A 230,686-nucleotide genomic window follows, 5' to 3' on the forward strand; every position below is an offset into this window, starting at 1 on the left:
TTTACTATTGCTACTGGACGTATGTTTTCTTCTATACTACCTTATGCTCTTGAGCTTAATATTAATGCTCCAGTGATTTCTTATAATGGTGCTTTAATAAAAGATATTTATACTAAAAAGGTGTACTATTACAATCCTATACAGACAGAAGATGCGATATTTGCGATAAGATTGTTAAAAGAAATTGGATATCATATAAACCTCTATATCGATGATGAGCTATACGTGGAAGAAATAACTGATAGAGTAGAGTGGTACCTTTCTTTTAACAATGTTACTGTAAATGCGGTGGGGAATTTAGAGGAATTTCTTAAAAGGACGGGAGGCGTGACGGCTAAAATCTATGCGATAAATGATATGAAAAATCCTATTTCTATTGATGCAGAAATTTACGACGAAATTTCAAAAAGATTAACCATTTCTACTTCTGGAGGAGGACATTTAGAGATTAATGCAAAAGGAGTAAGCAAGGGCAATGCTTTAAAAACTCTTGCCAATATGTACAGTATAAAAAGAGAGCAGGTAGTGGCGATTGGAGACAATCTAAATGACCTGTCAATGATAGAATATGCAGGATTGGGAGTAGCTATGGGGAACGCTCCTGACATTGTAAAGATAAAAGCGGATTATACAACTTTATCAAATGATGAAGATGGAGTTGCTCATGCAATAGATAAATTTTTCTTAAATAAAAAGACAGTAGCAGTATAGTAACTAGTTTAAACAAAAGGGAATAAAATATATTACCGCCAGGCGGTAATATATTTTTTTATTTTAGGTGATGACCATGGAAGGTATGATTATAAAATTTATCAGTTTGGTTATTATATTTGTTGGGATTTTATATATGTTATTCTCTTTTTTGCCTCTATTTTACGAAAAAGAACAAAAAATAGAGTTAAAAGATGAGTCAGTCAAAAAAATTCATGAAAATGAATGAAAAAAATTGAAAAAATCTATTGACAAAATTCTTTTTAAAAAGTAAAATAACATAAAGCGAAAACGATTAATCCTGGGAGTGATGTACAATGAGTGCAACGATAAAAGATGTGGCGAGAGAAGCAAAGGTTTCAATTGCTACGGTTTCTAGAGTATTAAATAACAGTGCTGTTGTTACAGACGAGACGAGGCAGAGAGTGTTAGAGGCTATAAAAAAGACAGGATATAAGCCTAATGCGTTAGCACGTAGTTTAAAGATCCAAAAGACTCATACTATAGGGCTTATAGTCCCTGATATTTCTAGTACTTTCTATCCTGAGGTAGTTAGAGGAATAGAGGATATTGCTGCGATGTATAATTATAACATATTTTTGTGCAATACTGACCAAAAAGAGGAAAAGGAAGTCAAATATATAGAAATATTAGGAGAAAAGCAAGTAGACGGAATTATCTTTATGGGGGATATAGTAAGGGATAGTGTTATACAAACGTTTAACGAATTTGGTGTACCAGTGGTGCTGGCAGGTACTCAGGACAAAGATAAGAGATTTCCTAGTGTTATGATTGATAATGAAAAAGCTGCATACGACGCAGTAAAATACTTGATTTCTTTAGGACGCAAAAAAATAGGTATGATTTCAGGACCTATGCATGACCCTATAGGAGGGCTTCAAAGGATTGAAGGTTACAAGAGAGCTCTCGAAGAACACGGCATAAAATATGATCCTGAATTAGTAGTAGAAGGAGAGTTTAAAACTCGCAAAGCGTATTTAGCTATGCTAAAGCTTTTAGAATACAAGGTAGATGCAGTATTTGCAGCATCAGATGATATGGCAGCTGCTGCCATAAACGCCATATTTGACTCAAATCTTAAAGTGCCAGAAAACATCCATGTAGTAGGTTTTGACAATACTTACATTTCTACTATTTTTAGACCGACGATTACTACAATACAACAGCCTGCTTATGACATAGGGGCTGTAAGCATGAGACTTTTAACAAAACTTTTAGCAAAAGAACCTATTGAAGAAATGCATGTTATTTTGCCTCATCAGTTGATTGTAAGAGAATCTACTGGCTTTGGAGAAGAAAAAAATAGCCGATAAGGCTATTTTTTTTATAAATTGTTGTGGTATACTGGTGTCAGGAGGGAGGTATATATGGAAAAATTGTTAATTATAGATGATGAAGAGATGTTTGTAAAAGGGTTAAAACTTTCTTTAGAAGAAGAAGGATTTGAAGTTGACGCCGCTTACGATGGGGAAGAAGGGCTTGACAAAGTTCGTTTAGGGAATTATGACCTTGTAATTTTAGATATTATGCTTCCTAAGTTAGACGGTTTTTCGGTATGTAGAGAGATAAGGACTTTTTCAAATATTCCCATAATTATGCTTACTGCAAGAGGAGACGATATTGACAAGATTGTAGGGATAGAAATAGGAGCTGATGATTATTTAGCGAAGCCCTTTAATACTAGAGAGCTTACTGCGCGAATAAGAGCACTTTTAAGAAGAGCTACAAATCCTTATACTAAGCGGAAAGATGAAATAAGAAGGGGAGAACTTTATATAAATATTCCCGAAAGAGCAGTTTACAAGAGAGGGAAGAGAATTGAGCTTACAAATAAAGAATTTGAAATTTTAGTGTTGTTAGCTTCTAATCCAGGAAAAGTCTATACGAAAGATAAATTGTTAGACTTGATATGGGGATTTGATTTTTACGGTGATACAAATACTGTTACAGTGCATGTGAGAAAACTTAGGGAGAAAATTGAAGATGACCCTGCAAATCCTCAATATATTTTCACCAAATGGGGTGCAGGATACTATATGAAGTAAAGGTGATAAAATGAGTTTAAGGTGGAAAATCTTTTCTTTATATTTAATAATTTTAATAATTTCATTGGCATTAACTGGGCTTTATCTTTACCGTTATATTGAAAGAAGCTATTTAGACAATGTCAGAGTCAATAATTTAATGCAAGCCAATATGGTATCTAATTTTGTATCAAGATTTGTAGGTACTACTTCTTCTTATTTGATTGAGCCCACTATAATGGAGTATGCAAAACAAATAAATTCAAGAATACTTTTCACTAATATAAATGGAAGAGTATTGGTAGATTCTGCTTCCTCAAAGGAATTTGAAGGAAAAGTAATAAAGGATTACAGCGATATAAAAGAGGCTTTAAATGGCAAGGGTTCTACAAGTATTCATGATATAAATGGTGTAGGTTGGGCGATGTATACTGCAGTTCCCGTTATAGCAAAAAACAATGTAGTAGGAGCAATACTTATATCTTCTTCTATAGATAATATAATAGATCTTTTAAACTCTATAAAATATCGCATGATATATACTTTTACAGGTATTGGATTTTTGGTAAGCCTTTTAAGCCTTTTAGTGGCTTCTTACATTACTAATCCTTTAAAACGATTAACAGAAGCAACAAATATTTTATCTCAAGGGAAATTGGACTACAAAGTTGAGGTAAAAAGCAATGATGAAATTGGAAAATTGGCTAATGCTTTTAATAAGATGAGTTTCAGTTTAATGAAAATAGATGAAGAGCGGAAAAGATTTGTTTCAGATGCTTCTCATGAACTAAAAACTCCTCTGGCATCAGTAAAAGCGTTGATAGAATCTCTCATAAATAGCAAAAATCAAGATATAAAATTTTATAAAGAAATATTAAAGGATGTGGACGGAGAGCTGAATAGGATGACAAGGTTGGTAAATGACTTGTTAGAATTAGCGAGAATGGATAAGATTAAAGCAGTAAAAGTTAGGAAAAGTGAGATTAGCGAGATTATATTAGATGTAATAGAAAGTCTTCTCCCTCTTGCAAAAACGAAAGAGATAAACCTTGAATTTAAAGGGGAAAATAATGTTTTTGCAGAAGTTGATCCCGACAGGTTTTATAGGATGGTCTATAACATAGTAGAAAATGGAATAAAATACACTCATGATGGAGGGAATGTGATAGTAGGTTTAGAAGAAGATGAAAACAATATTTACCTTACGATAGCGGATAATGGTATGGGTATAAGTGAAGAAACTCTTCCCAAGATATTTGACCGATTTACAAGGGGAGATACTGCAAGGTCTAAAAAAAGTGGTGGTTTTGGCTTAGGACTCGCTATTGCTAAGGAGATAATAGATATTCATGAAGGTAAAGTCACAGTGGAAAGTAAAGTGGGAGAAGGAACTGTATTTAGAATTACTTTGCCTAAAAAGAAAAAGGATTAATTTTTTTTAATAATTTTTTTATGCTTATTTAATTATTTGGATATTGAAAAAGTAGTATTATTAAATTAAAGAAAAAATAATGAAAGGAGGGGGAAGGGTGAAAAAGATTCTATTATTAATTGTGAGTTTGCTATTTGTTTTGATGGTGTCGGGGTGCGCTCAAGATTTTAGCAACAAGGATGATAATCCGCCTATAAATCCTAGGCCTTTAAGTCAAGGTATGTCTCAAGATATGTCTAAAGAAATTTCACTTTATTTTTTAAATGATAAAATGAATGGCTTAATTTTAGAAAGAAGATTTATTCCCAAAGATGCAGATGTTTTGAAGCAAGTAATACTTGAAATGATTAAAGGACCTACGGATGAATATGCAAAACCGGTGTTTCCAATTGGAACAAAACTGCTTTCTATAGATATGCAAGAAGGGACAGTTTTTGTAAACTTGTCTAAAGAATTTCTTCAAGAGAGTGACAATGAGCAGATAGACAAACTAAAGGTTGCTGCTCTTGTAAATGTATTAACAGATATTCCTAGTGTAAACAATGTTCAAATTTTAATAGAAGGGAACAAGGTAGATGCAATAGGAAAATACAAAATAGGTTTAGATCCTTTAAAAAGAATGATATTAGTAGGCGATGTATACAATAACCCAGAGAGGATAAAGAAATTACAAGAAAGAGCAGATTTAGGGAAAGAAACATGGCGTTTTGACCCTATTCAACTTCTTAGAAAAGAGGGAGGTGTAATAGGTTTAGGAAGTCAAAATGAGCTGACATTAAAAAAGAAAAGTGATGGGACAGCTGATATAGAAGCAGTACATGACAATAAAGTATATAGCATAAAATTAATTCAACCTCTTGAAGAAGGAGATAATTATATATGGGTTATTAGCAATGTATCGGCTGAGTTCACTCCAATACCTGAGACAGATCCTTTAAAAGGTGAATCCTTTATTTATGGAAAAGTAAAGGCTATTGATTATGCAAATAGAATTATTACTATTGAGAGGGAATACCAGGATGCTCAGGATTTAAGAAATGAAGCGGGACCAGATATAAAAGTACTACCGAATGCTATTATCCACTTCATGGCAAAGGTTAGTTATGACCCTGAAGGGGGAATTAAATATGCTGAAAGGGATATCAGCTTTTCGGAAATAAAAGTAGGAGACGAATTAGGTATAATACTTACGAAAGACAAGGAAGCAAGAGCGATAATTGTTTCAGATAACAGTAGCATTTCTTATGAGCTTAATATAAAAGTAATGGCTCCAGCCAAAAATGATGTGGTTTCAAGCCCCTTCAAAGTAATAGGAAAGGCAAGAGTATTTGAAGGAGGGGTAAATATAAGGCTAATTGGTAGCAATGGCAATATTTTAAATGAGAGTTTTGTCCAAGCAACTGACGCTGCTCCTTCTTGGGGGGATTTCGAAGCTATAATTTCCTATAAGCCTTTAAAAGAGCCGCAAAATGGGATTCTTCAAGTTTTCTCTTTAAGCCCTAAAGATGGTTCTATACAAAATTTAGTTTCTATACCTTTAAAATTAAAATAAAAAATTATGAATGTTTCAAAGCTAAATAAATTCCTTCTGCTATTGTTTCTGCAATATCAAAAACAAAGCCTAATCTAATTGAATTTAATGGCAATGAGTCATATACATCGACAATGCCTACTATTGAAATATCTCCAACAGGAGGAAGCATTTTCCCCACCCCTTTTCCAGGGTACAGTGGGGCTTTTTTTATTGAGATTTTTCCTATACTTTCTTTGTCTCCCAAAGAAGCATCTATAGCTATAATTTTACTATTAGGATGCTTCTTTTTTATGTATTTTATATTTTCTTCTAAGTTTATAGCGTGAATTGGCCTCTTTAAGGTACCGTAAACAAAGTAAGTTGGTGGAAGTGATTTTGTTAACAGATTTCCTACGATAGGACCTAAGGAGTCGCTTATAAATTTATCTGTACCAATACATAAAAAAACTGAATTAGGGCTTAAATAGGAATTTAAAAAATTAGCTATGAAATAAACGGCGTTATCATCATCATATTTAAGCCTTAATTCTTCCATAATTGAAGCCTCCCTTTTTAATAATAAACTGAATTAAAAAATTAAGGGAAGGAATAATAAATGTGTACAGTTAAAATAATGGGAGGTTTTCAAAAATGAAAAAATATACAGTTTACATAATTCTAATCGCGGTATTTTTGTCAGCTACTACTATGTTTATGTTAAAAACATATTTTAAAGAACATAAGAATAAGGAGGAAATTAAAACTTTTGATGAAGTATATCCCGCAGGGAAACAGATGTGGGATAGGGAAATAGAAAATGTAGAAAAATATAATGAGTCTAAGACTACAAAAATTTCAAGAGAAGAAGAAAAATATTCAAGCCAAGCTCTTGAGCAAAATGTAGATAAAACTACAACACAAGAAAATGAAAAAGATAAAAAAGAAAAAGTGATTACTGTAGAAGAAATATTGGAAATACAAGATAAAATGGAAGCTTCTCAGAAGGCAAAGGTAATGGAAATTTTACAGAAGTTAGGGAAAGAGGATATGGATAAGATTATGAAGATGGCAGAGAAAGGATTAACAAAGGAAGATAATGAAAGATTATTAAACATATTAAAAAATAAACTTTCTTCCGAAGAGATAAATTATCTTGTAGAAATAGCAAATAAATATTTTGCCGCGAAATGACCTTATGTGGTATTTTGTGCAGACACTTTAAAATATGACGTATTCTTAAAAAATTTAAAGATTGCAGGCGATAAATCAATAAAACGGCCATTTTTAAGCTTTTATGCCTATTGTGAAATTTCATTTTTTCTATTATAATTTATTTCGTCACTGATGTCGGGATGTGGCGCAGTTGGTAGCGCACGTGCTTTGGGAGCATGGGGTCGGGGGTTCAAGTCCCTCCATCCCGACCATTGTGGTCGTATAGCTCAGCTGGGAGAGCACCTGCCTTACAAGCAGGGGGTCATAGGTTCGAGTCCTATTGCGACCACCATTTTCAAAAATTAAATATTGTGGAGGGATACCCAAGTGGCCAAAGGGGGCAGACTGTAAATCTGTTGGCTGTCGCCTTCGATGGTTCGAATCCATCTCCCTCCACCATTGAAAAAAAGACCGTAAGGTCTTTTTTATTTTTCTCCTTCAAATGTCTTGACATGGTAAAAAAGTGTAGTATAATATTATTTGAAAGAGAAAATTATTATTTATTAATAAAAATTTAATTAGGGAGGAATCTTTTATGAGAGAAATGACGAGACATAATCTTAGTGAAGCCTATGCTGGAGAGAGTCAAGCTCACATGAGATATCAAATTTTTGCTGATGTAGCTGAAAAAGAAGGCAAACCTAATATTGCAAGACTTTTCAGGGCTATTTCCTATGCTGAATTGGTACATGCCACAAATCATTACAAAACTCTTGGAGAAGTTGGAAATACAGTAGAAAATCTTGAAAAAGCTATAGAAGGGGAAACCTTTGAAGTAGAAGAGATGTATCCTGCTTATAATGCTGTTGCAGAACTTCAAGAGGAATCTGGAGCTAAAAAAAGCATACATTATGCTATTGAGGCTGAAAAAATACATGCAAAATTGTACACTGAAGCAAAAGAAGCAGCATTAAAAGGAGAAGACATAAAGATATCAAAAGTTTACATATGTCCCGTTTGTGGATATACCTCTGTTGATGTATTGCCAGAAAAATGTCCTGTATGTGGAGTTCCTGGAGAAAAATTTGTAGTATTTTAAATATAATTTTTCAAAAAAGAGCATGTTTTGGCATGCTCTTTTTTTGATGCAAAAATATTTGACATAGTAGATAAAGTGTGCTATAGTAGACATCAGAAAATTTAATAACATGCTCTTATCAAGAGAGGTGGAGGGAAAGAGCCCGATGAAACCCAGCAACCTGTCCTATAGGACAAGGTGCTAATTCTCTCAGAAGCATGCTTCTGAAAGATGAGGGTATGTGCCTCTTCTTTTGGAAGGGGTTTTATTTTGCTTTTAAGGAGGAATAGAAAAAATGCGTAGATTGTTTACATCTGAATCAGTCACTGAGGGGCATCCTGATAAAATTTGTGATCAGATTTCTGATGCGATATTAGATGAAATTTTGAAAAAAGATCCTTATGCCAGAGTTGCTTGTGAGACTGCTGTAACTACCGGTTTGGTTTTAGTAATGGGCGAAATTACTACAGATTGTTATGTAGACATACCGAAAGTTGTAAGGAAAGTAGTAGAAGAAATTGGCTATACTAGAGCAAAATTCGGTTTTGACGCTGATACTTGTGCGGTTATCACTTCTATTGATGAGCAATCACCGGATATTGCCCTCGGTGTGGACAAGGCATTAGAAGCTAAAAGAGGAGAACTTTCAGATTCGGAAATTGAGGCTATTGGCGCTGGAGACCAGGGTTTAATGTTTGGTTTTGCTTGCGATGAAACAGAAGAATTAATGCCTATGCCTATAATGCTAGCTCACAAGCTTGCAAGAAGACTGGCGGAAGTTAGAAAGAACGGGACATTAAGCTATTTAAGACCAGATGGTAAAACACAAGTAACAGTAGAGTATGAAGATGACAGGCCTGTGAGGGTAGATTCTGTTGTAGTATCAGCTCAACATGCACCTGAGATTGATCACGATACTATTGAAAGAGATATTATTGAACATGTAATAAAACCTATAATTCCTGAAAATATGATAGATGATAAGACTAAAATTTTTGTAAATCCCACAGGAAGGTTTGTAATTGGTGGACCTCAAGGTGATAGCGGACTTACAGGAAGAAAAATTATTGTAGACACCTATGGCGGATATGCAAGGCACGGGGGCGGAGCTTTTTCTGGTAAAGACCCTACAAAAGTTGATAGATCTGCAAGTTATGCTGCAAGATATGTGGCAAAAAATATTGTGGCAGCAGGACTTGCTAAGAAGTGTGAAGTGCAATTAGCTTATGCGATAGGTGTTGCTACACCTCTTGAAATAGGTATTGATACTTTTGGCACAGGTAAAATATCAGATGAAAAGATTTCGGAAATTGTAAAACAAGTTTTTGATTTAAGACCTGCAGCTATAATTAGGGATTTAGATTTAAGAAGACCTATTTATAGACAAGTTGCAGCTTATGGCCACTTTGGAAGACACGACTTAGACCTCCCATGGGAGAAAACAGACAAAGTAGATATATTAAGAAAATTGGCAGGAATGTAAATTTGAAAGCCCGGGTAAACCCGGGCTTCTGGCATTTTTTATATATCTTTTTTAAATGCCATAGAATTTATGTTTTGTAAACGCTTCGCTACCTTAATTATACCACAAAAATTGAAAAAAAGAAATGAATTGGCTTTAATTTGCTTTAAATATAAGGTAAAATTAAATAAAGAAAAGAATTAAAACAGGAGAATCGGCTATGATTGACATAGAGGGTGTAGTTGAAGAAATAATTTTTAGAAATGAACAAAATGGTTATACGGTTTTAGAATTAAGTACCCAAGGTTTAGTAGTCACTGCTGTAGGTTATATGCCTTATGTAAACATTGGGGAAAGAATTAAAATTGAAGGAGAATGGGTAGAACATCCTGATTATGGTGAGCAAATTAGGGTTTTAAATTATGAAACCTTGGCTCCCACCACTTTAGAAGGAATAGAAAAGTTTTTATCTTCTGGCTTAATTCCTGGAATAGGTCCTGTTACAGCAAGAAAAATTGTAAAAAAGTTTGGCGTTGATTCTTTAAATATAATTGAAACTGCACCAGAAAGATTAAAAGAAATAAAAGGTCTAAGCGATGAGAAGATAAAAAGAATTTGTGAAGCTTATGAAATGCAAAAGGGCATAAAAGAAGTGATGGTGTTTTTGCAGGGGTACGGTATTTCCACTGCAATGGCTATAAAGATTTATAAAGAATACGGAAACAACGCGATTGAAATTATTAAGCAAAACCCTTACAGATTGGCTGACGATATATTTGGAATAGGATTTAAAACTGCAGACAAAATAGCAGAGAGCCTAGGAGTTGACCCTCATTCTCTATATCGCATATCTTCTGGTACTCGATATGTTTTGATGCAGTATGCGGCAAATGGTCACACCTATGTGCCGAAAGAATTGTTAAAAAAAGAAGCAGCAAGTTTGTTAGAAGTGAGCGAAGAAGAAGTAGAGGATTCTTTTGTGCTTTTAGTACAAAATGAAAAAATACATATTGAAACTTTTGAAGATGATACTGTAGGAATTTACTATATACCTTACTATATAGCTGAATTACACACAGCAGAGAGATTGTTTAACATGACACTAATGGAAAATGAAGATTTAGGCATAGATGTCCAAAAAGAAATTAGAAATTTTGAAAAAGAAACAGGTATTTTGTTAGCAGAAAATCAAAAATTGGCTGTTGAAGAAGCTGTTAAAAATTCTGTTGTTGTCATAACGGGAGGACCAGGCACAGGAAAGACTACAATAATAAATTGTATAATACGTATTTTTGAAAAAGCTGGTAAAAAAGTGGCTCTTGCAGCCCCAACAGGAAGAGCCGCAAAAAGGATAACGGAAGCTACTGGAAAAGAGGCGAAGACTATTCATAGGCTTTTAGAATATACTTATTCGGAGGAAGAAGGGAAGGGCTTTAACAAAAATGAAAAAGACCCATTAAAATACGACGTTATAATAGTTGACGAAGCTTCAATGGTAGATATATTGCTTATGAATGCTTTATTAAAAGCCCTACCTATAGGGGCAAAACTGATTTTAGTAGGGGATGCTGATCAGCTTCCATCTGTTGGAGCCGGAAATGTCCTAAGAGATATAATAGACAGTGGAATAGTAAAAGTGATACGTTTAAAAGAAATTTTTAGACAGCAAAAGCAAAGTTTGATAGTAGTAAATGCTCACAAGATAAATAATGGAGAATATCCAACCTATAACGATAAAAATAGTGATTTCTTTTTTATAAATGCTAACACCCAAGAGGATATATTAAAAACCATATTGGAGCTTGTGACAAACAGACTTCCTAAAGCTTATGGATTTCATCCTATTAATGATATTCAAGTACTCACCCCTATGAGAAAAGGGATAATTGGTGTTCACAATTTAAATTTAGAGCTGCAAAAAGCATTAAATCCCCACGACAAAACTAAAGCCGAAAAAATAATGAAGGAGTTTGTCTTCAGGGTGGGGGATAAAGTGATGCAAATAAAAAATAACTACAAGATAAAATGGAAAAAAGGCGATGAAGAAGGAGAAGGAGTGTTTAACGGAGATATAGGAATAATTCAATCAATAGACGAAGAATTACAGGAATTGACTGTATATTTTGACGACGAAAAATTTGTCACTTATGACTTTTCTGACTTGAATGAACTAAATTTGTCTTATGCTATAACAGTACACAAAAGCCAAGGCAGTGAATTTCCTGTTGTCATAATGCCAATTACTTATGGACCCCCTATGCTATTAACAAGAAACCTTTTGTACACTGCCGTTACAAGGGCGAAGAAATTGGTTATTTTGGTAGGTCAAGAGAAATATTTGAAATTTATGATTGACAACAATAGAATCTCAAAAAGATATTCAGGGCTTCTTTCAAGGCTTAAAAAAGCACTTTTGTATGTAAACTAAATATTACGATTTTACACAAAATAGAGGAAAATTTACTGTAAAATGATAATTTTTTAATTAATTTTAATTTAATAATGCCGATATAAAATATAAAAGAAAAGTGAATTGCAATAAGGGGCAATAAAGATGATTTTTTTAGACCTTTTATTTCCACCAAAAACAACCTGCATTATTTGTAAAACTGTTATAAAAACAGGGTATTTATGCGACAAATGCAAAAGCACATTAAAATTTATTGAGGGTAATAGGTGTAGTATTTGTGGTAAACCAATAGACTATGAAGGAACATGTCCTGATTGTTTAGAACATGGTCATGAATTTAAACAAAATATAAGTCCTTTTGAATACGATGGTGTTGTAAAAGACTTAATAGGGCGGTTCAAATATTTCAAAGAGAGAGAATTGGCACCTTTTTTTGCAGACTATATGGCTGATGCAGTTAAAAAAATGAACTGGCCTATAGATGTCATAGTACCTGTTCCTCTTCACAAAATTAGACTTGACGAAAGAGGTTACAATCAGTCAGAACTTTTAGCAAGAGAACTTTCTTATCGATTGAATATTTTTATGTCTAAAGCTTTAAGAAGAGTGAGAAATACAACAACCCAGACTGCTTTGCACAAAGAAGAGAGGATAGAAAACGTAAAGGGTGCTTTTAAAGTGACTTACAAAGATACTATTGTTGGGAAAAATGTGTTACTGGTAGACGACGTGTTGACAACAGGTGCTACTTTGGACGAGTGTGCCAAAGTCTTAAAAGAAAATGGGGCAAAAGATGTATATGTGGCTACCATAGCAACGGGTAAAAATATGTAATGGGGTGTTTGAAGTATCAAAAAGGGGGATGAAAGGAAATGGAAATAAGAAATTGTAAAAGGTGCGGAAGGCTTTACACGTACACAGGAATTGACCTATGTCCAGTGTGCTATAGACAGGATGAAGAAGATTTTATGAAAGTGAGGGATTATTTAGATACACATCCCTCGGCTACCATGCTGGAAATATCTCAAAATACACAGGTTTCTACAAAGAAAATAATGGATTTTTTAAAGGAAGGCAGGCTTATTTTAACCTCTAATAACGTCAATATAGGTCTTAGGTGCGAAAGATGTGGTAAACCAATACTTACAGGTAGGTTTTGTGACGAGTGCAAAACCAAATTAGCTAAGGAATTAATGAAAGGCTATTCGATTCAATCCGATGACAAAGAAGAAGAAAAACAAACAGGAGAAAGACTGTACGTTTATGAGAATCAAAAAAAGAAAAAATGATTTTTATATTAAACTTTTAAATTATTAAGTCGATATTAGTAGTAGTACGGGGGTGTTAAAAATGAAAATTTATAACAACAACATTGAAAAAATAATGTCAGTTTATCGAGTAGATGCAGTAGAAAAAGTTGCTAGCAAGAAAGCGGAGATAAAGGATAAAGTTGAGATATCAGAAGAAGCAATTAAACTTGCACAAAGTTCAAATGAATTTGAAAAGATAAAGAATCAAAAGATTGAAAACATAAAGGCAATGCTGAGTGCTGGGACTTACAATGTAAAAGCTGAAGATGTGGCGGATGCTATTCTTAAGGGAATATTGTTGAATAAAAAAATTTAAAAAGGGTGTGCTGGCAATGGCTAATAGCCAAAAGCTTGTAGATGTATTAAGGGGAGAAACAGAAATTTACAAAGTTTTATTAGACTTAGCGATAAAAAAAACTGATATTATAATTGCGGGAAAAATAAAAGAATTAGATGAAATAGTGCAAATAGAGAAGCAACTTATAAAAAAACTAATGGAATTAGAAGAACAAAGAGAGGATATATTGGAGAAGATTGATATAGAAGGCAAAATGACAATAACCGACTTGATAGAATCAATTTCTTCAGAAGAAGCAGAAAACCTAAAAGATATCAAATATAATCTGACTAATATTTTAAAAGAACTTGAAGAAAGAAACAAATTAAATGCTGCTTTAATTGAACAAGCGTTAGAATATGTAAATTATTCTATTCAAACAATATCAAGTGCCTTAGAAAGTGATGATGGTGTTTATGGGAATAATGGCAATATAAAAAAATACACCAGCCTAATTGACAAAAAGGCATAGGGGGATGAAGATGTCTACTTTTCAAGGATTAGAAATAGCAAAGACAGGATTGTTTGTAAGCCAAAAGGCTTTGGATGTTACTGGACACAATATTGCTAATGCTAATACCCCTGGGTATACTCGTCAAGTAGTAGATATGGCCTCAATTGCACCACCCACTACTTTTGGTATGTATGACCAATGGGGAAAAGCCATAGGAGAAGGCGTAAAAATACAGGATATAAGGCAAATCCGCGACCAATTTTTAGACAACCAATTCAGAAGGGAAAATAAATTTTTGGGTGAATGGGAAACAAAAGCGCAAGTTTTAGCTGCTGTTGAGGATATATTTAACGAACCTTCGGATAGCGGAATAAACACAGTGCTTAATGACTTTTTTAATTCCCTTCAAGAGTTATCCAAGAATCCAGAAAGTTTGACGGTAAGAGCAGAAGTTAGAGAAAGAGCTATTGCTCTTGCTGATACTTTTAATACTGTATATCAGCACCTTTATGATAAATTGAATGAATTAAATTCTACCATACAAAGTAGAATTGCAGAGATAAATTCTTATGCTGAGAGAATAAGTAAATTAAATAATGAAATATATAGATTCGAACTTACCGGACAAACAGCAAATGACTTAAGAGACCAGAGAAATCTTCTTGTTGATCAACTTTCTAAACTTGTCAATATCACTACATATGAAGACTCCAATAGAAATTTCAGAATCGATATAGCGGGACAAGCTTTGGTAGATGGGTCAACTGCATTTACGATGAGTCTAAATAATACAGGTGCTGTGGTATGGGATTTAACAGGGGCACCTGTAAACCCTTCAAGTGGTATATTAAAAGGCTTACTCGATATGAGAGATGGAGATGGCACCAACGGGATAAAAGGAGTACCCTATTATATAAATGAATGGAATAAATTAGCATATAGTATAGCACAAGCGATAAATGAAGTACATAAAGCAGGTTATGGCCTTGACGGTTCTACAGGAATTCCGCTTTTCACTGATTTTACTACTCCATATGATTCCACAGTTCAATATGCGAAGTTAATTAAAGTAAGTTCAGATATTCTTGCAGCAGATGGACTTGAGAAAATAGCTGCTGCATCAAGTACGGCTACTCTTCCGGGCGATAACACAAATGCATTAAAGCTTATTGCTTTAAGGGATCAAGGCAATGCAGTGCTGAATGGAGCCACATTTGATGACTTTGCAAGGTCTTTAATATCAAATCTTGGAGTGGATGCACAGCAAGCAAATTTAATGCAAAAAAATCAGGAATTCATGGTAAAACAAATTGATTTAAACAGACAATCGGTATCTGGTGTATCTTTAGACGAAGAGATGACAAACATGTTAAAGTATCAAAAATCCTATGCTGCTTCTGCAAGAGTGATAACAGCCATTGATGAACTTTTAGATACTCTTATAAATAGAATGGGTATTGTAGGAAGATAAAAGGCGGGTGTAAAAAGTGAGAGTTACTGATGGTATGCTTGTGACAAATTTTTTGAACAATTACCACAATAACCTTGAAAAATTACAAAAAAATCAAAACATGTTATCTACAGGCAAAAAAATATCAAGGCCTTCTGATGATCCAGTTGCCGTAGCTACCAGCTTGCGGATTAGGACAGATATGGCAAGAAACGACGCTTATACCAAAAATGCTGATTATGCAAAATCGTGGTTAGACATTACTGATTCTGCTTTAAATCAATTGGGTGACCTATTGCAGCGAACAAGAGAATTAGCCGTCCAGGGTGCGAATGGAACTTTGACGCAGGCTGATATGCAAAAAATGGCTAACGAGATAGAGCAGTTAAAAGCGCAAATGATACAAGTAGGGAATACCCAATACAATGGAAGGTATATATTTGCAGGCTTTAAAACAACCACACAGCCTTTCAGTGAGGATAACAATTCTTATAATGGTGATAATGGCCTAATAGAGTTTGAAGTAGGAGCAGGGGGAAATAAAATAGCTGTAAATGTACCGGGAGATAAAGTTTTTGATGTAGATTTGACAGGAACTTCTCAACTTCTTGTTATGATGGATAATCTAAAAAGCGCTTTAGACTCAGGAGACCATCAGGCTGTAAGCAATTTAATAGTTGATGTGGATAAACAGATGGAAAATGTATTGGCAGTAAGAGCAGAAGTAGGTGCAAAATCAAACAGAATTGACCTTATACAAAATAGGCTCCAAGATGATAACTACAATTTCACAGCGCTTCTTTCAAAAAGTGAGGATGCAGATTTGGCACAAGTTATTACAAATCTCAAAATGGATGAAAATGTGTATAGAGCATCACTAGCTGCGGGAGCTCGTATTATGCAACCTAGTCTTATAGACTTTTTAAGGTGATAATATGAATATAGTAATAAATCAAACTTTTGGCAGGATAGGTATAGACACTACTCCTGCCCAAATTTCTATACAAAGCCCAAAAGCAGACCTTGAAATAAAACAAATACCTGCAAAAATGGAAATAGACCAAAAACTTCCTCAGGTACATATAGATCAGTATCAGTGTTTTTATGAAGCAGGCCTTAAAAATATTTTTGATCTTGTCCATGATGAAGCCCAGTGGAGCAAGCAAATAGCTTTAGAAGCGATAGGTAAAATTGCTGAAGATGGAGATACACTTGCATCAATAGAAAACCATCAAGATGCAATTGTAAAGTTAAGCGAAGAAGCCCTGATTCAGGATATAGACTTCAATGTTGACCTCATGCCAAAGTCACGACCCAAAATATGGTTTGAAGGATATTTAAGAATAAATTGGCAGTTAGGCGGTGCAGAAATAAAAGCAATACCACATAAGCCTCAAATATCCGCAATACCAGGCCATATAAACATTTACATGAGACAATATCCTTCAATAAAAATAGAATATGTGGGAAACAATTTTGATAAAACGGTTTAGCTTTTATTGTTTTCCTTATGGTAATACCTATAAAACCCGAATATGAAAGTGAGGAACTGATTATGCAAATAAATACAAAAAACTTTGGCATCATAGAATACAATCCTGAAGACGTAATTTACTTTGAAGAAGGAATACCAGGTTTTGAAGACTTACACATTTTTTTAATAATTACTGACAACAATGAAGATATGCCTTTTAAGTGGCTTCAATCTATTGATAATACAGACATAGCTTTTGCAATTATTGACCCGAGAGTATTTAAACCTGATTATACCTTTGAAATTGATGAAGAATTAATACAAGCTCTTCAAATAGAGGATATAAACCACCTTCTTATATATGTAATTGTAGTAATCCCCGATGAAATAGAAAAAATGACAGCAAACCTAAAAGCCCCTATAATTATAAATGCTAAAAATAACAAAGGCAAACAAGCTATTCTTGACAATGATGAATACTTAATAAAGCATCCAATATTGGAGGAACTTAAAAATGCTTATTCTAACGCGTAAAGTAGGTCAGGCCATAATTATAGGGGAAGGCATAGAAATTAAAATATTAGAAATTGTTGATGGCCAAATAAAATTGGGAATTACTGCGCCAAAAAACATATCTGTTTTAAGAAAAGAGCTTGTAGAAATCAAAGACGAGAATTTAAAAGCTGCATCTGTAAACAAAGAAGCTTTGAGTAAAATAGAAAATTTTATTAAAAAACGCTAAAGTAAATCAAAAATATCTCGATATATATAGTGAAAACAAAAGATGAAACAGTTGGCCAACTGTGAGTCTTAAAACCTTTTAAAACCATGGCAAGGATGCCAAATAAAAAATTCAAGGAGGAAGGATAACATGATTATCAATCACAACTTAAGTGCGTTAAACGCATGGAGAGCACTTTCAATTAACACTGCAAACACACAAAAATCTTTAGAAAAACTCTCATCAGGCTATAGAATCAACAGAGCAGGAGATGACGCGGCAGGCCTTGCAATTTCAGAAAAAATGAGAGCACAAATAGCTGGACTTAACCAAGCTCAAAGAAATGCTCAAGATGGCATATCTCTCATTCAGACAGCAGAAGGTGCATTGAATGAAACTCAGGCAATACTTCAGAGAATGAGGGAATTAGCTGTTCAAGCCGCAAATGACACTAACACAGCATCAGATAGGGCACAAATTCAAAAAGAAATAGATCAATTAGCACAGGAACTGGGCCGTATAGGGCGAACTACTGAATTTAACACACAAAAACTTTTAGATGGTAGTTTCAAAGGTATTTTCCAAATTGGTGCTAATGAAAATCAAAATTTGTCACTTACAATAAATGATATGCGAGGTTATGCTTTACAGGTAGTCGGAGGTGTTACTTACAGCATCACAGGTACTTTTACCCCAGCAGCAAGTGGTTCATTAATTAGTAATGGTACCTATACTGTATCCTATGATGGAACCAAGTATCTTTTAAAAGACCAAGCAGGCAATATTGTTGCGACCAGTACGGATGGTAAGAGTTATACAAACGCAGCAAATGACGCGATTAGCTTTAATGATCCGGTTATCTCTGGGCAAATTACAATTAATGGTACGAATGCAACGGGTGTAGCTACAGTTACCAATGAAGGTTTAGATGCAGGTACTTACACGTATGATTTCACAAATAAAGTGCTTAAAAACGCTTCTGGTGAAATAATTGGTAAGAGTGCAGATGACAAAACGTTTGTAGACCTGCAAGGTAAAACTTTATTTACGCTGGGAGCTGCAGTAACTGCTAATACAACTTTTACCATCGGTGGAATTGATGTTACAACACAGAGCGCAGCGAATGCAGCTATTACTAAACTTCAATCAGCTATTGATACGGTATCTACAGAACGCTCTAAACTTGGTGCATATCAGAATAGACTTGAACACACAATCAACAACCTTGGCACAGCAGCAGAAAACCTCACAGCAGCTGAATCTCGCATTAGAGATGTAGACATGGCAAAAGAAATGATGGAATTCACAAAGAACAATATCCTCAACCAAGCAGCGACCGCAATGCTTGAGAGAATGGCTGCATGAACCATTTCTCACAGGCGTCCTGAGAAGCAATTCTCAGGAGTATCACCGGGTGAATTGCTGGAAAAGCCTTAGAGCCCTTTATACCACAGCATAGCCGGAAACGGCAAGTGCGATGGTTTGAAAAATAAAGGGATTGGCCAACCAGCAGCCAAGCTCCTGGACCGAAAGGTTGGAGAAGGTTCAACGATCAGGACATACCACCTAAGGGCATAAAGCCTATGGTGCTGAAGTCCGTAGGGAGAAATCCCGAAGCGCCCGGCTCCTATCAGAGAATTGATAGGATGAAGATATGATCTATTCGGTATCCGAAAGGAACCGGCCTGGAAGAGCTCAGGCAAATCAGTTACCACAAACAGTATTGCAATTACTCAGATAACACTAAAGGGAGGCTTTGCCTCCCTCAAATCATATTTTTGGCTTTTAAGTCTCTTATTTTCCATACTATACCCCAATACGTTCTATTTAACTTATTAGCAATTTCTTTATCTGAGAAGCCTCTTCTTTTAAAGTCAATAATTTTGTCTATCTCATCATTTGTATACGAAAGAAATTTCCGGCTATAAAAATTACTTAAATTTATTCTTTTGACATTTTTGCTTTCTTTACGGATTCTTTTATCAATATTCCATTTATAATCCATTTTGCTTATTTGAGAGACGTAGGGTTTCACAACATCTATAAAATTAAAAATTTCTTCTCTTTTCCCAAGTGTTAAAATATATTTTTTTCCATCTGGATGTCGTTTTAAATTAAATCTAATATTAAAACTTTTATAAATGTGTTCTTGCAATATAATATTTTCTTCTTCACTAAAATTCAGTGTATATAATGTTATAATAGGGTTAACAGTTATATTAGGTTTATTATTTTTTGAAATAACCAAAGTACCATCATCCATATATAAACATGCAAGCCCTACTGGTTCATTGAGCAATTTGATGTTGTCATAAGTGATTGTTTTCTTTTTATTAATATAAAATTTTTCATACAAAGCAGAGAATATTGGATGTGATATTGATTTTAAAGTGTTATTTTTATTAATTTTGAATCCTAAATCTTTTAGTTGTGTACATTTCCATAATCTATATTCATATTGTTCTTGACAAAAGTGTTCTCTATAATAAGCATTTCTGCCTCTTGGTGCATATGACAAATTTCCATCACCTAAAATACTACCGACAATTATATTTAATTGATAATTGGTTGGATGTAAATCTGGAATACTCGAGAGATATTTAGTTTCTTTTGCTTTTAAAAGTAATTCATGCTGTTTTTTCATATACTCTTTACTTTTTCTGATATTATATTTTGATGCCAATCTCCTGACTGATTGCTCAGATATACCGAGATGCTCTGCTAGAATTTTATTGTCCGTATTAGGATAAAATTTTTGCAAATATTCTAATTTGTTCATAAAATCATCAGCCCTTCAGATTATTTTTAACTTTATTATAACATAAATGTAGCTATAGCGGTAAAAACCAAATTTATCATTAACATTAGGAGAAATTGCGAACAAAACTTTTTCACTTTAAAAATTGATGATATAATTATTTTAAGAGACAAGCTTAAAGGGAAGTGATGGTGAAGTGCAAACATTGAATTTGATAGAGATTTCAGACAAATCATCAAGCATTTTAAATAATGCTAAGCCTTTTTTAAAATGGGCAGGCGGAAAAACACAGTTATTAGATGAGTTATATAAGAGGTTGCCATCTTCTTTAATTCAAAGTGGTGAAATAGAGAGATATGTTGAGCCTTTTGTTGGTGGTGGTGCATTTTTCTTCTTTTTAAAAAGAAATTTCAAATTTAAGGAATCGTTTTTAATCGATATAAATAAAGAACTAATAATAGGCTATAAAGTAATTCAAAATAATGTGAATGAATTAATTGATGAGTTAAGTAGCATGGAAGAGAAATATCTAAAATTATCAGAGGAACAAAGGAAAGATTTTTACTATAACATTAGAGATGAGTATAATAGACAAAAGGATAATTTTGATTATGTAAATTACAATTTGGACTGGGTAAAAAGAGCAGCGGACTTAATTTTTTTAAACAAGACATGTTTTAATGGATTATATCGTTTAAATAAAAAAGGTGAATTCAATGTACCATTTGGGAAATATAAAAACCCTACTATTTGTGATGCTGACAATTTAATCGAAGTAAGTAAAGCGTTAGAGAATACAGAGGTCATTTGTGCAGATTTTGAAGAAAGCAAAAAGTATATACATAAAAACACTTTGGTTTATCTCGATCCTCCTTATCGCCCTTTAAACAATACTTCGAATTTTACAAGTTATAATGAGAACGGGTTTGATGATGATGACCAGAGGCGGTTAGCTCAGTTTTTTAAAGAAATGGATAAAAAAGGCGCATATCTTATACTTAGCAATTCGGACCCCAAGAATGAAGATGTAGATGACAATTTTTTTGATGAATTGTATGCAGGGTTTATTATTGAAAGGGTAAAAGCAAAAAGATATATTAACAGTAATGGGGATAAACGAGGAGATATAAGTGAATTGATAATAAGGAATTATGAATAGGGGGCTTAAAATGAAGGAATTATATATTGAATTCTTAAATGTAGAAAATGAGGAAAGTGTAATAGAAAAATTTCATGATACACTTGTGGACACAAATAGGAGTTATGACTTTTTTGTTGATTGGGACAAAGTAAGAAAACACGTTGAAGAACATAAAATAGAATTTAATATATTAAATAGTTTAATAGGAAGTAATCGGTTTGATAATGACTTAAGAAAAATTTTATTAAATTATCCTCGAGTGCTTCCTGTTATACCGATTTTATTAGCAATACGAGACCTTAATTTTAAAGTAATTCGCGATTTTACAGATAAAAACTTGGATATTGTGAATTATGACTTTAACACTAGAACTCTTACATCAGAAGATATTGATAATATTATAGAATTTTTTGATAAGACAGGCTTAAAGAGATTTTTTCTGGAAATGGGTACGAAGAGCGTACAAGATTATGTAATAGGTGTGGAAGTAGGCATGGATACCCATGCGAGGAAAAATAGAAGTGGAGATGCGATGGAATTATTATTAAAGCCAATTATTGAAGATATAGCAACAAAGGAAAAAGGATTTGAAAGAGTTTTATTTCAGAAAAATTTCGGATATTTGGAAACTAATTATGGTATAGAGGTTAACTCTTCAATTAAAAACAGAAAAGCTGATTTTATTTTAATCAAAGACAACAAAAAAGTTATCAATATCGAAGTGAATTTTTATTCAGGAACTGGTTCAAAACCTCAAGAAATAGTGGATTCCTACATAGAAAGACAGAATGAACTTAAAAATAATGGATTTGAATTTATTTGGATTACAGACGGAGAGGGATGGAGAGGACAGAAAAATCAAATTCATAAAGGATTTGAGAAAATAGATTATTTGTTAAATCTTCATTTTGTGCGTATTGGTTTATTGGAGGAAATATTATGCAGGATATAGATTTTAAAAAAGAAATAACTACTGTATGGTCGTTTCCTGAAAGGGGAAAATGGAAAACGCATAAGGGAAATTACAGAGGCAATTTTGCACCTCAAATTCCAAGGAATGTTATATTAAGATATTCCCAGGAAGGAGATTTTGTACTCGACCCTATGGTTGGGAGTGGTACAACGCTAATAGAAACTAAAATATTAAATAGGCGAGGTATAGGTTTTGATATCAATCCAGATAGTGTAGAGCTGACTAAAAGAAATTTAGACTTTGATGGAGATTATAAGTATGAGCAGGTTGTAAGGGTAGGGGATGTGAGAAATTTAAAAGAGATTAGTGACATCAGCATTGATTTAATAATAACGCATCCGCCGTATTTAAATATTATAAAGTATTCAAATGGGAGAATAGAAGGGGATTTATCAAATATATCTGATGTTAAAAAATTTTGCGATGAGTTGGAAAAAGGAGTTATCGAACTTTATAGAGTTTTGAAAGAAGACAGATATTGTGCTATTTTAATAGGAGATACAAGAAAAAGCGGGCATTACATACCTCTTTCATATTATGTAATGAGACTTTTCCTTAAGAATGGTTTTGTATTAAAGGAGGACATTATAAAAGTTCAACATAATTGTAAGTCTACACCTTATTGGGAAAGACAGGTAGAGAAATATAACTTTTATATGATTATGCATGAACATTTATTTATATTTAGAAAGCCTAAAAAAGATGAAAATTTAAATAAAATAAAATATAGCACGGGCTTATACTAAATGGCGGGGATTTCCCGCCATTTAGCGTATTTTTATTTATTACACTATGGAAATTTTATAATCTTTTAGCCACATATTTATTTGCACGAGGTAGGCGAAAAGCTGTGGAGAGCCCATAAGCTGTGAAAACCAGGCAGGGTCATAGGCTTTTGCATCTGTTTCTATAAGTTCTACGATTGCTTTTTTATCTACAAGCTGTAATAAAGGCGATGTACTGTCATCAATTATTTGCTTTAGCCATTCTTTAACGATGTTTTTAAATACTGGATTGTGTGTTTTAGGGTAAGGACTCTTTTTTCTTTCAATTACTTCCTCTGGGATGTAATCTTTTAGAGCGTATCGCAATATTCCCTTTTCTCTGTTATTTAAATTTTTCATTTCCCACGGTATATTCCATACATATTCTACAAGCCTGTAGTCTAAAAAAGGTACTCTTGCTTCAAAACCTACTGCCATACTCATTCTATCCATTCTATCAAGAAGCATAGGCATAAATCTTGTTATGTTAAGGTAAAACATTTCCCTCATTCGAGCATTATATGGGTCTTCTCCGCTAAGTTTTGGCACTTCATTTAAAGCCTCGTTATATCTATCATTTAAATACTCTATAGGTCTTATATATTTTACAACTTCTGGCAAAAGCAATTTCATGCGTTCATTGACCATTCTTATCCATGGGAAGGTATGACTTTCAATTGCTTCTTTGTTTCTAAACCAGGGATAACCTCCAAAAACTTCATCAGCACCTTCGCCTGATAAAGCGACTGTTGCTCCTTTTTTTACTTCTTTCAAAAATAGATATAAAGATGAATCTATATCTGCCATACCAGGAAGGTCTCGAGCGTACAAGGCTGGCTTTAGAGCATGTGCAAGTTCTTCATTATCTATAAATACATAGTTATGGTTTGTGTCAAGTTTATTTGCAACAAATTTTACCCAGTCTGCGTCAGAGTTTGGTTGAAATTCGTTTGGCGTAAAATATTTATCATTACCCACATAATCTACAGAATATGTTATAAGTTTATGACCTTTTTGTTTTAATTCTTCATTTGCGAAGAAAGATACAGCAGTTGAATCAAGTCCACCTGATAGCAATGAACACAAAGGTACGTCTGAAACAAGTTGTCTTACTGATGAATCTTTAAGGAGATACCTTATTTTTTCCGCCGTTTTCTCAAGGTCATCTTCATGGGGAAGACTTTGTAATGACCAGTATTTGCTTATGTTTGCTCCATTTTTAGTGAATATGAGGTAATGCCCGGCTTTTAATTCTTTAATGTCTTTAAAGACACCACATCCGGGAGTCCTTGAAGGTCCCATTACAAATATTTCTGCAAGACCTTGTGAGTCTATCTCTGGTTTTACATGAGGATGTGCTAATATTGCTTTAATCTCTGAACCAAATATCAAAGACCCATTTTTAATGGTATAAAATAGTGGCTTTATTCCGAGATGGTCCCTGGCAATAAAAAGCCTATTTTGCACTTCATCCCATATTGCAAAAGCAAATATTCCATTAAATTTTTTAACACAGGTCGGCCCCCATTCTATATAAGATGTCAAGATAATTTCAGTATCTGAACGGGTTTTAAAAGTATATCCCAAGGATATGAGTTCGTTTTTTAATTCATCCATATTGTAGAGTTCTCCATTATGGATGATGACAAAATTTTTTTCACCGTATTTTTTTATCATTGGTTGACTACCGCCTTGTGGATCTATTACAATTAATCGACGATGGCCTAAAACACAATGTTTTGACAACCATATTCCAGAGCCGTCAGGACCTCTTTTTTTAAGAGTGTCTGTCATTTTTTCGATTACTTCATTTTGAAGTGACAAGTCCATATTAAAGTTAACCCATCCCGTTATTCCACACATAAAAATCCTCCTAAAATTTAAATCTATAAGTAAATATATTCTCTTTTTTTGCCATTGATACATGTTATAATTTTCTAATGAACTTTTAATTTCTACATGATATAATAAAAACATAAATGTTTTAGGAGGATGCGGCTTATATGGAGAAAGTGATAAAAGAGCATTATTATGAAGAAAATGATATTGCTGAAAGGATAAAGTTTCTAAAAAAGAAATTAAATGAATGTAATATAGAACTTCCTAAAGCCCTAGAGCTGAGTCGTGAATTGGACGAATTGATTGTCATGTACATGAAAAAAGAAAAACAAGTAAACCAGGCAAAATAAAGTACTGTTTTACTTGTTTTTCTTTTTGCGTGAAAATTACATAAAAAAATTTAAACTTTTTAAAATATATGTCGATATTTATAATAGCAAACAAGGAAAGTTGTTACAAATAATAAATTTTTATTCTAGGAGGTAGTAATGGCAATGTTGCAGGGGATTAATACTGCGAGAACAGGACATGTGAATTCGCAGTTTAGAAAGGATAGTGGGCTATTAGAGGAAATAAAAGTAGTAAAAGATATACTTAGTAAACCTGTGGATGATGACAAACTTAACAGTGCACTTAATAAAGAAAATAGAAAAATAAGCATTAACGATCATACATATTTTGAATTTTCTGTACACAAGCCTACAAATACAATAATGGTCAAAATTGTTGATAGCGATACGAATGAAGTTATTGACGAGATTCCTCCTGAAAAAATACTTGACCTTGTGGCAGGATTATGGAAAATAGCTGGACTTTTTGTGGATAGAAAAATATAGTTGGGGGTATTAAGATGGATCCAATAAGTATGAATAGCTACAATATGAGCAATTTATTAAGAATAAGTGGTCTTGCGACAGGACTCGATACTGATTCTATTGTACAACAGTTAATAAGAGCTGCCAGTATTCCTCTTGATAGATTAGAACAACAAAAGCAATGGTATCAATGGCAACAAGAGGATTTAAGGGATATAAACAGTCAGCTTATGTCACTCCGAAATGACAATGTTTTTAAGCTCAAATTGCAGGGAACTTTTATGGCAAAAACTGTTACATCGTCAAATCCTTCAGTTGCTACCGCTACAGCAGGGGCAAATGCGGTGAATGGATCGTATACCATATCAGTATCGCAATTGGCTCAAGCCGCTACAACTGCAAGTACAGATAAAATTGGTGCTGCAACTAAAAATTCTGATGGAACATATACGTATAATGCACTTAATAATACGGGAAGCGATATAACTCTTTATTTAAAAGGATTAGATGGAAATGACAAAGAAATAATAATAAAAAATGGTGCGACAATAAAAGACATAGTTGCTGCAATAAATGCCAAAACTAATGAGACAGGTGTAAGTGCTACATATGACCCAGGCTTAGATAGGCTATTTTTGGTATCAAATTTTACTGGAACAAATTCAAAGATTGATTTCAGTGGTACTACAGATCCAACTGCTCAAAATTTTTTAACAACTACGTTAAAGTTAGATTCAAAAGTTTTGGACACTGGAGGTATAACAGGCCAAGATGCACTATTTACTTTTAACGGTGTTCAAATGACAAGTTCAACTAACAATGTCACAGTAGCAGGAATAAATATTACCCTTACAGGAACAAGTAATAGCACAACAACCCTTACTGTTTTAACAGATGTTGACAAAATATATAACACAATAAAAAGCTTTGTTGACAGTTACAATGATATAATTACAAAGATTAATGCAAAGCTTACAGAAAAAAGGTATTACGATTATCCACCTTTGACTTCTGAACAAAAACAAGCTATGAAAGACAGTGATATAAAACTATGGGAAGAAAAGGCAAGGTCAGGGAATTTAAACAATGACGAAACTTTAATGCGAGTATATTACTCCATGAGAAATGTTGTTTCATCGACAGTATCCGGTGTAGGTTCTTTAAGTTCAATTGGCATTACTACAGGACAATGGTATGAAGGTGGAAAACTTTATATCGACGAAACGAAGTTAAAAGATGCTATTGCAAATGATCTGGACAAAGTAATGAAGATATTTGCTGGTGTTTATGAGACAGATTCTAATGGAAATACTACTTTGAAAACTTCAGGCATTGCACAAAATTTATATGATACTTTAAAACAAGGCATAGATGCCATAACAAGAAAAGCAGGGAGTACCGCTCAGCTTTACGATACAAGCTTTATAGGAAACAGGATAAGAGAAATAGATGATAGGATTGCTCAAATGCAAAGATATTTAAACGACCTTGAAAAGAGGTATTACGCGCAATTTACGCAGCTAGAAATGTATGTAGGACAAATGAATTCTCAAAGTGCGTGGTTGAGCCAACAAATTGGGGTTATGATGAAATAAAAGGGGGTGCGGTGATGGTAAATCCGTATCAGCAGTACAAAGAAAACGCGATTTTGACAGCCAGTCCTGAAGAGCTGGTACTGATGCTTTACAATGGCATAATAAGGTTTATAGAAGAAGCAAAAGGGACGATAGAAAAAAAAGATTATATGGCAGCAAATAATAGTATACAAAGGGCACAAGACATTATTACAGAGCTTATGCTTACTTTGGATATGAATTATGATATTTCTAAAAACTTGTACAGTTTATATGACTATATGCTAAGAAGATTAATTGATGCTAACGTAAAAAAAGACGTGACAATTTTAGAAGAAGTAAAAGGATTTGCAATAGAATTAAGGGATACTTGGAGTGTAGCTCTTAATAAAGTTAGAGAAAAAGTCTATGCGAAAGGTTGATGGGATGAATAATGCTGTAGAAAAGCTTACTCAACTTGTGCAGGATAAAATTCAGAAATTGAAAGAGCTTTGTGAGGTTACTGAAAAAATAGGTATTGCCATAGCTTCAAACAATTTAGAAGAATTAAAAAATCTTCTTATTACGAAGCAACAGATTATTGAAGAGATTAACGAACTAGATACCGATTTTATTCCTCTGTACAATAATTTCAAAAAAGAAAATAAAGTGGAAAGTATATTTGCTTTAGAAAATAAAATAACAGGGGAAATAAGTAAATTGAAAGCTTTATTCATAGAGGCAAAAGCCTTATTGGAAAAAATAAAAGAAAAAGATGACAAAAACCTCAAAGAGATAACTGATGTTTTTGAAAGAACGGGGAACAAATTAGAGGAATTGTCAAAGAATAAAGAAGGGTACATAGAATATCTTAAATACTATACACCTGACAGTTATTTTTTAGATAAAAAACGTTAAAAGAAGCGGCAAATCGCCGCTTCTCAGACTGTAGACAAACTTTCGTAAAGGAGATATTTTGCATAAGGAGCGACTTGTTACAAAGCGGTAACAAAACTTAGCAAGACCGAGGGTGGAGGCAGGGCCGAAGCCATGGATGGCGAAGGCGGGCACCTTAAGGCATGGATGCCGATTGTGCCCGGTACCCTGCCGGAGCCTGAAGGTCGAGCTTTAGTTTTGTCGCTTTGGAACATCGGAGCGACGATGCAAAATATCTCCTTTAAAATTTTTTAACTTTGTCAATAAACTGAGAAGCGGCAAATCGCCGCTTCTTTAAATTTTAAATTTATTTATTGTACTCATCAATGTATTTGCAATATTGCTCGAATCTTGTGCGGATTTTGATATTTCTTCTATTGCAGTTTTTTGTTCCTCTGTTGCAGAAGATATTTCTTGGGTAGAAGCAGTAACTTGGTATAAATTTTACAATAATATGTCGGAATTTGTATTTTGATATCGCAAAAATTTTATTGCTATTTAAGGTCGAAGGTGATATAATACACCTATAATATAATCGAAAGATTATATTGAACCAAAATTTCAAAGTGAGGGGATTATTAGTTATGTATCAAGACAAAGTGTTAGTGTGCAAAGATTGTGGAAAGGAGTTTGTGTGGACAGCGGGAGAACAACAGTTTTATGCAGAAAAGGGCTTCCAAAATGAGCCTGTAAGATGCAAAGAGTGCAGAGAAGCAAAGAAAAGAAGAAACCATCAATATGGTGCCAGAAGAGACAAGAAAGCTTTTGGCATGAGTAGATAATCCCCTTACTTTTTCGCAAGAAAAGTAAAGAGGATTATAAAAAAGACACCATTTTGGTGTCTTTTTTACATTTCAAAACTTTTTCCACATTGTTAAAACCGAATTTAAAAGTTATTAACAGACTTATCCCCATTATCCACAGATTTTTATTTCACAACATATTTTTTTTCTTTCTAAAAAAATTTCCTGTCCTCTTTAAAGAAAAAAAATATTGAAATTTTATTCATATGATATTATAATTATGAAAGCAAAATGTCGAGAAACTATATATCCCAGTCATTTATAATTGACACTTTTTATAAATTTACAAAAATTTTACAAACAGGAGAGGAGAAGGAAAATGAATAAAAAACCATTATTGCTTCTTTTAACAATGACCATTGTTTTGAGCTTATTTTTATCAGCTTGTGGTAACGAGCCTGCTAATACTTTGGACAAAATCAAACAAAAAGGCGTTATCGTAATGGGTACAAGTGCAGATTTTCCACCTTTTGAGTTTCATAAGGTAGAAGGAAATAAAGATACAATAGTAGGTTTTGACATTGATATAGCAAATGCCATTGCGAAAAAATTAGGTGTAAAGCTAGAGATAAAAGACATGGACTTTAAAGGGTTGATTCCAGCTCTTCAAGCAGGGCGTATAGATATGATAGTTGCTGGTATGACTCCAACCCCGGATAGAGCCGAAAATGTTGACTTTTCAGACCTTTATTACAACAGCCAACAAGTTGTGGTTGTAAAAAATGATAGTCCGATTTTGAAGTTTGATGACTTAAAAGGTAAAACTGTGGCGGTACAAATAGGTACCACTTCTGAAGAAGCTGCTAAAAAAATACCAGATGTAAATTTGAAGCAGCTAAATCGTGTTGGAGACGCCTTCATGGATTTAAAAAATGGCAGATGTGATGCAATAGTATTGGAGGATACTGTGGCAAATGCATATTTAAAAGAATACAAAGACATGAAGATACTTTCCATGAAAGAAATCAACACCGAGGAAGGTGGTATGGCTGTTGCAGTGGCTAAAGGAAATAAAGAATTAGTGAATATAATAAACGAAGTGATAAAAGAGTTAAAAACAAGTGGCGAATATGACAAACTTGTAGATAAATGGTTTAAGTAATGATGAAATTTAGTGGAGAATTTTCAAAATAGTTCTCCACTAAAATTTTGCAGAAAGGAAGATTTTTATGAGTGTAGATTTTTTGAGCATGGTAAAATACAGTCATTTATTTGTAAGTGGCCTTCTTATGACTTTAAAACTCACCTTTTTAGCAGTGACTATAGGAGTTATATTAGGTCTGATTGTTGCTCTTATTAAAATGTCTTCTATAAAACCTATAAGCTTTATAGGCGCAAGCTATGTTGAAATTATAAGAGGTACTCCTCTTTTGGTACAACTTTTATTGATATACAATGGCCTTATGCAATTTGGAATAGATATACCCGCTTTTACAGCAGGCGTTTTTGCTCTTGCCATAAATAGCGCTGCCTATGTTGCAGAGATTATAAGGGCAGGTATACAAGCGGTAGACCCTGGTCAAAACGAAGCAGCTCGCTCTCTTGGCATGACTCATGCTATGGCGATGAGGTACGTTATAATTCCTCAGGCAATAAAAAATATCCTTCCTGCTTTGGGAAATGAATTTATCGTGATGCTCAAAGAATCAGCTATTATATCAGTAATAGGTTTTGCAGACCTTACAAGGCAAGCAGATATTATACAAAGCATTACTTATAAGTATTTCGAGCCTTACATCATCATTGCAGCTATATATTTTATAATGACCTTCATCTTTTCAAGACTCCTTGGAATCTTTGAAAGGAGGCTTAGGGCTGGTGATACGCGTTAATGAGGTGTATAAAACCTTTGGGGATTTAGAAGTATTAAAAGGTGTAAGTTTAAATGTAAATAAAGGAGAAGTTGTTGTAATAATAGGACCAAGCGGTTCAGGGAAAAGTACCCTTTTAAGGTGTATAAACCTTTTAGAGGTGCCTACTAAAGGAGAAATCTATATTGAAGGGATCAAAATAAACGACAAAAAAGTAAACATCAATAAGATAAGGCAAAAAGTAGGGATGGTTTTTCAGCACTTTAATTTATTTCCTCACTTGACGGCTCTTGAAAATGTAACGTTAGCTCCTATTAAAGTGAAGAAGATGGACAAAAAAACTGCTGAAGATATAGCTTTGGGCTTACTTGAAAAAGTAGGTCTTTTAGACAAAAAGGACGAGTACCCTATTAAGCTATCAGGCGGTCAAAAGCAGAGACTTGCAATCGCAAGGGCATTAGCTATGCAGCCAGATATTATGCTTTTTGATGAGCCCACATCAGCCCTTGACCCTGAAATGGTAAAAGAAGTTTTAAACGTCATGAAAGGCCTGGCAAATGAAGGGATGACTATGGTAGTTGTCACTCATGAGATGGGGTTTGCGAGGGAAGTAGGGGATAGAGTCATTTTTATGGACGATGGAATGATAATTGAAGAAGGGACGCCAGAAGATATTTTCTACAATACAAAAAATGAAAGGACAAAAGAATTTATAAGTAAGATTTTGTAAAGGCACTCCAAAAGGAGTGTTTTTTGTTTCCACATATTGCAGGAATATTGTTTTTTATGTAGAATTATATTAAATAGAAGGATAATGAGAGGGGTTTGATACTATGAATATCACAGTAAGCGGTAAAAATGGCATGACAGTTACGGATGGACTAAGGGATGCGGTTATAAAAAATGTGAGCAAGTTAAGCAAATACTTTCCAGAAGATACTGAAGTGAGGACTGTTTTAAGTGTACAGAAAAACAATCACATTGCGGAAATTACAATACCTTTTAAGGGTATTATATTTAGAGCTGAAGAAGTCAGCGATGACATGTATGTGTCAATTGATAGGGTTGTAGACAAAATAGAAAAACAAATACTCAAACACAAGGCAAAGCTTAAAAATAGATTTGGTTCTAATGAGTCAATAAGGTTTGAAATTCCACCTGTTTATGAAGAAGCTAAGGGAGAAGAGGAAGAGGGTTCCTTTGAAATAGTTAAGACAAAGAGGTTCCCCATAAAGCCTATGTCACCTGAGGAAGCAATTCTTCAGATGAACCTTTTGGGACATAACTTCTTTGTATTTACAAATGCCGACACTGACACTATAAATGTCGTATACAAAAGAAAAGATGGGAAATATGGCTTAATAGAGCCAATAGAATAAAACTACATAAGAAGCTAAAAAATTGGGGATAGGCTCTATCCCCAATTTTTTTGTCTAAAAAGAAGGAATTTTAAATTTTGTATAGAATATATTTTTAGTGTGGACAAATTTTAATAGGGTGTGAAGATAATGGGTGAAATAACAAAAGATACAGTAAATTCGATGGAAGAGTATATAAATAAAATTCAAGGAGTACTATCCAGTAGGGTAGTTGTAGAGAATGGTGAAATAACAGAAATTCACGTGTTGGCTGACAGTACAAGGAATGCAAAGCAGATTGCAAGAGATGTGCAATCTGTCATAATGGCGCAGTTTGGAATTGATATAAATCACAAGATTGTCAGTGTAGCGCAAATTGATACTGGAGAAAATCTCCAAGGAGAACAGAGGCTTGTTTTTTCAAGCTATTCATTTATAAATAATGGACTTACCAGTGAAGCAAGAGTTATCCTCACAAGAGGTGATGAGGTTTTTGAAGGATATGCTGAAGGACCTAATACTGCAAGCAATAAATATAAAATAATTGCCAATGCTACACTGGACTCTATTTCTAAGTTGATTCCCAAAAACCATTTATTTTTATTGGAAGATGTCGATATATTTAATATAGCAAAAAACAGGATAATAGTTGTAGGGGTTACTCATGTGACAAATAACCAGGAGGAACTCCTTACCGGGTCTTGTCTTATAAAAAAAGATGAAGGGGAAGCTGTGGTAAAAGCCACATTAGACGCCGTCAACAGGCGTGTAATGTCAATTACGTCCCGTTAGTTTTTTAACACCCAAACCGCTTAAAAGTTGCTTAGCGTAGCGTTACCTGAAGCCTAAGGGCAGAAGAGTTATCACAGCAAAGGAGGGTTTCAGGATGAACAAAACGACACTTATAAAAATATTGCTGGCTTTAATGGCACTTGCATTAGCAGGAGGTGCAAATTATAAATGGACATAAGCGGTTTGAGGTGTTTTTTAGATTGAAAATAGGAGGTTTATTATGCTTAACAAAAGAGTAAAAGTATATATTTCTATAATAATAACAGTGGGATTATTTTTTATTATATATTCTATGTTAAACGTTCCTACAAATAGAATTGTAGATATAATTTTATTTGGGCTTTTTGCTATCTTAGCTGAATCAATGCCAATATATATATCAAAAGAAATTAGTGTATCTGTTGCTTTCGCTGTTGATTTGATGGCTGTACTTGTTTTTGGTCCATATGAGGGCGCTTTAATTGCTGCAATTGGTATTGCTTTTCAAATTGTAAAGGATCCGGATGGAAGAGTAAAACATTTATTCAATTTTCCATACTATAAAACATTATTCAATATGGCAGAATTAGCTTTAAGTGTAGGTATTACTGGTTTAATATACGAATATACTGGAGGTATTCCAGGAACTTATATATATCCTCAACACCTTTTATCTGCAATATTAGCAGCTATTGTGTATTATTTCTTAAATACTTCTATTGTAGCAATATTATTATCTTTTTTAACAAATAAATCACTTACATATGTTTTAACAAAAGAAATTAAATGGATGATTCCAAACTTTCTCTTTCTTGCCTTTTTAGGTATAGTCATGTCAGAAGCTTTTATAAGAATAGGTTATGTAAGTCTTATTTTACTCTTCATACCTCTTTTTATGATACGATACATGTTTAAGCTTTACATAGACTCAAAGCAGTCTTATTACGACACAATAAATGTGCTTGTAAAGGCTCTTGATGCAAAGGATAAATATACAGCGGGTCATTCAAAAAATGTAGAAAAAATTGCGGCTTTACTTTGTAGAGAATTTGGTTTTAGTGAGTCTCACACTGAAATGGTGAGGATTGCATCACTTTTACATGACATAGGAAAGATTGGAGTAAAAGAAGAGGTTTTAAATAAGCCAGGGAAGTTAACTGATGAAGAATTAAGCATAATAAAAGAACACCCTCAAAAGGGGTATGAGATATTAAAAGAGGTTCCTGCGCTAAAAGATGCTTCTCTGTGGGTGAAATACCATCACGAGTGGTACGATGGAAGTGGATATCCCGACGGAATAAAAGGTGACGAAATACCATTGGAAGCGCAAATACTTTCTTTGGCAGACGTTTTTGATGCGTTGGTTTCAGACAGGCCTTATCGAAAGGCCTTTTCTCCAGAGGGAGCTTATGAGATAATCGTGGCAAATGAAGGGACACAGTTTAGCCCTAAAATAATAAATGCTTTCAAAAAAGCTTTTGAAAAACACAGGGAGGAGTTTAAGCATGATATTTGATTCACTTGGTGCTTCTCTAATTTATGGAACTTTAAGAAGAGGAAAAATCAGCGGAATCGCTGATATTGACATAAAAAAACCAAGTCTTTTTATAGCTGCTTTTGTTTTAGAGTTTGGTATGTTAAACCTTCCTAATAAGTTTCACGTCATTATGGAATACCAGTCTTCTATACATTTTTTTGTATATCTTTTGCTTTTCATAGGATTGTGGTACAATAGAAATAACAAGTATTTTAGAATAATAAGTGTGGGAGTGCTTTTAAACTTTATTGTAATATTTGCCAACGGAGGAAGGATGCCTGTCTCTATTGATGCTTTAAAGGCAGCGGGACTTAATAATCTTATACCAGAACTTCAGGCAAATAAAATTGCTACCCATCAAGTTTTGACAAATTATACACGGTTAAAATTTTTAGCAGATGTTCTAGTATTGCCGAAACCTTATCCACTGCCAAAAGCCTTTAGCATAGGAGATTTTATAATGGCGACAGGCACGTTTTTACTTGTTACAAATGCGATGCTTAAAAAGGTGAAGAGTCATGACAGCGCAAGAAAGAAGGAATAAAATAGTTAAAATTCTAAAAAACGCTAAAGAGCCTATATCCGGCTCTGACCTTGCTAAAAGATTTGGTGTTACAAGGCAGATTATTGTGCAGGACATAGCTATTTTAAGGGCTAAAGGGATTAAAATATTGTCTACCCCTCAAGGTTATATAATAGACATTGTAAAGGAAAACACTGTAAAAAGGGTTTTTGCTGTCAAACACGGATATGAGAGGACAGAGGAGGAGTTAAATTTAATAGTTGACAATGGCGGAAAAGTGCTAGATGTAATTGTAGAGCATCCCTTCTATGGAGAGATAAAAGGGCTTTTAATGCTTTCTTCAAGATATGATGTAAGTAAATTTATGGGATTTGTAAAAGAAGGGAAAGCGACCCTTTTATCTTCTTTGACAGATGGAGTTCATCTTCACACTGTTGAGGCGGAGAATGAAGAGGTATTGGACAGAATACAAAAGGCTTTAGAGGAAAAAGGCTTTTTAATAGAATAAGGATTTAACCACTTTAAAAATTTTTAGAAAGTGGTTATTTTATTATTGACAGGTGTATATACATCTGTGTATACTATAATTATGAAAGTTAAAGAATGGGGGTTTTAATGTGAAGACAAGAGAAATTACTATTGGAGGGCTTTTAGCAGCATTGGCACTTGTTATACCATTGGCTTTTGGAGGAGTATTAGGGATAGTTATTCCGCCTTTCTCAGCCACACTGGCATCTCATGTACCTGTAATGCTGGCAATGCTTATAAGTCCTGCAACAGCAGTATTTGTAGGTGTTGTATCTGCGATAGGATTTTTAATAAAATTGGGACCTGTAATAGCAGCAAGAGCAGCGGTTCACGCAGTGTTTGGCTATGTTGGAGCTAAAATGATACAAAGAGGATATTCTTTTCCCGTGGCGTTAGCTGTTACACTTCCAATACATGCTGTTTTAGAAGCAATTGTGGTGATGCCTTTTGGATTTGATTTTTACAAGTCTTTTGTGGTTGTAGGAGTAGGGACAATGATCCACCACACAATAGATTCTGCAATTGCATTGGCACTATTTTACGCATTAAATCCTATTTTGAAGTTTAAAGCTGTGGACATAAAAAATTAACCTTTTAAAAAGGAAACGTCTCATTTTGAGATGTTCTCAGTCTGTAGACAAACTCTTTATGATGTATTGGCATTTTGCATAAGTGAAGCGACTTGACAGCCCGGCACTCAAATAAACTTGCTATTACTTTGCTTTGTGATTATATAACATGTTTATTTGAGTGCCGGGAAACTTAAGGAGACCGACAGACGAAGGCGGGGCCGAAGCCAAGGAGGGCGGAGGCGGGCACCTGAGACAGGGATGTCGAATGTGCCCGGAACCCCGCCTGAGTCAGAGGTCGAGCTTTAGTTTAGTCTGTGATGTCACCTGGAGCGAACGATGCAAAATGCCAATAAAAAGGAACTTTGTCTAAGACAGAGAATGCATCATTTTGAGGCGTTCTTTTTTGTGAAAATTGTATGAAGAGAGTGTAAAATATTCTTTAAAAAAACTGTTTTTTATTGTCATTGAGATTTCATAGTGATATAATATATAGTTGATTAACAATACCTTAGAAGGTGATAAAAATGTTAGGCTTAGTTGAAAAAATATTTGGCAGCTACAGTGAAAGAGAAGTTAAGAGATTGGAACCAATTGCCGATAAGGTTTTGTCATATGAAGATCAAATGGCAAGACTTACGGATGCAGAGCTTAGGGCGAAAACAGATGAATTTAAAAATAGATTGAAAAATGGTGAAACTCTTGATGATATACTTCCCGAGGCTTTTGCGGTGGTAAGAGAGGCCGCTTGGAGAACTCTTAAAATGAAACATTTTAGAGTGCAGGTGATAGGCGGCATTGTTCTTCACCAAGGGCGCATCGCTGAGATGAAAACTGGTGAAGGTAAAACCCTTGTCGCGACATTACCTGCATATCTTAATGCTTTAGAAGGCAAGGGAGTTCACATTGTAACTGTCAATGATTACTTGGCAAAAAGAGACCGCGATTGGATGGGCAAGATATACGAATTTTTAGGTCTAAGCGTGGGCGTAATATTGCATGATATGGACCCTGAAGAAAGAAAAAAGGCCTATGCCGCAGATATAACTTATGGAACCAACAATGAATTCGGATTTGACTATCTAAGAGATAACATGGTTATATACAAAGAAGATATGGTGCAAAGAGGGCTCAATTATGCTATAGTGGACGAAGTAGACAGTATATTGATAGACGAAGCGAGGACTCCTCTTATCATATCAGGCATAGCCGAAAAATCCACAGATATGTATAAATTAGCTGACAGATTTGTGAGGACTTTAAGAAAAGATGAAGACTATGTAGTTGATGAAAAAGCAAAGGCTGTAAGTTTGACTGAAAAAGGTGTAGTTAAGGCAGAAAAATTTTTTGGAATTAAAAATCTTGCTGATATTGAAAATATGGAAATTTCTCATCACATTAACCAGGCATTGAAAGCTCACGCCATAATGAAAAGAGATATAGACTATGTGGTAAAAGATGGGCAAGTCATCATAGTGGACGAATTTACGGGAAGGCTTATGTTTGGGAGAAGGTACAGTGAAGGCCTCCATCAGGCTATCGAGGCAAAGGAAGGAGTAAAGGTAGAAAGAGAAAGCAAAACTTTAGCTACTATAACTTTCCAGAATTACTTTAGAATGTATAAAAAATTAGCTGGTATGACAGGTACAGCTCAAACAGAAGAGCAAGAATTTAGGGCAATTTATGGGTTGGATGTCGTAGTGATACCTACTAACAAACCGATGATAAGAATAGACCATCCTGATGTGATATACAAAACAGAAGAAGCCAAGTTTAAAGCTGTTGTTGAGGACATTGTAGAGCATCACAAGAAAGGTCAGCCTGTTCTAGTTGGTACAATTTCTATTGAAAAATCTGAAAAATTAAGCGCCATGTTAAAGAAGAGAGGGATACCTCATCAAGTATTAAATGCAAAGTACCATGAAAAAGAAGCAGAGATAATAGCACAGGCAGGAAGAAAAGGAGCAGTTACAATTGCTACAAACATGGCAGGCCGTGGTACTGATATCCTTTTAGGAGGTAATCCTGAATTTATAGCTAAGAAAAAGATGCTTGAGGAGGGCTACTCAAAAGAAATTATTAACGAAGCTGCAGGATATGGCCCTGTTTCAAGCGAGGAAGTTAGAAAAGCCCGGGAAAGATATTTTGAGCTTCTGGAAGAGGCGAAAAAAGAGACTGAAAAAGAACACGATGAGGTTGTAAAGCTGGGGGGACTTTACATTATAGGTACTGAAAGGCATGAATCAAGGAGAATAGACAACCAGTTAAGAGGACGTGCAGGCCGTCAAGGTGACCCAGGAGAATCAAGATTTTATATATCTTTAGAAGACGACCTTATGAGACTTTTTGGCTCAGAAAGAGTAAAGAACATGATGGACAGTCTGGGAATTGATGATGACCAGCCCATAGAGCATAAGATTTTGACAAAACAAATAGAGCAGGCCCAGAAAAAGGTAGAGGGTATAAACTTTGACACTAGAAAACACGTTTTGCAGTATGACGATGTAATGAACAAACAAAGAGAGATAATATATGTCCAAAGGAGAAAGGTACTTGAAGGTGAAAACTTAAAAGAGTCTATTCTTGAGATGGTAAAAAGCATAATAGAAAGAAACGTTGAGATATACACTGCAGGAAGTAAGTATCCTGAGGAATGGGATATAAAAGGGCTTTTAAACCATCTTTATGACATGTTTCTTGAAAAAGACAGCGTAGTTATTGATGTTGATATAGACAGACTTGACAAAGATGTCTTGGCTGACATAATATATGAAGAGGCTGTAAGGCAATATGAGAAAAAAGAAGCGGAAATTGGTCCAGAGCAAATGAGGGAAATCGAAAGAATAGTTCTTTTAAGAGTGGTGGATACTAAGTGGATGGACCACATAGACGAAATGGACCAATTGCGGCAAGGAATAGGCTTAAGAGCTTATGGACAGGTGGACCCTCTTATTGAATACAAGAAAATAGCTTTTGACATGTTTGAAGATTTGATACAAAGCATACAAGAAGATACTGTTAAATTTTTATATCACATTCAAATCAATAAAGACAATATGATTCAAAGAGAACAAGTAGCAAAGCCTGTTTCTACAAATGTAGATGCAGAAGAAAAGAAACAGCCTGTTGTTAAGGGCAAAAAGGTGGGCAGAAATGACCCCTGTCCTTGTGGCAGTGGTAAAAAGTATAAAAAATGTTGTGGTGCCAATATAAAATACTAAAAAGGAGAGATGCAGTTTGTTGCAGGATTACAAAGCAGAAGTTTCAAACATGATTGAAGAAATAAAAGAAATGGGGGTTTCTCTTTGACATAGAAAGTGTCAAAAGAGAAATAGAAGAAATAGACAAAAAGATGTCTGATCCTGCTTTTTGGAGCGATATAAAAAAGTCACAGGAATTAGCTAAAAAACAAAAAGCCTTAAAAGAACTTTTAGAAGAGTACAATTCTCTTGTGTCAAAATGGGAAGACTTGAGTACTCTTATTGAATTGGGATTAGAAGAAGGGGATGAATCAATAACTGACGAAGTAGACAAAGAGTACAAAGAGTTAAAGAAAAAGTTAGAAGACTTAAAGATAAAAACACTATTAAATGGCCTATATGATAAAAACAATGCCATACTTTCTATTCATGCAGGCTCAGGTGGTACAGAGGCTCAAGATTGGGCTGAAATGCTACTTCGCATGTATACAAGATGGGCTAATGACAAAGGTTTTGAAGTAGAAACCCTTGACTATTTGCAAGGAGAAGAAGCAGGAATAAAAAGTGTCACTCTAATGATAAAAGGGCCTTTTGCCTATGGGTATCTTAAATCAGAGGCAGGTGTTCACCGCCTTGTGAGGATATCTCCTTTTGATGCCGCCGGTAGAAGGCATACTTCATTTGCCCTTGTGGAAGTACTTCCTGAATTAGAAAATGATATTGAAGTGGAAATAAGGCCTGAGGATTTAAAAATTGACACTTATAGGGCTTCGGGTGCGGGAGGACAGTATGTAAATAAGACGGAGTCTGCTGTAAGGATTACTCACCTTCCAACAGGCATAGTGGTTTCCTGTCAAAGTGAAAGGTCTCAGATTCAAAACAGAGAAACTGCCATGAAAATGCTTAAAGCTAAACTTTTGGACCTCATGATGAAAGAGAAGAAAGAAAAAATCGAAGACTTAAAAGGAGAGCATAGAGAGGCAGCATGGGGCAACCAAATAAGGTCTTATGTCTTCCAGCCTTATACCCTTGTTAAAGACCACAGGACAAATTATGAAGTGGGGAATGTTCAGGCAGTGATGGATGGGGAAATAGATGGATTTATAAACGCTTATCTAAAGCAAAAATCACAAGGGATATCTTAAAAAGGTATCCCTTTAAATTTAATCTATGTATTTCCTAAGAGAAAGGAGTAAGTCATGAATAGGATAAAAGATATATTAAAGAAAGAATTTGGATTAAAAGACTTTCAAGTGGAAAATACAATAAAGCTTATTGATGAAGGGAATACAATTCCTTTTATTGCAAGGTACAGGAAAGAAGCAACAGGAAGCTTGTCAGATGAGGTTTTAAGAAATTTTTATGACCGACTTACATATTTGAGAAACCTTGAAGAGAAGAAACAGGATACTATAAGGTTAATTGATGAACAGGGAAAACTGACAGAGGAGATAAAAGCAAAAATAGAAAATGCTACAACTTTACAAGAAGTAGAGGACATATACAGGCCTTTTAGGCCAAAAAGAAGGACAAGGGCGACCATTGCGAAAGAAAAAGGCTTGGAACCTCTTGCAAAGGTTATTTCTTCAAATGATGTAACAGATGGGGATGTAGAAGAATACGCAAAGCCTTATCTTAATGAAAATGTTCCAACAGTTGAAGAAGCATACCAAGGAGCAATGGATATAATTGCAGAGGATATATCTGATGACGCTGATATAAGGAAATACATAAGGAGTTTTACATGGAATAACGGAATTATAGTGACACAGGCATTAAAAGAGGATAGGTCTCCTTATGAGATGTATTATGACTATAAAGAAGCTGTAAAGACAATACCGCCTCATAGAATACTGGCGATAAACAGGGCAGAAAGGGAAAAATACATATCTGTAAAAATTGAGATAGATAGTGAAAGGATAATAAATAGGCTTATAGAATCAAAAGTAAATAAAGCTTCAATATTTGCAGAGTATTACAAGAAAGCAATTGAAGATTCCTACAAAAGGCTTATTGCGCCTTCAATAGAGAGAGAGATAAGGAATGCTCTTACGGAAAAAGCAGAAGAAAAGGCAATAATAGTTTTTAAAGAAAATCTAAAAAGCCTTTTACTTCAACCCCCAATAAAAGGACATGTTGTCATGGGATTTGACCCAGCCTATAGGACAGGATGTAAAATTGCTGTTGTAGATGAAACGGGAAAACTTTTGGACACTGCTACAGTATATCCTACTCCTCCTCAAAATGATTTTGAAAATTCTAAAAAGGTTTTAAAAGAGCTAATAGAAAAATACAATGTCACTTTAATTGCTTTGGGAAATGGAACTGCTTCAAGAGAGAGTGAAATGTTTATAGCAGAGCTTATAAAAGAACTTTCAAGAGAGGTAAAGTATGTGATAGTGAATGAAGCAGGGGCATCAGTCTATTCTGCTTCTCAAATAGGTACAGAGGAATTTCCTGATATAAACGTAAGTTTAAGAGGAGCTATCTCACTGGCGCGAAGGCTTCAAGACCCATTGGCAGAGCTTGTAAAAATTGATCCAAAGTCCATCGGGGTAGGACAGTATCAACACGATGTAGACCAGAAAAAACTGGGAGATGCTTTAAACGGTGTTGTAGAAGATTGTGTAAACAGCGTAGGTGTTGATTTAAACACTGCATCAGTATCTCTTTTAAAATACGTTTCAGGGATAAATGCTGCTATTGCCAAGAATATTGTTGAATATCGAAACCAAATAGGCAAGTTTACAAATAGGGAGCAGCTTAAAAATGTAAAAAGATTAGGAGATACTACTTTTACACAATGTGCGGGTTTTTTGAGAATTTTGGACGGTGACAATATCTTTGACTCAACAGCAGTTCACCCAGAGCGTTACGAAACCTTAGAAAAGCTTTTGAGAAAATTTAGATATGAGAAAGAAAAACTAGATAGAAAAAAGTTAAAAGACTTTGCTAATTCTTTAGAAGAATACGGATTAGAGAAGATTTCAGAGGAATACGATATAGGACTTCCTACACTTTATGACATAGTTTCAGAGCTTAAAAAACCTGGAAGAGACCCAAGAGAAGACTTACCCAAGCCCATTTTAAGGTCTGATGTAATGACTATAAATGAGCTAAAACCAGGCATGGAACTTATGGGAACAGTTAGGAATGTCACTGATTTTGGCTGCTTTGTAGATATAGGTGTTCACACTGATGGGCTTGTTCACATTTCTGAGATGTCTCAAAATTACATAAAACATCCTCTTGATGTGGTTTCAGTGGGAGACATTGTAAAAGTTAGAGTTTTAAGTGTTGATATTGAGAGAAATAGAATTTCTCTTTCAATGAAATAAAAAAATTTTTTACTGCTACTCTCTAAAAATTTATATTTCCTTCCGAAATATATAGTGAAAGTTGAACAAAGGAGGGAGAGTGCATATGAAAAAAATATTAATTTTTGCTGTGATTGGTGCTTTTGCTTTTTCCTCTATTTTAACGGGGTATGCTAAATCTGGTGTCAAGTGGATGCGTGAAGTAGCAGTAAAGGCAGAAACTCAACTTGCAGCACAAGGAACTACAGAAAATAAAGTAGAAGCCCAGATTCAGACGACACTTGAGGCTCAAGAACAGGTACAAGCTCAGGAACCGGTAAAGGAACAATCACAGGAAGGTAAAGAAGAAGCTGTAGAAGAAGATAAAAATGTTGATGAAAACTCAGAAGAAACTCCAAATGTTGAAGATGGCAAGAAAGTTGACTTGCAACCAGTGATAAAAGAAAATAATACCCTAATTCCCGTAAAGGCTATTGCAAGGGGATTGGATGCAAAAGTAGCTTGGGACCCTGATACAAAAACTCTCACAGTTATAAAAGGTGATAAGACAATACAGTATACTTTAGGAGACTCTAAAGCTTTAGTAAATGGGGTAGAAGTTACAATAGATAAGAAAATGAATGAGAATGCAACTTTTGTGCCTATTAAGTTTTTCTCAGAAGTGTTAGGAGAAAAACATGATAAGAAAGTAGAAAAAGTGAAAAATGAGGATAGAGAAAGAGAAAAAAATCAGAATAAAATAGAGAAAAAAGAACAAAAGAAAAATTCTCAAGAAAACCAGGATATTAATACAAATAATGATAATCAAGGCCAAAGCGATAACGAAAATAATGATTAACTATACATAAGCCGGTATTTACCGGCTTTTAAAAATTTCTGGGTAATTGACATAACAAAATATTAACTCTATAATGGATTATAAACATAGGACCGTAATTTTTGAATAAAACGGGGGGAGAAAAATGCCAAAAGTCAAGTGGTTTGGAGGTAATAAAGGTAAAGCTGGATTTATCTTTGGTGCTTTTGGCCCGAGGTGTGGGTGGATGAAAATTAACAAAACTAACATACTAAATTTAATTTTAATAGTCATTTTTGTCATTGCATTAATAGTGGCTATGGTGACTTTTGGGAAGAATTTAACTATACTAATTAACAGTCCCGATAAATTTAGGGAGTGGATACACAGTTTTGGGAAACTTGGTATTATTGTATTTATAGGAGTTCAAATACTTCAAGTGATCGTATTTGTCATACCAGGAGAAGTAGTGCAAATTGCAGGAGGATACCTCTACGGGGCTTTTTTAGGCACTTTGTACTCTGTAATAGGCATTACAATAGGTTCTCTAATTTGTTTTCTGATTGCCAGGGTTTTAGGCTATAATTTTGTGAGAAGCATTGTTTCAGAAGAAAAGCTTAAAAAGTTTGATTATATTATAAACAATCCTAAAGGAGAAACTATTCTTTTTTTGTTGTTTTTTATACCTGGAATGCCTAAAGATGCCCTTTCCTACATTGCAGGAATTACACCGGTTAAGTTTTACAATTTTTTCATCATTACTCTTTTTGCGAGACTTCCAGGCATATTTTTTTCTGCCTATATAGGGGCAAATTTGGGGAATAAAAATTACTTTATGGCAGGAATTGTCGCAATTATCGCAGTATTATTATTTTTAATAGGAGTTAATAAAAAAGACATTATTATGGAAAAGTTAAAAAAACTTTAAAAAAGTAAAATTTGGAGTAGCTGGACAGAAAATTTTAGCGGATTTGTTTTGTAAAGCTAATGATTTCATAAAATTGTTTCTTTGTGCTATAATGTTAATATATAATGAATTCAGGGGGGAATTATATGTACTTATTAAAAGGTGGGAAAATCCTGACAATGGCCGGCAAAATTTATGAAAAAGGAGATGTACTCATTGACAATGGAAAAATTGTTGATGTTGGAGAAGATTTAATTGCTCCTTTAGATGCAGAAGTGATTGATGTACAAGGCTTAACTGTTATGCCTGGTTTGATTGATGCTCATTGCCATCTTGGAATGTGGGAAAATGCTATGGGATTTGAAGGAGCAGATGGAAATGAAGCGACAGACCCTATAACTCCGCAACTTAGGGCAATTGATGGAATAAATCCAATGGATAAATATTTTGAAGAGGCTTATCAAGCAGGGGTTACGACAGTTGCGACAGGTCCTGGCAGTGCTAATGTTATAGGAGGACAGTTTGCAATTATAAAAACTTATGGTAAAAGAATAGATGATATGATAGTAAAAGAACCAGCAGCGATAAAAGTTGCTTTTGGTGAAAATCCTAAATCCGTTTACCATGAGCAGCATAAAATGCCTTCAACTAGAATGGCAGTTGCGGCTCTTTTAAGGCAAGAGCTTATAAAAGCTCAGGAGTACATGGAAAAGATGGAGCATGCAGAGGAAGACAAAAAGCCTGAAAGGGACTTAGGCCTTGAAGCATTGGTAAAAGTATTAAAGAGAGAAATTCCGCTGAAAGCTCATGCTCATAGAGCAGATGATATTTTTACCGCTTTAAGGATTGCAAAAGAATTTAATGTAGATATAACCATTGACCATTGTACTGATGGCCATTTGATTGTTGATGAATTGGTGAAAGAAAATGCTAAAGTTATTGTGGGGCCTTCATTGTCTGAAAGGTCAAAGATTGAGCTTGTAAATCTAAGCTTTAAGACAGCAGGTATTCTTTCAAAAGCAGGACTTACAGTTGCGATAATGACAGACCACCCTGTAATACCTCTCAATTACTTGCCTCTATGTGCTGCTTTAGCTGTAAAGGATGGTATGGATGAAATGGAGGCTTTAAAAGCTATCACGATAAACCCTGCGAAAATTTTAGGAGTTGACGACAGGGTGGGAAGCATTGAAAAAGGAAAAGATGCTGATATTGTAGTCTTTGATGGAGATCCGCTGGAAGTAAAGACAAGAACGAAATATGTATTTATTAATGGGAAATTAGTGCATAAAGTTTAAATTATCATGAGGCTATTTATTTAGAGGAGTCTGAATAAATAGCCTCATAATTTTTTATAACTTTAAAAAATTTTTTATGCAGTCTGAAATTCTATGATTTATTTTTATTCATGCCATGTTTTATTTGGGGAATTTTTAAGGCTTTATCTTGGGATATTTGAATAATTATTTAAAACTTTACAAACAAAAGATTTTTTTAAATTATTTTTATACAAAACGTTTACATTAATTTACTGAGTTAAATTGCAAAAGTTATTTTATTGGTTTATACTATAGGTGTATAAAGTTGATGGATAGGTAGTATAGTAAAAGGGACAGAGGGGGTTACAGAGTTGGAGAAAAACACAAATTGCTTGCGAGTCTATTCTGAGATTGGAAAATTAATGTCTGTCCTCCTTCATAGGCCTGGTAAAGAATTAGAAAGGTTGATGCCTGAGTTTTTAAGTGAGCTTCTTTTTGATGATATTCCCTGGCTTAAAAGGATTCAGGAAGAACACGACAAATTTGCGCAAGCTTTAAAAGAAAACGGAGTGACAGTTTATTATTTAGAAGATTTATTGGAAGAGGTTTTACAGGATACTGGAATAAAAGAGTTTTTTATATATGATTTGGTTTCATATATGAATACTTCTTTAGAAGTTAAGAAAACAATTACAAATTTTTTAAAGGAAAGAACCCCCAAGGAAATAGTGGACTACGCTATTGCAGGACTTTTGAAAAAAGAAGTGCATGAGGTGGAGCCTCAATCTTTGGTGGATTATGTCTATAAGGATTCCCCATTTTTTATAAATCCTTTGCCAAACTGCTATTTTATGAGAGACCCTGCTGCGGTCATTGGCAATGGTGTGATGATAAGCAGTATGAAGACAACTGCTCGAAAGAGAGAAGCCATGTTGCTTAAGTATGTTTTTAAGCATTCTAAGACTTTAAAAGTACAGGAGAATCTATTGTGGTATGATTATCGTTCAGAGTATCCTATTGAGGGGGGAGACGTGTTAGTTCTCAGCAAAAAAGTAATAGCTATTGGAATAAGTGAAAGAACCTCCCCACAGGCAATTGAAGAAATTTCTCTTACTCTTTTAGAGAGAGGAGAAGAGTTACAAGAGATAATCGCTTTAGAAATTCCAAAAAAACGAACTTTTATGCATCTTGATACAGTTATTACTATGGTGGATGTGGACAAATTTTTAATATATCCTGGTATAAAAGAAAAATTGAAGGTTTATAGGATTACAAGAGGAGAAAAGGGAACAATTAGAGTGAAGGTAGAAGAAGACTTTACAAAAGTTTTAGAGACTTCATTGGGCCTTGATAAAGTCAATTTAATTGAAAGTGGAGGAGGTGACGAGATAACAGGAGCAAGGGAACAGTGGAATGACAGCACGAATACCTTGGCCATTGCTCCAGGAGTTGTAATGGCATATAACAGAAATGAGATAACCAACACCACCTTAGTAAATCATGGAATAAAAGTTATTGAAATTGAAGGCTCTGAATTAGTGAGGGGACGCGGTGGCCCAAGGTGTATGTCGATGCCTTTAAAGAGAGAAGATATATAAACCTTTTGACTAATAGGGTAAGATAATATAAAATTAATAAAGTAAAATTGCTAAAAGGAGGATGACTATGGCATTTAATTTAAAGGGCAGGAGCTTATTAACTTTAAAAGATTACACCCCTCAAGAAATAAGATATATTTTAGACATTGCTAAACAAGTAAAAGCAGAGAGAAAAGCAGGGGTTGTACATCAAAGATTTTTAGGTAAGACTATTGCTCTCATTTTTGAAAAGAGGTCCACAAGAACGAGATGCGCTTTTGAAACTGCCTTTGGTGAAGAAGGAGGACATCCAGTATTTTTATCAACAGATGACATTCAGTTGGGAGCCAAAGAATCTATAGAGGATACTGCCAGAGTTTTAGGAAGGATGTTTGATGCAATAGAGTTCAGAGGCTTCAAACAAGAAACCGTGGAAATTTTGGCAAAATATGCAGGTGTTCCTGTGTACAATGGCTTAACTGACGAATATCATCCAACTCAAGTTTTGGCTGACCTTATGACAATAGAAGAAGAATTTGGGAATTTAAAAGGAAGAAAGCTTGTATTTGTAGGGGATGGAAGGAATAACATGGCTAATACTTTAGCGGTAGGCTGCGCTAAGATGGGGATGCATTATGTGATTAATTCTCCAAAAGAATTGTGGCCTTCACAGGAGTTCATAGATGAAATCAGGCAAATGGCAGCTGAAAATGGAGGAACTTTTGAACTTACTAGTGTGCCAGGAGAGGGCCTTGAAGGTGCAGATGCTATTTACACCGATGTGTGGGCGTCAATGGGAGAAGAAGCAAAGGCTACAGAGAGGGAAGCTCTTTTGAGACCTTTTCAAGTGAATGAGGAAATGATGAAAAAGACAGGAAGAGAAGATACTATATTTTTGCATTGCCTGCCCGCAGTAAAAGGACAAGAAGTTACTTTTGATGTTATAGAAGGTAAACAATCTAGAGTGTGGGACCAAGCAGAAAATAGAAAACATACAATTAAAGCTGTGATGATTGCTACTCTGCTTTAAAATTGGTTACAGGGGAGGACATTATGAGGGAAAAAGTTGTTATTGCCTTAGGAGGGAACGCTCTGCAGGACGTGAATACGCCTCCTACTGCAGAGGCTCAAATGGAAGTAGTGAAGAGGACAGCGGGGTATTTAGTGGATATAATTGAAAAAGGGTATTCTGTTGTAATTACTCATGGCAATGGTCCTCAGGTGGGGAATATAGTCATACAAAATGAAGTCGCATCAAAAGTTGTCCCTGCAATGCCTTTTGATGTGTGTGGGGCAGAGAGCCAGGGTATGATAGGATATATGATTCAACAGGCATTGGGGGAAGTTTTGAAGGAGAGAAATATCAGAAAAGAAGTAGCAACTATTATAACACAGGTTGTAGTGGATAAAAATGACCCTGCTTTTGAAAAACCTACAAAGCCGATAGGACCTTTTTATACAAAAGAGGAAGCTGAAGTTTTAATAAAAGAAAAAGGTTATGAAATGGTGGAAGACAGTGGAAGAGGATACAGAAGAGTTGTTCCCTCCCCTGACCCCAAAGAAATTGTAGAACTTAATACAATAAAGTTACTTGAAAAAAATGGGGTAATAGTAATAACAGTTGGGGGAGGAGGAATCCCTGTTATTAAGGAAAATGGCAATTTAAAAGGAGTAGCTGCCGTAATAGACAAAGATTTGGCTTCTGAAAAATTGGCAGAAGACATTGATGCAGATGTTTTATTGATTCTTACAGCCGTTGAAAAGGTAGCGATAAATTACAACAAGCCAAATCAAAAATTTCTTGACAAAATGACAGTGGAAGAGGCAATAAAATACATGGAAGAAGGTCATTTTGCGCCAGGCAGTATGTTTCCTAAAGTTAAAGCAGCAGTGAGATTTGCAAATTCAAAAGTAGGAAGACGAGCAATAATTACTTCTTTAGACAAAGCATTAGAAGCTTTAGAAGGAAAAGCAGGCACAGTTATAAGCTTATGAAAATAAATTAAAAATTTTTCACAAAAACTATTGACAAAGAGAGATAAAAGTGAGAGAATAAAGTTAAAATTGAAAAGATGAAGGTAAATCTTCGGGGCAGGGTGAAATTCCCGACCGGCGGTATAGCCCGCGAGCCGCGCATGCGGTCGATTTGGTGAAATTCCAAAGCCGACAGTGAAAGTCTGGAGGGGAGAAGATTTTCTTTTTGTGCCTATTTTTGTGAAATAAATCACAAAAATCCTGAAGATTTATCTTCAGGATTTTTTTAGTAAATAAAATTGGAGGGATGAATTGTGGAAAAAACCAAAACACAAGCCATAGTAAAAGTGGGATTTCTTTCTGCTACAGCTTTTATACTGATGTACTTGGAATTTCAGGTACCTCTATTCCCTGGCTTTTTAAAGCTGGATTTTAGTGACGTACCTGCATTAGTTGCTTCTTTTGCTATGGGACCTTTATATGGTGTAATGGTCGAGCTTATTAAAAACATAATCCATGCTACTATAACTCAATCGGGTGGCATTGGAGAAATTGCAAATTTTTCTGTGGGTTCTATATTTGTATACACAGCAGGCATAATATATCAATTCAATAAGACGCGAAAAAATGCCCTTATATCTATGGCAATTGCTACAGTAGTGATGGCTTTTACTGCTTCACTTTTGAATTATTATGTTTTTCTGCCTTTGTACCAAAAAGTTATGGGATGGCCTATGGATGCTATCATTGGTATGAGTAAGGCTGCAAATAAAAACATAGTGGATGTGAGAACCCTTATAGCATATGGTATTTTTCCTTTCAATGTGCTAAAAGGAATTATGCTTTCGTTAATCACTTTATTGATATATAAAAAGCTTTCACCAGTTTTGAAACATTGATTTTTTTGAGAATCCTCAGCGCATGCTGGGGATTATTTTTCTGTGCGCCCGGCATGGGCGATAACTAGGCGGTGAAAGTCCGCTGTGGGCTTGGTAGTGGGAACCACTAGCCAAGAGCAAGGGTGTCCATCGTGAGGTGGAATCTGAAGGAAGCTTAAGGCAAAATCTCGGTCTGATGAACAAGAACCAGATAAGAGGCTGAATTGGGATGGATGAGTTTGCGTAACAAAACGAAGTCCAACACTACCCGAATCCCATACAGTAAATCTGGCAGATATATGAGATGAAAGTTATCGTTCTTACCCGGGGAGGTCTCAAGGATAAGTCATGGAAGTAAAATCTGAAGTGACAACCCATGCAGTGATGTATGGCTGAACCTTGAGAAGTCAGCAGAGGTCATAGTACTTATCTAGTCATGAATAGATAAGGAAGGACCGAACGTTAGGAGGTTTTGGAAATCTTATGGACTCGAAAGATATGCAGAGACTGCAGACAACTCAACAAAGAGGCTATCCGTTGAATAGAGAAATGGAATTTCAAAAGACAACGGAAGTGCATAGTATATCATCGGCGTCGGAAGATGGAAGAAACGAGGTACAAAGATATACCGGCAAGATGCTTGAAATGATAGTAGAACGAGGGAACATGGAAGCAGCATACAAGCGCGTTGTTGCAAATAAAGGAAGCCATGGAGTCGATGGGATGGAAGTAGATGAACTTCTACCGTATCTCAAAGAAAACTGGCCAACCATAAAACAACAACTGCTGGAGGGGAAATACAAACCACAACCAGTGCGAAGAGTAGAAATTCCCAAACCAGATGGAGGAGTAAGACTACTAGGAATACCTACAGCACTAGATAGGTTAATACAACAAGCAATAGCCCAAATACTAAATAGAGTCTACAACCATACATTTTCTGATAGCAGTTATGGATTCAGACCAGGACGCAGTGCAAAAGACGCAATAAAAGCCGCAGAAGCATATATAAATGAAGGATATACATGGGTTGTAGATATGGACTTAGAAAAGTTCTTTGACAGAGTAAACCACGACATAATAATGTCCAAACTAGAAAAGCGGATAGGAGACAAAAGAGTACTAAAGTTAATAAGAAGATACTTAGAATCAGGAGTAATGATAAACGGAGTCAAAGTATCAACAGAAGAAGGGACACCCCAAGGAGGGCCATTAAGTCCCCTATTAGCAAACATAATGTTGGACGAACTAGACAAAGAACTTGAGAAACGAGGGCATAAATTCTGCCGATATGCAGATGACTGCAACATATATGTAAAAAGCAGGTCTGCAGGAAACAGAGTAATGAAGAGCATAAAGAAATTCATAGAAAGCAAATTAAAACTAAAAGTCAACGAAGCAAAAAGTGCTGTAGATAGACCATGGAGAAGAAAATTTCTTGGATTTTCATTCTACACAAAAGAAAACGAAGTAAGAATAAGAATCCATGAAAAATCCATCAAAAGGTTTAAGGAAAAAGTAAGAGAAATAACCAATCGGAACAAGGGAATAAGCATGGAAAACAGAATAAAAAGACTAAATCAAATAACAACAGGATGGGTCAACTATTTTGGATTAGCAGACGCGAAAAGCATAATGAAAACCCTTGACGAATGGATAAGGCGAAGACTAAGGGCATGTATATGGAAACAATGGAAGAAGATAAAAACGAAGCATGATAACTTAGTAAAACTAGGAGTAGAAGATCAAAAAGCCTGGGAATACGCCAATACAAGGAAAGGCTACTGGAGAATATCCAATAGCCCAATCCTAAATAAGACTCTTACAAATAAATACTTTGAAAGCATAGGTTATAAGAGTTTATCCCAAAGATATCTAATTGTACATAAATCCTAATGAACCGCCGTATACCGAACGGTACGTACGGTGGTGTGAGAGGACGCTGAATAAAATAATTATTCAGCTCCTACTCGATTTTTAATTTGTTAAAAGATAGTATATAATAAAGTTATAACGAGTGGGGTGAGAATTGGTGAAGAAGACTTATATTTGCAAAAATAGAGATGAGACCATTGCTTTAGGAGAAAAATTAGGAAGGCTGTTAAGGAGTGGAGATATAATTCTTTTATATGGTGAGCTGGGGAGTGGCAAAACTGTTTTTACCAAGGGAATTGCAAAGGGGTTAGAAATAAATGAGCCAATTACCAGCCCGACTTTTACTTTAGTCAATGAACATAGAGGCAGGATTCCTCTCTATCATTTTGATTTATATAGGTTAGATGATTACACAGCCCTTTATGACATAGGTTATGAGGAATATTTTTATGACGAAGGAGTTTGTGCAATTGAATGGCCTGAAAGGTTAGGACCTTTACTTCCGAAAGAAAGGTTAGAAGTGATAATTCAAAAAGGAGAAAAAGAAGATGAAAGAGTTATTTTATTTAAAGATTTTGGGAGACGATATGAGGAGCTTTTAAAGGAGATGGGGCAATGAAAATTTTGGCAATAGATTCTTCTTCTAAAACTGCTACTGTTGCATTAGTAGATGAAAAGGGGATAATAGGAGAATACTCTATAAATTATCTAAGGCATTCAGTAATTTTAATGCCTATGATAGATGAACTACTTAAAAAGTGTGAAGTACCGATAAATCAAATAACTCATGTGGCTGTTTCAGAAGGACCGGGCTCTTTTACAGGGCTTAGAATTGGTGCTGCCACTGCAAAAGGTTTGGCTCATGCTCTTAACATACCTATTGTAGGAGTATCTTCTCTTTTAGCTCTTGCATATAATGTCAGTGAATTTGAAGGATTAATATGCCCTGTCATAGATGCTTTAAATGAAAATGTTTATGGAATGCTGATAAGAGGTGGTAATTTTGAAGTTTTAATAGATGCTGGGGTGTATTCTTTAGAGGAAATTACGAAGTTGATAAGCAATTATTCTGACAAAGTGTTGTTCGTAGGAGAGGGGGTTTATTCCTATAAAGATAAATTACAAGAGATGATAAGAGACAAAGCTTTATTTGCAAAGGATAAGGATAACATGGCAAGAGCAGCTTCCATAGGAGAGATTGCTATTCAAAAGATAAAAAAAGGTGAAGTAGTTAGTTACTTTGATTTCAAGCCGATGTATATAAGGAAATCGGCTGCTGAAATTCGTTTAAGTGGCGAGGGGAGTTAATTAATGGATGTTATTATAAGGCCTATGAGGAAAGAAGATGTGGAGGAGGTCTTGGAAATTGAAAAGCTAAGTTTTAGCACTCCTTGGTCTAAAGAAGCTTTTATAAGTGAAGTTACAAAGAACAGCTGTGCTAAGTATATAGTGGCGGAAGTTGACAACAAAATTGTGGGTTATGGAGGATTTTGGGTGGTTGTAGATGAAGGTCATATAACCAATATAGCAGTTCATCCGGAATACAGATCTAAAGGAATTGGAAGTAAAATTATGGAAGGTTTAATTGACCTTGCTAAGAAAAATGGAATAACTGCCATGACATTAGAGGTGAGAGAATCAAATATAACAGCGCAACATTTGTATGCAAAATATGGCTTTAGACAATTAGGTAGAAGAAAAGGCTATTATCAAGATAATAATGAGGATGCAATTATAATGTGGAAATACGACTTGTGATGGTGGTGGAATAATGGAGAAAGATATAATTATTTTAGGAATAGAATCTTCCTGCGATGAAACAGCTGCAGGAGTTGTAAAAAACGGCAAAGAAGTATTGTCGAACGTAATATATTCTCAAATAGAGATTCACAAAAAATATGGTGGGGTAGTGCCAGAAATAGCTTCAAGAAAGCATATTGAAGTAATATCTTTCGTAGTGGCAGAAGCATTAGAAAAAGCCCAGCTAAGTCTTGATGAAATAGATGTAATTGCGGCTACATATGGACCAGGATTAGTTGGTGCTCTTTTAGTCGGTTTGTCATATGGTAAAGCTTTAGCGTATGCAAAAAATAAGCCTTTTGTAGGAGTAAATCATATAGAAGCCCACATAGCTGCAAATTACTTAGGGGGTGATTTTGCTCCTCCTTTTATTTGTCTTGTGGCTTCCGGTGGACATAGCCACATTGTTTTTGTAAAAAATTATGGAGAGTACGAAGTAATGGGACAGACAATGGACGATGCAGCAGGAGAAGCCTTTGACAAAGTAGCAAGAGCTTTGGGCTTGGGATATCCTGGAGGGCCTGCTATTGAAAGGGCTGCAAAGCTGGGGAATATGGAAGCTATTGAGTTTCCCAAATCTTTTATGGAGGAAGGAAATTTTGATTTTAGTTTTAGTGGGCTTAAAACAGCAGTTTTAAACTATTTAAACAGGCAAAAGCAAAAAGGAGAAGAGGTGAATATTTATGATGTGGCGGCTAGTTTTCAAAGAAATGTGGTGGAGGTCTTGGTAAAAAAATTAATTGATGCAGCAAAGAGGAAAAATATTGGCAAAATTTCTATAGCAGGAGGGGTAGCTTCTAATAGTTTTTTGAGGGAAAAATTAGGAGAAGAAGCGAAGAAAATTGGAATAAGAGTCCATTATCCTGATAAAATTTATTGTACAGACAATGGGGCAATGATAGCTGCTGCCGCCTATTATGACTTTATAAAAGGGAAAACATCTGGCTTGGATTTAAATGCCATTCCTTACTTAAAGATTGGGGAAAGAATTTGACTGTTGAAAATGTGGAAATCTGTCGAAGTTTATGATGTACTGCCTTTTAAGGTCTGTGGATAACTTTGTGGATATTGTGCTTAAATATATTTCATTGTATTTACTGTAATAAAATAGAATGAAAATATATTAAAAATAAATCAAAATTTTAAAGCTTAGGGGGGTTATTATGAGAAATATTTTGCTTTTCACAAAATTAAATGACAATTACATAAAAGAAATTAAAGAGCAAATGGAGGGATATGACGTTCTTTACGTTCAAAATGAGGAAGAGGCTGAAAAGTATGTAAAAGATACAGAGATTATCATAAGCTTTGACTTTGAATTTTATTCCAATATTGTGGACAAGGCTTCAAACCTTAAATGGATTCATCTTTTGAGTGCGGGAGCAGATACTCTTCCCTTTGAAAAACTCAAAGAAATGAAGGTATTAGTTACTAATTCTAGAGATGTCCACAAATATCAAATTTCACAACAGGTTATAGGTTATATGCTTATGTTTGAAAGAAGTTTAAATACCTTTTTAAGAAATCAGATAAAAAAGGTGTGGGATAGGTCTGTTAGGGTTTCAGAACTTACAGGTAAGACTGCTTTGATAATAGGAGTAGGAAGCATAGGTGAAGAAATTGCAAGGCTTTTGAGAGAGTTTGGCATGAAGGTCTACGGTATAAGAAGTTCGGGCAAGCCTTCTTTATATGTTGAAAAAATGTATACCTCTATTGAAGATTGTGATATATTGCCACTTGCCGATTATGTAATATCTATACTTCCTTTGACTAAAGATACTTATCATTTGATAGGAGAAAATGTGTTTAATAAAATGAAAAATAATAGCTATTTTATAAATGTGGGAAGAGGCAAAGTAGTAGATGAATCAGCTCTTATAAATGCCCTCAAGAATAAAGCTATAAAGGGAGCTGCGTTGGATGTGTTTGAAGAAGAGCCTTTAAGTGAGGACAGCCCTTTGTGGGATATGGAAAATGTGATAATCACTCCTCACATTGCAGGGGTCACGCCTTTATACATGAAAAGAGCGATGGAAATTTTAAGAGAAAATTTGATAGCTTATAAAGAAGGAAGACCTTTGAGAAATATTGTAAATTTAGATAAAGGATACTAAAGCGGGTTTTTACCCGCTTAAATTTTCCCATTCTTCATACATTTGTTCTAATTTGCTTTTAAGGGCGTTGTATTCTTTTTGTATTTCTACAATTTCTCCTGTTTTATAAATTTTAGCATCACACATTTTTTCTTCCAAATATTTTATTCTTTCTTCAGCTTGATAAATTGAATTTTCAAGGTTTTTCAGATACTCTTTTTGCTGCTTTAACTTAAGTTTAGCTAATCTTTCTTTATACCTTTCGTTTTTTATCTGTGTTTTTGTTTTTTTGATTGTTTCTTCTTTTTTTTCGTTAAGCTGGTTTTTCTTTTCTATATAATAGCTGTAATTACCTAAGTATACTTCTACACCTTGAGGTGTCAAAATCATCACTTTTGTAGCAATTTTGTCTATAAAATATCTGTCATGGGAGACAAATAATAAAGTTCCAGTATAATCTAACAAAGCTTCTTCTAATACTTCTTTTGCTTTTAAATCTAAATGGTTAGTTGGTTCATCCATAAGTAGAAAATTCGCTTTTGAAAGGATGAGCTTTAGCAATGAAAGCCTTGCCTTTTCACCACCACTTAGTGTAGAGATAGTTTTAAAGACATCTTCTTCTCTAAAAAGAAAAGAAGCTAATAATGTCCTCACTTCTGTTTGAGTAAGATATGGATTTTCATCCCATATTTCATCAATGGCTGTTTTTTCAGCATTTAAACTTTTAAATTCTTGTTCGTAATAACCTGTTATTACGTTTGTGCCAAATTTAATTTCCCCTTCAAAATTGTCAATTTCCCCCACTAATATTTTTAAAAGAGAGCTTTTTCCTATTCCGTTTGGCCCTAAAAGGGCAATTTTTTCCCCTTTTTTTATTTCAAAAGATACATTGGAGAAAATTTGTCTGTCAAAGCGTAAAGACAAATTTTTGACTGTCAATACATCATTTCCGCTTTCTAAATCGAAATCAAAACGCAAGTTGATAGATTTATTATTTATCACTGGCTTTTCTATTATTTCCATTTTTTCTAATAGTTTTTGCTTGCTTTCTGCCATTTTTACTGACTTTTCTGTTCTACGGTTTTTTTGAATCTGTATAATTGATTTAATTCTTTTTATTTCTTTTTGCTGTTCTTCATAAGCTTTTAACTTTGCTTCCATTTCCAATTTTTTTCTTTTTAAATATTCTGTGTAATTGCCTTCGTAAACACTTAAATGAGTATTTTCAATTTCAAATATTCGAGTGACAATTTTATCCAAGAAATACCTATCATGGGATATAATTAAAATTGTACCATTATAAAATTTTAAATATTGCTCTAGCCATTCTATTGAGTTTATGTCTAAGTGATTGGTAGGTTCGTCTAATAATAGGACATCTGGACTTAAAAGTAAAGTTTTTGCCAGCATAAGACGGGTTTTTTGACCGCCGCTTAAAGTTGATACAGTTGTAGCAAATTGCGACACATCAAACCCTAATCCATTTAGTACACCTCTTATTTTACTTTCTACAGAATAACCATCTAATTCCTTATACTTATCTGTTAAAAAGGAATATTCTAAAAAAAGTTTATCAAGTAGATGTGAATCTTTTGTTTGTGAGATTTTTTCCTCTAGAGATTTAATTTGTTTTTCTAATTGGAATATTTCATCAAAAACTGTTTTTACTTCCTCATATATACTTTTTTCAGAATCAATTACAGTGTTTTGTTGTAGATATCCAATTTTATTTGTAGAAATTGAAATTGTTCCACTGTCAGCTTCAGTAAAACCGGCTAAAAGGTTAAAAAGAGTGGATTTTCCAGCACCATTTTCGCCAATTACTCCTATTTTGTCTCCTTCATTGACTATAAAAGAAATATTTTGTAGAATTATATCGATACCGTAACTTTTTGTCACATTGCTTACTGTTATGATTGCCATAAATATAACCTCCTGTTCATATTAAATATATCAAAAAAATTTATTTTGTAAAAGTGTAGTAAACTATAACTTTTTTTAAATATGTGTCGATAAAAATTAATGAGTGTATTTATAAATGGAAGGTGATGGACTTGGATATAGCTACAGTAGTAGGTATAGTTGTTGCAGTAGGGGCTATAATTTATGGATTTACATTAGGGGGGGGTACTGTTACTTCTTTAATAGATGTACCTTCTGCTATAATAGTTTTGGGGGGTACTATAGGGGCTACTATAATTACTTATTCTATGGATAACATTAAAAAAGTGCCGAGACTTTTGGCAAGGGCTTTTAAAAATGAAAAGGATAATTATCTTGAGATAATAAAGTATTTTACTTATTTGGCTCAAAAAGCCAGAAGCGAAGGGCTTTTAAGCCTTGAATCCGAAATAGAATCTGAGGAGATAAAGAAATTTGATCCTATTTTGAAAGAGTGCTTAGAACTAGTCGTTGACGGATCTGATATGGAACTTATTAAAACGACTATGGAGAATAAGATATACGTAGAGGATATGGAAGCTAAAAAAGAAGCGGGTATTTTTGAGTCGGCGGGTGGTTATGCTCCTACAATGGGTCTTATAGGAACAGTTATGGGACTTGTTCAAGCGTTGGGTAATTTAACTGAACCGGACAAATTAGGCCCTGCCGTAGCGGTAGCATTTATAACTACACTGTATGGTGCCATTTTAGCAAACGTGTTTTTCCTTCCTATTGCTCAAAAATTAAAAAATAGGGCTAAAGTAAAAACAACTGAAAGAGAATTAATATTAGAAGGAAGTCTTTCACTGCAAGCTGGGGAAAATCCAAGGATATTAGAGAGAAAGTTAATGACATTTGTCGCGCAGGCACAGCTTAAAAATACACCTCAGAAAGGTGGTGTAGAATTAAATGAAGAGGTTGGAGGAAGATGAATCAAAACCAAATCACGATAGATGGGTGCTTACTTACTCTGATATGATGAGTTTGCTTTTAGTATTTTTTATTGTACTGTACTCAATAAGTACTGTTAATGCTACCAAATTTGCTCAAATTGCCAGTTCTTTAAGCAAAACTTTTACAGGGACCGATTACGTGTTATTTCAATATAATGGGAGTAGTTTTATGGATGGTAACAGTGGAGACAAAAGTAGTTTAGGAGAAATTGAAAAGCAATTGAAGGGTTTTATAAAAGAAAACAATCTTCAAGGTGCAGTAACCAGTTATATAGATGAAAGAGGACTTGTAATAAGTTTACAGGATTCTCTTTTGTTTGATTTAGGTTCTGCTGATGTACGTCCTGAAGAGAAAGAGGTTTTAATAAAAATAGGTGATATGTTAAAAAGTCTTCCAAATCATATTAGAGTGGAAGGTTTTACTGATGACCTCCCAATACACAATAATAAATTTGATTCAAACTGGGAACTGTCTGTTATAAGAGCAACTAATGTAGTGAAAATATTAGTAAATGAAGTAGGTATAGAACCTGCCAGAATTTCTGCAGTAGGATATGGGGAATACAGGCCTGTTGTTCCAAATAACTCAGAAGAAAATAGAAGACTTAATAGAAGAGTAGACATTGTCATTATGAATACAGAATATAATAAATGGGAGCCTAAAAGCCAGTAAAATTAAAAAATTTTAGAATTCCTCATATTCTACTATGTTTTTATTACGTTGACAAAAAATTTACAATATTATATAATTCAATTACATAGTAGAATGAGGTGAGGACAGTGAGCAAAAAGACTATAGTATCAATGGCTGTAATAAGAAGGCTCCCAAGATATCATAGATATCTTGAAGAACTTCTTAAAAACGATGTAAAGCGTATTTCTTCAAGGGAATTAAGCGAAAAAATGGGAGTTACTGCTTCTCAAATTAGACAGGATTTAAATAATTTTGGCGGTTTTGGACAGCAGGGATATGGCTATAATGTAGAAGAGCTTTATAATAATTTGACTAAGATTTTAGGCCTTGATAAAACTTATAATACTATCATCATAGGAGCAGGAAATCTTGGTCAAGCGATTGCCAATTATACTAGCTTTGAAAAATCTGGCTTTAATTTAAAGGGGATTTTTGATATTAATCCTCGTTTATTTGGGCTTAAAATTAGAGATGTTGAAGTGATGGACATAGAAACAGTAGAAGATTTTATAGCCCGTAATAAAATCGACATAGGTATTTTATGTATTCCCAAGGATAATGCTCAATATACTGCTGACAGACTGGTGAGAGCGGGAATTAAGGCGATTTGGAATTTCTCGCCAATAGATTTAAAGGTGCCTGATGATGTAATTTTAGAAAATGTTCATTTAAGTGATAGTTTATTTACTGTATCATATAGATTAAATGAAGAAGAGCTCTTTAAAAAGTTAAAAGGAGAAACTGCTAAAATAGATGGGTAGTGTAAATTTTCTATCCATCTATTTTAATTTTGGCATGAATTTTGATTGATTTTATTTTAATTGACATTCTAACTAATAAAAATTACAATTATATTTGAGATTATGTAAAGTAGAAAGGCGATAAGAATGGATAGGTTGACGATTTGGGAAGTATTTTTGTTTTCGGTGCCAGAGGCAGCAGTTATAATAAGTATTGCTTTTGGTTTAGCGGGAGTGAAGTTTCAGCCAAAAAAGATTTTGTATATGAGCGTACTCACTGGAATCATATTGTATTTTATAAGGCCGTTGGTCAGTAGTTATATTGTAAATGTTATACTTTATATCGGGGTATTAATGATTTTGTTTTTGGTATTTAAAGTTATGGACTTTTTTAAAGGGATGATGAGCGTCATTTTAGCCGTCTCCATTTACTTAATAATAGAATATCTAAATGTTACGGCAATTCAATTTTTATTTGATATAGATCCTGTAATTTTATTGAAGGACTATGTCTTACGATTTGTGTGTTTTTTACCCCAATTATTAACAGCAATTTTGATTTCTTTTGCTATACGCAAATATAAACTTTATTTATTTACAGAGTAATGCATTGGGAGATGAATTTATATGTTAAGAATAGTTATTGCAGAAGACGATATAAATTTTAAAAAAGAACTCATAAAAATTCTTTTAACAATGGAAGGCGTAAGTGTTGAATATTCTACAGGAGACGGAAATGACGCATTAGAAGCATTAATTAAAATTAAACCGGACGTTGCTATTTTAGATATAGGATTACCAGGAATATCGGGCATTGAGGTGGCGAAAAAGATTAGAGAATACATGCCTTTTTTGGAAATAATTTTTATTACGTCCTTTGAGGAATACATAAAAGATGCTGTGAGACTTTATGCTTCTGATTATATTGAGAAGCCTCTTGATGAGAAGAGGCTGAGAGAAACTTTGGATAGGATAAAGAAAAAACTTTTGGAAGTAGAAAATGTCATCCCTTTTAAGACGGAAGATGGAGTAAAGCTTATCAATCCAAAGGAAATTTATTGTGTTCAAGCCAGTAAAAAAAGGAGCATAGTTTATACCCAAAAAGAAAAATTTATATGTGATTATTCTTTAAAAGAAATAGAGGAATTGTTAGATAGTAGCATGTTTTTTAGAACAAATCGATCTTTTCTAGTGAACCTCTTTAAAGTTGAGCTGTTGAAAGATAACAATAGGACTTCCTTTGAGATACGTCTTAAAGGTTCAAATTATAAGGCTTATCTCTCTAAAGAATTGTATGAAGAATTTAGGAGGAGAGTAAAAGCTATTTACAAATCATAGTTAGATTGGAAGAGGTTTTATGTTTAAGGATAGTTACAAAAATGCGATGATGATTTATGTAGTGCAAATGGTATTGATAGTAATACTAGTAAACAACAATTTTATGAAAAGTCTTGATGTATTTCAGCCAAAAAATCAAGAGTTGTTTAGGATTTTCATAGGAATTTTAATTTTTATATTGAATGGGTTTTCTATTTTTGTGTTAAGAGAGCTGTATGCTAAAAATAAAGAAGAACGTCAATTTTTGATAAATAGTATTAGATTTAAATACATAGAAGAGCAAAATCGCATCTATAGGCAAAATCACCATGATATTAAAAATCACTTGATAATTATTTCTGAATTAGTCAAGGAAAAAAGATATAGTGAACTGGAGAATTATTTGTCTTCATATATGGAAGAAATTGATAAAAATTTAGTGACGATAAACACAGGTGTAAATGAAATTGATATATTGCTTTATTCGAAAATAAGTAATGCTAAGAGTAAAGATATTGAAGTGGATTTTAAATGTGATACACAAATCCAGTGCAGCAAAAAACACGTGCTTAATTTAGTTTCGGTTTTAGGAAATTTAATAGACAATGCAATAGAGGCTTGTGATGAAATGGAAAAAGATAAATACATAATTATAGAGATGAAAGAAGACCCAATAGATTACATATTTCACATAAAGAATAGATATAATTTTCAAACAAATGTAAAACCATCCATCTTTTTTGAAGAAGGGTTTTCTACAAAAGAGGGTAGAGGCAGAGGAGAAGGATTGTATATTGTCAGAAATATAGTAGAAAAGTATAGCGGTGAAATAGAAGTACAAACCGATGGAGGTTATTTTGACGTTATTGTAGAAATTCCCAAATTTTCTTTGGAGGGTGATTAAAATTAATATCGAAAAGTTAGCTGAGAGGTTAACACAAAGACTGTTTAAAACGCAAAATTTAACGGATATTGAAATGGCAAAAATACAATATGGTATAAGCTTAATTTTAGGGGTAATAATTGAATTTACTTTAGTTTATGCTATTTCTTTAATATTGGGGTTTGGCTTTTACACTGTAGTAATAATGCTTTCTGCTTTTTTTTTGAGAATAAATACAGGAGGAGCTCATTGTTCAACCTATAATAGATGTGTAACTTTTACGGCAGTTTATTTCATACCTTTTGCTGCTTTAGCAAAATTTGTAGATATACATTTTCCTTTAGAATTTAAAGTTTTTACAAGCCTATTGTTATATTTTATAGTTTTAGCGATAGTGAAGGATAATAAATTTTACAGGGTTATAATTCTGAGTTTAGTTGGTATAAATATTTTTTTATTTTTCGTCAATTCAATACTCTATATTAAAATATTGTTTCTAGTATCTATAGGTTTTACACTACAAGCTGTTATGAGGACTACATTAGGAGAAACTATAGTAAACATTGCAGATACGTTGTTTAAAAAAGCAGGGATGTAAAAATTTTTTTATTTTTTTCAGCCTTTTTATGTAAATCTAAGCAAAGAATATATTTTTATACAAAAAATTAATGGTTTTTAAAGGAATATATTGTATTTATTACATAAAAAAATGGGATTTTGCGTAAATATTTGGATATATTTAGGTGAAAAATGCATTTTCGTTCCCAAAAATGACACTTTCGTTCCGAAATCCACACAAAGCGTTTTAAATGTTGTATAATTAGATAAAGATGAGTGGGAGGTGAAGTGAATGAAAAAAATTAACCCACTATCACTATTAGGAACGCTGCTTACATTTATAGGCACATTGGGACTTGTAACTTCTGCTTGCATCGGCTGGTTTTATAAGCCGCAAGTTCCTGATGTTTTGTTGAAAAAGTAATACATCTCAAAGATCTTTTCTACCCTTCCCTCGTGGGTTTCAACATTTTCCTGAGTTTTTACATAGATTTAAATTGATTTTGTGCCGAGTTTTCGGCACTTTTTATTTTAGTATTTTAAGAAATTATTGGTATAATTTTTGCTTAAATAATAGAATTGATGAAAGAGATTTAAGGGGATAGTCTTGACTTTAAAATAGTAAGAAAGTTATAATAAGCTTTGTAGGGGTATAGGATAGGGGGGTATATATTGCTAATTTTTTCGATAACATGTTGAAGCAATACTATTTTTTGTGATTGAAAAATTTATATAAAACCGTATAATTAATATTGTAAAACAATTCAAAAGATTATTGGTTGGTTTTTATATTGCATTTTTAGGGGGTTACTCTGTTGAAGGTTTATTCTTTAGTTGGAGAAAGTGGGACGGGTAAAAGCCATCATGCTTCTTTTATTGCTGGCAAGTATGGCATTAGGTATATCATTGATGATGGAATTTTAATAAAAGGTAATAACATTATTGCGGGGGTTTCTGCCAAAAAAGAGGCTACAAAAATTGGAGCTATAAAAAGAGCATTATTTACTGATCCTACGCATGTAGAGGAAGTAAAAAAAGCTATTGAAGAGGCGAAACCGGATAAAATCCTCATAATAGGTACTTCTGATAAAATGGTGGATGCTATAGCCGAAAAATTGGGGCTTCCGCCAGTGAGTGTAAGGGTATATATTGAAGATGTAGTTTCCCCTAAACAGATTGAAATAGCGCGTGAAAAACGATTGTTGGAAGGAAAACATGTAATACCTGTTCCAACTTTTGAAGTTAAAAAGCAGTTCTCAGGCTATTTTTTAGACCCTCTCAGGATTTTTAGAAGAAATAAAGGTGGTTATTTTGAAAAGACAATAGTAAGGCCTAATTACAGCTACTTAGGAAAATACACTATTTCTGAAAGTGTTATAAATTCAATAGTGGCTTATGAACTTATTTTGTTTAGGGAGGTCTACAAAGTCAATAGAGTTTTGACGGAAAAAAGACCTGAAGGAATAATTTTAAAAATAGATGTTTCAATGAGGTATGGATGCCAAATTATACCTGTATTAAAAGAAGCTATGAAAAATATAAAAAAACAATTGGAGTATATGACGGCCTTAAATGTCCTACAAATGGACATTTATGTAAAAAATCTGCATATAGAAAAAACAAATATTGGAGAAAAGGGTGTGTGATATGTACAAAATCGTGAGAAAAGAGGTACTAAATCCTGTCGTCAAACTCATGGATATTGAAGCGCCAAGAGTTGCGAAGAGTGCAAAACCTGGTCAGTTTGTCATTATTAGAATTTATGATAAAGGGGAAAGGATTCCTCTTACTATTGCAGATTATGACCCGGAAAAGGGAACAGTTACAATTGTATTTCAAGAAGTTGGGAAATCGACGAAGTTATTGGGAACTCTCAATGCAGGAGATTATATTTTGGATTTTGTAGGGCCTTTAGGGAATTCTATGGAAGTTCCCAAAGATGCTAAAAAAATATTAGGTGTTGGCGGTGGTGTAGGTATACCTGCCCTTTATCCTAAATTAAAAGTGCTACATCAAGAAGGTTATAAAGTTGAAGCGATTCTTGGCGGTAGAAGTGAAGAATATGTAATTTTCAAGAAAGAAATGGAGGCTGTCTGTGACAAAGTATATTATGCTACAGACGATGGTACTCTAGGAAAAAAGGGCTTTGTGACAGATGTATTGAAAGAAGTATTGGAAAATGACAAAGAAATAGATTATATTATTACAGTTGGTCCTGTCATAATGATGAAAAATGTTTGCAAGATGACCAAAGAATACAATATACCAACTATAGTCAGTATGAACCCATTGATGGTAGATGGAACAGGGATGTGCGGCGCTTGTAGAATTGAGGTTGGCGGTGAGACAAAATTTGTATGTATGGATGGTCCAATTTTTGATGGTCATCTTGTGAATTTTGACTTAGCCATGACAAGGCTTAATATGTTTAAACAACAAGAAAAACTATCATTAGAACTTTATGAACATGGAGGTGGTCACCATGGCCGTTAAAGATAGAGTTCCTATGAAAGAGCAAGATCCAAAAGAAAGGATAAAGAATTTTAATGAAGTAGCACTGGGTTATACAGAGGAGGAAGCAATTCTAGAGGCTTCCAGGTGTATTCAATGCCCGAAACCTACTTGTGTGGCCGGGTGCCCTGTCCATGTTAGAATACCAGAGTTTATAAAGGCTATTACAAAAAAAAGAATTTGAGGAAGCTTATAAAATAATAAAGAGCACAAATAGTTTACCTGCTGTTTGCGGAAGAGTGTGTCCTCAAGAGGAGCAGTGCGAGAAGAATTGTGTGTTAAATAAGATTGGCAAGCCTATCGCTATTGGAAGGTTAGAGAGATTTGCAGCTGATTACGCCCTTGAAAATAATGTTGAAGAAGAAGTAAAACCGGAGAAAAAGAACAAAAAAGTAGCTATAATAGGTGGCGGTCCTGCAGGGCTTACCTGTGCAGGGGACCTTTTGAAAATGGGTTATGATGTCACGATTTTTGAAGCTTTGCATGCTCTGGGAGGAGTTTTAACTTATGGTATTCCTGAGTTTAGGTTGCCAAAGAGAATTGTGGAAGCAGAAATAGAAAGAGTAAAGAAATTAGGAGCAAAGTTTGAGACAAACGTGGTTGTAGGAAGGACAGTTACGATTGACCAATTAATGGAGGAAGAAGGCTTTGAAGCAGTATTTGTTGGCACAGGTGCTGGACTTCCTAAGTTAATGGATATTCCGGGCAAGAATTTGAACGGCGTTTATTCTGCTAATGAATTTTTGACAAGAATAAATCTCATGAAGGCGTATAAATTCCCTGAATATGATACACCTATTGCAGTAGGTAAAAGAGTAGCTGTAATAGGTGGAGGAAACGTTGCAATGGATGCTGCTCGTTCTGCATTAAGGCTTGAAGGAGTAGAAGAGGTAATAGTAGTGTACAGGCGTTCAAAGGAAGAGATGCCAGCAAGGCTGGAAGAAATAGAGCATGCCATTGAAGAAGGGATAAAATTTGAGTTTTTAGCTAATCCAATAAGGATAAATGGAACAGAAGATGGATGGGTAAAAAGCATGGATGTAATAAGAATGGAATTAGGTGAGCCTGATAGCTCAGGAAGAAGGAGACCTATTGAAATACCGGGGTCTGAATTTACCATAGAAGTAGATACAGTGATTATGGCATTAGGCACAAGTCCTAATAATTTGATTCCTTCCACCACAAAGGATATTGATGTACAGAGGTGGGGTGGAATTATAGCCGATGAGACAGGTAAAACTTCAAAGCCTGGCGTTTTTGCTGGAGGAGATGCGGTAACTGGAGCTGCTACTGTAATACTTGCGATGGGAGCAGGTAAACAGGCGGCAAAAGCTATAGATGAATATTTGAGAAATAAAAAGTAATTAGTATAATGTATCAAAAATATGAATTATTATGCAGAAAATATCTTGTAACATTTACAAATGATATAAGAAATGGTATAACAATTAGAATATTATGTAAAATATACCCATAAACGGGTATATTTTTTAAAATGATTAAAAAAAATAGAAAACTTACAATAAAAAAACTTTCACAAAAGAAAAAAATGTGATAAAATGCATTTAAATGCATTATTATACGAACCTTTATTTAGAAATAACATTAAAACAACTTAATTTAGCGAAAAAATTAGATTTTAAAACTAATCACAAAATATTGAACAGGAGGTAATTGCAATGACCATATGGTCAAAATCAAATGATGTACTAGGAACAGTAAACAGAGGAAATCCAGCGGAATCCGGCTTGTGCACACTTTGCATGGCGGATTGCCAGGGAAAGTGCGAAACCTGGCTTTCTAGTCTTCTGGGCAGAAAAATGTTGTACCCTAGAGATTTTGGTATGGTAACAGCTGGAAGCAGCAACACAACGTCCATTGGCGTATCTTACAATTCATTGAGGATAATGGGATATAATTACGGTGCTTATGGGTTAGGTCAAAATATTTCCAATTCTTCTGATGACTGCATATTCCCAAATGTAAATATTGAAACTGAATTTGGTAGTGAAGAAAAAACAAAATCAAGAATTCCTATTATGACTGGTGCTCTCGGGTCGACTTTTATTGCAGCAAAGTACTGGGACCCATTAGCTATAGGTGCGGCTCTTGTAGGCTTTCCGATAGTAATAGGCGAAAATGTGGCAGGTATTGATAAGGAGGCAGTAATAGAAAATGGCAGAATTAAAAAGGCACCGGAACTAGACAGAAGAATAAATACTTATCTTCGTTATTTTGATGGATATGGTGCTATTATTGTCCAGGTGAATGTAGAAGACTTAAGGAACGGTGTGGCAGAATATGTTATTGAAAAGTACGCTGATAAGGTAATAATAGAGCTTAAATGGGGACAGGGTGCAAAAAGTATTGGTGGCGAAATTCAAGTTAAGGATATTGAATATGCTACTTTCTTAAAAAAGAGGGGTTACATTGTCGATCCTGATCCAGAAAAGCCTGAAATTGTTGAAGGATTTAAAAACGGTGCTGTAAAATCTTTTGCAAGGCACAGTAGACTCGGATATACTCATCTATCTTCCCCTGAAGAAGTGAGGGAAGAATTTATGAAAACCGTAGAGTATTTACGAAAAATCGGGTATAAAAAAATCACATTAAAAACCGGCTCTTATAGTATGGATAGTTTAGCTATGGCTATAAAATTTGCTACCGAAGCAAAACTTGATTTGCTCACAATCGATGGTTCAGGCGGCGGAACTGGCATGAGTCCGTGGAATATGATGCAGACATGGGGTGTACCGTCTATACTTCTGCATTCGAAAGCATATGAGTACGCATCAATCCTCGCAAATAAAGGGCAGAAAGTGGTTGATATGGCCTTTGCCGGTGGTTTTGCAAGAGAAGACCATGTTTTTAAAGCCCTTGCGCTGGGAGCACCATTTACAAAGTTAGTTTGCATGGGAAGAGCATTAATGATACCAGCCTTTGTAGGTTCGAATATAGAAGGGGTACTGCATCCGGAAAGGAAAGGCAAGGTAAATGGAAATTGGGACAGCTTGCCGCCGACGGTTTCTCAGCTTGGCCTCAAAGCAGAGGAAATTTTCGCAGGTTACTATGAGGTGAAAAAGAAAGTGGGAGAAAATGAAATGAAAAATATACCTTATGGAGCTATAGCCGTATGGACTTTAGCGGATAAATTGGCTGCAGGTTTGCAACAGCTGATGGCGGGAGCAAGAAAGTTTTCTCTCAAAGCAATTTCAAGAGAAGATATTGCTTCGGCCAACAGGGAAACTGAAAGGGAAACTGGGATACCATTTATCACAGATATAAGGAATGATGTTGCGAGAGATATTTTAAATTCTTAAAATAATAGGTCTCTCTATAGGGGCAGACTCTATTCTTTTTATGGTGTTTTTTCTTCAATACTCTTACAATTATTTTCTAAGTGGTAAATATCTCTACACTTATTTGAGAAAAAAAGCCGATTTTCGGCTTTTTTTTGTACAGAAAAAATTATATAATAATAATTAACAGGATAGAGAAATATGATAGTTAGTAAGTAAATAAACTCAATGTGGGTGAGGAAGATGAAATATAGTGTGGAAGAAAAGGGGACAAAGGTAATTGTAAGGGGGATTGAAGACTTTAATCTTAAGGAGACTTTTGAATGCGGACAGTGTTTTAGATGGAATGAAGAAGAGGATGGGAGCTATACAGGAGTTGCTTACGATAGAGTCATAAACGTGAAATTGGAAGAAGACATGTTGATAATTGACAATACAGATTTAAATGACTTTTATGACATTTGGTTTGACTATTTTGATTTGGGAAGGGATTATAAGCAAATAAAAGAAAATCTTTCAAGAGATCCCATATTAAAAGAAGCAATTCAATATGGGCAAGGTATAAGGATTTTGCGCCAAGATACATGGGAAACTCTAGTCTCTTTTATAATCTCACAAAATAATAGAATACCCCAAATAAAAAAAGTTATAGAAAATCTTGCTAGTTCCTTTGGAGAGCCAATTGAGTACAAAGGAAAAATCTATTACACTTTTCCTAAAGCAGAAGAATTAGTTATGTTTGATGTTGAGACGATTGCCAAGACAAAATGCGGTTTTAGAGCGAAATATATACTGGACGCGGCTTCTAAAGTTTTTTCTGGAGAAATAGATCTTTTAAAATTGTTTGAATACAGCACTAATGACATAAGAGATATTCTTATGAATATAAACGGAGTGGGTCCTAAAGTTGCAGATTGTGTCATTTTGTATTCAATAGGGAGATATGACACTTTTCCTACAGATGTATGGATAAAAAGAATTGTTGAATATTTGTATTTAAAAAGAGAGGGAACCCCTTTGGAGATTCAACTATTTGCAATAGATAAATTTGGAGATTTGTCTGGTTTTGCGCAACAGTATTTATTCTATTATGGTAGGGAGATGGGGAAAAAAATCTTTAACGAAAGGAAGAAATAGATGCTAGGAACTATTGTAAATTCAATTGCAATAATTGTGGGTGGTACTATTGGTACCCTTCTTAAAGTAGGAATTCCAGAAAGGTTTAAAAATATAGTCATGCAGGGTGTCGCCTTAAGCGTTATGATAATAGGGATTTCTAGTGGCCTTCAATTTAATAATTTAATGGTAGTGATCGTGAGCCTTGTAATAGGTGGTATTATAGGAGAAGCCTTAAATATTGAAGAATATTTAAATAAGTTAGGAGATACATTTCAAAAAAAATTAAGTAAAGATAACAGTTCTACAATTAGCAAAGGTTTTGTGACAGCAAGTTTGGTATACTGCATTGGTGCTATGGCAATTGTAGGTGCTTTAAAAGATGGACTTTCTGGAGATCACAGTATACTATTTGCTAAATCTGTTCTAGATGGAATTTCCTCAATAATTTTTGCTTCCACTTTTGGAATAGGTGTTGTTTTTTCAGCTGTTTCTGTGTTTATATATCAAGGGTCTATTTCGCTGGGAGCGTCTTTTCTGCAAGGGCTTTTGACAAAAGCAGTTGTGGATGACATGACGGCTGTGGGCGGAGTATTGATATTTGCCATTTCTTTGAATATGTTAGAGATTAAAAATATAAAAGTAGGGAATTTATTACCGACTATTTTTATACCCATTTTTTATCAGATTTTACTAAACATTATAAAAGGATTTTAGGCGGTGCGGATATGAAACTACTAAAAAGCATCGATGTAGCCAGAATTGCTGTAAAAATGGCCATGTCTACAAGAGAAGAGGAAGAAATACTAAAAAACAAATATTGGAAACAAGGAGTAAAAGTTGCAGCTGTTGACTATGGTGGAGAATACGTAAATTCTATATCTAAAATTATTGAAAGAGCGGTAGTAGCGGCTAAAAGAGAAGGAATTATAGAAGACACACACGCTGCAGAAGGAGCTGTAGCAGGAGCTGCGCATGAGGCTGCTATACAAGTCATGAACAAAGCTATGGGACTTAATGTAGGTGGAAAAATAGGCATTGCCTATGCTGATGAGCATCTTTGTGTTTGTGTGTTTTTTGCTGTAGGGATGCTAAACTTAAATGAAGTGGCAATTGGACTAGGACATAGGTCATTAAAATAAGGGGTTAACCTCTCATACTCAGACTGTTGACAAACTTTCGCAAAGGAGATATTTTGCATAAGGAGTGACTTGTTACAAAGCGGCAACAAAACTTAGCAAGACCGAGGGTGGAGGCAGGGCCGTAGCCACGGATGGCGGAGGCGGGCACTAAGACAAGGATGTCGAATGTGCCCGGTACCCTGCCGGAACCCGAAGGTCGAGTTTAGTTTTGTCGCTTTGGAACATCGGAGTGACGATGCAAAATATCTCCTTTGAATATTTTTAGCTTTGTGAACAAACTGAAACGAGGGGTTAACCCCCTCATACTTTTTTTAATGCCTCTTCTATATTTATCATTCCACTGCCTTGTGTCCATAGACCTGCATCGTCAATTTTTATTGCTGTCGATTTTAAAATATTTTTTATTTGTACATTAGTCAAATTAGGATTTTTTTCAAGGAGTAGAGCTGCTGCTCCTGCTGCCATTGGAGTCGCCATAGAAGTCCCTGTTGCTGTTCTATATGCTTTATTTATCGTAATTTCATCTGCACCAAAAGGTATATTTTCTGAAGCAGTAGAGACTATTTTTACACCTGGTGCTACTATGTCTGGTTTGTATAGATAAGGCGAACCTCTTCCAGAAAATTGAGCTATTTCGTCATCACTTATGTCGGAGGTTCTTTTGTCATCTACTGCTCCTACAGTTATGGCATTTTTACTGGTGCCAGGGGAAGTTATTGTGTTGTAATTAGGACCTGAGTTTCCGGCTGCAACAGTTACTACTAATCCATTTCTCCAAAGAGTATCTACTCCTCTCACCAAAGGGTCTAAAAAAGCAGGAAGAGAAGGAGTTTCACCTATTGACAGAGAAACTACCCGTATATTGTATTTGTCTTTGTTGTCTAAAATCCATTGCATTCCTGTTAATATGTCAGAGGATAAACCTCTGCCATAGGCATCTAATACTTTTACTGCTACTATATTAGCTTCTGGGGCTACGCCTTTGTATTTGCCATTAGAAGCATATCCATTTCCAGCAGCGTCACCAGCTACATGAGTGCCGTGGCCATTGTCATCGTAAGGTTGTTTTTTTCCATTTACTACATCGTGAAATGCCACTATGCGGTTTTTAGGCTTGGTAAAATCAGGGTGAGGATATATTCCAGTGTCTAAAAAGGCAATTGTTACTCCCTTACCGGTGTAGCCTAAATCGTTCGCATTTCGAGAGGCGATTTCTTGAGTGGCAATATAAAGCTGCAGCTTAACAGCGGAGTCTTCTGCTATAAAATGAATTCCTTTTAATGTAGCGAAATTTTTCAATTTATCACAAGGTAAATTTACTGACCAGGCTTTTATGATTGGTAGTTCAAATTTTATACTTCCTCCCATTTTTTCGATTTTTTCTTTTAAAATGTCATAAGATAAATGGGAATACAAAATTACAGGAACACATTCACTTCTTAAATATAATGCTTTTTTTAAAAGCCTTTTATCGATTTTATTTGATACATAAATTTCCTTTGCTATTTTAGAAAAAGCAAACATTGGAATAAGATTCATTAGCGTACCTCCTTTCATGCTATTAACACAATATGTGAAATATAAAAATTTGTTAGTGGAAATTTAAAAAGTGTCACCGTATGAAGTTATATCATATTATGTAGTAGGTCTTTAAAGACCCACATAGAAAAGGATGAGACTTGAAAGGAGGAAAATTATTTATGCCAGTAGATAAAAGTGGAGCAGGATATGGATGTGGATGGTTTTGGATTATAATCATCATACTATTGATCTTGTTGTTTGTCCCAGGGATTATTGTTGAAGAACCAAAAGCTTGATTAGGTATTGAAAATTGTTTAAAGGGGGATCAATATGGCAGGAACAAGTTCAGTTTTTGGGCAAAGCAATTTGCTGTTTTTCTTCTTGATACTTGTATTAGCGCTTGGTGGAAGCCAGCTTAATGTATGGTCTTTAGAGACATTGTTGTTCTTCTTTATACTCCTTGTAATAATAATGGACGGCGGTTTTGATTGGTTCTTCAATGAACTCAAGTAATTTTGAATGGCTCTATCCTGCGATAGAGCCATTTTTATTTGATAAATTTGATATGTGTGGAGTGATAATATATGTCTTTTTCTGGAGATACTCTGTTGTTCTTTTTTGTAATTTTAACTTTGCTGCTGGATGTAAGATTTGAGCTTGAAAGTCTACTGTTTTTCTTTTTAATACTTGTAATTTTACAGGAAGAAAAACCGCGAAAAAAAGCAAAGCGATTTTTGTGGTCATTAACAGGTATTAATCTTGGTAACACAAATTCTTAAAATTACGTATTATATATTAGCTAAAGATGAAAAATTTATTTCCCTATTATTTACCTATCTGAAGGGAGGTAGTATTTATGCCCGAAGAAAAAGGAATAGGATTTGTTGGAGGTTGGTTTTGGATTTTTATAATAATAATTTTAATACTTCTATTTGTTCCAGGAATAATTATTTGGGAAAAAAATTAGACAAAAATAAGGGGCAGTCTATAATAATAGACTAGCCCCTTACATATATTAGTAAGAGATTATTAAAAATAGGGGGAATTTGTTTTGCAAAAGGAGATTTTATTAAAAATACTCGCTGTAGAACTTTTGATAGTAGCTTTTGTGAGATTTCAAGTGATGGGTATAGAAAAAGAAAAAAATGAGACTACACTTTCTACAGGTACTGATGATAAAAACAAGTTATCGCCACCACAAGAAGACAAAAAGTCGACAATTGATTTGTATGAAGTGGTAACAAAAGGCAAAGATTTTGTAGGAAGCCTAAAACCCTATTTAAGCAAAAGAGACCAGTATTATGTAGATATTTTTTCTAAAATGGCAGAAATAATTGAGATACAAAAAAATTTAGTGAATCTTTCGGAAGAAGAAATTGAAGCATTAGACAAAGTTGAGGTAGACAAAATAGGGATTTTAAAAGCAATAAAACCTTACATAGCAGAAGACAAGAAAATTGTCATAGATAAATTTTTGAAATTCTTTGAGGCGTTAAAAAATTTACAACAAAAACTAGAAAAATACACAAAAGAAGGGGATAAAAATAACATTTTTGATAAAATAGTAGATATTTATGAGGCTATACGGCCTATAATACCGGAAGAAAAAATAGAAGAAACTGATAAAATTGCAAAGAATATAAAATTATTGGAAGTATTAAATAAAGCAGAAGGAATTATGAATAGTATGAAAGAGGAGAAAAAACAATCTCAACAAGCGACCAGAGATTTTCATGAAGAAAGAATAGCAGAAGAGAAAGAAGAAAAAAACGAAGAAATAAAAGAAATAGAAGTTGAAGAAAAAGAGGAAAGTGATGAAAAAGAAACACAACAGCAATTGCCAAAGGGAGAAAAGAATTTATTGCCTCAAGGCTTGTCTGATCAGCAGTTAAAAGTTTTGGACAATTTAAAATCTATGCTGACAAAGGAGCAACAGCAATACATGTATAACATGATAAATTACCTGAAACAACAGGGTTTGGTCAATTTGTCTAATAAAGAGAAAGAAGAAGAAAGTGATTTTGAAAAAGGGGAATAAATATTTCCCTGTATTTTTTTATTTATAAATACAAATTACAGAAACGTAGTCTAAATCAATAAATAATGGCATAAAATCAAAATATTTGGGTAAAATCATAGATAATCAGACTATACGGCCTAAAATAGGCTATAATAAAGTTTGATATGTTTTACCACTTAAATTAATATAGAGATTAGGATTAGCACTCACATAAGTTGAGTGCTAATAAATGAAGAAGGAGGGATAAAGTATATGAGATTAAAACCACTCGGAGACAGAGTTGTGGTCAAAGTAATCCAGGCAGAAGAAGTTACAAAAGGTGGGGTTATTTTACCAGGTACAGCAAAAGAAAAGCCACAACAAGGTGAAGTTGTCGCAGTAGGAACAGGACAATACATAGACGGCAAAAAGGTAGAATTAGAAGTAAAAGTCGGTGACAGAGTAATCTTCTCCAAATATGCTGGGACAGAAGTTAAGTTAGATGGTGAAGAATATCTACTTTTAAGAGAAAGCGATATTCTAGCAATTATAGAATAAGGAGGTAGTTGAAAATGGCAAAACAAATCAAATATGGAGAGGAAGCAAGAAGAGCATTAGAAAGAGGAGTTAATGCAGTTGCGGATACTGTAAAAGTTACATTAGGGCCAAGGGGTCGTAATGTAGTATTGGACAAAAAATATGGTTCACCTACGGTTACAAATGACGGTGTTACTATTGCAAGAGAGATTGAATTAGAGGATCCATTTGAAAATCAAGGCGCACAACTTTTGAAGGAAGTAGCTACAAAAACTAATGATGTCGCAGGTGATGGTACAACGACTGCAACGCTTTTAGCTCAAGCAATGGTTCGTGAGGGACTCAAAAACCTCGCAGCAGGAGCTAACCCAATGCTTTTAAGAAGAGGTATTGCGAAGGCTGTAGATGCTGCAGTTGAGGGGTTAAAGAGGATATCTAAACCTATTGATAATAAAGAATCAATTGCCCATGTTGCTTCTATCTCTGCTGCTGATGAAGAAATAGGTAATCTCATTGCAGAAGCAATGGACAAAGTAGGTAAAGATGGAGTTATAACGGTTGAAGAATCAAAGACTTTAGGTACAACCCTTGAGGTTGTTGAAGGAATGCAATTTGACAGAGGATATATTTCTCCATACATGGTAACTGATGCTGAAAAAATGGAAGCAGTATTAGAGGAGCCTGTTATACTCATAACAGATAAGAAACTTTCAAATATCCAAGACTTGTTGCCACTCTTGGAGCAAGTAGTGCAACACGGTAAGAAACTTCTTATCATAGCTGATGATGTAGAAGGAGAAGCATTGGCAACATTAGTTGTTAACAAATTAAGAGGTACATTTACGTGTGTAGCAGTAAAAGCTCCTGGCTTTGGTGACAGAAGAAAAGAAATGTTACAAGATATAGCAATACTGACAGGTGGTCAAGTAATTTCAGAAGAGTTAGGTTATGACTTAAAAGATGTGAGATTAGATATGCTTGGCCGCGCAAGACAAGTAAAAGTTACAAAAGAGAATACCACAATTGTAGGCGGAGCAGGCGATGCTGCAGAAATTAAGAAGAGAGTAAATCAAATTAAGGCTCAAATTGAGGAAACTACCTCTGATTATGATAGAGAAAAATTACAAGAAAGACTGGCAAAATTGGCCGGTGGCGTAGCTGTCATTCAAGCTGGTGCTGCAACTGAGACAGAGCTTAAAGAAAAGAAACACAGAATTGAAGACGCATTGGCGGCTACAAAAGCAGCAGTGGAGGAAGGTATAGTACCTGGTGGCGGTATTGCACTTCTCAATGTAATAGAAGATGTGCAAAAAGTAGTTGATTCCTTAGATGGCGACTTCAAGACAGGTGCGAAGATAGTTTTAAGAGCATTAGAAGAACCCGTAAGACAAATTGCAGCAAATGCTGGTGTTGACGGTTCTGTAATAGTAGAAAAAATAAAAGCTGCTAAAGATCCAAACTTCGGATATGATGCTTACAAGGAAGAATTTACAGACATGTTCAAAGCAGGTATCGTAGACCCAACAAAGGTTACAAGGACAGCTTTGCAAAATGCTGCATCAATTGCTTCAATGATACTTACGACAGAAGCAGTAGTGGTAGATGTACCAGAGAAGAATACAGCAATGCCTAATCCAGGAGCAGGAATGGATATGATGTGATAAAAAGGGCTGAGCGAAAGCTTAGCCCTTTTTAAGTTTTGGCCTTGACAGCTTTTAAATTGTCTGATAAAATACTCATGTAACATTTTTAGGCGCCCGTAGCTCAGCAGGATAGAGCAGCAGTTTCCTAAACTGCGTGCCGGAGGTTCGAGTCCTCTCGGGCGCACCATTGCCATAGAAATTAGTAATAGGCAGGATTCTGACTATTTTATAGTTGGAATCCTTTTTTACTTTATATGAAAGATTAGGTTTTGCAGTTTTTGTACTGTTGACATAGACATGTAAATTTGATATATTGAATAATAACTTATTCATTAACAAGTTAATAGTTTTATTAGAGGAACTCATATAATCCCGTGAATATGGCACGGGAGTTTCTACAAAGCAGCCGTAAACTGCTTTACTATGGGTGGAATTTGTTGTTGCCTTTTTGGCCTGAGGAAATTCTGCCCTCAGGCTTTTAATTTATAAAGGACTATAAGTTAATTGTGTAAATTGTATGACGTTCAAAAAGATTTTGCTAATAATATGTTATAATAAAACTAAAAAGGGAGATGTAAGTATGGAGGAAAAGTTTGTTAAAGAAGGTTTAACTTTTGACGATGTTCTTTTAATTCCTGCTAAATCCGATGTGCTTCCTAAGGATGTAGATTTAAAGACAAAGCTTACTAAAAAAATTACTTTAAACATTCCTTTAATGAGTGCTGGAATGGACACTGTTACAGAATCCAAACTTGCGATTGCTATAGCAAGGGAAGGCGGCATAGGTGTAATTCACAAAAACATGTCTATTGAAAGACAAGCTTTAGAAGTTGACAAAGTCAAAAGGTCAGAGCATGGTGTCATAACGGACCCTTTCTCTCTTACTCCTGACCATACTATTAAAGATGCAGCTGAACTTATGGCAAGGTATAAAATATCTGGAGTACCTATCACTGTTGATTCGAAACTTGTAGGAATAATCACTAATCGCGATATAAGATTTGAAGATGATTTGGATAAACCTATAAGAGAAGTTATGACAAAAGACAATTTGGTAACTGCTCCTCCTGGAACCACTTTAGAGGAAGCAAGACAGATACTAAAAAAACATAAAATAGAAAAATTGCCGTTAGTAGATGAAAACAACGTTTTAAAAGGGCTCATAACCATAAAAGATATAGAAAAAGCAGTTGAGTTTCCTAATGCGGCAAAGGACAGCAAGGGAAGACTTTTAGTGGCTGCTGCTGTCGGTGTTGGGAAAGACATGATGGATAGAGTCAAAGCATTAGTAGAAGCAGGTGTAGACGCTATCGTGATAGATACAGCTCACGGTCATTCTAAAGGAGTTTTGGAGGCTGTCTCTAAGATAAAAGAAAAATATCCAGACCTGCAGCTGATAGCAGGAAATGTAGCTACGGCTGAAGCCACAAGAGACTTAATAGAGAGAGGGGCAGATTGTGTAAAAGTTGGTATTGGCCCAGGGTCAATCTGTACTACGAGAGTGATCGCTGGAGTAGGAGTTCCTCAAATTACTGCTATTTACGATTGTGCTCAAGAAGCGGACAAGTATGGGATACCTATAATTGCAGATGGAGGGATTAAGTATTCGGGGGACATCGTAAAAGCCATTGCGGCGGGAGCTTCTGTAGTTATGCTGGGAAGCCTTTTTGCAGGAACAGAAGAAAGTCCCGGAGAAATAGAGATATATCAAGGAAGAAGCTATAAGGTCTATAGAGGCATGGGTTCTTTAGGAGCAATGAAAGAAGGAAGCTCAGATAGGTATTTCCAAGAAGATGTCACAAAGTTTGTACCAGAAGGGGTAGAAGGAAGGGTACCTTATAAAGGACCTTTAAAAGAGACAGTGTATCAATTAGTTGGTGGTTTAAGAGCAGGAATGGGATATTGTGGTGTTCGCAATATTGAAGAACTTAGGACAAAAACAAAATTTATAAAAATAACGCAGGCAGGATTAACTGAAAGTCATCCTCATGATATAATTATTACAAAGGAAGCTCCTAATTATAATTTGAGATAAGAGGAGGATTTTAATGGGGATTAAACGGGAAGTAGTGTTAGTTTTAGACTTTGGAGGCCAATACACACAATTAATTGCGAGAAGAATAAGAGAAGCAAATGTCTTTTGCGAGATTGTTCCTTACAATATTTCTCCAGAGGAGATACGAAAAAAAGAGCCAAAGGGAATTGTGCTTTCTGGAGGACCTGCCAGTGTATATGCAAAAAATGCTCCTAAATGCGATAAGGAAATTTTTGAGTTAGGCTATCCTGTATTAGGTATATGTTATGGTGCACAACTTATGACAGAGCTTTTAGGCGGAAAAGTTGCGCCAGCACCTGTGAAGGAATATGGCAAGACAGAAATTGTCTTAAATAATACTATTCCTTTGTTTAAAGGGATAGAAAGAGACACTGTTGTTTGGATGAGCCATACTGACCACATAGAACTTCCTCCTCCAGATTTTAAGGTAGTAGCCTCTACTGACAATTGTCCTATCGCAGCGATTGCGAATGTAGAAAAGAAATTGTATGCGGTTCAATTCCATCCTGAAGTTTCACACACTCATAGAGGAACAGAGATTATAAGAAATTTCCTTTTTGAAGTATGTGATTGCGCGGCAGATTGGACAATGGATTCTTTGATTGAGCAGACAGTAAAGGAAATAAAAGCGAAAGTAGGAAAACACAAAGCTGTATGTGCTCTGTCTGGTGGTGTAGATTCTTCAGTGGCTGCTGTTTTAGTAGACAGAGCCATTCACGACCAATTGGTGTGCATTTTTGTTGATACAGGGCTTTTAAGGAAAAACGAAGGAGATATGGTTATTGAAACTTTTAGAAAAAATTATGACATGAACATAATCCGGGTAGATGCAAAGGATAGATTTTTGTCACGACTTAAGGGAGTTACGGATCCAGAAGAAAAGAGAAAAATTATTGGTAATGTTTTTATAGAAGTTTTTAAAGAAGAAGCTTTAAAGATAGGAGATGTGAAATTTTTGGTGCAGGGTACTTTGTATCCTGATGTAATAGAAAGTGGCAATGGCGTGTCTTCTACTATTAAAAGTCACCACAATGTTGGAGGTTTGCCTGAAGATATAGGTTTTGAACTTATTGAACCTTTGAGGATGCTTTTTAAAGACGAAGTAAGGCAAGTAGGTAAAGAATTAGGAATCCCTGAGGAAATATTGTATAGGCAGCCTTTCCCTGGACCAGGCCTTGCAGTCAGAATTCTTGGAGAAGTTACAGAAGAAAAGTTAGAAATTTTGAGACAAGCTGACAGCATAGTTCTAAGAGAGATGAAAAAATTTGGATGGTATAATAAAGTGTGGCAGTCATTTGCTGTATTGCCTGGAATAAAGAGCGTTGGTGTTATGGGTGATGAAAGGACATACGCTTATGCGATAATTTTGAGGGTAGTAGATAGCTACGACGGGATGACGGCGGATTGGACAAAGCTTCCTTATGAAATTTTAGAAAGTATATCTACTAGCATTACTAATGAAGTTCCAGGAGTAAATCGAGTGCTTTACGACATTACTTCTAAACCTCCTGCTACCATAGAATGGGAATAAAAATCCGAACATTATTTTAGTTTTTTATAAAAAAATTCGCAAATAAGGTTGACTAATATTAAAAAAGTTGATAAGATATAAGTGTGACAATTGAATAAAAAGCACTCATATAATCTCGAGAATATGGCTCGAGAGTCTCTACCGAACAACCGTAAATTGTTCGACTATGAGTGAAAGTGTACCTAGGGTTCCAGCCTATTTATAGGTGTTCGGACCGAGCGGTACAGGTATATTTTATATACCACACCTTAGGGACAAAAGCCCGGGAGGATAGGTTTCACTCGTGTTTAATTTGTGAAATCTATTCTTTGCGGGCTTATTTGTTTTAAATTCTTGTAGAAGTTGCAAAATAATATAGAACAGGAGGATTATGATGGAAAAGGTGAGTAAAGTGAGGAACAAAAATTCTTTAGAAAATCTAGCAAATAGGATATGGAGATTAGAAAACTATAATACCAATGTAAAAACAGAGATATTAGCTGGGATTACCACATTTATAACAATGGCTTATATTATGTTTGTGAATCCCATTATACTAAAAGAAGCAGGGATGGACGCAGGAGCGGTATTTGTAGCTACTTGTCTTTCAGCAGCTATTGGAACTTTCATGATGGCTTTTTATGCTAATTACCCATTTGCACAGGCTCCAGGTATGGGACTTAACGCTTTTTTTACCTATACTGTTGTTTTGACAATGGGTTATACCTGGCAACAGGCTTTGGCTGCAGTTTTCTTTTCAGGAATTATATTTATTTTGATTACTTTGTTTGGAATACGGGAAATGATTGTTGATGCTATACCTATGTCTTTAAAATATGCAGTAAGTGGAGGAATAGGTTTATTTATAGCTTTTATTGGACTTAAAAATGCTGGTATAATCGTGGCAAATCAAGCAACTTACATTGGATTTGGTGATTTGACTAATCCTGGGACACTTCTTGCCATTGCGGGTCTTTTTATAACAGCCATATTAATGTCGAGAAATATCAAAGGATCTATACTTCTTGGAATATTAATTACTACAGTATTGGGACTTTTTACTGGAATAGTGAAATTACCTTCTGATTTTAGTGTAATTAAAATGCCACCAAGTCTTGCACCAACATTTCTTAAACTTGATATAAAAGGGCTTTTGGGAATTGGTGAGAATATTGGCTTTATTTCTTTAGTTACAAGTGTGCTATATGTAGTGTTGTCGTTTGCTTTTGTAGATTTATTTGATACCATAGGGACCTTTATAGGAACAGGATCAAAAGCAGGAATGTTAGATGAAAATGGCAAAATGCCTAATATGAAAAAAGGACTAATGTCGGATGCTATTGCCACCACGATAGGGTCACTTTTAGGAACTTCTACTGTGACTACTTACGTTGAGAGTGCTGCAGGTATTGCAGAAGGTGGTAGAACGGGACTTACTGCTTTTGTGACAGGTATTTTGTTCTTGGTAGCATTGTTTTTCTCACCAATAGCTTTACTTGTTCCTACAGAGGCAACTGCTCCTGCTCTTATTATTGTTGGAGTTTTGATGATGGGTTCTATTAAGAAGATAAATTTTGAAGATTTTACAGAGGCTATGCCAGCTTTTCTTACTATAATTGCTATGCCTTTCACTTTTAGCATTGCCAATGGTATTGCTGCAGGTCTTATTGCATATCCTATTGTAAAAATTGCTTCAGGAAAAGCAAAAGAAATTCATCCAATGGTTTATTTTCTTGCAATTTTATTCATATTGAGATTTATAACTTTATCAGAGTGAAAATAAGACCCCAATTAGTACTTATCTAATTGGGGTCTTAAAAGAAAAGGGGGTATAAAAATGCCTAAGGTGGCTATAGTTGTTGGAAGTAAATCTGATTTGCCTGTAGTTGAAAGATGTACAAAAATTCTTGAAGAACTTGAAATTCCCTATGATGTTAAAGTGCTGTCTGCCCATAGAACTCCCTTTGAGACACAAGAGTTTGCTGTGAATGCAGATAAATATTATGATATAATCATTGCAGGTGCTGGAAAAGCTGCTCATCTGCCTGGTGTTATTGCTTCTTATACACTCTTGCCTGTTATTGGCCTTCCTATAAAATCTTCTACTTTAGATGGACTTGATTCCCTTTTGTCAATAGTCCAAATGCCTAAAGGTATTCCTGTTGCAACAGTGGCTATAGATGGAGCAGAAAATGCAGCACTTTTAGCTTGTCATATTCTCTCTTTGAAATATACTTATTTAAAGAAGACCTTAGCTGATTATAGGGAGAAAATGGCTGAAGAAGTGTTAAACAATTAAGAGATTGGAGGAGATAAATATGGAAAAAAGAGAATTGCTTTATGAAGGAAAAGCCAAAAAAGTTTATAAGACAGATGAAGAGAATTTGTATATCATCGAATACAAAGATGATGCAACTGCTTTTAATGGCTTAAAGAAAGGCACAATTGCCGAAAAAGGTATAGTAAATAACAAAGTTTCTGCAATTTTATTTGCATTATTAGATAAAAATAATGTACCCACTCATTATGTGAAAAGACTTAGTGATAGAGAAATGTTGGTTAAAAAAGTTGAGATTTTTCCTTTAGAAGTTATCGTGAGAAATTACGCAGCAGGAAGTATTTGTAAAAGATTAGGCCTTGAAGAAGGACTAAAGTTTAAAACGCCTGTGTTAGAATTCTCCTATAAAAATGACGAATTGAAAGACCCAATGATTAATGAATATCACATACAAGCTCTCGAATTAGCCACCAAAGAAGAGATTGAAATTATGACAGGAATGACGTTTAAAGTCAACGAAATTTTGTCAGAATATTTTTTATCTAAAGACATTATTTTGGTAGATTTTAAATTAGAATTTGGGAAAAGTAGTGAAGGAATATTATTAGCTGATGAAATTTCTCCTGATACTTGCAGATTTTGGGACAAAAACACTATGGAAAAACTTGATAAAGATAGATTTAGAAAAGATTTGGGCAAAGTAGAAGAAGCATATTTAGAAATTTTAAAAAGACTTGGAGGTATGTAAAGTGCTAATTGCAAAAGTCTATATAACTTTAAAAAAAGGAATACTTGACCCACAAGGAAAAGCAGTAAAGGGAGCTTTGTACTCATTAGGATACGAAGAAGTAAAAGAGGTACGGGTTGGGAAATATATAGAATTAACTTTTGAGGATGGCGATTTATCCCTCCTAAAGGACAAAGTAGATGAGATGTGCAAAAGGATACTGACAAACCCAATTATTGAAGATTACACCTTTGAAATTGTGGAGGGATAAAGATGAAATTTGCTGTTATAGTTTTTCCAGGGTCCAATTGCGATGTGGACTGCTATTATGCTGTTAAAGATGGGCTTGGGGAAGAAGTAGAATATGTATGGCATCAAGAAAAAAATTTGAGTAAGTACGATGTTATAATGTTACCAGGAGGATTTTCTTATGGTGATTATTTGAGGGCAGGAGCTATTGCTAGGTTTTCGCCTGTCATGGAGGCTGTCAGGGAAGAAGCAGAAAAAGGAAAATTTATTATAGGCATATGCAACGGATTTCAGATACTTACAGAAGCAGGGCTTTTGCCGGGAGCTTTGAGAAAAAATGAAGGTCTGAAATTTATTTGCAATACTGTCAGCATAATAGTTGAAAATGACAAAACTCCTTTTACTACAAGGCTTAAAAAAGGGCAGGAGATTTTACTTCCAATTGCTCATGGAGAAGGCAATTATTATGTAGATGACAAAACTTTAAAAGAACTAAAAGAAAACAATCAAATTGTTTTTAGGTACAAAGAAAATATCAACGGCTCTGTTGAGAGAATAGCCGGAGTTATAAATAAAAAAGGAAATGTTTTAGGAATGATGCCTCATCCAGAGAGAGCTTATGCCCCCTTGCTGGGTAATACTGACGGGCTTTATATCTTAGGGTCAATAATGGATAATTTTGTAAAAGGCGGGGTTTAAGGATGGATAAAATATGGAGAGAATTAGGACTTACTGATGAGGAGTATGAGAAGATTATTTCGATATTAGGAAGAGAGCCTAATATAACTGAAATAGGTATGTATAGTGTTATGTGGTCTGAACATTGTGCCTATAAAAATTCTAAACCTCTTTTAAAATATCTACCTACAAAAGGTGAAAGAGTAATACAAGGACCGGGAGAAAATGCAGGAGTATTGGATATTGGAGATAATTTGGCAGTTGTGATGAAGATAGAAAGCCATAACCACCCTTCTGCGATTGAACCCTATCAAGGAGCAGCCACAGGTGTCGGGGGAATAATAAGAGATATATTCACAATGGGGGCAAGGCCAATTGCTCTTTTAGATTCTTTGAGATTTGGAATTCCTGATGATAAAAGGACTAAATATCTCATCGAAAACGTAGTAGCCGGTATAGCGGATTATGGAAATTGCATAGGAATTCCTACAGTAGGTGGGGATACCTATTTTGAAGAAAGTTACAAAGGAAATCCTTTAGTAAATGCGATGTGTGTAGGAATAGTAGAAAAAGACAAGATAAAAAAAGGGATAGCAAAAGGTATAGGTAACCCTGTTATGATAGTAGGTGCTACTACGGGGAGAGACGGTATTGGAGGTGCAAGTTTTGCTTCTCAGGAATTAAGCGAGGAATCAGAAGAAAAAAGACCTTCTGTTCAGGTTGGCGACCCTTTTATGGAAAAACTGCTTTTGGAAGCATGTTTAGAACTTTTTGAAACAGATGCCGTAGTTGCTATACAAGATATGGGAGCGGCAGGTCTTACCTCTTCTTCTTGCGAGATGGCTTCCCGCGGTGGAGTTGGGATGGAAATTGACCTTGATAAAGTGCCTTTGAGAGAAAAGGGAATGACACCTTATGAAATAATGCTTTCTGAATCTCAAGAGAGGATGTTGGTTGTTGTAGAGAAAGGTAAGGAAGAAGATGTACAAAAGGTATTTAAAAAATGGGGACTGAATGCCGCCACAATAGGGAAAATCACTGATGATGGAATGATAAGAGTGATTAAAGAGGGAAAAATAGTTGCGGAAGTTCCAGCTAAGTCTTTAGCAGAGGATGCTCCACAATATATTAGAGAAGAAGAAGTGCCTAAATGGCAAGAAGATGTCAATAAGTTGAATATAAATGAAGTAAAACCTCCGGAGGATATGAATAAAGCTCTAAAAGATGTAATTTCTTCTTTAAACGTTGCAAGTAAAGAATGGATATACAGTCAATATGATTATATGGTGAGGACAGACACAGCAATAACTCCAGGAATGGATGCAGCTGTTGTGAGGATAAAAGGTACAAAAAAAGCTATTGCATTGACAACGGATTGCAATGGTAGATATTGTTATTTAGATCCCTATATAGGTTCTCAAATTGCTGTAGCAGAGGCAGCTCGAAATCTTTGCATGGTTGGTGCTAAGCCTATAGGGGTTACGGATTGTTTGAATTTTGGCAATCCGGAAAAGAAAGAAATATATTGGCAGTTAAAAAATTCTATATTTGGAATAGCTAAAGCCTGTGAAACACTTCAAATCCCTGTGGTAAGCGGAAATGTCAGTCTTTACAATGAAAATGAGGAAGGAGCCATTTATCCTACTCCTGTAATAGGAATGGCAGGCCTTATAGAGGATGTATCAAAAATTTGTACAATGGACTTTAAAAAAGAAAGAGATGTAATTATAATTTTAGGTGAGAATAAAGGAGAGATTGGAGGAAGTGAGTATCTTAAAGTTTGCTTTGGAATGGTAAAAGGGCAACCACCTCAAATAGACTTGGAAGAGGAAAAAAGATTGCAAGAATTGGTGTTAAAACTTATAGAGGAAGGTTTAATTAATTCTTCTCATGACATATCAGAGGGCGGTTTTGCGGCTGCTTTGGTTGAAAGTGCAATTTCAGGCAAAAAAGGTGCAAAAATTTCGCTACAAACTTCTCTTAGAGAGGATGTAGAGTTGTTCTCTGAATCTCCACCAAGAGCATTAATTACTGTAAGTCCTGAAAAAGTAGAGGAAGTATTAAAAATAGCTTATGAATACCAAGTTCCAGCTCAAAAGGTAGGAGTTGTAGAAGGCAAAAAGATTGCAATTGAGGTAAATGGTAAAAAAATAATAGACCTTCCTTTAGAAGTCTTAGAGGAAAGCTGGAGAGGGAGAATAAAATGGGAAATGGAGAGAAATTAAAAGAGGAATGTGGTGTTTTTGGTGCCTTTAGTTTGTCCACTTCAGTTACTTCTTATATCTATTATGGCTTACAAGCCTTGCAGCACAGAGGGCAGGAAAGTTCAGGTATAGCTATTTATGATGGCGAAAAAATAAATTGTATTAAGGGGTTGGGACTTGTCAGCGAGGTCTTTAATAAGGAAAATTTAAAGACATTAGAGGGAAAAATGGGGATAGGCCATGTAAGGTATTCTACTACAGGCAGCAATGACATTATAAATGCTCAACCCCTCGTTGCTAATTTTAAAAATGAATATATGGCTCTTGCCCATAATGGCAATTTGATAAACGCAAAAGAGTTAAGGGGGCAATTGGAGGAGGACGGTAGAATATTTCAAACTACAACAGATAGCGAAATAATTCTTCATTTAATTGCAAAAAATTTCCAAAAGGGCTTAATAGAAGCCCTCAAGGAAACAATAAAACAAATAAAAGGTTCATATGCTTTGGTGATTTTAGCAGCCAATAAATTAATAGGGATAAGAGATGTAAACAGTATAAGGCCTCTTTGTATAGGTAAAAAAGATGACACTTATTTCTTATCTTCTGAGTCTTGTGCCTTTGACGTAATAGGAGCAGAGTTGATACGAGATGTAGAAGCAGGAGAAATAGTTATAATTGATGGAAAAGGAATAGATTCTGTTAAGTTAGAAGTAGAAGAAAAAAAGATGCCTTGTGTTTTTGAATATATCTATTTTGCTAGACCTGACAGTGTCATAGATGAAAAAAGTGTTTATTTTACACGATTAGAGATGGGGAAAAGATTAGCTGAAGAAGCACCTGTAGATGCAGACTTGGTAGTACCAGTTCCAGATTCAGGTGTTGCTGCTGCAAGAGGTTATTCTCTCAAAACAGGTATACCAATGGGGGAAGGACTTATAAAAAATAAATACATTGGAAGAACTTTTATTGCTCCTGACCAAAGGGATAGAGAGACAGGGGTGAGAATAAAGTTAAATGTTTTAAAAGAATTGATACAAGGCAAAAGGATAGTTTTAATAGATGATTCAATTGTTAGAGGTACTACTATGAAGAGATTGGTGAATCTATTAAAAAATGGGGGAGCAAAAGAGGTTCATGTGAGGATAAGTTCACCTCCTGTTAAATATTCCTGCTACTTTGGAATTGATACCCCGACAAAAAAAGAATTGATAGCGGCGAGGATGTCTGTTGAAGAGATATGCAAAGTAATAGGGGCTGACAGCTTACAGTTTTTAAGCATTGAAGGGCTTATAAAAAGTGTAGGGTTTAAATCTATTTGCACAGGTTGCTTTGATGACGACTATCCTATGTATGTTCCAAAAGAAGGGAGTAAGTATCTTTTTGAGAAAAAATAAAAAGTAGGTGTATAATTATGAATTATAAAGATGCTGGGGTAAATATAGATGAAGGCAATAAACTGGTGAAAATGATAAAACCTATTGCAAAAACGACTTTGACAGCCAATGTTTTAGAAGGCATTGGGGGATTTGCGGGGCTTTTCGAGATAAAAAATTATAAAAATCCTGTGCTTATATCCAGCACTGATGGAGTTGGGACAAAACTTAAAATAGCCTTTATGATGGACAAACACGATACTGTAGGGATAGACCTTGTAGCTATGTGTGTAAATGACGTTATTGTAACTGGGGCTAAGCCTTTGTTTTTTCTTGACTATTTTGCTACAGGAAAGTTAAAAAGTGAGACTGCAGTAGAAGTAATCAAAGGAATAGCAGAGGGTTGTAAAATAGCCGGGTGTGCTTTGATAGGAGGAGAAACAGCAGAACTTCCAGGTTTTTATAAAGAAGGAGAGTATGATTTAGCAGGCTTTTGTGTAGGAATTGTAGAAAAAGAAGAGCTGATTGATACAAAATCAATAAAAAAAGGAGATGCCATAATTGGGCTTGCCTCTTCTGGAATTCACAGCAATGGCTATTCTTTAGTGAGGAAAGTCTTTTTTGAGAAAAACAATTTTTCAGTAAAAGACTTTATACCAGAGCTTGGCATGAATTTAGGAGATGCACTCCTTACCCCTACAAAAATATATGTCAAGTCAATAGAGGCTTTAAAAGAGTTAAAAATTAAAGGAATGGCTCATATTACCGGAGGAGGTTTTATTGACAATATTCCAAGAATACTAAGAAAAAGTATAGCTGCAAAAATAAATAAAGGAAGTTGGAAAATTCCAACCATTTTTAACTTGATTCAAAGATTGGGAGATATTGAAGAAAGAGAAATGTATCGCACTTTTAATATGGGGATTGGCATGGTAGTTATAGTAGACCCTTCTGATGTAGATAAGGCTTTAGAAAAATTAAATGGCATAGGTGAAAAAGCTTATGTAATAGGGGAGATAGTAGAAAGCGAAGGCGGTGTAATTTTATGAACCTTGTGGTGATGGCATCAGGTAACGGGACTGATTTGCAGTCAATAATTGATGCCATTGAAGAAGGATATATAAATGCCAGGATAATTGCCGTCATTAGCGATAAAAAAGGAGCTTATGCTCTTGAAAGGGCAAAAAAACACGGAATTGCTACTTACTGCCTTCCCAAAAAAGAATTGAAAGAAAATTTCCAAAGAGAGTTATTAAAACTTCTTGAAAAATTGAATCCGGATGGAATAATTCTTGCAGGTTTTTTGACAATTCTCAGTGGAGAAATTGTAGAAAGATTTGAAAACAAGATAATAAATATACATCCCTCACTTATCCCTGCCTTTTGTGGCAAAGGATTTTATGGAATGAAGGTACATCAGGCGGTCTATGAATACGGAGTAAAATACACCGGCTGTACTGTTCACTTTGTGGACAGTGGTGCTGATACCGGACCTATTATTCTTCAAGAAGTTGTGAAAATTGATGAAGAGGATACGCCAGAGGCCATTGCAAAAAAAGTACTGGAAGTAGAACACAAAGTTTTACCTTATGCAGTTAAGCTTTTTACAGAGGGGAAGTTAAAAGTCGAAGGTAGAAAAGTGAAAATATTAAAGTTTTAAAAGGGATTATAAAACTGTAAAAAGGAGGCAATTCTATGGCCAAAAAAGCGTTAATAAGTGTTTCAAAAAAAGAAGGCATAGTTGAATTTGCCAAAAAGCTTAATGAATTAGGATATGAAATAATATCAACAGGTGGGACTTATAATCTTCTTAAAGAAAATAGAGTAAATGTAGTAAAGGTATCAGACATAACAGGTTTCCCTGAAATTATGGACGGGAGAGTAAAGACGCTTCACCCTAAAATTCATGGAGGGCTTCTTGCAATAAGAGACAATGAAGAGCACATTAAAGCTCTTAAAGAACATGGCATTGAACCAATAGATATAGTTGTCATAAATTTATATCCTTTTAAAGAAACAATCCTCAAAGAAAATGTGACTTTAGAAGAAGCGATAGAAAATATAGACATTGGCGGTCCTTCAATGATAAGGGCTGCAGCTAAAAACTACAAATATGTAACTATTCTTGTAGATCCAAAGGATTATGATACAGTCATTGAAGAAATAAAACAATATGGCAATACAAAAGAAGAGACGAGATTTTATCTGGCAGCAAAAGCTTTTGGCCATACAGCCCTTTACGATTCTTTGATATACAATTATTTGATACAAAAAAATAACATAGAGTTTCCCGAAGTTATGGCCTTTGCCTATGAAAAAGCTCAAGACATGAGATATGGTGAAAATCCTCATCAAAAGGCGGCTTTTTACAAAAATCCCATAAAAGCCTATGGCATTGCAGAATGTGAGCAGCTGCACGGTAAAGAGCTCTCTTTTAACAATATAAACGATGCAAATGCCGCAATAGAACTTTTAAGAGAGTTTAAAGAGCCTGCAGCAGTTGCCGTAAAGCACACAAATCCTTGTGGAGTAGCTATTGCAGATAATATATACAATGCTTACTTAAAAGCTTATGAGAGTGACCCTGTTTCTATTTTTGGGGGAATTGTAGCATTAAATAGAACTGTAGATGTTAAAACAGCTGAAGAACTTATAAAAATATTCTTAGAAATAGTAATTGCTCCAGACTTTGAAGAAGAGGCCTTTGAGATTTTAAAGAAAAAGAAAAACTTAAGGATATTGAGGTTAAAAGAAGGATATGAAAAAGAATATGATTTAAAGAAAGTAGAAGGCGGACTTTTAGTACAAGAAAAAGATGAAATAGATTTAGATGAGAATAATTTGAAAGTAGTTACTAAAAAAGCACCTACGCAAAAAGAGATGGAAGATTTAAGGTTTGCCTGGAAGGTAGTAAAGCACGTAAAATCTAATGCGATTGTTTTAGCAAAAGATGGAGCTACAGTAGGTATTGGCGTTGGACAAGTCAACAGAATATGGCCAACAGAGCAAGCAATCAAACAAGCAGGTAGCAAAGCAAAAGGAAGTGTCCTTGCATCAGATGCCTTTTTCCCATTTCCAGATGTTGTGGAAGCAGCTGTAAAAGGCGGTATAACTGCCATAATCCAACCAGGCGGCTCACAAAACGATGCTTTATCAATTGAAGCTGCAGATAAAGGCGGCGTATCAATGATATTCACAGGCATAAGGCATTTTAAACATTGAGGAGGAATTTGTATGAAGGTTTTAGTCATAGGGGGAGGGGGAAGAGAACATGCAATTGTTCACAAACTTTCACAAAGTCCTAAAGTGGATAAAATCTACTGTGCTCCTGGTAATGCTGGCATAGGGCTTTTAGCAGAATGTGTTGACATAAAAATTGGAGATATTGAAAAGCTTAAAGAATTTGCCATAAAAAATAACATTGATTTAACAGTTGTAGGACCTGAGATGCCATTGGTACAAGGTATTGTGGATGAATTTGAAAAAGCAGGGCTTAAAATCTTTGGGCCTAATAAAAATGCTGCGGCTATTGAGGGAAGCAAATATTTTACTAAACATCTTCTTTCTAAATACAATATTCCTACTGGAAGGTTTAAAGCCTTTGACAAGTATCAGGAGGCTATGAAGTTTTTAAAAGAGACATGGTATCCTGTTGTGATGAAAGCAGATGGACTGGCACAAGGTAAAGGAGTGTTTATTGTAAAAGACTTTATAGAGGCAAAAGAAGCTCTTGATTTAATGATGAAAAAAAGGATTTTTGGTGCATCAGGAGATATCGTAATAATAGAAGAGATGCTTTTTGGAAAAGAAGCGTCAGTATTCGCATTTACAGATGGAGAAAATATTTTACCTATGGTTTCTGCTATGGATTACAAAAAGGTCTATGAAGGAGACAAAGGTCCTAACACTGGAGGTATGGGAAGCATTGCACCAAATCCTTATCTTGAAAAAGAAACTTTAAAAGAAGTGATGGAAAGTATTTTAAAACCAGTGGTAAAGGCACTTCAAAAAGAAGGCATTGTATATAAAGGAGTGTTATACGCAGGTTTAATGCTTACAAAAGAAGGGCCTAAGGTTTTAGAATTTAATGCAAGATTTGGAGACCCTGAAACACAAGTTGTACTGCCCCTTTTAAAAACAGACCTTATTAATATAATAGAAGCTACCATAGAAGGAAAACTTGATAAAATACAAATTGAATGGGAAGACAAAAAGGCTGTATGTGCCGTTGCGGTATCAAACGGTTACCCAGGGGAATATCAGACTGGTTTTGAGATAACAGGGTTAGAGAAAGTAAAAGAAGCCTTTGTATACCACGCAGGAACGGCATTAAAAGATGGTAAAATTGTCACATCAGGAGGAAGAGTGCTTGCTGTTACCACAATAGGGGATTCATATGAAGAAGCGAGAGAGAAAGTTTATAGAGAAATTGAAAAAATAAGCTTTGAAGGGATGTACTATAGAAAAGATATTGCTTTGGTAAGCCAGGTGTAAACCTGGCATTTTTAATTGGCTAAAATTATGGTATAATATCTTCTAACGTGTGTCTTATAATTTTTAAAATGAGGGGAGTATGTGTACAATCAAGACAAAACTTTGTCACTTCTTTGTGAAATGACTGGAAAAAAAGATTATTTTTCAATTTTGTACAGAAAATAAGTAATGAATTATGATATAAATAACTACCATGGTGTATATAATTAATTGACTTAAATTTTTATTAGGATGTGATGAAATGGACTTACGACCAATAGGCATTTTTGACTCCGGAGTGGGAGGACTTACAGTACTAAAAAGACTTGTTGAGGTTTTACCTGGAGAAGATTATATTTACTTTGGTGATACAAAAAGAGTTCCCTATGGCGATAGAAGTGAAGAAGAGATAAAAAAATTTGCAAAACAGATTTTAAATTTTATGAGAGAGCAAAAAGTAAAAGCTGTAGTAATAGCTTGTAATACTACTTGTGCAGTTATAAATAAAAGCGAATATGATGTAGTTCTTTTTGATGTTTTAAAAGCAGGGGCAGAGAGCGCTGCCCTATACACTATAAATAAAAAAATAGGTGTTATTGCAACTACAAGAACTGTTGAAAGCAAAAGCTATGAAAAGAATATAAAAATTATTGATAAAAATATTGAAGTTTACCAAAAGGCATGTCCTGAGTTTGTCCCACTTATTGAAAAAGGGCTATATAATTCGCCAATAGCCTATGAAACTGCTAGCAAGTGTTTAAAAGAATTGAAAGAAAAAGATATAGATACTCTTGTTTTAGGTTGTACCCATTATCCTTTAATGGCTTCAGTTATAGAAGAGATAATGGGGGAAAATGTAAAAATAGTAGACCCTGCAATTAAATTAGCCTATGATGTGAAAGATTATTTATTAAAGAAAGATTTATTAAATCCTCAAATCAGGGGTAAGGCGGAATTTTTTGTAAGTGGAGATAAAGATAATTTTATCAAAACGGCAGAAATGCTATTAGGCGAGAAAATTGAGAATGTTTTGCATGTAGACATAGAAAAATATTAAAAAACAGGTGGGATTTAGGATGGATATTCTCAAAGAAGCTGAAAAAGTAGAAAAAGAAGTAATAGAATTAAGGCGAAAAATACACATGTACCCTGAATTAGGTTTTGAAGAAACAAAAACTTCTGAAATTGTTTATGATTATTTAAAAAATTTAGGGATTGAAGTAAAGAGAATTGCTAAAACTGGCGTTGTGGGTACCCTTAAAGGCAATGGAAGCAAAACGATAGCTATAAGAGCAGATATGGACGCTCTTCCAATTCAAGAAGAAAATGATGTAGAATATGCATCGCAGATTCCAGGAAGAATGCATGCTTGTGGGCATGATGTTCATACAGCTATACTTCTTGGTACTGCTAAACTTTTGGCAAATATGAGAGATAAGTTAAAGGGAAATGTTAAGTTTATATTTCAACCAGCGGAAGAAACAACGGGGGGAGCTCTTCCGTTGATTGAAGAAGGGGTTTTAGAAAATCCTAAAGTTGATGCTATAATAGGACTACATGTAGACCCAGAACTTCAAGTTGGGCAAATAGGGATAACCTATGGAAAAGCCTATGCTTCATCAGATATGTTTGACATAATTGTAAAAGGCAAAAGCAGTCATGGGGCTGAGCCTCATAAATCGGTGGATTCCATAGTGATTGCTGCTAATATTGTAAATATGCTCCAAACTGTTGTTAGCAGAAAAGCTAATCCATTAAGCCCTCTAGTGCTAACTATTGGGACTATTGAAGGAGGATATGCACGAAATATAATAGCGAACAAAGTGAGGATGTCTGGAATTATAAGAATGATGGAAGAAGAAAAAAGAGACGAGATAGTTGAGATGGTGGAGAAGATTTGCGATAACACAGCAAAAGCTATGGGAGGAGAAGTAGAATTTAAAAGAACGATAGGGTATCCTTGCCTTGTAAATCACAAAGGTATGACAGACCTCATAAAAGAAACTGCTTTTCCTTTGCTAGGGGAAAGTAATGTAATAGAAGTGGCACCAACAATGGGAGTAGAAGATTTCGCTTATTTCTTGCAAAAAGTCCCTGGCAGTTTTTATAAATTAGGGTGTGGCAATAAAGAAAAAGGAATAGATAAACCTATACATAACAACCAATTTAATATCGATGAGGAGTGTATTAAAATTGGCCTTGCTGTACACGTCTCTACAGTTTTAAAATATTTAAACTCAAATGGTTAAAAAATTTTTTGAAGGATTAAAAAATATTTGGAAAAAATGGCGGGGATTTATTTATAAATATTCTTTTAAAACTTACGAAAAAGGTTTACTGCAGTTTTATTTATTTGCAGTGATTAATAATTTTACAAAACTGCAGGAAAAATTTCATGTAAAAAAATATTTAAATCAAATCTTGACATTTTTCATCAAATGATGCATAATATTTGTCGGAAGAGAGGTAATGTGAGTTTATCACCTCTGCCAATAGGTGAGAGGAAGCCTTAGGAATGTGTAAATCTTAACCCCCTCAATTTTATGTACTTAAAAATTTCTCCCCCTAATCCCCCTTTACTGCCGGCATACTGCCGGTTTTTTTCATATATAAAAAGCACTGCGAATAAACTATTGTGAGGTGTTGTTTATGCACAATAGGTCTTTTATTCGCGGTGCTTTTATATTAACTATTGCCAATATTATAGACAGAGGCATTGGATTTATCTTTAGAATAATTTTATCAAATATGTTAGGCCCGGAAGGTACGGGTATTTATCAATTAGTTCTTCCTATATATTTTGTTTCAATAACTTTTTTAACCTCTGGTACGATGGCTGTCACTTCTCGCTTTATTTCAGAAGAAAGAGCAAAAGGAAACAAAAAAAATATGTTTAAAATTTTAAAAATTACTTTTTTGATAGTATTGATAATTGCTTTTACTATTTCTTCGTTGCTATTTTTTAATACTAAGTACGTAGCTGAAAAGTTACTTCACGAACCAAGAGCACTTTTATCAATTCTCATTTTTGCACCGGTGCTTATCATTGTTGCTTCTTCATCAGTGTTTAAGGGATTTTTTCAAGGAGTTATAAATATGATACCTGCTTCAGTTTCAGAAATTGTTGAACAAATAGTACGGGTATCAACAACTTTATATTTAATACAGCTTTTTACAGGAGCTAAACTTGAATATTTAGTAGCGATAGCTATATTTGGCATATCTGTAGGTGAAATTGTCAGTTTTCTTATGTACATACTTTTTTACAAAAGGGAAGTAAAAATTATAAACAAAGAAATGCCTTATGATGGAAAGGAATGGGATACTTTTTCTATAGTAAAAACGATAGTGGTTACTTCCATACCTATAACTTTTTCAAAATTAATTGTAAATGTGTTGGATTTAGCGGAATCTTTAATAATTCCTTCAAGACTTGTTGTCTCAGGTCTCACTCACAGTGAAGCGATGTCTGAATTTGGCAAAATGTTAGGTATGGCAGTGCCTCTTGCATACATGCCAGCAGTTATAACTTCAAGTCTTTCCACTACTGTACTTCCTGCAGTTTCTGAAGCAGCTGCTCTAAAAAAGTGGGATACAGTAAGACTTAGGATTAACCAAGCAATTGGCTATACTACTTTAGTAGCTTTTCCTGCTATAATTTTATTTTTAGCTCTTCCTGAGCAAATTTCTCAGCTTTTGTATCCTTCTTCCCCAGGAGTAGGGGCTTTTGTGAGAGTGATTTCCATGGGAAGTATTTTCGCCTTTCTAGAAGCAGTAGTAGCGAGTATTCTCCATGGATTAGGAAAACAAACTGTAGTTTTAAAGAATTCCATAATATGGCTAGGAGTCTGTATTATAGGTATGTATTACTTAACCGCTATGCCACAACTTAGACTTTTTGGATATATATACAGCTTTATATTTGCCGATGCTCTTATTTTAATGCTAAATATGTTTGAGCTCATAAAAATGACAGGATTAAGAATAGACTATTTAAATTGGTTTATAAAACCGATAACAGCATCAACAATTATGGGAATAATTGTTATAATTATCCACAGTAAATTGTTGACAATTAATGTTAATATGTGGATAAATATTTTTTTATCAATTTTTACGGGAATTCTTGCCTATTTACTGCTTTGCTCTGCGCTGAAACTACCTTATATTGAGGATTTAAGAAAAATAATTTTGTTGAAAAATTAACAATAATAGTATATAATAAAAATAAAACTAAGCCCAAGGGGATTTTCCTGAGGGTAAGGGAGGAGATAAAATATGATAAAAGAAAAAGCAGATTTTATTGATGATGAAAAGATAAGACAGGATTTAGAAAAGGCTAAAAAAGCGACAATTAAATATGCATTAGAAATTATAGAGAAAGCTAAAAAGCTAAAAGGCATTACTCCTGAAGAAGCGGCGGTACTTTTAAATGTAGAAGATGAGGATTTGCTTAATGAGATGTTTAAAGTAGCAAGGTATATAAAAGAAGAAATATATGGAAATAGAATTGTGATATTTGCCCCCCTTTATGTAAGTAACTACTGTGTAAACAACTGTAGATATTGTGGTTACAGACATTCTAATGAGCAGGAAAGAAAAAAGCTTACAATGGAAGAAGTGAGAAGAGAAGTTGAGATTTTGGAAGAGATGGGACATAAGAGATTAGCAGTTGAAGCTGGAGAAGACCCTGTAAATTGCCCTATAGATTATATTATCGATGTAATAAAGACGATATACGATACAAAACTTAAAAACGGAAGCATAAGAAGGGTAAATGTCAATATAGCAGCGACTACTGTGGAAAATTACAAAAAACTTAAAGAAGTAGGAATAGGGACTTATATTTTATTCCAAGAAACTTACCATAGACCTACGTATGAATACATGCATCCACAAGGTCCAAAACACGATTACGACTACCATTTGACTGCTATGGATAGGGCTATGGAGGCAGGCATTGACGACGTAGGATTAGGGGTTTTGTATGGGCTTTATGATTACAAATACGAAACTGTTGCGATGCTTTATCATGCGAACCATTTAGAGGAGAAATTTGGAGTTGGGCCACATACTATTTCAGTACCGCGACTTAGACCAGCTCTTAACACTCCCATAGATAAATTCCCATATATTGTATCAGATAAAGACTTTAAAAAATTAGTAGCCGTCATAAGAATGGCAGTGCCCTATACAGGGATGATTTTGTCTACAAGAGAGAAGCCTAAATTTAGAGAAGAAGTAATAAGCATTGGCATTTCTCAGATTAGTGCAGGTTCTTGTACAGGAGTAGGTGGATATCATGAAGAGATATCCAAAAAAGGTGGTTCAAAGCCACAATTTGAGGTAGAAGACAAAAGAAGTCCTAATGAAATTTTGAGGACTTTGTGTGAACAAGGGTATCTCCCAAGTTATTGTACTGCCTGCTACAGAATGGGACGTACAGGAGACAGGTTTATGACCTTTGCGAAATCAGGGCAAATACACAACTTCTGTCTACCTAATGCGATACTAACCTTCAAAGAGTTTTTGATTGATTACGGGGATGAAAAAACTAAGGAAATTGGAGAAAAAGCTATAGCGGTAAATTTAGAGAAAATTCCATCAATAACTGTAAGGGAAGAGACAAAGAGAAGGCTTACAAGAATAGAAAATGGAGAAAGAGATCTTTTCTTTTAATATGCAAAATGCCAATAAAATAAAACTTATCAACAAACTTTCGTAAAGGAGATATTTTGCATAAGGAGCGACTTGTTACAAAGCGGTAACAAAACTTAGCAAGACCGAGGGTGGAGGCAGGGCCGAAGCCAAGGATGGCGGAGGCGGGCACCTTAAGGCATGGATGCCGATTGTGCCCGGTACCCTGCCGGAACCTGAAGGTCGAGCTTTAGTTTTGTCGCTTTGAAACATCGGAGCGACGATGTAAAATATCTCCTTTGTATATTTTTACAATTAAAAATATGACACAATGCTAATGCCAGATGATTTACATCTTTTCCTTGTTAATTTAGCGATTAGGTGTATAATATAGACGTAAAAAGAGATACTATTATTAAATTAATGTCACAGAAAAGTGATGATGTAAAATGAATAAATTGAGAGGGCGCCAACTGCAAATTTTAAGAAAAATACTGTCCTCTTCAAATACAAGAATGGAAGACATTATGAAAGAATTTGATGTAAGCAAAAGGACAGTATACAGAGAAATTGCTTCTATAAATGAATTTGTTAAAAATTACAATTCAAAAATTGTAAATAAGACTGATGGGTTGGTTATAGAAGGCAATGTTGCTGATATTGAGAAGCTAAAGCTGGATATAGTAGGATATCCTTCAGAGTTTGAAACAGAAGAGAGAAGAAAAATGATATTGTCAGAGCTTTTGCAGCTAAATGAGCCTGTTAAATTAGAGTATTTCAGCAAAAAATTTGGCGTCACCACTTCTACAATAAGTTATGACCTTAAAGAATTAGAAAAGTGGATTGAAAAACAAGGATTAACTTTAATAACAAAGCCAGGTTATGGCGTTTATATATCGGGAAGCGAAAACTCTTTTAGAAAAGCTATAGCTAACTTTTTGTATGAGAATTTTGATACTGCAGATTTGATTGATTTCTTAAAAACAGGATATCTCGCAAAAAACAATATTGAAAAAAACATAGATTTGAGGCTTTTAAACTTAATTGACTACGATACTGTCTTGAAAATAGAAAAGGCAATTTTAAAATTAAAATCGCAAATTGACTATGAAATTGTAGAGAGTTCTTATTTAGGCCTTGTCGTTCACCTTGCCTTAGCTATAAAAAGGCTTCAAAATGGTGAAACTATTGAAATGGGTGAAGACAATTTACAGGAACTTAAAAAAACTAATGAATACAAATTTGCTAAAAAGTTAGCTAAATATTTACAAGAAGAATTGGATATACCTATACCTGAAGATGAGATTGGCTATGTGACAATACACCTTATAGGTGCAAAGTACAGGTCAACTACTCAAAATTACAATGACAAAGACATAGAGATTATTGCCCGGGACATGATAAAAGAAGCAGAAAAAATTTTTGATGTCAGTTTTTCAGAAGATGAGTTTTTGGAAGATGGCTTAAAGAGTCATTTAGTTCCGGCGGTGTACAGATTGGAGATGGGACTTGATATAAGAAACCCTTTGTTGGAGGATATAAAAACAAAATATCCTTTGCTTTTTGAAAAAAGTAATAGAGTTTGCGATGTTTTGCGAAAAAAATTAAACATGGATATTCCAGAAGATGAAGTTGGATATATTGCTATGCATTTTGGTGCAGCTTTAGAGAGGAAAAAAGAGGCCGCCAAAAAGTACAACATAATGGTGGTATGTGCTAGTGGTATTGGAACCTCCAGAATGCTGATGTCAAAACTTCAGATGTTTCCACAAATAAACATAGTGGATGTTACCTCCAGCATAAAACTAAAAGATTTAAAAGGAAGAGATGATATAGACTTAATTGTTTCTACAATACCTCTTGACATAAAAGATAAAAAAGTCGTTGTAGTAAATCCTTTGCTTTTGAAGGAAGATGTAGAAAAGCTAAAGAAGGCCTTAAATACAGACTTTATTATGGAGTACGGAATAAAAAAAGAGGAGGAAGAAAATTACGAAAAAGAGGCCTTTCATATAGCTAATTATGGAAAGAGAATTTTAGAATTATGCGATTCTATAACCTATATGACTGTAACAGGTGAAAAGTCTACTCAAATAATAGAATATATTCTTAAGAATTTGATAGATAAAAATTTAATAAGTGAAAATCAAAAGGAGCAAATAAAAGAAAGACTTTTAAAAAGAGAAAGCTTAGGTAAAATAGTATTACCAAACAAAGGATTTGTCATATATCATTGCACAATTGAAAATATAGATTTTCCATTAGTAGTTGTAGGAAAAGTTATAGAGGAAGTAAAAATGAAAAATCTTGTAGGAGATTATGAAAAGATAAGGACAGCTTTTTTAATGGTAGCACCAGAAGGTGATAGAGAAGGAATTGAAGTTTTAGGAGATTTAAGCATGTCTTTAATTGAAAGAGAAGATTTGGTGAATACTCTTAACGAAGCACAGTCCCAAAAGGAGGTCAAAGAAAAAATAAAAGAAGTGTTATTGAAAAAATTTTATGAAGAAATAAAAAGGATAATTTAGGAGAGGATCAAAAATGTTTAGCATATCGAGAGTTCAAAGAAAAATATTTTATTTGCTTTTGGGGGTAGTATGGTTTTCTACAGGATTTTATGCCATGTTTCATGATAGCTTCCTTAATGGCTTAAAAATAATGGCTTTTGGAAGTGCCTTTATGTTAGTAGTGTTTGCAATACAGACTTATGTCATAAAAATGATACAACTTTATGATAGCAACCTACAAAAACAACATAAAAAGCTTAAAAAGAAAAAAATGAAATAATCTTTGAAAGGAGGTGTTAAAAATGGCAATAAGAGGAGTAATACTCTGCAGCTGGGGAGCAACTTCCAGTGCTCTTGCTAAAAAGGTAACAGATGAAGCTAAAAAGCAAGGATTGGATGTTGTGGTAGATGCTGGCGGTACAGGAGAGTTTAAAAAGAAGGCAGAGGAATACGATGTAGCATTATTAGAACCACAAGTAAGACATCTCAAAAAAGAAATTGAATCAATCGCTTCTAAATACAATATCCCTGTTGATATAGTCGACATGCAGGCCTTTGCTATGATGGATGGCAAAAAAATATTAAATCAAATAATTGAGCTTGCTAAAAAAAGTGGAAAAGAAGTTTAAGGAGGGAATAAAATGAACGATAGGCTTTCAAACAATTGGTTTATGAAGTGGATGGAAGAATCTTTAATGCCAGTTCTTGCTCGTATAGCGCAAAATGTGTATTTGCAGTCAATTAGAGACGCATTTTCAAGCTTTGCTTTGCCTGTGATTTTGACTGGTGCCCTTTTCTTAATTATAGCAAATCCACCAGAGGGAATTAATTGGGCACCTATACATGCATGGGCAAGAGCAGTAAAACCTATTGCAGCTCAAATCATGATACCTTTCCAACTTACTTTTGGGATAATGGCTATGATGGTAGCCTTTGGTACAGCTTATAGCCTTGCTACACGATGGGACCTCGACGAGACGATGACAGGAATTATTTCAATGTTGGCATTTTTTATAACAAGCTTTCCTGCAACAGATGTGACAAAAGTTACTTTTGGAGATGTACTAAATTACCTCGGCGGTCAAGGTTTGTTTGTAGCAATAATAATAGGCATAATTACGGCAATAGTTGTGAGATTCTTTAACAAAAGTGGTTTGGTAATAAAAATGCCTGAAGGTGTGCCACCTTATGTGGTAAGAAGCTTCTTAGCATTAGTTCCTATGTTTGTAATGATAGTGTCAGCGTGGATTGTAGAATGGATTGTATGGGCAAATTTCCATATGACATTGCCGCAATTGGTGCTTGACTTATTTAAGCCCCTTGTTGCTGCATCAAATAGTTATCCTGCAGCTTTAGCTGAAATAATACTAATGATGCTTTTGTGGTCATTAGGAATTCACGGTATGAATGTTGTTTCTTCAATTGCTTATCCTTTCTGGATGACTCAATTAGCTGCAAATGCAGAAGCTGCAGCAAAAGGGCTGCCTTTACCAGGCATTGTAACTGAACCTTTCTTCCATGTGTTTACTCATTTAGGTGGTTCAGGTACTACATGGGCTTTGACAATAATGTTTTTACTTTCAGCTTCTGCACAACTTAGGACAATTGGGAGAGCTGAGCTTATACCTGCAATATTTAATATAAACGAGCCACTAATTTTTGGTACACCTATTGTGTTAAATCCGATACTCATTATTCCGTTTATATTAGCTCCAGCAGCTGTTGTAACAATAAATTACTTTGCTTTTGCTGTAAACTTAGTACCAAGACCTTTAATACAATTGCCTTTTACAGTTCCAGTTTTTATAAGCGGATTTTTATCTTCCGGTGGCCACTGGCAAGGTGCTTTGTTGCAGCTGGTAAATTTAATTGTAACAGCGATTATATACTATCCCTTCTTTAAAATGTATGAAGCTCAACTTTTAAAGAACGAAAAAGGAGTAAAAGACCAAGAATAATTTGTGATGGGAGTGAAACTAATGGACTTAGAACAAATAATATACAATTTAGTATTACATGGAGGAAATGCAAGAGCAGAAGCTTATGAAGCATTGGATGCAGCTGAAAGAGGAGATTTTGAGGAAGCAGAAAGGCATCTTGAAAAAGCAGATGAAGAGTTTTATGAAGGGCATAAATACCAAAATATGCTTACACAAGGAGAGCAAAGTGAAGCTCCTAATTTTCTAGTAATTCACGCTCAAGACCAGCTTATGACAGCCCTTGCTGAAAAAAATTTAATAAAAAGAATGATTGAGCTCTATAAAAGAGTCAATCAATTAGAAAAAAGACAATAATAAAATCCCCTCGCTACCCGGAAATTCCGGGTAGTATTTTTATAATAATTATATCACCTTGTTTCTTTTTTGTCATTATGACCCGAAGCTTTGAAAGTCATTTGTCCACAAGACAACTACAAATCTATTTTGTATACGTTATAAAAAATCGCTTTAAAGTATTGAATTATTTTTTAATATTTATTACAATATATTTGTAAACAATTAAATTATTTCATTAGGTGAGGGATAATTATGTATGAATCTAAAATTAAAGATGAACTTGTTGACCAGTTATTTGAGGCCATTTTAAAACTTAGAAATATAGAGGAATGTTACAGATTTTTTGAAGATATTGCTACAATAAATGAAATAAAGGCATTAGCCCAAAGATTGGAGGTTGCAAAAATGCTTCGCCAAAAAAAGACTTACATAGAAATTGCAGAAAAGACAGGAGCAAGTACTGCTACCATAAGCAGAGTAAATAGGGCATTGAATTATGGAGCAAATGGATATAAAATTATATTAGACAGGTTAGAATCAGAATCCCGGGAATAAAACCGGGCTTTTTTAAAACTAAATTGGAGTGAGAAAAATGAACAGCATATTAAATAACCTTAATGACAAACAAAAAGAAGCAGTTATGACTACAGAAGGACCTCTTTTGATATTAGCGGGAGCTGGAAGCGGAAAAACTCGTGTTTTGACTCATAGAATTGCTTATCTTATAAAAGAGAAAAAAATCTCTCCTTCTAACATACTGGCTATCACTTTTACAAATAAAGCGGCAGAAGAAATGAAAACAAGAGTAGAAGATTTATTAGGTTATATAGGTGACCTGTGGGTATCTACTTTTCATTCTGCCTGTGTGAGAATTTTAAGGCGAGATATTGACAAAATAGGCTATGACAGAAATTTCGTCATATTTGATACTACTGACCAAAAGGCTTTAATACAGGAATGCCTTAAAGAGCTAAATTTAAGTGAAAAACAGTATCCTGTGAAAACTGTCTTAAATGCTATTTCTTCTGCAAAGGATAAAATGGTAACTCCAGAAGAGTATATTTATGTTTTTGGAAATGAGTATAGAAGCAAGAAAATAAGTGAAATATACAAGCTATATCAAAAAAAGTTAAAGAAAAACAATGCCCTCGATTTTGATGACATAATTATAAAAACTATTGAACTTTTTAAGGAAAGCCCCGAAGTTTTAGACTTTTACCAGAGGAAATTTAAATACATAATGGTGGACGAATATCAAGACACAAATACGCCTCAATACCATTTTGTGAACATGTTAGCCCAGAAATACAGAAACTTATGTGTAGTTGGTGATGATGACCAAAGCATATATGGTTGGAGAGGTGCAGATGTAAAAAACATATTAAACTTTGAGAAGGATTATCCTGACGCTAAAGTTATAAAATTAGAGCAAAACTATCGTTCTACCAAAACAATATTGGAAGCAGCCAATTATGTCATAGATAATAATATAAGAAGGAAGAAAAAGACTTTATGGACAAATAATGAACAAGGAGAAAAGATAATTCTCTGCGAATTAGACAATGAGAGGGAAGAAGCGGAATTTGTAATACAGGAAATAATCAGCTTAAAAGAAAGAGAAAATAGAAGCTTTAGGGATTTTGCTATTTTATACAGGACAAATGCCCAGTCCCGTGCTTTTGAGGAAGCCTTAATGAGGGTGCGAATTCCTTACAAAGTGGTCGGAGCTTTAAGGTTTTACGACAGAAAAGAAATAAAAGACATTATTGCCTATTTGAGAATACTTGTAAATCCTTATGATGACATATCTTTTAAAAGGATAATAAACGTTCCTAAAAGAGGTATTGGAGCTGCAACCATTGAGGCATTAGAGGCTACAGCTTTGGAGAAAGACACCAGTCTTTTTTTTGCAATAGATGATGCAAAAGTAAGCCAAAGGGCTAAAAATAGCCTTTTAGAATTTAAGGAATTTATTTTAGAATTAATTGATAAAAAAGATACAATGACTGTCAGTGAAGTAATAAATTACATTTTAGAAGAGACTGGATATGTAGAGGAGTTAGAAAAAGAAGAATCAGAACAAGCAGAAGGAAGGATAGAAAACCTAAAAGAGTTTTTAAATGCGGCTTATGAATTTGAAGAGTCTTCAGAGGACAAATCTTTAGAAGCATTTTTGGCCGGGATAACATTGGTATCTGATATTGACTTGGCTGGAGAGATTGGAGAAAGCGTTGTTCTCATGACGTTGCATTCGGCGAAGGGATTAGAGTTTCCTGTTGTCTTTATGGTAGGCATGGAAGAAGGAATATTTCCTTCTTTTAAGTCATTTACAGATGAATATGAATTAGAAGAGGAAAGACGGCTCTGTTATGTTGGCATTACGAGGTCTAAAGAAAAACTCTATATGACCTATGCGAGGAGGAGAAATTTATACGGCAAATCTCAGTACAGCTCCTATTCCCGTTTTATAAGCGAAATACCTGAGAGGTTTTTAGTAAGATACCATGAGTTATCAAAGCCAAGGGAAGAGTATAGGTCTGTATCTAGCTATGTAGAAAGGAAAACTTATGAAAAGGCTCAATATAATTTAGGAGATAAAGTAGAGCATAAAATATGGGGGATAGGTACTGTAGTAAAAGTAGAAGGAGAAGAGATTACAGTTGCCTTTCCAAATGTGGGCATAAAAAAGTTAGACTTAAAGTTTGCTCCTATTAAAGCTATTTCTTAATTTATGGAGGTTGGATTATGGATCCAAAAGAAAGGATAAAGGAATTGAGAGAAAAAATAAATTATCACAATTACAGATATTACGTTTTGGACCAACCAGAGATTTCAGACTATGAGTACGACATGCTGATGAGAGAACTTATAGAATTAGAAGAAAAATATCCAGAGCTTAAAACTCCAGACTCTCCATCCCAAAGAGTAGGTGGGGAGCCTTTAAAAGAATTTGAGCCTTTTACCCATGTAGTTCCAATGTTAAGTTTGGCTAATGCTTTTTCTGAGGGAGAACTTAGAGACTTTGACAGAAGAGTAAGAGAGGCAGTGGGAGATGTAGAGTACGTAGTAGAATTAAAAATTGACGGCTTATCTGTGGAACTAATTTATGAAAAAGGCATATTTACTGTGGGTTCTACAAGAGGAGACGGGATCGTAGGAGAAAATGTCACACAAAATTTAAAGACTATAAAGTCAATTCCTTTAAGGCTTAAGGATGATGTAAGCCTTGTTGTAAGAGGAGAGGTCTTCATGCCCCGCGCTTCTTTTGAAAAATTAAATGAGGAGAGAGAAAAATTAGGGGAAAGCCTTTTTGCAAATCCCAGAAATGCTGCAGCAGGTTCTTTAAGGCAATTAGATCCTAAAGTGACGGCGAAAAGAGATTTAGACATTTTTATTTTTAACCTTCAGAAGATTGAGGGTAGAAAATTTAAAACCCACATAGAGACATTAGAATTTTTGAATGAACAGGGATTTAAAATAATACCAATTCATAAAAAATGTAGCAATATAGATGAAGTAATAAAAGAAATAGAAGAGATAAGAAACTTACGAGATAAGCTGCCTTACGACATTGATGGAGCAGTTGTAAAAGTAAATGACCTTGAAAAGAGAGAAATTTTAGGCCAGACTGCCAAAGACCCCAGGTGGGCTATTGCTTTTAAATATCCTGCAGAGAGGAAAAAGACAAAAGTCTTGGATATAATAGTTCAAGTAGGAAGGACTGGAGCCCTTACTCCTACAGCTATATTAGAGCCTGTAGCTATTTCAGGTTCAGTTGTAAGCCGAGCTACACTTCACAATGAGGACTACATAAAAGAGAAAGACATAAGGATAGGAGACACGGTAATAGTTCAAAAAGCGGGAGAAATCATTCCTGAAGTAGTAGAAGTGGTAAAAGAAGAGAGGACTGGACAAGAAAGAGAATTTGTAATGCCAGATAGATGCCCTGAATGCGGTGCTTTAGCTGTCAGGCTTCTGGGTGAGGCTATAAGGCGTTGCACAGGTCTAAATTGTCCTGCACAGCTTCTAAGAGGCATTATCCACTTTGCTTCAAAAGATGCAATGGATATAGAAGGATTGGGGCCAGCTATAATAAATCAGCTTTTGTCAAAAGGTCTAATTCACAACATAGCAGATTTGTATTATCTTAAATACGAAGATTTAATACAATTAGAAAGAATGGGGGACAAATCTGTTAAAAATTTATTAAATGCTATTGAAGAAAGCAAAACAAGAGATTTAGATAGATTGCTCTTTGGCTTGGGTATAAACTTAATAGGCAGTAAAGCTGCCCAAGTGATTGCTGAGCATTTTAAGACAATGGACAATATCATGAAGGCAAAATTTGAAGACTTTACACAGTTGCCTGACATAGGACCTAAGATGGCAAGAAGCATAGTTTCCTTTTTTGCAGAAAAACAAAATGTAGAGATAATTGAAAAACTTAAAAATGCTGGAGTAAACATGAAAAAACTTTCAAAAGGAAAAGTAAGCAACATATTTGAAGGGAAAACTTTTGTTTTGACAGGAGCGTTGGAAAGTTACACGAGAGAAGAAGCTACCAGAATGATTGAAGAAAGAGGTGGAAAAGTTACAAATTCAGTAAGTAAAAAAACAGACTATGTATTAGTAGGTAAAGATCCTGGTTCTAAACTTAAAAAAGCCCAAGAATTAGGAATAAAGATAATTGATGAAAAACAATTTGAAGAAATGCTAAAAGGTGAAAATATTTAAAAACTCTATCCTTCAAAAAATATGTTTTTGTGGTAAACTATAATAGGTGAATAATAAAGGAAAGGTGTGGTAACATGGCTATTAGCAGGAGCGAAGTTGAGCATGTGGCTAAACTGGCCCGTCTCAAATTTTCGCAAGAGGAAATAGAAGAGTTTACAGTGCAACTGAGCAAAATTATCGACTATGTAAACAAATTAAACGAATTGGACACTGAAAATGTAGAGCCTACAGCTCATATAGTGCCAATCCATAATGTATTTAGAGAAGACGAAGTAAAGCCTTCAATGGACAGAGACAAAATATTGATGAATGCACCTTATAAAGAGAACGGCTGTTTTAAAGTGCCAAAGATTATAGAATGAGGAGGTACATAAATGGAATTATATAGTTTGACAATTCACGAACTTAGAGAACTTCTCAAAAAGAGAGAAGTCAGCGCTTTGGAAGTGACAAAATCCTATCTTGAAAGAATAAAAGAAGTAGAACCTAAAATAGATGCTCTTGTCACAATTACAGAGGATTTTGCCTTGCAAAAAGCAAAAGAGGCAGATGAGAAAATCAAAAAGGGAGAGGACACGGCCCTTACAGGCATTCCTGTCATAATAAAGGACAACATTTCTACTGAGGGAATAAAAACCACTTGTTCTTCTAAGATGCTAGAAAACTATATTCCTCCCTATAATGCTACAGTAGTGGAAAAATTACTAGAAGAAGGAGTGATAATTTTAGGAAAATCCAATTTAGACGAATTTGCAATGGGGTCTTCTACAGAAAATTCCGCTTTTAAAACTACAAAAAATCCTTGGGACTTATCCCGTGTTCCAGGAGGGTCTTCTGGTGGTTCTGCAGCAGCTATAGCGGCAGACGAGGCGGCTTTTGCTTTGGGTTCAGATACAGGTGGTTCTATAAGACAACCAGCTTCTTTATGCGGTGTAGTAGGGATGAAACCTACTTATGGATTGGTGTCAAGATATGGCCTTGTAGCTTTTGCCTCTTCACTTGACCAGATTGGACCCTTTACAAAAGATGTTACAGACTGTGCTATTGTATTAAATACAATTATAGGGCATGACCCAAAAGACTCTACTTCTTTAAAAATAGACAAGCCTGATTACACTTCTTATCTCAAAGAAGATATTAAAGGTTTGAGGATAGGAGTGGCTAAAGAATTTTTTGGCGAGGGAATAGAAGAAGGGGTAAAAGAAACTGTACAAGAATCCATAAAAGTTTTACAGGATTTAGGAGCAGAAATCATAGATATATCTATTCCTTATGTAGAATATGCTCTTCCAGCTTATTATATAATCGCTTCGGCAGAGGCTAGTTCCAACCTTGCAAGGTATGATGGCATAAGATACGGCCATATTGCAGAAAAATATGAAGATTTGATTGACATGTACATGGTTACGAGAAGCGAAGGATTTGGCAAAGAAGTAAAAAGAAGGATAATGCTAGGGACTTATGCTTTAAGCTCTGGCTATTATGATGCTTATTACAAAAAAGCATTAAAGGTCAGAACTCTCATTAAAAATGACTTTGAAAAAGCTTTTGAAAAATGCGATGTAATAATAGGTCCAACAAGTCCTACTGTAGCTTTTAAAATTGGAGAAAGGGCAAACGACCCGTTAGCCATGTACTTAGCAGATATATACACTGTATCGGTTAACATAGCGGGGCTCCCTGGCATATCCATACCTTGTGGTCTTTCAGATGGCTTACCTGTTGGACTTCAGATAATTGGCAGACATTTTGACGAAGGGAAAATATTAAATGTCGCTTATGCCTTTGAACAAGCCAATAAATTTAGTGCAAAACCACAGGCCATAGGAGGTGCAAGATAATGAAGTACGAAGCAGTGATTGGCTTAGAGGTCCATGCCGAACTTTTGACAGAGAGCAAAATCTTCTGTGGTTGTACTACCAAATTTGGCGGTGAACCTAATACCCACGTATGTCCGGTATGTCTTGGACTTCCCGGAACTTTACCAGTTTTAAATAAAAAAGTTGTAGAATATGCTGTAAGAGCGGGACTTGCTTTAAACTGCACAATTGCAAACTTCAGCAAGATGGACAGAAAAAACTACTTTTATCCTGACTTGCCCAAAGCTTATCAGATTTCTCAATATGACCTTCCCTTGTGCAGCAACGGATATGTAGAAATTGAAGTAGATGGTAAGGTGAAGAAAATAGGAATAAAGAGGATACACATTGAAGAAGATGCTGGAAAGTTGCTACATGAAAATACAGATGGTTCTTTAGTAGATTACAACCGTGCAGGGGTGCCTCTCATTGAAATAGTTTCTGAACCAGATATGTCTACACCTGAAGAAGCTTATCAATACTTAACAAAATTAAAGAGCATTTTAGAGTACACCGAAGTTTCTGACTGCAAAATGCAGGAAGGTTCTTTAAGAGTTGATACAAATGTGTCTGTGAGGCCTGTGGGAAGTACTGAATTAGGGACAAAAATAGAGCTTAAAAATTTAAACTCCTTTAGAGCCGTTCAAAAGGCGTTGGAATATGAAATAAAAAGGCAGATAAAAGTCTTAGAAGAAGGCGGAACAATAGTACAAGAGACAAGAAGATGGAATGAGGCAAAAGGAATAACCGAGCCTATGAGGACAAAAGAGGAAGCTCATGATTACAGGTATTTCCCTGAACCAGATTTAGTTCCAATAATTGTAACAGATGAGTGGAAAGAAGAGATTAGAAAGTCTTTGCCTGAAATGCCACACCGCAAGAGAGAGAGATTTATTTCCGAGTACGGTTTACCTGAATATGATGCTAAAATTATAACTTCTTCAAAGAAAATAGCGGACTTCTTTGAAAAGTGCGCTCTCGAATATGATTCTCCAAAGGCTGTAAGCAATTGGCTTATGGGAGAATTTTCTCGCCTCATGAATGAGACAGGGAAAGAAATAGACGAAGTACCCGTAACACCGCAAATGTTAGTAAAATTGCTTAAATTAATTGATAACGGTGTGATAAGCGGATCCATTGCTAAAACTGTTTTTGAAGAGATGTTTGGTACAGGGAAAGAGCCAGAGGTAATAGTAGAAGAAAAAGGATTGAAACAGATAGCTAATGAGGACGAATTAAGAGAAATTATCAAAAAAGTCATAGCTGAAAATCCTAAATCAGTAGAGGATTACAAAAATGGCAAAGAAAAGGCAATGGGCTTTTTGGTAGGGCAAGTTATGAAGGCGACCAAAGGAAAAGCAAATCCGCAGCTTACTAATCAAATTTTGAAAGAAGAATTGTCGAAATAAATAGCCTACGCAAATTGTAGGCTACAGATTGATAACAAGCTCCACTTTTTATACATGTAAAAGTGGAGCTTGATTTATATTTGTATATAATTGTATATAATCTGATAAATACACTCTTTCTATTGCTTACAGAGATTATTTTAGAAATCAAGAAAAAGACAGATGAATTAAGAACGAAAGTAGAGGTGCTATTTATAGAGAATTGGACAAGATAATAAAAGAGGGCAAAAAGAGAAAAGAGAGATGGATAGTAGTGAGGAAAGATAAGAAAATGATAATAATGCTGCTTGAAACGATAGAATATGAAAGGACATATTACAAATAAAAAGAAGATGTGGGATATAAATACTTAGTAGATGAGGCGTAGATTATGTTTTTAGATGTATTGTCAACAACCATTAAATATGCTATAATGATAGACATCTACAAAATAAAATAAATATATAAATAAAATTGTAAGGGGGATTAAAAAAGAGGCATCAGAATAAGTGCATACCGATTATATCACAAAATTTCTGAAAGCTAATACGACAATTATATATTTCCAAGTTTCTGAAGGGTGGACATTTAGGAAAATACACGCCCTAATTCTTGACAAAGAATCTTGTAAGATATATGATATACCATATTGTCATTTCTCAAATTAATTTAGCCCAAAACCGATAAAATTTTTCAGATTAAATAATCTTGTGATAAAATTAATGCTAAAGGAATTTAAAAAAATTTTTTCAGATTCCTTTAGCATTAATTTTAATTGGAGAGGTTACTTATGCAAATAATTTTCCATGTTGATAACATTGAAGAATATTTACATAAAGGTAAAGATTACAATTTTCCTGACCCACCAGATAGATGTCCTTATCCCGATTGCAAGTGTAGAGTAAAACTAAAAAAGCACGGGTTTTATTACCGTTACTATTTAGATGGACCTAACTGTATAAAAATAGCCATAAGAAGATATATATGTCCTGTGTGTAAAAGAACTCTTTCCTACCTTCCTGATTTCTGTCTTCCCCATTTTCAGTATTCTTTCAATATGATTGTAAAGTCTTTAAAAGAGACACTTACAAGAGAAAAAACTCTCAGTTCTTTCATAAGTGACTTAAAAAGAAACTTTCCCACCATACTATTTTCAAGACAGCATATATATTTTTACACCAAAAGGATAATGAATAATTTAAGTTTTATCATATACGGATTAAGGCAAATAGACCCTTACATAAAGTTATCTGAGACTGACTCACAAAGAGAGAGGGCCAGAGAGATTTTGGACATAATAAGCATTGTACCACTCTTCTCCCAACGGTTTTATGCTCATTGCCAAAAATCATTTCTGGCCTCTCTCACATAATTTTAGCATTAAATCCGAAAGATTTAAATAAAAATTTTGATTTTTTCTTAGCAACATAACTTTTTCCTTTAATGTCCCCCAGGTATGAGCTAAAATTACGATTAAGAAATCAAAAAAGTGAAGGGGGAACATATAAATGCTTGATGAAAAAGCGAGAGAAGCTATAGCATTAAAGAGATTTTCACTGATAAGTCCGGTGCTAAACGGACAGGTAAAAAATCAGAAAGAATATTTTGATGCTCTTTCCGATAAACCTATTGAGATACCTTATCTTGGAATGAGAAGATATACTCCCAAGACACTTAGAGGGTGGCTATATCAGTATTTAAGAGGCGGTATAGAAGCGTTAAAGCCGGGTTATCGAAGCGACAGAGGCAAATACAGAAAGATAAACTTTGAACTTTCAGAGAAAATAAAGCAAAAAAAGCTTGAACATCCTGAAATGCCAAACAAACTTCTTTATGAGACATTGATAGGAGAAGGAATAATCTCACCGGATAAAGTATCCCTTTCGACATTCTATAGGTTTTTGAAAAACATTCCTGTAAAATCTTTAGATAAAGAAAAAGAGGGTAAAACAAAGAGATTTTCCCATGAATTCATCAATGAACTGTGGCAGACTGATGTCATGTATGGGCCATATATTAAAGAAGGTAAAACAAAGAGACAAACGTACCTTATTGCATATATAGATGATGCTTCCAGGCTGTGTACCTATGCTCGCTTTTACTATACCCAGAATTTTTTAGCTTTAAGAGACTCATTTAAAGAAGCAGTGCTAAGAAGGGGAATACCCAAAATGCTCTACACTGACAATGGAAAGATATATAGAAGCACTCAATTTGAATATATATGTGCATCATTAGGTACATCTCTTATTCATGCTGAGCCCTTTTCACCTCATTCAAAAGGGAAAATAGAAAGATTCTTTCATACGGTGAGAATGAGATTTTTAAGCACAATAGATCCTACATCCATAAAGAGTATAGATGAGCTCAATATGATGTTTTTTAAATGGCTGGAGGATGATTACAACCGAAAAGAACATAGCAGTATTGGCATGAGTCCTTTAGATTTTTTCATGTCTCAAATATCAAGGGTAAATATGTGTGGTGACATAGATATGTTGAATGAATGTTTTCTCATAAGAGTAAATCGTAAAGTAAACAAAGATGCCACACTTAAAGTGGAAAATATACTTTACGAAACAGAAGAAAAGTTTAAAGGTATGCGCTTAGAAGTCAGATATGACCCGCAGTGGCTTAAGGATAATACACCCCTTTTACTTTTTCATGAAGGCAAAAAAGTAGGGGAAGCGTATAAGGTAAATTTTCATGATAATGCTAAAATTCCTGTAGAATATATCGAAGACAGAAAGGTTGTAAGCGAAAATGAAGATACTGTGGATTTTGCGGCAAAACCTAATTCCCCAGTAATATCCTTTAATGATATCATTGATTAAAAAAAGAGGTGTTTACAATGTTTACCCAATATTTTGGAATGAAATTTAATCCATTTTCTAAAGAGATAAGTGTAAACGACCTTTACATAAGTGAAGACATTGCTGAATTAAATGCCAGGCTAAAATATTTACAAGAAACAAGGGGTATAGGACTTGTCGTTGGGGAGGCCGGTTCAGGCAAATCTACCGCATTAAGAAAATATGCTGAAAGCCTCAATCGTTCTACATTTAAACCATGTTACTTTGCCCTTTCTACACTCACAGTGAGAGAATTCTATCAAGCATTGGCTATGATTTTAGGCGAAACCCCCTCATACAAAAAAGTAACGCTCTTTCACCAGATACAAAGAGCGATAACAGAACTTTACTATAGCCAGAAGATAACTCCTGTCATAATATTAGATGAAATACAACTGGTTTCTAATGATGTTCTTGAAGATTTGAGAATAATATTTAACTTTAATATGGATTCTCAAAACCCGTATATACTGATACTTTCAGGACAACCACACATAAGAAACAAACTAGCCTTGAATGTAAACAGTGCACTAAGGCAAAGAATTTCTATAAAGTATGTAATGCAAGGGCTAAAAAAAGAAGAAATTCAAGATTATATAAAAACAAGAATGAAAATAGCTGGAGTGATGGATGATATATTTACACCATCGGCATATGAAGCAATATATTCTCTAACAAAAGGGCTGCCAAGGATAATAAATAACCTGGTAACGGCTTCTCTTCTCTATGCGTATTCTAAAAGGCTAAGAGAAATAGATGAAGAAGTAATATACCAGGCACAAAATGAAATCAGTTTATGAGAGTAGTAGCTTTCGCTACTCTCATTTTTTATTATACTTCAATTAACCCAAATTGCCAATAACAGATATTAACATATTTTGGCGGTTATGCTCTTAAAAAGTGAAAAAAATTTTTAATCAGGCTGTGATAATTTGAGAAAAAATACTTTTATGCACTTAAAAAATGCCATTATAATTTGAAAATCTTTGGAGATTTAATTTGAGAATTGACACCATATATAACGTATGTGTTACAAACAAATTTTCTGTGTCTTCTATTAGATAGCAAATTTTCAAGTATTGTAAAAATGTACAGTATTAATTAATTTGTTTTTTCATGGACTGAAAGGGGGGATTGTCGGGGGGGATATTATACGGAAAAAAGTTAATATAAACTTTAAAACTATTTGGGAGGGGATAAAATGTTAAGGAAAAGTTTAGCCCTTGTCCTCATACTGCTGCTGGTAGCAGGAGTCTTCGCCGGATGTAGCAAGCAACCTACTAATCAGGCTGAGGGCGTACAGCAGCAGGAGCAGCTCAAAGAAAAAGAATTAGTTTTTGCGATTGGGGCAGAAGTTCCGAACCTTGACCCACAGAAAGCGACCGACACTTATGCTATTATGGTTGGAAATGCTGTTTTTGAAGGGCTTGTAAGAGTATACGACGGTAAAGTTTATCCCGGAATGGCTGAAAAATGGGAAGTATCTGAAGATAAGATGACTTATACTTTCCATTTGAGAGATGCAAAGTGGAGCGACGGTTCACCTGTAACAGCTTATGATTTTGAATATGCGATAAAAAGGCTCCTCGCCCCAGAAACTGCATCGGAATATGCTTTTCAGGGCTACTATATTGTAAACGGTGAAGAATACAATACGGGCAAGATAACTGATCCTAACCAGGTTGGCGTAAAAGCCCTCGACGAGAAGACGCTGGAAATCAAACTTAACGTGCCGGTTAAGTATTTTGAAAGTCTTTTGAACTTCATCTCCTTTATGCCTGTCAAGCAAGAGTTTGTAGAGAAAATGGGAGAGAAGTTCGCGGCAGACGCTGACAAACTCCTTTACAATGGTCCGTTTATCTTGAAAGAGTGGAAGCACGAACAGGAACTCATTTTAGAAAAGAACCCCGACTACTGGAACAAAGATGCCATAAAGCTTGATAGGGTAAGAATACCCATTGTAAGTGAAGCCAATACAGCATGGCAAATGTACGAAAACGGAGAACTTGATTTTGTAGCAATTCCGCCAGACTTTGTAGAACAGGTAAAGAACGAAGGCAAAGCCCTCTTCTACTATGATGGTGCAGAATTCTACCTACAGTTCAACGTAAAAAGGTCCGACAAACCCTGGCTTGCCAACGAAAACTTCAGGAAAGCTGTCGGATTTGCGATCGATAGAGAAGACTATATAAAAAGTGTGCTGGGAGGCGTATCCGATCCTGCGACAAGATATGTACTGCCGCTTCTTTCCGGTGTAGAAAAGAAATTCGTGGAAGAATACCCGTATGAATTCTATTCTAGGAAGGCCGACCCTGCAAAAGCAAAGGAATACCTTGACAAAGCTTTAAAAGAGCTCAACATCAGTGATCCATCAAAGATCAAATTTGAATTATTAACCGATGATAGCTCCAGGGCTAAGATGAGTGCAGAAATTATTCAGGATATGCTCAGAAAGAACCTGGGTATTGAGATGACCATAAAACAGGTTCCTTTCAAACAGCGGCTCGAACTTATGAACAAGATGGACTACGATGTCGTATTTGCTGGCTGGGGTCCAGACTATGACGACCCGATGACTTATATAGACCTGTGGGTCACTGGCGGCGGGCACAACAATACCGGCTGGAGCAACAAACAGTATGACGAACTCGTAAAATTTGCAAAGACAACTACAGACTTCAAGAAGCGCGCTGATGCCATGTTTGAAGCAGAAAAACTGCTCCTTGAGGAAGGGCCAATCGTACCTGTCTACTTCAGGCAGAGAGCCTGGGCAAAGAAAGATTATGTAACAGGCCTTGTCAGGAACTTTATCGGTGCAGATCCAGACTTTATCTATGCTAATGTTGAAGGGAAAAACTAATTTGGCTTATTAGCTGGTTCATGAGGGAGGTATATGTAAAAGCATATACCTCCATTTATGCTAATTTGAAAACAATAAAGTATTATTGGAAAACCGTAAAAAGGAGGTAAGTAAATGGCCCGCTATATACTAAATAGATTAGTGGTTTCTTTAATTACTGCATGGTTCCTTGTAACTATAGTATTTTTCCTCGTAAGGCTCCTTCCAGGAGATCCATTTTTGAGTGAAAAAGTTACTCCGGAGATTAAGCAAAACATGATGGAATACTATGGTTTTGATAAACCGCTTCACGTCCAGTATATAACCTACATTTCAAACCTTTTAAAAGGCGATCTGGGATATTCCTTAAGGTATAGAAATAGAACGGTAAATGAAGTCATAGCACAGGCATTTCCTTATTCTGCCGATCTCGGGATAAGAGCTGTAATTTTCGCTACAATTGTAGGTATTTCTTTGGGAATAATTGCAGCTTTAAATCGCAATAAACCCCTGGATTATCTCAGTATGTTTATTGCTATCGTGGGTGTCTCTGTTCCCGGCTTTGTGATAGGGCCTCTTCTACAATATATTTTTTCTATCAAATTGAAACTCTTACCTGTAGCTCAATGGAAGGGTTTTGCATACACAATAATGCCGACTTTTGCTTTAAGCCTGGGTTCCATTGCACTAATGGCAAGGCTTATGAGGGCAAGTATGCTCGATGTAGTCAATCAGGACTATATTAAGACTGCGAAATCAAAAGGCCTTTCACCATCACAAATAGTATGGAGACATCAAATAAGAAATGCTATTTTGCCGGTAATTACAGTCCTTGGACCTGTAACAGCTACACTTCTCACCGGTACATTTGTTATAGAGCAAATTTTTGCAATCCCTGGACTTGGAAAATTCTACATTTTAGGCATTCAAAACTTAGACTATTCGATGGTACTTGGAATGACAGTATTTTATGGTCTATTCTTAATTGCAGCAAACTTTATAGTTGACATTATATACGGTTTTATAGACCCGAGAATCAGGATTGCAGGGAAATAGGAGGTAAAAAGATGATGCAGAACAGTGCGGGAGAACTTTCTCAGGAACTTTTTACTCATGTAGGCAAAAATATAAGTGAAATGGAGGCTATAGCAAGGCCAAGCATTACCTACTGGCAGGATGCATGGAGAAGGTTAAAGCAAAATAAAGCAGCAATGCTGGGATTAATAATAATTATACTTTATACTTTTCTGGCAATAGTTGGACCTTATATGACTCCATACGACTATAGAACTACAAACCCCTCTGAGATTAACCAGCCGCCTTCAGCCAGGCACTGGTTTGGAACAGATTCCTTAGGAAGAGATTTGTGGGCACGCACATGGATGGGCGCAAGGGTATCCTTAATGATTGGTTTTGTGGCAGCCCTTTTGAACGCGGTAATAGGTGTTCTAGTGGGGGGAATCTCGGGTTATTTTGGTGGTAAAGTTGATATGATCATAATGAGGTTTGTTGATATTATGTATGCTATTCCATATATGATAATTGTTATATTGATGATGGTTGTCCTCGGGCAGGGTATTATGCCGTTGATTCTGGCACTGGTTATTGGCGGATGGGTTGGTATGGCAAGGCTTGTCCGCGGGCAGATTCTTCAGTTAAAAGAACAAGAATTTGTACTGGCAGCAAAAGTACTCGGAGCAAGTCATTCAAGAATAATTTGGAAGCACTTGATACCAAATGCGATGGGCGTAATTTTGGTAAACCTTACTATGTCTGTTCCGAGTGCTATATTCACTGAAGCCTTTTTAAGCTTTATAGGTCTTGGTGTAGTTCCTCCGCATTCAAGCTGGGGTCAGCTGGCATCTTACGGTGCCCAATCTTTTAGAGTATATCCCTACCAGCTTTTCATACCGGCATTCTTTATAAGTACAACAATGCTTTCCCTTAACCTCCTCGGCGATGGATTAAGGGATGCACTGGATCCAAGACTTCGCAGTTAAGGAGGTAAAAAGATGGAAAAACTTTTGGAAGTTAAAGATCTCGAAGTTTCGTTCAAAACCTATGCGGGGGAAATCAAAGCGGTAAGAGGTGTTAGTTTTGATGTAAACAAAGGTGAAACTGTGGCTATAGTGGGCGAATCCGGTTGTGGTAAAAGTGTAACTGCGCAGTCCATAATGCGGCTGATTCCCATGCCTCCAGGAATTATTAAAAAAGGCTCGATTATATTTGAGGGCAGGGATATAACCAAACTGTCAGAAAGAGAGATGGAGTACGTCCGCGGTTCCGAGATAAGTATGGTGTTTCAGGACCCCATGACATCCTTGAACCCCACTATGAAGGTCGGCGCTCAGATCGCCGAGAGCCTTATAAAACACCAGAAAATGAAACCTAAACAAGCCAGGGAAAAGGCCATAGAAATACTGAAGTTAGTAGGCATACCCAATGCGGAAAAACGTGTCAACCAGTACCCTCACGAGTTTAGCGGCGGCATGAGGCAAAGAGCGATGATAGCCATCGCACTGGCCTGCAACCCCAAACTTCTTATAGCCGATGAGCCGACGACGGCTCTGGACGTAACTATACAGGCACAGATCCTGGACCTGATGAGGGATTTGCAGAAAAAGTTAAACACAGCCATTATAATAATCACCCATAACCTGGGCGTCGTGGCCAATTTGGCCGAGCGGGTCCTGGTCATGTATGCGGGCAAAATAATCGAGCGTGGCAGCCTTGACGATATATTTTACAACTCGCGTCATCCCTATACCTGGGGATTGCTGATGTCGGTACCCACTCCCGACTTGGACAAAAGTAAGAGACTAGCTTCTATAGACGGCACACCACCAGACCTCTTTGCTCCTCCGGTGGGCTGTCCTTTCGCTGCCAGGTGCGAATACGCTATGAAGATATGCTACGAGAGGTATCCGGAAGAATTCACGGTGGGCGACGGCCACAGTGTGGCCTGCTGGCTGATGCATCCCATGGCTCCAAAAGTGAAACCGCCTGTAGGAAAAGGGGTGACTTTACATGACGGTTGAAAGAATTCCTCTTGTCGAAATAAAGAATCTGAAAAAATACTTTAATGTGGGTAGGGGTGCGGTTTTAAAGGCCGTCGACAACGTGAATCTACAGATAATAGAAGGCGAAACCCTGGGCCTCGTTGGTGAATCTGGGTGCGGCAAGACCACTCTGGGAAGGACGATAGTAAGACTTTACGAACCCACTGCAGGACAGGTGCTTTTTGAAGGCAAAAATGTGCACAAGCTAACCGGCCAGCAGTTGAAGGAATTCAATCGGAAGGTTCAGATGATATTCCAGGACCCCTATGCTTCGCTGAATCCCAGGATGACTGTGGGGGATATAATAGGAGAAGGTATTGATATCCACGGCTTATATAAGAACAAAGAACGTACCGATAGAATATACGAACTTTTAAGCCTTGTCGGCCTGAACAAGGAGCACGCTAACCGATTCCCCCACGAGTTTTCCGGTGGACAGAGGCAGAGGATAGGTATCGCACGTGCCTTGGCAGTAGAACCGAAATTCATAGTCGCCGACGAGCCCATTTCCGCCTTGGACGTCTCCATACAGGCACAGGTTATAAACCTGCTTATGGAACTCCAGCAAAAGCTAAAACTAACCTATATCTTCATCGCTCACGACCTGAGCATGGTAAAGTACGTTTCCGACAGGATTGCAGTTATGTATCTGGGGCATGTTGTGGAGCTGACTACGTCTGAAGACCTTCACAACAGGCCCTTGCATCCGTACACGCAGGCGCTTCTTTCGGCCATACCGGTTCCCGATCCGGAGACCGAGAGGAAAAAGGAGAGGATCCTGCTGGAAGGAGACGTACCGAGTCCCATCAATCCGCCGAAAGGTTGCAGGTTTGCCAAAAGATGCAGGTACGCCAAACCCATCTGCACCGAACAGCAACCGGAACTCAAAGAAGTGGAAAAGAACCACTTTGTAGCATGTCACCTATATTAGATAAAATACCGGCCAAACAGCATTTTAAGGCTGACGGCCGGCTTTTTTATTTGGCTTCCACAATATATGTAAACTCTTTTCAACATACGTTCTGTAGCTCATTTATCATTAATAAACTACAAAAATGAACTACAAAGATGGAGAACATTTTTTATAGCTTGCCATTTGGTATAGCTACATGTCTTCCACATCCTTTTGAATTTCTTCTTCAAAAGAAAATTTGCCATACCTCTACGCATAAAAGCGAAACTGACTTTGTCAACAAGCTTTCAACAGCATTCTGCTGTTATTTTTTTGCTTTTACATAATATGCACAATTGATACTTGAATTTTCACCGTTGACGTTGTTTTTATTGATATTATCATCAATTAATTCATTGATTTTGGTCATCTGTGAGAGATTAGATAAAGTGCATTTTCCTTCTTTTTGATAAATACAATCGGCTGTGCAATTTATATTAGTCACAAGTGCCACCTCCCTTTTTTATTTTTCCTAAAACTCAAAAAACTAATCCATTTAACCGATACAATATATGTAATTACTAATAAAGTTAAGAAATTGTAATGAGTTTGTAATCATTTTGTAATGTTAATGTATTATGATATATTTGAAGTCGAATTTTTTCACCAAAAGGGGGCTTTTAGTGAAAAAATAGCATTATTTGTTGCAATGGTTGTAGCAATTTTAGCCTCATATAGTATAGCTTTTGCGTATAAGTATTTCTACGACTGTTTCTAATTCTGTATATAGCACAAATGATGCAAATAACAATCCTTGATTTATCTGGTTTTTTAAACCAGATTTTTTTGTCTTTATGTTCTTGTAAAATATTAATAAAGGTTTTAAAATAATATTGAGCGATAAAAACAATAAAGCAGAATAAATTAACTTTAAACTATTTTTATGAAATGAAAGGGTTGAAGAAATGAACAGGATTGATGGAAGAGAATTTAATGAACTGAGACCTATAAAAATTACAAGAAATTTTAATAAGTTTGCTGAAGGTTCAGTGCTAATTGAGATGGGAAACACAAAAGTCATTTGCACTGCCTCCATTGAGGATAAGGTACCTCCATTTCAAAAAGGTACAGGTAAGGGTTGGATAACCAGTGAGTATGGTATGTTGCCAAGAGCAACTGAAACAAGGAATCCAAGAGAAGTAACTAAAGGAAGACCTAGTGGAAGGACTATGGAAATACAGCGGCTTATAGGCCGTTCTTTAAGGTCTGTAGTGGATTTGGATGTGTTAGGAGAAAAGACTATATGGATAGATTGCGATGTTATACAAGCAGATGGGGGTACAAGAACAGCTTCTATTACAGGCTCATTTATAGCATTGGCAGATGCACTTAACAAATTGGTAGAAAAAGGTGACATCCCTAAGATTCCTTTGAAAGGTTTTGTTGCGGCTGTAAGTGTAGGAATTGTGGAGGGAAATGAGCTTTTAGATTTATCCTTTCAAGAAGATTCGAATGCATTAGTAGATATGAATGTAGTTATGACAGACAAAGGAGAAATTGTAGAAATACAGGGAACAGGTGAAGGTGGACCATTTACAAAGCAGAATTTGACAGACCTTTTAAGCCTTGCAGAATATGGGATTGAACAGATTATCAAAATTCAAAAAGAAGTTCTTTCAGATATTGTAGATAAAATAGGAGTTGATTCAGTTGAAAATAATAATAGCAACCCACAATCCTCACAAAACTGAAGAAATAAAAAATTTTTTTAAAGGCTATCCTGTTGAAATTTATTCTATGGCAGACTTGGGTATAAAAGAAGACATAGAAGAGACAGGAGATACGATTGAAGAAAATGCTCTTATCAAGGCTCGTTTTTTAAAAGAAAAAGTTGATGGAATTGTTATAGCTGACGATACAGGATTGTTTGTGGAGCATTTAAATGGACAACCTGGAGTATATTCAGCAAGATTTGCTGGTGAAAATGCTACCTATGAAGATAACAACAAAAAATTATTAAAACTATTAGAGGGTGTTCCTTACGAAAAAAGAAAAGCTTATTTTAAGACAGTAATAGCAGTGGTAGAAAGGGAAAAAGAAACTTTATTAGAAGGTAAATTAGAAGGGCACATTTTAGATCATCCTCGAGGGAAAAATGGTTTTGGATATGACCCAGTTTTTTATGTCGATAATTTAGGAAAGAGTTTGGCAGAACTTACTATGGAAGAAAAAAATAAGATAAGTCATAGAGCTGATGCTCTTATGAAGTTAAAAAATTATATTTTAAAACGTCTGGAGGAAAAATAAATGGTTTTAGCAGTTATTAGCGACACACATGGTATATTTGCGCTGGTTAGAAAAAAATTGCGGGAGCTTAAAGGAATAGATTATCTTATTCATTTAGGAGATAATGCTTCAGATGCTATTCAATTATCTCAAGAGTTTGGGATTCCATTAGAGTATGTTAAAGGGAATTGTGATTTCCCTACAAAAGATGAATTGGAGAAAGTAATTGAAACAGAAGGCCAAAAAATCTTGTTAACTCATGGACACAGATATTATGTTAAATACGAGTATCAAACGATTTTAGATAGAGGAAGAGAATTGGGAGTAAATGCTGTATTTTTTGGGCATACTCATATTCCTATGATTTCAAAACATGAAGATATTTTACTTTTAAATCCAGGCAGTCCTTCTTTGCCAAGAGAAGGTGCAAAAAAAACTATAGCATTAGTGACAATTGATAAGACTGGTATATTCCCAAGATTAGTGAATTTAGAAGAAGTCTCAGTGCTAAAAGAAGCATAGAAAACGTAAGAGTGGGGAATTACCCCTCTTATGTTTTCTATACAATTTAATCCAGAAAAAATTTTTAAAACGAGGTGTTGACAAAGATAAAGGCATCTGATATAATCTAAAAATGTCAGACGGATTAAGAAACAAGCAAGGAAAATTCTTCTGAAATCTCAAGTAAGTTAACACATGCGGGTGTAGCTCAATGGTAGAGCCCCAGCCTTCCAAGCTGGTTACGTGGGTTCGATTCCCATCACCCGCTCCAATATGCGCCTGTAGCTCAGTTGGATAGAGCAACGGCCTTCTAAGCCGTGTGTCGGGAGTTCGAATCTCTCCAGGCGCACCATTTATTGTGTGGTGGATATAGTTCAGTTGGTTAGAGCGCCAGATTGTGGCTCTGGAGGTCGTGGGTTCAAGTCCCACTATCCACCCCATGCTGGGATGTAGCCAAGTGGTAAGGCACCAGACTTTGACTCTGGCATTCGTAGGTTCGAATCCTGCCATCCCAGCCAATTATGTGACCCATTAGCTCAGGAGGTAGAGCACCTGCCTTTTAAGCAGGGTGTCCCGCGTTCGAGTCGCGGATGGGTCACCAGTTTTAAAGAGAAAAGTGAGGGCCTGAATTTGTGCGGGAGTGGCGGAATTGGCAGACGCGCTAGATTCAGGTTCTAGTGCCTAAAGTGGCATATGGGTTCAAGTCCCTTCTCCCGCACCATATAGATGCGGACATAGCTCAGTTGGTAGAGCATCACCTTGCCAAGGTGAGGGTCGCGAGTTCGAGTCTCGTTGTCCGCTCCATTTTAATTATGTATGCGCCCTTAGCTCAGTTGGATAGAGTGACAGGCTTCGAACCTGGAGGTCGTGGGTTCAAATCCTACAGGGCGCACCAGAGGAGAAAAAGTTAAATAAATAATAACATTTTACCTGCGCCATTAGCTCAGTTGGTAGAGCAGCTGACTCTTAATCAGCGGGTCCGGGGTTCGAGTCCCTGATGGCGCACCAGACAAATAAAAAAGTACTTGAAATCAAAATAAAAATATGCTATTATAAAATCAACATGAGAATTATTAATTATATATGAATGAAAATTTAATAGTTTGTGAATGAAACAAAGGCGTTTCATCTTGTATTGTAGAGATGACGCCTTTGTTTTATTTTTAATATTTTTACTTTTATACTTTACCTAATCATTGTTTTATTACATTAATATAAAACAGGAAGGAGATTTATATGGCACAGAGTACTTTAAGCGACATTTTTGGTTCAAATGTTTTTAACGATTCAGTCATGAGAGAACGCCTTCCCAAGGCGACTTACAAAGCTTTAAGAAAAACAATCGATGAGGGAATTCCATTAGAACCAGCAGTTGCTGAAGTTGTAGCAAATGCAATGAAAGATTGGGCAATTGAGAAAGGAGCAACTCATTTTACGCATTGGTTCCAGCCATTGACTGGAATTACTGCTGAAAAGCGGGATTCTTTCATTTTTCCTACTCAAGATGGTAGGGTAATAACTGAATTTTCAGGAAAAGAATTAATTAAAGGCGAACCTGATGCTTCTTCATTTCCATCAGGTGGTTTAAGGGCTACCTTTGAAGCAAGAGGATATACAGCATGGGATTGTACATCGCCCGCTTTTATAAAAGATGATACGCTATATATCCCCACTGCTTTCTGCTCATATACAGGCGAAGCGCTAGATTTAAAAATACCCTTACTGCGTTCTATGGAAGCTTTATCAAAACAAGCTCTTCGAGTATTAAGATTATTTGGTAATACTACAGCAAAAAAAGTTATTACAACCGTAGGACCTGAACAGGAATATTTCTTAATTGATAAAAAGATGTATGACAAGCGTAAAGATCTTATACTTACGGGAAGAACTCTATTTGGTGCTAAATCACCAAAGGGTCAAGAAATGGAAGATCATTATTTTGCATCTATCAAAGAAAGAATATCAGCATTTATGAAAGATTTAGATGAAGAATTGTGGAAATTAGGAATTCCTGCTAAAACTAAGCATAATGAAGTTGCTCCTGCTCAGCATGAACTCGCTACAGTATACAATACAGCTAATATTGCATCAGATCATAATCAATTGACAATGGATCTAATGAAAAAAATTGCTTTAAGACATGGACTTGTATGCCTTTTGCATGAAAAACCTTTTGCAGGAGTCAATGGTTCCGGTAAACACATTAATTGGTCAATGAGCACCGATGATGGTCAAAATCTTTTAGATCCGGGACATACACCCCACGAAAATGCACAATTTTTAGTATTCCTGTGTGCTGTAATCAAAGCTATCGATGAATACGCTGATTTGGTCAGAGTAGCTGCTGCAACACCAGGAAATGACCATCGTCTTGGTGCTAATGAAGCACCGCCCGCAATTATATCAGTCTTCCTTGGTGAACAGCTTACGGATATTCTTGAACAGATCGAAAATGGTGGTGCAACAACTTCAAAACAAGGAGGAGTATTAAAAGTAGGTGTATCAACTCTTCCTGCACTACCAAAGGATTCTACAGATAGAAACAGAACATCTCCATTCGCATTTACAGGAAATAAATTTGAATTTAGAATGGTTGGTTCTTCTTCATCAATTGCAACTGCTAATTTTATATTAAACACCATTGTTGCTGAAAGTCTATCTCAGATTGCGGATAGGTTGGAAAAGGCCACAAATTTTGATGAAGAAGTGCAACTGTTGCTTAAGGAAATTGTAAAGAAGCACAAAAGAATTATATTTAATGGGAATGGTTATTCAGAAGAATGGGTAAAAGAAGCAGAAAAAAGAGGACTTCCAAATATTCGATCAACAGTTGAAGCTATTCCTGCTTTAATTAAAGAGAAGAATGTCAAACTCATGGAAAAACACGGTGTTTTAAGCAAAGTTGAACTTGAATCACGATATGAGATTTCTCTTGAAAATTATATAAAAACAATTAATATTGAAGCTTTAACAATGTTAGACATAGCAAAACGACAAATACTCCCAGCTGTAATAACTTTTGCTACAAAAATTGCAGAATCAATAAATTCTGTAAAAGCAACAGGTCTAAATGCTGATATAAGTGCACAAACTGAATTATTAGAAGAAGTTTCTACACTAATGAGTGAATTTAAGAAAAACATCTCTGAACTTGAAAATGCAGTTAATGAAGCTTCAAATATGAATGGTGATTCTTATAGCAAGGCTTGCTATTACAGAGATGTAGTATTTGCAAAAATGGGCATTTTAAGAGAAATCGGCGATAAACTCGAAACCATCGTAGATGCAGAATTGTGGCCATTACCAACATATGCCGACATGTTATTTAATATTTAACTTGTTATAGTGATTATTAATATTTTAAAGTACAAATGACAAAACGAAAAAAGCAATTGTAATTAAAATAAACAAGTAAATAGAAAAAAAGGCAAAGGCGCCTTTAGAAAAAGGTTGTCTTTGCCTTTTTTAATCATTAACCCTTAAATTTCTATCAAACTATAACAAAAATATTATTCCCTAAAAAACCTTTTTAAAACATGTAGATCGTTTTATCACATCAAATCAATTCAAATTTGAAAAGAGGGGTGCAAGTAGGTGTACTTAATGGTTTATAAGTCTTCTTAAAACTTAATTCAATTATGAGGAGGTTTATAAAAATGGATAAGGTAAAGAAAATATTTTTAAGCTTTATGATTTTAATTTTTGTAGTAACGAGTGGAATTTGCACTGCAAAAGCAGCAGACCAAATAACACCAGAAAAAGTTGCAACAGCTATTGACAATGTTTGGGTACTTGTATCAGCTTTCTTGGTGTTCTTCATGCAAGCAGGGTTTGCAATGGTTGAAGCGGGGTTCACAAGAGCAAAGAATGCAAGCAACATTGTTATGAAAAACCTAATGGACTTTGCAATTGGTTCAGTTATGTTCTGGTTGGTAGGATTTGCAATAATGTTCGGAAAAGATGCAGGTGGATTTATAGGAACCTCAGGGTTTTTCTTCAGTGATTCATTTGAACATTTAGAGCTTTCAATTCCTTTGATGTCCTTTTTAATTTTCCAGACAGTATTTGCAGCAACAGCCGCAACAATTGTATCTGGTGCTATGGCTGAAAGAACAAAATTTGTTGCTTACTGCATTTATAGTGCTGTAATTTCACTCATTATCTATCCAGTTGTAGGACACTGGGCATGGGGAGGAGGATGGTTGAGCAAATTAGGATTTATCGACTTTGCAGGGTCTACTGTTGTTCACTCTGTTGGCGGTTGGGCAGCGTTGATTGGTGCAAAAATGCTTGGACCAAGAATAGGGAAATACACAAAAGACGGAAAGGTCAATGCGATTCCAGGGCATAGCATAACATTGGCAGCGCTTGGTACCTTCATTTTATGGTTTGGATGGTTTGGATTCAACCCAGGTTCAACACTTTCAGGTATGAGTGACAAAATTGGCGATATTGCTGTCAATACCAATTTAGCAGCTGCAATGGGTGCAACCCTCGCGATGATTTATACATGGCTAAAGTACAAAAAACCCGATGTTAGCATGACACTAAACGGAGCTTTGGCTGGGCTTGTTGCAATTACAGCAGGGTGTGCGTCGGTGAGCACATGGGGTGCTGCAATAATAGGTGGGCTTGCTGGAATCTTGGTTGTTATATCTGTTGAGTTTATTGATAAAAAGCTCAAGATAGACGATCCTGTTGGTGCAATATCGGTACATGGAGTTTGCGGTGCGTTTGGGACATTGATGGTTGGGCTTTTTGCAACAGAAGGAGGACTGTTCTATGGTGGTGGGATAAAGCAATTTTTAGTCCAACTTGCCGGGGTTGCTTCAACATTTGTATGGACTACTGTGACAGCGTTTATTCTCTTTGCGATAATCAAACTCACAGTCGGTTTGCGAGTTTCCGAAGAGGAAGAGGTAGAAGGTCTGGATGTTACAGAACATGGTGCGACAGCTTATGGTGACTTTGTAACGAAGTCTGAGGTAGTAAACTAAGTTTGGTGGTTTTGTGATAAATTTTATTTGAAAAGGGTGAAGGTCAATGAAAAAGATTGAGTGTATTATCAGACCTGAAAAGCTTGAAGAGGTAAAGGATACTTTAAATCAACTTGGGATAAAGGGCATGACAGTCTCACAAGTAATGGGCTGCGGTCTTCAAAAGGGGAAGACAGAATATTACAGGGGTGTTGCGATTAATATCAACCTTTTACCTAAGATAAAGCTTGAGCTGATTGTGAAGGATTCTGAGGTTGATAGGATTGTGGATACAATCATCAAAGTTGCCCGCTCAGGTAAAATAGGCGATGGTAAGATATTTATATACAATGTTGAAGATGCCGTCAGAATCAGAACTGGCGAAAAAGGTGAAAGCGCAATTTAAAGTTTGGGGGAGCCATACTTACAATTTGGCAATAGCAGGCATCCAAAACACCCCCAAATGAAAGATAGTCTGTCTTGCCTCTTGCACCCTTCTAAAAATGTCTAAAAGAAACAGGCTCTTTTATTGGCATTAATGAAGATGGTGGTTAACGAAGTATCTACACGAAAAGCTGAAGAAATCACTTATAAACTCTGTGATACTGAATTTTCAAAATCTACAATTTCTGAGCTTTGTAAAAATCTTGATCCTATTGTTTAGCAAAGGAGATGAGATAATGCAAGTTTTAATTATCCAACATGTAAGTCAGGAAGGACCAGGTCTTATAGCTGAAATTTTTTCGAAGAAAGGATGGAAGTTAGATATTCGCGTAATGAATCAACCTGGAGCTATTTTACCTAAAACGGTGGCTGACTATAATGCTGTGATAATATTGGGAGGTCCAATGGGAGCATACGAAGAAGAAAAGTACCCATATCTTTATCAAGTACAAGAACTTATACGCGATGCGATAGAAAGACGAATACCAGTATTAGGAATATGTTTGGGAGGGCAGCTTATTGCCAGGGCGTTGGGAGCAACAGTTAAACCTAACCCGGTAAAAGAAGTTGGGTGGTATAAAATACATTTGACAGAAGCAGGGGAAAAGGCCTTTCTTTTCCGGGATTTGCCAGAAGAGTTTTGGGCTTTTCAATGGCATGGAGATACTTTTGAACTGCCTGAAGGGGCTGTTCTCCTTGCAGAAGGTGATACTTGTACTAACCAGGCTTTTGCTTATCAGGATTGTGCCTGGGCTTTACAATTTCACCCAGAAGTTACACCTATAATCGTTAGTTATTGGACTGAGATTTATCAAGAAGAACTTATAGAGTTTGCTGGACCAGGAGCAGTGGCTCAACTTAAAGAGGAGACAAAAAGGCTGTGGGAAAAGAATCAGGAAGTTTTTTCCCGTTTTTGGGCGAATTTTTGCCGACTTTTGGATGTTTAGGGAGAAGAACGAGAACAATAGAAAGAGCATTGCAGATATAAAAAAGCACCCCCACTTTTTATGCGTAGAAAGTGGGGGTGTTGTCATTCTACATATAAGTTACCTATGATGTTAAAGTATCTAACTGTTTTTTTTGCCCACTACATTTAATTGAAGAATTAACCTAAAAATAATTTATGAATTTTTCATATTAACGTATTGCAAAATTAATAAAATATATTATAATTAAACATAACACTTGTAATTTAGGATTGATAAGCATTTTACCACAATTTGAGGACAATTTTAAACAGTAAACATTTTCGCTTGATGCAACTTTCAAAAAAAATATTGCATATAAAAATTTTTTAAGGGGGTTATAAAATGTTGAAGGAAGGTTATGTAAGAATACCTTCGGGATGTGCTATAAGTGGCATAATTGATCGCACTGGTCGTCTATTTTCGGGGCAATCTATAACAGATTCCATCGCGACAATGCATGATAGATCAAATGGTCTTGGAGGTGGTTTTGCTGCATATGGCATTTATCCTGATTTTAAAGATTATTTTGCATTTCATGTGTTTTATGATGATTTGATAGCTAAACAGGAAACAGAGAATATTTTAAAAGCAAATTATATAGTGGCTTTAGAAGAAAAAATACCAACACGAAAAACAGCGCATATTAAAAATGCACCATTAATTTACAGATATTTTGCCATACCAAAGCCAGAGAAATTGAAATTGTCAGAACTGGATGAAAATGAATTTACAATTAAATTTGTATTTAATATAAACAGTAACATACCAGGCGCATATGTTTTTTCTAGCGGGAAAAATATGGGAGTATTTAAAGCGGTAGGTTACCCAGAAGATGTTGCAAATTTTTATAAATTGGAATCTTATAAAGGATATATGTGGTTGGCCCATGGGAGATTTCCAACGAATACGCCAGGATGGTGGGGTGGTGCACATCCTTTTAATCTATTAAATATCTCTGTTGTTCACAATGGCGAGCTTTCTTCGTACGATACTAATCGTAAATATTTAGAAGAATTTGGATATATTTGCACCTTGCAAACTGATACAGAAGTCGCGGCATACATTTTCGATCTTTTATTAAGAAGACATGGTTTACCAATAGAACTTGCATGCAAAGTAGTTGCATCGCCTTTGTGGAAGCAGGTTGAAAGGATGTCACCAAAAGAAAAAATTTTATACACTAACCTGAAAATAATTTATGGAAGAGCACTACTAAATGGTCCATTTTCAATGATAATAGCATATGAAGATGGCTTTGTGGCAATAAACGATAGGATTAAACTAAGGCCACTTACTGCTGCAAAAAAGGGCGATATGATATATGTAGCCAGCGAAGAGTCAGCAATAAGGCAAGTATGCAAAAATCCTGAAAGCGTATGGATTCCTAGAGGTGGAGAACCTGTTATAGCTGAGCTCATACGTGACAACGAAAAAGAAATGTATTCTACAAAGGAGGTTACTGCATGAGTTTAAGCTACCTTACTCCAGAATTTAAAGTACTCAGAGATTACGATAAATGCATTAACTGTAAGGTTTGTATGAGACAGTGTTCGTTTGAAGTTCACAGTTATGATGAACATTTAGATAAGATGGTTTCGAATGATATGAATTGTGTAAATTGTCAAAGATGTGTCGTGTTGTGTCCAACACAAGCTCTTACAATTATTAAACATCCTCAAACATTTAAAGAACATGCCAATTGGACTTACGATGCTATAAGAGATATATACAGACAGGCAGAAACAGGTGGAGTTCTTCTGTCATCCATGGGAAATGATAGGCCTTATCCTGTATATTGGGATAAAATGGTTATAAATGCAAGCCAAGTTACAAACCCCTCTATAGACCCGCTAAGAGAACCTATGGAATTAAGGGTATATATAGGTAGGAAGCCTGACAAGATAGAAATAGACGAAAACCTTAATGTTAAAACAAAAATGCCTCCACAACTCAAACTTGAGACACCAATAATGTTTTCAGCAATGTCTTATGGTTCAATAAGTTACAATGCTCACGCAGCTTTGGCAAGAGCTGCTGAAGAGCTTGGGATACTTTATAATACTGGTGAAGGGGGGCTTCATAAGGACTTCCGGAAATATGGCAAAAACACAATTGTACAGGTAGCATCAGGACGTTTTGGTGTTGATAGAGAATACCTTAATACTGCGGCGGCTATTGAAATAAAAATTGGTCAGGGTGCAAAGCCTGGGATAGGTGGTCATCTACCCGGTGAAAAGGTGAGTGAGGACATCTCGGCAACAAGGATGATACCACCTGGAAGTGATGCTATATCTCCTGCACCGCATCACGATATCTATTCAATTGAAGACCTTGCGCAATTAATATATTCATTGAAGGAAGCTACCGATTATCAAAAACCTGTTGGTGTTAAAATTGCAGCAGTCAATAATGTGGCGGCAATAGCTTCGGGAATAGCAAGAGCTGGAGCAGATTATATAGCAATAGACGGATTTAGAGGCGGTACAGGGGCTGCTCCAAAGAGAATAAGGGATAACGTAGGAATTCCAATTGAATTTGCAATAGCTGCTGTAGATGCAAGACTCCGTTCTGAAGGTATAAGACATACAATATCTTTAGTTGCAGCTGGTAGTATTAGAAACAGTGCAGACATAGTCAAAGCAATAGCTCTTGGCGCAGATGCCGTTTACATTGCAACAGCTGCTTTGATTGCTTTGGGATGTCATATGTGCCAAAAATGCCATACTGGAAAGTGCAATTGGGGAATTGCTACACAAGATCCTAACCTTGTTAAAAGATTAAACCCAGAAATCGGATATAAACGTCTTGTTAACCTTGTTCAAGCATGGAGTCATGAAATAAAAGAAATGCTTGGTGGAATGGGTATAAATGATATTGAAAGTCTTAAAGGCAATAGGTTAATGCTTCGTGGCATAGGAATGACGCAAAAGGAACTTGATATACTTGGCATTCTTGCTGCCGGCGAATAGGAGGTATTTTTGTGAAAAAGGTTTATGTAAAAGAAGAAGTGTGCGTGGGATGTAGATTATGTGAAGTATACTGTATTACATCTCATTCAAAGTATAAAGATGTTTTAAAAGCATATAAGTTGGAACCCCAAAGGCCGACACCACGAATTGTTATAGAGGAAAATAAACCTGTATCTTTTTCGCTTCAGTGTAGACATTGCGATGATGCGCCATGCGTTAAATCATGCATAACAGGAGCGATGCGAAAAGATCCATTAACAGGTGTTGTAACTTGTGACACAGATAAATGTGTTGGATGCTGGACTTGCGTGCTTGTGTGTGAGTTTGGTGCAATCATAAGAGATGTAAATAATAAGGTTGCATCAAAATGTGACTTATGTGCTGAAGCAGGAGAACCGGCTTGTGTCAAGAATTGTCCTAATGAGGCACTTGTCTATAGTGAAGGAGGCATTTCTGTATGAGGATAGTAATAATTGGTAATTCTGTTGCGATGGTAGGTGCAGTAGAGGCAATAAGAAAATATGATACAAGTTCTGAAATAGTTGTTATTTCAGATGAAACATATCACGTGTATTCAAGACCCCTTATATCTTATTATCTTGGAAATTTAGTGTCTGAAGAGAAAATGATATATAGAGAGAAAGATTTTTACCGCAAAAATAAAGTAGAAACTGTATTTGGTATTAAGGCTATTTCTATTGATGAAAGAAAAAAAGAAGTGCATCTTGAAAACGGGGATAGCATAAGTTTTGACAAACTTCTCATTGCAACGGGCGGGAAACCTATAATACCTCCAGTAGAAGGTTTGAACAAAAAAAATGTTCATACTTTTATTAAAATGGACGACGCTAAAAAATTAAAGGAAGCTGCCAAGCCGGGTTCAAAAGCTGTAATTGTAGGTGGTGGTCTCATCGGTTTCAAAGCAGCAGAAGGCCTTCACCATTTAGGGGTAGATGTAACAATAGTTGAACTTGCAGATAGGATTTTAAGTACAATTCTTGATGCAGAAGGAGCATCTTTGGTATCTCAAAGTCTTCAAAATGACGGTATAAAAATAATTACGGGAACAACAGTGGATAAAATTATAGGAGACGAATATGTTAAGGGAGTTTTGCTTAAAAATGGGAAGGAATTAGAAGCTGACAATCTTATTATCGCGATAGGTGTTGTGCCAAACGTTGATGTTGTAAGAAACACATCAATTTCTATAAACCGTGGTATTTTAGTAGATAATACTATGAAAACAAGCGTTGAAGATGTGTATGCAGCAGGAGATGTAGCCGAAGGGTATGATATGCTTGTTGAGTCAAATAGGGTTGTGCCAATATGGCCAAATGCATACATGCAAGGGGAAATTGCAGGGTACAACATGATTGGTATAAATAAAAGTTTTAAAGGGATTTTTCCTATGAACTCAATAGGTTATAAAAATACAAATATGATAACAGCTGGTATAACAAATCCACAGCAGGAGGAATTTGAGATTATCTCTAAAATTGATCATAACAGAAGGTCTTATAAAAAATTTGTGGTAAAAGAAAATAGATTAGTAGGATTTATATTAATTAATGATATTGATAGGGCTGGATTATTTACTGGATTTATAAAAAATGAAACGGATATAACTCCATTTAAGAAATATCTTTTAAATGATGATTTTGGATTTATATATTTGCCAAAAGAATTAAGAAAGGCAAAAATGCTTGACCTGGAGGTGGTACGATGAAAACCATAAATGCGTCAGGAATTTATTATAGAGACCTTAATGAAATAATTAAAGAGTTAGTTCGTTCAGGTGAAGACATAATTAATTTAAAAAATGTCAATGGTCAGCGATATATAGGAGATAATTTATCTGGGACTACAAAAATAAATATCGAAGGTACACCTGGCAATGACATGGCGGCTTTTATGGACGGCCTTACAATAGAAGTTTTTGGTAATGGACAGGATGCAATAGGAAATACAATGAACGATGGGAATATTATTATACATGGACATGCAGGTGATGTCGTTGGTTACGGAATGAGGGGTGGATCTATCTATATAAAAGATAGTGTTGGTTATAGAGTTGGCATACACATGAAAGAATACAAAGATAAAGTTCCCGTAATAGTTATTGGAGGAAGTGCAGGAGATTTCTTTGGTGAATATATGGCAGGTGGATGTATGATTGTGCTAAACTTGAAAAATGATGAAAATATAGTTGGAGAATATTGTGGTACAGGTATGCATGGAGGAGTTATATATTTGAGAGGAGATGTAGAAGACTATAAACTTGGAAAAGAAGTTATTAAAGAAAAGATAGATGACAAAGATTACGCGTTTATCCAAAAGTATGTTGAAAATTTTTGTCAATATTTTGATTATGATTTTCAAAAGATTATGAATCATTCTTTTGTCAAATTGCATCCGATAGGCAAAAGACCCTATGGAAATATGTATGCATAAAAGACGGGGAAGACCCCGTCCCTTACTTTTTTGACATGACATTTTTCCTATAGCCATAATCTTTTGCAATTGGTCTGCCTATGCTATTTATTTTACCAGTAATACAGCTAAAGCAATGGGCGGGAGTGTCATTTATACAGATTTTGCCTGGATATAATGCGTACAATTTTCTGTATTCCCCTTCTGTAACATTTGGCATTACAACATTTGCTCCACTACGAAGTGCTATCAACCTTCCATTAACATTTAGGGTTTCCATTGCTGTAGTTGCCGGAATATTAATATCAGGCATCAAAAGCCTTGTTATGGCCATAACTTTTAAACTGAGTTCAAATGTGCCTCCCTTTTCATTTTTTAATGGTGTATCGGGATTCGGGATAAATGGACCAACCCCTATCATATCAGCATCAATTTCTTTAAAAAATAGAATGTCATCTGCAATGGATTCTATAGTTTGTCCAGGAAGTCCTATGAGACATCCAGTTCCAACTTCGTAACCTAATTCTTTTAAATCTTTAAGACACCTTTTTCTATTTTCATGACTCATATTAGGATCGAGTTTTTCATAAAGTTCTTTATCCGTTGTTTCTATTCTTAACAAATATCTATCTGCTCCAGCTTCTTTATATGCCTTATATTCTTCTCTTGTTTTTTCGCCTATACTTAGAGTTATTGCAATATCGAGTTGTTTTATGGATTTTATGATTTTAGTCATCCTTTCAACATTGAAAAAATCATCTTCGCCAGACTGCAATACTACAGTTCTATATCCTAAATTGCGGGCATTTTTGGCAAAATTAATTATCTGTTCTGGCTTTAATCTATAACGTTTTATATTTTTGTTATCTCTTCTTAGACCACAATATAAGCAATTTTGCTTACATATATTAGAAAATTCAATAAGCCCTCTTAAATGAACTTCATCTCCCACATATTTTTTTCTTACTCTATCCGCGGCTTTAAATAATTCATCGTTATATTGATCATCCTTTAAAAGCTCAACTATTTCTTTCTTTGTGAGAGAGTGTGTTTTTTCAGCTTTTTTTATTAGTTCTAACAAAAAGTTCACCTACCTCAATAAATTTAAACTTCAAATTGGCAAATAAAATTATTAAAAAGATAGCAAAGTTTTTTGTGGCTAAATAAAAATGAGTAATTTTTTAAAATATGCGTGAAAGTACCGTATTTCTCTAATATTAGTTGTTAAAGCTAAAAACATTGATAGAAGGAGAAACCTTTACGATATGAGTTTAACATTTAATGCTCTAAAAGAAAAGATGTTTTTAAAATATATTTGTTATCGTCAATATATCCATTCACATTACTTTAATGTTGTGATATGGTGTTATTATATTATTGTAGACACTTTAACTCGAACAGGTTAAAATAAAAATATAAAGAGAGAAAGTGTCACAAAATGCCAAGAGGTCAAAGAAAATATAGTGAAGAGTTCAAAAACACTATAGTAGAGTTGAAGCTTGGTATAATAGAAAAAGACTACATAGCAGTATAGGGTATATGACTCCGCAACAATTTGAGGATTTGATTAAAAAATCTGCATAAAAATTTCGAGTTTTTGTGTCTACCATATTGACATAAATCCACTGGTACAGCTACTGTAATTGTAGACTAGCAAACGTGAGACAAAATATGTTAAAAGTCAGGGAAGCTTGATAATTTCAAGCCCCTGACTTTTAATATTATTAGTATACGCCGATTAATTAACATTCATTTAGCAGTAAAGGATGTCCTTATGATAATGCATGTATAGAATCCTTTCATACTTCTTTAAAGAAAGAATAAGTAAATATAGTTACTTACTATACTATAAGGATTTATAAATGGGGCAATAAAGGTAATAGATAAGAATAGATATTATAACTTGGGGTTGACCATTTTCTAAGATAGTGCTATAATTGTATACAGAGATTGTTATAAATTTAACAATAGGAGGTAATTAAAGTGTGGGAAACAAAAATAAATCCAAATAAGGTTTTTGAACTTCGCTGCAAAAACACGACTTATTTTGGAATAGGTAGTATAAAAAAGATAAAAGATATTCTAGAAGTTCTTAAAAACAAAGGTATCAACAATGTCATTCTTGTAACCGGTAAAGGTTCCTATAAAGCCAGTGGGGCCTGGGATGTGGTAAAACCGGCTCTTGAGACACTCGGATTCAAATATTCACTTTATGACAAGGTTGGGCCCAATCCTACTGTTGACATGATCGATGAGGCGGCCAAAATCGGCCGGGAAACTGGGGCAAAAGCTGTTATCGGCATTGGCGGTGGCAGCCCTATAGATACCGCGAAAAGTGTGGCTGTACTGCTGGAATACACTGATAAAAATGCAAGAGAACTTTATGAACAGAAATTCATACCTGAAAAAGCTGCTCCTATTATAGCTATAAACCTTACTCATGGTACTGGTACCGAAGTAGACAGATTTGCGGTGGCTACCATCCCAGAAAAAAATTATAAGCCTGCAATTGCTTATGATTGCCTGTATCCTATGTATGCCATAGATGACCCTTCCCTTATGACAAAGCTTGACAAAAAACAGACAATAGCGGTTACTATAGATGCTTTAAACCACGTTACCGAAGCTGCTACCACTCTTGTAGCGTCACCTTACAGCGTCCTAATGGCAAAAGAAACAGTGAGGCTGATAGTTCGTTACCTACCCGCTGCTGTAAATGACCCTGAAAACCTTGTGGCCAGATACTATTTGCTTTACGCTTCTGCTTTAGCTGGTATTTCTTTTGACAATGGCCTTTTGCACCTTACCCATGCGCTAGAGCATCCTCTGAGTGCAGTAAAACCCGAGATAGCTCATGGTCTTGGACTTGGTGCTATACTGCCTGCGGTGGTAAAGGCTATTTATCCATCTGTTGCAGAAGTTCTGGCTGAAGTATATAGTCCTATAGTGCCTGGGCTAAAAGGTCTGCCTGCTGAAGCAGAATATGTAGCTAAAAAGGTTGAAGAATGGCTCTTTAAGGTAGGATGCACCCAAAAACTTTCGGACTTTGGATTCACAAAAGAGGATATTCCGACTCTGGTAAGGCTTGCTAAAACTACGCCTTCTCTGGACGGATTGCTTTCTAATGCACCAGTGGAAGCAACTGAAGCTGTTATTGCCAAGATTTATGAAGAATCTTTCTAAAATTTAATTTAAAAATTTCACAGCAAGCAGATAGACAATAGGCAATGAACAAGAACAGTATAGTTATTATTTTAACCATGTTGAAGGCAAAGAAATTTTAATCTTTGCAGACAGCGAAGGACAAACAATAGCACAACAAGTTCAAATAGGATATCTTTTTGATAAATAAGAAATGAAGACTGAGAAATTGAGGAGAGCCCTTAGCTTGCAAAAATGAGCTAAGGGCAGTAATTTTAGGGTTTTTTGTTAACACTTAAATTTTATCAGAAAAAGGGGAATTTATAACTTAACTCATTGAATATTGACACCATTTTCAAAATAATTATTGAATTCTTTTGCGTTTATGGTATAATTAACTTAAACAATTTAGGCAAAACTAAATATGACAAGTGCTAGGGGAGCCAAAAAGTGGCTGAGAGGGGATTCGTTCCCGACCCTTTGAACCTGTCAGGGTAATGCCTGCGTAGGGAAGCATGCTTTTTAAAACATTTGTAAAAATGCTCACCTCACAGGTGGGCTTATTTTATTATTTGGAGGTGTTTTTATGAAATTAGCCCTTACTATTGCCGGTTCTGATTCTGGGGGAGGAGCAGGTATACAGGCAGATTTAAAGACTTTTTCAGCCCATGGAGTATACGGCATGAGTGTCATTACTTCAATAACAGCGCAAAATACCATGGGGGTTTTGGGAATTGAGGATATAAGCCCCGATATGGTGTATTTGCAGATGAAGGCAATTTTTGAGGATTTATATCCAGATGCAGTGAAGATAGGTATGGTATCTAATGAAAGCATAATTAAAATGATTGCAAAAGGGTTAAAAGATTACAATGTAAAAAATGTTGTGCTGGACCCTGTCATGATTTCAAAGAGTGGAAGCTATTTATTAAAGCCGGAAGCAGTGGAGGCTTTGAAAAAGGAATTGATTCCTTTAAGCCTTGTAGTTACTCCAAATCTTATGGAAGCGGGAGAATTAATTGGAAAAGAAATTAAAAATGTATCGGATATGAAGGAAGCGGCTAAAAAAATTTTAGATTATGGAGCAAAGACAGTAATTGTAAAAGGTGGACATCTTACAGGAGATGCTTTAGATGTATTTTACGATGGAAAAGAGTTTTATGAAATTACATCAGAGAGGATTGATACTAAAAACACGCATGGTACAGGCTGCACATTTTCCTCAGCTATAGCTGCCAATATTGCTTTAGGCCATGATTTAGTTGAGTCGATAAAAAGAGCGAAAGCATACATTACAGGGGCTATAAAACATTCGTTGGCCATAGGGCATGGAGTAGGTCCTACTAACCATTTTTGGAATATAGAAATAAGGAAGGTGTGAGATATGGACTTAACCCTTTATGCTATAACGGATAGGTCTTACATAAAGAATATGGATATTGCTGAAGCAGTAGAACTAGCGATAAAAGGCGGTGCAACAGTAATTCAACTGAGAGAAAAAGATATATCAAGTAGGGAATTTTATGAAATTGCTCTCAAAGTTAAAGAAGTGACAAAAAGAAATAGAATCCCTCTCATTATTAACGACAGAGTGGATATAGCTTTGGCAGTAGATGCAGATGGAGTTCACGTTGGACAGGAGGATTTGCCGGCAGATATTGTAAGAAAAATAATAGGTCGTGATAAAATAGTAGGGGTATCAGCGAGAACAGTGGAAGAAGCTTTAAAGGCACAAAGGGATGGAGCGGATTATTTAGGGGTAGGTGCGGTGTTTAAGACTCCAACAAAGCCGGAGGCAGAAGCCATTGGAATAGAAGGGTTAAAAAAAATAAAAGAGGCTGTTACTATTCCAGTCGTTGCAATAGGAGGTATAACGAAGGATAATGCTTATGAAGTCATGTTAAAGTCGGGAGTAGACGGGATATCCTCAGTTTCAGCTGTATTTTATGGGGATATAGAAAACAATACAAGAAAACTCTTGGAGGTTATAAAAAAAGCGATAAATGATAGGAGGATTTGAAATGAAAAAAGAATTGTTGAAAATTTTAAGGGAGAAAAAACCTTTAGTTCACCATATTACCAATGTAGTTACTGTCAACGATTGTGCTAATATAACACTGGCTATAGGAGCACTGCCAGTCATGGCCCATGCCTTGGAAGAAGTAGAAGAAATGGTAAGTGCAGCAGATGCTTTAGTTTTAAATATAGGCACTCTTACAAATGAACAAGTAGAAGCGATGATAAAGGCAGGAAAGGCTGCAAATAGATTTAAAGTACCAGTTATATTAGACCCTGTAGGAGCGGGAGCTACAAAGCTTAGGACACAAAGCTCAAAAAAGATACTGGAAGAAGTAAAAATTTCTGTGATAAAAGGGAATAGTGCAGAGATTTCAATACTTGCGGGCAAAGGTGGAAAAATACGCGGCGTAGAGTCTCAAGGAGGAGTAGATGATATTGCTGAAGCTGCAAAAGATTTAGCAAACGCGTACAACGTTGTAGTAGCAATGTCAGGTGCTACTGACATAATTACTGATGGAAAAAGAATTGCCTATGTGAAAAATGGACATCCTATGATGGGTACTATCACCGGCACAGGTTGTATGCTTACCTCTGTAGTAGCGAGCTTCTGCGGAGTATGTGAAGATTATTTTGAAACCACAATAGAAGCTTTTGTAGCTTTTGGAATAGCAGGTGAAAGAGCCGCTCAAAGCAGCAATGTCAAAGGGCCCGGCAGTTTTAAAGTGACATTTTTTGATGAGATATATAATCTCACGCCGGAGATAATAGAAAAAGATAAGAAGGTGGAAGTATGAATAAAATACATCGTATGGTTTTTATGGCACTTATTATTGCTATAGGCACCTTTACCTCTCAATATGTATGGTTTAGTGTAGGTGTTGCCAAAGTTACACCTGTTCAACATGCTATTAATGTTATTTCAGCAGTTTTTTTGGGCCCTTGGGGAGCGTTAGAAGTAGCTTTTATTATAGGACTATTGAGGAACATCCTTGGCGTTGGATCGCTTTTGGCATTTCCAGGAGGAATGGTTGGTGCGTTCATTGCTGGATATCTTTATAGATTTACACGTAAGTTTTATTTTGCCTCTATAGGAGAAGTTATAGGTACAGGCATTATAGGGGCTTTGCTTTCTTATCCTATAGCTAAGTATATACTTGGAAGTTCCGGTGCGGCTTTTATGTTTGTCATTCCATTTTCGCTTTCCAGTACAATAGGCTCGGTTATAGGATATGTAGTGGTATTGGTTTTAGTAAAATATAAGAAATTTATCTCATAAACTTACTTTAGAAAGGCGGGTGTGAATCATGAAAATTAAAAATTTTACCCTTTTTCTAATATGGGCAGGTGCAGCAATCTCAATTGCTGAAATCTATACAGGTTCGCTATTTGCACCTCTAGGTTTAACTAAAGGCTTGTTGGCTATTTTAATAGGCCATATCATTGGTACATTATTTTTCTCGCTTGGGGGGCTTATGTCATACATCCTTAAGTTGCCAGCAATAAAATCAACAAAAGTTGTTTTGGGCAATAAAGGTACAATTTTTTTAGGAGCACTAAACATTCTACAATTGATTGGATGGACAGCAGTCATGATTATACAATCAGCAAAAGCTTTTAATGGTGCCATTGGTATGTCTGTTGGTGTAGGAATACTTTTTGTAGGCACATCTGTTTTATTATGGTCACTATTTTTTGAAAGTGAAGTATACTGGGTAAATAACATTGCAGTAATATTGTTGTTTATATTGACTATTGGTGTTGTAGTATTTTTAAAGGGCGGGAAAATTTTAACACCAACAGGTAATATAAGTTTTGTAGATGCAATCGAACTTGCCGTTGCTATGCCTGTATCATGGCTGCCTTTAGTAGGAGATTATACGATCAACAGTGAAAATAGAAAATCTAGCTTTATATATACATTTTTAGGTTATTTTATTGCAAGCTGTTTTATGTATTTTATAGGTCTTTTTGTTTCATTGAAAACGGAAGGAAAAGATATAATTTCATATTTTGCATCAATAAAAACTGGGTTTGTACCATTGCTAATAATACTTTTATCAACAGTGACGACTACTTTTATGGATGTATACTCTGCTGCGATATCTACAATGGCAGTTATTAAAACAAGGCTCAGTAAAAAAGAGCTATTAATAATTTATTCGCTGATAGGTATCATAGCAGCATATTTATTCCCAATTGATAAATATCAAAACTTTTTATATGCTATCGGTAGTGTATTTATTCCAGTATACACAGTAGTTTTTGTAGGCTTCTTTATATTAAAATATGAAGAAAGTGGGTACCTTAATATTCCTGCAGTTGTATCATCTATCATTGGAATTATTACGTATAATTACATGGTATATAACGGTACTTCATTATTAAAATGGTATCTAACTCCCACCATAACAACAATATTTTTGACTGCTGTAATTTATACTGTAACACAAACTTTTTTTAAAAGAAAAGAGAAAATTTTATGATTGATGAAATTGTAAAACTTTTGAACTCGTAAAAGGGAAAGTGCCACTTATACATGTCATCACAAATTATGTTGTGATGAATGATAATGCAAACGCACTTTTGAGTTTTGGAGCATCACCTGCAATGGCAATGTTGCAAGAAGAGGCATATGATTTTACCGCGATTTCAAATGCCATGTACATAAATATAAAATACCTGCTATCCTTAACCAGGGAAGATGTGCAGCTATAAAAAGGAAAATTGATTTTGCAAATCATTGTTAAAATTTAGAATTATAAGCATTAACATGCTAATTTTGAAGCTTTGAAGGTGTATCATTATATTTAATGGCAGGTAGATAACTTTTGAATGGAAGCAAAGTAAAGTAGCTACCATAGGTAGTATTTTAAATAACAGCTGATGAAAATATGGAACTTTATTGCTTTAATACACTCCATATCAACAATTTACAGGAGGAATTCCTATTGAAGCTATTAAAAAATGTATAAAAATGAAAACCAAAATACACCAAATTAATATTTTTAATTTAAATCTATATGCTCTCCTGTATCTAAGAAAATTACCCATTCACATATATTAGTAGCATGATCAGCAATTCTCTCAAGATAACGAGCTACAAACAAAAACTGACTCGCTTGGTCGATGTTTCTTGGGTCTTCTATCATATCAGTTAATGGTTCCCTAAATACTTGTTTGTAAAGAGCATCTACTATATCATCTTTTTCGCCAATCGTTCTTGCAAGGTCTAAATCCTGGTGAACATAAGAATCCAATGACATTTTTACCATTTCTCTTACGATTTCAGCCATTCTAGGAATATCTATCAATGGTTTTGTATATTTTTGATGAGCAATCCTCAAAGTAGTTTTTGCTATATCTACTGCATAGTCTGCCATTCTTTCTAAGTCTGTAACAATTTTAAGCCCTGTCAAAACTATTCTCAAATCCCTTGCAATTGGCTGCTGGGTTACAATAATCTTTGCACATTTATTGTCAATTTTTACTTCCATTTTGTCTATTCTGTCATCACCATCGATGACCTTTTGAGCTAATTCTGTATCATGGTTTACTAAAGAAGCAATGGCATTCGCTATCATTTCTTCTACAAGGCTACCCATTTTTAATACGTCATAATGAAGTCCCTCTAATTCTTTTTCAAAATGAGTGCGATTCACCCTTTCACCTCCTTTAACCGAATTTTCCAGTGCTGTAGTCTTCCATCCTCTAGTCTTGCTACAACCAGATGGCCTTATAAGAACTAAAATGCCATTTTCTTACGTAGATAAAATAATGATTAATTAAAGCATAAAATATTAAGAAAATAAAACAAAGGCATACTCATACAAATGAAACGCCTTTGTTTCATTGTAAGATTATATTTTTTATTTTTAAGGCTGTATAATAAATGTTGAATTGGTTAAGAACCAACCTATAAAAAAATAGAGTACTTATACTAAATGCCTACTGTAAATTCCTAGAGCAAACTTTCAAAATTTTATTATAATGTAAATTTCTTGATAAAAATAATATCATGACGAACCAAACTTTTTATGTATAAAAGCAGAGGGCTCGCCTTTAATCTGACGAGTAAAATGCCTTATCTAACTTCCTTTACCCCCCGAGATAAGCTTCTTTTACCTGCGGGTTTTCCGCCAGCTCCCAGGCGAGGCCAGATAACACAATTTTTCCTGTTTCTAATACATAGCCTTTATGAGCAATAGAAAGAGCCATATGTGCATTTTGTTCTACTAAAAGAATAGTAGTTCCTTGCTCGTTTAGTTCTTTAATGATCGCAAAAATTTCTTTAACCAACAGGGGGGCTAAGCCCATTGAAGGTTCATCTAAAAGCATAAGTCTAGGTGCTGACATTAATGCTCGCCCCATCGCTAACATTTGTTGTTCTCCGCCAGATAAAGAGCCGGCCAGTTGTCCCTTTCTTTCCGCAAGCCGCGGAAACCGATCAAAAACCCTGGTAAGCCTGCGTTTAAATTCTGCTTTATCTTTTAAAAGATAAGCACCTAACTCCAAGTTTTCCAATACTGACATGTTAGCAAAAACCCGTCGGCCCTCAGGCACCTGGCTTATACCCATTTTTACAATGTCATGAGCAGTTTTACCAGTAATATCATTACCTTCAAAAATTATTTTTCCTGATTTAGGCTTGACCAATCCACAAATTGTATTTAAAGTAGTGCTTTTCCCCGCACCATTTGCCCCGATTAAGGTTACTATTTCTCCTTCGTTTACGGTAAGCGATATTCCTTTTAAAGCATGAATGGCCCCGTAAAATACATTTAACTCTTCAATTCTTAATACTTCCTTCCCGCTCACAGAATAAAGTTTGATGGAAATTTAAATTTGATGGCTAATAATTAAAAAAGGCAAAGGCACCTTTTTTTAAAGGCGCCTTTGCCTTTTTTTCTATTTACTTGCTACTTTAATTATACTTGTTTTTCTTTGCATTGTCAATAAGCAAAAAGAAAAATGCTATTATTCTGTGATATTGTCGTATTAAAAGTATTCTGCGATAATGTCAGTATGAGAGCGGTCTAATATTCCCCCAATGCTATTATCATGATTAACGACAAATGAAACGTAACTTTTTGGAATCCTACGGCGGAACGTATACTTGGATATTTTTGCATGCATTTGTAATACAAGATGAACGACTGTACGAAGCATATGGAGAAATTGACGAGCTAAAAATTTCAAAATTAGCAGATAGTGTAGTCAGAAATATTATTCATAGAGGTGAAGATGAGGCTAGAATGATTAAAAAAGAAAATGCCCCTGAAGTACTTCTAAAATTATTAAAAGGGAAGTGCGATCCTGCTTAGAGGCATTCTTGACATATTAAAAAAACTTTGATAAAATGGTCTTGCGTGAACTCTTAATCAGCGGGGCTGGGGTTCGAGTTCCTAATGGTGCACCATATTAATATGCGGGCATGGCGGAATTGGCAGACGCGCCAGACTTAGGATCTGGTGTCTTTCGACGTGGGGGTTCAAGTCCCTTTGCCCGCACCAATAAAAATTTTAAGGAAGAAAAATATATATTTGACAGAAAAATAATGCAGTAAGCATTATTTTTTTTGCGGTTAGTTGTATAATTAAATGCAACAGATAAAAAAATAGAAACCATAGTGAAAATCGTGTATGATATAGGTGTCAACTAAACATCATACAAGGAGGATTTTCACTATGGTTCATAATAATTGTACCACAAAAAAGCGTTCTTTTAAACATTTAAGTAGCTATGAACGAGGAGAAATCTATGCATTACTCAAGGAAGGAAGGAGCATTCGGTATATTGCTAAAAAACTTAATCGATCTCCAAGTACTATAAGCCGTGAAATTAAACGTGGAACTACTACACAACTTAGAAGTGATTTGTCTTCTTATACAAGCTATTTTCCTGAAACTGGTCAGGCTGTCTACGAAAAAAATCGTTCAAATTGTGGAGCTAAATTTAAAGCAGCTAAAGCAGAAGATTTTTTGAAATATGCTGAAAATAAAATATTAAATGAAAAATGGTCACCAGACGCAGTTGTAGGTTATTGTAAGAAGGACCCAAGTTGGAATAATAAAACCATTGTTTGTACTAAAACACTCTACAACTATATAGATAGAGGATTATTAAAAGTTAAAAACATTGATTTACCTTTAAAACTACGTTTAAAACCAAGGAAGAAACAAAACCGTAAAAATAAACGTATTATGGGTAAAAGTATTGATTTTAGGCCTAAAGAAGTTGAAAGCCGTGAAGTTTTTGGGCATTGGGAAATAGATACGTTAATTGGCAAGAAGTCTAATGACAAGGTCCTTTTAACATTAATAGAGCGTAAGACTCGCCATGAAATAATATTACTATTGGATACAAAAGACAGTAAATCTGTTAAAGATGCACTATCAAAATTAAAAGATATGTTTGGTGACAATTTAAGCAAGGTCTTTAAAACAATAACATCTGATAATGGTACAGAGTTTAGTGATTTAGAAAGTGCTCTTTTAGAATATGGCGTAGAAGTATATTATACACATCCATATTCATCTTGGGAAAGAGGTACAAATGAACGACATAATGGTCTTATACGACGTTTTATCCCTAAAGGAAAAAGTATTAGAGATTTATCTATAGATACGATAAAGAAAGTAGAAAATTGGCTTAATAACCTTCCACGAAAATTGTTAAATTATAAAACACCTAAAGAATGCTTTTATGAGGAACTGGCAAAAATTTGTTAAGCCCATCTCTTATAAAGTATAGAGCTCGTTCGTGATTTGTCAAGGGGCAGGCTTCGCCTGACTTAAACCCTTGACAAATCACGACCTTCGCTCAATTTGTTAACTAAGATGGGCTTAAGGTTATATATGATTTGTTCCAAATCCTATATCTACATGATTTTCATTAGGTGTTGCATTTAATATTGCAATTTATAATAAAAAAAGGGGTAGAAAACTACTCCTTTTTTTATTGACAAAATGAAAGTGATAATATATAATCATAAATAAGCAAAAACAATCATAAATGAGCGGAATAACATTGAATGGATGTGAATGAATATGAGTATATCTGATAGAATGTTTGGTGAGGAAAGACGGTTGAAGATTGCGGAGATTATAAGCAAGGATAAAAGTATCAGTGTTTCTGAGCTTAGCAAACTTTTTAATGTTTCTGAGTCTACAATAAGAAGAGATTTGCACGTACTGGAAGAAAAGGGTTTCATACAAAGGACTCACGGTGGCGCGATATTGAATGTTGGCACTCATTATGAGCCTGCATTTTTTGAAAAAGAAGATGTGGAACTAGAGGCAAAAAGGAAGATAGGTAAAATTGCTGCATCAATGATAGAAGAAGGAGATTCTATAATTTTAGATGCCGGTACGACTACTCTTGAGATTGCGCGAAATCTTAAAAATACGAAACTTACTGTTGTCACTAATTCACCTCTTATTGCAATAGAGCTTTCAAAACACGAGGATATTGAGCTTATTGTGACAGGAGGTATACAGAGGTGGAGGACTAAGGCTTTAGTTGGTCCTATTGCTGAAATGGTGATAAAGCAGTTTAAAGTGGACAAAGCCTTTATAGGTACAAATGCTATATCTTTTGAGGATGGGCTTATGACTCCAGACCTAATTGAGGCCAATACAAAAAAAGCGATGTGTGATGTGGCAAGTGAAGTTTATATAGTGGCTGACCATACTAAATTTGGGAAGAAATCTTTTGTCAAATTTGCAGATATAAAGGACATTACGGCAATAATTACAGATGATGAGATTGACTATGAGATAGTGAGAAAATATGAACAGGCAAATATAGATATATTAAGCTTTGGAAGGGATGAAGATGATGATAACGACAGTAACGGCGAATCCAGCAATTGACAGGACAATAATTGTTGAGGATTTGAAAATTGGTTATGTAAATAGGGTAATTCGATCAAGAGTAGATGCTGGGGGAAAAGGTATAAATGTCGCTAAAAACCTTAAAAATTTTGGAGATGATGTTATTGCTCTTGGCTTTATAGGACCTAATGCTAAATATATAATCGATTGTTTAGAAGATGAAGGCATAAAAACTGACTTTGTGAAAATAAAAAATGAGACGAGGACAAATATAAAGATTTCTGATATTTCAAGGATGGAAGTTACTGATTTGAATGAATATGGACCTCATGTAAGCGAAGAAGAAATAGAGCTACTTAAAAAAAGTATATTTAAATATACTAAAGAGTCAAAAGTGCTTGTGCTTTCAGGAAGTTTACCACAAGGAGTGCCAAAGACTTTTTACAAAGACATAATTAGAGAAGTAAAAAGCGGTGATTTAAAAATAATTCTTGATGCTGACAAAGAAGCGCTTTTATACGGCATAGAAGAAAAGCCTTACATGATAAAGCCTAATGTGCAGGAGTTAGAAGATGTAGTAGGCAAAAAGCTTGAGAGTTTAGAAGAGGTTATTGAAGAAGGAAAAAAGCTGAAGGATTCAGGTATAGAAATAGTTGCGATTTCTATGGGAGGTCGCGGTAGTGTTGTGATAACAAAGGAAGGGATATATAGGGTAATGCCTGTAAAAGTTGAAGTAAAAGGGACAGTTGGAGCAGGAGATGCCTTTGTTGCAGGCTTTGCCCATGGAATATACAAAGGACTTCCGATTGAGGAGACAATAAAAATAGCAGCAGCTTTATCTACCTCCGTTGTCATGAAAGAAGGCACAAGAGCAGGCACTCTTGAGGAGGTAAATATATTAAAGGATAAGATTGGAATAGAGAGGATAGAAAGGTGAGGGAAATGGAAATAAAAGATGTATTGAACGAAAAAATGATGGTTTTTGACCTAAAGGCAAAGGACAAAAATGGAGTGTTGGAAGAGTTAGTAAGTGTTTTAAAAGAAAATGGAGTTGTAGATGATGAAGAAGGCTTTTTAGAAGTGGTGAAAAAAAGAGAAGAGGAGTTTTCTACAGGTATAGGTTATGGGGTTGCAATACCTCATGGCAAAAGCAGTCTTGTGAAAAAGCCAGCAATAGTATTTGGAAAGTCTCGACAAGGAATAGACTATAACTCAATGGATGGCAAACCTGCCTATTTATTTTTCTTAATTGCTGTGCCAGACAACTCTGATGAGCTGCACCTTAAAGTTTTGGCTGAGCTTTCAAGGTCTTTAATGCATAAGGAGGTGAGAGAGGAGTTAGAAAAAGCGTCGACACCTGAGGAAGTCATAAAGGCTTTTGAGAAGTAAAATCTTTATGAAAGGGGATTGTTATGAAAAAGATAGTTGCTGTTACAGCCTGCCCTACAGGTATTGCCCATACCTATATGGCGGCGGAAAATCTTCAGATGGCAGCCAAAGAAATGGGAGTAGACATAAAGGTAGAGACTCAAGGGTCAATAGGTGCAGAGAATCAACTTACTGAAGAAGATATAAAAGCTGCTGATGCTGTCATAATAGCAGCTGCGACAAAAGTTGATAGATCAAGATTCGCCGGTAAACCTGTACTTGAGGTGCCAGTTGAAGATGCTATAAAAGATGCAAAAGGGCTTATTGAAAAAGCTCTTAAGATGGAAAAGCCAAAAGATTATGTAGAAAAAGTAGAGGAGATTCATAAAGAAAGGTCAGCGCAAAGGACAGGTGCCTACAAACACCTTATGACAGGTGTTTCCTACATGATACCTTTTGTAGTTGCAGGTGGTATTTTAATTGCGCTTTCCTTCTTCTGGGGATATAAAGCCTTTGAGGTAGAAAGAACTCTTCCTTGGGCTTTGATGAAAATTGGTGGCGGTTCAGCTTTTGCATTGATGGTGCCGATTTTGTCTGGCTATATAGCATTTTCTATTGCAGATAGGCCTGGTCTTGTTCCCGGTATGGTAGGCGGTATGCTGGCAGTATCCACTGGGGCAGGATTTTTAGGCGGTATCATTTCAGGATTTTTGGCAGGATATACGATAGTTTATCTGAAAAGGCTAATAAAGCTTCCTAAAACATTAGAGGGTTTAATGCCAATACTTATACTACCGGTATTATCAACTTTGATAGTTGGACTTTTAATGATATATGTAATAGGTTCTCCAATGAAAGCCATAATGACATCTTTAACTGCCTGGCTTACTGGGATGAGTTCTACAAATGCAGTGATTTTTGGAGCAATATTGGGACTCATGATGGCTTTTGATATGGGTGGTCCTGTAAACAAGACAGCTTATACTTTTGCAACTGGTCTTTTAGCATCAAATGTTTTTGCTCCAATGGCAGCGGTCATGGCAGCTGGTATGACACCGCCTCTTGGACTTGCACTTGCAACTGTTCTTTTTAAGAATAGATTTACAAAGGAAGAGATAGAAGCAGGTAAAGCAGCATGGGTTTTAGGTGCCTCCTTTATAACAGAAGGAGCTATACCATTTGCGGCAGCAGACCCCTTCAGGGTAATACCTTCTATAATGGTTGGTTCTGCTGTGACGGGTGCTCTTTCAATGCTTTTCCACATTGAATTAAGAGCTCCTCATGGAGGAATATTTGTAATACCGATAGCTGTGTCAAATCCTCTTCTTTACATTGGAGTAATAGCAGTTGGTACAGTAGTTACTGCATTAATGGTAGCGCTTCTTAAGAAAAAAGTAGAATAAAAAAGGAAGGCTGTTGCCTTCCACTTTTTTTATTTGCTAAAAGGATTTTGCACCTTTACTTTGCCAGAGTACTGACCTGAATTTAGGTCTCTATACAAATCCTCTCTGCTCCAGGTAAGTTCGCCTTCCGTACCCAAGTTAAAACCTTTTTCTAATATACTTATATAGCGTGACTTGGCTTTCTCATATGAATTTTCTTTTCTTACGATTTCCTCAAGAGTTTCTGTTAAAAGGCCAGATACTGATGTTTGTCTAGCTATAGCTATATGTTTTATCTTTTGTAATAAATCCTTAGGCAAAGATAATGTGATATTTTGCATCTCAATTTTTTGCTTACCTTTGTTCATATTATTCTATATCTATTTTTCTTCCCTTTGGCTTACTTGGATGCAATTTTGGCATTGTGATTTTGAGTATACCATTTTCAAATTTAGCAGTAGTTTTTTCAGGATCTACTTCTGCGGGTAGTTCTATTCTTCTGGCAAAACTTCCGTAATATCTTTCTCTCATGTAATAATTTTTATCTTCTCTTTCTTCATCTACTGTGGTTTGCCCTTTTATTTCCAGTATATTGTCATAGACATTTATTTCAATGTCTTTTTTGTCAACGCCCGGTAGTTCAGCTGTTGCCACTATTTCTGTTTCAGATTCGGTGATGTCCACTCTTGGCCGAGAAAATAGACCTGAAATAGATGGGAAATTCACATCAAAAATGCTTGGCAAATTTCTAATATTGAAATCGAAGGGCCAATCCCACCAATCACGTCCTCGTCTCATTAGACTCATTTACATCACCTCCATATTTTTCTATTATTTATTATATCACATTGATTGAATTTTGCAATTATTAGGTTTCACAAAATCCTCACATTTAATTCTTACTTTTTTATTCTTTTTATGTTAAAATCTATAAGGATGAGACTGACAATGTAAAAAGGAAGTGATTAGATGCGACCAGATGAAAAAGATGTAAGTAAGTTGTACTTTTTTGTCATGTTACTTCTTATAACAGTGGGATATTTGGTGCAAAAGGCTTCTTTATATATAGGTATACTCATCACAGAATTTTTTCTTGTTTTACTGCCTGTTATTCTTTATCTTTTTTTAAAAAAATATGATGTAAAATATGTTTTAAGGTTAAATCCTATAAAAGGGGATCAAGTTTTTTTAGTGATAATAATAGCTATTTTAGGCTGGATAGTATCGGGTTTTTTTGCACTTTTGACAAATTATTTTCTATCTAAATTGGGTAAAATTCCTGTCATGCAAATGCCTGCAGCTTCCAATATACAAGAACTTTTTATGCAAATTTTAATATTTGGAGCTGTAGCTGCCTGTTGTGAAGAAATATTTATGCGGGGACTTGTTATGAGAAGTTTTGAAATGAGGGGTTCTATAAAGAGTATTTTTATAACCGCTATATTCTTTGCAATGCTTCATTTAAATGTACAAAATTTTTTAAGTATACTTTTTCTCGGTAGTTTATTAGGATATGTAGTGTATAGAACTAATTCCATATATGCGGGAATGATAGGCCATTTTACAAATAACACTATTTCTGTGTTGTTATCATATTTTGTAGCACAACAAAACTTAGGAAAAGCTACTCCATTACAACAAGTAAATATTCCATTTATTGTAGTCGTTGGTTATGGGATTTTTGCATTGTTTGCTTCTGTTTTTTTGTATGTGCTATTGAGATATTTGAAGAAAATAACTGACCCATATATTATACGCGGTACTACAACAGTAAAAGAAGATTTACACATTTTCTTATATTGGCCTGTGCTTTTGTCAGTTTTAGTGTTTGTATATAGGATCAGTTGGGAAATATTAAAGATAGCAGGAGTTATATAAAAGTGTACACTGCATGTTTAAAAAAATGAAAAGTGTTGACGTAAATAAAAGAATAGGATAGAATAATAAATAGAAGAGATGCAATCGGTTTCATTTTGAAGGTGGTGGTATAATGAATGTAACGATTAAAGATGTGGCAAAAAGGGCAAATGTTGCTCCTTCTACTGTATCGAGGGTTATTGCTGATAATCCTCGTATAAGCAAAGAGACAAAAGAGAGAGTTTGGAAGGCGATGGAGGAATTGGGGTATTATCCAAATGCCATTGCCAGAAGCCTTGCAAGTAAAGTGACAAATACATTAGGGCTTATAATGCCTCGCTCTACAGAGGAAGCTTTTTCAAATCCCTTTTTCCCAGAAGTGATGAGAGGAATAAGTGTTGTTGCCCACAGAGAAAAATATGATTTGCTTTTATCAACATCTGGGAATCAAGAAGAGGAAAAAGAAGCGGTTATAAATATGGTAAAAGGCAAACGAGTAGATGGAATAATTCTTTTATCTTCTCGTACAACCGATGAGCTTATACCTTGGTTAAGAGATGAGAAATTTCCTTTCGTTGTTATAGGTAAGCCTTTAGATGCCAAAGGTGTGTATTGGGTTGATAATGACAATATAGGGGCTTCTAAGCTTGCTACTAATTACCTTATTAAACATGGGCATAGAGAAATTGCTTTTATAAGTGGTTCATTGGAATATGTAGTGAGTTTAGATAGATTAGATGGCTATAAACTTGCCCTTGAGGAAAATGGAATACCTTTTAAAAGAGAGTTGGCGGAACAAGACGAGTTTTCAGAAGACGGCGGATATAGGGCGATGATGAGAATATTAGAAAGAGAAAAACCTACTGCAGTTGTGGTTACTGATGATGTTATGGCATTTGGTGTGATAAGGGCTGCAATAGATAAAGGATATAGAGTTCCTGAGGATATATCGATAGTAGGGTTTAACAACATCCCCTTGTCAGCCTTTGCAAATCCACCCCTTACGACAATAGATATTTCCACGTTTGATTTGGGGATTAAGTCTGCAGAGCTTTTGATTGCGAGGTTAAAGCAAAAGGAGATAGACATAGACCATATAATTGTGCCTGTGAAGCTTGTGGAGAGGAAATCTTGTGTTGCAAGATGAAAAGCTGTAGGGTTTACATTCCTACAGCTTTTTTATGGCCTTTTAAAAACATTTCTCCTACTTCGTAGATATTTCCTGCTCCAACTGTTAATACTAAATCGCCTGCTTTTGCATTTTTATTTAAATACTCCACTATAGAGTCAAAGTCTTTTAAGTACAAAACATCCTTTCCTCTTTGAGAGATTAGTTCCACTAAATCTTTAGAAGAAACAATTCCTGTATCTTTCTCTCTTGCGGCGTATATGTCAGCTATTATTATTTTATCCGCATTGTCAAAGGACTCTGCAAAATCATTAAGCAAAGATTTAGTTCTTGAGTAAGTATGTGGCTGGAATATACAAATAATTCTTTTATGAGGATAATTTTTTGCTGCTTCTAAAGTTGCTTTAATTTCAGCAGGGTGATGAGCATAGTCATCCACAATTGTTATGCCGTCAACTATTCCTTTTACTTCGAATCTTCTATGAGTGCCTTTGAACTCAGTTAAATAATGAGAAGCTTTTTTTATGTCGATTCCTACAAGGTGACTTACTGCCAAAGCAGCTAAGGCGTTGTAAACATTGTGTTTTCCGGGTATTGATAATTTAAAATTGCCCATATATTCCTCTTTATAATAAACATCAAAAATTGCACAACCTTTATCATCAAAACTTATGCTTTTTGCTTTCCAATCACTATCTTGGTAAATACCATAGGTTACAATGTTTTTATTTAGCCCATTTACAACATACATGGTGTTTGCATCATCTTTGCATGCTACCACAAATCCATCTGGTGGAACTAAATTAGCAAATTGCCTAAAAGACTGCTTTATGTTGTCAATATTTTTGAAGTAATCTAAGTGATCTGAATCGACATTTAGTATAACAGCTATGTAAGGATAAAACTTTAGAAAACTATCTGTATATTCACAAGCTTCTGTGACAAAATATTCACTGTTTCCAACTTTCACATTTCCTCCTATTACATCTACTTCTCCTCCTACTAAAACTGTTGGGTCAAATCCCATACCATCGAGTATTACAGATATTAAAGAAGTAGTAGTTGTCTTTCCATGACTTCCTGCAACAGCAATGCCGTATTTGTATTTTTTCATAATGAGACCTAAAAGGGTAGCTCTATCTATAGTAGGTATATTTAATTCTTTAGCCTTTTGATATTCAGGATTATCTTCATGGATAGCAGCTGTATACACTACTAAATCAGCACCTATGACACTATTTTCATTGTGAGGTATTGTTATAACTGCTCCTTCTTGTCTTAACCTTTCGATTATATGAGAATTTTTTATATCTGAGCCTGTTACTATATGGCCGTTATTCAAAAGTATATGAGCTAAACCGCTCATACTTATACCGCCAATTCCTATAAAATGCACTCTTTTAAAGTTTTCAAGATTTATATCCATAGTTTACGCTCCTCTCAGTTCCTATTGTTATTATTGCCTTTTCATGGTTAAAATATGATTAAAGCTTGTCAAAAGCAACTATATTTATAAAAAAATTATATCACATGTTGCAGAAAAGTGAACTTTTAAATATAATTTTGGTATAAAAGTTTGTATGTGCGGAGGTTATTTTTTATGGATAAGTACAAACGGTATGAACGATTGGCAGCAATCGTTAAGATATTTAGTGAAAATCCTAATACCCTCATAAATTTAGAATATTTTGTGAATTTTTTTGGTATAGCTAAATCTACTGCCTCGGAAGATATCGATATTTTAAAGAATGTGATAGAAAAATTTAGTTTTGGCAAATTAATTACATTACCTGGAGCTGGTGGTGGAGTAAAATACATTCCTATAGCTAATATTAAAAGTTATTTGCCCTTTGTACGAGAAATAAAGGAAAAATTAAAAGACCCCTCTAGAATAATTCCCGGAGGTTTTCTGTATACTGCTGATTTGATTTATTCTCCCAATATTGTAACAAAAATTGGTGAAATTTTAGTGCTTCCTTTTTTGGATAAAAACGTTGACGCGATTGTTACTGTGGAGACCAAGGGTATACCTATTGCCTTGATGTGCGCAAGGACGCTTAATGTTCCACTTGTAATAATTAGAAAAGATAGCAGAGTTACAGAAGGCTCTTTTGTTTCTATTAATTATATTTCTGGGTCTCAAAGACACATACGATCTATGTCTTTGGCTAGAAGGTCTTTACAGAAAGGTTCTAAAGTATTATTGATAGATGACTTTATGAAAGCAGGTGGGACGATTAAAGGTATGATGGAACTTATGGAGGAATTTGACGCTGAAGTGGTTGGTGCAGGAGTTATGATTTCGACGGAAAAACCGGAGAATAAGCTGGTAGATAATTACATTTCGGTTTTCGTGTTAAAAAATATGGAGGAAGAGAAAAATATAATTGACATTGAAATAAGTGATTGGATATTGAAGGATTAAAATGAATAAAATTTTTTAAAAATTTTTCGGAATTTTAGTTTTTCCTGAAGGAAATTTTGATTTTATGGCGAATATTTATTAGTGTAAGAGTAGTTCCGCAAATGCTAACTTAGGGTTTAACTTCAGGAAGGTGGTGAGCTTATGGAAATTACAGACGTAAGGGTGAGAAAACTTAATGAGGAAGGCAAAATGAAGGCTGTAGTTTCTGTAACCTTTGACAATGAATTTGTAGTTCACGACATAAAGGTTATAGAGGGCCAAAATGGGTTGTTTATTGCTATGCCAAGTCGAAAAACTCCCGAAGGGGAGTTTAAAGATATTGCTCACCCTATAAATTCAGACACAAGAAATAAATTACAAAGCGCTATTCTCAAAGAATATGAAAAAGCAAAAGAACAAGAAGCTGCACATAAGGAATAAAAAGGAGCTTGTCTCCTTTTTATTTTTTTGTTGAACTTTGCTGCAATTATAGTTAAAATAGTATAGGGTATGAGAATTAAATTTAGTATAGAGGGTGTGGAAAAATTGGAAGGGCTAGTGACGCTTATTTTAGCGGCGGGTCTTGGGAAAAGAATGAAATCTAAGCATCCCAAGGTGATTCATAAAGTTTGTGGTAAACCGATGATAGAATGGGTAGTAGATGCGGTGGAAAAAATAGGAAGTAACGAAGTAATTGTAGTAGTCGGCCACAAAGCAGAAGAAGTTAAGGAAGTTTTAAAAGAAAGAGTCAAGTATGCTTATCAAGAAGTGCAGTTAGGCACAGGTCATGCTGTGATGATGGCGGAAGACTTACTCCCTGAGGAAGGTAATGTTCTGATTTTGACTGGAGATACGCCCCTTATTACCTCCAATACCTTAAAAGAATTAATAAATTTTCATATTAAAGAGCATAACAGTGTCACTATTTTGTCTTCAGTATTAGAAGACCCTACAGGTTATGGGAGGATAATAAGGGATGAAAGTGGAAACGTTATAAAGATTGTGGAAGATAAAGATGCGACGGAAGAAGAAAAAAGCATCCATGAGATAAATTCTGCCATGTACGTTATGGATATAGCCAAACTAAAAAAGGCGTTAAGAAGGATAACCAATAATAACGCACAGGGTGAATATTATCTGACGGATGCTGTGGAAATTATAAGAGATATGGATGGAAAAATTGGCGCTTTTACTGTACCTTCAGAGGAGATAACGGGAGTAAATTCAAGGGTCCAGCTTTTTGAAGCAGAGAAAATAATGAGAAAGCGGATTAATTATCGTCACATGGAAAACGGAGTAACAATAGTGGACCCTGATACCACTTATATAGGAGCTGAAGTGGAGATTGGAGCAGATACTGTAATATTGCCTGGTTGTGTTATAGAAGGGAAAACGAAAATAGGAAGTGATTGTGAGATAGGGCCTAATTGTAGGATTGTTGATTCAGAAATCGGTGATGGATGTAGTGTCACGTATTCGGTAATACTCTCTTCAAAAATAGGAAATAATGTTAAAATAGGACCTTTTGCCCACATAAGGCCAGAAACTGTGATACAGAGTAATGTCAAAATAGGGGATTTTGTAGAGATAAAGAAGTCAATAATTGATGAAGGGAGTAAAGTTCCTCATCTTACGTATGTGGGAGACGCGGAAGTTGGTAAAAATGTCAATATGGGATGTGGCTCTATTACAGTTAATTATGATGGTAAACAAAAGTACAAGACAGTGATAGGAGATAATGTTTTCGTGGGATGTAATGTAAATCTTGTAGCGCCAGTAAAGATTGGAAATAATGCTTATATTGCTGCTGGTTCAACTATAACAGAGAATGTTCCTGAAGGAGCCCTTGCCATAGCCAGAAATAGGCAAACTAATAAAGAGGGCTGGGTACAGGAAAGAATAAAAAAAGGGAGGCTTTAAATTAAATGGTAAGATATAATAGTTCTCTAAAAATTTTTTCAGGAAATTCAAATCCTAAGTTAGCCAGTGAAATAGCAGAACATCTTGGACTTAAACTTTGTGATTCAGAAGTAGGGACTTTTAGTGATGGAGAGATAAGTGTAAGGATTGGAGAAAGTGTAAGAGGTGCAAGCGTTTTTGTAATACAGTCAACTTGTGCGCCTGTTAACAACAACTTAATGGAATTATTGATAATGATTGATGCTTTTAAAAGGGCATCTGCGGCTGAAATTAATGCAGTTATACCCTACTATGGTTATGCAAGACAAGACAGAAAAGCAAAGGCGAGGGACCCAATTACTGCAAAGCTTGTAGCTGACCTTATAACTGCAGCAGGAGCCCATAGAGTTGTTACAATGGACCTTCATGCTCCACAAATACAAGGGTATTTTAATATTCCTGTAGACCATCTTTTAGGAGGACCAATACTTGCGAAATATTTTCTTGACAAGGAATTGGGAAATGATGTAGTAGTTGTTTCCCCTGACCATGGCAGTGTGACAAGAGCGAGGTATTTTGCAGAAAAATTGAATGCTCCTCTTGCTATTATTGACAAAAGAAGGCCAAAAGCTAATGTAGCAGAGATAATGAATATAATAGGTGATGTAAGAGGGAAAAAGGCTATTTTGGTAGATGACCTTATTGATACCGCTGGTACTTTGGTACAAGGGGCGGAGGCTCTTCTTGACAGTGGTGCTACTGAAGTTTATGCTTGCGCGACTCATGGGGTGTTGTCAGGCCCTGCGATTGAAAGGCTTAAGGAATCACCAATAAAAGAATTGGTTATAACCGATACAATCCCTCTTCCCGAAGAGAAAAAAATTGACAAAATTAAAGTGAGGTCTGTAGCTCCTTTATTTGCAGAAGCGATTTTGAGAATCCATGAAGGAATGTCTGTAAGTAAATTGTTTGTATAGGCACTTTATGTGCCTTTTTTATATTATTTAAAATTTTATTATGATATAATTTAAGCAAGGAAACTTGAAGTAGAGGGTGATTTTGTGGGAGATAACCGAAAGATTTATGTAGTGGATGATGACAAGAATATATGTGAAATAGTTTCTTTGTACCTTGAAAAAGAGGGTTTTGATGTAGAGCAGATATACGATGGGCAAACCGCACTAAAGAAAATACAAGAAAAACCTCCAAAGCTCGTCATACTTGACATAATGTTGCCAGGAATTGATGGTATAGCTCTTTGCAGAGAAGTCAGAAAATTTTCAAAGGTGCCTATAATAATGCTTACCGCAAAAGGGGATACACTTGATAAGGTATTGGCTTTAGAGATTGGCGCTGATGACTACATCGTAAAGCCATTTGACGGGAAAGAATTAGTAGCAAGAGTTAAAGCGGTTTTAAGAAGATATGAACCGGAAAGTGAGGAAAAACAGGCTGTTTCTTATCCAGAACTTTATGTAAGTTTAAGCGAATATAAAGTTGTTTATAAAGGGCAAAATGTAGATTTAACTCCCAAAGAGTTAGAACTTTTATATTTCTTATGTACACATCCTAACAGGGTTTTCACGAGAGACCAGCTATTAGAAAATGTATGGGGTTATGATTATATGGGAGATAGTCGTACAGTAGATGTTCATATAAAGCGGCTTAGAGAGAAAATGGGAGATGGCCCTAATTGGAAACTTACCACCGTATGGGGTGTAGGTTATAAATTTGAGGTGAACTAAATTTGAGCAAAAATAGACTTTTTAAAAAACTTTTTATAAGCAATATGATTATCATCCTTATTACTTTGTCTATTCTTTCAGGGATGTTTTATCTGATGTTTCAAAACTATTACTTTGCTGACAAAGAAAAAATAATGTTAGAAGAGGCTCAAGAAATAAATGCAATTTTAAATGAATTTGCGGTAGGAGACATAAACATAGATAAATGGAATCAAGAACTAAACGTTGTTACTAGATTGATTAATGCTACTGTATGGATCGTAGATAAAGAAGGGCTAATTTACAGTCAATCACAACAGCAGGGCAAAGCATGGACAGGAGTAAGCCTCAGTAAAGAAGAAATAAAAAGCATTTTAGATGGACAATCTGTTGTAAAAAAAGGATATTTTGGTGGCAAATTCAATCAGCCTGTTTTGACAGTAGGAGTGCCTCTTGTTATAAATGGCCGAATTGAAGGTGCTATATTTATGCATGCTCCTTTGACAGAAATGAATAAAACTATTATTAACATCTTTATTTTAATGCTTTTATCTGGAGGAGTAGCTCTTATAATAGGTTTTGTGCTCATTTCTTATACTTCCAGTAAAATATCTCAGCCTCTTAAAGAGATGAGCTTAGCTGTTCAGCAGGTAGCGAAGGGGAATTTTTCTGCAAGGGTACAACATAAGGAAGAAGATGAAATAGGGGATTTGGCTAAATCCTTTAATATTATGGCAAAAGAATTAGAACAATTAGAAAACATGAGAAAAGATTTTGTGGCAAATGTTTCTCACGAATTGAGGTCTCCATTGACCTCTATACAAGGATATATAGATGGGATATTAGACGGTACTATTCCAAAGGAAAAAGCTTGCGATTATCTTAAAATAGTACAAAAAGAAACACGGAGGATGTCTCGGCTCATAGACGATTTTCTTGAAATGACTAAACTTGAGTCAGGTCAATTTCCACTGCATAAGACGGAATTTGATATAAATGAACTTATAAGACTGGCCGTTATAAAGTTTGAAAAAAGAATAGTGGAAAAAGATCTAACCGTTAAAGTTGATTTTGAAGAAGACAGACGAATAGTTATAGGTGATAAGGACAAGATAGAACAAGTTTTGACAAATCTTATAGACAATGCAATAAAATTTTCTAAAGAAAAGGGTATAATTCATATTTTTACTGAAATAAAAGATGACAAAGTATTCATTACTATAAAAGATAATGGAATAGGTATTTCTCCAGAAGACCAAGAGCATATATGGGATAGATTTTATAAAGCGGACAAATCGAGAGGAAAAGATGGAGCAGGCCTTGGGCTTTATATAGTAAAGCGTATTATAAATGCTCATAACGAGGAAATATGGGTAGAAAGTGAAGTTGGTAAAGGTACAGCATTTACTTTTACTTTGTCGGTGAAAAAATTTTAAAAAATCACAATAAAATATTTACACTTTGTTAACACTTTATTCATAAATAAGGGATACAATAATATTTGAGAGCGACAAATGCCTCTCCTTGACCTCCCTTATCATAGCGGTCCAAGTGAATACTTGGGCCGCACATTTATTTATAAAAAACAACGCGGAAATTTTTTAATAAAAACTACTTAAAATCTTTACATCATGTTCATAATTTGTTAATAAAAAGGGGTTATAATTAAAAGCAAGAAAGAACAAAAGGAGTGAGTGATTATGGATTACGAAAAAGACTTTGAAGATAAAATTGAAAAAAATGATCCGGAGAATGTAGTTCCTCCAGAAGAAAATGAAAAAGAAGAGCTATATCAAACAGAAGAATTAAATAGCGAAATATTAAAAGCAGAGGAACAAAAGCAAGAGGAGTTGGAAACTACTGCGCCAATTCCTAAAGTGGTATTTAGAAACAACAAAAAGAGTTTGGGGAAGATGGTAAAAAGATTCAGAAAGAGAATGTTAGCTTCTTTTATCGCAGTAGCGTTGGTGGCAGCTTTAATCGGCGGAGGAATTACAGGAACTGTAATGAAATACTATGGAACCCAAAATGATGCGTCAGCACAAGTTGTTACAAGATATTTACCTCTAGATGCTACTTCGTCAGACGAAAGCGGTATTTTAAATTTGATACCCAACATTTACAAAATAGTGAGCCCAGCAGTTGTAGAAATTAGTACAAGTGTTGCTTACAACTACGGTTATAGAACTAGAGGTAGCGGTTCTGGATTTATCATAAGCTCTGATGGATACATTGTCACAAATAACCATGTAATTGACGGAGCATCAAAAATCACAGTAAAACTTTCAGATGGAAGAAGTGCTGATGCAAAACTTGTAGGAAAAGATGATAGAACAGACCTCGCAGTACTTAAAATAAACCTTCCTAATTTACCCATTGTAAAACTAGGAGATTCTTCCAAACTCCAACCTGGGGAATTGGCAATTGCTATAGGCAATCCTCTTGGAGAATCCTTTGCAGGTACAGTCACAGCAGGTATAATAAGCGGACTCAACAGGAATCTCCAAAGTGATTATGGGCCTGTCAAACTCATACAAACAGATGCAGCTATAAATCCTGGCAACAGCGGCGGACCTCTTGTGAACAGTAAAGCAGAAGTTATAGGTATAACAAGTGTTAAGCTCACTTCAATAGGACCAAGTATTCAAGACCCTTTTGGAATGTTCCAGAGCCAAGAAACTCCTGTTGAGGGTATGGGTTTTGCAATTCCAATAAACGAGGCAAAACCTATAATTGACCAGATAATAAAACACGGCTATGTAGAAAGGCCTATGATGGGAATAGGTGCTCAAACTATTACACAACAAGATGCAGCCCGATATAATTTGCCCGTAGGAGTGTATGTAGTTCAAGTTCAGCCAAATAGTGGAGCGGAAAAAGCTGGTATTCAACCAGGAGATGTGATAATAAAGGTTGATGGTAAAGACATTACTTCCTTTGAGGATTTACAAGGCATATTAAATAACCACAAAGTTGGAGATGTAATAAATGTAACAATTTGGAGAAATAGCAAAACATTTACAGTTACTGTAAAATTGCAAAGCAGCGCAAACTTTGAATAAAACCGGCCAGTGATTTTACTGGTCGGTATTTTGTGTACTCTATAGCTTTTTTTTGTTTAATTATGTATAATTAATTTGATAAGGAAGGGTGGTCGTATGTACGTAATTGCAGGTTTAGGAAATCCTGGTAGAGAATATGAAGGAACGAGACATAATGTAGGATTTATGGTAATAGATGAATTGGCAAAAAAATTAGGTATGAATGTCACAAAATTAAAATTTAAATCCCTTGTGGGTGAAGGGAATTTTAAAGGAGAGAAAATAATTCTTTTAAAGCCTCAGACATTTATGAATTCAAGTGGTGAAGCTTTATACGATGCTGTAAATTTTTATAAAATTCCACTTGAAAATGTAATTGTGATTTATGACGATAAAGACTTGGATTTGGGCAAAATAAGGATAAGAAAAAAAGGAAGTTCAGGCGGTCACAATGGAATGAATTCTATCATATATCTTTTAAATAGCGAAGAATTTCCACGAGTTAGAATAGGAATTGGAAAACCGCAAAAGGATTTAGTAAGTCATGTATTAGGAAAGTTTGAAGAGTCAGAGAAAAAACTAATTGATGAAGCTGTTATAAAAGCAGCAGATGCGGTGATAGATATTATAGAAAATGGGATAGAACATGCTATGAGCAAATTTAACGGTTGATAAAAAGGCAATAAAGGAGAAAAATGAATACATGTGGCTATTATCTGGAATTGGTGGTGTAATTTTAGCATATTTTCTAAATAGGATGGCAGTAACTAAATACAAGAGAAGAGCTATAATTTATCTTGTACCAGCCATTGAAGAAACTTGTAAGACAGTGGCAGGGTATTTGACTTCCTCTATTCTTTTGTCTCATTTGATATTTGGAATTGCAGAGGCAGTAAATGATTACATAAAAGCTTCATATAAAATCAATTTAAGGGCTTCTATTTTAAGTATCTTAAGCCACAGCTTTTTTGGTATAACCTCTTACATATTAGTGATGCAAACAAATATTTTTTTGGCTATTATTGTAACTTCTTTAATACATGGCTTATGGAATAGTCTTATGTTGAGGTGATGAACATGTTTACTCGCCAAATAGAAGAATTAAAAGAGATTAAAACAATAGAAGAATTTCTTCAACAGAGGAAGGGACCTGTTTTGGCTTATGGGCTTACAGATTCTCAAAAAGCCCATATTGCCCATTATATAATGACTAAGTTTAACAAAAAGGTGTTAGTTATTGCTCCTGATGAGGTGGAAGCAAGAAAAATATACGAAGATTTGTATTCTTTTAATTTTGGCAATGCTTCTTTATTTCCTAAAAGAGAAGCCTTGTTTTATAAAATAGATGCTGCGAGTCAAGAAGTGGTGTCTCAGAGATTGCAGGTAATTAAAAAATTGTCAGAAGAAAGTCCCCATGCTGTAGTTACTTCTATAGATGCAGCAGTAGGCAAGCTCATACCTATGGATTTGTTTAAAAAGTATCAGTTTGTTTTTAAATTAGGTGATACTGTAAATTTAGAAGAAGTTATAAAAAGTTTGGTGACCATGGGGTATGAAAGGGTTCAAATAGTGGAAGGAAAAGGGCAATTTAGTGTGAGGGGAGGAATAATCGATGTTTTTTCTCCTACGGAAGAATATCCTTATAGGATTGAACTTTTTGACGATGAAATAGATTCCATAAGGACTTTTGATGTGATTACCCAAAGGTCTTTAGAAAATATTGATAAAATAAATATTTTTCCAGCTACAGAGTTTATCGCAGAGGCAGAGCACATCAAAAAGGGGATTTCGGCAGTTTCGAACTATTTAAATTCCTATTTGTCAAAAATAAAAAAACCGAAAAGTGGTATTGCAGAAAAATTACAGCAAAAATTTGAAGAAATTATGGAGGAGATTACGGAATCTAAAAGGGTAGAAAATATTTATGAGCTTATAGATTATTTTTATGATGACGTTTATTCTATTGTTGACTATATGGGAGAAGATGCAGTTATTATTTTAGATGAAAGCAGTCGCATTAAACAAAGGGTAAATAACCTTCAAATGGAATTTAATGAAAATTTCAAGGCTTTGTTAGAAAAAGGAGAGGTTTTGCCAGAGCAAAGTAAGCTTTTTTTTGATTATGAGGAAATATTAAAAAGAGTGAAAAATAATTTTTTACTCATAATGAATACTTTAGCAAAGCCAGGCAATGAGTTACAACCTCAAACGATTGTTAATTTTGTATCAAGGTCTATGCATCATTTTCACGGCAATATGGATATTTTAGTAGATGATTTGAAGTATTACAAAAACGCAGGATATAAAGTGTTGCTTTTAAGTGGGAATCAAGAAAGAGCAAGAATTTTAAAAGATACTCTTGACAGTTTTAATATTGATACTGTAGTGATTAAAGACAGTGAATACGATATACAAAAAGGGCAAGTGGTCATATATGCTGCCTCTGTTAGCAAGGGATTTGAGTATGTGGATGCAAAATTTGCTGTTATAAGCGATGGAGAAATTTTTGGTCAGACTAAAAGGAGAAAAAGAACTGTAAAAATTAAAAATGCTGACAAGATAAAGAGCTTTACTGAATTAGAAATAGGGTCATATGTTGTGCATGTAAATTATGGCATAGGAAAGTATGAAGGCATAGAAAAGATAAAAGTAGATGGAATTGTAAGGGATTATTTAAAAATAATTTATGCAGGGGGAGATACCCTTTTTGTACCAGTAGAACAATTAGACCTTGTGCAAAAATATGTGGGTCCTACAGACAATCCTCCTAAATTAAATAAATTAGGGGGTAGTGAATGGCTTAAAGCAAAAAGAAAAGCAAAAAAAGCAGTGGAAGACCTTGCTAAGGATTTGATACAACTTTACGCCAAAAGGCAGATGGTGAAAGGACATGCTTTTTCTCCTGATACTCCATGGCAAAAGGAGTTTGAAGAGCAATTTCCCTATGAAGAGACAGAAGACCAGTTAAGGTGTATAAAAGAAATTAAAGAGGATATGGAAAAAGACAGGCCAATGGATAGACTTCTTTGTGGAGATGTGGGATATGGTAAAACAGAAGTGGCTTTAAGGGCTGCCTTTAAAGCGGTGGCTGATGGGAAACAGGTGGCTTTTTTGTGTCCTACTACTATACTTGCTTATCAACATTATGCTAATTTTATTGAAAGGTTTAAAGAATTTCCTGTAAAGATAGAGATGCTCAGCCGTTTTAGAACTCCTAAAGAACAGAGTAAGATAATTAAAGAGTTAGCGGAAGGAAATATAGATATTATAGTAGGTACTCATAGGCTTTTACAAAATGATATAAAGTTCAAAGATTTAGGACTTTTAATTATAGACGAAGAACAGAGGTTTGGAGTTGTTCATAAAGAAAAAATAAAAAAACTTAAGGAAAATATAGACGTTTTGACATTATCAGCAACTCCTATTCCCAGGACTTTACACATGTCCTTGATTGGTATAAGGGATATGAGTGTATTGGAGAATCCTCCTGAAGACAGATTTCCAGTAGAAACCTATGTAGTGGAATTTAATGAAGAATTAATAAAAGATGCTATTTTAAGGGAAATTGCAAGAGGGGGACAAGTCTATTTTGTTTACAATAGGGTAAATGGCATAGAAAAGATGGCTTCTTTTGTAAAAGATTTAGTTCCTGGTTGTAGAGTAGCTGTGGCTCATGGGCAAATGGAAGAAAGTCAATTAGAAAAAGTGATGATTGACTTTCTAAATGGGGAATACGATGTTTTAGTAAGTACTACAATAATTGAGACAGGGCTTGATATACCAAATGTAAATACTATTATAGTTTATGATGCCGATAAGTTAGGGCTTTCCCAATTGTATCAATTAAGAGGAAGAGTAGGTAGGTCAAATAGACTTGCTTATGCCTATTTTACCTATAGAAAGGATAAAGTTTTAAGTGAAGTGGCGGAAAAAAGGTTGGAGGCGATAAAAGAATTTACTGAATTTGGTTCTGGATTTAAAATTGCCATGAGGGATTTGGAGATAAGAGGTGCAGGCAATCTCCTAGGAGCAGAACAACATGGCCATATTGATGCTATTGGTTATGACTTGTATTTAAAACTTTTAGAGGAGGCTATACGGAATTTAAAGGGAGAAGCTCCCAAAGAGGAGATTACTACCACAATAGACATAAAGGTCAATGCTTATATTGATTCTTCCTATATTGAAGACGAAAATTTAAGATTGGAGATGTACAAGAAAATAGCCTCTATAAAATCTAGAGAAGATATGATAGAGATTTCAGAAGAGCTTGTAGATAGGTTTGGCGATTATCCAAAGCCTGTAGAGGCACTATTGGAAATTGCCTATTTAAAGGCTATTGCCTCTCAAGTCAATATTACCGAAATAACTGAAAAAGGGAATTCTGTTATTTTAAAGTTTAATGATATGAATTTGGTAAATATGGAGGTTATAGAGAAAGTAATAAAGGAGTATGGAGGGAATTTAGTATTTTCAAGTCAAGTACAGCCATACCTCACTTATAAATTCAATAAAAAAGAGACTCTGCAAAAAGAACTTATTGAATTGGTAGAAAAAATAAAAAGTTTGCAGTGAGGATAAAAATGATATATAATTAAATTATGCCCATGTAAACTTTTTAAAGTCAGGAGGATGTCATTTTGAAGAGGAAAATTGCATTACTTTTATCTTTCGTTTTTATAGTATTTTTAACAGTATCGTGTTCTGCCGAAAAAGACGTGGTAGCAGTTGTCAACGGTGAAAATATAACTAATGCGGAATATAAAAAAGTTTTTGACCAAGTAAAGGCACAAATTGAAAGTAGTCCCCAATATACAAAAGATATATGGGATGAGGATTATCAAGGGAAAAAGTTTTTAGATGTAGTAAAAGAAAATGTGCTTGATAGTTTAATTGCTGAAAAATTGCTTGTGCAAGAAGCTCTAAAAAATAATATTACAGTTACAGATAAAGAAATAGAGGATGAATATCAAAAACAAAAAGAAGTTAATAAAGATATTACAAAGGAAGATGTGAAAAATTATCTTTTAATAAATAAGCTCTTTGACGAATATACAAAAGATGTAAAAGTTACAGAAGAAGAGTTAAAAAAGTATTATGAGGATAATGAAGAGCAATTCGAAACAGTGAAGGCTAGTCATATATTAGTGGTTGATGAAAAAACAGCAGAAGATATATACAATCGACTTATGAAAGGCGAAGATTTTGCTACATTAGCAAAAGAGTATTCTGTTGATACGGCTACAAAAGACCAAGGAGGAGATCTGGGAGAATTTCCTCATGGCGTTATGGTTCCAGAGTTTGACCAAGTAGTTTTTTCACTTAAGAAAGGTGAAATATCAAAACCTGTTAAGACTGATTATGGATACCATATAATAAAGTCAGATGGTGTTATAATAAAACCTTTTGATGAAGTAAAAGATACTATAGAAAGTTATTTGTTAGATGATAAGAAAAATCAAGTTATTATAGAAAAATATGATGCCCTTGAGAAAGCAGCAAAAATACAAAAGTTTCCTCAAAACATAAAAGTAACAGTAGGATAAAAAAGCCGGCAATTTAGTTGCCGGTCTTTTTTTTGCGAATAAATTTATGGAAAAATATAAATACTAATCTTGAGCTAAAAATTTTAGGAAATGGAGGTATTTACTTTGAAGGCTACAGGAATTGTACGCAGAATAGATGATTTAGGGAGAGTTGTTATTCCTAAAGAAATCCGAAGAACATTAAGAATCAAGGAAGGAGACCCTTTGGAAATTTTTACAGATAGAGAAGGAGAGATAATTTTAAAGAAATATTCTCCAATAAGTGAATTAAGCGATTTTGCGCAAGAATACGCTGATAGCATATATCAATCTACCAAACACCCTGTATGTATTACAGATACAGATAATGTAATAGCTGTTTCCGGAGTTGCAAAAAAAGAATTAATTGATAAACCAATAAGTCAAGAATTAGAAAAATATTTGGAAGCAAAAAAGACGATAATGCTTGGAACAGGGAAAGATAAAGGACCGATTAAAATAGCAGATGGACAGGAATTTAACATTACATCTCAAGTTATAGTTCCTATTATTTCAAGAGGAGATACAATAGGAAGTGTGGTGATTTTTACTAAAGAAGCCGGTGAAGCAGTTACAGAAGTTGAAGCAAAAATCGCTGAAACGGCTGCTGCTTTTTTGGGTAAACAGATGGAAGAATAAATTTATATACACCTATATATACCCCTCTGCATATTATAAACTATAAATTAAGCTGCGCAGGGGGGTTAATTTATGGCTTTTCGCATTAATGACATTGTAATGAGAAAGTCTTATGGCTCTGACATTTTGTTTAGAGTCATTAATGTTATAGATAATAAAGGAGTAAGACATTATCTTTTACACGGTTTAAACATGAGAATAATTGCAGATGCACCAGAAGATGACCTTATAGAGGTTTCTCGCGCCAAAATTGCGGAATATGATAGGCCTTATAGAGAAAAGGCAGAATACCTTTTAAAAAAAATTGCTTCTTCAAAAAGCCTTCAGCGAAAAAAAGGGATGGTACGTGCAAGTCGGCAAGAGCCTTACGGAAGGCCAGGAAAAGTCCTTCACATAGACGGAGATGAAGAATATTTAAATATATGTCTTGATGCCTATAAAAAGGTGGGTATGGAAGTCGTAGGAGTAGTAGTAAAGGAAGAAGAACAACCAGATAAGGTGTATGACCTTTTAGAAAAATATAGGCCGGATATATTGGTTCTTACAGGTCATGATAGTATAAGAAGCAATAGTAGGGATTATGGCGATATAAATAACTACAGAAATTCTAAATATTTTGTGGAAGCGGTTAAAAATGCAAGGAAATACGAACCTGCACTTGACAATTTAGTGATTTTTGCAGGAGCTTGTCAATCAAATTACGAAGCTCTTATAAAGGCGGGAGCTAATTATGCCAGCTCTCCAGAAAGGGTTTTAATACACTGCCTTGATCCAGTCTTGGTAAGTGAAAAAGTAGCTTTTTCCCATATAAATGAGCTTGTAAAAATTGAAGAATTAATAGAAAACACTATAACGGGAGCACCAGGAATTGGAGGATTGCAGACAATAGGAAAATTTAGATATGGCATTCCAAAAGGCAAATATTAAATTAATTTACTCCTTAAGCTAAAAATTATTGATTAAATGCAAATATCTCTGAGATTTGCATATTTTTTTTTGTTTTTTGTATAAAAATCATTATTGACAAGTAGGCAGGTGCACTGATATAATATTATACCCTTGACATTGTCTGAAAATTGTGGTACAATATTCACAGCATGTGCTAAGGAGTTGATAGTGGTGGCAGATAGATCAACCCTTGATGAAATAAAAAAACAATTGGATAAACATATAGGTGCTCGAGTTCGCCTTAAAACAAATGGTGGCAGAAAAAAGACCATAATAAAAGAAGGATTACTAGAAAAGACATATCCGAGCATTTTTATTGTGGTATTAGATGGACAAGGAGCGACCCGGAGGGTTTCTTACAGTTATTCAGATATTTTGACGGATACAGTAGAATTAACTGTGATGGAAGGGAACAAAAAAATCCAATGTCTTCAATGACCGAAGATATTCGGTCTTATTTTTTTTTGGCATAATTTTACCTCAAAAACTATATATTATATTAGCATATCTTATTGTGAAGGACTATTATTTTAAGGAGGTAAAAGCATGCCACAGGTGTATAAAGATATTTTAGAGTTTGATTCTGTATCGGGTACATATGATACTCAACTTCTGGTAGAGAGTGATATAATTGTTCCTGAGAATGAACCGGACGTGCTGGTACTTTTGGCATTAAATCCTCGGACATATATTAATGAAGTTTTTGTGACAGAAGGAAAAGTTCAGTTTGAAGGTAAATTAGCATTAGATATTTTGTATTTGGGCGAAAAAAATGGAGAGCTTGAAAGGATTGAAAAAGAAATTGACTATTCACATGTAATTGAGGATGAAGGTGTTGATAAGAGGAGCAGATGTATGTTAGTTGCAAATGTTGAAAATGTTGACTACAAGTTGGTAAACAGTAGAAAAATAAGTATGAGAGCTGTAATAAAGATACAATGTAGGTTAGTAGTATCTGATAAAAAAGAAGTAGTAATAGGAGCTGAAGATTCGATAAAAGTGGAATCCCTAAAGAAAAAAGTGAAGTTAATGCATACAGTGGGGCAAAATAGTGTAGAAGTCTTTGTAAAAGATAAAATAAAAGTTCCTGAGGGGGAAGCCCCTATTCAAAAAGTCGTAAAAACAGATGTGGCAGTAAAACCGGAGGAAATTAAAGTCACTGATAACAAAGTAATAGTTCAAGGAAGTGTACAATGTAATATTTTATATATTTCACAGGAAGGAGAATTTGGAAATTTAGAAGCAGATTTAAATTATGCAAATTTTGTAGATATTCCTGGGGCTTTAAGTTATATGTCGGCTAAAACTCAAGAGGAACTCATGGAGGTAATTACAACCGCAGTGGAGGATGAAAAGGGAGAAAATACTATTTTAGATATAGAAGTCACAATAAGGGTAAAAGTTCAAGTGTTTGAGACGGAGGATAGAGAGCTTCCTGTTGATGCCTATGGTACAAAAGCTTATATTCAACCCATGAAAGAAAATTTAACTTTGATAGAGGAATTACAATCTTATAAATCTCAATTTGTAGTCAAAACTAATGTAGAATTACCTTCTCTCTTAAAAAGATTGATAGATGTTGTGGTTATTCCTATTATATCTGACTACAGTGTAGATGTAGATAAATTGGTTTTAGAAGGAATATTAGATTATACTATTTTATATTTGTCTGAAGAAGGTAGTGTAAAGCCTTATAGAGATGAATATCCTTTTAAGACTTTTATTGAAATAGGTCAAGTTAAAGGGCCTACTCTGGTTGATATAAAAATTTCTCATGTTTCCTATGAAATAATAGCCATGAAAGAAATTGAGTTAAAGTTTGCAATTGATAATACAGTTGATTTACTTGCAGAGAAAGAAATAGAGGCTATTGTAGACCTTAAAGAAATCGAAGCCCCAAGAGAAAGCGATAATAAACACAGCATTGTTGTTTACATGATTCAAAAAGGCGAAACCTTGTGGGATATAGCTAAAAGGTATAGAGTAGGCCTTGAAGAGCTAATTTCTGCTAATGGTTTAGAAGAAGAGAAAGTTTCGGAGGGGATGAAATTAATAATACCTATGGAAGAATGATACGCAGGAGACTGCGTATTTTTTTTACAGAAATTTTATTGTATAATGTATAATAAATGTATAATATATGAAACTATAATTATTATTGAAAAAGCGAGGATAAAGGAATGAAAAAAATCAAAGTAAAGGCCTATGCAAAAATCAATTTGTCTTTAGACGTGCTAGGTAAGAGAAAAGATGGATATCATGAAATTTCTACAGTGATGCAATCAATTGATTTGGCTGATATTTTAGAGTTTGAAAAAAGCGAAATAGTCAAGGTTTTTTGTAGTGGCCATCGAGTTCCTGAAGGAGAAGATAATTTAATAGTAAAGGTCATCAACTTTTTAAAAGAAAAATATCAAATAGAAGAAGGAGTGTTAGTCAGGCTTGACAAGAAAATCCCTTTAGCTGCCGGCCTTGCTGGGGGAAGTGCTGATGCTGCTGCTACAATTGTTGCATTAGACAAATTATGGAATTTAAACATGTCAGCAGATGAGAAAAAAGAAATTGCTTTGAAAGTGGGAGCAGATGTTCCTTTCTGTCTGGAAGGTGGGACAAAGCTTGCAAAAGGCATAGGGGAAATTTTTGAAGATTTGAATGTTCCTCATATGAATTTACTTCTTGTAAAACCTGATATTGAAATTTTCACAAAAAAAATTTATGATAAATGGGATAGGCTTAATTTTAAAAGCCATCATGCTACTTGTTCAGTAGTTCAAGCTATACAGGAAGGAAACATATACAAAATTGCAGAAAATATAAAAAATGATTTAGAATTAGTAACTTCTCGGGAATGTGAAGTTATTAATCAAATAAAAGAGGAGTTGCTTAAAAAAGGTGCTTTAGGATGTGCTATGTCGGGCAGTGGTCCCACTGTTTATGGAATTTTTGACGATTTACAAAAGCTTATAAAAGCCTATAAAAATTTAGAAGGAATTTACAGTTTTGTATTTTTTTCAAAAACTATAGATAAGGGGTTAGAATTGTATGAATGAGTTTTTTCCATTGGAAAATTACAAACCGTTAAGAGATGTAGTTTTTGATTACATGAAAGATGCCATAATTACAGGTAAATTAAGACCTGGAGAGAGACTTATGGAAGTTCAATTGGCAGAAAAACTGGGAGTAAGTCGGACGCCAGTTAGAGAAGCGATTAGAAAATTGGAACTTGAAGGGCTAGTTGTTATGATTCCTCGAAAAGGAGCTTATGTGGCAGATTTGGATGCAAAGGACCTTTTGAATGTTTTAGAAGTAAGAAGTTCGTTAGAAGGATTAGCTGCTTCCCTAGCTGCTGAAAGAATAACGGAGGAGGAAATTGATAAATTAAAAAAAATTATAGAAGAATTTCAAAAAAAAATAGAAGAAGGTGATAATGAAGGGCTAGTAAAATTGGACAAGGAGTTTCATGATTTAATTTTTACTGCTTCACGAAATGACAAATTAATTCAAATAATGAATAATTTACAAGAACATGTACACAGATTTAGAGTCAGATATATAAATGAAGAGAAAAAAGCGAAAAAAATACATCAAGAACATAAAAAAATTACAGAGGCTATCGAAGCAAGAGATACGGATGCTGCACGAAAATGGGCAGAGAAACACATACGCAATTTCCAGACAGAGGTTGTAAAAGACATAAAGTATTTTAGTTACAAGGAGTGAGTTAGGTGAATGCCATAATTTTGGCCGGCAGTACTAAAGAGGATAAGTTGCCTGATAAAGCCTTTATAGAAATAAAAGGGAAATATATGATCTCTTATGTAATTGAGGCTTTAAGAGGTTGTGATAAAATAGATAAAATTGCAGTAGTTGGAGATCCTGAAAAACTTAAAAAAGTAGTAGGTATAGATGTTATCATTGAGCAAGCTGATAATATAATGGATAATGTTTTAAAAGGAGTAGAACTTTTTAAAAATGACAAAAGAGTTTTGATTCTTACTTGTGATATTCCTATGTTGACTAAAGAAGCTGTTTGTGATTTTATTGAAAAGTCAGAAGCTACAGGAGCGGACTTGTGTTATCCTATTGTTAGAAAAGAAGATAACTTAAAAAAGTTTCCTGAGGCTAAAAGGACTTATGCACGGGTAAAGGAAGGAGTTTTTACAGGTGGTAATATTTTTTATGTTAATCCTGGAATCATAGATAGATTAATTAAAGATGCGAAACAATTTATAACTTATAGAAAAAGACCATGGAAATTAGGGAAATTATTAGGAGGAAAGATATTATTTTTATTTTTAATAGGAAGACTTTCAATTTCTCATATTGAGAAAAAAGCAGAAGAGTTATTTAACATAAATGGAAAGGCTATCATATCCGAATATCCAGAGATAGGTAACGATGTTGATAAAGAAGAAGATGTAGTAATGGCAACTAAATATCTCAGTCGAAAATAGGCATAGGCCTATTTTTTTTTGTATATTTTTTTTCTGAGTGCAAAATATATATTCAGAAGGTGATGGTATGTATAGTTTACTGCATTTTGTAAGACAATACTTTACAGTTTATATGTTTGCTAATGTATTCATTGTAGGGATTTATGAAGCTTTTATTGAGCCTAAATTTTTAGAGAGAAAAGGACTGGATAGGGATGCTAAGCTGTGTAGGTGGATTGGATTGTTTTATGTTTTTATTGGGATAGTTGCTATTATTTTACGAACCTTTTTTCCTATGTAAGGAGGAGAATATGAGATTTTTTGATAAGATATTTGGCAAAAAAAACGATAAAAAGGAAGCGAAAAATGGTACACTAGCTTCAAATAGTCTTAAGGTAAATTTAGATTATATAAAAAATAAATTAAAAGATTGTGATGATGTAATATATAGAGATATTTGGGTGGGGGAAAACCAGCAATATAATCTTGCAATTGTATTTATAGATGGGCTTGTAGACAAAGACCTCATAAATGACCATGTACTCCACTCTTTGCTTTTGGATTCAAGACAAGCAGCCCCTTCTATTGAGAAGATAAAAGGTAATTTATATGAGGTTATAAAAAAAGGGACTATAACTGGAGGGGACATAAAACAGATTACAGACTTGGATAAATGTATTTTATCAATATTGAGTGGAGACACTGCATTATTGTTTGAAGGCTCACCTGAAATAGTCATTATTTCTAGTAAAGGTTGGCAAATGAGGTCAATTTCTTCTCCTGAAGCAGAGACAGTTATAAGAGGTCCCCGGGAAGGTTTTACTGAGACAATAAGGGTAAATACTGCCCTTGTAAGAAGACGGATAAGGGACCCTAATTTGAAAATAAAACAAATACAGATTGGGGAAAGAACTCATACAGACGTAGCAGTGCTTTATATCGAGGATATTGTTGATAGAAATGTGTTGGATAAAGTGATGAAAAGACTTAAAAATATAAAAATAGATGGAGTGTTTGAAAGTGGATACATAGAACAATTGATTGAAGAGGATTGGCATTCACCATTTCCTCAAGTTTTGAGCACAGAAAGGCCTGACAAGGTTGCGGCTTCCCTTTTGGAGGGAAGAGTGGCAATTTTGACAGATAATACTCCTTTTGCTCTCATAATACCTACTACTCTCGCCACTCTTTTTCAATCGCCTGAAGATTATTATGAAAGGTGGATGATATCTTCCCTTTTAAGAATTTTAAGGTTTCTTGCAGCAATTGTAGCATTGGTTTCACCAGCAGTTTACATAGCTTTTACGGCTTATCATCCTGGCCTTATACCGACTAAATTAACTTTATATGTTGCAGCAACACGACAAGGTATTCCCTTTCCTGCTTTTTTTGAAGCTTTAATTATGGAAGCGACTTTTGAGCTTTTAAGAGAGGCGGGAGTTAGGCTTCCTGTACCTATAGGGCAAACTATTGGCATTGTGGGTGGTCTCATTATAGGGCAAGCTGCTGTCGAAGCGGGTATTGTAAGTCCTCTCATGGTAATAGTAGTAGCTGTTACAGCTGTAGCTTCTTTTGCAATACCCAGTTACAGCGCTGCCATTGCTTTTAGAATGCTTAGGTTTATATTTATGCTTCTTGCTGCTGTCTTTGGCTTATATGGCATAATGCTTGGGTTTATGGTGGTTCTCACTCACTTGGTTGTTTTAAAAAGTTTTGGAGTTCCTTATCTTTCTCCATTTGTGGAAATAGACATAAGCGACCTTGCGGATACTTTGATAAAGGCTCCTTTGATGTATTTTAAAAACAGGCCGGAGATTTTAGATACCCCTGATAGAAAAAAGATGAAGGATTTAAGAGAAGAAAAAATAGAAAGCATAGAAGATGATAGGAGAGACAACAATGATAAAAAACAATGACAAAATCTCTGCGAATCAAGTTGCTATAATACTTTTTACTACCATGGTAGGAGCTGGAATATTAAGTCTTCCTGCAGATGTTTCAAAAGAGGTAGGGCCTAATGGGCTTATAGCTATCTTAGGAGGAGGAATTGCTTCTCTTTTTTTTGCAAGGCTGATACTTTATTTATCTTCTAAATTTCCTACAGAAACTTTTGTTGAATATGCCGGTAAACTTATAACAAGACCTATTTCTATTGTTATAAGTGCTGTGCTGGTGTTTTACTTTGTAATGTTTGTAAGCCTTGATGCAAGAATTTTTGGGGAAGTTTTAAAAATATATCTGTTACCTAGTACTCCTATTGAAATTATAATTCTTACTATGCTTTTTAGTTCTGCTTATTTGGTAAGATATGGACTTGAACCAATTGCACGAATGTCAGAAATTTTGTTTCCTATAATGGTGATACCTCTTGTATTACTTTTTTTGCCGGCTTTAACTGATGTAGACTTAAGCAATTTTCTTCCGTTTATGAGAGTTTCATTAATTAAGTTTTTTAAAGGAATGCTTATGACTACATATAGTTTTGTTGGTTTTGAGATATTGTACTTGCTTTTTCCATATGTAATTGATAGGGACAAATTAAAAAGAAGTGTCAATTCAGCAATGTTTTCTACGATGTTGTTTTACATGTATATAACTTTTTTTGTAATCGGCATATTTGGATACAAGGAAACAAGGGAACAGTTGTGGCCTTTTTTGACCCTCATTAAATCGATTAATTTTCCTGTGTTTTTCATTGAAAATGTAGAGGGAATTATAATGGGAATATGGACATTCACCATTTTTACTACCATTTATTCTTTTCACTATTTTGCCACTTTGATTCTTTCAAAACTTTTAAAGGCAAGAGAACATTCTTATTTTGTATTGCCGGCAGTTCCAATAATATATTTGATATCCTTAATCCCTGATTCTATTGTGACAGTTTATAAATATGCGGGTTATGTTTCCCAGTACATGTCAGTGTTTTTTATTGCTATATTGCCAATACTGCTGTATATCATTTTAAAAGTTAAAAGATTAGGTGGTAAAGATGAAGAGAAAACTTAAAATAGTGATATTATGGGTTTTAATTGCTCTCATGTTGACAGGCTGTTGGGATAAAATTGAAATAGAAGATAGAGCTTTTGTGATGGCAATTGGCATAGATTTATCTTCTTCGAATAAAAGATATGTTGTGACTTTTCAATTTCCTAATGCTGCCCAAATAACAAAAGGTACCAGCGGTGGTGGAGGAGGAAGTGAAAAGCCAAGTTTTGCTGTTTCTGAAGTAGCTGATACAATTTTTTCTGCATCAAGGCATATAAGTACAAGAATTGATAAAGCGTTGTATTTAGGTCATACACAAGCTATTATTTTTGGCAAAGACGTAGTGGAAAACAAGGATAAATTTCAACAAGTTTTAGATTCTCTTGACAGGAGTTATGAATTGAGCCGTAAAGTTTATCTTCTTGTAACTCCGCAAAAAGCTCAGGATATTCTTCTAAAAAAATATGAGATGGAACCAAATACAGGAGCTTATATTCGAGATATATTCAAACATTACAACAGGACATCAAGATTTCCAACAATTGACTATAATAAAATCACTAAGTCTCTTCATGAGACAAATGGTAATGCGATAATTCCAAAAATAATTGCAGGAAAAGATGAAATTAAAATAGCAGGTTCTGCTATTATCAAAAATTATAAATTAGCAGGTTGGATGGAAGATGATGAAAACATGGGATATATGTTGCTAACTGGACTTGTAAAAGGTGGAGATGTTGCTGTTAGCACGCCTGGCGATGAAGAAAGAATAGAAATTCCTTTTAATATTTCAAATGTTATTAGAAGGCGAGCTGTTAAAGAAGAAAATGGAAAAATTATTTATAGAGTTATACTGGAGGTGGAAGGAGATATAACAGAATATACTTTTGAAAAGCATGGAGAAATGATGAAAGGTGATTTGTTAAACGTCATAGAGAGAAAAACTAGTGACGAAATAAAGAAGATGACACAAAAAGCTATAAATAGATTTCAAAAAGAATTGAAAGTAGACATGCTAGGTATAGGAGATTATATTGAAAAATATCATCCGAGTTTATGGGAAAAGGTGGGGAAAGACTGGGATAAAATTTTCCCGGAAGTAGAGATAAAAGTAGATGTTACTTCTCATGTCCGAAGGATAGGGCTTTTCAGGTAGAAGGGTATATTTTTTAATATATTTGGCAATACTTTAGTTAGACTAAAGATTTGTAATGGAGGATAAGACATGAAACGGTTAATTGCGTTGTTGGTATTAGCAATTATTATAGCAGTAAATTTTTATGGGGCTAAATCTTCCAATTTGCAAAAAGAAGACTTATCCCGTAAATTAATAAGGTTTCATGTGATTGCTAACAGCGATTCCGAAGAAGACCAGGAATTAAAACTTAAGGTGAGAGATGCTATACTTGTCGATTTAACGCCTAAATTTGAAAAAGTAAAAGATTTAAAAGATTCGGAAAGGATTATAAAACAAAGTATTGAGGAGATTAAAAAGGTTGCTGAGGAAGTAATTCGTAAAGAGGGTAAAAATTATGATGTGAAAGTTGCCTATGGCACCTTTGATTTTCCTACACGGTATTATGGAACTATTACTCTTCCTGCGGGGAATTATAATGCGCTTAAAGTAGTTATCGGAAACGGCGAAGGTAAAAATTGGTGGTGTGTGATATTTCCTCCCCTTTGCTTTATTGACGTTACTCACGGATTTACAGATACACAAACTGCAGAAGAAGTGGCTAAATATCTTTCTCAAGATGAAATGGAACTTATTGAGGAAGAAAAACCAAAAGTTAAATTTAAAATACTTGAAATTATAGAAGAGTATTATAATAAATTTAAAATGGCATGGATGGCGCCTTAAAGGGCGCTTTAATTTTTTAAATTAAAAACAGCGTATAATACTTTTACTACTACAAAAAATATTTACAAACACCAAAGAAAAGGAGGTTCAAAATGAAAATAGATTTTATTCTCCGCATAAAGATTATAATAACAGTTTTGGTCATTTTTATAACAGCAGTTTTTGAGTATGCAGCTTATGATTTGACTAAAACAGCTATGTCTAACCTTTATTGGGGGAATACAGGTAGTGATGTTGCCAAAGTGCAAGCACGGCTTAAAGACTGGGGATATTATACGGGAGCTGTAGATGGATTTTTTGGGGTTAGAACGTGGCTGGCAGTTCGAAAATTTCAAGCATATAATGGCCTTAGAGTTACTGGCATTGTAGATGATGATACAAAAGTAGCTCTAGGTTTTACGACTACTGCACAGGATTTAGCGGCTTATTACGCTTCTTCTTCTGTTACTACAAATGACGATGTCTATCTTTTGGCAATGCTTATAAATGGAGAAGCCAGAGGGGAACCTTACATTGGAAAAGTTGCAGTTGGAGCTGTGGTGATGAATAGAGTAAGAGACCCGAGGTTTCCAAAAACTATAGCAGGTGTTATATTTCAACCTGGGGCTTTTTCAGCAGTAGATGATGGTCAAATGTGGCTACCTCCTACAAATGACAGCATAAGGGCGGCAAGAGATGCGATTGCTGGATGGGACCCTACTGGTGGTGCATTGTATTATTACAACGCTGCGAGAGTGACAAGTTATTGGATATTTAACAGGCCAATTATAACCCAAATAGGCAGCCATATCTTTGCAAGGTGAGGTGAAAAAATGTTAAAACGGGGCTTGACGGCTTTTGCTTTAATTTTAATATTAATCCTCGGAGCATGGGGATATAGACAATATATTGAAAAAATTTCTTATCACAGGTATTTACAAGCACAATATGATAGGTCTTTTTATCAATTGGTGTCTAACGTAGAGAACATCGAAACTTCTATGGGAAAACTAATGGTAGCTTCTTCAGATAAAACTACTATTCCAATTTTAGATGAAATATGGAGAGAAGCTTTTTCAGGGCAAGAGCACTTAAATCAACTTCCTATAGGGCAGCCTGAAATAGATAATACTTCAAAGTTTTTGACACAAATTGGCGATTACGCTTACAGTCTTACAAAAAAAGTTGCTTCAGGGCAAAAATTATCACAACAAGATTTAGAAACCCTTACGAAATTACAGAATTATGCGGTATTTTTAGGTAAAAACTTACAAGACTTAAGAAAAAAAATTCAAGGTGGATATGAACTTGGAAACTTACGTCAAAAAGGTACACAAAAAATGGGAGAGATTGATAGAAAGATTTTAAATGTAAAAATGAGTAATGTCAATCAGACTATGACAAATTACCCTACTTTGATATATGACGGCCCTTTTTCTGAAAGTTTAGCAAAGACTACACCTAAAGGTTTAGTTGGGAAAGAAGTTTCTTACGATAGAGCTTTACAAATAGCAAAAGATTTTTATGGAAAGCCTGTAGAATCACAAAACAAGTATAGTCCTAACAATGGAAAAATAAAAGCCTATGGCGTAGAATTAAAATCTCCAGGTAAATTACCTGTTTATATAAATGTCAGTCAAAAAGGTGGATATGTTGTATGGATGATGGATCAGAGAAGTGTGAATAAAATAAATATTTCTCAATCACAAGCTTTGCAGTATGCTAAAAAATTTTTAGAAAAACACGGTTTCAAAAACGTGGAAAGTACTTATTCTATGAAGGCAGATGGTAGTGTACAGTTTAATTTTGTTCCTGTACAAGATGAGGTATATTTGTATCCAGACATTGTCAAAGTGAAAGTGGCACTTGACAATGGTGACATAATCGGATTTGACGCTACAGCTTACTACATGAATCATACGGAAAGAAAATTAGAAAAACCAAAACTTACGGAAAAAGAAGCGGAACAAAAAGTAAATAAAAATTTAAAAATAGAAGGAAGGAAATTAACACTTATTCCTTTAGAAAGCGGGAAAGAAGTATTAGCTTATGAATTTAAGGGGACCTACAAAGGAGATACTTTTTACGTCTATATAAATGCATTAAATGGAAATGAAGAAAAAATTTTAAAGGTTATAAAAACAGAACATGGAGATTTGACCATGTAGTCCATAACATAAAAGTGCTTTTAAAGTGCAAAATAATTGTAGGGCAAAAGAAGGAGGGGATAAAAATGGGTAGACGCAGAGGCTTAATGTCTGACCAACTTAAATATGAGTTGGCTAAAGAACTCGGCGTTTACGACACAGTAATGAAGGAAGGTTGGGGAAGTGTTTCTTCTAGAAATTGCGGTAATCTTGTAAAACTTGCAATCGAAAAAGCAGAAAAAATGCTTGTGGGAAATTATAACAACGGAAATACCACCTTCTAAATGCCCACCAAGCTGGGGAAGAAACATCTTCTTTCCCGGCTTTAAATTTATAAAATAAAATTTTTCTTGAATACATATTCTTAAAAGAGTAGAATAAAGATAATGTAAGAAAAATTAGTGGAGTGTGAGAGAATGGAAAAGAAGAAAATAGCTGTTTTATTTGGCGGACAATCAGGAGAACATGAAGTTTCTTTAATGTCTGCAAAGTCTATAATAAACAACCTTGATAAAGATAAATACGAGATTTACATGGTAGGTATTACAAAAAAAGGAGAATGGTATCTGTATAGAGGAGATGTGGGGAAAATAGAAACTGGAGAATGGGAAAAAGAAGGAATTCCTGCAATTATGGGAGCTTCTACAAAGTATAGAGGAATAATAACTTTCGAAGATGGAGAAAACGGTTTTTATCCTATAGACGTGGTATTTCCTGTTTTACATGGTCCTAATGGAGAAGATGGGACTATACAAGGGCTTTTAGAACTATTAGACATGCCTTATGTAGGTGCTAATGTGCTTTCTTCTGCTTTATGCATGGATAAAGTTTTTACAAAAAGAATTTTTAAGGAAGCGGGGTTACCTACACCTGATTTTGTAGTAGTGTATGGAAAAGAGATTGAAGACTTAGAAGCTATAAAGAAAAAAATTGAACACTTAGGATATCCTTGTTTTGTAAAACCTGCTAATTTGGGGTCGAGTGTTGGCATTACTAAAGTCCACAACGAGGAAGAACTTCCTGGGGCCTTGAAATTAGCTGCGAAATATGATAGAAAATTATTAATAGAAAGAGGAATAGATGCCAGAGAGATTGAATGCTCTGTTTTGGGTAATGAAAATCCCGAGGCCTCTATTGCAGGAGAAATTGTTCCTTCTAATGAATTCTATGATTATAATGCTAAATATTTTGATGGGGGTAAATCTCTTCTCTTAATACCTGCACCACTTCCAGATGAAAAAATGGAAGAGGTAAGAAAGCTTGCTATAAAGGCCTACAAAGCTTTGGATTTGAGAGGTATGGCGAGAGTAGACTTTTTAATGGATAGAAATACAGGTACTCTTTATTTAAATGAAGTTAATACCATTCCGGGGTTTACAAAAATAAGCATGTATCCCAAATTATGGGAATCAAGTGGAAAGTCTTATTCAACATTATTGGATGAGCTTATAAACTTAGCAGTAGAGAGCCATAATGAAAAATGTAGGGAATGGTGAGAAATAAGGGAAGAAGGGGAGAGGTAATTGAAAAAAGCGATTATATCCGTAAAAGGTACTCAAAAAAACGATCAAAATGAATCTGATACAATAGAACTTATTACAGAAGGCAATTTTTACATTAAAGGTAATACTTTTTATGTAGTATATGAAGAAAGTGAACTATCGGGAATGGATGGAACTACTACTACTTTAAAAATTACAGAAGACAAAGTTACATTATTGCGATTTGGCACTAACAAATCTAAAATGGTTTTTGAAAAAAATAAAAGATACGAGTCTGACTATGATACCCCTTATGGAAAAATTCTTTTGGGAATACTGCCAACAGATGTAAAAGTGGCTATGTCCGAAGCTGGTGGTGAGATTACTATAAAATATGCCCTTGACCTTAATAACAAGACTGTGAGCGATAATGAACTATACTTAAAAGTGCGGGAGGTAAACTGATTTGGAAAACATTATACAAAAAGTAAAAGATGAAATAAAAGACATGGTGACTACCGCTATAGAGAATTCTGTAAAAGAAGGTTTGATGAATATAGAGGTTATTCCAGAGATAGAAATAGAGGAGCCAAAAGAAAAACAACATGGTGACCTTGCAATAAACACAGCGATGGTAATAGCAAAGCAGGCTAAAATGCCCCCTAAGAAAATTGCAGAAATCATTGTTTCAAAAGTGGACCCTTCAAATACTTTTATAGAAAAGATTGAAATTGCAGGACCTGGCTTTATCAATTTCTTTTTGAAGGATAAATTTTTGGAAGAAACTTTAAAGCTCGTTTATGAACGAGGAAAAGATTATGGACGTGTAAATATAGGAAATGGCAAGAAAGTGCAAGTGGAATTTGTATCGGCAAATCCGACGGGTCCTATGCATATGGGAAACGCAAGAGGTGGTGCTTTGGGAGATGCCTTGGCGGCAGTACTTGACTATGCAGGATACGATGTTACAAGAGAATTTTATATAAACGACGCAGGAAATCAAATAGAAAAATTTGGATATTCCCTTGAGGCAAGATACCTGCAATTATTGGGTATACCAGCTGAAGTGCCCGAAGGTGGCTACCAAGGAGAGGACATAATAGATAGAGCGAGAGAATTTTTAGAAATATACGGAGATAAATATAAAGATGTGCCATCAGAAGTGAGAAGAAAGGCACTCATAGATTATGGACTTAAGAAAAATTTAGAAAAAATAAAAGAGGATTTAGCTCTTTACGGGATAGAATATGACGTGTGGTTTTCTGAGCAATCTCTTTATGACAGCGGAGAAGTGTATAAAGTAATTGAAGAGCTTAAGCAAAAAGGATACACTTATGAAAAAGACGGGGCTTTGTGGTTTAAAATGACATTATTTGGCGCAGAAAAAGACGATGTATTAGTTAGGACCAATGGATTTCCTACATATCTCGCTTCTGACATAGCCTATCACAAAAATAAATTTATAACTCGCGGATTTGACTGGGTTATAAATGTGTGGGGTGCGGATCACCATGGCCATGTTGCTCCTATGAAAGGAGCGATGCAGGCACTTGGCATAGACCCTGACAGGCTTGACGTTGTTTTAATGCAGCTTGTGAAACTCATAGAAGGCGGTCAAGTTGTTAAAATGTCCAAAAGGACAGGCAGAATGGTGACACTACGAGATCTGATAGATGAAGTAGGGAAAGATGCAGCGCGGTTTTTCTTCAACATGAGGTCTGCAGACAGTTCCATTGATTTTGACCTTGACCTAGCTAAAGAACAGTCAAATGAAAACCCTGTCTTTTATGTCCAGTATGCCCATGCGAGGATTTGCTCCATAATAAGGCAGTTAGAAGAAGAGGGTGTAAAGATAGATAATATAGATGAAGTAGATTTAAGCCTTTTAAAAGAAGAAGAGGAAAAAGAATTAATTAAAAAATTAGCATATTTCCCAGAGGAAATTACCATTGCAGCAAAGACATTGGCACCTCATAGGATTACGAGATATGTACTTGATGTAGCATCGCTTTTCCATTCTTTTTATAACAGTCACAGAGTAAAAGGCGTAGAAGAAGATTTGATGAAAGCAAGGTATGTGCTTATATTAGCAGTAAAGACTGTCATAAAGAACGTTTTAGATATATTAAAAATAACTGCACCAGAGAAAATGTAATAGGCGGTTTTCCGCCTATTTTTTGTGGTATAATATGGATAGGAGGTGTTAATTTATGAATATAAAGTGGTTGGGTCATTCCTGTTTTAAATTGACATCTGAGAAGGGCACGGTTATTGTTACAGACCCTTTTGATGAATCAGTTGGGTACCCTATGCCGGATGTAAAAGCAGATATTGTGACATCTTCCCATTCCCATTTTGACCACAATTATTTTAAAGCAGTAAAAGGCAATTTTGACATTGTTGATACAGTAGGAGAGCATAATATAAAAGACATAAAAATAAAAGGTGTAAGCACTTTTCATGATGAGGAGCAGGGGGCAAAAAGAGGTAAAAATATAGTTTTTGTCGTTGATGTTGATGGCATTAAAGTGTGTCACATGGGAGATTTGGGACATGTTTTAACAGAAAAACAAGTTGAAGAAATAGGTTCTGTTGATGTACTACTTATCCCTGTAGGTGGTTATTACACAATTGATTCAAAGCAAGCGGTAGAAGTAATGAATCAGTTAAAGCCAAAAATAACTATTCCAATGCATTACAAAACAGAGTTTATCAATTTCCCTATTGATACTGTGGACAACTTTTTAAATATGACAAAAGGTAAAAAGATTTTATCCACAGAAGTGGATATTACTAAAAAAGATTTAGAAGGTGAGCCAAAAGTAATTGCTTTAAATTATCAGTATTCTATGTAAAAATTTTTTTAAAAATAAATGAATATAAAAAATAAAAAGGGGCAATATAATAGTGTAAGGTTCGTAATGGTCGAGCCAAGATCATCACAGGACGCAAGTTCTGTGATGGTCGGCCAAAGATTGGTATTCGATCAAAAGGTCGGATGCCAGTCGGCGGGCAGATTATAATATGTCCATGTAAAGCCTAAATTTTTAGGCTAAAAAGGATGTATTATAGTCGAGCTAAGACTATTATAGGTTCCGCAGGTCGAAGTACGTTATGTACTTAGACTGGAGGTCTTATGCAAAGTGCATAAGGTTTCTAAGGTATCTATAATAGTCGAGCATAGGTCAGTATGGGTTTTGCAATACCTTGCCTTTTAAGTGAGGTATGAAGAGATTTGTACTGGCTGAAGCGAAGACCATTACGAGCCTTACTTTTTTCCTGACAAGGGGACGGTTCTTCTGTCCCAGACAGAAGAACCGTCCGAGATTGCTGGAAAAAGCCCTATTTTTATGCAGAGATGTTTAACAAATTTATTCTTGTAGTTGAAAAACTACTTTTTGTTCCCATAATATAGAAAAAAGTTTTAAAATAAGAGGATACCAGGTTGGCTATCCTCTTTAAATTTACCGCCTTTTTTTCTCTTAACATGTTCTTTTTTTACTGTATGATTGCCTTCCATGCAAAACCATTGGTCTGAATCTTTGTTATATGTATATTTGCTTTCGTCCATTTTGTAAGCAGATGGACTTACTGGTATATGTCAAGCATATTATACCCTGTTTTGGTTTTGAGGTCTGTGTAAAAAACCTTTGATACTCCCATCTTTCCTCTTTAGCTCACTTCAAAAAATCTTGTAAGTAAAATTATAATCGTTTTTTGTAGATTAGTGAATAGCTTATTTTTACTCAAAAGTCCACAAAATTTTTAAACTTTCTTGACAGCTGCTTTATCAAAACGATAATATATTGAAAAAGGCAGTGTGAAAGTCAACAAAGGTGGTTTTGAAGATGGTACTAATTGTTGATAATTTCGACTCTTTTACATACAATCTGTATAACTATTTCTTAAGACTTGGTGCAAAGACCATTGTGAAAAACAGAGACGAGATTGATATTGATTATATCAAAAAATTTAATCCGTCGCACATTGTTCTATCACCTGGTCCTGGAAGACCTACTGATGATAAGATACTTTTTGAAATAATAGATAATTTTAAAGATACAAAAAAGATCCTTGGCGTATGTCTTGGGCATCAAGCAATTGGGATGTACTTTGGAGCAAGGCTTATAAAGGCAAGAAAGCCTATACATGGGATTGTAGATACAATAGAGCATGATGGACAGGGTATATTTAAGGGATTAAAAAGTCCTTTAGAAGTTACAAGATACCATTCTCTTATCTTGGAGAAAGATAGTATGAATGTAAGAGAACTGATTATTAGCGCTATTACAAAAAATGATGAGGTAATGGGAATAAGGCATAGATTTTATCAAATTGAAGGTGTTCAGTTTCATCCAGAATCGATTGCAACAGAAGATGGGCTTTTGATGATAGAAAACTTTTTAAGAGGGTGAAGTTTTTTGAAGATGGTTGTGTATGATAGTCTTTTAAATCCTTTTGATGTGTTTTGCTATCTGAATGATAAATTTTCAATACTACTTGAGAGCAATCTATTTAACAAAAACTTTGGAAGATATTCTTTCTTGTTTGTAAACCCCAAAGATGTGTTTATTTGCAATGATGAAGATGATGTGTCTGAGTTTCTGCAAAGGCTTTCGGAAGAGGTTTTAAAAAGAAGAGAAGATTCAGAATTTATTTTCAATGGTGGTTTTGCAGGATACTTTTCTTACAATTTTGGAGTGGACCTTTACAATGTTAAAAGAAAGAAAGATGTGTCATCAGTTTATAAAGCTTTCTTTGGGTACTACGAGGATTTCATTGTTCTTGACCATCTTGAAAAAAAGATGTATGTAAGTCTATCTTCAAAAGAGCATTTAGAAAAGATTGATAAGCTTTTAAAAAGTCCAAGCTCTTTTGTGATGGAATTTAAAAGACCAGTTGTTGAAGAATTTGTTACCAACTTTGAAAAGAAAGAATACAAAGCGTGTATAAAAAAGATCAAAAATTACATATATGAAGGGGATGTTTATCAAGTAAACTTGTCCCAGCGCTTTGTGTTCAAAGGCAGCTTTGACCCAGATTATGTATATTCAACTTTAAGGTCAAAAAACTATGGTGCATACCATGCATATATAAAGCTACCAAAAGCAAGTATTATCTCAACATCACCTGAGCTTTTCTTGAGAAAAAGAGGTAAAACCATAATAACAAAGCCTATCAAAGGGACAATCAGAAGGGGTAAGGATGAGGAAGAAGACAAGAGATTGAAAGAGATTCTTTTAAATGATGAGAAATGCCGTGCAGAGCTTTTGATGATAGTTGACCTTGAGAGAAATGATTTTGCAAAGATATGTACACCACATACAATCACTTTGGAAAAACTTTTTGAGGTTGAGGAGTACTCAAGTGTGTTTCATCTTGTTTCAACAATCAAAGGCGACTTGAAAGAGGGAGTGGAGCTTGATAGCATAATAAAAGCAACATTTCCGGGCGGTTCTATCACAGGTGCCCCAAAGTTAAATGCAATTAAGATAATCGAAGAGTTAGAAAAGGACCCAAGAGGTATATACACAGGTTCAATAGGGTATATTTCAAACAACTTCAACATGGATTTCAATATTGCAATCAGGACCTTAGTGATAGAAGGCAATACTGCTTATTTTAATGTTGGCGGCGGGATTGTATGGGATTCTACTGAAGAAGATGAGTATGAAGAGACACTCCACAAAGGAAAACCTATTTTTGATATTTTGATAGGCAAAAACATGTGAAATTTTTGAAATAGGGGGACGATTATAAATTGTTTTTTGAAGATGATTTTGATAGCTTTAATCTTGGGCTTGTTCCTTTTGACACAATATATTATAAAAATGGAGATGCTCATTTTTTGGCTGAACATTATAAGAGACTAAAAAGAGGTTCTTGGGTTCTATGTTTGAATTTTGAAATTTCATATGATGAGTTTAAGTATAGGATAAGAGAATATGTTTGTAGAAAAAATGAACGTTTTGGCGCAATTAGGGTGGTATATTTTAAAAATCAGCTTTTAATATTTGAAAAAAGAATCAGATATACAAATGATTTATTCAAAAAAGGGCTTGATTTGACAGTGTCAAAAGTAAAAAAAGACCCAATCAACATTTTAAACTATATAAAGACTTTCAACATGGGAATAAACCAGATAGAAGAGGCAAGGGCAAAAGAAAAAGGATATGATAGCTGCCTCTTTTTGAACAAAAAAGGGCATATATGCGAGGCGGCATTTTCAAATATATTCTTTAGAAGAGGCAATGAAATTTTCACACCACATCTTTCTTGCGGGCTTTTGCCGGGTGTGATGAGAAAAAAGGTGTGTGAGGTTGCAAAAGATTTAGGATATGTTGTAAAAAAAGAATTTTTAACTTTAAATGATCTTACCTCAATGGATGAATGTTTCATAACAAGCAGTGTTGCAGGGGTTTTTCCTGTTCAGAAGATTGGCAAGCTTGAGTTTAAAAGCAGAACCTTTGTCCAAATTGTTGGGCAGATGGAGTATTTCAAAAGACCATGGGTGGAGTAAAAGAAAGAGAGTGCACCTGTGAATTTTATGGGACACTCCCTAATTTTCTTAAGTTTACAATTATACTAATTTTGTGAAGTTTGTGAACATTCGATCCTTGCCTTGTTTAGAGCATCTTCAACAGCCATGATTATTCCATAAGACGTCCTTGTTGTACCAGAGATTATATCAACATTGGTTGATTGAGTTTGGATAATCTCCTGTGGAATTATCTCAAAAGGAAGCTGGGCAAAATTTGGTGTTTCATTGTGTGAGACTATCTCAATCTTTGTTGTTACACTTTTAGTCATGTTTGGAATTCCTGGTGTTAAACCAATTCCGATCGTTGGTTTATCTGCTTTGTTTTCCTTTGGAATCAATGACTTTGTGAAATACCTTCTTTTAAGAAGACATGGATAACTTTTGAGTACTTCTAAAGCCGCTTTTTATAGCGGCTTTTTTGGAAGATATATACGAGAGGAAAGGAGAAAATATATGTCGTTCATCGCACAGATTAGATTTTTGCCCAAAGAAGTAAAACGTTTTATAGCAACTGAAGCTTTATTGGGAATAGGGATGGGGATTTTTGGCTTAGTATTAAATTTGCACTTGCTTGCTTTAAACATATCTCCTGAACAAATAGGGGTTCTCAATTCTGTCGGGACTTTAGTGATGGGAGCAGCTGCTATTCCGGCAGGTTTTTTTGCTAATTATATTGGAAGAAAACGCGTTTTTATATCAGGAATAACACTTATAGGGATAGGATATGGGCTTTTTGGATTAGGGGAATCCATGGGAATTTTTTACTTGGCACAGATTATACAATTTATAGGAATTTCCTTTTTGATTACAACAGAAATACAGCTTTTGTTTTCGTATGCTAAAATAAATGAATTAGAAACTGTAAGTTATAGCCTTTTATTTGCTGTTTTCACTTTATTTAGTGGTATGGGAACTTTGTTAGGAGGTTTTATACCTAATTGGCTGCCTTTTGGCAATACAAAGTATCAATGGGCAGTCTATATATCTGCTATTTTTATTTTACTGGCGGCTTTATTAAGGGGAATTTTATTGCCATGTTTAAATAATAGTTTTGATAAAGGTAAGAGCAAGTTATTATTGTCAAATATTAGGATTTCCCAAGTTTTTGATAAAAAAATTATTTTAATTACTTTTTATCTTTTTTTGGCGGGGATGGCTTTTTCTATGATAGTTCCTTTCCAAAATGTGATTGTGAAATTTCGGATGGGCTGGAGCGATGAATATATCTCATATTTTCTGACAGTAAATGGGTTAATTTTGTTTTTTGCTTCTATGGTGATGCCTTGGGTAATTAACAAATTTGGAACCATTAAAGCTTTTTACTATGTGTATTGGATGAATTTATTTTTTGCACTTATATTAAGTTTTAATGATATTTCTGTAATGATGTTTTCAACAATATTTTTATTGAGAAGTGGGTGTTTTACTCTTTTAAATAATATGATAGAAAGTCAAACAATGTCTGTGATAGAGGAAGAAAAGAGGGACTTTTTTGCTGGAGAAAAGTCACTTTTAAGGAGTATAGGATCAGCAATAGCCAGCTATTTAGCTGGCTATATATTGGAAAATAAGAATTATACATATCCTTTCTTGATTACTTTTATAATACTTTTAGCAAGTCTTTTGTATTTTGTTGTATTCATTAAACCTATTTTTGTTGAGAAGCTAAACAATGACAAATTTTCTTTTGAAGAAGAAATTCAAAAGGATGCGGAAGGTATGTAGTTATACCAAATGGCAAGCGACAAAAATGTTCTCCATCTTTGTAGTTCATTTTTGTAGTTTATTAATGATAAATGAGCTACAGAACGTATGTTGAAAAGAGTTTACATATATTGTGGAAGCCAAATAAAAAAGCCGGCCGTCAGCCTTAAAATGCTGTTTGGCCGGTATTTTATCTAATATAGGTGACATGCTACAAAGTGGTTCTTTTCCACTTCTTTGAGTTCCGGTTGCTGTTCGGTGCAGATGGGTTTGGCGTACCTGCATCTTTTGGCAAACCTGCAACCTTTCGGCGGATTGATGGGACTGGGTACGTCTCCTTCCAGCAGGATCCTCTCCTTTTTCCTCTCGGTCTCCGGATCGGGAACCGGTATGGCCGAAAGAAGCGCCTGCGTGTACGGATGCAAGGGCCTGTTGTGAAGGTCTTCAGACGTAGTCAGCTCCACAACATGCCCCAGATACATAACTGCAATCCTGTCGGAAACGTACTTTACCATGCTCAGGTCGTGAGCGATGAAGATATAGGTTAGTTTTAGCTTTTGCTGGAGTTCCATAAGCAGGTTTATAACCTGTGCCTGTATGGATACGTCCAAGGCGGAAATGGGCTCGTCGGCGACTATGAATTTCGGTTCTACTGCCAAGGCACGTGCGATACCTATCCTCTGCCTCTGTCCACCGGAAAACTCGTGGGGGAATCGGTTAGCGTGCTCCTTGTTCAGGCCGACAAGGCCTAAAAGTTCGTATATTCTATCGGTACGTTCTTTGTTCTTATATAAGCCGTGGATATCAATACCTTCTCCTATTATATCCCCCACAGTCATCCTGGGATTCAGCGAAGCATAGGGGTCCTGGAATATCATCTGAACCTTCCGATTGAATTCCTTCAACTGCTGGCCGGTTAGCTTGTGCACATTTTTGCCTTCAAAAAGCACCTGTCCTGCAGTGGGTTCGTAAAGTCTTACTATCGTCCTTCCCAGAGTGGTCTTGCCGCACCCAGATTCACCAACGAGGCCCAGGGTTTCGCCTTCTATTATCTGTAGATTCACGTTGTCGACGGCCTTTAAAACCGCACCCCTACCCACATTAAAGTATTTTTTCAGATTCTTTATTTCGACAAGAGGAATTCTTTCAACCGTCATGTAAAGTCACCCCTTTTCCTACAGGCGGTTTCACTTTTGGAGCCATGGGATGCATCAGCCAGCAGGCCACACTGTGGCCGTCGCCCACCGTGAATTCTTCCGGATACCTCTCGTAGCATATCTTCATAGCGTATTCGCACCTGGCAGCGAAAGGACAGCCCACCGGAGGAGCAAAGAGGTCTGGCGGCGTGCCGTCTATGGAAGCCAGCCTCTTGCTTTTATCCAAGTCGGGAGTGGGTACCGACATCAGCAATCCCCAGGTATAGGGATGACGCGAGTTGTAAAATATATCGTCAAGGCTGCCACGCTCGATTATTTTGCCCGCATACATGACCAGGACCCGCTCGGCCAAATTGGCCACGACGCCCAGGTTATGGGTGATTATTATAATGGCTGTGTTTAACTTTTTCTGCAAATCCCTCATCAGGTCCAGGATCTGTGCCTGTATAGTTACGTCCAGAGCCGTCGTCGGCTCATCGGCTATAAGAAGTTTGGGGTTGCAGGCCAGTGCGATGGCTATCATCGCTCTTTGCCTCATGCCGCCGCTAAACTCGTGAGGGTACTGGTTGACACGTTTTTCCGCATTGGGTATGCCTACTAACTTCAGTATTTCTATGGCCTTTTCCCTGGCTTGTTTAGGTTTCATTTTCTGGTGTTTTATAAGGCTCTCGGCGATCTGAGCGCCGACCTTCATAGTGGGGTTCAAGGATGTCATGGGGTCCTGAAACACCATACTTATCTCGGAACCGCGGACGTACTCCATCTCTCTTTCTGACAGTTTGGTTATATCCCTGCCCTCAAATATAATCGAGCCTTTTTTAATAATTCCTGGAGGCATGGGAATCAGCCGCATTATGGACTGCGCAGTTACACTTTTACCACAACCGGATTCGCCCACTATAGCCACAGTTTCACCTTTGTTTACATCAAAACTAACACCTCTTACCGCTTTGATTTCCCCCGCATAGGTTTTGAACGAAACTTCGAGATCTTTAACTTCCAAAAGTTTTTCCATCTTTTTACCTCCTTAACTGCGAAGTCTTGGATCCAGTGCATCCCTTAATCCATCGCCGAGGAGGTTAAGGGAAAGCATTGTTGTACTTATAAAGAATGCCGGTATGAAAAGCTGGTAGGGATATACTCTAAAAGATTGGGCACCGTAAGATGCCAGCTGACCCCAGCTTGAATGCGGAGGAACTACACCAAGACCTATAAAGCTTAAAAAGGCTTCAGTGAATATAGCACTCGGAACAGACATAGTAAGGTTTACCAAAATTACGCCCATCGCATTTGGTATCAAGTGCTTCCAAATTATTCTTGAATGACTTGCTCCGAGTACTTTTGCTGCCAGTACAAATTCTTGTTCTTTTAACTGAAGAATCTGCCCGCGGACAAGCCTTGCCATACCAACCCATCCGCCAATAACCAGTGCCAGAATCAACGGCATAATACCCTGCCCGAGGACAACCATCATCAATATAACAATTATCATATATGGAATAGCATACATAATATCAACAAACCTCATTATGATCATATCAACTTTACCACCAAAATAACCCGAGATTCCCCCCACTAGAACACCTATTACCGCGTTCAAAAGCGCTGCCACAAAACCAATCATTAAGGATACCCTTGCGCCCATCCATGTGCGTGTCCACAAATCTCTTCCTAAGGAATCTGTTCCAAACCAGTGCCTGGCTGAAGGCGGCTGGTTAATCTCAGAGGGGTTTGTAGTTCTATAGTCGTATGGAGTCATATAAGGTCCAACTATTGCCAGAAAAGTATAAAGTATAATTATTATTAATCCCAGCATTGCTGCTTTATTTTGCTTTAACCTTCTCCATGCATCCTGCCAGTAGGTAATGCTTGGCCTTGCTATAGCCTCCATTTCACTTATATTTTTGCCTACATGAGTAAAAAGTTCCTGAGAAAGTTCTCCCGCACTGTTCTGCATCATCTTTTTACCTCCTATTTCCCTGCAATCCTGATTCTCGGGTCTATAAAACCGTATATAATGTCAACTATAAAGTTTGCTGCAATTAAGAATAGACCATAAAATACTGTCATTCCAAGTACCATCGAATAGTCTAAGTTTTGAATGCCTAAAATGTAGAATTTCCCAAGTCCAGGGATTGCAAAAATTTGCTCTATAACAAATGTACCGGTGAGAAGTGTAGCTGTTACAGGTCCAAGGACTGTAATTACCGGCAAAATAGCATTTCTTATTTGATGTCTCCATACTATTTGTGATGGTGAAAGGCCTTTTGATTTCGCAGTCTTAATATAGTCCTGATTGACTACATCGAGCATACTTGCCCTCATAAGCCTTGCCATTAGTGCAATGGAACCCAGGCTTAAAGCAAAAGTCGGCATTATTGTGTATGCAAAACCCTTCCATTGAGCTACAGGTAAGAGTTTCAATTTGATAGAAAAAATATATTGTAGAAGAGGCCCTATCACAAAGCCGGGAACAGAGACACCCACGATAGCAATAAACATACTGAGATAATCCAGGGGTTTATTGCGATTTAAAGCTGCAATTATTCCCAAAGAAATACCTACAATTGTAGCGAAAATTACAGCTCTTATCCCGAGATCGGCAGAATAAGGAAATGCCTGTGCTATGACTTCATTTACCGTTCTATTTCTATACCTTAAGGAATATCCCAGATCGCCTTTTAAAAGGTTTGAAATGTAGGTTATATACTGGACGTGAAGCGGTTTATCAAAGCCATAGTATTCCATCATGTTTTGCTTAATCTCCGGAGTAACTTTTTCACTCAAAAATGGATCTCCTGGAAGGAGCCTTACGAGGAAAAATACTATAGTTACAAGGAACCATGCAGTAATTAAAGAAACCACTAATCTATTTAGTATATAGCGGGCCATTTACTTACCTCCTTTTTACGGTTTTCCAATAATACTTTATTGTTTTCAAATTAGCATAAATGGAGGTATATGCTTTTACATATACCTCCCTCATGAACCAGCTAATAAGCCAAATTAGTTTTTCCCTTCAACATTAGCATAGATAAAGTCTGGATCTGCACCGATAAAGTTCCTGACAAGGCCTGTTACATAATCTTTCTTTGCCCAGGCTCTCTGCCTGAAGTAGACAGGTACGATTGGCCCTTCCTCAAGGAGCAGTTTTTCTGCTTCAAACATGGCATCAGCGCGCTTCTTGAAGTCTGTAGTTGTCTTTGCAAATTTTACGAGTTCGTCATACTGTTTGTTGCTCCAGCCGGTATTGTTGTGCCCGCCGCCAGTGACCCACAGGTCTATATAAGTCATCGGGTCGTCATAGTCTGGACCCCAGCCAGCAAATACGACATCGTAGTCCATCTTGTTCATAAGTTCGAGCCGCTGTTTGAAAGGAACCTGTTTTATGGTCATCTCAATACCCAGGTTCTTTCTGAGCATATCCTGAATAATTTCTGCACTCATCTTAGCCCTGGAGCTATCATCGGTTAATAATTCAAATTTGATCTTTGATGGATCACTGATGTTGAGCTCTTTTAAAGCTTTGTCAAGGTATTCCTTTGCTTTTGCAGGGTCGGCCTTCCTAGAATAGAATTCATACGGGTATTCTTCCACGAATTTCTTTTCTACACCGGAAAGAAGCGGCAGTACATATCTTGTCGCAGGATCGGATACGCCTCCCAGCACACTTTTTATATAGTCTTCTCTATCGATCGCAAATCCGACAGCTTTCCTGAAGTTTTCGTTGGCAAGCCAGGGTTTGTCGGACCTTTTTACGTTGAACTGTAGGTAGAATTCTGCACCATCATAGTAGAAGAGGGCTTTGCCTTCGTTCTTTACCTGTTCTACAAAGTCTGGCGGAATTGCTACAAAATCAAGTTCTCCGTTTTCGTACATTTGCCATGCTGTATTGGCTTCACTTACAATGGGTATTCTTACCCTATCAAGCTTTATGGCATCTTTGTTCCAGTAGTCGGGGTTCTTTTCTAAAATGAGTTCCTGTTCGTGCTTCCACTCTTTCAAGATAAACGGACCATTGTAAAGGAGTTTGTCAGCGTCTGCCGCGAACTTCTCTCCCATTTTCTCTACAAACTCTTGCTTGACAGGCATAAAGGAGATGAAGTTCAAAAGACTTTCAAAATACTTAACCGGCACGTTAAGTTTGATTTCCAGCGTCTTCTCGTCGAGGGCTTTTACGCCAACCTGGTTAGGATCAGTTATCTTGCCCGTATTGTATTCTTCACCGTTTACAATATAGTAGCCCTGAAAAGCATATTCCGATGCAGTTTCTGGGGCGAGGAGCCTTTTTATCGCATATTCAAAATCATAAGCTGTTACAGGTGAACCGTCGCTCCACTTTGCATCTCTCAAATGGAAAGTATAAGTCATCTTATCTTCAGATACTTCCCATTTTTCAGCCATTCCGGGATAAACTTTACCGTCGTATACTCTTACAAGCCCTTCAAAAACAGCATTTCCAACCATAATAGCATAAGTGTCGGTCGCTTTCTGTGGGTCAAGGTTCGGAACTTCTGCCCCAATCGCAAAAACTAATTCTTTTTCTTTGAGCTGCTCCTGCTGCTGTACGCCCTCAGCCTGATTAGTAGGTTGCTTGCTACATCCGGCGAAGACTCCTGCTACCAGCAGCAGTATGAGGACAAGGGCTAAACTTTTCCTTAACATTTTATCCCCTCCCAAATAGTTTTAAAGTTTATATTAACTTTTTTCCGTATAATATCCCCCCCGACAATCCCCCCTTTCAGTCCATGAAAAAACAAATTAATTAATACTGTACATTTTTACAATACTTGAAAATTTGCTATCTAATAGAAGATACAGAAAATTTGTTTGTAACACATACGTTATATATGGTATATCATATATCTTACAAGATTCTTTGTCAAGAATTAGGGCGTGTATTTTCCTAAATGTCCACCCTTCAGAAACTTGGAAATATATAATTGTCGTATTAGCTTTCAGAAATTTTGATATAATCGGTATGCACTTATTCTGATGCCTCTTTTTTAATCCCCCTTACAATTTTATTTATAATTGTTTTTGTAGATTATCATTGTTATTATAGCATATTTAATATATGTTAGCAATACATCCACTAAAAATGTAAATCCTTTGTGGATTTTTTTAATTTTGCACATGAATTTTTAAAATCTATTAAAAGATGAGCACAAAAATTATTAATTTTTAAATCTCTGTTTTAATTTTATGCGGTACAAGGTGCTTTTAGTACATATTTTGTGAAATTTTTCATAAAAATTTAATAAACCTTCAAAAAAAGTGGCAAAAACACAATATAATTTAAAATTTAATATTATTTTTAAACTAAAAATAGTTTTTGAGCACTAAAAAGTAAAGAAATAATAAAATGATTTTAACAGCGCTTTCTTGCTTTGTATTTGTATGCCTTCATACGGTAAGAAGTGGATCTTTGAAAAATATGGGATTAATTCTTAAAGGTATTGATTTATAAACAATTATTGGTATAATATTTTTATAAAATAAAAGGAAAAGATGGTGATAAAATGGCTGATAATTTTGTTCCCGAGATAACTTCACCTTTAAGGCAAAAGATGGTTTTAGTTCCTGAAGTTATTCATCAAAAAGCTTCGGGAATAAAGGTCTATGGTAAATTAATAAAATCCCTTGTTTTTACAACAGATATTGCTTTGATTAGAAATACTAATGCTCATGCTGTTTTAGCAGTATATCCGTTTACTCCTCAGCCAGTTATCACTCACGCTCTTATGATGGCAGCGGATATACCGGTATTTTGCGGTGTGGGTGGAGGACTTACACAAGGAAAGAGAGTTGTTAACTTGGCTCTTGACGCGGAATTTTCTGGAGCAATGGGCGTTGTTGTAAATGCTCCTACTGCCAATGATATAATCAAAAAAATGAGAGCGACAATAGATATACCTATTGTTGTAACTATAGTGTCGGAGAAAGAGGACATAAAAGGGAGAGTAGAAGCTGGCGCTACAATACTTAACATATCTGGTGCACAAAAGACCCCTGATTTAGTAAAACGTGTAAAAGATATTTGTCCTGACATACCTATTATTGCAACAGGAGGTCCCACTGAGGAAACTATTTTAAAGACGATAGAAGCGGGCGCTAATGCTATATCCTATACTCCTCCTACAAATGCAGAGATTTTCTCAGAGATAATGGACAAATACAGAAAAGAAAGGGAATAAATATATGATATAATATAAATTAAAATATTTTACAAAGGGGAGAGGATGATATGCAATACAGACAATTTGGCAAACTAAATATAGCAATATCTGCATTAGGATTTGGTTTAATGAGACTTCCTGCAATTGATAATGATAACAGCAAAATAGATGAAGCGGAAGCGATAAGGATGATAAGATACGCCATTGACAATGGCGTGAATTATATTGATACAGCATGGCCGTATCATGGAGGCAACAGCGAAATAGTTGCAGGTAAAGCTTTAAAAGACGGCTACAGGGAAAAAACTTTTCTTGCGACGAAACTTCCTACATGGCTAATTAATGAAAAAGAAGACATGGACAAATATTTAAATGAGCAGCTTAAAAAACTTCAGACGGACTACATAGATTTTTATCTTTTACATGCTTTAGATAAAAGCAAATGGGAGAACATGAAAAGGGTGGATGCTTTAAGCTGGGCTGAAAAGAAAAAACAAGAAGGAAAAATAAGACACATAGGATTTTCTTTTCACGATGAGTATCCCGTATTCCAAGAGATTGTAGATTATTATGACAAATGGGATTTCTGTCAAATACAGTACAACTATATGGACATAGACGTACAAGCAGGAGAAAAGGGACTAAAATACGCTGCTTCAAAAGGTTTAGGAGTTGTGATAATGGAGCCTATAAGGGGAGGCAGACTTGCCAACCCTCCAAAAGCAGTGCAAGATATTTGGGATACTGCAAAGGTTAAGCGTACCCCTGCAGAGTGGGCACTTCAATGGTTATGGAATCAGCCAGAGGTTTCGGTTGTGTTAAGTGGCATGAGCACGTTTGAGCAGCTAAAAGAAAATATTGAAAGCGCAAAAAGGTCAGGAATAAATACCTTAACAAAAGAAGAACTTGAGATTGTTAATAAAGTTAGAAACAAATACAAAGAGCTTTCCCCAATTGCATGTACAGGTTGCAATTATTGTATGCCTTGTCCAAATGGCGTAAATATACCGAGAAACTTTGGACTTTACAATGAAGCACATATGTATAATACTTATGAAGCTAACCGCAGGGATTATGAAAACTTGGGGGATGCAAAAGCGAGTTCCTGTATTGAATGTGGTACCTGTGAGAGCGTATGTCCACAACATCTTACAATAATTGATTATCTTAAAGAGGTTGCAGATTATTTTGAAAGAGCATAACGAAAAAGGAGAAGGAGTTTTACATTTCGTTCCTTCTCCTTTTTATGTAATACCATGATGAAAAGCAGTTAAAAATATTGTTATCCCAAGAAGAAGACATATCAGACTTAGTATTAAAATGATGACTAAATAAAATTTTTTTCCATTTAGTATACCGCCCCTTTTAAAAACATATCTCTATAGTATAGACGAAAAACTTCGCTTTTAGTTTCATTTTTTTAAAATTTTTTCTATAAATTTTTGCCTGCTTTTATTGTTTATGAGGGGAGAGTTTGCATGTTTGAGGTTTTTGAAGATATGTTAAGTCCAGAATATTGGATTAGGAAAATAGACAATACCGACAAAGTTATTATGACACAACAAGAGATTGAAAACTTTAACAGAAAGATAATAAATGAGGTAGTTACAGTATATGACCTTGAGACATACAAAAAAAGTTTAAAAAAAGATGAGCTTATTAAGTTAATTAAAAGTTATGAGATGCCTAAAAAGCCTATGTACGATAAGTATGGCAACCTCATAGAAGAAGACTTTTATGACGATGTAATAAAAAATACGAATTTGGAGGGAATTAAGGATGTAAATCCAGTAAGGTATGGTATAGCGATTAGAAATACTTCTATAAGAAGTTTTCCTACGAAAGAAGCTGTTTTTGACAAACAAGGAGATATAGAATTTGATAGGTTTCAAGAGACGGGATGTCAAGCTTTAGAGCCTGTAGTTATTTTACACGAGAGTAAAGACAGAAAATGGTTATTTATACAGATGTATAATTACAGAGGATGGATTAAAGCAGAAGATATTGCAATTGCGAAAGACAAAAAAGAGTTATTTGACTATATAAATTCACTAAGTTTTTTAGTAGTCACAGGAAACTATATAAAGACTCAAAGCAATCCCTTTGACAAAAATGTTTCTAAATTGGAATTTACAATGGGGACGAAAATATATCTAGAAGAAGGAAATGTTTTACATCAAGTTGGCAATCAATCAGTTATTGGACATTATCTTATAAAACTGCCTATTAGAAATGAAGAAAGGAATCTTGAGTTTAGATATGCTCTAATTTCAAAGAAAGAAGATGTAAATGTTGGATATCTTCCCTATACAAGAGAAAACATTTTGAAGCAGGCTTTCAAACTTATAGGTGATAGATACGGTTGGGGTGATAGTTTAGGAGGTAGAGATTGTTCTAGTTATATAATGTATATTTTTAAGACTTTTGGCATAAGGCTTCCTAGGAATGCTAATGAGCAAGAAGCAGTAGCGGACAAATCCTATAAATTTATTGAGGGAATGTCAAATGAAGAAAGAATAAAAGTGTTCGACAGTGTAAAGCCAGGAGCATTAGTCTATATGCCAGGGCATGCTATGATTTACATTGGAAAAGAAAAAGGCATTCCTTATATAATACATAATTTTCATGGGTATGGAGAGAAAAAGGAAGATAAATATGAATTTGTTCCTGTAAATGAAGTTATGGTAACCTCTACTTTTCTGCCGACAACTTCAGGAGTATCTTTTATAGAAAAATTCACTTCTGTTTTGGAAATAGAATAAGGGTAAACTAAAAATTTACCCTTATTCTCCATAGGCTTTTCTATATATTTCTGCAATTTCGGATACCAATGGCATTCTTGGGTTTGAACCGGTGCACTGGTCATTAAAGGCTATATCAGACATTTCCATTATTTGTTTTTCGAATTCTTCTTTATTTATGCCTGCTTCTTTAAGTGTCAAAGGAAGATTAAGCTCTTTCATAAGATTTTTTATTGCTTCAATGAGGCTTTTTACTCCTTCTTCAATGGTTGATGCAGGAAGTCCCAAGAATTTTGCAATTTCTGCATATTTCTCGGCTGCTTTGGGATATTCATATTGTGGGAATGAAGCAAATTTTTTAGGTAACTCAGCATTGTATTCTATGACATAGGGCAGAAGTATTGCATTTGCTCTTCCGTGTGGAAGATGGAATTTAGCACCAAGTATATGAGCCATACTATGGTTTATTCCTAAAAATGCATTTGTGAAGGCCATTCCAGCTATGCATGAAGCATTGTGCATCTTTTCGCGGGCGACTTTATCTTGCCCGTTTTTGTATGCTTTAGGTAGATATTCAAATATCAATTTTATAGCTTTTTCTGCGAGAGCGTCTGTATAGTCTGATGCCATTACAGATACATAGGCTTCAATAGCATGGGTTAAAGCGTCCATACCAGTGTCTGCTGTGACAGAGGGTGGTATTGTCATTGTGAGGTCAGGGTCTATTATAGCGATATCTGGTGTTAATTCGTAATCTGTGAGAGGGTACTTTATATTTTTCTTTTTGTCTGTTATAACTGCAAAGGCAGTAACTTCAGAACCTGTACCGCTGGTGGTTGGTATTGCGATAAATAAAGCTTTTTTCCCCAGTTCAGGAAATCTATAAGTTCTTTTTCTTATGTCCATAAATTTTAACCTTAAGTCTTCGAATTTTGTATCAGGGTATTCGTAGAAAAGCCACATTCCCTTCGCTGCATCTATTGCAGAACCACCACCTACAGCTATTAGTAAGTCAGGCTCAAACCCTCTCATTATTTTTACCCCTTTTTCTACAGTGTCAACTGAAGGATCTGGTTCAACTTCAGAGAATATTTCATATTTAATATTTGCCTTATCTAATTGATACGTTACTTTATCTACAAAACCTAATTTAACCATCACAGGGTCTGTTACAATAAAGGCTTTTTTGCCTTTTACTTGTGACAGATATTGTAATGACCCTCTTTCAAAATAAATTTGTGGTGGAACTCTGAACCATTTCATTCTCTCTTTTCTTATAAAAACTCGTTTTATGTTTATAAGGTTATAAACACTTACATTATCTGTTGTTGAATTTCTACCCATTGTACCGCAACCCAAAGTCAAAGATGGGATAGCCGTGTTATAAATATCTCCAATAGCTCCTTGAGAAGCAGGGGCGTTTACAAGAATTCTTCCTGCTCGTACTCTTTTTGCAAATTCATTAATAATTTGTTGGTTTTCAGAATGTATTACTGCAGAGTGACCAAGTCCGCCGAATTCTGTCATTTCTTCACATCTTTTTATGCCTTCGTTGTAATCTTTGACTGTGTATAAAGCAAGTATTGGACTTAGCTTTTCTCTGGAGAGAGGATATTCTGGTCCTACAGCAGGATATTCAGCTACAAGTATTTTTGTGTTTTCAGGTACTTTAAATCCAGCCATTTCAGCAATTTTTGTTGCCGGTTGACCTACAACTGCTGGATTCATTAAACCGGTGTTTTTGTCTATAGCGAATTCTTCTAACTTTTTAGTTTCTTCTTTATTTAAGAAATAGCAACCATATTCTCTCATTAATTTTTTTACTTCATCGGCTATTTCTTCATCTATTATTACAGCTTGCTCTGAGGCACATACTGTACCATTGTCAAAAGTTTTACTAAGTATTAAATCTGAAACTGCTCTTTTAATATTTGCAGTTTTTTCAATATAGCAGGGGACATTGCCAGGACCTACGCCAAGGGCGGGTTTTCCTGAGCTGTAAGCAGCTTTTACCATTCCGGCGCCGCCTGTTGCTAGGATAAGAGATATATCGGGATGTGTCATGAGAAGTTGTGTTGCTTCAATTGAGGGTGTCTCAATCCATCCTATACATCCTTCTGGTGCACCAGCCTTTAATGCTGCCTCGTACATCGTCTTTGCTGCTTCTATACTACATTTTAATGCTTTTGGGTGGAAGCTGAAAATTATTGGATTTCTTGTTTTGATAGCAATGAGGCATTTGAACATTGTTGTAGAAGTCGGGTTTGTGACAGGTGTTACGCCGGCTATAACTCCTACAGGTTCTGCCACTTCCATATAATTTTCTTCTAAGTTTTCTTTGAGGATGCCGACAGTTTTTTTGTCTTTTATATAATTGTACACATATTCTACTGCAAAAAGGTTTTTGGTTATTTTGTCTTCATAAACCCCCATTTTCGTCTCTTCATGAGCTAATTTTGCCAGTTCTACATGCTTTTCTATGCCTGCTAGTGCCATGGCTTTGACTATTTCATTAATTTGCTCTTGGGTGTATGACATGAATTTTTCTTGTGCTCTTTTCGCTCTTTCTACTAATAGGTCTATCTGCTTTTTAACATCTGTTGTTTCTTTTACTTCTGTTTTTTCTTTTGTTTCCTTTTTTTCTTGTAATAAGGTAGGCATAAGAACACCTCCATGTGTTAATAATTTAACAAAATATTTTATTTAAATAAAGAGATTGTCAGATGATTCTAAAAAATTTCAGGGTATATTACACAAATTTTAGGCATCAACGATATTTTGTGCAATATTTCAATTGTTATTCATTTAACAATCTCTTTACACTTTGATAGTACAACAACGATTGAATCTTGTCAATAGAGTTAAAATAGCCTGAAACGATTACTCAAAAAATTTTACAATATTTTTTCTTTTCATATTGTGTTATAATTAATTTACCAGTTTTTATAGATTCAAGGAGATGAGACTGTGCTATATAAAAAATTTATCTCTCCTGTTGGTGTTCTCACTATTTTTTCATCAGGAAAAGGTATATGCCGCATTGACTTTGAAAATGAGAAATCTTCATTAGAAGGTTTTAAAGAAGGCAGCGATTTTTATATTGAAGAGTGTATTAGGCAGCTTGACCTATATTTTCAAAAGAAATTAAAAAATTTTGACGTGCGGTTGGATTTGCAAGGTACAGAGTTTCAGAAGGCCGTGTGGAAGGAGATTTTAAAAATTCCTTATGGTGAAGTTAAGACATATGGAGAGATTGCGAGATTAATTGGAAAGCCAAAGGCGGCAAGAGCAGTAGGGCAGGCTCTTAATAAGAATCCTATTCCCATTATTATCCCTTGCCACAGAGTCATTGGAAGCAGTGAAGATTTGACAGGCTTTGGCGGGGGAATTGAAATAAAAAAATTTTTATTAAGACATGAAGGAGTAGAGGTTCATTAAAAATTTATGTTTCATGGAAAGTAAGGTGATGAGGATGGATTATTTAAAAATTTTAAAGGAGTTTTTTAAAAATAAGGACAATATAGTTATGGCTTTTTTATTTGGTTCTGTTGCTGTATTTAATATATATAGACTTAGACAAGAAAGAAGGGAGATTAATTTATATAAAATAGTAGCTGTATCCTAAAACCGCCGTAAAAATTTGAGCGGTTTTTTTATTTTATTTTTTTGAAAAGCTTTAAGAAATCTTGACATGATATTATGAGAAGAGTAAAATATATTTTGCGTCCAAAATATTTGCATACAAAATATTTTAATACGAAATAATTTGCGGTGGTGAAGATGGAAGAGATAAACAATGGATTAAAGATACTTAAGCTTTTAAAACAAATAATGGATATTATAAAGCATTCTATGAAATATGAGTGTAAAGATTTTGATATTACGGGTCCTCAAGGAATGCTTATGGGCATTTTAGCTCATTACGGTGAAATGAAGGTGAGTGACCTAAGTCAAAAATTAGGGCTTTCCAATAGTACAGTTTCTGGCATTATTGACAGATTAGAAAAGCAAGGCTTGGTAGAGAGGACGAGAAGCACTGAAGATAGAAGAGTTGTTTATGTCAGTGTGACTCCTAAGTTTAAAGATACTTTTCAAAAACATTTCAAAGAAGCTGAAGAGAAGTTTGAAAAATTAATAAGTAGAGCAAGCCCACAAGACCTTAATAAAATAATTGAAGGATTAGAAGCACTGAAAAAAATATTGGAAAAACAACATGATTTATAGTGAGGAAGTATAACAAAATTAAGTAAATAAGTTGAGGAAGTAGAAATTTAAAAAGAAGTAGTTCTCACAAAAGAAATCGAGGCAAATTTTTAGGAGGAGAAGGTGTTGGTATGGTAAAACTGGCGAAATATTTAAAACCCTATATTCTGTTGATTTTTTTAGCAGTGTTCTTTATATTTGTTCAAGCAATGAGTGATTTGTCATTGCCTGACTATATGTCCAAGATAGTTAACAATGGAATACAGCAAGGTGGCATAGTAAATGCAGTTCCTGAGGCTATAAGGAAAAGCGAAATGGATAAACTTTTGCTATTTGTTACACCTGAAGAAAAGGAAGAGATTTTAAAAGATTATACATTAGTAGACAAATCCAGTCCTGATTATGATAAATATGTAAAAAAATATCCTATTCTTTCAAAAGAGCCTGTATATGTCCTTAAAAGCGTAGATAAATCAGAAATTGACAAAATAAATTTACCTATGGGGAAAGCCTTTTTAGCTGTTACAGGTGTGGAAAAAGCTAAAGCCAGTGCAAAAAACGGAAGTATAGAATTTAATGGAAAGAAAATACCGGCAAATGTAGACCTCTTTGCTATGATGTCTCAACTGCCAGAAGAGCAACTTATTCAAATAAGAGATGAAATGAACAAAAAGTTTGCTTCTTTAGGTGACAATATGGTTATACAAGCTGCAACAATGGCTGTAAAAGAAGAATACAAGGCAATTGGCATAAATACAGACAAAATTCAAACTGATTACATTCTTCATACTGGCCTTATAATGCTATTGATAACTGGACTGAGTGCATTAAGCACTATTATGGTAGCATTTTTTGCATCAAAAGTGGCAGCTGGAGTAGCGAGAGATTTGAGAAGAGATTTATTTGCAAGAGTAGAGAGCTTCTCTAATGCTGAATTTGACAAATTTTCTACGGCTTCTTTGATAACAAGAACTACAAATGATATTACACAAATACAAATGCTTCTTGTAATTATGATAAGAATGGTGTTTTATGCGCCTATAATGGGTATAGGTGGTGTATTTAGAGCACTTAGCAAAAGTGTTTCAATGTCTTGGATTATAGCTTTAGCAGTAATAGTACTTTTAGGTATAATATCAGCATTGTACTCCATTGCGATGCCCAAGTTTATGCTAATGCAAAAATTGATTGATAGATTAAACTTAGTTACTCGTGAAAATTTGTCAGGAATAATGGTGGTAAGAGCTTTTAATAATCAAAAATTTGAAGAAGAGCGCTTTGACAAAGCTAATCAAGATATTACAAAAGTAGGGCTTTTTGTAAATCGTGCTATGGCATTTATATTTCCATCTATGATGCTTGTGATGAATGGAATTACTCTTTTGATAGTATGGGTAGGAGCTCACCAAATCCAAAATTCCAGCATGCAAGTTGGAGACATGATGGCATTTATGCAATACGCTATACAGATTATCTTTGCATTTTTGATGTTCTCAATGCTGTTTATAATGATACCAAGAGCATCAGTATCGGCAGAGCGTATTGCTGAGGTTTTGGCTACAGAACCTTCTATAAAAGACCCACAAAATCCAAAACAATTTAATGAAGATATGGCTGGAAGCATAGAATTTAAGAATGTATCTTTTAAATATCCTGGTGCTGAAGAGTACGCTTTAAAGGACATAAACTTCAAGGTTTTACCTGGGCAGACAGTAGGCATAATAGGAAAAACAGGTTCTGGAAAGAGCACCTTAGTCAATTTAATCCTGAGATTTTATGATGCCACGGGAGGACAAGTTTTAGTGGACGGTGTAGATGTGAGAGAAGTAAAACAGGAAGACCTGCGCCGCAGAATAGGATATGTGCCCCAAAAAAGTTGGCTTTTCAGTGGAACCATTAAATCAAATTTAAAATACGGAAATGACCAAGCTACTGATGAGGAAATAAGAGAAGCTGCAGAAATTGCACAAGCAATGGAATTTATAAATGAAAAGACCAAAAAATTTGATTCAGAGATTGCACAAGGAGGAACAAACGTTTCAGGAGGGCAAAAGCAGAGGCTTTCCATTGCTCGTGCTCTTGTTAAAAAGCCTGAAATATACATTTTTGATGAAAGTTTTTCAGCTCTTGACTTCAAAACAGAGTCAGCTTTAAGGAAAGCCTTAAGAGAAAGGCTAAAATCAAGCACTGTTATAATGGTGTCGCAAAGGGTGTCAACTCTTTTACATGCAGATCAAATAATAGTACTTGAAGAAGGGAAAATTGTGGGCATAGGGAAACACAAAGAATTACTTAAAAACTGTCAAACTTACAGAGAAATAGCTTTATCACAGCTATCGGAGGAGGAATTGGCATGAGTGAAAATAGAAGAATAGACCCCAAACAGATGCCCAGACTTCGCGGGCCAGGAATGGGAGGCGGCCCCCATGGCATGGTTCGCGGTGGAGAAAAAGCGCGAGATTTTAAGGGTACAATGAAAAAATTGATAAAATATTTATCTGTTTATAAAGCTTCTATTATAAGTGTATTTGTATTAGCAGCACTTAGTGCTTCCTTCTCCATTGCGGGTCCTAAAATACTCAGTAAAGCGATAACGAAAATTTTTGAAGGCGTAATGGATAAGATAACTGGAAAAGGCAGTGGAATAGATTTTGAATATGTAGAGAAGATAATTCTAATTCTCATAGGCTTATATGGTTTAAGTGCTTTATTCGGATACCTGCAAGGATGGATAATGTCTGGGGTTGCGATGAAAGTTACCTATAGATTTAGAAAAGAAATTTCTGAAAAAATTAACCGCCTGCCTTTGAAATATTTTGAAAGCACAAATCAAGGGGAAATATTGTCACGTATTACAAATGACGTGGATACAATTACTCAGACTCTCAATCAAAGCTTGACTCAGATAATCACTTCTGTGACGACAGTAGTAGGCGTTTTGATTATGATGTTTACCATAAACTGGCTTATGACTTTAGTGGCGCTTTTGATAATTCCTTTGTCTTCTTTGGTAATTGCCTTTATTGTCAAACATTCACAAATGTATTTTAGAGAGCAGCAGGATTATTTAGGGCATGTAAATGGTCATGTGGAGGAAGTATATGGAGGCCATAATATAGTAAAGGCTTTTAATGGAGAGAAAAAGAGCATTGAAAAGTTTGATGTATTAAATAACACTTTGTACGGAGCAGCTTGGAAGTCACAGTTTTTGACAGGTATTATGATGCCACTTATGAATGTAATAGGAAACTTGGGTTATGTGGCGGTTACAGTTTTGGGTAGTTGGTTGGTCATAAAAAATGCAATAGAAGTGGGGGATATTCAGGCGTTTATACAGTACATCCGATCTTTTACACAGCCTATTGCTCAGATTGCAAATATTTCCAATATACTGCAACAAACTGCTGCCTGTGCAGAAAGAGTATTTGAGTTTTTGGAGGAAGAAGAGGAAGTTCCAGATAATCCACAGCCTGTAAAAATTGAAGATATAAAAGGGAATGTGGAGTTTAGAAATGTTCGTTTTGGATATAGACCTGATAAAATGGTGATAAATAACTTTTCTGCTTCTATTAAGGCAGGACAAAAAGTTGCAATTGTCGGTCCTACTGGGGCAGGAAAGACTACTATAGTGAAACTTTTAATGCGCTTTTACGATGTGAATGAAGGAGCTATTTTGATTGACGGGCATGATATAAGAGATTTTACGAGGGAAGATTTGCGTTCACTTTTTGGCATGGTACTTCAAGATACATGGCTTTACAATGGTACTATTATGGACAATATAAGATATGGCCGTCTTGACGCTACTGAGGAGGAAGTTATAAAAGCTGCTAAGGCAGCTTATGTGGATCATTTTGTAAGGACATTGCCAGGGGGCTATAACATGGTATTAAATGAAGAGACCACAAATATTTCTCAAGGGCAAAAGCAGTTACTAACTATAGCAAGAGCTATTTTGAAAGATCCAAAAATTCTCATACTCGATGAGGCTACAAGCTCTGTAGATACCCTTACAGAAATACAAATACAAAAAGCGATGGATTACCTTATGAAAGGACGCACAAGCTTTATAATCGCTCATAGGCTTTCTACAATACGGGATGCTGACTTGATACTTGTCATGAACCATGGAGATATTGTAGAGCAGGGTACCCACGAAGAGCTTCTTAAAAAAGGCGGTTTTTATGCAAGCCTCTATAACAGCCAGTTTGAAAAAGAGGAAGAGATGGCAAGTTGATAGCATTTAATAATTATTATTGACATATGAAACAAAAAGTGATAAAGTAAAAGAGAAAATAAAATAGAGGTTATGTCCGCTGGGGGAGCCTTAACGGCTGAGATGGCATTGATGCCAAACCCTTGGAACCTGATGAGGGTAATGCCTCCGTAGGGAATGCGGCTCAAAAATACCGCATTTCGCGGTATTTTTTTCAGCGAACATAGCCTCCTTGAAAAATGGAGGTGTTTTTGTTTATGTCCTACCTTTTAAGTATTTTTTCTGATTTTGCTCAAATAAAACCAGTGACTTTATCGGTTATATTAGCAATTTTATTGGCAGCTTTTCTTTTATATCTGATGCGAAAAAGTGTCAAATTTGACACAAAAATGCTTGTCTACGGAGCACTTTCAATCGCTATTTCTTTCGTGCTGTCTTATATAAGATTTTATCACTGGCCTCAAGGTGGTTCTATTACACCTGCCAGCATGTTGCCGCTTTTTATCTTTGCCTATTATTATGGACCAGGTCCTGGTGTGATTGTAGGAATGGCGTATGGATTTTTACAACTTATTCAAGACCCATTTATTGTCCAATGGGTGCAAGTACTTCTCGACTATCCTTTGGCCTTCGGTGCTTTAGGACTTGCTGGCTTTTTTAGAAAAAACCTAAGTTTGGGAATTTTAGTCGGTGGATTTGGACGATTTTTCTCTCACTTTTTATCGGGAGTGTTCTTTTTTGCAAGCTATGCACCAGAAGGAATGAGCCCTATAGTTTATTCACTTTTAGTCAATGGAAGCATAATAGGTGTAGAAGTGGCAATATGTTTTGCGGTTTCACTAATTCCTCAAGTTAGAAATGCTATTGAAGAAATTAAAAAGAAAGCAATTGCTTAAAGGGGTATTTCCCCTTTTTATTTTTTGCAGTGGATAGCTGAAATAATGGTATAATATATGGTATAATATTATGTAAGAAAAAATTTAACGCAGAATTAACATTGATACCTGACAAACTTGAGGATATGAAAGAAAGAAGGGAATAATTGATTTATAAAAATTCTGCTGATAGAGTGTGTGAAATTGTGCTGAAAATTTCGATAAAAGCATTAGTGAAATGAGATTGTAGGGAGGGGATTTTGCTGATGCAAATAAAAAGAGTGCTTCTTGACAAAGACAAAAACATTTTTTTCTATATAAACGAAAGGATAAAATGTAATATATTGGACAAAATAATGCCCAAAATAACTCATATAGGCGGTCCTTTTTTTACAATATTTTCTTGCTTGTTTTTAATTTTTTTTGGAAAAAACGATGTAAAAGCCTCTGCTGTAGAAGCTTTAACTGCACTTGTAAGCAGCCATTTGTTTGTTCAACTTTTAAAAAGAAAATATACAAGACCAAGGCCTTATATGGTATTAGCTAATACAAACACTTTTAAACATCTTTTAAAGGATTATTCTTTTCCTTCTGGTCATGCTACTGCCAGTTTTTCACTTGCTATGACTTTTTCAATATTTTTTCCAAGCCTTGCAGTATTCTTTATTTCACTGGCGGTACTTGTGGGACTTTCGAGGATATATATGGGACTGCATTATCCTTCAGATGTATTAATGGGCTCAACGATAGGTATTACTTTTTCTTATCTAACCCATTTTATAGGTACAAAGTTGTTTTTGTAAAAAATTTTTCAAAATAGATTGACAAATTGTAAATAGAAGAATATAATGTAGAAGGACACAAGTTAATACAATCGTTAGGTGAGGCTCCTATACAGATACACGCTGCTGCCCGGAAACATCGAGAGATGCTAACGGGTCAACAAGTATTACCGAATTAAGGTTTTACTTAATGCAGCTGGAGGATGCTCCAAAGCTGTATAGTGCCAAAGCTCAACGAATTGAAATGTCTAAAAACCTCTTTCATTCGTTGAGAGGTTTTTTAATTTGCTAAAAAACGGAGGTGAGAAGAATGGACGGTGGAGGTAGTAGTAAAAGCTACAAAGGTATATGTAATGTGACATTAAAGAAGGATGGGCAAAGTTTGAGGCCACGTCCATTCTTCTCACAGGTGGCTTTTCTATAAATTTTGCTCTTCGTAGGATTGCCCATTTATCCCTTCTTTTGATGTCCTATTACATATACCTCCAAAACAATTCTCAGACTAACTCCATTTAATTCCATCGTCTAAATGCGAAAGTTTTTTACAAAAAAACAAATACTGTAACTGGAAGGTTGCAGTAGACACGGCAGCCTTAGTCTATTATTGTGTTTTGGAGGTGTATGGGAATGATCAAAATCGCAAAGAAAAATGGCTTCACAGATACGATACTTACCCAATTAATTGAGTTTGCCAGAAAAGATGTTGATGAAGTTTTGGCGCAATTAGGTACGGATAGAGAGGGATTGACTTCTGAGGAAGCAGAAGATAGGCTTGAAATTTACGGGTTAAATGAGGTAGCTCATGAAAAAGCGGATCCATGGTATATTCAATTGATTAAAGCTTTTATAAATCCCTTCATAGGTATATTGGTATTTTTGGCAATTGTGTCATATATAACTGATGTACTTTTTACTGTACCTCAAGACAGAGATTGGAGCACTATAATTATTATTTCTATAATGGTAACGGTTAGTGGACTACTTCGTTTTGTTCAAGAGTACCGCTCCAATATTGAAGCGGAAAAATTGAAAGCTCTTGTTCACACGACTGCTGCAGTTATTCGCAAGGATACAGGTGAGAGAGAAATAAAAATGGAAGAAATAGTACCTGGTGATATAATACATTTGGCAGCAGGAGATATGGTACCTGCGGATGTTAGGGTTATTACTTCTAAAGACATATTTATAAACCAAGCAACTTTAACGGGAGAATCCGAACCCGTGGAGAAATATCCAAATTTAAAAGAAGAAAAAAGAAAAGCTAAGGATTTAAACCTCTCAGATTTAGAAAATATATGCTTTATGGGTACTAATGTGGTAAGTGGTTCTGCAATTGCTGTAGTTCTTTCAACAGGTGACCGTACTTATTTTGGTTCAATGGCAAAGTCCCTTGTAGGGCATAGGGCAATGACAAGTTTTGAAAAAGGTATTAATAATGTAAGTAAAGTGCTTATCAAGTTTATGGCAGTTATGTTTCCAATTGTTTTTGTGATAAATGGCCTTACCAAGGGTAATTGGTTGGATGCATTGCTTTTTGCCTTGGCTGTAGCTGTTGGACTTACTCCCGAAATGCTTCCAATGATAGTCACTACCAACCTTGCTAAAGGTGCTGTGACAATGGCAAAACACAAAACAATCGTCAAAAGATTAGATGCTATACAAAATTTTGGGGCGATGGATGTACTTTGTACTGACAAAACTGGCACTTTGACATTAAACAAAATAGTTGTAGAAAAACATCTTGACATACATGGGCATGAAGATGACAGAGTTTTAAGACATGCATACCTGAACAGTTTTTATCAAACGGGCTTAAGAAACTTGATGGATGTAGCCATTTTAGAGTATGGAGCTGAAAAGGGTTTTAATGGCTTGGAGAAAATATATAAAAAAGTTGATGAGATACCCTTTGATTTTGTAAGACGCAGAATGTCTGTAGTTTTAGAGAGCGAAGGTGGAAAAAGGCAGCTTGTAACGAAAGGCGCCGTTGAAGAGGTGCTTTCCATCTGTGAATACGCTGAGTACAAAGGTGAAGTAGTTCCTTTGACAGATGAAATACGTCAAGAAGTAAGAGAAATGGTAAGAAAATTAAATGAAGACGGAATGAGGGTGCTGGCCGTAGCTCAAAAAAATGATGTTCCACCAGAGGGAGTTTTCAGTGTAGCAGATGAAAGTAAGATGGTTCTCATGGGTTATATAGGTTTTCTCGACCCGCCAAAAGAATCTGCACCTTATGCGATAAAAGCACTTAAAGAGCATGGTGTAGATGTAAAAATTCTTACTGGTGACAATGAAATAGTGACAAAGAAAATCTGTAAAGAAGTGGGGATTGCTGTAGAGAATATTCTATTAGGGAATAAAATAGAGAATATGACAGATGAAGAATTAGCAGAAGTAGCAGAAAAGACGACAATTTTTGCAAAACTTTCTCCTATGCAAAAATCAAGAATAATAAAGGCTTTACAAAATAAAGGCCACATTGTTGGATATATGGGGGATGGAATTAATGATGCGTCTGCACTAAGAGAAGCCGATGTTGGAATTTCTGTTGACTCTGCAGTAGATATTGCAAAAGAATCAGCAGATATAATACTTTTAGAAAAAAGTCTTACGGTATTAGAAGAAGGAGTTGTAGAAGGTCGCAGAATTTTTGGAAATATTATGAAATACATTGCAATTACATCGAGCTCTAATTTTGGTAATGTATTTTCAGTTTTAGTAGCAAGTGCATTTTTACCTTTTTTGCCAATGCATCCATTGCAACTACTCTTCCTTAACTTGATTTATGATTTATCAATGACATCAGTGCCTTGGGATACAGTGGATAAAGAATATATACAAAAGCCAAGAAAATGGGATGCCGCAAATATAGGCAATTTCATGGTATGGTTTGGACCTACAAGTTCAATTTTTGATATTACAACTTATGCTTTGATGTTTTTCTTGATTGGTCCAATAGTTATAGGTGGCTCTTACTTCCTGTTGCCTGAAGTGCTTAAACAGAATTTTGTTTCGCTCTTCCAAACAGGCTGGTTTGTGGAAAGCTTATGGACACAAACAATGGTAGTTCACATGCTTAGGACCGAAAAGATTCCGTTTATACAAAGCATTGCTTCATGGCCGCTATTACTTTTTACCTCGGCAGCTGTTACAGTAGGAACAATTGTGCCATTTACTTCTTTTGGTGCGAAACTTGGAATGATGCCTCTACCGGGAATATACTTCTTGTTCTTGGCAGCTACGCTTCTTGCATACTTGACTTTGGCACAATCCGTTAAAATGAGATTTATAAAAAGATTTGGAAGCTTGCTGTAACATTTTTTAGACAACGGATACAGACAAGTAGAAATATATAAAAACATGAGCAGGAGAAATCCTGCTCTTTTTAATACAACACATTAGAAGATTGAAATATTACAACAATGTTACAAAATATAAAATTTTGGTAAACAAAGGAGGGATTTATATTAATATGTAGAAGTAGTAAAATAGGAGGGATAATATGGGGGAGGTCATAAGATTTGATACACATAAGGGTCTATTTGAACAGTCGTGGGGGAGATGTTTAAAAAGGGGCTTAACACCGGATAAAAAGTTAGTAGCGTTGAATAATGTAAAAATTGTTGAAGATAGCAAAAGGTATTCATTAATTAAAGCTTTTCGCAAAAGCATTAAAGATTTGAAAGATATTAATGATTTTAGAAACTTTATATTTTTGTTAACTGATAAAGAAGGTGTAATACTGGAATTAAACTTACCCCATGCCGATATCGATTTTTACTTAAAAAAGGGTATGGTATTAAAAGAAGAAATTGCAGGTACAAATGCAGTATCACTGGCGATAAGAGAGAAGAATATAGCGGTTGTGAGAAAAGAACAGCACTATATTGAAGATTTAAAAAGGTTAAATTGTACTGCTGGGCCTATTTTTGATAAAGAAGGAAATTTGATAGGGATAGTAGACATATCTTCTGAAAATGAGTTTAATGATAATTTAGTCGCAGTAGTATTTTTACTAGCAAGATATATAGAAAGAAATTACCAGGAATTTGAGATGGAAAGAATAAAGAAAAAATTTGACGAAATAGATACAAAGATACTCAAGCTTACGGCAGAAGGGAAAACAGATAAAGAAATTGCAAAAACAATTAATATGTCACTAAGCAATATAAAGTATCATAAAAGGAAAATTTTCAAACTATTAGGAACAAAAAATGTAAAGGATTGTATATACAAGGCAACAAAGTTAGATTTAATATAAGTTTTTATTGTTTTTACATCACTAAATAAGGGACAAAAAATGTTAGATTGTATTTTAGTACAAATTTTAAAGGAGGAAAATCCAGTTTTTATACTAAAGTACAAAAGTAAGGGCTATTTTAGTGGAAATTTATACTTTTGGTCAATTGACAAGATGCTGGAAATAAGATACCATGGATATAGAAGGAACTATCGGTAGTCCTTAGAATTATTAGGAAAGGAGTTGAAAGTGTTAAGAGAGGGAAGGAATTTGAGAAATGCTTTTTGCTTACGACCAAGATTTTAAGGTAGGAGGATGAGATTAAATGAAAAGGATAGTGACAGTATTACTTACTTTGATATTAATATTTTCAACAACAGTTGTATTTGGAGCGACTGATAATATAACAAGCAAGGATTATCCTTTACATGTTTCCAATAAAATAAAACTAAAAGATATTTATGTGACAGTGCCGTTTGACCTTTCTAAAGTAAAATTAGAAAGGATAGAAAAAGGTAATTCTGTGAGAGTTGAAATCAGGGATAAAAGTACAGGTGAGCTTTTAGAGGCATATGGAGAAAAAGTTGAACCTGTTATTACTGATGTTGAAGCAAAAAATTTTGTGTTCCCACAAAATTCTGGCATTTATACTACTCACACGATATACAAAGAAAGAACAGATGGAGCTGCTGTTTCAAGATTGTACACAGTTTTGACAATTTATACTTATGGGTCTTTTAGACAAATTGATAAGGTAAATTATACTTATTGGGTGGAAGCAAGTAGTGGCCCCTGGGAATTAAGAGATAAATATGCTATTACTATTTCTAGAACAGGTAGTTTTCCTACAACAGCAATAGAAACAACTGGTACAGCTACTATTGTAGTAACAACGAATGCGACTGTAACTGGTTCCTTTTCTATCGAATATCTAAAATCAATTGGATTTACTGTTAGTTATGTTAATAATAATGTGTATTATTTAAGGAAAAATATTTCACTTACCTATGTTTATAGTGTGTATTAGAAATTGGACAAATAAAACAATTTTTCTTTTTTCTCATCTTATTCTAGAGAATGGTATTTGTTTTTGATACAACTACTACTTATGGCATTAAGGGAGGCACCTCCTTTTTCTGGAAAAATTCTTATTTCAATACTTTGGAGACTATAGAGATGCGAATTTAAGGTCTTAGTTTGACGTTACATTTAACATGTGGGGGTAATAACATGGGAGATTATTCTCAAATTTTAGATCAAATTTCTAATGCTTTAAATGGCATTCGTGCAGAAGTTGGGAATGTATCTTCTGAAGTTTTTTTCACGCATCACCGTATAGGAGATATAGTAAGTCTTCTTAATATAACTAACATTTTGTTAGTTATATTAATTATTGTTTTGAGTATAAATACATATATAAATTGGAAGAAATACAGGGGTAATAGATAAGATTTGTAATAATAATTATTGGCAGTTTCACATTTGCAATTAATTATGGGAATATCAATAAAGAAGTGAAGTTTAATGGGGAGAAATATTATTATAGTTTTTTTGCTGTTATTGATGTTTTCTTCATTTTTTGCTGGATGTGGGATATTTGACAATAGCAGTGAAGAATTGTTAAGAGAAGTAAAAGCAATAGAGGAACTGAGTAATAAATATGCAAACTTTTATCTGAGTACAGATACTTATATCGAAAAGGTAAAAGAAGTTGCAAAATTTGCAGATGAATTTAATGAGGCAGAGCTAATAATAACTTATAGGCCGAAACTCGAGCTTTTCCCTGATGCTATAAACATGGTAAAAAGGAAAAATTTAGCCTTACTTACAGAAGAACAATTAAAAGAAATTAGAAATACTCTTAAGCCTGTTAAAACAGAAATAGAGGTACAGATTTCAAAAGTTTATGATGATGGCAAAAACAAATACATTTTTTCAAAGGGGAAAGTAGTAACAACTTATAAAGGACATTTTTATTACGATTATTATTTACGGAAATATACCTTTATAAATGAGGGAAATGAATGGAAAATAATGGACATAAATACTCAACTTTATGGTAGAGATTATAAACGAATGGAAAATGTCACTTATAAAAATAAACCCGTTGAGTTTGTAATAAAGTTTAATCAGTAATACTTGTAATAATTACTTACCATTAATTTACTGAGTATTTACTTTATTTTTTATTTTTATCTCAAATGCGAAATAAACTGTTACAAAAATATATATGTTAAGTTGGGGATTGTATGTAACTGATGATTTTGGATATTTCTATAGTGTTAATTGAAAATTTCTAAAAAATAAATCGGACAAGAGGAACCGTTCCTGTTGTCTGTTCTAGTATGGATTTTATTTATTTACCTAATTATCATGCTGACATTGGTGGAGATATTTTACTTTCGGACATAATTTATAGGCACAACAATAATGAATTGGCAAGATATGTAGCTAAATTATCAGTTGATTTTATTGTAGCTTCTTTGGCTTATCAATATAAATTAGGATTCCCTACGAGCTTTGTTATAGATCGCTTTACAAACACATTAATATCATGGTTTAATAATAACTATTTACAAGATACTTATACGGGAGCGTGGATGTGGAAAGCCTGGAGCAATTATGAGAATGTTTATGTAATTTATGTGACATTGGTAGATTATTCTGATGGAACTTATACAAAACCTATAAAAGTCCAAACATTAGAGATTGGAAGGGAATACGGGACTACAGTTGAATATTATTACTAAAGGAGAATATCTATGAGGAGATTATTATTATGTTGGCGGTATGGTTTAATGCCATTTTAATTCTACTCGAATCTTTATATCAAGTGGTACTTTATATTTACAAATTGTCTGATAGAGATAAAATTCCTCCTCTAATAATCAATTTTGTAGAAAAGCGAAAAATGTTTTTTAGTAGTTGGCGCAAAGTTCCTCTAGACGATGGGATTATATATAAAATGATTGGCAGGTCAAAAGTTAGGACATTTGTGTGGTTTATAGTTGGGATATTATTTTATGTTCATGCTAAAGGAAGAGGCGGTGAGATTGGAACTTATGTAATTTTTACAACTGTAATGTTCACAAATGTTTTAAAGCAAATTTACTTCTATAAGTATAAAAAATCTTTGAAAGGTGAAAAATTTTCTAAGGTGTTGCGAAGCATTATAGAAATAGAAATATGTATGTACAACCTAGCCTTTGATATACCGAAAGAAAAGAATAGTATATATGAAGTCATAAAAGATACATGGGTGAATATATTTGGCAGCATGTCTGTCATAATATTGGTATTTTTCGCTTCATATTTCGGAGTATTAGAAAAAGTTAGTATACTGGTTATAATAATTTATTTAGCTGCTATTTTGAGTAAAAGATTTATTATGGTGCGAACTTAAAACTGCTGAGGCTGAATTTCTATTTTAGATCAGTATGTAGAAAAGAGTAAAAACCCTCAGACAAAAGGAACCGTCCCCTTTGTCTGACTTTGTCTGAGGGTTTTCGTTATTGAGATTTTTCATTTTCTAAATTAATTTCTTTAGAGATTTCATAAAGCATTTGAGGTGTTAGTCTCATATCAAAATGAGTTAATTCATAATATTTTGTGGCTTTTCCATCACTGGATATTTCCATACTTGCTTTTACAAGCCCTGCTTCTTCTAATTTGCGAAGATGGATGTATAAAAGAGGTCTGCTTATGCCTAAAGGGAGTGAAGGTGGCATACAGAGGAAGGGTACAACATAAAAATATTACAGCAATGTTACAGAAATATTACAATTTAGTAAACAGAGGAGGAATTTAGGAAAGAGATGTAGAAGTAATATATATCAGTTAAAGATTTTGCAAATTATGAGGTGAGGCTATGAAAAGGATGAGGTATTTTTTATTGACAGTGTTAATAATAGGGTCATTGATTTTGGCTTCCTGCTCTAATGAATATACAAATTTGGAGGAATATCAATTCACTAAAAATTCTGACCTAAAGTTAGTTTATGCAGATGAGAACAAAGTCATCATTGAAGATGGAGAAAACCTGGTTTTAGAGTCAAAAGGGAATTTTTACAAACTTCCCACAAAACTTGATTTAAAAAAAGGTGAAATCATAATATTGTTAAGCACAGAAGGGAATTATGCTTTGACAGGGAAAATTGACAAAGACAAGTTTTATGACGTAAACATTGTAAATTTAATAAAAGGGAATAAGCTGGCAGTAGAGTACGCAGCTGTCAAGTACCTGATTTCAAGCCAATATTCGCTGCTGCCAAATGAGCAATATTTTGCATATGTTGATAAAGATGAAAAGGACAGCGATATGACGATCAAGATGGTGGATTTGACTACTTTTAAAACTTATGATGTGAAAGTAGATATGCCTGTTACAAATGTTATAGCAGTAAAAAATGGTAGTGGTTATCAGATATATTTTGAAAGCTTAGGAAAAGTATACAAAAAGCTTAATGAGGGAAAACCCACCTTCATCGCAAATGGGTATTTGCTATATGTGGACGAAAATGGAAATATATATTTGTACAGGAACATAGATATAAAGACGACAAAAGTATATAAAATAGATAAAAATAAAAATGAAAAAGAGATAGCTTCATTAGATAAGCCCAGCTTATTGGTGAGGAAAAACGGGGATGTGGCTGCTTTTATCACGGCCAACGATAAAGAGTTTAAGTCATATGATATGGATTTAATCAATTTGAAAACGTCAAAGCATACCGTAATATCAAATGCTTCGGAAAACTTAAATTATGACATTCCGCTATTTTATAAGAGAGGCAATATTGCCGTAATTTTCTACAAAGAAGGGAAAGCCGAAATGATTGATACAAAAAACGGAAATACAATGGCTTTAAAAAATTTTGAAAAATATGTGTTTCCCAATTCAAATATGGAATTTGGCTTTAACATTTACGAGAATCAAACTATTGGATTTAACAAAATTGTACAGCTTAAAAAACAAGAAAATAGCGTAAAGCTTTTATTAGTGGATGCGAACAACAAAGTTTTAAAAACAATTGCTGAGCAGCAGCTAAAGTAATCTAATTAGCGGTTAATTTTGATGCAATAAAAGACAACCATATTCCTCATTCCTTTAAATATGTATATAAAAGTGCAGGTATTTCACGTAAAAAACCATAAGCTTCATCACTTAACATATATCTTTTTAATAAGACCCCAGAATAACTTGCATCTATTCCAATACGCTTTGCTATTACACTTGCTCTTTTTAAATGAAATTTATTTGAAATAATTATTGCTGTTTTTAATGAATTTTTATCCATAATTTCTTTGGAAAAAAATAAATTTTCATATGTAGAAAGAGATTTATTATCAGTTAAAATAATCTTTTCAGGTATGCCATTTTTTAAAAGATATTCTTTCCCTGCCTCAGCTTCCGAAATATTCTCTCCAGGACCTTTCCCTCCAGATACTATTATATACTTACCATACCCTTCTTTATAAAGTCTCAAAGCCTCATCAAGCCTTTCTTTGAAAAAAGGACTTGGCGTCTTTCCATATACTGCACAGCCTAAAACTATTATCACATCAGATTTTTTTGGTTTTTCATAAAGTGCAAAAGAAATTATCTGATATTCTAATGTTATTACCACTGTAACAAAAATTACTATTAAAACCCCTATAAATCTCAATAATAATTTCATTAAAATTTCCTCCAGAAAATTATTATAATAAAACCCTTTATATCATTATACAACATATATCCTATTACTAAAACAATTCTTCACAATACACTTATAAATAACCAATTTTTGATAAAATAAAATTATGAACTTTTTACTTAGTCACGCGTTTAATTTGTAGAAGGGTGGGCAGGTGATGGAAGAGAAAGAACTAATATATAAAGCAAAAAATGGTAATAAATATGCTCTAAATGAGTTACTCTCCCAAAACTATAATACTTTATTAGGATATTGCATTAAAATGACAGGTAATCCGATGCTTGCCCAAGATATAGTACAGGAAACAATGCTCAAAGCTATTTTAAATATTAAAAATTTTACTCCTGAAGTCAAGTTCTCAACATGGCTTTTAAAAATCGCAACTAATACATTTAAAGATTATTTAAGAAAACACAAAAATATTGAACTTGTAGAAGAAATATTTTCAAATAGTGAAGAAGATGTAGAAGAGACCGCTATGACAAATATTCAATACAGCGAACTAATGAATATTTTAATGAAACTGCCTTATGAGAAAAGAGCAGTATTCATTTTAAAACACTATTATGGATATAAATACCAAGAAATTGCGAAAATAATGGACTGCCCTGTTGGCACAGTACGGTCACGTTTACACAATGCTATAAAAGAAATAATGTCAGAAATGGGAAGAAGGGGTATATTGTGAAAAGAGAATGTAAAAAAATACAAGACAAAATAATTGATATTCACTACAATGAACTTAGTGACAATACAGAAGTAATTTCACATATTGAAAATTGCAATGACTGTTATACATTCAAAAAAAATTTAAAACTAACATTAAGTTACATGGATACCTTAGATGTTAAAATTGATATGTCAGACTTGCAAGTAAATATCGCAGAAATTATAGAAAAGGCAGAGCAAATAAGAAATAAACGAAAAGATAGACTTGAATTGCTTATTTTTATAACCACATCAATAATTTTTTTAATATCATCAGTATTATTTATGGCAAATCTGGATGTTAGGTTGCTACTGTACACGCAAATTTTCCTTTATTTCAATCTGCCATTAATCTTAATACCCTTTTACAAATTAAAGACTTCAAGGAGATGATAAAATGTCCAAAAACACATTAATTTTAATAATTGTAATACCCCTATTATTTCTTCAAGCTTTATGGATTTTTATGGATGCAAAAAAACGTGGTGAAAAATACTACTGGGCATGGGGGATTTTTGGACTCCTAAATATACCTACCTCTTTAATCATATACCTTTTTGTAACAAGGTATGGATATCTTAAATGTCCTAATTGTGGGAAAACAGTAAGAAATGATTACAAATTCTGTCCTTATTGTGGTACTTCTTTAAAGAAAACATGTCCAAAATGTGGAGCCGAAATAAAAGATGATTGGAAATACTGCCCTGAATGTTCAACAAAATTAAAATAATCTGAGGAGGTCTAAATTAATGATTGATAAATTAAGCAATCCTGAATTAATAAAACTACTTCTTCCTTTAGCTATAATCCAGTTAGGACTTACTGTATTTTCAATTTACAGACTTTCAAAAGACAAAGTTAAATATCTTCCAAAATGGGCATGGTTTTTAATTATAATCTTTGGAGAAATATTAGGTTGCTTGATATTTTTAACTATAGGCAGGGAGAGAGAATAACATGATAAAAGCTTTTAATCTAACAAAAAAATACGGTAAATATGAAGTTTTAAAAGGGATAAATTTTGAAGTTGAAAAAGGAAATATTTACGGCTTATTAGGGCGAAATGGTGCTGGCAAAACTACCACAATGAATATTTTAACAGGGCTTATTGATTATGATGAGGGAGAAATATATATCAATGGTAAAATGTTAAATAGAAATAATAGGAAACTAATTAACGAAATAGGATACCTTCCTGAAAATCCTACTTTTTATAACTACATGACTGGTAGCGAATACCTGTATTTTATAAGTAAAATAAGAGGTATTCCTCATCAAAAAGTTAGAACAGAAGTGGAAGAACTCCTTAATACAGTTAAATTAAAAGAAGCCGCCAACAAAAAAATACAAGGTTATTCAAGAGGAATGAAGCAAAAATTAGGACTGGCGGTGGCTCTTTTAGATAACCCTGAAATAATTTTTTTAGATGAACCTACATCTGCCTTAGATCCAGAAAGCAGATATGATATACTTAATCAAATCTTGGAAATGAAGAAAAATGGAAAAACCATATTCTTATCTACCCATATATTAAGTGATGCTGAGAGAGTTTGCGACTATGTTGGCATACTTGATAAAGGTAAAATTATCTTTTCAGGAAGATTAAAAGAATTAAAGCAAAAATATATTCAGCCTGTGTATGATATTGTCTTTGAAAATTTACCTACCAATGCTGAAGAAAAACTTAATAATGTAAAATGGATTGATGATATTAAAATAGAGAATGATATTATAAGTATTTACGTAAATGACATTGAAGCAGCAAAAAAGAATATCCTCAATGAAATATCAAAACTTAGTATACCTGTTATATCACTGCAAAGAAGAGAAAATACTCTAGAGGACATATTTATAAGGATGGTGAAGCAAAATGAACACCTTTAAAGCATATCTGAAAAAGGAAATAATAGAATCGTGGAGGCATTACAAATATCTAATACTTCTAATTGGCATTGTTCTATTTGCTATACTTGATCCTATAATCCTTAAATTGCTTCCAGAAATGCTTAAAAATGAAATAAATGGTGATTTAGCTTCTTTAATACAAATTGATATGAAATCTGCAGTACAAAATTATATAAAGGATTTAAATCAAATATCATTACTGATAGTGCTTTTAACACTCATGGGAACCCTAAGTGAAGAAGTGTCTTCACAAAAATTAGTATTCCCTTATTCTAAAGATGCTAACCTTTCAGCTATTGTCATATCAAAAATACTTCATTATTCCGTTACTTTGTCAATTTTCATAATAACTGGATTTGCTATTAATTACTATTACGCAACAACACTTTTCCATAACAACGTCATAGCTTTCAATAAAATATTAATATCATCTATCTTAATGTCAATTTATTATATTTTCATAATAACATTGCTTATATTTTTGAGTAGCATTTTGAAAAAAGGTATAATAGCTGCATTATTAGTATTAATACTTCATATAGTCTCATCAATATTAGTAAATATTGATAAAATAGCTAAATTTATTCCCTACAACTTAATTTCACTTGCGAATTCCTTTAGTACAGAAAATATTTTAACTACAATTATATCGGCAATACTATATTGCATAATATTGTCCATATTTACAATGAAAATAATGAACAAAATTGAAATAATATAACTTTTTCCCGAACAAGGAGACGGTTTTTTTGTTTCATATTGAAATAAGACAAAAGAACCGTCCCCTTGTCTTTTATAAAGAGAGGTTTTATCTCCTCTCTTTTTCATTTTTTCTGTGGTATAATGTACTAAAGATTTTGTGTGTTAAAGGGGAAATGTAAAATGGATAAAAAGGAAATTGCCAATATTTTAAACGATATAGGTTTATTGCTAGAGCTTAAAGGGGAAAATCCTTTTAAATCGAGAGCTTATTATAATGCTGCAAGGACAATAGAGCTATTGGAGGAAGATATAGAAACTCTTGTCAAAGAAGACAGGTTAAAAGAGATAAAGGGAATAGGGGAAGCAATTAATAAAAAGATTACAGAGCTGGTTTTAACGGGTAAAATGGAATATTATGAGAATTTAAAAGCATCTATTCCTGAAGGGCTTGTTGAAATGCTTAAAATTCCCGGACTTGGTCCGAAAAAGATAAAGATTATATACGAAAAATTGAATATCACCACAATTAGAGAATTGGAGTACGCTTGTATAGAGAATAGATTGGTAGACCTTCCGGGGTTTGGGGTAAAGACTCAAAAGAAAATTTTTGAAGGGATACAGTTTGTGAAACAATTTAGCGGTCAGCATTTATTTGCAGAAGTTTACACAGAAGCGCTTAAATTAAAGGAATATTTAGATATGACTAAAACTGCATTAGTGACGGAAATTGCAGGAAGTTTGCGAAGGAAAAAAGAGATAGTAAAAGATATTGATATTTTGGCTTCAGCATCAGATTCCTCAAAGGTTATGGAAGCCTTTGTAAATTACCAAGATGTAAGGGAAGTTATAGCAAAAGGAGATACAAAAACCAGTGTCACTTTAAAGTCGGGTATAAATACAGATTTAAGAGTTGTAACGGAAAAAGAATTTCCTTATGCACTTCATCATTTCACAGGCAGCAAAGAGCACAATACTGCAATGAGGCATAGGGCGAAGCAAATGGGTATCAAAATGAACGAGTACGGCCTTTTTAAAGGAGACAAACTTATAGAATGTAAAAGCGAAGAGGAGATATTTAATAAATTAGGACTTTTATATATTCCTCCGGAATTAAGAGAAAACATGGGAGAGATAGAAGCGGCAGAAAAAGGTGAGCTTCCGAAATTAATAGAAGAAAAAGATATAAAGGGAGTTTTCCACGTTCATACGACTTACAGCGATGGGGCTAATACCCTGGTAGAAATGGTAGAGGCGGCGAGAAAATTGGGGTATAAGTATATAGGCATCACAGACCACAGCAAATCTGCTTTTTATGCAGGAGGTCTTAAAGAAGAAGACTTAGTAAGGCAATGGGAGGAAATAGAGGAGTTAAATAAAAAATATAACGATATAGTCATTTTCAAAGGGATAGAGTCTGATATACTGCCTGACGGTTCTTTAGATTATGGAGAGGAGATATTAAAGCAATTTGAATTTGTGATTGCATCCATCCATTCTCATTTCAGGATGAGTAAAGAAGATATGACAAAAAGAATGATAAAGGCCATAGAAAATAAATATACAACTATAATAGGGCATGTTACAGGAAGGCTTCTTTTAGCGAGAGACAGTTATGAAATAGATATATATGAAGTTATAGCAGCAGCAGCCCATTATGGCAAAATAATTGAGATAAACGCAAACCCTTATAGGCTTGACTTAGACTGGCGGTATGTAAAGCATGCAAAAGAAAAAGGAGTAAAACTTGCAATATGTTCTGATGCCCACAGCATAGAAGGCTTAAATGATGTAAAGTATGGGGTAGGAATTGCTAGAAAAGGCTGGTTGGAGGCAAAAGACGTAATAAACACTTATGAAGTTCATGAGATCTACAAGTTATTTCAATTGAAGTGAGGTGAATAAATTAATGGGCTGATGGAGCTTTTACACGAGCATGTACAGTAGTAGATGAACAATGAGCTAGCCTAAAGGCGGCTCTTTTTTTCAAAAGATGCAAAATAAGAGGTAGCTGTCAAAATGATAAATTCATAAATAAAAGAGACGATAGCTGGATGTATCTCCTTCCACAGTACCGACTTGCTATCGTCTCTTTAGTTTATCGAAGGATGTTTACCGCCATTTTTTGTTTTGTAGATATTCATGGATGGAACGAGCTGCTTTTTTTCCGGCACCCATGGCCAAAATCACAGTAGCTGAACCTGTTACAATATCGCCTCCAGCCCATACCCCTTCTCTGGAAGTCCGTCCCTCCTCATCTACAGCGATATAACCATGTTTTGTAAGTTCTAAGCCTTCAGTGGCCTTTGTGAGGAGGGGATTAGGGCCAGTACCTATGGCGATTACTACCGTATCGATATCCATAACAAGTTCAGAACCCATTATAGGAACTGGACGGCGACGACCCGAAGCGTCAGGTTCTCCAAGTTCCATGCGGATACACTCAATACCTTTGACCCAACCATTTTCGTTGCCTATTATTTTCGCTGGATTTGTAAGCAAATCGAATATAATACCTTCCTCTTTAGCGTTCTCAACTTCTTCTTTTCTTGCGGGCATTTCTTCCTCGGAACGACGATACACAATATGAACCTCTTCAGCTCCCATTCTTACTGCAGACCTGGCTGCATCCATGGCTACATTGCCACCCCCTATTACTGCTACTTTTTTACCTACCTTTATGGGGGTGTCAGTGTTGGGAAAAGAATAGGCTTTCATGAGGTTTATCCTGGTTAGAAACTCGTTGGCTGAATACACGCCCAGGTAGTTTTCACCAGGTATGCCCATAAATTTCGGGAGACCAGCTCCAGTGCCGGTAAAGACAGCCTCATACCCCATTTCAAAAAGGTCGTCTATCGTTAAAACTTTACCCATAACCATGTTAGTTTTAATTTCTACGCCTAGCTGTTGTATAAATTCTACTTCTTGTTCCACTATAATTTTCGGTAGTCTGAATTCAGGAATACCGTAGATCAATACGCCGCCGGGTTTGTGAAGAGCTTCAAAGATCGTTACATCGTAGCCGAGTTTAGCTAAATCTCCTGCACAGGTGAGACCGGCGGGCCCGGAACCGATGATAGCCACTTTTTTACCAAGCTTTTTGGGAATTACCGAGGGACGGATGCCTTTGGCTCTTTCCCAGTCTGCTGCAAATCGTTCTAGGCGACCTATTGCTACAGGTTCACCTACTTTGCCCAAAACACAGTTTTTCTCGCATTGCTCTTCTTGTGGACAGACTCTGCCACATATGGCGGGCAAGCTGTTGGTTTCCTTTATAATCTTTATAGCTCCTTCAAAATCTCTTTCTGCAATACGCTTTATAAACTGGGGAATTTGTACCTGAACGGGGCACCCTTCAACACATCCTGGTTTTTTACACTGAAGGCACCTCTGGGCTTCACTTACTGCCTCCTCTTCCGAATAGCCCAAAGCTACTTCGCTAAAATTACGCCTGCGGACGTCAGGCTTTTGGGTAGGCATGGGTGTTTTCTTTTTACTTCTATTTAACGGCATCTTTATCAACTCCTTCTATTTTGTTGATTAATTTGCATTCATGAGCTTTATTAAACCTTTCGAGGGAAATTTTTTCTTCCTCTTTATAAGTGGCCAATCTTTTTATTAGTTCATCGAAATCTACTTTATGGCCGTCAAAAGCCGGACCATCAACGCAAGCAAATTTGATTTCTCCGTCTACGGTGACACGACATCCACCACACATGCCTGTGCCGTCTACCATTATGGGATTAAGGCTCACCATAGTGGGTATGCCATAAGGCTTGGTAATTTTGCTTCCTATTTTCATCAAAATTGGTGGACCTATGATAATAATCTCATCAAATTTTTCACCTTGTTCTAAAAGCTCTTTAAGTACTACTGTGACAAACCCATGGCGGCCTTTTGAGCCGTCGTCGGTGCAGATATACATCCTGTCACTAACAGCTTTTATCTCTTCTTCCAAAATTAGCAATTCAGCTGTCCTAGCACCTATAATAGAAACTACTTCTACCCCCTGTTGATGAAGCATTTTGAGTTTAGGATAAAGTGGAGCAATACCAAGGCCTCCGCCTATTCCTAAAACTTTCTTGTGATGAGGAAACTCTACCGGCACACCTAAAGGCCCAACAAAGTCCTGGATATAATCTCCAGCTTCTAGAGTTCCTAATTCCCGTGTGGTTTTACCTACTTCTTGGAATACTATTGTGACAGTGCCACTTTCTGAATTATAATCTGCAATGGTAAGAGGAATTCTTTCTCCTCCTTCTTTTATCCTTAGTATAATAAATTGGCCTGGCTTTGCTTTTTTGGCCACTAATGGTGCTTCTATTACAAACAATTTGATGGAAGGTGCCAATTCTCTTTTTTCTAAAATTTTGAACATGATAATCCTCCTTCTTCTTTTAATAGTTGTTTATTCACTTTCGATGATATTATCAAGTGTTAGTGGCGTAAAAATGTTGCAAAAATAACTATTTTTTGTTATTTTTTTGCCAAAAATTTACTAGCTGATGTGCCACATAAAAACCGATATATTTAGCTTTATTAGCATAAAAATGGGGGACTAAGTCCCCATTTTTATGCTAATATTACAACAGGTTTGATTAGGTCTTTTGGTTTATCTTTCATCAGCATTAGAGCTTTTTCAATATTATCAAATCCTTGGAAAACATGAGTGACGAGTTTAGAAGGATCGACACGCTTATAAAAAACAAGGTCAATCAGTCTTTCCATTCTTAGACGTCCACCGGGGCATAGCCCGCCTTTTATAGTTTTATGAGCCATGCCGCAACCCCATTCCAGACGAGGAACAGGCAAAACCTCTCCTTCGCCAAAATAATTTACATTAGCGATGGTGCCACCAGGTTTAACAATCTTAACTGCTGTAGCCATAATGTCAGCATTTCCTCCAGCGATGATGGCAGCATCGACACCTTTGCCTTTAGTTAAATTCATAATCTGACTTTCGATAGGACCATTTTTATAGTTTACAATATCAGTAGCTCCATAGTATCTTGCAGCATCTACACAAACTGGTCTACTGCCTACGGCAATAATTCTTCCGGCTCCACGCAATTTGGCACCAGCGACTGCCATAAGGCCTACTGGGCCAATACCCAAAACTGCTACCGTCGCACCTAATTCTATATCTGCCAGTTCGGCTCCGTGAAAACCAGTGGTCATCATATCGGGAATCATAGCTGCAGCTTCCAATGGAATTTCTTTAGGCAGATGTGCTAAATTCATGTCAGCATCATTCACATGAAAAAATTCACCAAAAACACCATCTTTTACATTCGAAAATTTCCAGCCTGCCAGCATTCCACCGGAGTGCTGGTGATATCCTCTTTGTACTTCAGAGGTCCGCCAATCAGGGGTGATAGCTGGTACAACAACGCGATCACCAGGTTTAAAATCTTTTACCTCACTACCTACTTCAACTACTTCACCTATAGCTTCGTGACCGAGTATCATGTTATGTCTTTCGCCAATGGCGCCTTCAAAAACGGTATGAATGTCCGAAGTGCAAGGGGCCACAGCTAGAGGTCTTACAATAGCATCAAATGGGCCTGGAGTAGGCTTTTCTTTTTCAATCCAGCCGACTTTACCGATACTGAGCATTGCAAAACCTTTCATTATTAAAACACCTCCTAAAATACTGGGTAAGTCATTAATGTGAAAACTAGCTTACGCGGCGATTGTTAAATTTTTTACAATAATATAATAGCACATAGTTAAAAATTTATCAATAATTTATTCGGACATAGTTTAAAATTTCGTAGGATTTTTTAAGTAAAAAAGAACTAGAGAAAACTCTTGTGATAAAATAGCATTTGTAAAAAACAAAATCACAGAAAGGGGTTGTCTATTTTTCAAAATCTAGAAAACATCATACGCAATTTGCAGTATGTATTTGTCAAGCAAAAAATGCTCCTAATTTCAATTGAAATTTTTTCTTGACTCTAAAAATAAATCAAAAGTTTAATATTGATTATTTTTTAACAAAATGCTATAATTAGATTGATATAAATTTTACAAGGAGGTAATTAAAATGTGGGAAACTAAAATAAATCCCACCAAGATTTTTGAACTTCGGTGCAAGAATACAACTTATTTTGGAATAGGTAGTATAAAGAAGATAGAAGACATTCTAGAAGTTCTAAAACATAAGGGTATCGATAATGTCATTTTTGTAACCGGAAAGAATTCATACAAAGTTAGTGGAGCTTGGGATGTGATAGAACCGGCTCTAAATACACTCGGCTTTAAATATTCACTTTATG

General features: G+C 35.0%; 219 protein-coding genes, 14 tRNA genes, 5 pseudogenes and 7 riboswitches (2 of these 245 only partly in view). Of the genes and pseudogenes, 214 read left to right on the plus strand and 24 right to left on the minus strand.

The features are described from left to right. From TETH514_RS02175 to TETH514_RS02195, 5 genes are all read left to right on the plus strand, one after another. Positions 1-711 carry the 3' portion of a Cof-type HAD-IIB family hydrolase gene (locus TETH514_RS02175; RefSeq protein WP_003866902.1) on the plus strand. 111 nt of this gene lie to the left of the window's left edge, so only the last 711 of its 822 coding nucleotides appear in the window; its start codon lies beyond the left edge, outside the window; it ends in the stop codon at positions 709-711. 317 nt (positions 712-1,028) lie between these two features. Next, a complete protein-coding gene (locus tag TETH514_RS02180) occupies positions 1,029-2,045 on the plus strand; it encodes a LacI family DNA-binding transcriptional regulator (protein WP_003866900.1) in 1,017 nt (338 codons plus the stop codon). A gap of 54 nt (positions 2,046-2,099) precedes the next feature. After that, the gene (locus TETH514_RS02185; protein WP_003866899.1) at positions 2,100-2,777 is read left to right on the plus strand and encodes a response regulator transcription factor; all 678 of its coding nucleotides are present in this window, start codon (positions 2,100-2,102) and stop codon (positions 2,775-2,777) included. Between the two features lie 10 nt (positions 2,778-2,787). Continuing rightward, on the plus strand, positions 2,788-4,188 hold the full coding sequence (locus TETH514_RS02190; protein ID WP_003866898.1) for a cell wall metabolism sensor histidine kinase WalK: 1,401 nt from the start codon (positions 2,788-2,790) through the stop codon (positions 4,186-4,188). 97 nt (positions 4,189-4,285) lie between these two features. Beyond that, entirely contained in the window at positions 4,286-5,740 is a 1,455-nt protein-coding gene (locus tag TETH514_RS02195; protein ID WP_009051759.1) for a Gmad2 immunoglobulin-like domain-containing protein, read from the plus strand. Positions 5,741-5,744: 4 nt separating this feature from the next. On the opposite strand, the gene yyaC is transcribed toward TETH514_RS02195, so the two are convergent. Further along, entirely contained in the window at positions 5,745-6,257 is a 513-nt protein-coding gene (gene yyaC, locus TETH514_RS02200) for a spore protease YyaC (protein ID WP_009051758.1), read from the minus strand. A 95-nt stretch (positions 6,258-6,352) separates the two neighbouring features. On the opposite strand from yyaC, the gene TETH514_RS02205 reads away from it, so the two are divergent. The 17 genes from TETH514_RS02205 to TETH514_RS02285 all read left to right on the plus strand — a co-directional run bounded on the left by TETH514_RS02205 (position 6,353) and on the right by TETH514_RS02285 (position 18,914). Further along, positions 6,353-6,892, plus strand: coding sequence for a hypothetical protein (locus TETH514_RS02205; protein WP_003866896.1), 540 nt, complete (start codon positions 6,353-6,355; stop codon positions 6,890-6,892). 157 nt (positions 6,893-7,049) lie between these two features. Next, positions 7,050-7,125, plus strand: a tRNA-Pro gene (locus tag TETH514_RS02210). A 4-nt stretch (positions 7,126-7,129) separates the two neighbouring features. Continuing rightward, positions 7,130-7,205, plus strand: a tRNA-Val gene (locus TETH514_RS02215). A gap of 21 nt (positions 7,206-7,226) precedes the next feature. Further along, positions 7,227-7,312, plus strand: a tRNA-Tyr gene (locus TETH514_RS02220). Positions 7,313-7,448: 136 nt separating this feature from the next. Beyond that, the gene (locus TETH514_RS02225; RefSeq protein WP_009051757.1) at positions 7,449-7,952 is read left to right on the plus strand and encodes a rubrerythrin family protein; all 504 of its coding nucleotides are present in this window, start codon (positions 7,449-7,451) and stop codon (positions 7,950-7,952) included. Between the two features lie 112 nt (positions 7,953-8,064). Continuing rightward, positions 8,065-8,169: riboswitch (SAM riboswitch) on the plus strand. A gap of 57 nt (positions 8,170-8,226) precedes the next feature. Beyond that, a complete protein-coding gene (metK, locus tag TETH514_RS02230; protein ID WP_009051756.1) occupies positions 8,227-9,414 on the plus strand; it encodes a methionine adenosyltransferase in 1,188 nt (395 codons plus the stop codon). Positions 9,415-9,613: 199 nt separating this feature from the next. Next, entirely contained in the window at positions 9,614-11,821 is a 2,208-nt protein-coding gene (locus TETH514_RS02235; RefSeq protein ID WP_009051755.1) for an ATP-dependent RecD-like DNA helicase, read from the plus strand. 126 nt (positions 11,822-11,947) lie between these two features. Further along, positions 11,948-12,637: a ComF family protein gene (locus TETH514_RS02240; RefSeq protein WP_009051754.1), complete on the plus strand. Its 690-nt coding sequence runs from the start codon at positions 11,948-11,950 to the stop codon at positions 12,635-12,637. Between the two features lie 38 nt (positions 12,638-12,675). Next, on the plus strand, positions 12,676-13,092 hold the full coding sequence (locus TETH514_RS02245; RefSeq protein ID WP_003866890.1) for a TIGR03826 family flagellar region protein: 417 nt from the start codon (positions 12,676-12,678) through the stop codon (positions 13,090-13,092). Between the two features lie 61 nt (positions 13,093-13,153). Beyond that, positions 13,154-13,429, plus strand: a complete 276-nt coding sequence (locus TETH514_RS02250; RefSeq protein ID WP_009051753.1) for a flagellar biosynthesis anti-sigma factor FlgM — start codon at positions 13,154-13,156, stop codon at positions 13,427-13,429. 16 nt (positions 13,430-13,445) lie between these two features. Beyond that, complete coding sequence (locus tag TETH514_RS02255) at positions 13,446-13,922, plus strand: flagellar protein FlgN (RefSeq protein ID WP_003866888.1); 477 nt, start codon at positions 13,446-13,448, stop codon at positions 13,920-13,922. A gap of 10 nt (positions 13,923-13,932) precedes the next feature. Next, the gene (flgK, locus tag TETH514_RS02260; protein WP_009051752.1) at positions 13,933-15,375 is read left to right on the plus strand and encodes a flagellar hook-associated protein FlgK; all 1,443 of its coding nucleotides are present in this window, start codon (positions 13,933-13,935) and stop codon (positions 15,373-15,375) included. A gap of 16 nt (positions 15,376-15,391) precedes the next feature. Beyond that, positions 15,392-16,285: a flagellar hook-associated protein FlgL gene (gene flgL, locus TETH514_RS02265; RefSeq protein WP_009051751.1), complete on the plus strand. Its 894-nt coding sequence runs from the start codon at positions 15,392-15,394 to the stop codon at positions 16,283-16,285. A 4-nt stretch (positions 16,286-16,289) separates the two neighbouring features. Then, a complete protein-coding gene (locus tag TETH514_RS02270; RefSeq protein ID WP_009051750.1) occupies positions 16,290-16,847 on the plus strand; it encodes a DUF6470 family protein in 558 nt (185 codons plus the stop codon). Between the two features lie 62 nt (positions 16,848-16,909). Next, on the plus strand, positions 16,910-17,362 hold the full coding sequence (gene fliW, locus TETH514_RS02275) for a flagellar assembly protein FliW (protein ID WP_038016279.1): 453 nt from the start codon (positions 16,910-16,912) through the stop codon (positions 17,360-17,362). Continuing rightward, positions 17,343-17,570, plus strand: a complete 228-nt coding sequence (gene csrA, locus TETH514_RS02280; RefSeq protein WP_004400863.1) for a carbon storage regulator CsrA — start codon at positions 17,343-17,345, stop codon at positions 17,568-17,570. Before fliW ends, csrA begins: the two co-directional genes overlap by 20 nt. Before the next feature lie 129 nt (positions 17,571-17,699). Beyond that, complete coding sequence (locus TETH514_RS02285) at positions 17,700-18,914, plus strand: flagellin (RefSeq protein WP_003866882.1); 1,215 nt, start codon at positions 17,700-17,702, stop codon at positions 18,912-18,914. A 400-nt stretch (positions 18,915-19,314) separates the two neighbouring features. On the opposite strand, the gene TETH514_RS02290 is transcribed toward TETH514_RS02285, so the two are convergent. Further along, on the minus strand, positions 19,315-20,328 hold the full coding sequence (locus TETH514_RS02290) for an LAGLIDADG DNA endonuclease (protein ID WP_003866881.1): 1,014 nt from the start codon (positions 20,326-20,328) through the stop codon (positions 19,315-19,317). 175 nt (positions 20,329-20,503) lie between these two features. On the opposite strand from TETH514_RS02290, the gene TETH514_RS02295 reads away from it, so the two are divergent. From TETH514_RS02295 to TETH514_RS02305, 3 genes are read left to right on the plus strand one after another with little or no spacing between them, the layout of a single operon-like run. Then, positions 20,504-21,466 carry a DNA adenine methylase gene (locus TETH514_RS02295; RefSeq protein WP_003866880.1) on the plus strand — a complete coding sequence of 321 codons (963 nt, stop codon included), beginning with the start codon at positions 20,504-20,506 and terminating at the stop codon, positions 21,464-21,466. Between the two features lie 10 nt (positions 21,467-21,476). Beyond that, a complete protein-coding gene (locus TETH514_RS02300) occupies positions 21,477-22,400 on the plus strand; it encodes a type II restriction endonuclease (RefSeq protein ID WP_003866879.1) in 924 nt (307 codons plus the stop codon). Then, positions 22,388-23,167: a TRM11 family methyltransferase gene (locus tag TETH514_RS02305; protein WP_003866878.1), complete on the plus strand. Its 780-nt coding sequence runs from the start codon at positions 22,388-22,390 to the stop codon at positions 23,165-23,167. Before TETH514_RS02300 ends, TETH514_RS02305 begins: the two co-directional genes overlap by 13 nt. A 39-nt stretch (positions 23,168-23,206) precedes the next feature. On the opposite strand, the gene asnB is transcribed toward TETH514_RS02305, so the two are convergent. Continuing rightward, complete coding sequence (asnB, locus tag TETH514_RS02310) at positions 23,207-25,048, minus strand: asparagine synthase (glutamine-hydrolyzing) (protein ID WP_009051748.1); 1,842 nt, start codon at positions 25,046-25,048, stop codon at positions 23,207-23,209. 140 nt (positions 25,049-25,188) lie between these two features. On the opposite strand from asnB, the gene TETH514_RS02315 reads away from it, so the two are divergent. From TETH514_RS02315 to TETH514_RS02465, 32 genes are all read left to right on the plus strand, one after another. Next, positions 25,189-25,374: a Spo0E family sporulation regulatory protein-aspartic acid phosphatase gene (locus tag TETH514_RS02315; protein ID WP_009051747.1), complete on the plus strand. Its 186-nt coding sequence runs from the start codon at positions 25,189-25,191 to the stop codon at positions 25,372-25,374. Between the two features lie 144 nt (positions 25,375-25,518). Continuing rightward, positions 25,519-25,860, plus strand: coding sequence for a flagellar protein FlaG (locus TETH514_RS02320; RefSeq protein ID WP_038016358.1), 342 nt, complete (start codon positions 25,519-25,521; stop codon positions 25,858-25,860). A gap of 14 nt (positions 25,861-25,874) precedes the next feature. Then, entirely contained in the window at positions 25,875-27,434 is a 1,560-nt protein-coding gene (fliD, locus tag TETH514_RS02325; protein ID WP_009051745.1) for a flagellar filament capping protein FliD, read from the plus strand. Positions 27,435-27,448: 14 nt separating this feature from the next. Beyond that, entirely contained in the window at positions 27,449-27,835 is a 387-nt protein-coding gene (gene fliS / locus TETH514_RS02330; protein ID WP_009051744.1) for a flagellar export chaperone FliS, read from the plus strand. Continuing rightward, complete coding sequence (gene flgN / locus TETH514_RS02335; RefSeq protein WP_009051743.1) at positions 27,822-28,310, plus strand: flagellar export chaperone FlgN; 489 nt, start codon at positions 27,822-27,824, stop codon at positions 28,308-28,310. Before fliS ends, flgN begins: the two co-directional genes overlap by 14 nt. 132 nt (positions 28,311-28,442) lie before the next feature. Beyond that, positions 28,443-28,583, plus strand: a complete 141-nt coding sequence (locus TETH514_RS12510; RefSeq protein WP_019907394.1) for a hypothetical protein — start codon at positions 28,443-28,445, stop codon at positions 28,581-28,583. Between the two features lie 329 nt (positions 28,584-28,912). Next, positions 28,913-29,110: a zinc-ribbon domain-containing protein gene (locus TETH514_RS02340; protein WP_003866869.1), complete on the plus strand. Its 198-nt coding sequence runs from the start codon at positions 28,913-28,915 to the stop codon at positions 29,108-29,110. A 340-nt stretch (positions 29,111-29,450) separates the two neighbouring features. Continuing rightward, entirely contained in the window at positions 29,451-30,233 is a 783-nt protein-coding gene (locus TETH514_RS02345; protein ID WP_009051742.1) for a basic amino acid ABC transporter substrate-binding protein, read from the plus strand. A 67-nt stretch (positions 30,234-30,300) separates the two neighbouring features. After that, complete coding sequence (locus TETH514_RS02350; RefSeq protein WP_009051741.1) at positions 30,301-30,963, plus strand: amino acid ABC transporter permease; 663 nt, start codon at positions 30,301-30,303, stop codon at positions 30,961-30,963. Next, complete coding sequence (locus TETH514_RS02355) at positions 30,950-31,672, plus strand: amino acid ABC transporter ATP-binding protein (RefSeq protein ID WP_003866866.1); 723 nt, start codon at positions 30,950-30,952, stop codon at positions 31,670-31,672. Before TETH514_RS02350 ends, TETH514_RS02355 begins: the two co-directional genes overlap by 14 nt. A gap of 103 nt (positions 31,673-31,775) precedes the next feature. After that, on the plus strand, positions 31,776-32,321 hold the full coding sequence (hpf, locus tag TETH514_RS02360; RefSeq protein ID WP_009051740.1) for a ribosome hibernation-promoting factor, HPF/YfiA family: 546 nt from the start codon (positions 31,776-31,778) through the stop codon (positions 32,319-32,321). A gap of 129 nt (positions 32,322-32,450) precedes the next feature. Next, positions 32,451-33,092, plus strand: coding sequence for a hypothetical protein (locus TETH514_RS02365; protein WP_009051739.1), 642 nt, complete (start codon positions 32,451-32,453; stop codon positions 33,090-33,092). Positions 33,093-33,312: 220 nt separating this feature from the next. After that, positions 33,313-34,587, plus strand: a complete 1,275-nt coding sequence (locus tag TETH514_RS02370; protein ID WP_009051738.1) for an HD-GYP domain-containing protein — start codon at positions 33,313-33,315, stop codon at positions 34,585-34,587. Continuing rightward, on the plus strand, positions 34,577-35,152 hold the full coding sequence (locus tag TETH514_RS02375) for a DUF5317 domain-containing protein (RefSeq protein ID WP_003866862.1): 576 nt from the start codon (positions 34,577-34,579) through the stop codon (positions 35,150-35,152). Before TETH514_RS02370 ends, TETH514_RS02375 begins: the two co-directional genes overlap by 11 nt. Next, positions 35,127-35,639 (plus strand): transcription repressor NadR, encoded by a 513-nt coding sequence (locus tag TETH514_RS02380; protein ID WP_003866861.1) that lies wholly within the window; start codon positions 35,127-35,129, stop codon positions 35,637-35,639. The genes TETH514_RS02375 and TETH514_RS02380 overlap by 26 nt, the downstream gene beginning before the upstream one ends. Before the next feature lie 109 nt (positions 35,640-35,748). Then, complete coding sequence (locus tag TETH514_RS02385) at positions 35,749-36,249, plus strand: hypothetical protein (protein ID WP_003866860.1); 501 nt, start codon at positions 35,749-35,751, stop codon at positions 36,247-36,249. 506 nt (positions 36,250-36,755) lie between these two features. After that, positions 36,756-39,449 (plus strand): preprotein translocase subunit SecA, encoded by a 2,694-nt coding sequence (gene secA, locus TETH514_RS02390; RefSeq protein ID WP_009051737.1) that lies wholly within the window; start codon positions 36,756-36,758, stop codon positions 39,447-39,449. A 16-nt stretch (positions 39,450-39,465) separates the two neighbouring features. Beyond that, positions 39,466-40,573, plus strand: a protein-coding gene (gene prfB, locus TETH514_RS02395) for a peptide chain release factor 2 (RefSeq protein ID WP_013337636.1) whose coding sequence is annotated in 2 segments (ribosomal slippage) — positions 39,466-39,534 and positions 39,536-40,573 — 1,107 coding nt in all. Because the reading frame shifts where the segments join, the coding sequence is not laid out codon by codon here. Positions 40,574-40,627: 54 nt separating this feature from the next. Beyond that, positions 40,628-42,766 (plus strand): Tex family protein, encoded by a 2,139-nt coding sequence (locus tag TETH514_RS02400; protein WP_009051735.1) that lies wholly within the window; start codon positions 40,628-40,630, stop codon positions 42,764-42,766. A gap of 85 nt (positions 42,767-42,851) precedes the next feature. Further along, complete coding sequence (locus TETH514_RS02405) at positions 42,852-43,583, plus strand: copper amine oxidase N-terminal domain-containing protein (RefSeq protein ID WP_003866856.1); 732 nt, start codon at positions 42,852-42,854, stop codon at positions 43,581-43,583. 205 nt (positions 43,584-43,788) lie between these two features. Continuing rightward, entirely contained in the window at positions 43,789-44,469 is a 681-nt protein-coding gene (locus TETH514_RS02410; RefSeq protein ID WP_009051734.1) for a TVP38/TMEM64 family protein, read from the plus strand. 125 nt (positions 44,470-44,594) lie between these two features. Beyond that, positions 44,595-45,746, plus strand: coding sequence for an amidohydrolase (locus TETH514_RS02415; RefSeq protein WP_003866853.1), 1,152 nt, complete (start codon positions 44,595-44,597; stop codon positions 45,744-45,746). A 332-nt stretch (positions 45,747-46,078) separates the two neighbouring features. Next, positions 46,079-47,305, plus strand: a complete 1,227-nt coding sequence (gene arcA / locus TETH514_RS02420) for an arginine deiminase (protein ID WP_003866852.1) — start codon at positions 46,079-46,081, stop codon at positions 47,303-47,305. A 67-nt stretch (positions 47,306-47,372) separates the two neighbouring features. Then, complete coding sequence (argF, locus tag TETH514_RS02425) at positions 47,373-48,314, plus strand: ornithine carbamoyltransferase (protein WP_009051733.1); 942 nt, start codon at positions 47,373-47,375, stop codon at positions 48,312-48,314. A 23-nt stretch (positions 48,315-48,337) separates the two neighbouring features. Continuing rightward, a complete protein-coding gene (gene arcC, locus TETH514_RS02430) occupies positions 48,338-49,279 on the plus strand; it encodes a carbamate kinase (protein ID WP_009051732.1) in 942 nt (313 codons plus the stop codon). Positions 49,280-49,362: 83 nt separating this feature from the next. Continuing rightward, positions 49,363-49,481: riboswitch (FMN riboswitch) on the plus strand. Between the two features lie 91 nt (positions 49,482-49,572). Next, entirely contained in the window at positions 49,573-50,157 is a 585-nt protein-coding gene (locus TETH514_RS02435) for an ECF transporter S component (RefSeq protein ID WP_003869315.1), read from the plus strand. A gap of 462 nt (positions 50,158-50,619) precedes the next feature. Continuing rightward, positions 50,620-52,032 carry a group II intron reverse transcriptase/maturase gene (gene ltrA / locus TETH514_RS02440; RefSeq protein WP_009051731.1) on the plus strand — a complete coding sequence of 471 codons (1,413 nt, stop codon included), beginning with the start codon at positions 50,620-50,622 and terminating at the stop codon, positions 52,030-52,032. A 136-nt stretch (positions 52,033-52,168) separates the two neighbouring features. Continuing rightward, the gene (gene tsaE, locus TETH514_RS02445) at positions 52,169-52,630 is read left to right on the plus strand and encodes a tRNA (adenosine(37)-N6)-threonylcarbamoyltransferase complex ATPase subunit type 1 TsaE (RefSeq protein ID WP_003866848.1); all 462 of its coding nucleotides are present in this window, start codon (positions 52,169-52,171) and stop codon (positions 52,628-52,630) included. Continuing rightward, positions 52,627-53,319: a tRNA (adenosine(37)-N6)-threonylcarbamoyltransferase complex dimerization subunit type 1 TsaB gene (tsaB, locus tag TETH514_RS02450; protein WP_009051730.1), complete on the plus strand. Its 693-nt coding sequence runs from the start codon at positions 52,627-52,629 to the stop codon at positions 53,317-53,319. Before tsaE ends, tsaB begins: the two co-directional genes overlap by 4 nt. Positions 53,320-53,322: 3 nt before the next feature. Beyond that, a complete protein-coding gene (gene rimI / locus TETH514_RS02455; protein WP_003866846.1) occupies positions 53,323-53,769 on the plus strand; it encodes a ribosomal protein S18-alanine N-acetyltransferase in 447 nt (148 codons plus the stop codon). 13 nt (positions 53,770-53,782) lie between these two features. Then, the gene (tsaD, locus tag TETH514_RS02460; protein ID WP_003866845.1) at positions 53,783-54,805 is read left to right on the plus strand and encodes a tRNA (adenosine(37)-N6)-threonylcarbamoyltransferase complex transferase subunit TsaD; all 1,023 of its coding nucleotides are present in this window, start codon (positions 53,783-53,785) and stop codon (positions 54,803-54,805) included. A gap of 169 nt (positions 54,806-54,974) precedes the next feature. After that, positions 54,975-55,925, plus strand: coding sequence for a D-2-hydroxyacid dehydrogenase (locus TETH514_RS02465; protein WP_009051729.1), 951 nt, complete (start codon positions 54,975-54,977; stop codon positions 55,923-55,925). Positions 55,926-55,934: 9 nt separating this feature from the next. Here the strand turns inward: TETH514_RS02465 and TETH514_RS02470 are convergent, their stop codons facing one another. Beyond that, positions 55,935-57,827: an ABC-F family ATP-binding cassette domain-containing protein gene (locus TETH514_RS02470; protein ID WP_009051728.1), complete on the minus strand. Its 1,893-nt coding sequence runs from the start codon at positions 57,825-57,827 to the stop codon at positions 55,935-55,937. A gap of 125 nt (positions 57,828-57,952) precedes the next feature. Between TETH514_RS02470 and TETH514_RS02475 the strand changes: the two genes are divergently transcribed. The 15 genes and pseudogenes from TETH514_RS02475 (at position 57,953) to TETH514_RS02540 (ending at position 71,058) form a co-directional block, all read left to right on the plus strand. Beyond that, positions 57,953-58,777 (plus strand): flagellar motor protein, encoded by an 825-nt coding sequence (locus tag TETH514_RS02475; protein WP_003866839.1) that lies wholly within the window; start codon positions 57,953-57,955, stop codon positions 58,775-58,777. Continuing rightward, complete coding sequence (locus TETH514_RS02480) at positions 58,755-59,471, plus strand: flagellar motor protein MotB (RefSeq protein WP_003866838.1); 717 nt, start codon at positions 58,755-58,757, stop codon at positions 59,469-59,471. Before TETH514_RS02475 ends, TETH514_RS02480 begins: the two co-directional genes overlap by 23 nt. A gap of 107 nt (positions 59,472-59,578) precedes the next feature. Continuing rightward, positions 59,579-60,253 carry a redox-sensing transcriptional repressor Rex gene (locus tag TETH514_RS02485; RefSeq protein WP_009051727.1) on the plus strand — a complete coding sequence of 225 codons (675 nt, stop codon included), beginning with the start codon at positions 59,579-59,581 and terminating at the stop codon, positions 60,251-60,253. A 126-nt stretch (positions 60,254-60,379) separates the two neighbouring features. Further along, positions 60,380-60,838 (plus strand): hypothetical protein, encoded by a 459-nt coding sequence (locus tag TETH514_RS02490; RefSeq protein ID WP_003866836.1) that lies wholly within the window; start codon positions 60,380-60,382, stop codon positions 60,836-60,838. A gap of 21 nt (positions 60,839-60,859) precedes the next feature. Beyond that, positions 60,860-61,570: a LytTR family DNA-binding domain-containing protein gene (locus TETH514_RS02495; protein ID WP_003866835.1), complete on the plus strand. Its 711-nt coding sequence runs from the start codon at positions 60,860-60,862 to the stop codon at positions 61,568-61,570. Between the two features lie 19 nt (positions 61,571-61,589). Continuing rightward, entirely contained in the window at positions 61,590-62,453 is an 864-nt protein-coding gene (locus tag TETH514_RS02500; protein WP_003866834.1) for a sensor histidine kinase, read from the plus strand. After that, entirely contained in the window at positions 62,446-63,030 is a 585-nt protein-coding gene (locus tag TETH514_RS02505; RefSeq protein WP_009051726.1) for an accessory gene regulator B family protein, read from the plus strand. The genes TETH514_RS02500 and TETH514_RS02505 overlap by 8 nt, the downstream gene beginning before the upstream one ends. A gap of 252 nt (positions 63,031-63,282) precedes the next feature. Beyond that, positions 63,283-63,414, plus strand: a complete 132-nt coding sequence (locus TETH514_RS12190) for a cyclic lactone autoinducer peptide (RefSeq protein ID WP_003866832.1) — start codon at positions 63,283-63,285, stop codon at positions 63,412-63,414. A gap of 391 nt (positions 63,415-63,805) precedes the next feature. Continuing rightward, entirely contained in the window at positions 63,806-64,636 is an 831-nt protein-coding gene (locus TETH514_RS02510; protein ID WP_009051725.1) for an Asp23/Gls24 family envelope stress response protein, read from the plus strand. 1 nt (position 64,637) lies between these two features. Next, the gene (locus TETH514_RS02515) at positions 64,638-65,483 is read left to right on the plus strand and encodes a sulfide/dihydroorotate dehydrogenase-like FAD/NAD-binding protein (protein WP_012268607.1); all 846 of its coding nucleotides are present in this window, start codon (positions 64,638-64,640) and stop codon (positions 65,481-65,483) included. After that, a pseudogene (gene gltA, locus TETH514_RS02520) lies at positions 65,473-66,865 on the plus strand (NADPH-dependent glutamate synthase). The gene TETH514_RS02515 and the pseudogene gltA (TETH514_RS02520) overlap by 11 nt, the downstream one beginning before the upstream one ends. A 315-nt stretch (positions 66,866-67,180) precedes the next feature. Beyond that, positions 67,181-68,821, plus strand: a complete 1,641-nt coding sequence (locus TETH514_RS02525) for a glutamate synthase-related protein (RefSeq protein ID WP_003866828.1) — start codon at positions 67,181-67,183, stop codon at positions 68,819-68,821. A gap of 222 nt (positions 68,822-69,043) precedes the next feature. After that, on the plus strand, positions 69,044-69,937 hold the full coding sequence (locus TETH514_RS02530) for a DNA-3-methyladenine glycosylase (RefSeq protein WP_009051722.1): 894 nt from the start codon (positions 69,044-69,046) through the stop codon (positions 69,935-69,937). Continuing rightward, the gene (locus tag TETH514_RS02535) at positions 69,938-70,633 is read left to right on the plus strand and encodes a DUF554 domain-containing protein (protein ID WP_009051721.1); all 696 of its coding nucleotides are present in this window, start codon (positions 69,938-69,940) and stop codon (positions 70,631-70,633) included. A gap of 11 nt (positions 70,634-70,644) precedes the next feature. Further along, complete coding sequence (locus TETH514_RS02540) at positions 70,645-71,058, plus strand: HutP family protein (protein ID WP_003866824.1); 414 nt, start codon at positions 70,645-70,647, stop codon at positions 71,056-71,058. 300 nt (positions 71,059-71,358) lie between these two features. On the opposite strand, the gene TETH514_RS02545 is transcribed toward TETH514_RS02540, so the two are convergent. After that, positions 71,359-72,597: a S8 family peptidase gene (locus tag TETH514_RS02545; protein WP_009051720.1), complete on the minus strand. Its 1,239-nt coding sequence runs from the start codon at positions 72,595-72,597 to the stop codon at positions 71,359-71,361. A gap of 312 nt (positions 72,598-72,909) precedes the next feature. Between TETH514_RS02545 and TETH514_RS02550 the strand changes: the two genes are divergently transcribed. From TETH514_RS02550 to TETH514_RS02755, 43 genes and pseudogenes are all read left to right on the plus strand, one after another. Next, positions 72,910-73,092, plus strand: a complete 183-nt coding sequence (locus TETH514_RS02550; protein WP_009051719.1) for a hypothetical protein — start codon at positions 72,910-72,912, stop codon at positions 73,090-73,092. Positions 73,093-73,163: 71 nt separating this feature from the next. Next, on the plus strand, positions 73,164-73,358 hold the full coding sequence (locus TETH514_RS02555; protein ID WP_003866820.1) for a hypothetical protein: 195 nt from the start codon (positions 73,164-73,166) through the stop codon (positions 73,356-73,358). Positions 73,359-73,630: 272 nt separating this feature from the next. Continuing rightward, positions 73,631-74,617 carry a hypothetical protein gene (locus TETH514_RS02560; RefSeq protein ID WP_009051718.1) on the plus strand — a complete coding sequence of 329 codons (987 nt, stop codon included), beginning with the start codon at positions 73,631-73,633 and terminating at the stop codon, positions 74,615-74,617. A gap of 234 nt (positions 74,618-74,851) precedes the next feature. Beyond that, positions 74,852-75,136 (plus strand): co-chaperone GroES, encoded by a 285-nt coding sequence (gene groES / locus TETH514_RS02565; RefSeq protein WP_003866817.1) that lies wholly within the window; start codon positions 74,852-74,854, stop codon positions 75,134-75,136. 14 nt (positions 75,137-75,150) lie between these two features. Beyond that, entirely contained in the window at positions 75,151-76,776 is a 1,626-nt protein-coding gene (gene groL / locus TETH514_RS02570) for a chaperonin GroEL (RefSeq protein ID WP_003866816.1), read from the plus strand. Between the two features lie 92 nt (positions 76,777-76,868). Further along, positions 76,869-76,945: transfer RNA gene (locus TETH514_RS02575), tRNA-Arg, on the plus strand. Positions 76,946-77,100: 155 nt separating this feature from the next. Next, positions 77,101-77,202: riboswitch (purine riboswitch) on the plus strand. 136 nt (positions 77,203-77,338) lie between these two features. Beyond that, complete coding sequence (gene guaB, locus TETH514_RS02580; RefSeq protein WP_003866815.1) at positions 77,339-78,793, plus strand: IMP dehydrogenase; 1,455 nt, start codon at positions 77,339-77,341, stop codon at positions 78,791-78,793. 13 nt (positions 78,794-78,806) lie between these two features. After that, complete coding sequence (gene guaA / locus TETH514_RS02585; RefSeq protein ID WP_003866814.1) at positions 78,807-80,345, plus strand: glutamine-hydrolyzing GMP synthase; 1,539 nt, start codon at positions 78,807-78,809, stop codon at positions 80,343-80,345. 85 nt (positions 80,346-80,430) lie between these two features. Beyond that, positions 80,431-80,532, plus strand: a riboswitch (purine riboswitch). Between the two features lie 186 nt (positions 80,533-80,718). Next, positions 80,719-82,101: an NCS2 family permease gene (locus tag TETH514_RS02590; protein ID WP_003866813.1), complete on the plus strand. Its 1,383-nt coding sequence runs from the start codon at positions 80,719-80,721 to the stop codon at positions 82,099-82,101. A gap of 60 nt (positions 82,102-82,161) precedes the next feature. Continuing rightward, a complete protein-coding gene (purE, locus tag TETH514_RS02595) occupies positions 82,162-82,623 on the plus strand; it encodes a 5-(carboxyamino)imidazole ribonucleotide mutase (protein ID WP_009051717.1) in 462 nt (153 codons plus the stop codon). 19 nt (positions 82,624-82,642) lie between these two features. After that, on the plus strand, positions 82,643-83,350 hold the full coding sequence (purC, locus tag TETH514_RS02600; protein WP_003866811.1) for a phosphoribosylaminoimidazolesuccinocarboxamide synthase: 708 nt from the start codon (positions 82,643-82,645) through the stop codon (positions 83,348-83,350). Position 83,351: 1 nt separating this feature from the next. Then, entirely contained in the window at positions 83,352-83,600 is a 249-nt protein-coding gene (purS, locus tag TETH514_RS02605; RefSeq protein ID WP_003866810.1) for a phosphoribosylformylglycinamidine synthase subunit PurS, read from the plus strand. A gap of 2 nt (positions 83,601-83,602) precedes the next feature. Beyond that, positions 83,603-84,277, plus strand: coding sequence for a phosphoribosylformylglycinamidine synthase subunit PurQ (purQ, locus tag TETH514_RS02610; RefSeq protein WP_003866809.1), 675 nt, complete (start codon positions 83,603-83,605; stop codon positions 84,275-84,277). A 2-nt stretch (positions 84,278-84,279) separates the two neighbouring features. Next, on the plus strand, positions 84,280-86,481 hold the full coding sequence (gene purL / locus TETH514_RS02615; protein WP_009051716.1) for a phosphoribosylformylglycinamidine synthase subunit PurL: 2,202 nt from the start codon (positions 84,280-84,282) through the stop codon (positions 86,479-86,481). After that, positions 86,460-87,857, plus strand: a complete 1,398-nt coding sequence (purF, locus tag TETH514_RS02620; protein WP_009051715.1) for an amidophosphoribosyltransferase — start codon at positions 86,460-86,462, stop codon at positions 87,855-87,857. The genes purL and purF overlap by 22 nt, the downstream gene beginning before the upstream one ends. Before the next feature lie 17 nt (positions 87,858-87,874). Next, the gene (gene purM / locus TETH514_RS02625) at positions 87,875-88,885 is read left to right on the plus strand and encodes a phosphoribosylformylglycinamidine cyclo-ligase (protein WP_009051714.1); all 1,011 of its coding nucleotides are present in this window, start codon (positions 87,875-87,877) and stop codon (positions 88,883-88,885) included. Further along, on the plus strand, positions 88,882-89,496 hold the full coding sequence (gene purN / locus TETH514_RS02630) for a phosphoribosylglycinamide formyltransferase (protein ID WP_003866805.1): 615 nt from the start codon (positions 88,882-88,884) through the stop codon (positions 89,494-89,496). Before purM ends, purN begins: the two co-directional genes overlap by 4 nt. A gap of 35 nt (positions 89,497-89,531) precedes the next feature. Further along, positions 89,532-91,058, plus strand: coding sequence for a bifunctional phosphoribosylaminoimidazolecarboxamide formyltransferase/IMP cyclohydrolase (gene purH / locus TETH514_RS02635; protein WP_009051713.1), 1,527 nt, complete (start codon positions 89,532-89,534; stop codon positions 91,056-91,058). 12 nt (positions 91,059-91,070) lie between these two features. Further along, positions 91,071-92,330 carry a phosphoribosylamine--glycine ligase gene (gene purD / locus TETH514_RS02640; RefSeq protein ID WP_003866803.1) on the plus strand — a complete coding sequence of 420 codons (1,260 nt, stop codon included), beginning with the start codon at positions 91,071-91,073 and terminating at the stop codon, positions 92,328-92,330. 241 nt (positions 92,331-92,571) lie between these two features. Further along, the gene (murI, locus tag TETH514_RS02645) at positions 92,572-93,366 is read left to right on the plus strand and encodes a glutamate racemase (RefSeq protein ID WP_009051712.1); all 795 of its coding nucleotides are present in this window, start codon (positions 92,572-92,574) and stop codon (positions 93,364-93,366) included. Positions 93,367-93,385: 19 nt separating this feature from the next. Beyond that, positions 93,386-94,558, plus strand: coding sequence for a M20 family metallopeptidase (locus TETH514_RS02650; RefSeq protein ID WP_009051711.1), 1,173 nt, complete (start codon positions 93,386-93,388; stop codon positions 94,556-94,558). A gap of 400 nt (positions 94,559-94,958) precedes the next feature. After that, positions 94,959-96,515, plus strand: coding sequence for a stage V sporulation protein B (spoVB, locus tag TETH514_RS02655; protein ID WP_003866799.1), 1,557 nt, complete (start codon positions 94,959-94,961; stop codon positions 96,513-96,515). A 72-nt stretch (positions 96,516-96,587) separates the two neighbouring features. Beyond that, positions 96,588-97,988, plus strand: a complete 1,401-nt coding sequence (hydG, locus tag TETH514_RS02660) for a [FeFe] hydrogenase H-cluster radical SAM maturase HydG (protein WP_003866798.1) — start codon at positions 96,588-96,590, stop codon at positions 97,986-97,988. Between the two features lie 407 nt (positions 97,989-98,395). After that, positions 98,396-100,474 (plus strand): BglG family transcription antiterminator, encoded by a 2,079-nt coding sequence (locus tag TETH514_RS02665; protein ID WP_009051710.1) that lies wholly within the window; start codon positions 98,396-98,398, stop codon positions 100,472-100,474. Between the two features lie 13 nt (positions 100,475-100,487). Then, entirely contained in the window at positions 100,488-100,733 is a 246-nt protein-coding gene (locus TETH514_RS02670; protein WP_003866796.1) for a hypothetical protein, read from the plus strand. Between the two features lie 22 nt (positions 100,734-100,755). Beyond that, entirely contained in the window at positions 100,756-101,082 is a 327-nt protein-coding gene (locus tag TETH514_RS02675) for a PTS sugar transporter subunit IIB (RefSeq protein ID WP_003870491.1), read from the plus strand. Positions 101,083-101,094: 12 nt separating this feature from the next. Further along, on the plus strand, positions 101,095-102,411 hold the full coding sequence (locus tag TETH514_RS02680) for a PTS sugar transporter subunit IIC (RefSeq protein ID WP_003868776.1): 1,317 nt from the start codon (positions 101,095-101,097) through the stop codon (positions 102,409-102,411). A 21-nt stretch (positions 102,412-102,432) separates the two neighbouring features. Beyond that, positions 102,433-102,747, plus strand: coding sequence for a PTS lactose/cellobiose transporter subunit IIA (locus tag TETH514_RS02685; protein ID WP_009051709.1), 315 nt, complete (start codon positions 102,433-102,435; stop codon positions 102,745-102,747). Positions 102,748-102,981: 234 nt separating this feature from the next. Then, positions 102,982-103,284: a YerC/YecD family TrpR-related protein gene (locus tag TETH514_RS02690; protein ID WP_009051708.1), complete on the plus strand. Its 303-nt coding sequence runs from the start codon at positions 102,982-102,984 to the stop codon at positions 103,282-103,284. Between the two features lie 37 nt (positions 103,285-103,321). Further along, positions 103,322-105,457: a DNA helicase PcrA gene (gene pcrA / locus TETH514_RS02695; protein WP_009051707.1), complete on the plus strand. Its 2,136-nt coding sequence runs from the start codon at positions 103,322-103,324 to the stop codon at positions 105,455-105,457. 17 nt (positions 105,458-105,474) lie between these two features. Further along, positions 105,475-107,463, plus strand: coding sequence for an NAD-dependent DNA ligase LigA (gene ligA / locus TETH514_RS02700; protein WP_003868771.1), 1,989 nt, complete (start codon positions 105,475-105,477; stop codon positions 107,461-107,463). Positions 107,464-107,537: 74 nt separating this feature from the next. Further along, positions 107,538-107,825, plus strand: coding sequence for an Asp-tRNA(Asn)/Glu-tRNA(Gln) amidotransferase subunit GatC (gene gatC, locus TETH514_RS02705; RefSeq protein WP_003868770.1), 288 nt, complete (start codon positions 107,538-107,540; stop codon positions 107,823-107,825). 12 nt (positions 107,826-107,837) lie between these two features. Then, a complete protein-coding gene (gene gatA / locus TETH514_RS02710; protein ID WP_009051706.1) occupies positions 107,838-109,304 on the plus strand; it encodes an Asp-tRNA(Asn)/Glu-tRNA(Gln) amidotransferase subunit GatA in 1,467 nt (488 codons plus the stop codon). Continuing rightward, complete coding sequence (gene gatB / locus TETH514_RS02715) at positions 109,304-110,731, plus strand: Asp-tRNA(Asn)/Glu-tRNA(Gln) amidotransferase subunit GatB (protein ID WP_003868768.1); 1,428 nt, start codon at positions 109,304-109,306, stop codon at positions 110,729-110,731. Before gatA ends, gatB begins: the two co-directional genes overlap by 1 nt. A gap of 125 nt (positions 110,732-110,856) precedes the next feature. After that, positions 110,857-111,053 (plus strand): annotated as a pseudogene (locus TETH514_RS12515) (UPF0236 family transposase-like protein); the annotation flags it as partial. Positions 111,054-111,500: 447 nt separating this feature from the next. Further along, positions 111,501-112,082: a DUF6431 domain-containing protein gene (locus TETH514_RS02720; RefSeq protein WP_003870792.1), complete on the plus strand. Its 582-nt coding sequence runs from the start codon at positions 111,501-111,503 to the stop codon at positions 112,080-112,082. 136 nt (positions 112,083-112,218) lie between these two features. Then, positions 112,219-113,544 (plus strand): IS481 family transposase, encoded by a 1,326-nt coding sequence (locus tag TETH514_RS02725; protein WP_009051794.1) that lies wholly within the window; start codon positions 112,219-112,221, stop codon positions 113,542-113,544. A gap of 17 nt (positions 113,545-113,561) precedes the next feature. Beyond that, positions 113,562-114,362, plus strand: a complete 801-nt coding sequence (locus tag TETH514_RS02730) for an ExeA family protein (RefSeq protein ID WP_009051793.1) — start codon at positions 113,562-113,564, stop codon at positions 114,360-114,362. 401 nt (positions 114,363-114,763) lie between these two features. Then, positions 114,764-116,422, plus strand: a complete 1,659-nt coding sequence (locus TETH514_RS02735; protein WP_009052146.1) for a peptide ABC transporter substrate-binding protein — start codon at positions 114,764-114,766, stop codon at positions 116,420-116,422. 114 nt (positions 116,423-116,536) lie between these two features. Further along, a complete protein-coding gene (locus TETH514_RS02740) occupies positions 116,537-117,457 on the plus strand; it encodes an ABC transporter permease (protein WP_003868872.1) in 921 nt (306 codons plus the stop codon). 11 nt (positions 117,458-117,468) lie between these two features. Further along, a complete protein-coding gene (locus tag TETH514_RS02745) occupies positions 117,469-118,401 on the plus strand; it encodes an ABC transporter permease (protein ID WP_003868873.1) in 933 nt (310 codons plus the stop codon). A 12-nt stretch (positions 118,402-118,413) separates the two neighbouring features. After that, positions 118,414-119,439, plus strand: coding sequence for an ABC transporter ATP-binding protein (locus TETH514_RS02750; protein WP_009052145.1), 1,026 nt, complete (start codon positions 118,414-118,416; stop codon positions 119,437-119,439). Next, the gene (locus TETH514_RS02755; RefSeq protein ID WP_003868887.1) at positions 119,429-120,391 is read left to right on the plus strand and encodes an ABC transporter ATP-binding protein; all 963 of its coding nucleotides are present in this window, start codon (positions 119,429-119,431) and stop codon (positions 120,389-120,391) included. Before TETH514_RS02750 ends, TETH514_RS02755 begins: the two co-directional genes overlap by 11 nt. A 286-nt stretch (positions 120,392-120,677) precedes the next feature. On the opposite strand, the gene TETH514_RS02760 is transcribed toward TETH514_RS02755, so the two are convergent. Next, the gene (locus TETH514_RS02760) at positions 120,678-120,857 is read right to left on the minus strand and encodes a hypothetical protein (RefSeq protein WP_003868191.1); all 180 of its coding nucleotides are present in this window, start codon (positions 120,855-120,857) and stop codon (positions 120,678-120,680) included. 460 nt (positions 120,858-121,317) lie between these two features. Between TETH514_RS02760 and rph the strand changes: the two genes are divergently transcribed. The 22 genes and pseudogenes from rph to TETH514_RS02865 all read left to right on the plus strand — a co-directional run bounded on the left by rph (position 121,318) and on the right by TETH514_RS02865 (position 134,947). Continuing rightward, on the plus strand, positions 121,318-122,103 hold the full coding sequence (rph, locus tag TETH514_RS02765; protein ID WP_003870475.1) for a ribonuclease PH: 786 nt from the start codon (positions 121,318-121,320) through the stop codon (positions 122,101-122,103). Then, positions 122,063-122,659 carry an XTP/dITP diphosphatase gene (locus tag TETH514_RS02770; RefSeq protein WP_009053039.1) on the plus strand — a complete coding sequence of 199 codons (597 nt, stop codon included), beginning with the start codon at positions 122,063-122,065 and terminating at the stop codon, positions 122,657-122,659. Before rph ends, TETH514_RS02770 begins: the two co-directional genes overlap by 41 nt. Further along, a complete protein-coding gene (locus TETH514_RS02775; RefSeq protein ID WP_003870473.1) occupies positions 122,660-123,160 on the plus strand; it encodes a metallophosphoesterase in 501 nt (166 codons plus the stop codon). Positions 123,161-123,336: 176 nt separating this feature from the next. Further along, positions 123,337-123,410 (plus strand) — tRNA-Gly (locus TETH514_RS02780). Positions 123,411-123,414: 4 nt separating this feature from the next. Then, positions 123,415-123,491, plus strand: a tRNA-Arg gene (locus TETH514_RS02785). Positions 123,492-123,502: 11 nt separating this feature from the next. Beyond that, positions 123,503-123,579, plus strand: a tRNA-His gene (locus TETH514_RS02790). A 3-nt stretch (positions 123,580-123,582) separates the two neighbouring features. Next, a tRNA-Gln gene (locus TETH514_RS02795) sits at positions 123,583-123,657 on the plus strand. Between the two features lie 7 nt (positions 123,658-123,664). Beyond that, positions 123,665-123,740, plus strand: a tRNA-Lys gene (locus tag TETH514_RS02800). Positions 123,741-123,773: 33 nt separating this feature from the next. Beyond that, positions 123,774-123,860: transfer RNA gene (locus TETH514_RS02805), tRNA-Leu, on the plus strand. A gap of 7 nt (positions 123,861-123,867) precedes the next feature. After that, a tRNA-Gly gene (locus tag TETH514_RS02810) sits at positions 123,868-123,943 on the plus strand. Between the two features lie 14 nt (positions 123,944-123,957). Then, positions 123,958-124,034 (plus strand) — tRNA-Arg (locus tag TETH514_RS02815). A 37-nt stretch (positions 124,035-124,071) separates the two neighbouring features. Beyond that, positions 124,072-124,147: transfer RNA gene (locus TETH514_RS02820), tRNA-Lys, on the plus strand. 228 nt (positions 124,148-124,375) lie between these two features. Continuing rightward, complete coding sequence (locus tag TETH514_RS02825) at positions 124,376-126,475, plus strand: glutamine synthetase III (RefSeq protein WP_009053038.1); 2,100 nt, start codon at positions 124,376-124,378, stop codon at positions 126,473-126,475. A gap of 320 nt (positions 126,476-126,795) precedes the next feature. Then, the gene (locus TETH514_RS02830) at positions 126,796-128,136 is read left to right on the plus strand and encodes an ammonium transporter (RefSeq protein WP_009053037.1); all 1,341 of its coding nucleotides are present in this window, start codon (positions 126,796-126,798) and stop codon (positions 128,134-128,136) included. 46 nt (positions 128,137-128,182) lie between these two features. Next, entirely contained in the window at positions 128,183-128,521 is a 339-nt protein-coding gene (locus TETH514_RS02835) for a P-II family nitrogen regulator (protein WP_009053036.1), read from the plus strand. 108 nt (positions 128,522-128,629) lie between these two features. Further along, positions 128,630-128,776 (plus strand): annotated as a pseudogene (locus TETH514_RS12520) (transposase); the annotation flags it as partial. A 19-nt stretch (positions 128,777-128,795) separates the two neighbouring features. Beyond that, positions 128,796-129,506 carry a type 1 glutamine amidotransferase gene (locus TETH514_RS02840; RefSeq protein WP_009053035.1) on the plus strand — a complete coding sequence of 237 codons (711 nt, stop codon included), beginning with the start codon at positions 128,796-128,798 and terminating at the stop codon, positions 129,504-129,506. A 363-nt stretch (positions 129,507-129,869) separates the two neighbouring features. Continuing rightward, the gene (locus TETH514_RS02845; protein WP_009053034.1) at positions 129,870-130,994 is read left to right on the plus strand and encodes a glutamine amidotransferase family protein; all 1,125 of its coding nucleotides are present in this window, start codon (positions 129,870-129,872) and stop codon (positions 130,992-130,994) included. After that, positions 130,991-132,496: a glutamate synthase-related protein gene (locus tag TETH514_RS02850; protein ID WP_003868167.1), complete on the plus strand. Its 1,506-nt coding sequence runs from the start codon at positions 130,991-130,993 to the stop codon at positions 132,494-132,496. The genes TETH514_RS02845 and TETH514_RS02850 overlap by 4 nt, the downstream gene beginning before the upstream one ends. An 11-nt stretch (positions 132,497-132,507) precedes the next feature. Further along, on the plus strand, positions 132,508-132,957 hold the full coding sequence (locus TETH514_RS02855) for a 4Fe-4S dicluster domain-containing protein (protein WP_009053033.1): 450 nt from the start codon (positions 132,508-132,510) through the stop codon (positions 132,955-132,957). Beyond that, the gene (locus TETH514_RS02860) at positions 132,954-134,222 is read left to right on the plus strand and encodes an NAD(P)/FAD-dependent oxidoreductase (RefSeq protein ID WP_009053032.1); all 1,269 of its coding nucleotides are present in this window, start codon (positions 132,954-132,956) and stop codon (positions 134,220-134,222) included. The genes TETH514_RS02855 and TETH514_RS02860 overlap by 4 nt, the downstream gene beginning before the upstream one ends. Then, entirely contained in the window at positions 134,219-134,947 is a 729-nt protein-coding gene (locus TETH514_RS02865; protein ID WP_003870575.1) for a hypothetical protein, read from the plus strand. The genes TETH514_RS02860 and TETH514_RS02865 overlap by 4 nt, the downstream gene beginning before the upstream one ends. Positions 134,948-134,969: 22 nt before the next feature. Here TETH514_RS02865 and hydE read toward each other — a convergent pair whose 3' ends face one another. Continuing rightward, positions 134,970-136,007 (minus strand): [FeFe] hydrogenase H-cluster radical SAM maturase HydE, encoded by a 1,038-nt coding sequence (gene hydE, locus TETH514_RS02870; RefSeq protein ID WP_009053031.1) that lies wholly within the window; start codon positions 136,005-136,007, stop codon positions 134,970-134,972. 446 nt (positions 136,008-136,453) lie between these two features. Here hydE and TETH514_RS13110 point away from each other — a divergent pair. From TETH514_RS13110 to TETH514_RS12200, 8 genes and pseudogenes are all read left to right on the plus strand, one after another. Continuing rightward, a pseudogene (locus TETH514_RS13110) lies at positions 136,454-136,510 on the plus strand (hypothetical protein); the annotation flags it as partial. Between the two features lie 399 nt (positions 136,511-136,909). Then, positions 136,910-138,109 (plus strand): iron-containing alcohol dehydrogenase, encoded by a 1,200-nt coding sequence (locus tag TETH514_RS02875; RefSeq protein ID WP_003868162.1) that lies wholly within the window; start codon positions 136,910-136,912, stop codon positions 138,107-138,109. 384 nt (positions 138,110-138,493) lie between these two features. After that, positions 138,494-138,596: riboswitch (TPP riboswitch) on the plus strand. Between the two features lie 57 nt (positions 138,597-138,653). Then, complete coding sequence (gene thiD / locus TETH514_RS02880; RefSeq protein ID WP_003868161.1) at positions 138,654-139,448, plus strand: bifunctional hydroxymethylpyrimidine kinase/phosphomethylpyrimidine kinase; 795 nt, start codon at positions 138,654-138,656, stop codon at positions 139,446-139,448. Positions 139,449-139,451: 3 nt separating this feature from the next. Then, complete coding sequence (gene thiE / locus TETH514_RS02885; RefSeq protein ID WP_009053030.1) at positions 139,452-140,087, plus strand: thiamine phosphate synthase; 636 nt, start codon at positions 139,452-139,454, stop codon at positions 140,085-140,087. 1 nt (position 140,088) lies between these two features. After that, a complete protein-coding gene (gene thiM, locus TETH514_RS02890) occupies positions 140,089-140,880 on the plus strand; it encodes a hydroxyethylthiazole kinase (protein WP_003868159.1) in 792 nt (263 codons plus the stop codon). Then, positions 140,877-141,362, plus strand: coding sequence for an energy coupling factor transporter S component ThiW (gene thiW, locus TETH514_RS02895; protein WP_003868158.1), 486 nt, complete (start codon positions 140,877-140,879; stop codon positions 141,360-141,362). The genes thiM and thiW overlap by 4 nt, the downstream gene beginning before the upstream one ends. Positions 141,363-141,390: 28 nt before the next feature. Beyond that, positions 141,391-142,569, plus strand: coding sequence for a putative hydroxymethylpyrimidine transporter CytX (cytX, locus tag TETH514_RS02900; protein WP_003868157.1), 1,179 nt, complete (start codon positions 141,391-141,393; stop codon positions 142,567-142,569). A 40-nt stretch (positions 142,570-142,609) separates the two neighbouring features. After that, positions 142,610-142,759: pseudogene (locus TETH514_RS12200) on the plus strand (hydroxyethylthiazole kinase); the annotation flags it as partial. A 332-nt stretch (positions 142,760-143,091) separates the two neighbouring features. Here the strand turns inward: TETH514_RS12200 and phoU are convergent. Next, positions 143,092-143,745, minus strand: a complete 654-nt coding sequence (gene phoU, locus TETH514_RS02905) for a phosphate signaling complex protein PhoU (RefSeq protein ID WP_003868156.1) — start codon at positions 143,743-143,745, stop codon at positions 143,092-143,094. 436 nt (positions 143,746-144,181) lie between these two features. After that, positions 144,182-144,901 carry an ABC transporter ATP-binding protein gene (locus TETH514_RS02910; RefSeq protein ID WP_003868155.1) on the minus strand — a complete coding sequence of 240 codons (720 nt, stop codon included), beginning with the start codon at positions 144,899-144,901 and terminating at the stop codon, positions 144,182-144,184. Between the two features lie 257 nt (positions 144,902-145,158). On the opposite strand from TETH514_RS02910, the gene TETH514_RS02915 reads away from it, so the two are divergent. The 7 genes from TETH514_RS02915 to TETH514_RS02945 all read left to right on the plus strand — a co-directional run bounded on the left by TETH514_RS02915 (position 145,159) and on the right by TETH514_RS02945 (position 150,689). Continuing rightward, on the plus strand, positions 145,159-145,407 hold the full coding sequence (locus TETH514_RS02915) for a hypothetical protein (RefSeq protein WP_003868374.1): 249 nt from the start codon (positions 145,159-145,161) through the stop codon (positions 145,405-145,407). Between the two features lie 104 nt (positions 145,408-145,511). Beyond that, a tRNA-Leu gene (locus tag TETH514_RS02920) sits at positions 145,512-145,596 on the plus strand. A 174-nt stretch (positions 145,597-145,770) separates the two neighbouring features. Further along, complete coding sequence (locus TETH514_RS02925; protein WP_009052524.1) at positions 145,771-146,814, plus strand: IS30 family transposase; 1,044 nt, start codon at positions 145,771-145,773, stop codon at positions 146,812-146,814. Between the two features lie 312 nt (positions 146,815-147,126). After that, entirely contained in the window at positions 147,127-147,957 is an 831-nt protein-coding gene (locus TETH514_RS02930) for a DeoR/GlpR family DNA-binding transcription regulator (protein WP_009052117.1), read from the plus strand. Further along, positions 147,923-148,855 (plus strand): 1-phosphofructokinase, encoded by a 933-nt coding sequence (pfkB, locus tag TETH514_RS02935; RefSeq protein ID WP_004399068.1) that lies wholly within the window; start codon positions 147,923-147,925, stop codon positions 148,853-148,855. Before TETH514_RS02930 ends, pfkB begins: the two co-directional genes overlap by 35 nt. A 5-nt stretch (positions 148,856-148,860) precedes the next feature. Then, positions 148,861-149,307, plus strand: coding sequence for a PTS sugar transporter subunit IIA (locus TETH514_RS02940; RefSeq protein ID WP_012268611.1), 447 nt, complete (start codon positions 148,861-148,863; stop codon positions 149,305-149,307). Positions 149,308-149,330: 23 nt separating this feature from the next. Further along, entirely contained in the window at positions 149,331-150,689 is a 1,359-nt protein-coding gene (locus TETH514_RS02945; protein ID WP_009052119.1) for a PTS fructose transporter subunit IIC, read from the plus strand. Positions 150,690-150,718: 29 nt separating this feature from the next. On the opposite strand, the gene TETH514_RS02950 is transcribed toward TETH514_RS02945, so the two are convergent. Together TETH514_RS02950 and TETH514_RS02955 are read right to left on the minus strand one after the other, a co-directional pair. Continuing rightward, positions 150,719-151,036 carry a hypothetical protein gene (locus tag TETH514_RS02950; protein WP_003867594.1) on the minus strand — a complete coding sequence of 106 codons (318 nt, stop codon included), beginning with the start codon at positions 151,034-151,036 and terminating at the stop codon, positions 150,719-150,721. A 1-nt stretch (position 151,037) separates the two neighbouring features. Further along, a complete protein-coding gene (locus TETH514_RS02955) occupies positions 151,038-151,475 on the minus strand; it encodes an Hsp20/alpha crystallin family protein (RefSeq protein WP_009052120.1) in 438 nt (145 codons plus the stop codon). Positions 151,476-151,637: 162 nt separating this feature from the next. Between TETH514_RS02955 and TETH514_RS02960 the strand changes: the two genes are divergently transcribed. Together TETH514_RS02960 and TETH514_RS02965 are read left to right on the plus strand one after the other, a co-directional pair. Beyond that, positions 151,638-152,546, plus strand: a complete 909-nt coding sequence (locus TETH514_RS02960; RefSeq protein ID WP_009052121.1) for a CPBP family intramembrane glutamic endopeptidase — start codon at positions 151,638-151,640, stop codon at positions 152,544-152,546. A gap of 112 nt (positions 152,547-152,658) precedes the next feature. Continuing rightward, positions 152,659-153,672, plus strand: coding sequence for a LacI family DNA-binding transcriptional regulator (locus TETH514_RS02965; RefSeq protein WP_003867598.1), 1,014 nt, complete (start codon positions 152,659-152,661; stop codon positions 153,670-153,672). 13 nt (positions 153,673-153,685) lie between these two features. On the opposite strand, the gene murC is transcribed toward TETH514_RS02965, so the two are convergent. After that, a complete protein-coding gene (murC, locus tag TETH514_RS02970; protein ID WP_009052122.1) occupies positions 153,686-155,080 on the minus strand; it encodes a UDP-N-acetylmuramate--L-alanine ligase in 1,395 nt (464 codons plus the stop codon). A gap of 174 nt (positions 155,081-155,254) precedes the next feature. Here murC and purR point away from each other — a divergent pair, with 174 nt between their 5' ends. The 33 genes from purR to TETH514_RS03135 all read left to right on the plus strand — a co-directional run bounded on the left by purR (position 155,255) and on the right by TETH514_RS03135 (position 189,282). Beyond that, a complete protein-coding gene (gene purR / locus TETH514_RS02975; protein WP_003867600.1) occupies positions 155,255-156,079 on the plus strand; it encodes a pur operon repressor in 825 nt (274 codons plus the stop codon). Positions 156,080-156,220: 141 nt separating this feature from the next. Continuing rightward, a complete protein-coding gene (gene spoVG / locus TETH514_RS02980) occupies positions 156,221-156,499 on the plus strand; it encodes a septation regulator SpoVG (protein ID WP_003867601.1) in 279 nt (92 codons plus the stop codon). 105 nt (positions 156,500-156,604) lie between these two features. After that, complete coding sequence (gene glmU / locus TETH514_RS02985; protein WP_038016332.1) at positions 156,605-157,978, plus strand: bifunctional UDP-N-acetylglucosamine diphosphorylase/glucosamine-1-phosphate N-acetyltransferase GlmU; 1,374 nt, start codon at positions 156,605-156,607, stop codon at positions 157,976-157,978. A 5-nt stretch (positions 157,979-157,983) separates the two neighbouring features. Next, positions 157,984-158,934: a ribose-phosphate diphosphokinase gene (locus tag TETH514_RS02990; RefSeq protein ID WP_003867603.1), complete on the plus strand. Its 951-nt coding sequence runs from the start codon at positions 157,984-157,986 to the stop codon at positions 158,932-158,934. A gap of 84 nt (positions 158,935-159,018) precedes the next feature. Beyond that, positions 159,019-159,702: a response regulator transcription factor gene (locus TETH514_RS02995; RefSeq protein ID WP_003867604.1), complete on the plus strand. Its 684-nt coding sequence runs from the start codon at positions 159,019-159,021 to the stop codon at positions 159,700-159,702. A gap of 2 nt (positions 159,703-159,704) precedes the next feature. Next, positions 159,705-161,117 carry a cell wall metabolism sensor histidine kinase WalK gene (locus tag TETH514_RS03000; RefSeq protein WP_003867605.1) on the plus strand — a complete coding sequence of 471 codons (1,413 nt, stop codon included), beginning with the start codon at positions 159,705-159,707 and terminating at the stop codon, positions 161,115-161,117. Between the two features lie 264 nt (positions 161,118-161,381). Next, complete coding sequence (locus TETH514_RS03005) at positions 161,382-162,743, plus strand: S1C family serine protease (RefSeq protein ID WP_009052123.1); 1,362 nt, start codon at positions 161,382-161,384, stop codon at positions 162,741-162,743. Positions 162,744-162,839: 96 nt separating this feature from the next. Beyond that, entirely contained in the window at positions 162,840-163,394 is a 555-nt protein-coding gene (gene pth / locus TETH514_RS03010) for an aminoacyl-tRNA hydrolase (protein WP_009052124.1), read from the plus strand. A 31-nt stretch (positions 163,395-163,425) separates the two neighbouring features. Further along, positions 163,426-163,794 carry a hypothetical protein gene (locus tag TETH514_RS03015; protein ID WP_003867609.1) on the plus strand — a complete coding sequence of 123 codons (369 nt, stop codon included), beginning with the start codon at positions 163,426-163,428 and terminating at the stop codon, positions 163,792-163,794. 5 nt (positions 163,795-163,799) lie between these two features. After that, entirely contained in the window at positions 163,800-167,297 is a 3,498-nt protein-coding gene (mfd, locus tag TETH514_RS03020; RefSeq protein WP_009052125.1) for a transcription-repair coupling factor, read from the plus strand. 65 nt (positions 167,298-167,362) lie between these two features. Beyond that, positions 167,363-168,268, plus strand: coding sequence for a peptidylprolyl isomerase (locus TETH514_RS03025; protein ID WP_009052126.1), 906 nt, complete (start codon positions 167,363-167,365; stop codon positions 168,266-168,268). 105 nt (positions 168,269-168,373) lie between these two features. Then, positions 168,374-168,925, plus strand: coding sequence for a stage V sporulation protein T (gene spoVT / locus TETH514_RS03030; protein ID WP_003867613.1), 552 nt, complete (start codon positions 168,374-168,376; stop codon positions 168,923-168,925). Positions 168,926-168,997: 72 nt separating this feature from the next. Continuing rightward, a complete protein-coding gene (yabG, locus tag TETH514_RS03035) occupies positions 168,998-169,852 on the plus strand; it encodes a sporulation peptidase YabG (RefSeq protein WP_009052127.1) in 855 nt (284 codons plus the stop codon). A 189-nt stretch (positions 169,853-170,041) separates the two neighbouring features. Continuing rightward, positions 170,042-170,311 carry a Veg family protein gene (locus TETH514_RS03040; protein WP_003867615.1) on the plus strand — a complete coding sequence of 90 codons (270 nt, stop codon included), beginning with the start codon at positions 170,042-170,044 and terminating at the stop codon, positions 170,309-170,311. 108 nt (positions 170,312-170,419) lie between these two features. Next, positions 170,420-171,946 (plus strand): SPOCS domain-containing protein, encoded by a 1,527-nt coding sequence (locus tag TETH514_RS03045; RefSeq protein WP_009052128.1) that lies wholly within the window; start codon positions 170,420-170,422, stop codon positions 171,944-171,946. Positions 171,947-172,053: 107 nt separating this feature from the next. Beyond that, a complete protein-coding gene (gene ispE, locus TETH514_RS03050; protein WP_009052129.1) occupies positions 172,054-172,923 on the plus strand; it encodes a 4-(cytidine 5'-diphospho)-2-C-methyl-D-erythritol kinase in 870 nt (289 codons plus the stop codon). Beyond that, the gene (locus TETH514_RS03055; RefSeq protein WP_009052130.1) at positions 172,916-173,593 is read left to right on the plus strand and encodes a GntR family transcriptional regulator; all 678 of its coding nucleotides are present in this window, start codon (positions 172,916-172,918) and stop codon (positions 173,591-173,593) included. The genes ispE and TETH514_RS03055 overlap by 8 nt, the downstream gene beginning before the upstream one ends. A 5-nt stretch (positions 173,594-173,598) precedes the next feature. Continuing rightward, the gene (locus TETH514_RS03060; RefSeq protein ID WP_003867621.1) at positions 173,599-174,327 is read left to right on the plus strand and encodes a nucleotidyltransferase family protein; all 729 of its coding nucleotides are present in this window, start codon (positions 173,599-173,601) and stop codon (positions 174,325-174,327) included. Positions 174,328-174,394: 67 nt separating this feature from the next. Further along, positions 174,395-174,607, plus strand: coding sequence for a CLC_0170 family protein (locus tag TETH514_RS03065; RefSeq protein WP_003867622.1), 213 nt, complete (start codon positions 174,395-174,397; stop codon positions 174,605-174,607). A gap of 10 nt (positions 174,608-174,617) precedes the next feature. Beyond that, the gene (locus tag TETH514_RS03070; protein ID WP_009052131.1) at positions 174,618-176,222 is read left to right on the plus strand and encodes a spore germination protein; all 1,605 of its coding nucleotides are present in this window, start codon (positions 174,618-174,620) and stop codon (positions 176,220-176,222) included. Then, entirely contained in the window at positions 176,206-177,315 is a 1,110-nt protein-coding gene (locus TETH514_RS03075) for an endospore germination permease (RefSeq protein WP_003867624.1), read from the plus strand. The genes TETH514_RS03070 and TETH514_RS03075 overlap by 17 nt, the downstream gene beginning before the upstream one ends. Continuing rightward, positions 177,299-178,450 carry a Ger(x)C family spore germination protein gene (locus TETH514_RS03080; protein WP_009052132.1) on the plus strand — a complete coding sequence of 384 codons (1,152 nt, stop codon included), beginning with the start codon at positions 177,299-177,301 and terminating at the stop codon, positions 178,448-178,450. Before TETH514_RS03075 ends, TETH514_RS03080 begins: the two co-directional genes overlap by 17 nt. Positions 178,451-178,519: 69 nt before the next feature. After that, on the plus strand, positions 178,520-179,155 hold the full coding sequence (gene spoIIR, locus TETH514_RS03085) for a stage II sporulation protein R (RefSeq protein WP_009052133.1): 636 nt from the start codon (positions 178,520-178,522) through the stop codon (positions 179,153-179,155). Between the two features lie 92 nt (positions 179,156-179,247). Continuing rightward, entirely contained in the window at positions 179,248-179,958 is a 711-nt protein-coding gene (gene sleB / locus TETH514_RS03090; protein WP_003867627.1) for a spore cortex-lytic enzyme, read from the plus strand. A gap of 9 nt (positions 179,959-179,967) precedes the next feature. Further along, entirely contained in the window at positions 179,968-181,302 is a 1,335-nt protein-coding gene (ypeB, locus tag TETH514_RS03095) for a germination protein YpeB (protein WP_009052134.1), read from the plus strand. Positions 181,303-181,367: 65 nt separating this feature from the next. Further along, positions 181,368-181,565 (plus strand): small, acid-soluble spore protein, alpha/beta type, encoded by a 198-nt coding sequence (locus tag TETH514_RS03100; RefSeq protein ID WP_009052135.1) that lies wholly within the window; start codon positions 181,368-181,370, stop codon positions 181,563-181,565. Positions 181,566-181,697: 132 nt separating this feature from the next. Then, positions 181,698-182,777 carry a D-alanine--D-alanine ligase family protein gene (locus TETH514_RS03105; RefSeq protein WP_009052136.1) on the plus strand — a complete coding sequence of 360 codons (1,080 nt, stop codon included), beginning with the start codon at positions 181,698-181,700 and terminating at the stop codon, positions 182,775-182,777. A 27-nt stretch (positions 182,778-182,804) separates the two neighbouring features. After that, a complete protein-coding gene (locus tag TETH514_RS03110) occupies positions 182,805-183,227 on the plus strand; it encodes a DUF1934 domain-containing protein (RefSeq protein WP_009052137.1) in 423 nt (140 codons plus the stop codon). Between the two features lies 1 nt (position 183,228). Beyond that, the gene (argS, locus tag TETH514_RS03115; RefSeq protein WP_009052138.1) at positions 183,229-184,917 is read left to right on the plus strand and encodes an arginine--tRNA ligase; all 1,689 of its coding nucleotides are present in this window, start codon (positions 183,229-183,231) and stop codon (positions 184,915-184,917) included. Positions 184,918-184,972: 55 nt separating this feature from the next. Beyond that, positions 184,973-185,617 carry an MBL fold metallo-hydrolase gene (locus TETH514_RS03120; RefSeq protein ID WP_009052139.1) on the plus strand — a complete coding sequence of 215 codons (645 nt, stop codon included), beginning with the start codon at positions 184,973-184,975 and terminating at the stop codon, positions 185,615-185,617. Positions 185,618-186,610: 993 nt separating this feature from the next. Further along, complete coding sequence (locus TETH514_RS03125) at positions 186,611-187,177, plus strand: aminodeoxychorismate/anthranilate synthase component II (RefSeq protein WP_003867635.1); 567 nt, start codon at positions 186,611-186,613, stop codon at positions 187,175-187,177. Positions 187,178-187,183: 6 nt separating this feature from the next. Next, positions 187,184-188,494, plus strand: a complete 1,311-nt coding sequence (gene pabB / locus TETH514_RS03130) for an aminodeoxychorismate synthase component I (protein ID WP_009052140.1) — start codon at positions 187,184-187,186, stop codon at positions 188,492-188,494. Positions 188,495-188,523: 29 nt separating this feature from the next. Beyond that, positions 188,524-189,282, plus strand: a complete 759-nt coding sequence (locus TETH514_RS03135; RefSeq protein ID WP_009052141.1) for an aminotransferase class IV — start codon at positions 188,524-188,526, stop codon at positions 189,280-189,282. 65 nt (positions 189,283-189,347) lie between these two features. On the opposite strand, the gene TETH514_RS03140 is transcribed toward TETH514_RS03135, so the two are convergent. Continuing rightward, on the minus strand, positions 189,348-189,641 hold the full coding sequence (locus tag TETH514_RS03140) for an FMN-binding protein (RefSeq protein WP_009052142.1): 294 nt from the start codon (positions 189,639-189,641) through the stop codon (positions 189,348-189,350). Between the two features lie 115 nt (positions 189,642-189,756). Between TETH514_RS03140 and TETH514_RS03145 the strand changes: the two genes are divergently transcribed. After that, positions 189,757-191,028, plus strand: coding sequence for an MFS transporter (locus TETH514_RS03145; protein ID WP_009052143.1), 1,272 nt, complete (start codon positions 189,757-189,759; stop codon positions 191,026-191,028). Positions 191,029-191,201: 173 nt separating this feature from the next. On the opposite strand, the gene TETH514_RS03150 is transcribed toward TETH514_RS03145, so the two are convergent. From TETH514_RS03150 to TETH514_RS03170, 5 genes are all read right to left on the minus strand, one after another. Then, positions 191,202-192,164 carry an ABC transporter ATP-binding protein gene (locus TETH514_RS03150; RefSeq protein WP_009052144.1) on the minus strand — a complete coding sequence of 321 codons (963 nt, stop codon included), beginning with the start codon at positions 192,162-192,164 and terminating at the stop codon, positions 191,202-191,204. After that, the gene (locus TETH514_RS03155) at positions 192,154-193,179 is read right to left on the minus strand and encodes an ABC transporter ATP-binding protein (protein WP_009052145.1); all 1,026 of its coding nucleotides are present in this window, start codon (positions 193,177-193,179) and stop codon (positions 192,154-192,156) included. The genes TETH514_RS03150 and TETH514_RS03155 overlap by 11 nt, the downstream gene beginning before the upstream one ends. Before the next feature lie 12 nt (positions 193,180-193,191). Next, positions 193,192-194,124, minus strand: a complete 933-nt coding sequence (locus TETH514_RS03160) for an ABC transporter permease (protein ID WP_012268613.1) — start codon at positions 194,122-194,124, stop codon at positions 193,192-193,194. An 11-nt stretch (positions 194,125-194,135) separates the two neighbouring features. After that, positions 194,136-195,056, minus strand: a complete 921-nt coding sequence (locus TETH514_RS03165) for an ABC transporter permease (RefSeq protein ID WP_003868872.1) — start codon at positions 195,054-195,056, stop codon at positions 194,136-194,138. A gap of 114 nt (positions 195,057-195,170) precedes the next feature. Continuing rightward, a complete protein-coding gene (locus TETH514_RS03170) occupies positions 195,171-196,829 on the minus strand; it encodes a peptide ABC transporter substrate-binding protein (protein WP_009052146.1) in 1,659 nt (552 codons plus the stop codon). A gap of 857 nt (positions 196,830-197,686) precedes the next feature. Between TETH514_RS03170 and TETH514_RS03175 the strand changes: the two genes are divergently transcribed. The 3 genes from TETH514_RS03175 (at position 197,687) to TETH514_RS03185 (ending at position 201,105) form a co-directional block, all read left to right on the plus strand. Beyond that, positions 197,687-198,361 carry a hydrolase gene (locus TETH514_RS03175; protein WP_003868672.1) on the plus strand — a complete coding sequence of 225 codons (675 nt, stop codon included), beginning with the start codon at positions 197,687-197,689 and terminating at the stop codon, positions 198,359-198,361. Positions 198,362-198,411: 50 nt separating this feature from the next. Next, positions 198,412-199,545: an aldo/keto reductase gene (locus TETH514_RS03180; RefSeq protein WP_003868673.1), complete on the plus strand. Its 1,134-nt coding sequence runs from the start codon at positions 198,412-198,414 to the stop codon at positions 199,543-199,545. 276 nt (positions 199,546-199,821) lie between these two features. Then, positions 199,822-201,105: an SH3 domain-containing protein gene (locus TETH514_RS03185; protein ID WP_009052147.1), complete on the plus strand. Its 1,284-nt coding sequence runs from the start codon at positions 199,822-199,824 to the stop codon at positions 201,103-201,105. A 21-nt stretch (positions 201,106-201,126) separates the two neighbouring features. Here TETH514_RS03185 and adhE read toward each other — a convergent pair whose 3' ends face one another. Then, positions 201,127-203,745, minus strand: coding sequence for a bifunctional acetaldehyde-CoA/alcohol dehydrogenase (gene adhE, locus TETH514_RS03190; protein WP_009052148.1), 2,619 nt, complete (start codon positions 203,743-203,745; stop codon positions 201,127-201,129). 306 nt (positions 203,746-204,051) lie between these two features. On the opposite strand from adhE, the gene TETH514_RS03195 reads away from it, so the two are divergent. From TETH514_RS03195 to TETH514_RS03255, 14 genes are all read left to right on the plus strand, one after another. After that, positions 204,052-204,522, plus strand: a complete 471-nt coding sequence (locus TETH514_RS03195; protein WP_003868677.1) for a methylated-DNA--[protein]-cysteine S-methyltransferase — start codon at positions 204,052-204,054, stop codon at positions 204,520-204,522. 34 nt (positions 204,523-204,556) lie between these two features. Then, positions 204,557-204,709, plus strand: a complete 153-nt coding sequence (locus TETH514_RS12685) for a hypothetical protein (protein WP_012268614.1) — start codon at positions 204,557-204,559, stop codon at positions 204,707-204,709. 155 nt (positions 204,710-204,864) lie between these two features. Next, on the plus strand, positions 204,865-205,308 hold the full coding sequence (locus TETH514_RS03200; RefSeq protein ID WP_009052150.1) for a MarR family winged helix-turn-helix transcriptional regulator: 444 nt from the start codon (positions 204,865-204,867) through the stop codon (positions 205,306-205,308). A 110-nt stretch (positions 205,309-205,418) separates the two neighbouring features. After that, positions 205,419-207,644, plus strand: coding sequence for an ABC transporter ATP-binding protein (locus TETH514_RS03205; protein ID WP_009052151.1), 2,226 nt, complete (start codon positions 205,419-205,421; stop codon positions 207,642-207,644). Continuing rightward, complete coding sequence (locus tag TETH514_RS03210; RefSeq protein WP_003868681.1) at positions 207,641-209,524, plus strand: ABC transporter ATP-binding protein; 1,884 nt, start codon at positions 207,641-207,643, stop codon at positions 209,522-209,524. Before TETH514_RS03205 ends, TETH514_RS03210 begins: the two co-directional genes overlap by 4 nt. Positions 209,525-209,595: 71 nt before the next feature. Beyond that, positions 209,596-209,698: riboswitch (TPP riboswitch) on the plus strand. A 62-nt stretch (positions 209,699-209,760) separates the two neighbouring features. Beyond that, positions 209,761-210,399: an energy-coupled thiamine transporter ThiT gene (gene thiT, locus TETH514_RS03215; protein ID WP_003868682.1), complete on the plus strand. Its 639-nt coding sequence runs from the start codon at positions 209,761-209,763 to the stop codon at positions 210,397-210,399. Between the two features lie 245 nt (positions 210,400-210,644). Then, positions 210,645-211,181 (plus strand): phosphatase PAP2 family protein, encoded by a 537-nt coding sequence (locus TETH514_RS03220; RefSeq protein WP_009052152.1) that lies wholly within the window; start codon positions 210,645-210,647, stop codon positions 211,179-211,181. Positions 211,182-211,244: 63 nt separating this feature from the next. Beyond that, positions 211,245-211,407, plus strand: a riboswitch (M-box (ykoK) riboswitch). A 380-nt stretch (positions 211,408-211,787) separates the two neighbouring features. Then, a complete protein-coding gene (mgtA, locus tag TETH514_RS03225) occupies positions 211,788-214,475 on the plus strand; it encodes a magnesium-translocating P-type ATPase (protein ID WP_009052153.1) in 2,688 nt (895 codons plus the stop codon). A 187-nt stretch (positions 214,476-214,662) separates the two neighbouring features. Then, complete coding sequence (locus TETH514_RS03230; RefSeq protein WP_003868811.1) at positions 214,663-215,421, plus strand: LuxR C-terminal-related transcriptional regulator; 759 nt, start codon at positions 214,663-214,665, stop codon at positions 215,419-215,421. A 304-nt stretch (positions 215,422-215,725) separates the two neighbouring features. Continuing rightward, positions 215,726-216,427 carry a hypothetical protein gene (locus TETH514_RS03235; RefSeq protein WP_003868812.1) on the plus strand — a complete coding sequence of 234 codons (702 nt, stop codon included), beginning with the start codon at positions 215,726-215,728 and terminating at the stop codon, positions 216,425-216,427. Positions 216,428-216,630: 203 nt separating this feature from the next. Beyond that, complete coding sequence (locus TETH514_RS03240) at positions 216,631-216,849, plus strand: hypothetical protein (protein WP_003868813.1); 219 nt, start codon at positions 216,631-216,633, stop codon at positions 216,847-216,849. A 75-nt stretch (positions 216,850-216,924) separates the two neighbouring features. Next, on the plus strand, positions 216,925-217,536 hold the full coding sequence (locus tag TETH514_RS03245) for a hypothetical protein (protein WP_003868814.1): 612 nt from the start codon (positions 216,925-216,927) through the stop codon (positions 217,534-217,536). A 209-nt stretch (positions 217,537-217,745) separates the two neighbouring features. Beyond that, the gene (locus tag TETH514_RS03250) at positions 217,746-218,150 is read left to right on the plus strand and encodes a hypothetical protein (RefSeq protein WP_003868815.1); all 405 of its coding nucleotides are present in this window, start codon (positions 217,746-217,748) and stop codon (positions 218,148-218,150) included. Positions 218,151-218,179: 29 nt separating this feature from the next. Further along, entirely contained in the window at positions 218,180-218,803 is a 624-nt protein-coding gene (locus tag TETH514_RS03255; protein WP_003868118.1) for a hypothetical protein, read from the plus strand. A 106-nt stretch (positions 218,804-218,909) separates the two neighbouring features. Here TETH514_RS03255 and TETH514_RS03260 read toward each other — a convergent pair whose 3' ends face one another. Beyond that, a complete protein-coding gene (locus TETH514_RS03260; RefSeq protein WP_003868119.1) occupies positions 218,910-219,128 on the minus strand; it encodes a helix-turn-helix transcriptional regulator in 219 nt (72 codons plus the stop codon). A gap of 140 nt (positions 219,129-219,268) precedes the next feature. Here TETH514_RS03260 and TETH514_RS03265 point away from each other — a divergent pair, with 140 nt between their 5' ends. Further along, positions 219,269-220,453, plus strand: coding sequence for a hypothetical protein (locus tag TETH514_RS03265; protein ID WP_003868120.1), 1,185 nt, complete (start codon positions 219,269-219,271; stop codon positions 220,451-220,453). Positions 220,454-220,499: 46 nt separating this feature from the next. Here the strand turns inward: TETH514_RS03265 and TETH514_RS03270 are convergent, their stop codons facing one another. Then, positions 220,500-221,078, minus strand: coding sequence for a YdcF family protein (locus TETH514_RS03270; RefSeq protein ID WP_003868121.1), 579 nt, complete (start codon positions 221,076-221,078; stop codon positions 220,500-220,502). 175 nt (positions 221,079-221,253) lie between these two features. Between TETH514_RS03270 and sigY the strand changes: the two genes are divergently transcribed. The 7 genes from sigY (at position 221,254) to polX (ending at position 226,304) form a co-directional block, all read left to right on the plus strand. Further along, on the plus strand, positions 221,254-221,784 hold the full coding sequence (gene sigY, locus TETH514_RS03275; RefSeq protein WP_003868122.1) for an RNA polymerase sigma factor SigY: 531 nt from the start codon (positions 221,254-221,256) through the stop codon (positions 221,782-221,784). Continuing rightward, positions 221,781-222,197: a hypothetical protein gene (locus TETH514_RS03280; protein ID WP_003868123.1), complete on the plus strand. Its 417-nt coding sequence runs from the start codon at positions 221,781-221,783 to the stop codon at positions 222,195-222,197. The genes sigY and TETH514_RS03280 overlap by 4 nt, the downstream gene beginning before the upstream one ends. A 4-nt stretch (positions 222,198-222,201) precedes the next feature. After that, on the plus strand, positions 222,202-222,534 hold the full coding sequence (locus TETH514_RS03285) for a zinc ribbon domain-containing protein (protein ID WP_003868124.1): 333 nt from the start codon (positions 222,202-222,204) through the stop codon (positions 222,532-222,534). Between the two features lie 19 nt (positions 222,535-222,553). Then, positions 222,554-222,760: a PLDc N-terminal domain-containing protein gene (locus tag TETH514_RS03290; protein WP_003868125.1), complete on the plus strand. Its 207-nt coding sequence runs from the start codon at positions 222,554-222,556 to the stop codon at positions 222,758-222,760. A gap of 1 nt (position 222,761) precedes the next feature. Next, positions 222,762-223,688: an ABC transporter ATP-binding protein gene (locus TETH514_RS03295; protein WP_003868126.1), complete on the plus strand. Its 927-nt coding sequence runs from the start codon at positions 222,762-222,764 to the stop codon at positions 223,686-223,688. Next, positions 223,675-224,430, plus strand: a complete 756-nt coding sequence (locus TETH514_RS03300; RefSeq protein ID WP_003868127.1) for an ABC transporter permease — start codon at positions 223,675-223,677, stop codon at positions 224,428-224,430. The genes TETH514_RS03295 and TETH514_RS03300 overlap by 14 nt, the downstream gene beginning before the upstream one ends. 161 nt (positions 224,431-224,591) lie before the next feature. After that, complete coding sequence (polX, locus tag TETH514_RS03305; protein WP_009052154.1) at positions 224,592-226,304, plus strand: DNA polymerase/3'-5' exonuclease PolX; 1,713 nt, start codon at positions 224,592-224,594, stop codon at positions 226,302-226,304. A gap of 216 nt (positions 226,305-226,520) precedes the next feature. Here the strand turns inward: polX and gltA (TETH514_RS03310) are convergent, their stop codons facing one another. The 3 genes from gltA (TETH514_RS03310) to TETH514_RS03320 all read right to left on the minus strand — a co-directional run bounded on the left by gltA (TETH514_RS03310) (position 226,521) and on the right by TETH514_RS03320 (position 230,039). Then, positions 226,521-227,921, minus strand: coding sequence for an NADPH-dependent glutamate synthase (gene gltA, locus TETH514_RS03310; RefSeq protein WP_009052155.1), 1,401 nt, complete (start codon positions 227,919-227,921; stop codon positions 226,521-226,523). Next, on the minus strand, positions 227,908-228,786 hold the full coding sequence (locus TETH514_RS03315; protein ID WP_009052156.1) for a sulfide/dihydroorotate dehydrogenase-like FAD/NAD-binding protein: 879 nt from the start codon (positions 228,784-228,786) through the stop codon (positions 227,908-227,910). The genes gltA (TETH514_RS03310) and TETH514_RS03315 overlap by 14 nt, the downstream gene beginning before the upstream one ends. 194 nt (positions 228,787-228,980) lie before the next feature. Continuing rightward, positions 228,981-230,039: an NADP-dependent isopropanol dehydrogenase gene (locus TETH514_RS03320; RefSeq protein WP_009052157.1), complete on the minus strand. Its 1,059-nt coding sequence runs from the start codon at positions 230,037-230,039 to the stop codon at positions 228,981-228,983. A 415-nt stretch (positions 230,040-230,454) separates the two neighbouring features. On the opposite strand from TETH514_RS03320, the gene TETH514_RS03325 reads away from it, so the two are divergent. Next, positions 230,455-230,686, plus strand: partial view of an iron-containing alcohol dehydrogenase gene (locus TETH514_RS03325; protein ID WP_003868132.1) — the 5' end (the start) only. The gene runs 980 nt beyond the window's last position; only the first 232 of its 1,212 coding nucleotides appear in the window; its start codon is at positions 230,455-230,457; its stop codon lies beyond the right edge, outside the window.

The sequence above is a fragment of the Thermoanaerobacter sp. X514 genome, from assembly GCF_000019065.1.
In the GTDB taxonomy this organism is placed as follows: domain Bacteria; phylum Bacillota; class Thermoanaerobacteria; order Thermoanaerobacterales; family Thermoanaerobacteraceae; genus Thermoanaerobacter; species Thermoanaerobacter pseudethanolicus.

Bases quoted from the DNA above. Each gene is read 5' to 3' on its own strand.
- TETH514_RS02180 (WP_003866900.1), top strand. From the start codon at position 1,029: ATGAGTGCAACGATAAAAGATGTGGCGAGAGAAGCAAAGGTTTCAATT.
- TETH514_RS02185 (WP_003866899.1), top strand. From the start codon at position 2,100: ATGGAAAAATTGTTAATTATAGATGATGAAGAGATGTTTGTAAAAGGG.
- TETH514_RS02190 (WP_003866898.1), top strand. From the start codon at position 2,788: ATGAGTTTAAGGTGGAAAATCTTTTCTTTATATTTAATAATTTTAATA.
- yyaC (WP_009051758.1), bottom strand. From the start codon at position 6,257: ATGGAAGAATTAAGGCTTAAATATGATGATGATAACGCCGTTTATTTC.
- TETH514_RS02205 (WP_003866896.1), top strand. From the start codon at position 6,353: ATGAAAAAATATACAGTTTACATAATTCTAATCGCGGTATTTTTGTCA.
- TETH514_RS02225 (WP_009051757.1), top strand. From the start codon at position 7,449: ATGAGAGAAATGACGAGACATAATCTTAGTGAAGCCTATGCTGGAGAG.
- metK (WP_009051756.1), top strand. From the start codon at position 8,227: ATGCGTAGATTGTTTACATCTGAATCAGTCACTGAGGGGCATCCTGAT.
- TETH514_RS02235 (WP_009051755.1), top strand. From the start codon at position 9,614: ATGATTGACATAGAGGGTGTAGTTGAAGAAATAATTTTTAGAAATGAA.
- TETH514_RS02240 (WP_009051754.1), top strand. From the start codon at position 11,948: ATGATTTTTTTAGACCTTTTATTTCCACCAAAAACAACCTGCATTATT.
- TETH514_RS02245 (WP_003866890.1), top strand. From the start codon at position 12,676: ATGGAAATAAGAAATTGTAAAAGGTGCGGAAGGCTTTACACGTACACA.
- TETH514_RS02250 (WP_009051753.1), top strand. From the start codon at position 13,154: ATGAAAATTTATAACAACAACATTGAAAAAATAATGTCAGTTTATCGA.
- TETH514_RS02255 (WP_003866888.1), top strand. From the start codon at position 13,446: ATGGCTAATAGCCAAAAGCTTGTAGATGTATTAAGGGGAGAAACAGAA.
- flgK (WP_009051752.1), top strand. From the start codon at position 13,933: ATGTCTACTTTTCAAGGATTAGAAATAGCAAAGACAGGATTGTTTGTA.
- TETH514_RS02270 (WP_009051750.1), top strand. From the start codon at position 16,290: ATGAATATAGTAATAAATCAAACTTTTGGCAGGATAGGTATAGACACT.
- fliW (WP_038016279.1), top strand. From the start codon at position 16,910: ATGCAAATAAATACAAAAAACTTTGGCATCATAGAATACAATCCTGAA.
- csrA (WP_004400863.1), top strand. From the start codon at position 17,343: ATGCTTATTCTAACGCGTAAAGTAGGTCAGGCCATAATTATAGGGGAA.
- TETH514_RS02285 (WP_003866882.1), top strand. From the start codon at position 17,700: ATGATTATCAATCACAACTTAAGTGCGTTAAACGCATGGAGAGCACTT.
- TETH514_RS02290 (WP_003866881.1), bottom strand. From the start codon at position 20,328: ATGAACAAATTAGAATATTTGCAAAAATTTTATCCTAATACGGACAAT.
- TETH514_RS02300 (WP_003866879.1), top strand. From the start codon at position 21,477: ATGAAGGAATTATATATTGAATTCTTAAATGTAGAAAATGAGGAAAGT.
- TETH514_RS02305 (WP_003866878.1), top strand. From the start codon at position 22,388: ATGCAGGATATAGATTTTAAAAAAGAAATAACTACTGTATGGTCGTTT.
- asnB (WP_009051748.1), bottom strand. From the start codon at position 25,048: ATGTGTGGAATAACGGGATGGGTTAACTTTAATATGGACTTGTCACTT.
- TETH514_RS02315 (WP_009051747.1), top strand. From the start codon at position 25,189: ATGGAGAAAGTGATAAAAGAGCATTATTATGAAGAAAATGATATTGCT.
- TETH514_RS02320 (WP_038016358.1), top strand. From the start codon at position 25,519: ATGTTGCAGGGGATTAATACTGCGAGAACAGGACATGTGAATTCGCAG.
- fliD (WP_009051745.1), top strand. From the start codon at position 25,875: ATGGATCCAATAAGTATGAATAGCTACAATATGAGCAATTTATTAAGA.
- fliS (WP_009051744.1), top strand. From the start codon at position 27,449: ATGGTAAATCCGTATCAGCAGTACAAAGAAAACGCGATTTTGACAGCC.
- flgN (WP_009051743.1), top strand. From the start codon at position 27,822: ATGCGAAAGGTTGATGGGATGAATAATGCTGTAGAAAAGCTTACTCAA.
- TETH514_RS12510 (WP_019907394.1), top strand. From the start codon at position 28,443: ATGGATGGCGAAGGCGGGCACCTTAAGGCATGGATGCCGATTGTGCCC.
- TETH514_RS02340 (WP_003866869.1), top strand. From the start codon at position 28,913: ATGTATCAAGACAAAGTGTTAGTGTGCAAAGATTGTGGAAAGGAGTTT.
- TETH514_RS02345 (WP_009051742.1), top strand. From the start codon at position 29,451: ATGAATAAAAAACCATTATTGCTTCTTTTAACAATGACCATTGTTTTG.
- TETH514_RS02350 (WP_009051741.1), top strand. From the start codon at position 30,301: ATGAGTGTAGATTTTTTGAGCATGGTAAAATACAGTCATTTATTTGTA.
- hpf (WP_009051740.1), top strand. From the start codon at position 31,776: ATGAATATCACAGTAAGCGGTAAAAATGGCATGACAGTTACGGATGGA.
- TETH514_RS02365 (WP_009051739.1), top strand. From the start codon at position 32,451: ATGGGTGAAATAACAAAAGATACAGTAAATTCGATGGAAGAGTATATA.
- TETH514_RS02370 (WP_009051738.1), top strand. From the start codon at position 33,313: ATGCTTAACAAAAGAGTAAAAGTATATATTTCTATAATAATAACAGTG.
- TETH514_RS02375 (WP_003866862.1), top strand. From the start codon at position 34,577: ATGATATTTGATTCACTTGGTGCTTCTCTAATTTATGGAACTTTAAGA.
- TETH514_RS02380 (WP_003866861.1), top strand. From the start codon at position 35,127: ATGACAGCGCAAGAAAGAAGGAATAAAATAGTTAAAATTCTAAAAAAC.
- secA (WP_009051737.1), top strand. From the start codon at position 36,756: ATGTTAGGCTTAGTTGAAAAAATATTTGGCAGCTACAGTGAAAGAGAA.
- TETH514_RS02400 (WP_009051735.1), top strand. From the start codon at position 40,628: ATGAATAGGATAAAAGATATATTAAAGAAAGAATTTGGATTAAAAGAC.
- TETH514_RS02405 (WP_003866856.1), top strand. From the start codon at position 42,852: ATGAAAAAAATATTAATTTTTGCTGTGATTGGTGCTTTTGCTTTTTCC.
- TETH514_RS02410 (WP_009051734.1), top strand. From the start codon at position 43,789: ATGAAAATTAACAAAACTAACATACTAAATTTAATTTTAATAGTCATT.
- TETH514_RS02415 (WP_003866853.1), top strand. From the start codon at position 44,595: ATGTACTTATTAAAAGGTGGGAAAATCCTGACAATGGCCGGCAAAATT.
- argF (WP_009051733.1), top strand. From the start codon at position 47,373: ATGGCATTTAATTTAAAGGGCAGGAGCTTATTAACTTTAAAAGATTAC.
- arcC (WP_009051732.1), top strand. From the start codon at position 48,338: ATGAGGGAAAAAGTTGTTATTGCCTTAGGAGGGAACGCTCTGCAGGAC.
- ltrA (WP_009051731.1), top strand. From the start codon at position 50,620: ATGGACTCGAAAGATATGCAGAGACTGCAGACAACTCAACAAAGAGGC.
- tsaB (WP_009051730.1), top strand. From the start codon at position 52,627: ATGAAAATTTTGGCAATAGATTCTTCTTCTAAAACTGCTACTGTTGCA.
- rimI (WP_003866846.1), top strand. From the start codon at position 53,323: ATGGATGTTATTATAAGGCCTATGAGGAAAGAAGATGTGGAGGAGGTC.
- tsaD (WP_003866845.1), top strand. From the start codon at position 53,783: ATGGAGAAAGATATAATTATTTTAGGAATAGAATCTTCCTGCGATGAA.
- TETH514_RS02465 (WP_009051729.1), top strand. From the start codon at position 54,975: ATGAGAAATATTTTGCTTTTCACAAAATTAAATGACAATTACATAAAA.
- TETH514_RS02470 (WP_009051728.1), bottom strand. From the start codon at position 57,827: ATGGCAATCATAACAGTAAGCAATGTGACAAAAAGTTACGGTATCGAT.
- TETH514_RS02475 (WP_003866839.1), top strand. From the start codon at position 57,953: ATGGACTTGGATATAGCTACAGTAGTAGGTATAGTTGTTGCAGTAGGG.
- TETH514_RS02480 (WP_003866838.1), top strand. From the start codon at position 58,755: ATGAAGAGGTTGGAGGAAGATGAATCAAAACCAAATCACGATAGATGG.
- TETH514_RS02490 (WP_003866836.1), top strand. From the start codon at position 60,380: ATGGATAGGTTGACGATTTGGGAAGTATTTTTGTTTTCGGTGCCAGAG.
- TETH514_RS02495 (WP_003866835.1), top strand. From the start codon at position 60,860: ATGTTAAGAATAGTTATTGCAGAAGACGATATAAATTTTAAAAAAGAA.
- TETH514_RS02500 (WP_003866834.1), top strand. From the start codon at position 61,590: ATGTTTAAGGATAGTTACAAAAATGCGATGATGATTTATGTAGTGCAA.
- TETH514_RS12190 (WP_003866832.1), top strand. From the start codon at position 63,283: ATGAAAAAAATTAACCCACTATCACTATTAGGAACGCTGCTTACATTT.
- TETH514_RS02515 (WP_012268607.1), top strand. From the start codon at position 64,638: ATGTACAAAATCGTGAGAAAAGAGGTACTAAATCCTGTCGTCAAACTC.
- TETH514_RS02525 (WP_003866828.1), top strand. From the start codon at position 67,181: ATGACCATATGGTCAAAATCAAATGATGTACTAGGAACAGTAAACAGA.
- TETH514_RS02530 (WP_009051722.1), top strand. From the start codon at position 69,044: ATGAAATATAGTGTGGAAGAAAAGGGGACAAAGGTAATTGTAAGGGGG.
- TETH514_RS02535 (WP_009051721.1), top strand. From the start codon at position 69,938: ATGCTAGGAACTATTGTAAATTCAATTGCAATAATTGTGGGTGGTACT.
- TETH514_RS02540 (WP_003866824.1), top strand. From the start codon at position 70,645: ATGAAACTACTAAAAAGCATCGATGTAGCCAGAATTGCTGTAAAAATG.
- TETH514_RS02545 (WP_009051720.1), bottom strand. From the start codon at position 72,597: ATGAATCTTATTCCAATGTTTGCTTTTTCTAAAATAGCAAAGGAAATT.
- TETH514_RS02550 (WP_009051719.1), top strand. From the start codon at position 72,910: ATGGCAGGAACAAGTTCAGTTTTTGGGCAAAGCAATTTGCTGTTTTTC.
- TETH514_RS02555 (WP_003866820.1), top strand. From the start codon at position 73,164: ATGTCTTTTTCTGGAGATACTCTGTTGTTCTTTTTTGTAATTTTAACT.
- groES (WP_003866817.1), top strand. From the start codon at position 74,852: ATGAGATTAAAACCACTCGGAGACAGAGTTGTGGTCAAAGTAATCCAG.
- groL (WP_003866816.1), top strand. From the start codon at position 75,151: ATGGCAAAACAAATCAAATATGGAGAGGAAGCAAGAAGAGCATTAGAA.
- guaB (WP_003866815.1), top strand. From the start codon at position 77,339: ATGGAGGAAAAGTTTGTTAAAGAAGGTTTAACTTTTGACGATGTTCTT.
- guaA (WP_003866814.1), top strand. From the start codon at position 78,807: ATGGGGATTAAACGGGAAGTAGTGTTAGTTTTAGACTTTGGAGGCCAA.
- TETH514_RS02590 (WP_003866813.1), top strand. From the start codon at position 80,719: ATGGAAAAGGTGAGTAAAGTGAGGAACAAAAATTCTTTAGAAAATCTA.
- purE (WP_009051717.1), top strand. From the start codon at position 82,162: ATGCCTAAGGTGGCTATAGTTGTTGGAAGTAAATCTGATTTGCCTGTA.
- purC (WP_003866811.1), top strand. From the start codon at position 82,643: ATGGAAAAAAGAGAATTGCTTTATGAAGGAAAAGCCAAAAAAGTTTAT.
- purQ (WP_003866809.1), top strand. From the start codon at position 83,603: ATGAAATTTGCTGTTATAGTTTTTCCAGGGTCCAATTGCGATGTGGAC.
- purL (WP_009051716.1), top strand. From the start codon at position 84,280: ATGGATAAAATATGGAGAGAATTAGGACTTACTGATGAGGAGTATGAG.
- purF (WP_009051715.1), top strand. From the start codon at position 86,460: ATGGGAAATGGAGAGAAATTAAAAGAGGAATGTGGTGTTTTTGGTGCC.
- purM (WP_009051714.1), top strand. From the start codon at position 87,875: ATGAATTATAAAGATGCTGGGGTAAATATAGATGAAGGCAATAAACTG.
- purN (WP_003866805.1), top strand. From the start codon at position 88,882: ATGAACCTTGTGGTGATGGCATCAGGTAACGGGACTGATTTGCAGTCA.
- purH (WP_009051713.1), top strand. From the start codon at position 89,532: ATGGCCAAAAAAGCGTTAATAAGTGTTTCAAAAAAAGAAGGCATAGTT.
- purD (WP_003866803.1), top strand. From the start codon at position 91,071: ATGAAGGTTTTAGTCATAGGGGGAGGGGGAAGAGAACATGCAATTGTT.
- murI (WP_009051712.1), top strand. From the start codon at position 92,572: ATGGACTTACGACCAATAGGCATTTTTGACTCCGGAGTGGGAGGACTT.
- TETH514_RS02650 (WP_009051711.1), top strand. From the start codon at position 93,386: ATGGATATTCTCAAAGAAGCTGAAAAAGTAGAAAAAGAAGTAATAGAA.
- spoVB (WP_003866799.1), top strand. From the start codon at position 94,959: ATGCACAATAGGTCTTTTATTCGCGGTGCTTTTATATTAACTATTGCC.
- hydG (WP_003866798.1), top strand. From the start codon at position 96,588: ATGATAAAAGAAAAAGCAGATTTTATTGATGATGAAAAGATAAGACAG.
- TETH514_RS02665 (WP_009051710.1), top strand. From the start codon at position 98,396: ATGAATAAATTGAGAGGGCGCCAACTGCAAATTTTAAGAAAAATACTG.
- TETH514_RS02670 (WP_003866796.1), top strand. From the start codon at position 100,488: ATGTTTAGCATATCGAGAGTTCAAAGAAAAATATTTTATTTGCTTTTG.
- TETH514_RS02675 (WP_003870491.1), top strand. From the start codon at position 100,756: ATGGCAATAAGAGGAGTAATACTCTGCAGCTGGGGAGCAACTTCCAGT.
- TETH514_RS02680 (WP_003868776.1), top strand. From the start codon at position 101,095: ATGAACGATAGGCTTTCAAACAATTGGTTTATGAAGTGGATGGAAGAA.
- TETH514_RS02685 (WP_009051709.1), top strand. From the start codon at position 102,433: ATGGACTTAGAACAAATAATATACAATTTAGTATTACATGGAGGAAAT.
- TETH514_RS02690 (WP_009051708.1), top strand. From the start codon at position 102,982: ATGTATGAATCTAAAATTAAAGATGAACTTGTTGACCAGTTATTTGAG.
- pcrA (WP_009051707.1), top strand. From the start codon at position 103,322: ATGAACAGCATATTAAATAACCTTAATGACAAACAAAAAGAAGCAGTT.
- ligA (WP_003868771.1), top strand. From the start codon at position 105,475: ATGGATCCAAAAGAAAGGATAAAGGAATTGAGAGAAAAAATAAATTAT.
- gatC (WP_003868770.1), top strand. From the start codon at position 107,538: ATGGCTATTAGCAGGAGCGAAGTTGAGCATGTGGCTAAACTGGCCCGT.
- gatA (WP_009051706.1), top strand. From the start codon at position 107,838: ATGGAATTATATAGTTTGACAATTCACGAACTTAGAGAACTTCTCAAA.
- gatB (WP_003868768.1), top strand. From the start codon at position 109,304: ATGAAGTACGAAGCAGTGATTGGCTTAGAGGTCCATGCCGAACTTTTG.
- TETH514_RS02720 (WP_003870792.1), top strand. From the start codon at position 111,501: ATGCAAATAATTTTCCATGTTGATAACATTGAAGAATATTTACATAAA.
- TETH514_RS02725 (WP_009051794.1), top strand. From the start codon at position 112,219: ATGCTTGATGAAAAAGCGAGAGAAGCTATAGCATTAAAGAGATTTTCA.
- TETH514_RS02730 (WP_009051793.1), top strand. From the start codon at position 113,562: ATGTTTACCCAATATTTTGGAATGAAATTTAATCCATTTTCTAAAGAG.
- TETH514_RS02735 (WP_009052146.1), top strand. From the start codon at position 114,764: ATGTTAAGGAAAAGTTTAGCCCTTGTCCTCATACTGCTGCTGGTAGCA.
- TETH514_RS02740 (WP_003868872.1), top strand. From the start codon at position 116,537: ATGGCCCGCTATATACTAAATAGATTAGTGGTTTCTTTAATTACTGCA.
- TETH514_RS02745 (WP_003868873.1), top strand. From the start codon at position 117,469: ATGATGCAGAACAGTGCGGGAGAACTTTCTCAGGAACTTTTTACTCAT.
- TETH514_RS02750 (WP_009052145.1), top strand. From the start codon at position 118,414: ATGGAAAAACTTTTGGAAGTTAAAGATCTCGAAGTTTCGTTCAAAACC.
- TETH514_RS02755 (WP_003868887.1), top strand. From the start codon at position 119,429: ATGACGGTTGAAAGAATTCCTCTTGTCGAAATAAAGAATCTGAAAAAA.
- rph (WP_003870475.1), top strand. From the start codon at position 121,318: ATGAACAGGATTGATGGAAGAGAATTTAATGAACTGAGACCTATAAAA.
- TETH514_RS02775 (WP_003870473.1), top strand. From the start codon at position 122,660: ATGGTTTTAGCAGTTATTAGCGACACACATGGTATATTTGCGCTGGTT.
- TETH514_RS02825 (WP_009053038.1), top strand. From the start codon at position 124,376: ATGGCACAGAGTACTTTAAGCGACATTTTTGGTTCAAATGTTTTTAAC.
- TETH514_RS02830 (WP_009053037.1), top strand. From the start codon at position 126,796: ATGGATAAGGTAAAGAAAATATTTTTAAGCTTTATGATTTTAATTTTT.
- TETH514_RS02835 (WP_009053036.1), top strand. From the start codon at position 128,183: ATGAAAAAGATTGAGTGTATTATCAGACCTGAAAAGCTTGAAGAGGTA.
- TETH514_RS02840 (WP_009053035.1), top strand. From the start codon at position 128,796: ATGCAAGTTTTAATTATCCAACATGTAAGTCAGGAAGGACCAGGTCTT.
- TETH514_RS02845 (WP_009053034.1), top strand. From the start codon at position 129,870: ATGTTGAAGGAAGGTTATGTAAGAATACCTTCGGGATGTGCTATAAGT.
- TETH514_RS02850 (WP_003868167.1), top strand. From the start codon at position 130,991: ATGAGTTTAAGCTACCTTACTCCAGAATTTAAAGTACTCAGAGATTAC.
- TETH514_RS02860 (WP_009053032.1), top strand. From the start codon at position 132,954: ATGAGGATAGTAATAATTGGTAATTCTGTTGCGATGGTAGGTGCAGTA.
- TETH514_RS02865 (WP_003870575.1), top strand. From the start codon at position 134,219: ATGAAAACCATAAATGCGTCAGGAATTTATTATAGAGACCTTAATGAA.
- thiD (WP_003868161.1), top strand. From the start codon at position 138,654: ATGAAATTAGCCCTTACTATTGCCGGTTCTGATTCTGGGGGAGGAGCA.
- thiE (WP_009053030.1), top strand. From the start codon at position 139,452: ATGGACTTAACCCTTTATGCTATAACGGATAGGTCTTACATAAAGAAT.
- thiM (WP_003868159.1), top strand. From the start codon at position 140,089: ATGAAAAAAGAATTGTTGAAAATTTTAAGGGAGAAAAAACCTTTAGTT.
- thiW (WP_003868158.1), top strand. From the start codon at position 140,877: ATGAATAAAATACATCGTATGGTTTTTATGGCACTTATTATTGCTATA.
- cytX (WP_003868157.1), top strand. From the start codon at position 141,391: ATGAAAATTAAAAATTTTACCCTTTTTCTAATATGGGCAGGTGCAGCA.
- TETH514_RS02915 (WP_003868374.1), top strand. From the start codon at position 145,159: ATGAAACGTAACTTTTTGGAATCCTACGGCGGAACGTATACTTGGATA.
- TETH514_RS02925 (WP_009052524.1), top strand. From the start codon at position 145,771: ATGGTTCATAATAATTGTACCACAAAAAAGCGTTCTTTTAAACATTTA.
- TETH514_RS02930 (WP_009052117.1), top strand. From the start codon at position 147,127: ATGAATATGAGTATATCTGATAGAATGTTTGGTGAGGAAAGACGGTTG.
- pfkB (WP_004399068.1), top strand. From the start codon at position 147,923: ATGATAACGACAGTAACGGCGAATCCAGCAATTGACAGGACAATAATT.
- TETH514_RS02940 (WP_012268611.1), top strand. From the start codon at position 148,861: ATGGAAATAAAAGATGTATTGAACGAAAAAATGATGGTTTTTGACCTA.
- TETH514_RS02945 (WP_009052119.1), top strand. From the start codon at position 149,331: ATGAAAAAGATAGTTGCTGTTACAGCCTGCCCTACAGGTATTGCCCAT.
- TETH514_RS02950 (WP_003867594.1), bottom strand. From the start codon at position 151,036: ATGAACAAAGGTAAGCAAAAAATTGAGATGCAAAATATCACATTATCT.
- TETH514_RS02955 (WP_009052120.1), bottom strand. From the start codon at position 151,475: ATGAGTCTAATGAGACGAGGACGTGATTGGTGGGATTGGCCCTTCGAT.
- TETH514_RS02960 (WP_009052121.1), top strand. From the start codon at position 151,638: ATGCGACCAGATGAAAAAGATGTAAGTAAGTTGTACTTTTTTGTCATG.
- TETH514_RS02965 (WP_003867598.1), top strand. From the start codon at position 152,659: ATGAATGTAACGATTAAAGATGTGGCAAAAAGGGCAAATGTTGCTCCT.
- murC (WP_009052122.1), bottom strand. From the start codon at position 155,080: ATGGATATAAATCTTGAAAACTTTAAAAGAGTGCATTTTATAGGAATT.
- purR (WP_003867600.1), top strand. From the start codon at position 155,255: ATGGATAAGTACAAACGGTATGAACGATTGGCAGCAATCGTTAAGATA.
- spoVG (WP_003867601.1), top strand. From the start codon at position 156,221: ATGGAAATTACAGACGTAAGGGTGAGAAAACTTAATGAGGAAGGCAAA.
- TETH514_RS02990 (WP_003867603.1), top strand. From the start codon at position 157,984: ATGGTAAGATATAATAGTTCTCTAAAAATTTTTTCAGGAAATTCAAAT.
- TETH514_RS03005 (WP_009052123.1), top strand. From the start codon at position 161,382: ATGGATTACGAAAAAGACTTTGAAGATAAAATTGAAAAAAATGATCCG.
- pth (WP_009052124.1), top strand. From the start codon at position 162,840: ATGTACGTAATTGCAGGTTTAGGAAATCCTGGTAGAGAATATGAAGGA.
- TETH514_RS03015 (WP_003867609.1), top strand. From the start codon at position 163,426: ATGTGGCTATTATCTGGAATTGGTGGTGTAATTTTAGCATATTTTCTA.
- mfd (WP_009052125.1), top strand. From the start codon at position 163,800: ATGTTTACTCGCCAAATAGAAGAATTAAAAGAGATTAAAACAATAGAA.
- yabG (WP_009052127.1), top strand. From the start codon at position 168,998: ATGGCTTTTCGCATTAATGACATTGTAATGAGAAAGTCTTATGGCTCT.
- TETH514_RS03045 (WP_009052128.1), top strand. From the start codon at position 170,420: ATGCCACAGGTGTATAAAGATATTTTAGAGTTTGATTCTGTATCGGGT.
- ispE (WP_009052129.1), top strand. From the start codon at position 172,054: ATGAAAAAAATCAAAGTAAAGGCCTATGCAAAAATCAATTTGTCTTTA.
- TETH514_RS03055 (WP_009052130.1), top strand. From the start codon at position 172,916: ATGAATGAGTTTTTTCCATTGGAAAATTACAAACCGTTAAGAGATGTA.
- TETH514_RS03065 (WP_003867622.1), top strand. From the start codon at position 174,395: ATGTATAGTTTACTGCATTTTGTAAGACAATACTTTACAGTTTATATG.
- TETH514_RS03070 (WP_009052131.1), top strand. From the start codon at position 174,618: ATGAGATTTTTTGATAAGATATTTGGCAAAAAAAACGATAAAAAGGAA.
- TETH514_RS03075 (WP_003867624.1), top strand. From the start codon at position 176,206: ATGATAAAAAACAATGACAAAATCTCTGCGAATCAAGTTGCTATAATA.
- TETH514_RS03080 (WP_009052132.1), top strand. From the start codon at position 177,299: ATGAAGAGAAAACTTAAAATAGTGATATTATGGGTTTTAATTGCTCTC.
- spoIIR (WP_009052133.1), top strand. From the start codon at position 178,520: ATGAAACGGTTAATTGCGTTGTTGGTATTAGCAATTATTATAGCAGTA.
- sleB (WP_003867627.1), top strand. From the start codon at position 179,248: ATGAAAATAGATTTTATTCTCCGCATAAAGATTATAATAACAGTTTTG.
- ypeB (WP_009052134.1), top strand. From the start codon at position 179,968: ATGTTAAAACGGGGCTTGACGGCTTTTGCTTTAATTTTAATATTAATC.
- TETH514_RS03100 (WP_009052135.1), top strand. From the start codon at position 181,368: ATGGGTAGACGCAGAGGCTTAATGTCTGACCAACTTAAATATGAGTTG.
- TETH514_RS03105 (WP_009052136.1), top strand. From the start codon at position 181,698: ATGGAAAAGAAGAAAATAGCTGTTTTATTTGGCGGACAATCAGGAGAA.
- TETH514_RS03120 (WP_009052139.1), top strand. From the start codon at position 184,973: ATGAATATAAAGTGGTTGGGTCATTCCTGTTTTAAATTGACATCTGAG.
- TETH514_RS03125 (WP_003867635.1), top strand. From the start codon at position 186,611: ATGGTACTAATTGTTGATAATTTCGACTCTTTTACATACAATCTGTAT.
- TETH514_RS03145 (WP_009052143.1), top strand. From the start codon at position 189,757: ATGTCGTTCATCGCACAGATTAGATTTTTGCCCAAAGAAGTAAAACGT.
- TETH514_RS03150 (WP_009052144.1), bottom strand. From the start codon at position 192,164: ATGACGGTTGAAAGAATTCCTCTTGTCGAAATAAAGAATCTGAAAAAA.
- TETH514_RS03155 (WP_009052145.1), bottom strand. From the start codon at position 193,179: ATGGAAAAACTTTTGGAAGTTAAAGATCTCGAAGTTTCGTTCAAAACC.
- TETH514_RS03160 (WP_012268613.1), bottom strand. From the start codon at position 194,124: ATGATGCAGAACAGTGCGGGAGAACTTTCTCAGGAACTTTTTACTCAT.
- TETH514_RS03165 (WP_003868872.1), bottom strand. From the start codon at position 195,056: ATGGCCCGCTATATACTAAATAGATTAGTGGTTTCTTTAATTACTGCA.
- TETH514_RS03170 (WP_009052146.1), bottom strand. From the start codon at position 196,829: ATGTTAAGGAAAAGTTTAGCCCTTGTCCTCATACTGCTGCTGGTAGCA.
- TETH514_RS03175 (WP_003868672.1), top strand. From the start codon at position 197,687: ATGGCTGATAATTTTGTTCCCGAGATAACTTCACCTTTAAGGCAAAAG.
- TETH514_RS03180 (WP_003868673.1), top strand. From the start codon at position 198,412: ATGCAATACAGACAATTTGGCAAACTAAATATAGCAATATCTGCATTA.
- TETH514_RS03185 (WP_009052147.1), top strand. From the start codon at position 199,822: ATGTTTGAGGTTTTTGAAGATATGTTAAGTCCAGAATATTGGATTAGG.
- adhE (WP_009052148.1), bottom strand. From the start codon at position 203,745: ATGCCTACCTTATTACAAGAAAAAAAGGAAACAAAAGAAAAAACAGAA.
- TETH514_RS12685 (WP_012268614.1), top strand. From the start codon at position 204,557: ATGGATTATTTAAAAATTTTAAAGGAGTTTTTTAAAAATAAGGACAAT.
- TETH514_RS03200 (WP_009052150.1), top strand. From the start codon at position 204,865: ATGGAAGAGATAAACAATGGATTAAAGATACTTAAGCTTTTAAAACAA.
- TETH514_RS03205 (WP_009052151.1), top strand. From the start codon at position 205,419: ATGGTAAAACTGGCGAAATATTTAAAACCCTATATTCTGTTGATTTTT.
- TETH514_RS03210 (WP_003868681.1), top strand. From the start codon at position 207,641: ATGAGTGAAAATAGAAGAATAGACCCCAAACAGATGCCCAGACTTCGC.
- thiT (WP_003868682.1), top strand. From the start codon at position 209,761: ATGTCCTACCTTTTAAGTATTTTTTCTGATTTTGCTCAAATAAAACCA.
- TETH514_RS03220 (WP_009052152.1), top strand. From the start codon at position 210,645: ATGCAAATAAAAAGAGTGCTTCTTGACAAAGACAAAAACATTTTTTTC.
- mgtA (WP_009052153.1), top strand. From the start codon at position 211,788: ATGATCAAAATCGCAAAGAAAAATGGCTTCACAGATACGATACTTACC.
- TETH514_RS03230 (WP_003868811.1), top strand. From the start codon at position 214,663: ATGGGGGAGGTCATAAGATTTGATACACATAAGGGTCTATTTGAACAG.
- TETH514_RS03235 (WP_003868812.1), top strand. From the start codon at position 215,726: ATGAAAAGGATAGTGACAGTATTACTTACTTTGATATTAATATTTTCA.
- TETH514_RS03240 (WP_003868813.1), top strand. From the start codon at position 216,631: ATGGGAGATTATTCTCAAATTTTAGATCAAATTTCTAATGCTTTAAAT.
- TETH514_RS03245 (WP_003868814.1), top strand. From the start codon at position 216,925: ATGGGGAGAAATATTATTATAGTTTTTTTGCTGTTATTGATGTTTTCT.
- TETH514_RS03250 (WP_003868815.1), top strand. From the start codon at position 217,746: ATGGATTTTATTTATTTACCTAATTATCATGCTGACATTGGTGGAGAT.
- TETH514_RS03255 (WP_003868118.1), top strand. From the start codon at position 218,180: ATGTTGGCGGTATGGTTTAATGCCATTTTAATTCTACTCGAATCTTTA.
- TETH514_RS03260 (WP_003868119.1), bottom strand. From the start codon at position 219,128: ATGCCACCTTCACTCCCTTTAGGCATAAGCAGACCTCTTTTATACATC.
- TETH514_RS03265 (WP_003868120.1), top strand. From the start codon at position 219,269: ATGAAAAGGATGAGGTATTTTTTATTGACAGTGTTAATAATAGGGTCA.
- TETH514_RS03270 (WP_003868121.1), bottom strand. From the start codon at position 221,078: ATGAAATTATTATTGAGATTTATAGGGGTTTTAATAGTAATTTTTGTT.
- sigY (WP_003868122.1), top strand. From the start codon at position 221,254: ATGGAAGAGAAAGAACTAATATATAAAGCAAAAAATGGTAATAAATAT.
- TETH514_RS03285 (WP_003868124.1), top strand. From the start codon at position 222,202: ATGTCCAAAAACACATTAATTTTAATAATTGTAATACCCCTATTATTT.
- TETH514_RS03290 (WP_003868125.1), top strand. From the start codon at position 222,554: ATGATTGATAAATTAAGCAATCCTGAATTAATAAAACTACTTCTTCCT.
- TETH514_RS03295 (WP_003868126.1), top strand. From the start codon at position 222,762: ATGATAAAAGCTTTTAATCTAACAAAAAAATACGGTAAATATGAAGTT.
- TETH514_RS03300 (WP_003868127.1), top strand. From the start codon at position 223,675: ATGAACACCTTTAAAGCATATCTGAAAAAGGAAATAATAGAATCGTGG.
- polX (WP_009052154.1), top strand. From the start codon at position 224,592: ATGGATAAAAAGGAAATTGCCAATATTTTAAACGATATAGGTTTATTG.
- gltA (WP_009052155.1), bottom strand. From the start codon at position 227,921: ATGCCGTTAAATAGAAGTAAAAAGAAAACACCCATGCCTACCCAAAAG.
- TETH514_RS03315 (WP_009052156.1), bottom strand. From the start codon at position 228,786: ATGTTCAAAATTTTAGAAAAAAGAGAATTGGCACCTTCCATCAAATTG.
- TETH514_RS03320 (WP_009052157.1), bottom strand. From the start codon at position 230,039: ATGAAAGGTTTTGCAATGCTCAGTATCGGTAAAGTCGGCTGGATTGAA.